204 protein-coding genes, 2 tRNA genes and 1 pseudogene (2 of these 207 only partly in view) are annotated in these 230,686 nt (G+C 42.0%); 87 read left to right on the top strand and 120 right to left on the bottom strand.

Features of this window, described 5'->3' with window-relative positions; translation table 11 throughout:
• The 4 genes from AAFH98_RS05270 to AAFH98_RS05255 form a co-directional block, all read right to left on the bottom strand.
• A protein-coding gene (locus AAFH98_RS05270; protein WP_342521647.1) for a glycogen/starch/alpha-glucan phosphorylase crosses the window boundary here: on the bottom strand, positions 1 to 1,532 show its 5' portion. The gene continues 922 nt to the left of window position 1, outside the view; 1,532 of the gene's 2,454 nt are visible here — the first part of the coding sequence; its start codon is at positions 1,530 to 1,532; its stop codon lies beyond the left edge, outside the window.
• 98 nt (positions 1,533 to 1,630) lie between these two features.
• Complete coding sequence (locus AAFH98_RS05265; protein ID WP_342521646.1) at positions 1,631 to 2,830, bottom strand: MFS transporter; 1,200 nt, start codon at positions 2,828 to 2,830, stop codon at positions 1,631 to 1,633.
• 71 nt (positions 2,831 to 2,901) lie between these two features.
• Positions 2,902 to 3,777 (bottom strand): 4-(cytidine 5'-diphospho)-2-C-methyl-D-erythritol kinase, encoded by an 876-nt coding sequence (ispE, locus tag AAFH98_RS05260; protein WP_342521645.1) that lies wholly within the window; start codon positions 3,775 to 3,777, stop codon positions 2,902 to 2,904.
• Positions 3,778 to 3,887: 110 nt separating this feature from the next.
• Complete coding sequence (locus tag AAFH98_RS05255) at positions 3,888 to 5,306, bottom strand: CCA tRNA nucleotidyltransferase (protein WP_342521644.1); 1,419 nt, start codon at positions 5,304 to 5,306, stop codon at positions 3,888 to 3,890.
• Between the two features lie 123 nt (positions 5,307 to 5,429).
• Between AAFH98_RS05255 and AAFH98_RS05250 the strand changes: the two genes are divergently transcribed.
• The gene (locus tag AAFH98_RS05250; protein WP_342521642.1) at positions 5,430 to 6,362 is read left to right on the top strand and encodes a cation diffusion facilitator family transporter; all 933 of its coding nucleotides are present in this window, start codon (positions 5,430 to 5,432) and stop codon (positions 6,360 to 6,362) included.
• Positions 6,363 to 6,422: 60 nt separating this feature from the next.
• Here the strand turns inward: AAFH98_RS05250 and AAFH98_RS05245 are convergent, their stop codons facing one another.
• Positions 6,423 to 7,430: a sugar phosphate nucleotidyltransferase gene (locus AAFH98_RS05245; protein ID WP_342521641.1), complete on the bottom strand. Its 1,008-nt coding sequence runs from the start codon at positions 7,428 to 7,430 to the stop codon at positions 6,423 to 6,425.
• Positions 7,431 to 7,549: 119 nt separating this feature from the next.
• On the opposite strand from AAFH98_RS05245, the gene AAFH98_RS05240 reads away from it, so the two are divergent.
• Positions 7,550 to 9,223 (top strand): UDP-N-acetylmuramoyl-tripeptide--D-alanyl-D-alanine ligase, encoded by a 1,674-nt coding sequence (locus AAFH98_RS05240; RefSeq protein WP_342521640.1) that lies wholly within the window; start codon positions 7,550 to 7,552, stop codon positions 9,221 to 9,223.
• A gap of 43 nt (positions 9,224 to 9,266) precedes the next feature.
• On the opposite strand, the gene AAFH98_RS05235 is transcribed toward AAFH98_RS05240, so the two are convergent.
• From AAFH98_RS05235 to rpmH, 6 genes are all read right to left on the bottom strand, one after another.
• Positions 9,267 to 10,601 (bottom strand): aminopeptidase P family protein, encoded by a 1,335-nt coding sequence (locus AAFH98_RS05235; protein ID WP_342521639.1) that lies wholly within the window; start codon positions 10,599 to 10,601, stop codon positions 9,267 to 9,269.
• 78 nt (positions 10,602 to 10,679) lie between these two features.
• On the bottom strand, positions 10,680 to 11,597 hold the full coding sequence (locus tag AAFH98_RS05230) for a type I restriction enzyme HsdR N-terminal domain-containing protein (protein ID WP_342521638.1): 918 nt from the start codon (positions 11,595 to 11,597) through the stop codon (positions 10,680 to 10,682).
• 183 nt (positions 11,598 to 11,780) lie between these two features.
• Entirely contained in the window at positions 11,781 to 13,595 is a 1,815-nt protein-coding gene (gene yidC, locus AAFH98_RS05225) for a membrane protein insertase YidC (protein ID WP_342521637.1), read from the bottom strand.
• A gap of 19 nt (positions 13,596 to 13,614) precedes the next feature.
• The gene (gene yidD / locus AAFH98_RS05220; RefSeq protein ID WP_342521636.1) at positions 13,615 to 13,842 is read right to left on the bottom strand and encodes a membrane protein insertion efficiency factor YidD; all 228 of its coding nucleotides are present in this window, start codon (positions 13,840 to 13,842) and stop codon (positions 13,615 to 13,617) included.
• Positions 13,839 to 14,264, bottom strand: a complete 426-nt coding sequence (locus AAFH98_RS05215; protein ID WP_342521635.1) for a ribonuclease P protein component — start codon at positions 14,262 to 14,264, stop codon at positions 13,839 to 13,841. Before AAFH98_RS05215 ends, yidD begins: the two co-directional genes overlap by 4 nt.
• Positions 14,245 to 14,400, bottom strand: a complete 156-nt coding sequence (rpmH, locus tag AAFH98_RS05210) for a 50S ribosomal protein L34 (RefSeq protein ID WP_342521634.1) — start codon at positions 14,398 to 14,400, stop codon at positions 14,245 to 14,247. The genes AAFH98_RS05215 and rpmH overlap by 20 nt, the downstream gene beginning before the upstream one ends.
• Positions 14,401 to 14,621: 221 nt before the next feature.
• On the opposite strand from rpmH, the gene secA reads away from it, so the two are divergent.
• The 9 genes from secA (at position 14,622) to AAFH98_RS05165 (ending at position 27,850) form a co-directional block, all read left to right on the top strand.
• Positions 14,622 to 18,020 carry a preprotein translocase subunit SecA gene (gene secA, locus AAFH98_RS05205; RefSeq protein ID WP_342521633.1) on the top strand — a complete coding sequence of 1,133 codons (3,399 nt, stop codon included), beginning with the start codon at positions 14,622 to 14,624 and terminating at the stop codon, positions 18,018 to 18,020.
• A 36-nt stretch (positions 18,021 to 18,056) separates the two neighbouring features.
• Entirely contained in the window at positions 18,057 to 18,815 is a 759-nt protein-coding gene (gene ppgK / locus AAFH98_RS05200; protein ID WP_342521632.1) for a polyphosphate--glucose phosphotransferase, read from the top strand.
• A gap of 111 nt (positions 18,816 to 18,926) precedes the next feature.
• Positions 18,927 to 21,017, top strand: a complete 2,091-nt coding sequence (locus tag AAFH98_RS05195) for a S9 family peptidase (RefSeq protein ID WP_342521631.1) — start codon at positions 18,927 to 18,929, stop codon at positions 21,015 to 21,017.
• 75 nt (positions 21,018 to 21,092) lie between these two features.
• Positions 21,093 to 22,169: an MBL fold metallo-hydrolase gene (locus AAFH98_RS05190; RefSeq protein ID WP_342521630.1), complete on the top strand. Its 1,077-nt coding sequence runs from the start codon at positions 21,093 to 21,095 to the stop codon at positions 22,167 to 22,169.
• Positions 22,170 to 22,202: 33 nt separating this feature from the next.
• The gene (locus tag AAFH98_RS05185; protein ID WP_342521629.1) at positions 22,203 to 22,694 is read left to right on the top strand and encodes a hypothetical protein; all 492 of its coding nucleotides are present in this window, start codon (positions 22,203 to 22,205) and stop codon (positions 22,692 to 22,694) included.
• A gap of 113 nt (positions 22,695 to 22,807) precedes the next feature.
• Positions 22,808 to 24,760: a DNA polymerase III subunit gamma/tau gene (gene dnaX, locus AAFH98_RS05180; RefSeq protein ID WP_342521628.1), complete on the top strand. Its 1,953-nt coding sequence runs from the start codon at positions 22,808 to 22,810 to the stop codon at positions 24,758 to 24,760.
• 82 nt (positions 24,761 to 24,842) lie between these two features.
• Positions 24,843 to 25,187 carry a YbaB/EbfC family nucleoid-associated protein gene (locus tag AAFH98_RS05175; protein WP_342521627.1) on the top strand — a complete coding sequence of 115 codons (345 nt, stop codon included), beginning with the start codon at positions 24,843 to 24,845 and terminating at the stop codon, positions 25,185 to 25,187.
• 83 nt (positions 25,188 to 25,270) lie between these two features.
• Positions 25,271 to 25,879: a recombination mediator RecR gene (gene recR / locus AAFH98_RS05170; protein ID WP_342521626.1), complete on the top strand. Its 609-nt coding sequence runs from the start codon at positions 25,271 to 25,273 to the stop codon at positions 25,877 to 25,879.
• A gap of 78 nt (positions 25,880 to 25,957) precedes the next feature.
• Positions 25,958 to 27,850, top strand: a complete 1,893-nt coding sequence (locus AAFH98_RS05165) for a M1 family metallopeptidase (RefSeq protein WP_342521625.1) — start codon at positions 25,958 to 25,960, stop codon at positions 27,848 to 27,850.
• 521 nt (positions 27,851 to 28,371) lie between these two features.
• Here AAFH98_RS05165 and AAFH98_RS15065 read toward each other — a convergent pair.
• The 6 genes from AAFH98_RS15065 to AAFH98_RS05145 all read right to left on the bottom strand — a co-directional run bounded on the left by AAFH98_RS15065 (position 28,372) and on the right by AAFH98_RS05145 (position 33,566).
• The gene (locus AAFH98_RS15065) at positions 28,372 to 28,530 is read right to left on the bottom strand and encodes a GIY-YIG nuclease family protein (RefSeq protein WP_407935488.1); all 159 of its coding nucleotides are present in this window, start codon (positions 28,528 to 28,530) and stop codon (positions 28,372 to 28,374) included.
• Entirely contained in the window at positions 28,530 to 28,688 is a 159-nt protein-coding gene (locus AAFH98_RS15060; protein WP_407935478.1) for a GIY-YIG nuclease family protein, read from the bottom strand. The genes AAFH98_RS15065 and AAFH98_RS15060 overlap by 1 nt, the downstream gene beginning before the upstream one ends.
• A 264-nt stretch (positions 28,689 to 28,952) precedes the next feature.
• Entirely contained in the window at positions 28,953 to 29,522 is a 570-nt protein-coding gene (locus tag AAFH98_RS05160; protein WP_342521624.1) for a hypothetical protein, read from the bottom strand.
• Between the two features lie 213 nt (positions 29,523 to 29,735).
• On the bottom strand, positions 29,736 to 32,282 hold the full coding sequence (gene topA / locus AAFH98_RS05155; RefSeq protein ID WP_342521623.1) for a type I DNA topoisomerase: 2,547 nt from the start codon (positions 32,280 to 32,282) through the stop codon (positions 29,736 to 29,738).
• A 12-nt stretch (positions 32,283 to 32,294) separates the two neighbouring features.
• A complete protein-coding gene (locus AAFH98_RS05150; RefSeq protein WP_342521622.1) occupies positions 32,295 to 32,768 on the bottom strand; it encodes a peroxiredoxin in 474 nt (157 codons plus the stop codon).
• A 225-nt stretch (positions 32,769 to 32,993) separates the two neighbouring features.
• Positions 32,994 to 33,566 carry an NUDIX hydrolase gene (locus AAFH98_RS05145; protein ID WP_342521621.1) on the bottom strand — a complete coding sequence of 191 codons (573 nt, stop codon included), beginning with the start codon at positions 33,564 to 33,566 and terminating at the stop codon, positions 32,994 to 32,996.
• 21 nt (positions 33,567 to 33,587) lie between these two features.
• Between AAFH98_RS05145 and AAFH98_RS05140 the strand changes: the two genes are divergently transcribed.
• The 4 genes from AAFH98_RS05140 to AAFH98_RS05125 all read left to right on the top strand — a co-directional run bounded on the left by AAFH98_RS05140 (position 33,588) and on the right by AAFH98_RS05125 (position 36,694).
• Positions 33,588 to 34,775 (top strand): phosphorylase family protein, encoded by a 1,188-nt coding sequence (locus AAFH98_RS05140; RefSeq protein ID WP_342521620.1) that lies wholly within the window; start codon positions 33,588 to 33,590, stop codon positions 34,773 to 34,775.
• 176 nt (positions 34,776 to 34,951) lie between these two features.
• Positions 34,952 to 35,119: a helix-turn-helix domain-containing protein gene (locus AAFH98_RS05135; protein WP_342521619.1), complete on the top strand. Its 168-nt coding sequence runs from the start codon at positions 34,952 to 34,954 to the stop codon at positions 35,117 to 35,119.
• 52 nt (positions 35,120 to 35,171) lie between these two features.
• Positions 35,172 to 35,909: an ABC transporter ATP-binding protein gene (locus AAFH98_RS05130; protein WP_342521618.1), complete on the top strand. Its 738-nt coding sequence runs from the start codon at positions 35,172 to 35,174 to the stop codon at positions 35,907 to 35,909.
• Positions 35,906 to 36,694 carry a hypothetical protein gene (locus AAFH98_RS05125; protein ID WP_342521616.1) on the top strand — a complete coding sequence of 263 codons (789 nt, stop codon included), beginning with the start codon at positions 35,906 to 35,908 and terminating at the stop codon, positions 36,692 to 36,694. The genes AAFH98_RS05130 and AAFH98_RS05125 overlap by 4 nt, the downstream gene beginning before the upstream one ends.
• A gap of 20 nt (positions 36,695 to 36,714) precedes the next feature.
• Here AAFH98_RS05125 and AAFH98_RS05120 read toward each other — a convergent pair whose 3' ends face one another.
• On the bottom strand, positions 36,715 to 38,940 hold the full coding sequence (locus tag AAFH98_RS05120; protein ID WP_342521615.1) for a carbohydrate binding family 9 domain-containing protein: 2,226 nt from the start codon (positions 38,938 to 38,940) through the stop codon (positions 36,715 to 36,717).
• 258 nt (positions 38,941 to 39,198) lie between these two features.
• Here AAFH98_RS05120 and radC point away from each other — a divergent pair, with 258 nt between their 5' ends.
• The 3 genes and pseudogenes from radC (at position 39,199) to argS (ending at position 42,017) form a co-directional block, all read left to right on the top strand.
• Positions 39,199 to 39,918 carry a RadC family protein gene (radC, locus tag AAFH98_RS05115; RefSeq protein ID WP_342521614.1) on the top strand — a complete coding sequence of 240 codons (720 nt, stop codon included), beginning with the start codon at positions 39,199 to 39,201 and terminating at the stop codon, positions 39,916 to 39,918.
• A gap of 136 nt (positions 39,919 to 40,054) precedes the next feature.
• Positions 40,055 to 40,312, top strand: a pseudogene (locus AAFH98_RS15055) (four helix bundle protein); the annotation flags it as partial.
• A gap of 64 nt (positions 40,313 to 40,376) precedes the next feature.
• Positions 40,377 to 42,017: an arginine--tRNA ligase gene (gene argS, locus AAFH98_RS05110; protein ID WP_342521613.1), complete on the top strand. Its 1,641-nt coding sequence runs from the start codon at positions 40,377 to 40,379 to the stop codon at positions 42,015 to 42,017.
• Between the two features lie 206 nt (positions 42,018 to 42,223).
• On the opposite strand, the gene serA is transcribed toward argS, so the two are convergent.
• The 4 genes from serA to dnaN form a co-directional block, all read right to left on the bottom strand.
• On the bottom strand, positions 42,224 to 43,453 hold the full coding sequence (gene serA / locus AAFH98_RS05105; protein WP_342521612.1) for a phosphoglycerate dehydrogenase: 1,230 nt from the start codon (positions 43,451 to 43,453) through the stop codon (positions 42,224 to 42,226).
• A 173-nt stretch (positions 43,454 to 43,626) separates the two neighbouring features.
• A complete protein-coding gene (locus AAFH98_RS05100; RefSeq protein ID WP_342521611.1) occupies positions 43,627 to 44,433 on the bottom strand; it encodes a class I SAM-dependent methyltransferase in 807 nt (268 codons plus the stop codon).
• A 90-nt stretch (positions 44,434 to 44,523) separates the two neighbouring features.
• Positions 44,524 to 45,330 (bottom strand): SAM hydrolase/SAM-dependent halogenase family protein, encoded by an 807-nt coding sequence (locus tag AAFH98_RS05095; RefSeq protein ID WP_342521610.1) that lies wholly within the window; start codon positions 45,328 to 45,330, stop codon positions 44,524 to 44,526.
• Positions 45,323 to 46,438 carry a DNA polymerase III subunit beta gene (gene dnaN, locus AAFH98_RS05090; RefSeq protein WP_342521609.1) on the bottom strand — a complete coding sequence of 372 codons (1,116 nt, stop codon included), beginning with the start codon at positions 46,436 to 46,438 and terminating at the stop codon, positions 45,323 to 45,325. Before dnaN ends, AAFH98_RS05095 begins: the two co-directional genes overlap by 8 nt.
• Positions 46,439 to 46,680: 242 nt before the next feature.
• Here dnaN and miaA point away from each other — a divergent pair, with 242 nt between their 5' ends.
• The 5 genes from miaA to lptB are packed head-to-tail and all read left to right on the top strand — an operon-like array spanning position 46,681 to position 49,740.
• Complete coding sequence (gene miaA, locus AAFH98_RS05085; protein WP_342521607.1) at positions 46,681 to 47,610, top strand: tRNA (adenosine(37)-N6)-dimethylallyltransferase MiaA; 930 nt, start codon at positions 46,681 to 46,683, stop codon at positions 47,608 to 47,610.
• 39 nt (positions 47,611 to 47,649) lie between these two features.
• Positions 47,650 to 47,898, top strand: a complete 249-nt coding sequence (gene purS, locus AAFH98_RS05080; RefSeq protein WP_342521605.1) for a phosphoribosylformylglycinamidine synthase subunit PurS — start codon at positions 47,650 to 47,652, stop codon at positions 47,896 to 47,898.
• Positions 47,899 to 47,910: 12 nt separating this feature from the next.
• The gene (locus AAFH98_RS05075; RefSeq protein ID WP_342521604.1) at positions 47,911 to 48,252 is read left to right on the top strand and encodes an ATP-dependent Clp protease adaptor ClpS; all 342 of its coding nucleotides are present in this window, start codon (positions 47,911 to 47,913) and stop codon (positions 48,250 to 48,252) included.
• A gap of 3 nt (positions 48,253 to 48,255) precedes the next feature.
• On the top strand, positions 48,256 to 48,957 hold the full coding sequence (purQ, locus tag AAFH98_RS05070; RefSeq protein WP_342521603.1) for a phosphoribosylformylglycinamidine synthase subunit PurQ: 702 nt from the start codon (positions 48,256 to 48,258) through the stop codon (positions 48,955 to 48,957).
• Between the two features lie 15 nt (positions 48,958 to 48,972).
• Entirely contained in the window at positions 48,973 to 49,740 is a 768-nt protein-coding gene (gene lptB / locus AAFH98_RS05065) for an LPS export ABC transporter ATP-binding protein (protein ID WP_342521602.1), read from the top strand.
• Between the two features lie 42 nt (positions 49,741 to 49,782).
• Here lptB and AAFH98_RS05060 read toward each other — a convergent pair whose 3' ends face one another.
• A complete protein-coding gene (locus AAFH98_RS05060) occupies positions 49,783 to 51,009 on the bottom strand; it encodes an exo-beta-N-acetylmuramidase NamZ family protein (protein ID WP_342521601.1) in 1,227 nt (408 codons plus the stop codon).
• 846 nt (positions 51,010 to 51,855) lie between these two features.
• On the opposite strand from AAFH98_RS05060, the gene AAFH98_RS05055 reads away from it, so the two are divergent.
• Positions 51,856 to 52,185 carry a rhodanese-like domain-containing protein gene (locus tag AAFH98_RS05055; RefSeq protein ID WP_342521600.1) on the top strand — a complete coding sequence of 110 codons (330 nt, stop codon included), beginning with the start codon at positions 51,856 to 51,858 and terminating at the stop codon, positions 52,183 to 52,185.
• Between the two features lie 23 nt (positions 52,186 to 52,208).
• On the opposite strand, the gene rho is transcribed toward AAFH98_RS05055, so the two are convergent.
• From rho to AAFH98_RS04995, 12 genes are all read right to left on the bottom strand, one after another.
• Positions 52,209 to 53,402, bottom strand: a complete 1,194-nt coding sequence (rho, locus tag AAFH98_RS05050; protein ID WP_342521599.1) for a transcription termination factor Rho — start codon at positions 53,400 to 53,402, stop codon at positions 52,209 to 52,211.
• A gap of 176 nt (positions 53,403 to 53,578) precedes the next feature.
• On the bottom strand, positions 53,579 to 54,916 hold the full coding sequence (locus AAFH98_RS05045; protein ID WP_342521598.1) for a tetratricopeptide repeat protein: 1,338 nt from the start codon (positions 54,914 to 54,916) through the stop codon (positions 53,579 to 53,581).
• Positions 54,917 to 54,976: 60 nt separating this feature from the next.
• A complete protein-coding gene (locus AAFH98_RS05040; protein WP_342521597.1) occupies positions 54,977 to 56,263 on the bottom strand; it encodes a BamG family beta-barrel-assembly machinery protein in 1,287 nt (428 codons plus the stop codon).
• A 2-nt stretch (positions 56,264 to 56,265) separates the two neighbouring features.
• Positions 56,266 to 57,528 (bottom strand): hypothetical protein, encoded by a 1,263-nt coding sequence (locus tag AAFH98_RS05035; RefSeq protein WP_342521596.1) that lies wholly within the window; start codon positions 57,526 to 57,528, stop codon positions 56,266 to 56,268.
• 18 nt (positions 57,529 to 57,546) lie between these two features.
• A complete protein-coding gene (locus tag AAFH98_RS05030; protein WP_342521594.1) occupies positions 57,547 to 58,365 on the bottom strand; it encodes a glycogen/starch synthase in 819 nt (272 codons plus the stop codon).
• A gap of 38 nt (positions 58,366 to 58,403) precedes the next feature.
• A complete protein-coding gene (locus AAFH98_RS05025; RefSeq protein ID WP_342521593.1) occupies positions 58,404 to 59,222 on the bottom strand; it encodes a phosphosulfolactate synthase in 819 nt (272 codons plus the stop codon).
• Positions 59,223 to 59,344: 122 nt separating this feature from the next.
• Positions 59,345 to 61,216, bottom strand: coding sequence for a 1,4-alpha-glucan branching protein GlgB (gene glgB, locus AAFH98_RS05020; RefSeq protein WP_342521591.1), 1,872 nt, complete (start codon positions 61,214 to 61,216; stop codon positions 59,345 to 59,347).
• Positions 61,217 to 61,377: 161 nt separating this feature from the next.
• Entirely contained in the window at positions 61,378 to 62,586 is a 1,209-nt protein-coding gene (locus AAFH98_RS05015) for a transglycosylase SLT domain-containing protein (RefSeq protein ID WP_342521590.1), read from the bottom strand.
• Between the two features lie 125 nt (positions 62,587 to 62,711).
• Positions 62,712 to 63,302, bottom strand: coding sequence for an LPP20 family lipoprotein (locus tag AAFH98_RS05010; RefSeq protein WP_342521589.1), 591 nt, complete (start codon positions 63,300 to 63,302; stop codon positions 62,712 to 62,714).
• Between the two features lie 118 nt (positions 63,303 to 63,420).
• The gene (locus AAFH98_RS05005) at positions 63,421 to 64,461 is read right to left on the bottom strand and encodes an LPP20 family lipoprotein (RefSeq protein WP_342521588.1); all 1,041 of its coding nucleotides are present in this window, start codon (positions 64,459 to 64,461) and stop codon (positions 63,421 to 63,423) included.
• Positions 64,462 to 64,487: 26 nt separating this feature from the next.
• Positions 64,488 to 65,711 (bottom strand): COG3014 family protein, encoded by a 1,224-nt coding sequence (locus AAFH98_RS05000; RefSeq protein WP_342521587.1) that lies wholly within the window; start codon positions 65,709 to 65,711, stop codon positions 64,488 to 64,490.
• Between the two features lie 255 nt (positions 65,712 to 65,966).
• Positions 65,967 to 66,563 carry a penicillin-binding protein activator LpoB gene (locus AAFH98_RS04995; RefSeq protein WP_342521586.1) on the bottom strand — a complete coding sequence of 199 codons (597 nt, stop codon included), beginning with the start codon at positions 66,561 to 66,563 and terminating at the stop codon, positions 65,967 to 65,969.
• Between the two features lie 267 nt (positions 66,564 to 66,830).
• On the opposite strand from AAFH98_RS04995, the gene AAFH98_RS04990 reads away from it, so the two are divergent.
• The gene (locus AAFH98_RS04990; protein WP_342521585.1) at positions 66,831 to 68,480 is read left to right on the top strand and encodes a hypothetical protein; all 1,650 of its coding nucleotides are present in this window, start codon (positions 66,831 to 66,833) and stop codon (positions 68,478 to 68,480) included.
• 9 nt (positions 68,481 to 68,489) lie between these two features.
• Here AAFH98_RS04990 and AAFH98_RS04985 read toward each other — a convergent pair whose 3' ends face one another.
• The 5 genes from AAFH98_RS04985 to AAFH98_RS04965 form a co-directional block, all read right to left on the bottom strand.
• On the bottom strand, positions 68,490 to 69,980 hold the full coding sequence (locus tag AAFH98_RS04985; protein WP_342521584.1) for a sodium/proline symporter: 1,491 nt from the start codon (positions 69,978 to 69,980) through the stop codon (positions 68,490 to 68,492).
• 134 nt (positions 69,981 to 70,114) lie between these two features.
• On the bottom strand, positions 70,115 to 71,518 hold the full coding sequence (locus tag AAFH98_RS04980; RefSeq protein ID WP_342521583.1) for a Glu/Leu/Phe/Val family dehydrogenase: 1,404 nt from the start codon (positions 71,516 to 71,518) through the stop codon (positions 70,115 to 70,117).
• Between the two features lie 91 nt (positions 71,519 to 71,609).
• Positions 71,610 to 72,134, bottom strand: a complete 525-nt coding sequence (locus AAFH98_RS04975) for a 2'-5' RNA ligase family protein (RefSeq protein ID WP_342521582.1) — start codon at positions 72,132 to 72,134, stop codon at positions 71,610 to 71,612.
• A gap of 85 nt (positions 72,135 to 72,219) precedes the next feature.
• On the bottom strand, positions 72,220 to 72,954 hold the full coding sequence (locus tag AAFH98_RS04970; protein WP_342521581.1) for a hypothetical protein: 735 nt from the start codon (positions 72,952 to 72,954) through the stop codon (positions 72,220 to 72,222).
• Between the two features lie 203 nt (positions 72,955 to 73,157).
• On the bottom strand, positions 73,158 to 73,421 hold the full coding sequence (locus tag AAFH98_RS04965) for a hypothetical protein (protein WP_342521580.1): 264 nt from the start codon (positions 73,419 to 73,421) through the stop codon (positions 73,158 to 73,160).
• A gap of 127 nt (positions 73,422 to 73,548) precedes the next feature.
• Here AAFH98_RS04965 and dinB point away from each other — a divergent pair, with 127 nt between their 5' ends.
• On the top strand, positions 73,549 to 74,649 hold the full coding sequence (dinB, locus tag AAFH98_RS04960) for a DNA polymerase IV (RefSeq protein ID WP_342521579.1): 1,101 nt from the start codon (positions 73,549 to 73,551) through the stop codon (positions 74,647 to 74,649).
• Positions 74,650 to 74,752: 103 nt separating this feature from the next.
• Positions 74,753 to 75,754: a tRNA preQ1(34) S-adenosylmethionine ribosyltransferase-isomerase QueA gene (gene queA / locus AAFH98_RS04955; protein WP_342521578.1), complete on the top strand. Its 1,002-nt coding sequence runs from the start codon at positions 74,753 to 74,755 to the stop codon at positions 75,752 to 75,754.
• A 146-nt stretch (positions 75,755 to 75,900) separates the two neighbouring features.
• On the opposite strand, the gene AAFH98_RS04950 is transcribed toward queA, so the two are convergent.
• Both AAFH98_RS04950 and AAFH98_RS04945 read right to left on the bottom strand, forming a co-directional pair.
• On the bottom strand, positions 75,901 to 76,305 hold the full coding sequence (locus AAFH98_RS04950) for a hypothetical protein (RefSeq protein ID WP_342521577.1): 405 nt from the start codon (positions 76,303 to 76,305) through the stop codon (positions 75,901 to 75,903).
• Positions 76,306 to 76,400: 95 nt separating this feature from the next.
• A complete protein-coding gene (locus AAFH98_RS04945; protein WP_342521576.1) occupies positions 76,401 to 77,072 on the bottom strand; it encodes an FAD-binding oxidoreductase in 672 nt (223 codons plus the stop codon).
• A 140-nt stretch (positions 77,073 to 77,212) separates the two neighbouring features.
• On the opposite strand from AAFH98_RS04945, the gene AAFH98_RS04940 reads away from it, so the two are divergent.
• Complete coding sequence (locus AAFH98_RS04940) at positions 77,213 to 77,821, top strand: nitroreductase family protein (RefSeq protein WP_342521575.1); 609 nt, start codon at positions 77,213 to 77,215, stop codon at positions 77,819 to 77,821.
• A 99-nt stretch (positions 77,822 to 77,920) separates the two neighbouring features.
• On the opposite strand, the gene AAFH98_RS04935 is transcribed toward AAFH98_RS04940, so the two are convergent.
• Positions 77,921 to 78,763, bottom strand: coding sequence for a dienelactone hydrolase family protein (locus tag AAFH98_RS04935; protein ID WP_342521574.1), 843 nt, complete (start codon positions 78,761 to 78,763; stop codon positions 77,921 to 77,923).
• A 244-nt stretch (positions 78,764 to 79,007) separates the two neighbouring features.
• Between AAFH98_RS04935 and AAFH98_RS04930 the strand changes: the two genes are divergently transcribed.
• On the top strand, positions 79,008 to 80,003 hold the full coding sequence (locus tag AAFH98_RS04930) for a hypothetical protein (protein WP_342521573.1): 996 nt from the start codon (positions 79,008 to 79,010) through the stop codon (positions 80,001 to 80,003).
• Positions 80,004 to 80,090: 87 nt separating this feature from the next.
• On the opposite strand, the gene AAFH98_RS04925 is transcribed toward AAFH98_RS04930, so the two are convergent.
• Positions 80,091 to 81,227, bottom strand: a complete 1,137-nt coding sequence (locus AAFH98_RS04925; protein WP_342521572.1) for a PQQ-dependent sugar dehydrogenase — start codon at positions 81,225 to 81,227, stop codon at positions 80,091 to 80,093.
• A gap of 223 nt (positions 81,228 to 81,450) precedes the next feature.
• On the opposite strand from AAFH98_RS04925, the gene AAFH98_RS04920 reads away from it, so the two are divergent.
• From AAFH98_RS04920 to AAFH98_RS04905, 4 genes are all read left to right on the top strand, one after another.
• A tRNA-Arg gene (locus AAFH98_RS04920) sits at positions 81,451 to 81,524 on the top strand.
• Positions 81,525 to 81,969: 445 nt separating this feature from the next.
• A complete protein-coding gene (locus AAFH98_RS04915) occupies positions 81,970 to 82,281 on the top strand; it encodes a hypothetical protein (RefSeq protein ID WP_342521571.1) in 312 nt (103 codons plus the stop codon).
• A gap of 410 nt (positions 82,282 to 82,691) precedes the next feature.
• Positions 82,692 to 83,270, top strand: coding sequence for an NADPH-dependent FMN reductase (locus tag AAFH98_RS04910; protein WP_342521570.1), 579 nt, complete (start codon positions 82,692 to 82,694; stop codon positions 83,268 to 83,270).
• A 413-nt stretch (positions 83,271 to 83,683) separates the two neighbouring features.
• Entirely contained in the window at positions 83,684 to 84,853 is a 1,170-nt protein-coding gene (locus tag AAFH98_RS04905) for a low temperature requirement protein A (protein ID WP_342521569.1), read from the top strand.
• Between the two features lie 535 nt (positions 84,854 to 85,388).
• Here AAFH98_RS04905 and AAFH98_RS04900 read toward each other — a convergent pair.
• On the bottom strand, positions 85,389 to 87,362 hold the full coding sequence (locus AAFH98_RS04900; protein ID WP_342521568.1) for a sodium-translocating pyrophosphatase: 1,974 nt from the start codon (positions 87,360 to 87,362) through the stop codon (positions 85,389 to 85,391).
• A 274-nt stretch (positions 87,363 to 87,636) separates the two neighbouring features.
• Here AAFH98_RS04900 and AAFH98_RS04895 point away from each other — a divergent pair, with 274 nt between their 5' ends.
• The gene (locus tag AAFH98_RS04895) at positions 87,637 to 88,050 is read left to right on the top strand and encodes a hypothetical protein (protein WP_342521567.1); all 414 of its coding nucleotides are present in this window, start codon (positions 87,637 to 87,639) and stop codon (positions 88,048 to 88,050) included.
• 9 nt (positions 88,051 to 88,059) lie between these two features.
• Here the strand turns inward: AAFH98_RS04895 and AAFH98_RS04890 are convergent, their stop codons facing one another.
• Entirely contained in the window at positions 88,060 to 88,611 is a 552-nt protein-coding gene (locus AAFH98_RS04890; RefSeq protein ID WP_342521566.1) for a class I SAM-dependent methyltransferase, read from the bottom strand.
• Positions 88,612 to 88,714: 103 nt separating this feature from the next.
• Positions 88,715 to 90,766, bottom strand: a complete 2,052-nt coding sequence (gene uvrB, locus AAFH98_RS04885; protein WP_342521565.1) for an excinuclease ABC subunit UvrB — start codon at positions 90,764 to 90,766, stop codon at positions 88,715 to 88,717.
• 324 nt (positions 90,767 to 91,090) lie between these two features.
• Between uvrB and tyrA the strand changes: the two genes are divergently transcribed.
• Positions 91,091 to 92,224: a bifunctional chorismate mutase/prephenate dehydrogenase gene (gene tyrA, locus AAFH98_RS04880; RefSeq protein ID WP_342521564.1), complete on the top strand. Its 1,134-nt coding sequence runs from the start codon at positions 91,091 to 91,093 to the stop codon at positions 92,222 to 92,224.
• Here the strand turns inward: tyrA and AAFH98_RS04875 are convergent.
• The 9 genes from AAFH98_RS04875 to AAFH98_RS04835 form a co-directional block, all read right to left on the bottom strand.
• Entirely contained in the window at positions 92,196 to 93,353 is a 1,158-nt protein-coding gene (locus tag AAFH98_RS04875; RefSeq protein ID WP_342521563.1) for a hybrid sensor histidine kinase/response regulator, read from the bottom strand. The genes tyrA and AAFH98_RS04875 overlap by 29 nt on opposite strands.
• A gap of 36 nt (positions 93,354 to 93,389) precedes the next feature.
• Positions 93,390 to 95,657, bottom strand: a complete 2,268-nt coding sequence (locus AAFH98_RS04870) for a PAS domain S-box protein (protein WP_342521562.1) — start codon at positions 95,655 to 95,657, stop codon at positions 93,390 to 93,392.
• A gap of 296 nt (positions 95,658 to 95,953) precedes the next feature.
• On the bottom strand, positions 95,954 to 96,622 hold the full coding sequence (locus AAFH98_RS04865) for a nitroreductase family protein (protein ID WP_342521561.1): 669 nt from the start codon (positions 96,620 to 96,622) through the stop codon (positions 95,954 to 95,956).
• A 3-nt stretch (positions 96,623 to 96,625) separates the two neighbouring features.
• Positions 96,626 to 97,186, bottom strand: a complete 561-nt coding sequence (locus tag AAFH98_RS04860) for a DUF3267 domain-containing protein (RefSeq protein WP_342521560.1) — start codon at positions 97,184 to 97,186, stop codon at positions 96,626 to 96,628.
• On the bottom strand, positions 97,176 to 97,670 hold the full coding sequence (locus tag AAFH98_RS04855; RefSeq protein WP_342521559.1) for a ferritin: 495 nt from the start codon (positions 97,668 to 97,670) through the stop codon (positions 97,176 to 97,178). The genes AAFH98_RS04860 and AAFH98_RS04855 overlap by 11 nt, the downstream gene beginning before the upstream one ends.
• A gap of 9 nt (positions 97,671 to 97,679) precedes the next feature.
• Positions 97,680 to 98,108, bottom strand: a complete 429-nt coding sequence (locus tag AAFH98_RS04850; protein WP_342521558.1) for a YciI family protein — start codon at positions 98,106 to 98,108, stop codon at positions 97,680 to 97,682.
• A gap of 75 nt (positions 98,109 to 98,183) precedes the next feature.
• Positions 98,184 to 100,301, bottom strand: a complete 2,118-nt coding sequence (locus AAFH98_RS04845; RefSeq protein WP_342521557.1) for a hypothetical protein — start codon at positions 100,299 to 100,301, stop codon at positions 98,184 to 98,186.
• Positions 100,302 to 100,380: 79 nt separating this feature from the next.
• Positions 100,381 to 100,755: a DoxX family protein gene (locus tag AAFH98_RS04840; protein ID WP_342521556.1), complete on the bottom strand. Its 375-nt coding sequence runs from the start codon at positions 100,753 to 100,755 to the stop codon at positions 100,381 to 100,383.
• Between the two features lie 6 nt (positions 100,756 to 100,761).
• Entirely contained in the window at positions 100,762 to 101,613 is an 852-nt protein-coding gene (locus AAFH98_RS04835) for a proline dehydrogenase family protein (RefSeq protein WP_342521555.1), read from the bottom strand.
• Between the two features lie 163 nt (positions 101,614 to 101,776).
• Here AAFH98_RS04835 and AAFH98_RS04830 point away from each other — a divergent pair, with 163 nt between their 5' ends.
• Positions 101,777 to 102,748, top strand: coding sequence for a DUF4097 family beta strand repeat-containing protein (locus AAFH98_RS04830; RefSeq protein WP_342521554.1), 972 nt, complete (start codon positions 101,777 to 101,779; stop codon positions 102,746 to 102,748).
• Positions 102,749 to 102,851: 103 nt separating this feature from the next.
• Here the strand turns inward: AAFH98_RS04830 and AAFH98_RS04825 are convergent, their stop codons facing one another.
• From AAFH98_RS04825 to AAFH98_RS04815, 3 genes are all read right to left on the bottom strand, one after another.
• Positions 102,852 to 103,292, bottom strand: coding sequence for a Bor/Iss family lipoprotein (locus AAFH98_RS04825; RefSeq protein ID WP_342521553.1), 441 nt, complete (start codon positions 103,290 to 103,292; stop codon positions 102,852 to 102,854).
• A gap of 58 nt (positions 103,293 to 103,350) precedes the next feature.
• Positions 103,351 to 103,977, bottom strand: coding sequence for a hypothetical protein (locus tag AAFH98_RS04820; RefSeq protein ID WP_342521552.1), 627 nt, complete (start codon positions 103,975 to 103,977; stop codon positions 103,351 to 103,353).
• Between the two features lie 212 nt (positions 103,978 to 104,189).
• The gene (locus AAFH98_RS04815; protein ID WP_342521551.1) at positions 104,190 to 104,798 is read right to left on the bottom strand and encodes a helix-turn-helix domain-containing protein; all 609 of its coding nucleotides are present in this window, start codon (positions 104,796 to 104,798) and stop codon (positions 104,190 to 104,192) included.
• Positions 104,799 to 104,888: 90 nt separating this feature from the next.
• Between AAFH98_RS04815 and AAFH98_RS04810 the strand changes: the two genes are divergently transcribed.
• Complete coding sequence (locus AAFH98_RS04810) at positions 104,889 to 105,077, top strand: winged helix-turn-helix transcriptional regulator (RefSeq protein WP_342521550.1); 189 nt, start codon at positions 104,889 to 104,891, stop codon at positions 105,075 to 105,077.
• A gap of 712 nt (positions 105,078 to 105,789) precedes the next feature.
• Here the strand turns inward: AAFH98_RS04810 and AAFH98_RS04805 are convergent.
• The 11 genes from AAFH98_RS04805 to gcvT form a co-directional block, all read right to left on the bottom strand.
• The gene (locus AAFH98_RS04805) at positions 105,790 to 106,617 is read right to left on the bottom strand and encodes an energy transducer TonB family protein (protein WP_342521549.1); all 828 of its coding nucleotides are present in this window, start codon (positions 106,615 to 106,617) and stop codon (positions 105,790 to 105,792) included.
• A 12-nt stretch (positions 106,618 to 106,629) separates the two neighbouring features.
• Positions 106,630 to 107,040 carry an ExbD/TolR family protein gene (locus AAFH98_RS04800; protein ID WP_342521548.1) on the bottom strand — a complete coding sequence of 137 codons (411 nt, stop codon included), beginning with the start codon at positions 107,038 to 107,040 and terminating at the stop codon, positions 106,630 to 106,632.
• Position 107,041: 1 nt separating this feature from the next.
• Positions 107,042 to 107,779 (bottom strand): MotA/TolQ/ExbB proton channel family protein, encoded by a 738-nt coding sequence (locus AAFH98_RS04795; RefSeq protein WP_342521547.1) that lies wholly within the window; start codon positions 107,777 to 107,779, stop codon positions 107,042 to 107,044.
• A gap of 20 nt (positions 107,780 to 107,799) precedes the next feature.
• The gene (locus AAFH98_RS04790; protein WP_342521545.1) at positions 107,800 to 108,921 is read right to left on the bottom strand and encodes an SPOR domain-containing protein; all 1,122 of its coding nucleotides are present in this window, start codon (positions 108,919 to 108,921) and stop codon (positions 107,800 to 107,802) included.
• Between the two features lie 8 nt (positions 108,922 to 108,929).
• Positions 108,930 to 109,121, bottom strand: coding sequence for an HU family DNA-binding protein (locus AAFH98_RS04785; RefSeq protein ID WP_342521544.1), 192 nt, complete (start codon positions 109,119 to 109,121; stop codon positions 108,930 to 108,932).
• A gap of 6 nt (positions 109,122 to 109,127) precedes the next feature.
• Positions 109,128 to 110,843: a TonB-dependent receptor gene (locus AAFH98_RS04780; protein WP_342521543.1), complete on the bottom strand. Its 1,716-nt coding sequence runs from the start codon at positions 110,841 to 110,843 to the stop codon at positions 109,128 to 109,130.
• A gap of 176 nt (positions 110,844 to 111,019) precedes the next feature.
• Positions 111,020 to 112,051 carry a lysylphosphatidylglycerol synthase transmembrane domain-containing protein gene (locus AAFH98_RS04775; RefSeq protein WP_342521542.1) on the bottom strand — a complete coding sequence of 344 codons (1,032 nt, stop codon included), beginning with the start codon at positions 112,049 to 112,051 and terminating at the stop codon, positions 111,020 to 111,022.
• A gap of 18 nt (positions 112,052 to 112,069) precedes the next feature.
• Complete coding sequence (locus AAFH98_RS04770) at positions 112,070 to 112,675, bottom strand: LolA family protein (protein ID WP_342521541.1); 606 nt, start codon at positions 112,673 to 112,675, stop codon at positions 112,070 to 112,072.
• A gap of 4 nt (positions 112,676 to 112,679) precedes the next feature.
• On the bottom strand, positions 112,680 to 115,253 hold the full coding sequence (locus AAFH98_RS04765; protein ID WP_342521540.1) for a DNA translocase FtsK: 2,574 nt from the start codon (positions 115,251 to 115,253) through the stop codon (positions 112,680 to 112,682).
• Positions 115,237 to 115,974 carry a 2-phosphosulfolactate phosphatase gene (locus AAFH98_RS04760; protein ID WP_342521539.1) on the bottom strand — a complete coding sequence of 246 codons (738 nt, stop codon included), beginning with the start codon at positions 115,972 to 115,974 and terminating at the stop codon, positions 115,237 to 115,239. The genes AAFH98_RS04765 and AAFH98_RS04760 overlap by 17 nt, the downstream gene beginning before the upstream one ends.
• A gap of 61 nt (positions 115,975 to 116,035) precedes the next feature.
• Positions 116,036 to 117,130: a glycine cleavage system aminomethyltransferase GcvT gene (gene gcvT / locus AAFH98_RS04755; RefSeq protein WP_342521538.1), complete on the bottom strand. Its 1,095-nt coding sequence runs from the start codon at positions 117,128 to 117,130 to the stop codon at positions 116,036 to 116,038.
• Positions 117,131 to 117,476: 346 nt separating this feature from the next.
• Here gcvT and AAFH98_RS04750 point away from each other — a divergent pair, with 346 nt between their 5' ends.
• Positions 117,477 to 118,634 carry an Mrp/NBP35 family ATP-binding protein gene (locus AAFH98_RS04750; RefSeq protein WP_342521537.1) on the top strand — a complete coding sequence of 386 codons (1,158 nt, stop codon included), beginning with the start codon at positions 117,477 to 117,479 and terminating at the stop codon, positions 118,632 to 118,634.
• A 111-nt stretch (positions 118,635 to 118,745) separates the two neighbouring features.
• Here the strand turns inward: AAFH98_RS04750 and AAFH98_RS04745 are convergent, their stop codons facing one another.
• From AAFH98_RS04745 to hutI, 6 genes are all read right to left on the bottom strand, one after another.
• Positions 118,746 to 119,246 carry an SRPBCC family protein gene (locus tag AAFH98_RS04745; RefSeq protein WP_342521536.1) on the bottom strand — a complete coding sequence of 167 codons (501 nt, stop codon included), beginning with the start codon at positions 119,244 to 119,246 and terminating at the stop codon, positions 118,746 to 118,748.
• 298 nt (positions 119,247 to 119,544) lie between these two features.
• Positions 119,545 to 119,850, bottom strand: a complete 306-nt coding sequence (locus AAFH98_RS04740) for a hypothetical protein (protein WP_342521535.1) — start codon at positions 119,848 to 119,850, stop codon at positions 119,545 to 119,547.
• Positions 119,851 to 119,855: 5 nt separating this feature from the next.
• Positions 119,856 to 120,791: a formimidoylglutamase gene (locus AAFH98_RS04735; RefSeq protein ID WP_342521534.1), complete on the bottom strand. Its 936-nt coding sequence runs from the start codon at positions 120,789 to 120,791 to the stop codon at positions 119,856 to 119,858.
• An 8-nt stretch (positions 120,792 to 120,799) separates the two neighbouring features.
• Entirely contained in the window at positions 120,800 to 121,873 is a 1,074-nt protein-coding gene (locus AAFH98_RS04730) for a calcium/sodium antiporter (protein ID WP_342521533.1), read from the bottom strand.
• A 100-nt stretch (positions 121,874 to 121,973) separates the two neighbouring features.
• Entirely contained in the window at positions 121,974 to 122,372 is a 399-nt protein-coding gene (locus AAFH98_RS04725) for a VOC family protein (protein WP_342521532.1), read from the bottom strand.
• Positions 122,373 to 122,518: 146 nt separating this feature from the next.
• Complete coding sequence (gene hutI, locus AAFH98_RS04720; RefSeq protein ID WP_342521531.1) at positions 122,519 to 123,733, bottom strand: imidazolonepropionase; 1,215 nt, start codon at positions 123,731 to 123,733, stop codon at positions 122,519 to 122,521.
• A 192-nt stretch (positions 123,734 to 123,925) separates the two neighbouring features.
• On the opposite strand from hutI, the gene AAFH98_RS04715 reads away from it, so the two are divergent.
• The gene (locus AAFH98_RS04715; protein ID WP_342521530.1) at positions 123,926 to 125,170 is read left to right on the top strand and encodes a porin family protein; all 1,245 of its coding nucleotides are present in this window, start codon (positions 123,926 to 123,928) and stop codon (positions 125,168 to 125,170) included.
• Positions 125,171 to 125,272: 102 nt separating this feature from the next.
• On the opposite strand, the gene hutH is transcribed toward AAFH98_RS04715, so the two are convergent.
• Positions 125,273 to 126,772, bottom strand: a complete 1,500-nt coding sequence (gene hutH, locus AAFH98_RS04710; protein WP_342521529.1) for a histidine ammonia-lyase — start codon at positions 126,770 to 126,772, stop codon at positions 125,273 to 125,275.
• 100 nt (positions 126,773 to 126,872) lie between these two features.
• On the opposite strand from hutH, the gene AAFH98_RS04705 reads away from it, so the two are divergent.
• On the top strand, positions 126,873 to 127,583 hold the full coding sequence (locus AAFH98_RS04705; protein ID WP_342521528.1) for a ZIP family metal transporter: 711 nt from the start codon (positions 126,873 to 126,875) through the stop codon (positions 127,581 to 127,583).
• A 47-nt stretch (positions 127,584 to 127,630) separates the two neighbouring features.
• Here the strand turns inward: AAFH98_RS04705 and AAFH98_RS04700 are convergent, their stop codons facing one another.
• Complete coding sequence (locus AAFH98_RS04700; RefSeq protein WP_342521527.1) at positions 127,631 to 128,065, bottom strand: GyrI-like domain-containing protein; 435 nt, start codon at positions 128,063 to 128,065, stop codon at positions 127,631 to 127,633.
• 234 nt (positions 128,066 to 128,299) lie between these two features.
• Here AAFH98_RS04700 and AAFH98_RS04695 point away from each other — a divergent pair, with 234 nt between their 5' ends.
• Entirely contained in the window at positions 128,300 to 128,842 is a 543-nt protein-coding gene (locus tag AAFH98_RS04695) for a class I SAM-dependent methyltransferase (RefSeq protein WP_342521526.1), read from the top strand.
• Between the two features lie 55 nt (positions 128,843 to 128,897).
• On the opposite strand, the gene AAFH98_RS04690 is transcribed toward AAFH98_RS04695, so the two are convergent.
• The 3 genes from AAFH98_RS04690 to hutU all read right to left on the bottom strand — a co-directional run bounded on the left by AAFH98_RS04690 (position 128,898) and on the right by hutU (position 132,553).
• On the bottom strand, positions 128,898 to 129,371 hold the full coding sequence (locus tag AAFH98_RS04690) for a DUF456 domain-containing protein (RefSeq protein ID WP_342521525.1): 474 nt from the start codon (positions 129,369 to 129,371) through the stop codon (positions 128,898 to 128,900).
• A 73-nt stretch (positions 129,372 to 129,444) separates the two neighbouring features.
• Positions 129,445 to 130,824 carry an amidohydrolase family protein gene (locus tag AAFH98_RS04685; protein WP_342521524.1) on the bottom strand — a complete coding sequence of 460 codons (1,380 nt, stop codon included), beginning with the start codon at positions 130,822 to 130,824 and terminating at the stop codon, positions 129,445 to 129,447.
• A gap of 58 nt (positions 130,825 to 130,882) precedes the next feature.
• A complete protein-coding gene (gene hutU, locus AAFH98_RS04680; RefSeq protein WP_342521523.1) occupies positions 130,883 to 132,553 on the bottom strand; it encodes a urocanate hydratase in 1,671 nt (556 codons plus the stop codon).
• 209 nt (positions 132,554 to 132,762) lie between these two features.
• Between hutU and AAFH98_RS04675 the strand changes: the two genes are divergently transcribed.
• Positions 132,763 to 134,631: a peptide MFS transporter gene (locus AAFH98_RS04675; protein ID WP_342521522.1), complete on the top strand. Its 1,869-nt coding sequence runs from the start codon at positions 132,763 to 132,765 to the stop codon at positions 134,629 to 134,631.
• 290 nt (positions 134,632 to 134,921) lie between these two features.
• On the opposite strand, the gene AAFH98_RS04670 is transcribed toward AAFH98_RS04675, so the two are convergent.
• A complete protein-coding gene (locus AAFH98_RS04670) occupies positions 134,922 to 135,122 on the bottom strand; it encodes a hypothetical protein (protein WP_342521521.1) in 201 nt (66 codons plus the stop codon).
• Between the two features lie 21 nt (positions 135,123 to 135,143).
• Entirely contained in the window at positions 135,144 to 135,320 is a 177-nt protein-coding gene (locus AAFH98_RS04665; protein ID WP_342521520.1) for a hypothetical protein, read from the bottom strand.
• Between the two features lie 490 nt (positions 135,321 to 135,810).
• On the opposite strand from AAFH98_RS04665, the gene mnmE reads away from it, so the two are divergent.
• Positions 135,811 to 137,220: a tRNA uridine-5-carboxymethylaminomethyl(34) synthesis GTPase MnmE gene (gene mnmE, locus AAFH98_RS04660; protein WP_342521519.1), complete on the top strand. Its 1,410-nt coding sequence runs from the start codon at positions 135,811 to 135,813 to the stop codon at positions 137,218 to 137,220.
• A gap of 7 nt (positions 137,221 to 137,227) precedes the next feature.
• Here mnmE and AAFH98_RS04655 read toward each other — a convergent pair whose 3' ends face one another.
• Positions 137,228 to 138,409: an MFS transporter gene (locus AAFH98_RS04655; protein WP_407935487.1), complete on the bottom strand. Its 1,182-nt coding sequence runs from the start codon at positions 138,407 to 138,409 to the stop codon at positions 137,228 to 137,230.
• Between the two features lie 177 nt (positions 138,410 to 138,586).
• Between AAFH98_RS04655 and AAFH98_RS04650 the strand changes: the two genes are divergently transcribed.
• The gene (locus AAFH98_RS04650) at positions 138,587 to 139,189 is read left to right on the top strand and encodes a short chain dehydrogenase (RefSeq protein ID WP_342521517.1); all 603 of its coding nucleotides are present in this window, start codon (positions 138,587 to 138,589) and stop codon (positions 139,187 to 139,189) included.
• A 218-nt stretch (positions 139,190 to 139,407) separates the two neighbouring features.
• Positions 139,408 to 140,418 (top strand): LLM class flavin-dependent oxidoreductase, encoded by a 1,011-nt coding sequence (locus AAFH98_RS04645; RefSeq protein ID WP_342521516.1) that lies wholly within the window; start codon positions 139,408 to 139,410, stop codon positions 140,416 to 140,418.
• A gap of 66 nt (positions 140,419 to 140,484) precedes the next feature.
• On the opposite strand, the gene secG is transcribed toward AAFH98_RS04645, so the two are convergent.
• A complete protein-coding gene (secG, locus tag AAFH98_RS04640) occupies positions 140,485 to 140,880 on the bottom strand; it encodes a preprotein translocase subunit SecG (protein WP_342521515.1) in 396 nt (131 codons plus the stop codon).
• A 150-nt stretch (positions 140,881 to 141,030) separates the two neighbouring features.
• Here secG and AAFH98_RS04635 point away from each other — a divergent pair, with 150 nt between their 5' ends.
• Positions 141,031 to 141,924, top strand: a complete 894-nt coding sequence (locus tag AAFH98_RS04635) for a mechanosensitive ion channel family protein (protein WP_342521514.1) — start codon at positions 141,031 to 141,033, stop codon at positions 141,922 to 141,924.
• Positions 141,925 to 141,976: 52 nt separating this feature from the next.
• Here the strand turns inward: AAFH98_RS04635 and AAFH98_RS04630 are convergent, their stop codons facing one another.
• The gene (locus AAFH98_RS04630) at positions 141,977 to 142,651 is read right to left on the bottom strand and encodes an SOS response-associated peptidase (protein WP_342521513.1); all 675 of its coding nucleotides are present in this window, start codon (positions 142,649 to 142,651) and stop codon (positions 141,977 to 141,979) included.
• Between the two features lie 89 nt (positions 142,652 to 142,740).
• Between AAFH98_RS04630 and AAFH98_RS04625 the strand changes: the two genes are divergently transcribed.
• Both AAFH98_RS04625 and AAFH98_RS04620 read left to right on the top strand, forming a co-directional pair.
• The gene (locus AAFH98_RS04625; RefSeq protein ID WP_342521512.1) at positions 142,741 to 143,691 is read left to right on the top strand and encodes a CPBP family intramembrane glutamic endopeptidase; all 951 of its coding nucleotides are present in this window, start codon (positions 142,741 to 142,743) and stop codon (positions 143,689 to 143,691) included.
• 64 nt (positions 143,692 to 143,755) lie between these two features.
• Positions 143,756 to 145,138, top strand: a complete 1,383-nt coding sequence (locus AAFH98_RS04620) for a DEAD/DEAH box helicase (RefSeq protein WP_342521511.1) — start codon at positions 143,756 to 143,758, stop codon at positions 145,136 to 145,138.
• A 307-nt stretch (positions 145,139 to 145,445) separates the two neighbouring features.
• Here the strand turns inward: AAFH98_RS04620 and AAFH98_RS04615 are convergent, their stop codons facing one another.
• From AAFH98_RS04615 to AAFH98_RS04605, 3 genes are all read right to left on the bottom strand, one after another.
• A complete protein-coding gene (locus AAFH98_RS04615) occupies positions 145,446 to 146,684 on the bottom strand; it encodes an aminotransferase class I/II-fold pyridoxal phosphate-dependent enzyme (protein WP_342521510.1) in 1,239 nt (412 codons plus the stop codon).
• 248 nt (positions 146,685 to 146,932) lie between these two features.
• A complete protein-coding gene (locus AAFH98_RS04610) occupies positions 146,933 to 148,357 on the bottom strand; it encodes a pyridoxal phosphate-dependent decarboxylase family protein (RefSeq protein ID WP_342521509.1) in 1,425 nt (474 codons plus the stop codon).
• A gap of 100 nt (positions 148,358 to 148,457) precedes the next feature.
• Positions 148,458 to 149,090, bottom strand: a complete 633-nt coding sequence (locus AAFH98_RS04605; protein WP_342521508.1) for a CPBP family intramembrane glutamic endopeptidase — start codon at positions 149,088 to 149,090, stop codon at positions 148,458 to 148,460.
• Positions 149,091 to 149,237: 147 nt separating this feature from the next.
• Here AAFH98_RS04605 and uvrA point away from each other — a divergent pair, with 147 nt between their 5' ends.
• Complete coding sequence (gene uvrA / locus AAFH98_RS04600) at positions 149,238 to 152,048, top strand: excinuclease ABC subunit UvrA (protein ID WP_342521507.1); 2,811 nt, start codon at positions 149,238 to 149,240, stop codon at positions 152,046 to 152,048.
• A gap of 2 nt (positions 152,049 to 152,050) precedes the next feature.
• Here uvrA and AAFH98_RS04595 read toward each other — a convergent pair whose 3' ends face one another.
• Positions 152,051 to 153,064 (bottom strand): glycoside hydrolase family 43 protein, encoded by a 1,014-nt coding sequence (locus AAFH98_RS04595; protein WP_342521506.1) that lies wholly within the window; start codon positions 153,062 to 153,064, stop codon positions 152,051 to 152,053.
• Between the two features lie 307 nt (positions 153,065 to 153,371).
• Between AAFH98_RS04595 and AAFH98_RS04590 the strand changes: the two genes are divergently transcribed.
• Positions 153,372 to 153,956: a porin family protein gene (locus AAFH98_RS04590; RefSeq protein ID WP_342521505.1), complete on the top strand. Its 585-nt coding sequence runs from the start codon at positions 153,372 to 153,374 to the stop codon at positions 153,954 to 153,956.
• Positions 153,957 to 153,981: 25 nt separating this feature from the next.
• Here AAFH98_RS04590 and AAFH98_RS04585 read toward each other — a convergent pair whose 3' ends face one another.
• Positions 153,982 to 154,230 carry a hypothetical protein gene (locus AAFH98_RS04585; protein ID WP_342521504.1) on the bottom strand — a complete coding sequence of 83 codons (249 nt, stop codon included), beginning with the start codon at positions 154,228 to 154,230 and terminating at the stop codon, positions 153,982 to 153,984.
• A 127-nt stretch (positions 154,231 to 154,357) separates the two neighbouring features.
• On the opposite strand from AAFH98_RS04585, the gene AAFH98_RS04580 reads away from it, so the two are divergent.
• The 3 genes from AAFH98_RS04580 to AAFH98_RS04570 all read left to right on the top strand — a co-directional run bounded on the left by AAFH98_RS04580 (position 154,358) and on the right by AAFH98_RS04570 (position 157,844).
• Positions 154,358 to 155,902 carry a hypothetical protein gene (locus AAFH98_RS04580; protein ID WP_342521503.1) on the top strand — a complete coding sequence of 515 codons (1,545 nt, stop codon included), beginning with the start codon at positions 154,358 to 154,360 and terminating at the stop codon, positions 155,900 to 155,902.
• A gap of 25 nt (positions 155,903 to 155,927) precedes the next feature.
• Entirely contained in the window at positions 155,928 to 156,689 is a 762-nt protein-coding gene (locus AAFH98_RS04575) for an ABC transporter ATP-binding protein (RefSeq protein WP_342521502.1), read from the top strand.
• Positions 156,690 to 156,809: 120 nt separating this feature from the next.
• The gene (locus AAFH98_RS04570; protein ID WP_342521501.1) at positions 156,810 to 157,844 is read left to right on the top strand and encodes a class I SAM-dependent methyltransferase; all 1,035 of its coding nucleotides are present in this window, start codon (positions 156,810 to 156,812) and stop codon (positions 157,842 to 157,844) included.
• 20 nt (positions 157,845 to 157,864) lie between these two features.
• On the opposite strand, the gene AAFH98_RS04565 is transcribed toward AAFH98_RS04570, so the two are convergent.
• From AAFH98_RS04565 to AAFH98_RS04555, 3 genes are all read right to left on the bottom strand, one after another.
• Positions 157,865 to 159,340 (bottom strand): M20 family peptidase, encoded by a 1,476-nt coding sequence (locus AAFH98_RS04565; protein ID WP_342521500.1) that lies wholly within the window; start codon positions 159,338 to 159,340, stop codon positions 157,865 to 157,867.
• A gap of 111 nt (positions 159,341 to 159,451) precedes the next feature.
• Positions 159,452 to 159,952 carry a DUF4920 domain-containing protein gene (locus tag AAFH98_RS04560; RefSeq protein WP_342521499.1) on the bottom strand — a complete coding sequence of 167 codons (501 nt, stop codon included), beginning with the start codon at positions 159,950 to 159,952 and terminating at the stop codon, positions 159,452 to 159,454.
• Positions 159,953 to 159,970: 18 nt separating this feature from the next.
• Entirely contained in the window at positions 159,971 to 160,447 is a 477-nt protein-coding gene (locus tag AAFH98_RS04555) for a GAF domain-containing protein (RefSeq protein WP_342521498.1), read from the bottom strand.
• 126 nt (positions 160,448 to 160,573) lie between these two features.
• On the opposite strand from AAFH98_RS04555, the gene AAFH98_RS04550 reads away from it, so the two are divergent.
• Positions 160,574 to 161,248: a MarC family NAAT transporter gene (locus AAFH98_RS04550; protein ID WP_342521497.1), complete on the top strand. Its 675-nt coding sequence runs from the start codon at positions 160,574 to 160,576 to the stop codon at positions 161,246 to 161,248.
• A 132-nt stretch (positions 161,249 to 161,380) separates the two neighbouring features.
• On the opposite strand, the gene AAFH98_RS04545 is transcribed toward AAFH98_RS04550, so the two are convergent.
• A complete protein-coding gene (locus AAFH98_RS04545; RefSeq protein ID WP_342521496.1) occupies positions 161,381 to 162,148 on the bottom strand; it encodes a type III pantothenate kinase in 768 nt (255 codons plus the stop codon).
• Positions 162,149 to 162,264: 116 nt separating this feature from the next.
• Between AAFH98_RS04545 and AAFH98_RS04540 the strand changes: the two genes are divergently transcribed.
• From AAFH98_RS04540 to AAFH98_RS04505, 8 genes are all read left to right on the top strand, one after another.
• A complete protein-coding gene (locus AAFH98_RS04540; RefSeq protein ID WP_342521495.1) occupies positions 162,265 to 162,732 on the top strand; it encodes a DinB family protein in 468 nt (155 codons plus the stop codon).
• 44 nt (positions 162,733 to 162,776) lie between these two features.
• A complete protein-coding gene (locus tag AAFH98_RS04535) occupies positions 162,777 to 164,180 on the top strand; it encodes an alanine/glycine:cation symporter family protein (protein ID WP_342521494.1) in 1,404 nt (467 codons plus the stop codon).
• 84 nt (positions 164,181 to 164,264) lie between these two features.
• Positions 164,265 to 164,846 carry a crossover junction endodeoxyribonuclease RuvC gene (gene ruvC, locus AAFH98_RS04530; RefSeq protein WP_342521493.1) on the top strand — a complete coding sequence of 194 codons (582 nt, stop codon included), beginning with the start codon at positions 164,265 to 164,267 and terminating at the stop codon, positions 164,844 to 164,846.
• A gap of 82 nt (positions 164,847 to 164,928) precedes the next feature.
• Positions 164,929 to 165,537: a Holliday junction branch migration protein RuvA gene (gene ruvA, locus AAFH98_RS04525; RefSeq protein WP_342521492.1), complete on the top strand. Its 609-nt coding sequence runs from the start codon at positions 164,929 to 164,931 to the stop codon at positions 165,535 to 165,537.
• Between the two features lie 189 nt (positions 165,538 to 165,726).
• Positions 165,727 to 166,407 (top strand): response regulator transcription factor, encoded by a 681-nt coding sequence (locus AAFH98_RS04520; RefSeq protein WP_342521491.1) that lies wholly within the window; start codon positions 165,727 to 165,729, stop codon positions 166,405 to 166,407.
• Positions 166,404 to 167,504 carry a sensor histidine kinase gene (locus AAFH98_RS04515; RefSeq protein WP_342521490.1) on the top strand — a complete coding sequence of 367 codons (1,101 nt, stop codon included), beginning with the start codon at positions 166,404 to 166,406 and terminating at the stop codon, positions 167,502 to 167,504. Before AAFH98_RS04520 ends, AAFH98_RS04515 begins: the two co-directional genes overlap by 4 nt.
• Positions 167,505 to 167,515: 11 nt before the next feature.
• Entirely contained in the window at positions 167,516 to 167,767 is a 252-nt protein-coding gene (locus tag AAFH98_RS04510; RefSeq protein WP_342521489.1) for an outer membrane protein assembly factor BamD, read from the top strand.
• Between the two features lie 94 nt (positions 167,768 to 167,861).
• Positions 167,862 to 168,947 (top strand): mannose-1-phosphate guanylyltransferase, encoded by a 1,086-nt coding sequence (locus tag AAFH98_RS04505; protein WP_342521488.1) that lies wholly within the window; start codon positions 167,862 to 167,864, stop codon positions 168,945 to 168,947.
• A gap of 3 nt (positions 168,948 to 168,950) precedes the next feature.
• Here the strand turns inward: AAFH98_RS04505 and AAFH98_RS04500 are convergent, their stop codons facing one another.
• From AAFH98_RS04500 to AAFH98_RS04490, 3 genes are read right to left on the bottom strand one after another with little or no spacing between them, the layout of a single operon-like run.
• Positions 168,951 to 169,712, bottom strand: a complete 762-nt coding sequence (locus AAFH98_RS04500; RefSeq protein ID WP_342521487.1) for an MBL fold metallo-hydrolase — start codon at positions 169,710 to 169,712, stop codon at positions 168,951 to 168,953.
• 2 nt (positions 169,713 to 169,714) lie between these two features.
• Positions 169,715 to 170,023 (bottom strand): hypothetical protein, encoded by a 309-nt coding sequence (locus tag AAFH98_RS04495; protein ID WP_342521486.1) that lies wholly within the window; start codon positions 170,021 to 170,023, stop codon positions 169,715 to 169,717.
• 4 nt (positions 170,024 to 170,027) lie between these two features.
• Positions 170,028 to 170,789: a hypothetical protein gene (locus tag AAFH98_RS04490; protein ID WP_342521485.1), complete on the bottom strand. Its 762-nt coding sequence runs from the start codon at positions 170,787 to 170,789 to the stop codon at positions 170,028 to 170,030.
• 65 nt (positions 170,790 to 170,854) lie between these two features.
• On the opposite strand from AAFH98_RS04490, the gene AAFH98_RS04485 reads away from it, so the two are divergent.
• Complete coding sequence (locus tag AAFH98_RS04485) at positions 170,855 to 171,406, top strand: glutathione peroxidase (RefSeq protein WP_407935477.1); 552 nt, start codon at positions 170,855 to 170,857, stop codon at positions 171,404 to 171,406.
• Between the two features lie 77 nt (positions 171,407 to 171,483).
• Here the strand turns inward: AAFH98_RS04485 and apaG are convergent, their stop codons facing one another.
• The gene (gene apaG / locus AAFH98_RS04480) at positions 171,484 to 171,876 is read right to left on the bottom strand and encodes a Co2+/Mg2+ efflux protein ApaG (RefSeq protein WP_342521484.1); all 393 of its coding nucleotides are present in this window, start codon (positions 171,874 to 171,876) and stop codon (positions 171,484 to 171,486) included.
• A 123-nt stretch (positions 171,877 to 171,999) separates the two neighbouring features.
• Between apaG and AAFH98_RS04475 the strand changes: the two genes are divergently transcribed.
• A tRNA-Asp gene (locus tag AAFH98_RS04475) sits at positions 172,000 to 172,073 on the top strand.
• Between the two features lie 314 nt (positions 172,074 to 172,387).
• Here AAFH98_RS04475 and AAFH98_RS04470 read toward each other — a convergent pair.
• The 5 genes from AAFH98_RS04470 to AAFH98_RS04450 all read right to left on the bottom strand — a co-directional run bounded on the left by AAFH98_RS04470 (position 172,388) and on the right by AAFH98_RS04450 (position 182,099).
• A complete protein-coding gene (locus tag AAFH98_RS04470) occupies positions 172,388 to 173,971 on the bottom strand; it encodes an amidohydrolase family protein (RefSeq protein WP_342521483.1) in 1,584 nt (527 codons plus the stop codon).
• 84 nt (positions 173,972 to 174,055) lie between these two features.
• Positions 174,056 to 175,663 carry an amidohydrolase family protein gene (locus tag AAFH98_RS04465; RefSeq protein ID WP_342521482.1) on the bottom strand — a complete coding sequence of 536 codons (1,608 nt, stop codon included), beginning with the start codon at positions 175,661 to 175,663 and terminating at the stop codon, positions 174,056 to 174,058.
• Positions 175,664 to 175,713: 50 nt separating this feature from the next.
• On the bottom strand, positions 175,714 to 176,994 hold the full coding sequence (locus tag AAFH98_RS04460; protein ID WP_342521481.1) for a RagB/SusD family nutrient uptake outer membrane protein: 1,281 nt from the start codon (positions 176,992 to 176,994) through the stop codon (positions 175,714 to 175,716).
• A 46-nt stretch (positions 176,995 to 177,040) separates the two neighbouring features.
• Positions 177,041 to 180,232 carry a SusC/RagA family TonB-linked outer membrane protein gene (locus AAFH98_RS04455; RefSeq protein WP_342521480.1) on the bottom strand — a complete coding sequence of 1,064 codons (3,192 nt, stop codon included), beginning with the start codon at positions 180,230 to 180,232 and terminating at the stop codon, positions 177,041 to 177,043.
• 352 nt (positions 180,233 to 180,584) lie between these two features.
• On the bottom strand, positions 180,585 to 182,099 hold the full coding sequence (locus AAFH98_RS04450) for a S10 family peptidase (RefSeq protein WP_342521479.1): 1,515 nt from the start codon (positions 182,097 to 182,099) through the stop codon (positions 180,585 to 180,587).
• A gap of 364 nt (positions 182,100 to 182,463) precedes the next feature.
• On the opposite strand from AAFH98_RS04450, the gene AAFH98_RS04445 reads away from it, so the two are divergent.
• The 4 genes from AAFH98_RS04445 (at position 182,464) to AAFH98_RS04430 (ending at position 192,143) form a co-directional block, all read left to right on the top strand.
• Positions 182,464 to 183,969, top strand: coding sequence for a sodium-dependent transporter (locus tag AAFH98_RS04445; RefSeq protein WP_342521478.1), 1,506 nt, complete (start codon positions 182,464 to 182,466; stop codon positions 183,967 to 183,969).
• Between the two features lie 632 nt (positions 183,970 to 184,601).
• Positions 184,602 to 188,291: a PAS domain-containing protein gene (locus AAFH98_RS04440; protein ID WP_342521477.1), complete on the top strand. Its 3,690-nt coding sequence runs from the start codon at positions 184,602 to 184,604 to the stop codon at positions 188,289 to 188,291.
• 66 nt (positions 188,292 to 188,357) lie between these two features.
• Positions 188,358 to 188,792 (top strand): response regulator, encoded by a 435-nt coding sequence (locus tag AAFH98_RS04435; RefSeq protein WP_342521475.1) that lies wholly within the window; start codon positions 188,358 to 188,360, stop codon positions 188,790 to 188,792.
• Between the two features lie 12 nt (positions 188,793 to 188,804).
• Positions 188,805 to 192,143 (top strand): PAS domain S-box protein, encoded by a 3,339-nt coding sequence (locus tag AAFH98_RS04430; RefSeq protein WP_342521474.1) that lies wholly within the window; start codon positions 188,805 to 188,807, stop codon positions 192,141 to 192,143.
• Positions 192,144 to 192,163: 20 nt separating this feature from the next.
• Here AAFH98_RS04430 and AAFH98_RS04425 read toward each other — a convergent pair whose 3' ends face one another.
• The 8 genes from AAFH98_RS04425 to AAFH98_RS04390 form a co-directional block, all read right to left on the bottom strand.
• Positions 192,164 to 193,303, bottom strand: coding sequence for a hypothetical protein (locus AAFH98_RS04425; protein ID WP_342521473.1), 1,140 nt, complete (start codon positions 193,301 to 193,303; stop codon positions 192,164 to 192,166).
• An 18-nt stretch (positions 193,304 to 193,321) separates the two neighbouring features.
• Positions 193,322 to 193,954: a hypothetical protein gene (locus tag AAFH98_RS04420; protein ID WP_342521472.1), complete on the bottom strand. Its 633-nt coding sequence runs from the start codon at positions 193,952 to 193,954 to the stop codon at positions 193,322 to 193,324.
• Between the two features lie 12 nt (positions 193,955 to 193,966).
• A complete protein-coding gene (locus AAFH98_RS04415; RefSeq protein WP_342521471.1) occupies positions 193,967 to 194,509 on the bottom strand; it encodes a type IV pilus modification PilV family protein in 543 nt (180 codons plus the stop codon).
• Between the two features lie 182 nt (positions 194,510 to 194,691).
• Entirely contained in the window at positions 194,692 to 195,507 is an 816-nt protein-coding gene (locus AAFH98_RS04410) for a DUF4382 domain-containing protein (protein ID WP_342521470.1), read from the bottom strand.
• Positions 195,508 to 195,656: 149 nt separating this feature from the next.
• Positions 195,657 to 196,574 carry a hypothetical protein gene (locus AAFH98_RS04405; RefSeq protein ID WP_342521469.1) on the bottom strand — a complete coding sequence of 306 codons (918 nt, stop codon included), beginning with the start codon at positions 196,572 to 196,574 and terminating at the stop codon, positions 195,657 to 195,659.
• A 19-nt stretch (positions 196,575 to 196,593) separates the two neighbouring features.
• Complete coding sequence (locus AAFH98_RS04400) at positions 196,594 to 197,862, bottom strand: glycogen-binding domain-containing protein (protein WP_342521468.1); 1,269 nt, start codon at positions 197,860 to 197,862, stop codon at positions 196,594 to 196,596.
• Positions 197,859 to 198,563, bottom strand: coding sequence for a hypothetical protein (locus AAFH98_RS04395; RefSeq protein WP_342521466.1), 705 nt, complete (start codon positions 198,561 to 198,563; stop codon positions 197,859 to 197,861). The genes AAFH98_RS04400 and AAFH98_RS04395 overlap by 4 nt, the downstream gene beginning before the upstream one ends.
• Before the next feature lie 5 nt (positions 198,564 to 198,568).
• Complete coding sequence (locus AAFH98_RS04390; RefSeq protein WP_342521465.1) at positions 198,569 to 199,141, bottom strand: RNA polymerase sigma factor; 573 nt, start codon at positions 199,139 to 199,141, stop codon at positions 198,569 to 198,571.
• Between the two features lie 303 nt (positions 199,142 to 199,444).
• Between AAFH98_RS04390 and AAFH98_RS04385 the strand changes: the two genes are divergently transcribed.
• Together AAFH98_RS04385 and AAFH98_RS04380 are read left to right on the top strand one after the other, a co-directional pair.
• Complete coding sequence (locus AAFH98_RS04385) at positions 199,445 to 199,768, top strand: hypothetical protein (protein WP_342521464.1); 324 nt, start codon at positions 199,445 to 199,447, stop codon at positions 199,766 to 199,768.
• A gap of 121 nt (positions 199,769 to 199,889) precedes the next feature.
• Entirely contained in the window at positions 199,890 to 200,870 is a 981-nt protein-coding gene (locus tag AAFH98_RS04380; RefSeq protein WP_342521462.1) for an NAD-dependent epimerase/dehydratase family protein, read from the top strand.
• Between the two features lie 8 nt (positions 200,871 to 200,878).
• Here the strand turns inward: AAFH98_RS04380 and AAFH98_RS04375 are convergent, their stop codons facing one another.
• Positions 200,879 to 201,640, bottom strand: coding sequence for a sugar phosphate nucleotidyltransferase (locus AAFH98_RS04375; protein ID WP_342521461.1), 762 nt, complete (start codon positions 201,638 to 201,640; stop codon positions 200,879 to 200,881).
• Positions 201,641 to 201,856: 216 nt separating this feature from the next.
• Here AAFH98_RS04375 and mnmG point away from each other — a divergent pair, with 216 nt between their 5' ends.
• The 3 genes from mnmG (at position 201,857) to AAFH98_RS04360 (ending at position 205,456) form a co-directional block, all read left to right on the top strand.
• Positions 201,857 to 203,746, top strand: coding sequence for a tRNA uridine-5-carboxymethylaminomethyl(34) synthesis enzyme MnmG (gene mnmG / locus AAFH98_RS04370; protein ID WP_342521460.1), 1,890 nt, complete (start codon positions 201,857 to 201,859; stop codon positions 203,744 to 203,746).
• 42 nt (positions 203,747 to 203,788) lie between these two features.
• Complete coding sequence (locus AAFH98_RS04365) at positions 203,789 to 204,424, top strand: 16S rRNA (guanine(527)-N(7))-methyltransferase RsmG (RefSeq protein WP_342521459.1); 636 nt, start codon at positions 203,789 to 203,791, stop codon at positions 204,422 to 204,424.
• An 87-nt stretch (positions 204,425 to 204,511) separates the two neighbouring features.
• Positions 204,512 to 205,456, top strand: a complete 945-nt coding sequence (locus AAFH98_RS04360) for a helix-turn-helix transcriptional regulator (RefSeq protein WP_342521458.1) — start codon at positions 204,512 to 204,514, stop codon at positions 205,454 to 205,456.
• An 829-nt stretch (positions 205,457 to 206,285) separates the two neighbouring features.
• On the opposite strand, the gene gyrA is transcribed toward AAFH98_RS04360, so the two are convergent.
• Together gyrA and gyrB are read right to left on the bottom strand one after the other, a co-directional pair.
• A complete protein-coding gene (gene gyrA / locus AAFH98_RS04355; protein ID WP_342521457.1) occupies positions 206,286 to 208,742 on the bottom strand; it encodes a DNA gyrase subunit A in 2,457 nt (818 codons plus the stop codon).
• A gap of 105 nt (positions 208,743 to 208,847) precedes the next feature.
• Complete coding sequence (gene gyrB / locus AAFH98_RS04350) at positions 208,848 to 210,773, bottom strand: DNA topoisomerase (ATP-hydrolyzing) subunit B (protein ID WP_342521456.1); 1,926 nt, start codon at positions 210,771 to 210,773, stop codon at positions 208,848 to 208,850.
• Positions 210,774 to 211,060: 287 nt separating this feature from the next.
• Here gyrB and rpmB point away from each other — a divergent pair, with 287 nt between their 5' ends.
• From rpmB to AAFH98_RS04310, 8 genes are all read left to right on the top strand, one after another.
• A complete protein-coding gene (gene rpmB, locus AAFH98_RS04345) occupies positions 211,061 to 211,306 on the top strand; it encodes a 50S ribosomal protein L28 (RefSeq protein ID WP_342521455.1) in 246 nt (81 codons plus the stop codon).
• A gap of 9 nt (positions 211,307 to 211,315) precedes the next feature.
• A complete protein-coding gene (rpmG, locus tag AAFH98_RS04340; RefSeq protein ID WP_095607703.1) occupies positions 211,316 to 211,480 on the top strand; it encodes a 50S ribosomal protein L33 in 165 nt (54 codons plus the stop codon).
• Between the two features lie 21 nt (positions 211,481 to 211,501).
• On the top strand, positions 211,502 to 211,672 hold the full coding sequence (locus AAFH98_RS04335; protein ID WP_342521454.1) for a DUF4295 domain-containing protein: 171 nt from the start codon (positions 211,502 to 211,504) through the stop codon (positions 211,670 to 211,672).
• Between the two features lie 108 nt (positions 211,673 to 211,780).
• Positions 211,781 to 212,236: a GatB/YqeY domain-containing protein gene (locus AAFH98_RS04330; protein ID WP_342521453.1), complete on the top strand. Its 456-nt coding sequence runs from the start codon at positions 211,781 to 211,783 to the stop codon at positions 212,234 to 212,236.
• Positions 212,237 to 212,248: 12 nt separating this feature from the next.
• Positions 212,249 to 212,818 carry a CvpA family protein gene (locus tag AAFH98_RS04325; RefSeq protein ID WP_342521452.1) on the top strand — a complete coding sequence of 190 codons (570 nt, stop codon included), beginning with the start codon at positions 212,249 to 212,251 and terminating at the stop codon, positions 212,816 to 212,818.
• Between the two features lie 6 nt (positions 212,819 to 212,824).
• Positions 212,825 to 214,039: a tyrosine--tRNA ligase gene (tyrS, locus tag AAFH98_RS04320; RefSeq protein WP_342521451.1), complete on the top strand. Its 1,215-nt coding sequence runs from the start codon at positions 212,825 to 212,827 to the stop codon at positions 214,037 to 214,039.
• 102 nt (positions 214,040 to 214,141) lie between these two features.
• Positions 214,142 to 214,909, top strand: a complete 768-nt coding sequence (locus AAFH98_RS04315; RefSeq protein ID WP_342521450.1) for an exodeoxyribonuclease III — start codon at positions 214,142 to 214,144, stop codon at positions 214,907 to 214,909.
• A gap of 73 nt (positions 214,910 to 214,982) precedes the next feature.
• Positions 214,983 to 215,429, top strand: a complete 447-nt coding sequence (locus tag AAFH98_RS04310; RefSeq protein ID WP_342521449.1) for a MarR family winged helix-turn-helix transcriptional regulator — start codon at positions 214,983 to 214,985, stop codon at positions 215,427 to 215,429.
• 1 nt (position 215,430) lies between these two features.
• Here AAFH98_RS04310 and AAFH98_RS04305 read toward each other — a convergent pair whose 3' ends face one another.
• A complete protein-coding gene (locus tag AAFH98_RS04305) occupies positions 215,431 to 216,657 on the bottom strand; it encodes an ABC transporter permease (RefSeq protein WP_342521448.1) in 1,227 nt (408 codons plus the stop codon).
• Between the two features lie 552 nt (positions 216,658 to 217,209).
• On the opposite strand from AAFH98_RS04305, the gene AAFH98_RS04300 reads away from it, so the two are divergent.
• The 3 genes from AAFH98_RS04300 to AAFH98_RS04290 all read left to right on the top strand — a co-directional run bounded on the left by AAFH98_RS04300 (position 217,210) and on the right by AAFH98_RS04290 (position 225,017).
• Positions 217,210 to 220,227, top strand: a complete 3,018-nt coding sequence (locus tag AAFH98_RS04300) for a SusC/RagA family TonB-linked outer membrane protein (protein WP_342521447.1) — start codon at positions 217,210 to 217,212, stop codon at positions 220,225 to 220,227.
• A gap of 20 nt (positions 220,228 to 220,247) precedes the next feature.
• Complete coding sequence (locus AAFH98_RS04295; protein WP_342521446.1) at positions 220,248 to 221,645, top strand: RagB/SusD family nutrient uptake outer membrane protein; 1,398 nt, start codon at positions 220,248 to 220,250, stop codon at positions 221,643 to 221,645.
• Between the two features lie 189 nt (positions 221,646 to 221,834).
• Positions 221,835 to 225,017 (top strand): VPS10 domain-containing protein, encoded by a 3,183-nt coding sequence (locus AAFH98_RS04290; RefSeq protein WP_342521445.1) that lies wholly within the window; start codon positions 221,835 to 221,837, stop codon positions 225,015 to 225,017.
• 59 nt (positions 225,018 to 225,076) lie between these two features.
• On the opposite strand, the gene AAFH98_RS04285 is transcribed toward AAFH98_RS04290, so the two are convergent.
• Together AAFH98_RS04285 and AAFH98_RS04280 are read right to left on the bottom strand one after the other, a co-directional pair.
• Positions 225,077 to 225,961, bottom strand: coding sequence for a mechanosensitive ion channel family protein (locus AAFH98_RS04285; protein ID WP_342521444.1), 885 nt, complete (start codon positions 225,959 to 225,961; stop codon positions 225,077 to 225,079).
• 81 nt (positions 225,962 to 226,042) lie between these two features.
• Positions 226,043 to 227,407: an alkaline phosphatase D family protein gene (locus AAFH98_RS04280; RefSeq protein ID WP_342521443.1), complete on the bottom strand. Its 1,365-nt coding sequence runs from the start codon at positions 227,405 to 227,407 to the stop codon at positions 226,043 to 226,045.
• 161 nt (positions 227,408 to 227,568) lie between these two features.
• Between AAFH98_RS04280 and AAFH98_RS04275 the strand changes: the two genes are divergently transcribed.
• Together AAFH98_RS04275 and AAFH98_RS04270 are read left to right on the top strand one after the other, a co-directional pair.
• The gene (locus AAFH98_RS04275; RefSeq protein WP_342521442.1) at positions 227,569 to 228,123 is read left to right on the top strand and encodes an adenylate kinase; all 555 of its coding nucleotides are present in this window, start codon (positions 227,569 to 227,571) and stop codon (positions 228,121 to 228,123) included.
• Positions 228,124 to 228,309: 186 nt separating this feature from the next.
• Positions 228,310 to 228,726 carry a DUF6567 family protein gene (locus AAFH98_RS04270; RefSeq protein WP_342521441.1) on the top strand — a complete coding sequence of 139 codons (417 nt, stop codon included), beginning with the start codon at positions 228,310 to 228,312 and terminating at the stop codon, positions 228,724 to 228,726.
• A gap of 30 nt (positions 228,727 to 228,756) precedes the next feature.
• Here the strand turns inward: AAFH98_RS04270 and AAFH98_RS04265 are convergent, their stop codons facing one another.
• On the bottom strand, positions 228,757 to 229,227 hold the full coding sequence (locus AAFH98_RS04265) for a DoxX family protein (RefSeq protein WP_342521440.1): 471 nt from the start codon (positions 229,225 to 229,227) through the stop codon (positions 228,757 to 228,759).
• A 29-nt stretch (positions 229,228 to 229,256) separates the two neighbouring features.
• Complete coding sequence (locus AAFH98_RS04260; protein WP_342521439.1) at positions 229,257 to 230,165, bottom strand: alkaline phosphatase family protein; 909 nt, start codon at positions 230,163 to 230,165, stop codon at positions 229,257 to 229,259.
• Positions 230,166 to 230,340: 175 nt separating this feature from the next.
• Here AAFH98_RS04260 and AAFH98_RS04255 point away from each other — a divergent pair, with 175 nt between their 5' ends.
• On the top strand, positions 230,341 to 230,686 hold the 5' end (the start) of the coding sequence (locus AAFH98_RS04255; RefSeq protein WP_342521438.1) for an alpha/beta hydrolase family protein. The gene runs 1,715 nt beyond the window's last position; the window shows 346 of its 2,061 coding nt (coding positions 1–346); it begins with the start codon at positions 230,341 to 230,343; its stop codon lies beyond the right edge, outside the window.

Below are 230,686 nucleotides of genomic sequence, written 5' to 3'. Positions count from 1 at the left end.
AATTGCTCTACCTCTTGTAGCTGATCCAGATGCGTAACCCAATCATCGCCAATGCGATCGGAAATCAAATCTGCGAGTTCACGGTTACACTGACGCAACCAGCGACGCGGGGTAATGCCGTTAGTCACATTCGTAAACTTTTCCGGATAATGATCAGCAAAATCTTTAAAGATGGTCTTCTTCATCAGATCGCTATGCAACTCCGAAACGCCATTGACCTTCTTCGCGCCAATAATCCCAAGATTCCCCATCCGCACACGAGCATCCATCTCATTACTGATAACCCGCATGCGATTCTTCTTATCTCGATCATCACCAGATACCTCAATAGAATTCAAGAATCTTCGATCAATCTCACGGATAATCTGCACGTGACGTGGCAACAAGTTCGACATCAACGAAAGGGGCCACTTTTCAAGTGCCTCGGGCATTAATGTATGATTGGTATAATTGATTGTCTTACTCACAATATCCCAGGCCGGCTCCCACTCCAACCCTTCCAGATCCATCAACATCCGCATCAGCTCGGGAACCGCCAAGTTCGGATGTGTATCGTTGCACTGAACGGCCATCTGCTCAGGAATTTTGCGCAGGTCATCAAATTGCTTTTTGAACCGATTTATCGCATCCTGCAGCGAGGCTGAAACCAGGAAATACTCTTGCTTCAGTCGCAGCTCCTGTCCCTTAAATACTTTGTCGTTTGGGTACAACACGCGCGAAATATTCTCCTCAAGCAGGTTATTCCGCACCGCCTCAATATAATCCCCCTGATTAAAACTCTTCAGATCAAAGCCTTCATCCGAGGTCGCTTTCCAGAGCCGCAAGTTATTGACGACATCATTCTGAAATCCGGGAATGGGGGTATCGTAGGCTAATGCCGTGACGTTGTGAGTATTTACCCAATCGAAATGCAGGCGGCCATTGCCATCTTCGCTCGCAGCCGTTTCCCCATAAAATTGCACCTTATATTTCTTCTTAGGACGAACAACACTCCATGGATACCCATACTGCAGCCACATATCCGGCTTCTCCACCTGCCAGCCGTCCTCAATATCCTGGTCAAAAATGCCGTAATCGTAGCGAATACCGTAGCCCAGCGCCGGAACACCGAGCGTAGCCATGGAATCTAAAAAACAGGCTGCCAAGCGACCGAGTCCACCATTACCGAGTCCCGCATCGACTTCGGCTTCTCGAACCTTGTCATAATCAAAACCAACATCCTCAATAGCCTCAGCAGCCACATCTTGTAACCCCAGGTTAATGAGCATATTATCCATGAGTCTGCCAATAAGGTACTCCATCGACAGGTAGTAGACCCGTTTCGATTCATTCTGATAATACCGCTGCTGTGTGTTAATCCATCGATCGTGCAGCCGATCCATTACCGCAAGAACTACGCTGCGATAGTGGTCCCAGTCAGTGGAAGAAAATTTATCTTTGGCCAACGTATAGTGAAGATGCTGCTTAATATCTTCCCGAAAAGAATCGACATCCATTCCGGTACGAGGGTTCACAGTAGTATCGGTATTCATATGGGAGGCATGTTTAGTTCCTAAAACAATGATGGAATAAGTAATAAGGAAAATAGATCAATTAAAAGCGGAAAATCAGATCAGCCTAAATGACTAAGCTACCGATTGTTATTTAGCTCCGGTTCAGGCAGGTATTTCCAGACAATAAAAGCCATCCCGAAAATCATGGTGGCTCCAATAATGGTGTTACTTAAATATCCATGGGAAACATAAGCCGGGCCCGCAATGGTACCCCCCAAGCCATACCCCACCTGACCAATAGCAACAAGCAGGCTCATAAGTGTTCCGCGTTTTCGGGCTGAAACCAGTTCGGTCGTTAATGCCTGAAATGGGCTAATGCGCATGGCTACCAATACCATAATCAGAAAAAAGAGTATATAAGCTACCCAGAATGAAGTAACAGCGGGAACCGTGAAAGCCATTACGGTAGCTAATCCCAAGCAAGAAAAGATGATAATGCTTTTACGTCCCCATAAATCAGAAAGCTTCCCGGCTTGTGGACCTGTGATTACATTTGCTACTCCGCCTACTAAAAAGAGCATAGCTATTTCATTGCCGGAAACGGCAAACGTTTCTTCGAGCCAGCTCGGCAGATAAATAACGTACACCGAGAGACTCAAAAACATTAAGAAGTAGCTTATAGCCGATGCAACGATTTCAGGTTTACGAAGCATCAATAGATATTTTCTGATAGCTCCCAACACCGTAATTTTAGCTTTCTGCAGCTGTACATTAGGTTGAGGAACAGTAATCCAGATAAGCAGCAAAGCAAACAACATGAGAACGGAAAAAGCAATAAACGGGGCTCGAAATCCCATGTACTCGGCTAAAATAGTACCAATGGGAATACCCAAAATTTGTCCCATAGCGATGCCACTCATAATCCATCCATTAGCCCAGCCGCGACGCTCATAGGGGAAATAATCTCCCACATAAGAAACGGAAGCACCGCTGAGAATACCGCCTGCAGCTCCTGCCAATCCACGGACGGAAAGAAAACTTACAAAATTAAATACCAGCCCATGCAGAAATAACGCAAAGGTCATGAGTCCTGTACCGATAAGTAAAATTCGGCGCCGACCAATTTTATCAGAAATGGGACCAGTTATCAATGCACAAATGCCAACCATTACGGCATAGGAAGTAACCAATGTCCCCAGAAGCGCTTCTGATACAGCAAGTTGTTCGCTAATGCGCGGAAGGATGGGCGCAATGATCATAATCTGACTGCTTGATGCAAATACCAGCAGCCAGAGCGAAAAAATAATAAAAAAGACTTCTTTCTTATTGTCGGACATAATACTTAGATGCCCGACTCTTTAAAAGAGCCGGGCATCTTGTTGTGCATACTTGTTATTTGAAATTTATCTCACGCCTTCCGATAAATCCCATAATCAGGCTCAAAGCCCGGGCGTGTCATATTTGTCGGAAAATCCAGCTCCAGCAACCCTTTATAAGCATTCGTAGCCACAAAATCCTGTTCAAAAATACCGTATACCGCTGATCCACTTCCCGTCATTGAAGCATATACAGCACCGAATTCATACATCTGGTCTTTCATATTTCCAGACACATTTATGCGTGGAAAGACCGACTGCTCCAGATCATTATTGAGAATATATTGCCACTCATCGATCTCCTCTTCGGTAAGAGTTTTCTTAAGATCAAAATCGGGGTCGGGATTAGGTGCACAATGTTTGTAGGCTTCGGGCGTACTGCTCTGCTCATTGGGGAAACAGGTTACGATCCAAAAGTTGGGTTGAATATTGATTTCCTCAATTTCGTGACCAATTCCTTTGGCAATACCGGTTTTGCCCTTAATGAAAAAGGGAACATCGGCTCCCAAATCACGACTGAGATCTATCAGTTCATCATCGCTTAATCCAAGCTCTTCAATTTTGTTGAGCATTCGTAGTGTTAATGCCGCATTGCTACTTCCGCCCCCAAGCCCAGCCCCAGCGGGAATACGCTTATCAACCCGAAATAAATAATTGTGCTTTAGCCCAACGTATCGATCGAGTGTTTCTATGGCCTGGTTGATAAGGTTACTCTCATCAGTGGGGATGCTCTCGTCATCAATTTCCAGTTTCATTTCCGGGGCTTGCCTCACCTCAAAATGGTCACGCCATTCCAAAAAGCAGAGTCCCGTTTCAATAGCATGATAACCGGTTGGAAGACGCTCTAACACGTGTAGTCCAAGATTAATCTTCGCATATGAATCGGCAATCCAAACGTCGTTGGCCATAGAAAGTTCTTATTTAATTTAAACCCTGAAGGTTTTGAAACATTCATATTATCCCTGCACAAACTTTGCAGATCTATCAAAGATCCACAAAGTCTAATTCGTTTTTAACACTATTCCTCGTCTAAAAACTGATCTTTAATCTCCATCATATAATCAAAAGCAGCATCGTGCTCGTTGGGAATTTTACCATCTAAAATAGCTTCTTTTACTGCATCTTTGATATCCCCAATTACCGGACCAGGAGCCAATCCCAACGTTTCCATTATTTCATCACCACGGATGGGATTCGTCCAATTACGAATACGGTCTTTCTTTTCGACCTCCTCGATTTTCTTTTCAACATAATCAAAATTGCGGTTGTACTGTTTCACTTTGTATTCATTTCTACTGGTGATATCCGCCCGGCAGAGCATCATTAAATCATCAATATCATCACCGGCCTCATATATCAGGCGACGAACGGCACTATCGGTCACATTATCAGACACCAAGGCAATGGGGCGTAAATGTAGACGCACCAACTTGCGAACGTAGCGCATCCGTTCATCCAGCGGAAGTCCCAATCGACGAAAAATACGTTTCACCCATTTGGCGCCCAGCGCATCATGCCCGTGGAAGGTCCATCCTGTCCCTTCCACAAACTTCTGGGTAGCCGGCTTGGCAATATCGTGCATAATCGCCGCCCATCGCAGCCACAAATCGCCGCCCATTTCAGCTACATTATCAAGCACCTTGAGCGTATGCCAAAAATTATCCTTATGACGTACGCCACGCACCTCTTCAACTCCATGCAGTTCAACCATCTCGGGAAAGAAATGCTCTAACAATCCCGTTTTGAACAAGTGGTCAAATCCTATAGAAGGCTTATCCGCCATAACAATTTTATTCAGCTCCTCAATAATGCGTTCCTTGGATATAATCTCAATCCGTGAGGCCATCTCTTCAATACCGCGGTAGGTCTGCTCCTCAATATCAAACTTGAGCTGTGTAGCAAATCGGATAGCACGCATCATCCGCAACGGGTCGTCTTCAAAAGTCGTAAGCGGGTCCACTGGCGTACGAATAAGCTGCTTCTTTAAATCCTGTATCCCCTCAAAAGGGTCCAGCAGCTGACCGAAATTCTCCTCATTCAACGACCATGACAGAGCATTGATCGTAAAATCACGGCGCAGCTGATCATCTTCCAGCGTTCCGTCTTCCACAATCGGCTTACGCGAATCTTTTCGGTAACTCTCTTTACGTGCCCCCACAAATTCCAAATCCATATTCCCGTGCCGGATGTGTGCTGTCCCAAACTGCTTATATACCGAAAGATTATCGGCATTCAGCCGATCTGCAATCTCTTTCGCAATATCGATCCCCGATCCTACGGTTACAAAATCAATATCCAGTAAGTCTTCGTCCTTTGTGCGGTTCAGATAGTAGTCACGCACGTATCCGCCCACCACATATACATCTTGCCCAACTGTCTTACCGGCCTCAGATATTACTTTAAATACTTCCTGATGCTTTTGAGGGATATCTTCCACGTTCGGTGCTAATTTGTTACTGGTCTTTAAAACGAGCGTAAAAATAAGAACTAATACGCTTGCTTTCAGGTATTCTTTAGGGTTTCTTTTAGTCTGATTATATCCGCAATTAATCCTAAAACAGTGCAAACATCTTCCGCCAAAACGGCCCTGCGCATCAGCCTGATGGTATCGGTGCTATCTCTTTCCCTAAAGGTGACCGGCTTTGGCATAACGGGGTCTAACACCGCCCTTTCGGATGCAGCCGAATCGGTTATCCATGTTCTTGCTGTAGCTTTTGTGTACTATGGATTACTACTGAGCACCAAACCCGCCGACGAGAAACATCTGTATGGACACGAACGTGTGGAGTTTTTATCCGTTGGGATTGAAGGGGCTGTTATCACTCTTGCGGGTATTACCATCATCTACCAATCCGTCGAAAACTATTTGTTCGGATACAACCTGCGCGAACTAATGGCAGGTGTTTATTTAATTGGAGGTGCAGGGCTCATAAATTTTGCCCTGGGCAGCTACCTGTTAAAAGTGGGACGCCGCGAAAATAACATGATCGTAATCAGCAATGCTAAACATACACTTACGGATGTATGGACCAGCGCCGGTGCTGTAACCACCCTGCTGATTATCAAATTCACAGACTTTCTTATCCTGGATTCGGTCGTAGCCATTTCTCTTGCATTTTATATTATGTACGAGGGGTTTAAACTCCTCAAATACTCGGTGGATGGGTTGATGGATTCCCGCGATCCGGAAATTGACCAAGCAATTCGTAAAGAGCTTAAAAAGAACTTACCCGGCTCTATGATTAATGTCCACAACCTGCGTCACCGTACGACCGGCAATACCACCTGGATTGAACTCCATGCTGTGTTCAAAGAAGGGGTGAGCTTGTTAAAAGCACATGATGATGCCACCCTGCTTGAGAAAAGGCTTATCAATGCGGTAAATGGTGATGTAATCGTAACCATCCACCTTGAACCAGAAGGACATCACGAAGAGGTGCATGATACCCTTAAAGATGCTGACCAGAATCGACCTTTAGAAGATTTTATTTAATTGATAAAAAATAGCCTCGGGATCAATCCCAAGGCTATTCCCAAAAAGCTTTTAAGAAAACTAAACTTCTATTCCAATCTTCGTGTGATCACCCAAATGTACTTCTTGATCAACATCTTTGAGTTCCACATGTCGTCCAATAGTTGAATCCTCAATATTACAATCCTCAAGCGAAGCGTGCTCCTGAATCAGGCTGTTTTTAACTGTGCACTTTTTGAGCTTCGAACCTTCCGCAATACTGGCTTTGGGACCAATGATACAATTCTCCAACTCTACATCATCCCCAATATATACGGGAGGAATAATCTTGGTATCCGGAAATCGGTCTTCCTCGATCTCCTCGTACTCTTTCTCCGTAATAATTCCTGAGGTCTCCCGCCAAGCCGGCAACGTACCGCAGTCTAACCACTGGTCGACGGTTGCTTTCTTAAACACCTTGTCATCTTTCAGCAGTCGGTCGAGCGCATCGGTTAGCTGATATTCGCCCCCCTTGCCTCGAATATTATTATCCAACAGATACTCAATTTCTTTTTTGAGCTTAGATCCATCCTTAAAATAATACACCCCAATAATAGCAAGGTTTGAAATCGGATCTTCTGGTTTCTCAACAAAATCAGTAATCTTGCCATCCTTTTCGACAGCCACGCCAAACCGAGAAGGATCCTCAACTTCTTTCAGCCAAACAACGCTGTCGGCATCTTCAATAGAAACGGAACCTTCCATATCAAAAATAGTATCCGCAAAAACGATGATACACTCACCATCCAGATCTTCTTCAGCACAATACACTGCATGGGCTGTTCCTTCCGCTTTTTCCTGCACACGAAAAACAGCCTTCGCATTTTGCCGATCACTCATAGCCTTCAGGGCATCTTTAATTTCTTGGCCAAAATCAGGACCAAGAATAAATACAATCTCATCAATATCACGATCAAGTGTACGCGCAAACGTCTCTACGATGCGTTCCACAATCATCTTTCCGGCGACGGGCAACAATGGTTTGGGAACGGTATGTGAATGGGGCCGAACTCTGGTACCTCGACCTGCCATTGGGATTATTAATTTCATATATTTGAACGAATTTTAGATGAAAGATTATCTATTTTCTCAAGCGCATTAATATAACGGAAGTTCTATACTTTAGCGACCGTTTATCAACTGACATTCATTAATTCAACTGTTACATATTGAACTGGTATTTAAACATTATTGATTTCCTCATTTTGGGATTTGTGCTGACCTTGGCACGTCATACCCTACTCAGAGGACGTTACTTTTTGCACATTTTCCAACAGCATGGCTACAAGCTCAACGAATTTTGGCACTGGCTGGTACAAAACTGGAACCGCCGGGTCTTAACAGCTGAACATGTGCTGTATAATGTCATTATTTTTGTATTACTGATTTTCCTCTCTAACGCTGTTACCGGCAGCGCCGCTATTATCATTTTAGCCGTTTTTGGGATTTCCTGGTTTGGTCCCTTCAACTATTATGGCGGCGAAGAATCCAAAAAACCGCTCGTATTTACCCCTCGGATGATTCGACTCACCATCCCTTTTGCTATCCTGTCCCTTTTAATTCCTGTAACCGTCACCTTTATCTCCTACGCGGGGTATATTCCTTTTACCGAATTGGGTATTCAAAATGATGGCCTCTATGCCGCCGATATGTACCTTCTTGCATTTGGATGGGTGCTCGGAAACGCATTGGTTCCTTTTTTCATTTTTGTGGCGGCCTTGATTACAAAGCCTATTGAGAAATATGTACACCGCCACTTTATTAAACTCGCAAAAAAGAAGCTGGCGCAGATGCCAAACCTGACGGTCATTGCCATTACCGGAAGTTATGGTAAAACAAGTACCAAATTCATGATCCGTGACCTGCTAAGCGAACGCTATGCTGTCTGCTCTACGCCTGGAAGCTATAATACCCCTATGGGCATTTGTAAAGTTATCAACAACGATCTGGAGGCCCGTCACCAGATTTTGGTGCTTGAGATGGGAGCCCGCTATGAGGGTAATATTGATGAACTCTGTGACATTGCCGAACCGGATATCTCAGTAGTAACCAATGTAGGTGTTGCTCATCTCGAAACCTTTGGCTCGCAGGATGCCATTGCCCGAACGAAATCCACGATTGTAAAACGAACCAAACCAAATGGCAAAGCTGTCTTAAACGCCAATGATGAGCGCGTTACGGCTATGGCTGACCTCCGACATGATTTGAAGTTTACGTATGCCGGATTGGAATCTGGTGATATCCAAGGCCAAAATATCACGTACGGACCAGAGGGAATGACTTTTACGGTGACAGCTGGTGAAGAAAAAAAGACATTCACCATGCAACTGTTGGGCTCTCACAATGTGCAAAATATGCTGCTGGCGGTAGGGGTGGCCCAATCATTGGGATTGCGCCTCACTACGATGGCCATGGCCGCTTCTCGCATGGAGCCGGTTGAGCATCGGCTGGAGCTGAAATCTCAAAATGGTATAACGATTATTGATGATGCGTTTAATTCTAATCCTGTTGGTGCTAAAAATGCCGTCGAAACGCTGGCCGCTTTTGAAAACGGACGTAAAATAATCATCACCCCAGGCATGATTGAGCTGGGTGAAATTCAAGATGAAAAGAATCGCGAATTTGGAGAGCAAATCGGCAAAGCCAATTTAGATCTGGTGATCCTGGTTGGACAAAATCAAACCGAACCTATAAGAAAAGGCATTACATCAACTGGCTTTGATATGGAAAATGTTAAAACTGTAAGTAGCCTCTATGAAGCAAATCGCCTAATGCAGGACTTTGCCCAAGAAGGCGATGTTGTGCTGTACGAAAATGACCTGCCTGATAGTTTTAATGAGTAAAAAATGATGGAGCCCACTTCAAGGTGGACTCCACAAAGTAATCTTATCCTGCCATCTCTTTCTCAATATCGATGCGTTCTTTAGGAACATCCGTCATATTTTCGTATCCATCCTCAGTGATAATAATATTATCCTCAATGCGAACGCCCCCAAAGTCCATCATCTCATTGAGCTTCGAAGCATTCAAAAACTGAGACTGCTCGTCATCTTCGAGTGCAGGTTTTAACAGTGCGGGCACAAAATAAAGACCGGGCTCAATTGTCAGCACCATACTGGGCTGCAGCGTTCTGCGCGTTCGCAAGTACTTGATACCTGGCCGGTCTATGCGTTCTACGCCTTTGGGATATCCGCCCACATCATGTGTATCGAGACCGAGGAAATGGCCCAACCCATGCGGGAAAAACAGGGCGAAAATGTCTTTCTCCATCAAATCATCGATAGAACCTGAAACAATATCGGCATCTTTAAGTCCCTGCATCATCACGCGCGCTGCCAAAATATGCAAATCTTCCATTTTTACATCAGGCTCAGAAGCATCAATAACTTGCTTCTGCGCCTCCAATACAGCCTCATAAATTTCAGCTTGCTCACTCGTAAATTCTCCACTTGCAGGATATGTCCGTGTAAAATCAGAAGCATAACCATTGCACTCAAAACCGGCATCAATCAAAAACAAATCACCATCTTTGATCTCACGATTGTTCTCCACATAGTGTAGAATCGCACTATTTTTTCCGGCAGCAAAAATACCATTATAGGCATCTTGCGTGAGCCCATTTTTTATCTGGTGATAATCGAATGTTGCCTTCATTTCGTGTTCGTATTTTCCCGGCTCCAAATTATTTAGCACTGCCCGGTGTGCAATATTATTGACCCGCGCTGCTTCTCGAAGTTGATCAAGCTCCCATCCGGTTTTAAAAACACGGCAATGCGTCAGAGCATCATCAAGAGCATCCAAATCAATGGGCAACTCTCGCTCAAACTGCTCAATAAATTCGGCTTGTTCCTCATTAAGACAATAGATTTTTTCAGGCGCCAACTCCTTCAACACTTTCGGCAACGCTCCTTCGTAATGTAGATGGTCAGGCTGATACTCATCCTGTAGCTGATCTTTGGTTTTCACACGTCCATGCCACACCGCATACTGCGCATCGCGTTTAGGGGCAAACAGGTGGTAATCCTGATTTTTGAGATCCAACACAAGATGGAAGTCTGGCTCATTTACACCCGTTAAGTACCAAAAATTCGACTCCTGACGAAAGGGAAACTCATAATCTGTATTATACCGATACATCAGATCAGCTCCTTTCATATAAACAATGGCCGATTCTTCCTCATCGAGCAAAGAAAATAGTTTTTCGCGGTGTAAATGATGCATAATAAAAATAATTTTTAATGAAATGTGAGGTGGAAGTTACAGGAAATATCCTATCCAACAAACCTGGCGAACCTAAATTTAGTCCACATGATTTTTGAACAAAGTCTCCACCTTATCTGCTAATATTTTAGTTTCATTAATCGCCTTAAGATCAATATAATCGGAAAGATCAAACGCCCGTATTCCTTCTCGAGAATAGACCGAAGCATTCCCCTTTTTATCGGCAAAAAATACATCCAGGTTCACTTCCAGGACAGCTTTATTTTCGTTTTCCCTATTTAGAATCACGATCATCCGATTCCCTCCAAAAGCTGTATTGATTGTAGATATAGCCAACCTTCTATCATCTCCAACTTCTATGATTCGATAATAATGATTCAAATCGATATCCGAGGGACCATCATTAAACGACAAAAACTGTACACTCGAAGATCCTCCTGGAAACCATAGATCAGGTAATAGTTGTTCGAGCCAAAGCCGTAGGTTTGGAGAAGCCTTTTCGCCGGCAAAACCTCGCTGTTTCCAATCATCAAAATGGTATTCTGGCTGACCGGTTGCTCCTTCTATCAAATCAGGTTCCCCATCTAACTGTTTTGCCTCCGCTTTATCAATAGCATACCAATAATCCGAAACTCCATTCGTCATCAACAAAAAATCAGCCCCTACCTTTTGATTATATCGTGCTACTTGCTCAGCTGTTTTTGCCGATATCCTGATATGTTCAGCCTTACACTCAATCAGAAGTTTAGGCTCAAATTGCTGTGTATAACAAATTAAATCGGATCGCATAGACTGGTCTCCCAACTGGCCAACAGACTCTTCAGTTGAAATGCGATGCTTTGACCAACCGGCTCTTATTAATGCCTCCATAATCCGAAGACGTACTCGTTCTTCAGGCAAATTTTTTAGGGCTTTTTTGTGGATAGGATTCCACAACTTTTTCTGCCGCTCCTGCCATACAACTTGGGGATATATATACTTTGCAATACTCGACATAAGACCAAATATAGGGATGATTTGTGAAGTGACAAGACTACTTTAATAGCCACCTCATACTTTCTTAGAATCCTGTATCACCGCATCAGAATTCAGAATAATATGAAAAAGATTAAATCGAGCTCAAATCAAAAAGGCTCCGAATAGTCGGAGCCTTTTATTAAATATGTAATACAGATCTTTTTATGCCTCTGCGGCTTCCTTCTCTTTGTCAAGCTGACGGTAAATAATCAGCTGTTGACCAATATTCATAACGTTGTAGATGAGATAATAAAGACTAAGCCCCGCTGCAAAGTTATTAAAGATAAACAGAAGCATAAACGGGAATATATATTGTAATGCCTTCATGTTTACGCCGCCGGTTGCTCCGCCGCCTCCGCCACCGGGTCCCATTCCCCCAGTAAGCTTACTCTGTACCATCATTGCTCCGGTCATTAATAGAACAAAACCAGCAATTTGATCTCCTAAAAAGGGCACACTAAACGGCAAACTTAAAATATAATCCGGTGCCGAAAGGTCCGCAGCCCATAAAAACTCCTGCTGACGAATAAGAATAGAATTCTGGAAAAAGCGCCAGAGCGTAACCAAAATAGGAAGCTGTAATAAGTTCGGCAGACAGCCTCCTAACGGATTGACCCCTTCTTCTTTATAAAGCTTCATCGTTGCTTTTTGCTGCTTCTCGGGATCATCCTCATACTTTTCCTTGATTTCCTGCATCTTGGGCTGCAGCTCTTTCATAGCAGCCATACTACGATAGCTCTTCTTGGTAAGCGGGTAAAGCACCAATTTAATCAGAATTGCAAAAAGGATAATGGCTAAACCGTATCCCATATAGTTATCAGCAAAACCAAAATATGGGATAATGAGATATTCCACGAGCGGATCAGAAATCCAGCTAATCCAACTGTATCCCGTATCGACCATCCCATAGGTGCTACCCTCATAGTCCTGCAAAGAGTAGTAAGACAGCGGACCTACATACATGTGATACGAAGCCTTCCCCTTATCGGAGAGATCGGTAGTTATAAATGATTGGTATCGGTGTTCTGTTGTTGAAAGATCGGTCTCCCCGCTTTGCTCTCCTACCAGACGAGCTCCCTGGGTGTTGTTGGATGTCTTCATGATCTGAGCAAAAAACTTCGACCGTGTCGACACCCAATCAATATTTCCATTATAGCTCTGCTCATTCCGGCCTGCTTCACTCAGCTTAAGCTCTTCCATCTCACCGCCGGTATATACATAAGCTTTCATATACATTGCTTCGGTCGTAGCGGGGTTTTTCTCCGTGAAATTTAGCGGCGACTTCCATCCAAAATCAACGGTACCGCCAATAATATCTCGTTCAAGCCCCTCAAATGCTACATCCAACGTTATCTCATGGGTATCCCCAAATAGGGTATACGTATATATGAGCCGTTTTTCGTCACTAATGTTGAGTGCATATTTAATCTCTTGCGTTTCGCCAGAGGCAATCGATAACGTATCGCCTTTGGTAATTTGCTCAAATACAAGTTCGTCGGTTTCTACATTATAATTTTCACTGGTCAAAAACCCGAGCGAATATGCCGATTCTGTTGTATCCTCAATCATCTGGACCGGCTTATGGTCCCAAGTCTCGTAATCTCTAAATAAAATTTTCGATGGTCCGCCCCCCACATTTGTAAACGTGGCACTATAAAGAGGAGAATTAACAACGATCTTTGAGGTATCACCCATGCTGGCTTCTGCAAACATTCCCATCTCGGGCTTATCATCGCGCTCTTCGGAAAGCTGCGGCGTTTGGGTATCTTGGCTGCCTTCCTCTTGCTCGGCCTGCTGGGCAACTCCTTGCTCTTGCTCCTGTGCCTGGGTATCAGCCTGCGCGGCAGCAATACTATCTTGACGGGCCTGTTCGGCCTGTCGTTGTTGCATTTCCTGTTCCGACGGCATGGAATAATAGGTCCATGCAACCATTACTAAAAAAATTAATATAAATCCTGTTACTGTATTACGATCCAAAAGAAATCCTCAGTCTGAATTATGAATTATTCTTAGGTTCCGGCACAGGGTCATGCCCCCCTTTACTCCAGGGATGACAACTGCCCACACGTTTGATTGTCAACCATACCCCTTTTATTGCACCATGCTTACGAAAAGCTTCAATACTATATTGGCTACAGGTGGGTTGGAAACGACAACTGCTGGGCATCCACGGAGAGATAATGAGTTGATATAAACGGACAAGTCCTATTAAAAGATACTTCATGAATGGCCGGGAGAGAGTTGATCTCGAACTTTGCTAAGCAAAGCAATAACATTTTTTTCTACATCGGCATACGTAGCATCAACTACTTTAGCCATAAATGCCCCGTGGAATGTTACCGAGGCACCGCTTACAGGCTTTGATAATATATGCTGATGGTGCCGATATGCTTCTTTAAGAAGCCGTTTCATATGATTTCGTTTATGAGCTTTACCCAAGCTTTTTTTAACAATAAATCCCATGAAACAACCGGAAGAATCCATATCCAAAATCTGAAACCGTAAATCCACAATTTGATTGCGAATCACCTGAGCCTCATTTTCAAAAAGACGTTTAAAATTCTTCCGGCCTCGCAGGATTTTATCCTTGGGTAAGCTCAAATCATCACCAGAGCCAGAAGATTGCTTACTTCGGCCCTTGGTCATCACTAATCGTTAAACGATGACGCCCTTTTTTGCGGCGCTTCTTCAATACTTTTCTTCCGTTCTTGCTGCTGTTACGCTTACGGAAACCATGCTTTGATTTGCGCTTCTTGCTGCTTGGTTGGTAAGTACGTTTCATTGTTACAGTGTCGATTTATGAAAATTCAATTCTTAGATAGACTCCTAAAATAAAAATAAATTTAGACAATAAGAACCCTAAATTATGGGTTACATTGTATACAGTGTCTCATAGGCTTATAACGCAAAAAATATTTGATAGCTGTTAAATAATTTGAACAGGCACTGCGTAAGCTGTAACTTTCACAGATCACAAAAATTGTACGAGACCAGTAATATTTTATGTTCGAAACATTCACGGAAACAGTTGGAGATGTTTTAACCTCCATTTTTGGTTCTAAAAGCGATCGCGACCTCAAAAAAATATGGCCTATCGTTGAAGAAGTAAATGAACATTACGATGGGATGCAGGAACTTTCTGATGAAGAATTAAAGCAAAAAACAGAAAACTTCCGTCAGAAAATACAGGACGCTACCAAAGAAATTAACGAAGACATACAGTCCTTAAAAGATACTCTCAACAGCGACGATGAGTTATCGGTAAATAAGCGACGACAACTGGCCGAAGAGTTGGAAGAGCTGGAACAAGAACAAACCGATACCATTGAAGCAGTTCTGAATGAAATTCTGCCCGAAGCTTTTGCTGTAATGAAAGATACCTGCCGTCGTTTCTTAGGCGAAAAATGGATGGTAGGTGGCAATATGAACGAATGGGGTATGGTTCCCTACGATGTGCAAATTGCTGGAGCCATTGCCATGCACCAGGGCAAGATTGCTGAAATGAAAACAGGTGAAGGTAAAACACTGGCTGCAATTATGCCTGCTTATCTCAATGCGTTGAGCGGACGTGGCGTGCACATTGTCACTGTCAACAACTACCTGGCTAAACGTGATGCCGAATGGAATGAACCGCTGTTTAATTTTCACGGCCTCGAAGTTGACTGTGTTGATCTTTATGAACCCAACTCTGAACAACGTCGTCAGGCTTACCGTGCAGATATTACCTACGGAACAAACAATGAATTCGGCTTTGATTATCTGCGTGATAACATGGTCGTCAACTCTGAGCAACTGGTACAACGCGATCATAACTTTGCCATTATTGATGAGATTGACTCAATTCTTATTGATGAGGCCCGAACTCCACTCATCATTTCTGGTCCGGTACCCGAAGATACCCAATCAGAAAAATATGAAGAACTAAAACCACGGGTTGAATCGCTGGTAAGTGCCCAGAAAAAGCTGGTTGCAAATCTTGTTAAAGAAGCACAAGATCATCTTGAAGAAGGGAATAGGGAAAAGGCAGGTCTTGCTTTATATCGAGCCCAACGTGGATTTCCAAAAAACAAGAAATTCCGCAAGATGATGCAGATCCCTGAAAACCAGAAGCTGGTTCAGGAGACAGAAGCCTTTTACCTGCAAGATAATGCCCGTCGGTTGCCTGAAGTCGATAAAGTGCTCTACTATTCGGTGGATATGAAGATGAATAACATCGAGATGACGGAAAAGGGACAAGATTTTATAACCCAGGCAGATGAGGATAAGGAATTTTTCGTAATTCCTGACCTTGGTACAGAAACCACTGATCTTGATGAAGAAATAGATAAACTTCGTGAAGAAAAGATTCAGGAGATCAAAAATAATGACGAGTGGAGCGAAGAATACAAAGAAGAAAAAATTGAGGAAGCCAAGCAGGAAGTCTCTCAAGAGCGTGAAAAACGACTAAACGAAATACACCGCTTGTTTGCTGAACGCAGCGACCGTATCCACACGGTAAACCAACTGCTCAAAGCCTATACCCTGTTTGAACGTGAAGAAGAATACATCGTGCAGGATGGCAAGGTGCAAATTGTGGACGAACATACTGGACGTGTACTTTCCGGGCGACGCTATTCTGACGGACTACACCAGGCTATCGAGGCGAAAGAAAATGTAAGCGTTGAAGCAGCCACTCAAACGTATGCAACCATTACCCTCCAGAACTACTTTCGTATGTATAATAAGCTGTCGGGTATGACCGGTACAGCTGCTACGGAGGAAGGTGAATTCAATGAAATTTATGATCTTGATGTTGTTATCATTCCCACCAATGAACCGGTAATTCGGGATGATAAAGAAGATTTAGTTTTCCGTACTAAACGCGAAAAATATAATGCAGCTATTGAACGCATCCGGGAATATCACGAATCTAAACAGCCGGTGCTCGTCGGTACTACCAGCGTGGACGTTTCGGAAACCATCAGCCGCATGCTCAAACGCGAAGGTATTCCGCATAATGTGTTGAATGCAAAGCATCACGCTAAAGAAAGTGAAATTGTAGAAAATGCGGGTCAGCCGGGGGCCGTAACCGTTGCTACCAACATGGCTGGTCGTGGTACAGATATTAAGCTGGCGCCGGGTGTTAAGGAACGAGGTGGACTGGCTATTTTAGGTACTGAACGCCACGAATCGCGACGAATTGACTTGCAGCTGCGTGGTCGTTCGGGTCGTCAGGGTGACCCCGGGGAATCACAATTTTTTGTTTCTCTTGAAGATGACTTAATGCAGCTTTTTGGGTCAGACCGAGTGGCAAATGTCATGGAACGCCTCAACTTTGAAGAGGGGGAACCCATTACTCACTCTTGGATTACAAAATCACTGGAACGGGCCCAAAGCAAAGTAGAGCAAAATAATTTCAGCATTCGAAAGAAACAGCTGGAATATGATGACGTACTTAACAACCAGCGAGAAGTTATTTACAAACGACGTAAACACGCCTTGGGTGGTGAAGAACTTCGCAGCGATATTTATGACATGCTCGAAGATCTGGTCCAAAGTGTTGTAGATGAACATTATCCACAGGGAGAACTTGATGAACTACGTGATACCATCCTTCGATTCTTGGCCGTAGATATCCAGCTTGACCGCGAGGAAATGGGACAAATGGGACCCGATGTGCTCATTGATCACATCATTGAGCGGGCTTACGAGGTATATCGCCAGAAGGAAGAGATGATCTCCAAGCCGTTGTACCAGGTTATCAAAAATATCAAACAGTCTGATGCCGAGGACAAACCATCCAAAGTACAGGTTATCTTTACCGATGGCATCCGTCGCATGCGCGTAGTGGTTGATGTTGATAAAGCATATGAAAACGAAGGCAAAGAAGTTGCCCGTGCCCTTGAACGAACAGCCGTGCTCTCTACAATCGACAGTAAATGGATGGACCACTTGCGTGAACTTGATTCGGTTAAAGAAGGTATTGGCTTACGAGCCTATGGACAGAAAGATCCATTGCTCGAATACAAGAAAGAGGCGTTTGAGATGTTTAAACAGCTTCTTGATGAGATCAACCAAGATGCCATCTCGTTAATCTGGAAAGCAATACCAGAAATGCAGGCCGACCAAGAAAAAATGAAACAGGCCCCCGAAGAACGTGCTAAGGTTGATATGAACCGCGCCAAAACACAGCATTCTGATGCTACCAACATGGGCTTTAAGTCAGGCGGCGGAGCACAACAAAACGGCAATCAACAACAACGTAGTGATCAAAAACCGCAGCCGGTAACTGTTGAAGAAGAACCCGGCCGCAACGATTATGTGAAAATCCAGAACATGAACAGTGGCGAAGTCATTGACATCAAATGGAAAAAAGCCAAGCGCATGATTGACGACGAAGGTTGGGTACTTATTGAAAAATAACAGTCAGCCAGTGCCCTGCATAAACCACTAACAGATATGGAAATCTTAGGCATTGATATCGGCAGTTATGGGATAAAGGGTTGTATTGTTGATACCGATAAAGGCGAAATTATTTCTGAGCGAAAAAGTACCCCGCCCCTTGATGATACCACCCCCCATAAGATTCTTGCAAAGATGCACCACATTGTACGCAATGAATTCAATTGGGATGGTCCGATCGGTTGCGCATTTCCCGCTCCTGTCACAAAGGGTATTGTACTTTCTGCCAAACGCATAGATGATTCCTGGATAGATGCTGATGCTGAGCAACTATTCTCTGAAATCACTGATAATGAAGTGTCCGTTATCAATGATACCGATGCCACGGGATTAGCAGAAATGTATTTTGGTGCTGGCCAACATCAGGATGGACTGACAATTGTATTAACGGTAGGCACCGGCATTGGCTCCTCCCTCTTTATGGATGGCAGGTTGATGCCTAATTCCGAATTGGGCTTGTTAGAAATCCAAGGTCTTACTATTGAAGAACGAGCATCAAATAAATCTCGTAAAGAAGAAGGCATTGGCAAAAAAGAATGGGCTAAACGCCTGCAATTAGTGTTGGAACATTTGGAAAAAATCTTACACCCCAATCTTTTCATTTTAGGTGGACAGCTAAGCCGAAAAGCAAACAAAACGTTCCCCTACATTAAAATTAATACTACCTTTAAAGCAGCCAGTTTTTTAAATGATGCCAGCATTGTTGGGGCTGCAATGATCGCTTCGAAGAAGAAAGGAGCATTCTACTATCGTTAACTTTCCAATCTGAGTTTAACAATTTTCGTAAAATTGTGTTGCAGATTTTGCCCATCTCATAAAACCTTTCTTTATTGTCGTTCAGCAACCAAATAATCAGTTAAGCTTTCTATGCGATCATTTCTCAAAATTTGCCTATTATTTCTTTTCATCCCAATGTTAGCTCACGGGCAGTCCGGTGTTGACACCCTGAGTCTCGAAAGTATTTTTTATGATCCCCTGCTGGCTGGAAATCGGCCAGATATTGTATCTTTTTCCCCCAATGGATCTCATATCTACTATCAAGCCAATGATTCTTCGATGACGGAAGAAGAACTTTTTCAACGTCCTGTAAAAGGTGGAGAACAAACACTTGTTGCTGATAAAGTAGAACAAAATTTTAGCGTATCACCGGATCGAAAAAAGTTATTCTATCTCGACGAAGGGGACATCTGGATTGCCAATATCGATTTTAGCAATAAAAGAAAGCTGGTTGACACCCAGAGCTCAGAGTATGGAGCCGAATGGAGTCCTGACAGTGACCGAATTGCATATGTTCAAGAAGGTGACATTTATATTATTGATATAAACAACTCCAAACTTACCCAGGTTACTAACAAAGACGAGGATGAAACGGGATACAGCATTGAAGGATGGGCTGGCAATCATAAACTTGTACTATCACAGTATGATACTTCTGGTTACGAGGAGTACTACTTTCCTGAATATGCTGGAAAATACGTAGAACCAGGTGCAACCCGTCGCGGTATTGCCCGACGTGTGATTTCTATAGCAGATCTCAAAAAGGGAGAAATTACTCAATTGTTGGAGAAAAAGGGATATGTTGACACCGAAATTAGCACTGATGGCTTGTATCTGGCCACCGATATTACTGGCGCTCCCATGAAAAAACGTGACGTCAAGGTTTTTAACCTTGAATCAAACAAGCCAACCACTGTTTTTGAAGATTCTACCGATGGATGGCTTTATGACACTGAAATTGCTTTCGCTCCATCCGGAAATAAGTTGATGATACATTCCGAGAAGGATGGATGGAATCATATTTATACGGTCAATCCTGACGGATCGCAATTACATCAACATACGAAAGGGGCATTTGAAGTCCCCTGGGCGGAGTGGCTCAATGGTGCTGAAATTATTTATGCGTCTACCGAAGTCGATCCGGGTGAACGTCATGTTTATCGCATGGACATTGACAAAAACCAAACTGAGAAGTTGACAACCGAAACAGGTTTTCGACAAAATTTCGAGCTCAGTGACGATAAAAGCCATGTCGTTTATCAGTACAGTTATTTTAATGAACCATTTGAACTGTATAGCCTAAATTTGACGAACAACAAAGACGAAAAACGCTTAACACAAACGATCCCTGATCAGTTTTCGCAAGTGGACTGGCAAAAAGAAGATTACATTCGATTTACAGCCCGCGATGGTGAAACAAAGTTATCCATGTCGATTCTGGAACCCATCAACAAAACACAAAACTCTGAGCACCCAGTCGTTGTATTTGTTCATGGAGCCGGCTCTCTGCAAAATGTATACAAGGGATGGTCCAACAATTACTACCGCGAATATATGTTTCATCAATATCTAACGGCAAAAGGGTACTACGTCATAGAGGTGGATTATCGTCACAGTACCGGCTATGGGCGTGAGTTCCGTGAAGATGTTACCGATTGGATGGGAAAGTATGAAACACGGGATATTATTGACGGCATTGATTACCTGGCCGAACATTATGAACAGGCCGACACCTCTCGCGTCGGTATTTACGGTGGTAGTTACGGTGGGTTTATGGCCCTTTATGCGACCAGTGTAGCGCCCAATTATTTTGATGCCGCTGCTGCATTGCGCGCCGTAACAAACTGGGAGAATTATTATCATACTAATCCGTGGTACACCCAACCTCGCTTGGGTACCCCCGAAGCCGACTCTGTAAATTTTGCCCGAAGCTCTCCCATCACATATGTCGAAGAGTTAGAAGATCCAGTTCTTATTTTACATGGACTTACCGACAACAATGTGGGGTTCCAGGATGCAGCACAGTATATAGAAGAACTCATCCAAACCGGTAACAAAGAGTTCGACATGATGATGTATCCTACTGAACGTCACAGCTTTCAAGATCCCGACGCATGGTACGATGAGTACTCCCGAATTTTTGACTTCTTTAATAAAAATCTAAAAAGTGAAGATTCTTAATTCATACGAAACAAATCGGCAGTTGGCTTGTTGTAACTATTCCTATCTCATGATTAAAAACACCTTGTAATAGAAATGATTTGGATCCTGGCTGCTGTGGGTTTCTTTGTTGCCGCATTATTTGTTGCGGATCAGTTACTTGCTGCCCCAAAATACGTTGAAAATAACTCTGACCATTTTGACGGCAAAAAATTTGTCAATCCCGATGATGCCGGAACGCATCATTATGGTGAAGTCCTTAAATGGTGGCTTGGAGGAAATAACAAGGGGCCGTGGAAAACGTATCGCAAAAAAGATCTACCTAACTTTTCTCCTCCGCCTCAATCTGTAAACGAACGGGAATATCGTATTACCTTTATCAATCATGCCACCTTTTTAATACAAATAGGCAACCAAAATATTTTAACAGATCCCGTTTGGAGTTTTCGTGCCAGTCCCTACCAGTGGATAGGTCCCAAACGAAAACGACCAGCCGGCATTGATTTTGATGATCTTCCTCATATTGATACGGTGTTAGTAAGTCACAATCATTACGACCACTTAGATATTGATGCTGCGAAGCGTCTGCGAAACAAATGCGACCCGCAATTTATCGTACCCCTGGGGGTAGAACGTTATCTACATAGCCAAGGTATTGACAACACTCTCCGTATGGATTGGTGGGATAAATATGGACTGGGCAACGAAATCAAACTAACAGCCGTGCCCGCCCGACATTTCTCAGGCCGTGGTCTTTTTGATCGCAATAAAACGCTCTGGTGCGGATATGTTTTGGAAAGTCCTTCGGGCAATATTTACTTCGCAGGTGATACCGGCTATGGAGATTTTTTCAAAGAAATCCGCCAACAATTCAACTCTATAGATACCGCTATCCTTCCTATTGGTGCCTACAAGCCACGTTGGTTTATGGAAGCAATACACATGTCGCCCGAGGAAGCTGTAATGGCACACCAAGATCTCAATCCAACCAACAGTATCGGCATGCATTTTGGGACGTTCCCGATGGCAGATGATGGCATGCATGAACCCATTAACGACCTCAAAAAAGCTCTTACACAAGAGAACATATCAAGCAAAAAGTTTCAAACTCTGCAACATGGTGAGTCTCATCATCACAAATTAGAACATTCGATAATGAATGACGTTGCATAACTACCCAAAAAGTATTATCTAAATAATGTATTAATGCTATTTAAGGTAGTTCTTTTGTCTGGTATGAAAAATGTTGCCATCGGTATTATACTCATCATAACTACGTGGGGATGCCAACAATTTCCATCCCCCTTTACCAGCAGTGAATCGGGTATTTATTTTCATACTGATCAATCATCCTACTCCCTATCTGCAGATGGTACAATCACCCTTTCGATTGAAAACAATACCGACACTAAATACTATATTACCGAGCCAAGCCATAACCTTACTATTGCTACAAAATCTAATGGTAACTGGACGAATCTCGGCTCGTGGTACTTTACAGCTGCAGTCGTACCCGAACCCATTCCGTTGGGATCAGATAATACCTTCCCAAGAGATGTTGCAATTAATGCTATTCAAGATATGGTCTCCCTTGATGAAGGACAGTATCGGTTTGAGTATATTTTATACCTGGATGAAGAAGCAGATTCAGATAGCAAAAAAGTAATCCATACCAACAGCTTTACCCTCCAACCGTAAATACCCCTTCAAAACCACTTATCCCGTCGAAATTACACTGCGAAATGGGCTTCATTTTTTGTAGATTTATCCGTTGTTTAAAGCAATAACCAATAGGTGAACAAGAGCCTCTGATGTCTGATAACTATCGCGCGTTAACACGTACCTACCGCCCTACTTCTTTTGATGATATTGTATCACAGAAGCATGTTAGCAGTACGCTAAAAAATGCCATCAAAAAAAGTCGTTTGGCTCACGCGTATATGTTTTGCGGTCCGCGTGGAGTTGGAAAAACCACAATGGCCCGTGTATTAGCACGAACGGTTAATGAAATTGATCGAGATGTTGATGGGGAATCACTGAATCAGACACTCAACGTTGTTGAAATTGATGCTGCTTCTAACAACAGCGTAGATGATATTCGCGACCTGCGCGAACGCGTCCGTATTCCGCCACAAAACGGTCGCTATAAGATTTATATTATTGACGAGGTTCACATGCTCAGCAAATCGGCGTTTAATGCCCTGCTGAAAACATTGGAAGAGCCTCCCGATCATGTCATTTTTATTTTTGCGACGACCGAGCCGCACAAAGTATTGCCTACTATTTTGTCGCGTGTCCAACGGTTCGATTTTAAACGTATTAGCGTAGACCAAATCGTAGAACGCCTTGCCAACGTAGCTGAAAATGAAGGCATTCGTATTGATGAAGAATCGCTACACGTAATCGCTAAGAAAGCCGATGGAGCTCTGCGTGATGCTCTTGGATTGATGGATCAAGCTATCGCCTTTTGTGGAAACAACATTGAACACGAGGAACTACTACGTGCACTTAATGTAGTGAGCACCGAGCGCATGTTCGACTTTATGAATGCCGTGGAAGCACAGGATTCCAGTCGCGGCCTCGAACTTATCAACGACTTGCTCCAAGAGGGATACGACATCCAGGAATACTTAGTAGGATTAACCGAACACTTGCGCAATTTATATGTTGCTAAAAGTTCCGAGCAAATGCACTTGGTAGAAGCATCACCTGATACCAAAAAACGATATCGGGAATCGTCAAAAGCATTTTCTGAGGATGACCTGATGCGGATGCTCCATATTGTAAGTGAAGCCCAATACAAGATTAAGGAAGCCCATCAGCCCAAAATTCAGTTTGAGATTACGCTTCTAAAACTCATCCATATGGAGCGGTCGCAAAAACTGAACACCCTGCTTACAGAGTTAGAGGGGTTAAAAAAAAAGCTAAATAATTCGGAGCTTCCTGCCTCTGATACGCAAGAATCTGCTAAGCAAGAACTCGATTCGGAAATTAAATCTCCGCCGGCCTCCGAGCAAAAAACCGAAGAGCCTGTACCCAATACGAAGCCTCCAAACCAAAAAGGCAAAGCGGAGGCTTCCCAATCACCCGAGCAACCAACCCATCCCCAAAAACAAACAGAACCTGATACAAGTACAACACCGGCTAAGAATACTAATGGGCAGCAGACACCACAGGAAAAGCCAAAATCTAAGCAAAAAGTAGCAGATACTGCTGCCAGTGAAAGCGAAAAGGAGGATTCCCAAAAAGATGATGAATTTGATAATCTGTTTGGGACATCATCGCTGGAAAAACCTGAACCAGACGCTCCCCAACCAAATTCTGCTCCTGAACCTCAGGAATCCCAACAAACCGAAACTACCACTGTTCAAAAACGGGCGCCCAAAGACGTAACGTTACAAGAAATCAACGATTGCTGGGAGGATTATCTGGGAAGTCTGCGACATCATGTACCTCATTTATTGTATTTGCAAATGCAGCGTGTTGATGCTGTTGAACTAAAAAACGGAGATTTAAAACTTCGTGCGACGGATGAGTTCGCTAAAAAAATTGTGGACGAAAACAAACGGCGCCTCGGCAAGTTTTTAGAGGATGAAATTGGAGCTTTTCTCAGCTTTTCGTGCTTTGTTAAAAAGCAGGAGAAAAACTCCGAGGATTCTATGAGTCCGTATGAGCGATTTAAGAAGCTTCAGGAACGTGATCCTACCATAAAGAAATTAGTTGAACTCTTTGGAGCCGAACTTGATTATAATTTAAATCAGTAAGTAAAGACTCTTATCTTTATACAATCGTTGAATGATTGTTATTGTATGATACAACCAAATTTTAAACACTTAAACTTTTAGTATGATGAACAATATGGCCAATATGTTCGGAAAGTTTTCCGAGCTGCAAGAAAAAGTAGAAGAAGCCAAGCAGGAACTGGCGAAATTAGAAGTGGAAGCTGAAGCCGGCGGTGGCATGGTAAAAGTTAAAGCAAACGGTAAACGTCAAATTTTGAGCATCAAGTTAGACAAAGATGTTATTGATCCGGAAGATGCTGAAATGATGGAAGACTTGGTAGTCGCCGGCGTTAATAAGGCACTCGAAAAAGCGGAAGAAGCCGCCCAGGAACGTATGCAGGAAACCTATAAGGATATTCTGCCCGGTGGCGGTATTCCCGGTATGGACCTTGGCAAACTGGGGCTTTAATCGAATTTTGAATGTTAGATGATGAATTTTGAATTAATTGGTTGATTATTCAGAATTCAACATTCAAAATTTAACACTATCCTATGGAAGGAACTTCGGAAATACTGGAGCAAGCAATCGAAGAGTTGGCTAAGCTCCCGGGGACGGGACGGAAATCAGCCAGACGCATTGCCCTCTATCTACTTAAACAAAATGATGAGTCAGTTATCAAGCTGGCTGAAGCGCTGGTTAGCCTCAAAAAATCTATTACACGCTGCTCAACATGCGGAGTTATCAGCGATGGTGACCCTTGTTCTATTTGTCAAAATGCAAAGCGTCAAACGGGACAGATCTGTGTCGTTGAGGAATCGCAAGATGTGTTTCTCATCGAAAAAACGAATGAATTTCGTGGTCGCTACCACGTACTTGGCGGCGTTATCTCTCCCCTTGATAATATTGGCCCCGATGACGTTCGTATTAAGCAATTAATGCAGCGCATTAATGATGAGGATGAAGAAATCAATGAAATCATTCTGGCCCTTAATCCTGATTCAGAAGGCGAAGCCACTTCGTACTACATCAACAAGCTGCTTAAGCCCTTTGATGAGGTTGAAGTGACGCGCATTGCTTATGGCATTCCCATGGGTACCGAGCTCGAATTTATCGACGAAGCTACCCTCGGACGTGCGTTTGCCAGCCGTAATACTTTTTAGGAACAAACATCTTGATCTAAACTCGAAGCTTGATCACTTTTCCATTTTGTTATCAAATATTTAACCAATAACTATATTATGAAATTACAACATCTACTTTTACCGCTACTTTTTTTGGGGATTTCATTTTCTGCCCAAGCCCAGGACGAAAATTACTGGCAGCAAAAGGTGGAATATGAGATGGATATTGATGTGGATGTCGAAAACCATCAGTTTACCGGTACCCAAAAGTTGACGTATCACAACAATTCTCCCGATACGCTGCACCGGGTATTCTACCACCTGTATTTTAATGCCTTTCAACCGAATAGCATGATGGATGTCCGTTCGCGAACTATCGAAGATCCCGACAGCCGGGTGCGTGATCGCATTCAAAAGTTGCCGGACGATGAAATTGGCTACCATCATATTAACAGCCTTGCACAAGATGGTGATGCTGTGCAGTATACGGTAGATGGCACGATCATGGAGGTTACCCTTAACGATCCTATAGCACCCGGTGAAACTGCTGTTTTTGACATGGAGTTTGAGAGTCAGGTTCCACGACAAATTCGACGCAGTGGCTGGATGAATAAAGAAGGTGTTGAGTTTTCGATGAGTCAATGGTATCCCAAACTTTCGGAGTATGATGAGGATGGATGGCATCCCAATCCATATATCGGGCGTGAATTTCACGGTGTGTGGGGCAGCTTTGATGTAAAAATTGCTATCGACAGCTCGTACGTGATGGGATCAACCGGATATCTGCAAAATCCCGAGGAAATTGGACACGGTTATGCTGATGACTACGACCGTCCCGATTCCGAAAAACTAACGTGGCACTGGAAAGCGGATAACGTACACGACTTTATGTGGGGTGCTGATCCGGATTTTACGCATACCAAAGCTGAACTTTCCAATGGAACTAAGCTCCATTTCTTCTACCAACAAGATACGGTAGCTGTTAATGCTGACCGATACTCACAAGAGCAGCTACGCCAAAACTGGGAACGTCTACCAGAGTATGCAGTGCAAGCTTTTGAATATATGAACGAGCACTTTGGGAAGTATCCCTATGATAAGTACTCTTTTATTCAGGGGGGCGACGGCGGCATGGAATATCCCATGGGCACGCTCATTACGGGTAATCGTTCGTTTGGCAGCTTAGTAGGCGTATCGGTTCACGAGCTTATTCATGCCTGGTATCAAGGCGTTTTGGCAAATAACGAAAGCCGCTATCCTTGGTTTGATGAAGGATTTACAACCTATGCCTCTTCAATAGTCATGGATCAGTTATTCAATGGTGGACAAGGAAAAAATCTGCACGAACGCTCCTATCAATCGTATTACAGTATTATTGAAGATGGTAAACAAGAAGCGCTCGACACCCATGCCGATCACTTCCATACAAACCGCGCTTACGGAACGGCTTCCTATTCAACCGGTGCGATATTCTTAAATCAACTGCGCTATATTATTGGCGGTGAGACTTTTGATCAGGGTATGAAAACCTTTTTCAATGAGTGGAAGTTTAAACACCCTGATGGGCGGGATTTTCTGCGCGTGATGGAGGAAGAGTCTGATATGGTGCTCGATTGGTATTACCAATATTTCATCGAGAGCACCAAGCATATCGATTATGGCATCAACTCGGTTTTAGGTGTTGAAGGATCGACTTATGTAACGCTAAAGCGTGAGGACTTAATGCCCATGCCTATTGACTTAATGGTTACGTATCAGGATGGAAGCAAGGAGCAGTTTTACATTCCAATGCGCATTATGCAGAATGAAAAACCGAATGAAAATCCGGATACCCCACGTACTATCAAAAGGGATTGGCCGTGGGTGAATCCAACGTATACAGTAGAAATTGAGCGTTCTCCAAGTGAAATTCAAAAGATTGAGATCGATCCTACAAAACGAATGGCTGATATCAATCGTGATAACAATGTTATTGAGATGGATGAGTATTTGAATCCCATCCAAAACTGATACCAATCATTCATAAACTATTAAAGCCCGGATTTATCGATCCGGGCTTTTTTATTGATGGTATATATTTTCTTTATACCTCATCTCTAACACACGTGAAAGGTCTTTGTTAGCATGACAAACAAGTAACCTAATTAGACCATAGGCATGATCTAATAAAAACATAAGCATATTTTTCCCAAATCATGCCTATCTTTTATTCAAAACATGCGCATCTTTTTGAATACTAATCATTTTCCGGGTTATGACAGCTTAGAATAAATAAAATGAAGCTTTTTAGAATCCAATCATTTCATCATCTCGAGCATAAGTAAAAGACCTTTTCTTCAGAGCTTGCCCCACTTCTGAAACACAAATTTCTCATTCCCCTTTGCTACACTCCAAGTGACAGCTATATTACTGATTATAAATTAATATCAAACATTTCTCATCTCGACCGCAGAAAGAGATCTTTGTTGTTACAAATTAATAAGTGAAAGCAAAACAAGGATTTCTCGCTCACGCTCGAAATGACCTGAAAATTAAATCCTTCCAACTCGGAAATCATCTTTATAATTAAGGAACTCCCACTCAGGGTTAACTTCATTAATCAATTTTTCTTTTTTCTCGCGGCGCCATTTCTTTAATTCTTTCTCTCGTTCTATGGCTTCTTGAGCTGTTTTATACGCTTCGTAATAAATCAGCTTATAGCAATAGTAGCGTCCGGCAAATGTTTTGCGGTCTCCCCTTCTCCCCTGTTTTTCTCATGATCTTTAAGCCGCTCAGCAAGGTCATTCGTTATTCCAATATATAACGTTGTTCTTCCGGGGTTAATCGTAATATAAACGTAATAAGGCATTCTGCCTCTTGTGAATTGAAGTATAGACAGTAAGATCAAAGAGAAGCTGAATCCTTACACATTTATTCAAAATAACTAAGATTTCTCATTTACACTCGAAATGACAACTCAAAAAAGTAATGGAACTCATAACTTAACTGTCATCTCGACCGCAGGGAGAGATCTTTGTTTTAAGTGAAGGTTGAAAACAGAACATAGATTTATCTCTACGCTCCGTTCGAAATCACTACGGGGTGATGGCTTAAACTGGTAAGAAAGAAGACCCTAAAACAGATTGGCTTGCTCGCTATCTTCTTTGGGCGCTCTTTCTATCTTCGGATTCGCAATCTCTCCCTGCTCAACTTTGAGCATATTCGGCTTAAACTTTTTGCCATAAATTTTCTTGGCAATGCCCTGTAACGCCTTTTCACCACGAGGTGTAATAAGCAGGCGCTCATGATCATCCAGCGACAAAAAGCCAAACTCTTTGAGATCATTCACAATCATATAAGCAAGCTTGCTTACGGCACCACAATTTTGCTCTACATAATCGCGCCGAGGGGGTTGATCATCTGCAGCATATACCAAGCCAAGGACATTCATTTCAACTTCGGTAAGTGGAAAGCCCTCCGAACTTCGACTTAAAGTGTCATTCCAAGCATCTTGACTATAATACCGGCCAAACCACCATTTTCCCTCTTTGATGAGCCTATTAGTAACAGTACATGCAAAGTATTCCCCGGGCTTGGCCTTCTTGGGGATGCCCCGATCACGGTACATCGAAACCAACGTAGCCAAATCCAACTCGTGTAAATTGGGCGGATAACTAAAGTATGTATCTGACTGTTTTTCCATGACGCATCAAGTTAGAAAACTGGACGTTCATTGTCATGTTAAATTTACGCGAATTTCTAATTCGACTATCCTGATCTCGCTTCAGGATCTCCTTGCAACAGATGCTGAAATAAATTCAGCATGACACAAAATTCGATAAATAATTTAGTGTTTTAAATGTGAAATGGCAGACGTCCAACGTTTTACATTTGCCATCCCACGACTACCGTCTATCTACTTCCCTTTCTCAGTAATCAGCTGTACCGCAATATCCATATTAACATCTTCGGGGTCAAAATCATCAGGCAAGCTAATGTTTGTTTTTCCGTACTTAATATAGGGTCCGTAGCGACCAGTCATTACACGTACTTTTTTTCCATTTTCGGGATGGTCGCCAAGCTCTTTAATTACATTACTCTTGCGCGATTTCTTATTCTTTTTCTGCTCCAGAAGCTCAAGAGCACGATCCAATTCAACATCCAGTACGTAATCACTTTTCCGTAGCGAAGCAAAGGTTCCGTCATGCACTACAAAAGGTCCATAGCGTCCAACTCCAGCCCGAACAACCTCTCCTGTTTCTGGATGCTTACCAAGCGGACGTGGCAACTCCAACAATCGCAATGCCAAATCAACATCTACATCTTCCGGCTTCATATCTTTAAGCAGCGAAGCGCGATCGGGCTTTTTATTATCTTCCGTGCGTTCACCAACCTGAACATAGGGACCATATCGTCCATTAAGCACAAAAATTGGCTCTCCGGTTTCCGGATGATTGCCAATTGACTTTGGCCCCTCCTCTTCCGCTTTGATTAACTCTTCGAGCTTCTCTACCGTGATATCACTCGGCTTCCAGCTTTCCGGAATGGATGTCGTCAATTCTTCCCCATTCACTTCCTTCTTAATGTAGGGACCATATCGTCCTACAAAAATCTGGATATCCTCAAGATCTTGAATAGGCAGATCCAGCTGTCGTGCTTCCTGTGGATCAATAGCATCCTCATTTTCTTCAACCTTGGCCTTTAATCCCTTTTCACCATTATAATAGGTTTTCAAATAGTTTTCCGTATCCAGCTTTCCTTGGGCAATTTCATCAAGCTTAGCCTCCATCTCAGAAGTGAAATCACTGTCTACCACATCATGCAGGTTTTCTTCCAACAGCTCCGTAACTGCAAATGCCGTAAACGTAGGCACCAAGGTTTTGCCGTCGGCTTCACAATATCCGCGATTTTGAATAGTACTGATAATTGAAGCATACGTACTCGGACGTCCAACACCACGCTTTTCGAGTTCTTTCACCAACGTCGCCTCAGTAAAACGTGATGGTGGCTTGGTTTCGTGGGATATAGGCTCGATACCGTCTTCCAAAACCTCTTCTCCCTCACTCATTTCAGGCAAGAACTTCTCCTGATTCTCCAGTGCTGCATCGGGATCGTCACTGCCTTCCACATAGGCACGGAAAAAACCAGGGAAGACAATCGTTTTTCCACTGGTTTTAAACTCAGCTACTTTACCGTTGGCTTCGGCCTCTATTGTCACGTTTGTAAACTCAAGCTCGGCCTGCTCCATCTGCGTGGCAATGGTCCGCTTCCAGATCAAATCATACAACCTAAACTGATCACCGCTTAGTCCTGCCTCTTCGGGCTTTCTGAAATAACTACCCGCCGGACGAATAGCCTCGTGCGCCTCCTGCGCATTAGAACCGCCCCCATAATTTCGAGGTCGGTCAAACAAATACTCTTCCCCGTATTCCTTTTTGACCGCATTACGAGCCGCATTTATTGCCTGTCCGGATAAACGCGCCGAGTCAGTACGCATGTAGGTAATGTATCCATTCTCATAAAGCTTCTGTGCCACGCCCATCGTGCGCTTGGCCGAGAAGTTTAACTTCCGGTTAGCCTCCTGCTGCAAGGTAGAGGTAATAAAGGCTGCCGACGGATTTCGTTTCTGTCGATTCTTTTTGACTTCCGAAACTTCCCATTTCGCCTTATCGAGATCATCCCGCAATTCACCAGCCGTTTTATCATCCAGCAGTACTACTTTCTTTGGCTTTTTGAGCTTGCCGGTACTTTCATCAAAATCCTTGCCCGAAGCCAAGCGCTTACCGTCAAGGTGTGTTAAGTCGGCCTCAAAATTATTGGTGTCATCCTGCTTGTGGAGCTGGGCTTTTAAATCCCAGTAACGCGCCGAACGAAACTTCATGCGTTCACGCTCACGCTCTACCAAGAATCGAACAGCTACTGACTGAACCCGTCCGGCTGAAAGCTTTGGAGCAATTTTTTTCCAGAGCAGTGGCGATATTGTATACCCCGCCAGACGATCAATAATTCGGCGTGCCTCTTGTGCATTTACCAGATTCATATCGATATCGCGAAAATTATTCAGCGCATCTTTAATGGCCTCCTCGGTAATCTCGCGAAAAACCATGCGCTTGACCGGCACATCAGGTTTAAGTAGTTCAGTTAAGTGCCACGAAATCGCTTCCCCCTCACGATCTTCATCCGTCGCCAAAATAAGTTCGTCAGAGTTTTTAAGCTCCTTTTTAAGACGATTTACCACTTTCTTTTTGCCGTGCGGTATCACATAAATTGGTTCGAATCCTTCATCAGTATTCACACCCAGATTTGCCCAATCCTCGCCCTTAAACTTCTTTGGAACCTCTTTGGCGTTAGCCGGAAGATCGCGAATGTGCCCCATTGACGAATCAATCGTATATTCCTTGGGCAGGTACTTCTTAAGCGTTTTAATTTTTGTGGGTGACTCTACAATTACAAGAGATTTCATATACCTCGTTTTCTACAAATTTTGGATCACTTCCTTTAACTCGGAGGCATGATCTTTAGTATTTACTTTTTCAATAATGGCTTCCACCGTTCCATCAGTATCAATCACATAAGCAGAACGGGAAGGGGCCTCGTATTTATTGCCGAACATCTGTTTTTCGACAATTGAATCAGTGGCTTTGGCAAATTTATAATCAGGATCGGAGGCCAGCAGATAGTTAATATCAAATTTTTCTGCATAATTTTTGTGCGAACCACAGGTATCTTTACTGATAGCCACTAAGTTATATCCCTGCTCGTCAAACCAATCAGAATGCTCAGCCAGACTTTTATTTTGCTTATCACAGCCCGATGTGTTGTTGCGCATATACACAGATACAATTGTCGGACGATCTAATAATTCCTTAAATATAACCGATTTTTCTTCGCCATTTTCCACGACGTCAAGCGTAAAATCAGTATCGATTTTAGAACCCGTCTCAATCATGTTTGCCTCTTAAACTGTTTAACTTTTGATGTTGCAGTGCAACTATTAACTCAATGTTCAAGCTATTTCGTTCTGCATATCAGCATATTGCGATCTTTTATAATAAAGTGATCAACAAGATACTGCAATAAATCATTTTGATTGCGGAAGGTATTGCTATTAGTTGAAGATTAGATGAAGGCGGATAAAGCAAGAAGTGAGAACAAGACAGTTCCTTCTTACTTTTCACTTATTCAACATAAATCGCGCTACGGCTGCTACCATAATACTGTGATGAATAGTTCCATTGGCCACATAATTCAGAAAATCATCCATATCCAAAAGGTGTACATTAATACGCTCGTGCTCATCTCCTTTCGGGATTTCGGATGTGCTTAATTCACAATCCTCTGCCAAATATAGATGAGTATAATTCGTCATAATAGCCGGATTCGAACTGACTTTCCCCAAACTGCTCCATTTTTTAGATTCGTATCCGGTCTCTTCAATAAGCTCTCGTTTGATAGATTCCAATGGTTTTTCACCCGGGTCCACCATGCCACCCGGAATTTCGAGCGTAGGTTGTTCTATCCCATGCCGATACTGTTCTACCAATACGACCTCGTTATTGCCTGTGATGGGAATAACATTTACCCATGCTGGAGCCTCTAAAACAAAAAAATCACCCTCATTACGTTCATCTTTTGCCTCTAATCTCATTTTTCGCTGTAAAAGATTAAAAATTGGTGTATGATATTCCTTATTTTCACGGACAACCGACCACGGTTCAATAGTAAATTGGAATGATTTTTCACTCATAAGGCGAACAGGTTACGATTTATGTCAGATCGATTTGAATTTGAAACAGATGAAGTAAATTCCCAAGAAGAACTCCATGACCGCATGGTGCAAGCATGCGATACGATGGAGAACATCTATGAAAATGGGGAATATCCCAAAGTACTAGTCAAACGATCGTGGTCAAAACATAATCCTATTATTACCGGTGAAATGGCCAAACCTGAGGCCTACCGCTGGTATTTACTTCGGGAGCTCAAAAAGCTTGGGCACAAAGGCGCCGTTATAAAAATTATCCCCTCCCGTGAACGACTACCCCTCAATGATCCGGACTTGCTTGATAACACTGATGAAGATGATTGGGATATCACCCAGAAAAAACTCTTTCTGTTTAGTCCGGAACGCATTGAAATCTCACTTAACCGATTAGAGCACTACACCGGTACCGATCCCGAAGATTTTCAGCGTTATATCCTGTTTACTAATTATGATATGCACGTTGAGGTTTTCCAAGAGATGTTTCCCGATTGTGTAACCCCAGCACGAGAAGGCGTTCAAATGCCGGCTTATCACCATAAGCTGGACAATAATAAAGGGGTAACGCTCATCAATATTGGGGTTGGCCCGTCCAATGCGAAAACCATCACCGATCATGTAGCCGTACTACGTCCCGATGCTATGGTTATGGTGGGGCACTGCGGCGGGCTCCGCAATCACCAAGATATTGGCGACTTTGTATTGGCTACCGGGTTTATGCGCAACGATGGTGTTTTAGATGATATCCTGCCCCTAAACATTCCCATTACGCCAAATTATCTGCTTAATGTATACCTTAAAGAAGTGCTCGATAAATATAATCGGAATCACCGAATGGGGACTATTTTCACGACTGCTAATCGCAATTGGGAGTTTATAAAACGACGAACGGTAGAACAAATTCATATGAGCCGCAGCATCGCGGTAGATATGGAATCGGCTACAGTAGCTACCAACGGCTATCGATATCGCATCCCTAATGCCACCATGCTCTGTGTGAGTGACAAGCCTCTACACGGCAAACCCAAGCTTAGCGACGATGCCCAGGAATTTTATGAGGATTCAAAACAACTACACGTTGAGATGGCTGTTGAAGTCCTCAATATGTGTAAAGAAACTTATCCCGAAGGACTGCCCAACGCCAGCATCCGCGCCATGAATGAGCCGTTGATGGGTGGACCCGATGACGATTAATAGCAAACATCAGGTGTGAACATTTGGGGACACAATGATTACATCTATGCCGGCATTTTCATCATTGTACTGGGCTATGTATTCAAGGAGGACAGCCACCTATACGAAGAACAAAAACTTACGGTATAGCAATAGCTCTCAAAATATATTTGAATCTTATGCTGGTATAGCACGACATGACGCTGACCGAGCTTTCTGAAGAGGTGGGCATAACAATATCAAACTTATCTATCCTAAAAACCGGCAAGGCCAAAGCCGTACGATTTTCGACGCTTAATGCCATCTGTGAAGCATTAAATTGCCAGCCAGGCGATATTTTAGAATATGATGAATCCGAAACGTGAATAGCTGTACCTCGTACACAACCACCAAATAAGAATCATAAGAGAAACTTCTATGATGCTAAAAGCCCAGAACATCACCAAGACTTTTAAACAATCAGGAGGTAATGCATTTCGGCTGCAGATCGATAATGTTGAAATCCCAGAAGGCAGCTTTACAGCTATTCTCGGTCCCAACGGATCGGGTAAATCCACCTTTCTTAAAATAGTTCTGGATCTCCTTTTTGCTGATTCAGCTCAAATTTCATTGATGGGAACCGATCACAAGCAGAAGAAGGCCCGTTCGCACGTTAGTTACCTGCCCGAAAACTTCTCCTTTCCCGATAATTTTACTGTACAACAAATGCTCCACAGTTTCGCCAAGCTAAAAGACAAGCCCGTGGTCAATATTGAGCAGAAAATTACGGATTTATCAGATGCTTTTAACGTAAACTTTCTGGACAAAAAGATAAAAAACTTGTCCAAGGGAATGACCCAAACGGCCGCGCTGATGCACACCTTTCTGGCGGATGACCAGTTTTACATTCTCGACGAACCTTTCAACGGACTCGATGCCGTACAGAAAAAGGCCGTCATCGATTATATTTTCACCCTACAAAATGAACGTAACATCTCCATCCTGATTACAACACATATTCTCTCAGATATCGACAAAATCTGCGATTCACTGTATCTCATCAAAGATGGGAGCATCATCAATTCAGCGACTAAAACCGAAATGCAAGAGCAGTTTGCGTCGGTCGAAGATTACTATCTCAGCCATTTTGAAACTAAAAGTACTATTACCTTATGATCCGCTATCTGCTGCAAACGCATCTCAAAAATAAAACTTTATGGGCCTGGCCGGGTATCGTGCTATTATTTGTTGCCAGCATTATTGTCTGGGGAGATGTATCCGCCACTCAAAACAGCTATTCATTTATCATTCATATTGGCGATCTCCAAATACCTTCCGGCATGTTTATCAACCAGTTTTTGATTTCCCTAATCACCCTCATCGCTATCATTGGTCTGCCCAGTCCGTTGGCCAAGAACCTGAAACCCGCACGCGCCTCGTTGCTGCTATCCAAACCCATTTCTCGAACCGAGATGTTCCTCTCCGACTATGCAAGTATGCTCCTAAGCGTGTGTGCCTACACCGGTATCACCATCCTGCTGCTAAGTATATTAACAATTGTCAAAGCTGGCATTTTCCCCTACCAGCTTTTTCTGGGGATCTTTCTCTTTTTACCACTAATTATTCTGGCCTATTACATTACGATTTCGCTATTTCTGTTATTCTCAAATTCCTATCTGGCCGGTGTTATATTGGGATATTTCCTTACCGGATTCTCCAGTCTTTTTTTAAATATTGACCAGTTCCTAAAAAACCTCGGCTGGGAGGGTACCTTTGCTGATATCCTAATCACTACATGTAGCTATCTCATACCCAGTGCCGGCGGTTTTGAACAGATTACCAGCAAGTTACTGATGGGTGGCTTTTCAACGATCGATGGTAACCTACTCGTCTTTTCTGTTGTCACCTACCTGCCTTTTGGATTGGCAAGTTACTATTTCCTTCACAAAAAGGAGTTCTAAGATACAACCTGACATGCTTGCTAACTACGAATCAAATACTGAAATTTTACAAAAAACTGCCGATTAATTTCTTTAAATCCGGTAGAACCATCGGGGCCGGGTTGATCAAAATGGTTCAGATTATCAGTCATCCCAATATAAAATTTGGTGAAGGGATTAGCCTTGTAATATACTAATGGATAGAGCTGAAGCTGCTCATTAAAAGAATTATACTCGGTAATTAAACGAGCAAACAGTTTTTTCGAAAAGTTATATTTACTGTTTAACCGGTAGATATCACCACTAAAATAATGCCCCTCTCCATCAACTGCTGAAAGGGTAGAATAATTGTAGCTAAACTCCACCTCTAATCGAGCAGTAGGCTTTAGGGTAGCATCCGCCGAAATACTATACCCTTTACCCAACGTAGGGTTTTCTTGCCGATTAACATATTTACCAAAATCCACACTGCCACTTAATGAAATCTCGTTTAGTGGGGCCGTTCTCACATCAAACATCCAGCGATTCATCTTCGTAAAAAATTGACCCCGAAAATGTTCATCATTCACAGGCAAATAGCTAACAGATATATTAGTCTGCCCTCCCAAGTTATTACTCCATCTTGTAAAGATATATCGCTCCTGAAATTGTCCTGAAAAATCGTATCTCCATGTTCCACTTGTACTTATCGTTCCGCTTGACAACCAATCCCATCCCGGGTAATAAGAAAAACTCTGAGATGCATCAAAGCTGCGCCGATCTACTTGGTTAATAAATCCGCTTTGGGTGTGAAAAGTAGGGGAATACGAAGTATATCCTAAAGAAAAATTATAGAATTTTGCTTGTCTGGAGAATTCGGTGGAGAGCAATGTACCACTAAACTGCTCTCCATTAAAAGCAGCATTATAAGAACCCCGGCCAAGCATTCTTGAATCGTCAAATAATGACTGGTCATCCAACTCTTTAGTATTTGCGTAGGCCGCTTGTCCGCTAAAATAGTAGTTATCAGTTAATAAGAAACTCCAGTCAACACTGCCTACATAATTATGTCCTTCCTGTTGATTACGGGTTGTTAACAATCCACCGACATGTGATTCTGTCCCAAAATTATATTTTCCACGCAACACATTATTATAGGCTTCTACATCTGATTGTACGAGTGAGCTTCCATACAAGCCGGGAATAATAATCGGTGCCTCCCGATCATAAGCAGTCAAAAAAGCAATACTATAATCTTGGGCTTGATGCGTTACTTTACCAGCAGCAATCGGACGGTTAATCGTCCGCGAATAAAATAGATTTTCTTGAGTACTAAAAAGGTCATTTCCTTTCAAAAAAAACGGACGTTTTTCGGAATAATAGAGAGCAAACGTTTCGTTTGCAGAAATTTGGGAGGCATCCGTTTCAACCTGACTAAAATCAGGATTAACTACAGCATTCAACGAGGTTGTTGAAGTAGGTTCATACATAACACTACCTCCAATTCGTCCGGTTATCCTACCATGATCTAAACCGGAGTTCGGATCACTTGCATCATTAATAACACTACTCTGATAACTCATACCATAGGGCAAAAACTCAATCGTGTTGGAGTTTTTGATACTTTTCATTCCTGTTAATTGACCATTTTGACATACCAGGCATGAGTTGTCCAGATCTACCTTACTCCATACAAATTGATATCTATTATTCCGGGGATAATTTCGAATAAACTGAATAGACCAATTATGTATATTCTTATCAGGAAAGTTGAGACTTTTAAATGGGATCTTCATTACGGTCCGATACCCTAAATCCGTAATTTTTCCATCCGAATACCAGAGCATATCAAAATTCATATCCTCACTATTTCCCATACGCATACCATCCATCTGGATACCCAACGGATTGACAAAAAGTTCGTATGCCTGCTGATTATTGTTAAAAGGATCCAAAATGATCCCCACATAATCATCCTGGAAGCCGTTATCACGATCAGAAATATTCGCCCGTATATTTTGAGGATTGGGATCCTCATTTATAAATGCAATGTATAAATTTTCTTTACTGTACAATACTTTAACCTCGGTATCTACTTGAGCCTTGACGTTGTCATTAGGCTGTACCTGGTATTTTATATAAACAGAACTTGCCTTCTGCCAAGCGGGATGCTCTAAATCTGCAGAAATATTAAAATCGGATTCAATGGGATAGGGATTGACCTGTTCAAGCGTATCAAGCGGTGGCTGAGCTTGCACATTGATCAATGAGATACAAATGAATAGCATTGTTAATATCAATTTCTGTGATAGCCTTACTTGCCACATGTATTACGTTTTTAAGTTGTTACCTTTTGGTTCTGAGGTTTTCTTACGAAAAATAACTTGAATGTTGCGTTAAAATCTTGCAGATAGTTTAAAATTAACAGCTTTAAACTTTAAAAGGTTGTTAAAAGCAGCTTTTACACCTATTCCCCACAACTTTTCTGTAAGGTTCATCGTCGAGACTGCTCTTACTAATAAATCCAAATTAAAAAAGAGAGTATCATGTCCGACCAAGAGCAGTTCGAAGCTAACGATTTTCTAAAACGTACCGTTAAAGAAATGAATCCCGATGAACAACCACGCGAAAAGCTTACCAATTATGGCAGTGAAAGTTTATCAGATGCAGAACTTCTTGCCATTTTATTACGCACAGGCAGCCAAAAGATGAATGTCATTCAGATGTCGCAAGCCTTGCTTGACCATTTTGATGGATTACGTTACCTCGCTCGTAAAGAATGGCAAGACTTAAAAGTAATCCCCGGCATGGGCAAAGTGAAATCGCTAACCCTGGAAGCTGTATTTGAGTTATCGCGTCGTATCCAGATGGCCAGTCTGGGCGAACAAGTGCAGATCACTTCTCCCGAAGATGCGGTTGCCTATTTCGGACCCAAACTGCGTGACTTAACCAAAGAGGTATTCATGGTAGCGTTTTTGAATAATGCCAAAATCGTGATGGGGTATAAAAAAGTTAGCTCCGGTGGATCTACCGCTACCATTGTGGATCCGGCGGAAGTCATGCGTCAGGCCGTGATGAATGAAGCCAACAGCATTTTGTTGCTACATAACCACCCCAGTGGCAATAACAAAGAGTCAAAGGCTGATATCCAGCTTACCAAACGTATTTCAAAATCGGGAAAACTGCTGGGCATTCCGGTTGACGATCACATCATCATTGCCGGCGATGGATATACCAGCTTCCGTGCCAAAGGGCTCTTGAATTGAGAATTAAAAATGACGAATTAGGAATTAAAATATCATGAAGAAAGAAAATATTATTCAAAAGAAAAGTTATAATTTTGCACTACATATAATTCAACTAAACCAAACGCTTATTGACAAATAAAATGAGTATGTTTTATCGAAACAGATTCTTAAAAGTAGTACATCAATTGGAGCTAATATAGAAGAAGCCATTGGTGCACAAAGTCGAAGAGATTTTAAAGCAAAAATTTCAATTTCATACAAAGAAGCCCGAGAAACTTATTACTGGCTCCGCTTACTTCGTGATTCTGATCTAATTGATTTTAAACTTGCTAACACTTTAATCGATGAATGTAATAAACTCTTAAAAATTATTGGCTCAATCATAAAAACTCTGAAAAATCCTAATTCCTAATTCTCAATTCCTAATTCAACTACTTATATTTACGGCTAATTAAAAATTTGCCAATACATATTTCATGAAGGATTACCTGCGTTCTATTATCTACGATTCGCTGCAACAATTTAACCTCAGCGATAACGACATTCCCGAAATTCAGATCGAAAAACCCAACCAACCTGAACACGGTGATGCCGCCTCTAATATCGCCATGAATCTGGCCAGCGTACTCAAGATGAATCCACGCAAGATCGCCGATCAGATTGTTGAGGGACTCGAATATGATGAACAAAAACTACAAGCCGTTGAAATTGCAGGGCCCGGATTTATCAACTTCCGCTATTCCGAGAACTATCTTTTTGACGAGCTATCAGACATTCTTAAGGAGGGTGACGAGTTTGGAAAATCAGCTTCGCTAAAAGGACAGCGTATCCTTGTAGAATTTGTCAGCGCCAATCCTACCGGTCCACTTACAGTGGGACATGGACGTAATGCAGTATTAGGCGATACCGTTGCCAACCTGCTGGAATGGGCCGGCGCAAACGTCGACCGAGAATATTATTTTAATAACGCTGGCCGACAAATGCGCAAGCTTGGTGAAAGTGTCCGCACGCGTTATCTACAACTGTTAGGACATGAGGCCAACCTGCCAGAAGATGGTTATGAAGGTGAATACATCAAGGACATTGCCCAAGAACTTATTGACGAACATGGCGAAAATCTTGTTGATACCAACGAAGTAGATCCGTTCAAGGATAAAGCTGAGCAGGTTATTTTTGATGAGATTCAAGCCACGCTCAAGCGGATGAATATTGAAATGGACTCCTTCTTTAATGAAAAAGAAGTATATGAGGATGGGTCCATTGACAAAACGGTGGAAACCCTTCGCGAAAAGAATTTAGCCTATGATAAAGATGGAGCAACCTGGTTCCGTACAACGGAGTTTGGCAAAGATCAGGATACGGTGCTTATAAAAAGTACGGGCGAACCAACCTATCGACTGCCGGATATTGCTTATCATGCCAACAAGCTTGATCGCGGCTATGATCAATGCATCGATGTTTTTGGGGCTGATCATATCGATACCTATCCCGATGTATTGTCGGGTATTGAGGCACTCGGCTATGATCCCAGCAAAGTAGATGTCATTGTTTATCAGTTTGTGACGCTTGTTAAAGATGGCAATCCATTTAAAATGAGTACACGTAAAGCGAACTTTGTAACACTCGATGACCTCATGGATGAAGTGGGGGCTGACGTGACGCGCTTCTTTTTTGAGATGCGCGATCCCAATACGCATCTCGAATTTGATGTGGGACAAGCCAAGGAAGCAGGCGAAAAAAATCCCGTTTTTTATCTCCAATATGCCCACGCACGTATTCACAGTATATTGCGAAAAGTTGCACAAGAGTATGACTTCAATGTCGAGGATCAGCCCAAATTAGAGCTGCTTACCCACGAATCAGAAACAGCACTCATCAAAAGTTTGCTTCGATTTCCCGAAATGGTTCAAAGTGCTGCCGACAGTCGCGAGCCCCATCGATTGATCAATTATCTTGAAGATCTGGCTTCAACCTTTACGTCCTTTTATCATGATTGTCGTATTCTGGGTGAAGAGAAAAAACTTGTACAAGCCCGTTCGGCCCTGGCCAAAGCAACAGCTCAAGTACTTGCCAATGGATTGGAGATACTTGGTATTTCTGCACCTAAGCAGATGTAGTTTAGGATGCAAGTTACAAGGGGGATTTGGGATGAAAGAGGCAGGTTGCAGGGGACTTAATAACATAAGATTATTCCCTTATCTGCCACTGACTTCCATCTCCAAATAACTTCTTGGATTTTCTTCTCTCATCCAAGCATAACATGACCACGGGCAAAATTAGCCAGACAACTACTTATGAAAATATGCCAATTACAGTAGGGAATTTAATACAAGACCCGAAAACGGATCGTGCCCTCCACATTTTTTAGCTCATCAATTATTTTTTTGTTGTAATCGGTATCAATATCGGTAATAACATAACCTACCGTTTCATTCGTTTGGAGGTACTGCCCATCAATATTAATGTCGTACCGGGCCAGGATATTGTTAATGGTGGCCATAATATTCGGCTTGTTGGCATGAATATGCAGAAAGCGGTGAGAGTCCTCAAAACCAGGCAGCTTTAAATTGGGCAGATTTACACTGCCTGAGGTATTACCAGCATTAATAAAATCCATAATTTTATGGGGTACAAAATTTCCAATATGCTTCTGGGCCTCCATCGTGCTTCCACCAATATGCGGAGTAAGAATAGTGTTGCGTGCCCCGGACATCACATCTTCAAAAGGCTCGTCATTAGTTTTGGGCTCTTCGGGATATACGTCTATGCCGGCACCTAAAATACGTTTGGAATCGATGGCCTCACGCAGAGCTTCGGTATTTACTACCTTGCCTCGAGCCAAGTTTAAAAAAACAGCCTCATCGTGCAGCCAGCTCAATTCTTCTTCGCCAATAAGTTCCTTGTTAGACGGGCGCCCATCCACATGTACGCTCACAATATCAACAGTTTTAAACAACTCTTCCATAGAAGAAGTACGGGTGGCATTACCAAGAGGCATCTTATCTTCCAGATCGTAATAATACACGTCCAACCCCATGGCTTCGCCCAATACGCTTAGCTGGCTACCAATATTACCGTATCCCACAATACCCAGCTTTTTACCGCGGAGTTCATGGCTATATTCAGCCGACTTTTGCCATCGGCCTTGATGCATAGCCATTATCTTATCGGGTAAATTGCGAATAAGAAGTACCATTTCGGCAATAGCCAGCTCCACCACACTCCGTGTGTTGCTATATGGCGCATTAAAAACAGCAACACCGTTCTTACATGCAGCATCTAAATCAATCTGGTTAGTGCCAATACAAAAGGCTCCAATACACAGCAGGTTTGAAGCGTTATCAATAATCGATTTCGTCATATCTGTTTTGGAGCGAATGCCAATAATTTGAGTGCGCTCCAAGGCTCTGTGCAACTCCTCTTCTGACATTGACGAGGTCTGATATGTTACATTATAGCCTTCCTCTTCGAATAGCTTCACAGCATCTTTATGAACGCCTTCGAGTAGTAAAACATTAATTTTATGCTTGGGATACGATAGTTTTTTCGTCATGGTTTTGCTTTTTACACTGTTGCCTTCTAAAAAGTTCGTATAATTACGATAGCATATTTAAGCTATAGAGAGAGAAGGTAATTAAATTAATTCGAGACCCGAAAAAAATTAAATGCGACGCTTTTTCCATTTACAGAAAAACTATTTTAGCCGCCCCGCAATTTTAACTCTACTCAGGCAGGAATCAACTTTGTAAAGCAAACAATACCCTTAGTAAACTGATCAACCATTGAAAAACCAGCACGTTCAAACATCTGGTTACTTTCATCCACCGTCCAAAATGACAACCCACCCAACCCAGCAGAATCCTGCATCAACCGAATATACCATGTGGGTGATTTAATGAGATGCATCATAAAAAAAACACCCTCTTTCTTAATCACTCTTCGCGCCTCATATAATACTTTCAGTGGATCCGTCAGCTCATTAAGCGTACCCCCCATCATTAATCCATCAAAAGTAGCTCCAAAAAATGGAAGGTAACGGGCATCAGCTCGTAACAAATACAAATCCGTTTGCTCTGCCTCTGATTTAAGCCGAGCTTCGCTGAGCATCTGCTTAGAAAAATCGAGTGCAACTATCTCAGCATCAGGCTGGTCCCTTTTTACAAGGCGTCCGTAGAGCGCCGTAGAACAACCAATATCCATATATGATTTACCGGGTTCAGGTTGTAGCCAATCGATCAGTAATTCTTTTTCTTTTTGGATAGGAAACTCTTCACCCGAAAAAAGCGAAAGTGATCGCTTTCGCCAGATATCCTCATAAACAGCTGCAGTCACCTTCCAGTGATTCGAACTCTGCGCCCACGTCATCTCTCCATGCTCATCCCCAAGTAGATCAATGATGTTATTCCGAATCTCGTACTCGTCGCCTTTGTTAGAGCAAATAGTGCCATTAAAATTTTTCTGCAGGTCAGCAACCTCAGCAGGAATTGTTATAGATGCACGCTCGTATTTGGGAGATCGTATTTCAAGAGCCATAACTGTTTGCAACCATTGATGTCGATTAAAAAAATCGATGATTCTATCACCGATGCAACGCAACCTGATACGCAAACAATAAGGTGGGAGTTACGATTCCGGCTGACTTTCTTTTTGCAGGATCAGTGAAATTTGTGCCCCTTTTTGAACACTCAACATTTCTTCTGCATTACCTTTATTAATGCCCACTTCTAACATCCCGGAACTGCCAATATAGGCTACGGGCTCTCCTTCGGTTACCTTACCAAATGTTGTGGCAATTTCGTCCAGAATAGTATTGCCTACATAAATACGCACTTGTTTGTCTCCAATTACCTCTTCCAAAAGTTCCTCAGTAATATTAGTAACCAAGTTCCCAAACTTATCAATATGAATAACCATCCCTTCCAAACCATCTTTGTCTGCAATGGGTACGGTCCAGCGGTAAGTTACCAGTTCATCAATCGGATCACCAAGTTCGTCTAATGGTACGCCCTCACTCAGATGGGCCGCCACCGGCGCAAAAATATCACGACCATGAAAAGTGTTGGAGGGATTCTCTCTCCAATAATCCTCATTCGTTAACCGTACAGCTTGGTAGTCTTTATCCGAAGTGAGGAGAGAAAAAATCCCATTATCCGGCCCAACAAAAAACTGGTCATTAATTTTTAAGGCTACAGGATCGCGTTCAGTACCCACCCCGGGATCAATCACAACCGTATGCACAGTACCGGAAGGAAACAGCATAGCCGAATTTTTTAAGATCCAGGAACCCGCCATAATATCTTGCGATGGGATTTCATGTGAGATATCAACCAATCGTGCATCAGCTGCTATATTAAGCATAACAGCTTTCATGGCACTCACATAATAATCCTGAAGGCCAAAATCGGTCGTAAGAGTGATTACATTACGCATAGGTATTGAGCATAACCGGCATAACGAGCATTAAAATACGCTCATTTTCATCCTCTTCCGACGGCTTTACAATTCCAGCTCTGTTAGGAGTAGAAAACTCAAAATAGACCTCTTCATCATCAACATTACCCAACACATCAGCAAGATATTTAGCATTAAAGCCGATCTCCATTTCATCGTTACTATACTCACAAGCAATCGTCTCTTTTGCCTCGCTGCTCATATCGATATCCTCGGCCCGAATCGTAAGCTTATCGGGGTTGAGCTGCAATCGAATCTGGCGTGTCGTAGAACTTGAGAAAATAGATACACGTTTTACCGTAGCCAGCATTTGCTCTTTATTAATAACAAGCGTCTTCTCATTGTCCTTGGGGATCACCGACTCATAATTGGGATACTGCTCATTAATAAGTCGCGTAATAACAATCGTATTTCCGCTTTTAAAGCGTACATGATCTTCGGTGATTGTCAACACACACTCTTCGTCATGCAGTGCTTTTTGAACAAGGTTCAACGCCTTTTCGGGGACAATAAAATCAACGTCTTTATCGCTGGTAAGATCTTCTTTGATATATTTAACGAGGCGATGCCCATCCGTTGCCACAAACTTACTTTCGTCACTTCCAATATCGAAATAAACACCCATCATGGCCGGACGTAAATCATCATTGGATACGGCAAAAAGCGTTTTATCAATGGCAGTTGAAATAACCTCCCGTGTGCTTTCCAGAGTATGGCCCTCATCTAAATTAGGTACTTCGGGAAATTCATCGGGATCTTCGCCCACTAATTTATACGTACCCTTATCGGTACGGAACTTGATATTAAACTTTTCATCAACCTCAAAAGATACCGGTATATCCGGCAGTTGGCGGAGCGTATCAATGAGACGACGGGCTGGAATCGCCACAGCGCCCCCCTCATCAATATCGGCACTCATCGACTCAAGAATTGAAATCTCAAGATCGGTAGCCGTTAGTCGCAACTTTTCTCCATCACTCTCAAATAAAATTGTTTCCAGAATTGGGAGCGTTGCTTTGTTAGGCACTGCCCCAGAAACAGCAGATAATGCCTTTACCAGTTCACTGCTTGATACGTTGAATTTCATAGATAAATATTTTTAGGCTAAGCGTTCGTCAGATCACAAAAATTCATCTGAATAATAAGTACCATATACTAATAAATACTCACTCTCTTAGCAACCATATAACCCGTGCTTTCTGCAACTATTTTTTGGGATTTTTTTGCTGCCATTTTTCACTTATTGATCTTCAAATATACTCTAAAAAGGAAGCATTTTTTCTTATATTCCCTTTCGCTAAAATTGTAGATTTTAGGCTATCCTATTACGTGCAAATAGTTTTATTGGGACCCACGGCCGTGGGCAAAACATCCCTCTCCGTCGAGTTGGCACAAACTCTCAATGCCGAAATTATTTCTACGGATTCCCGACAGTGCTACAAATATATGAACATCGGCACGGCCACTCCTGCGGAAGATGAACGAGCCGGCGTCCCCCATTATAACCTTTCTATCATCGATCCCGCTACAAAAGACAGTGTAGTCAATTTTTATGAGCGAGCAATGGAATGGAAAAAAGATATTTTATCTCGCGACAAAAATGCTTTTTTCGTAGGTGGCAGTACGTTGCACGTTCAGTGTGTTATCCAACCACTGGATGATGTTCCAGAAGCCGATGAAGAAAATATTGCCAAGCTTGAGGCTAAAATTGAGCAAGAAGGCATTGAATCTCTGTACCAAAAGCTCAAAGAAGTAGATCCTGAGTATGCCCAAAAAATGGATGGCATGAACACCCAGCGTATTGTCCGTGCTCTGGATGTATGGATGCAAACCGGTCGGCCGTTCAGCTCTTTTCATTCTGATGACAACACAATCACTGTTCCTGATGATATGATCGTTTTTGGATTGCAGCGCGAACGACAAAATCTTTATGACCGCATTAACCGTCGCGTAGACCTTATGTTTGAGCACGGTTTTCTGGATGAAGTTCGGGCAATTCTGGATGAAGGATACACGTTAGAAGATCCCGGCCTTAATACCGTTGGTTATAAAGAGGCCATTGCTTATTTACATGATGAAGTTTCGCGCGATAAAATGCTTAAAGACATGAAAACACAAACCCGTCGATATGCCAAGCGGCAGCTTTCGTGGTTTCGGCGGTGGGATTTTATCAACTGGATAGACCTTGAAACTACGACCTATGACGAGGCTCAGAATTATATCCATTCACAGTTAGCAGCTAAGTCAAATAAAGATTAACTTTAGCTTCATTTACAACCGCACAATTTTTTCATAACGATGTATAAGGCTACTGTAAACGTAACACTTCGCAAGTCAATTTTAGATCCCCAGGGAAAAGCGGCGCACAATGCGCTCAAGAACCTCGGTCTCAATGAGGTTAATCAAGTGCGCATAGGTAAGCGCATTGAGCTCGATATTGATGCCTCTGACGAAAGTGAGGCACAGGCTATTGCCGAAGAGGCCTGTACTAAGTTATTGGCTAACGAAGTTATGGAAGACTTTGACATTGAGATTCACGAAAACTAATTAGCTATAGCTATGATCGATCTGCAGTTTAGCTTATTAGGATCTGACTCGGGTGGCCAACAACAAGAACAGTCGCCCGACATTGACGTTGATGTACTCGAGAAAGAGCAGGAAGATGAAGACGAAAAAACTCCGTGGAGAGTTATTCTGTATGATGATGACATCCACACCTTTGATGAGGTGATTGGACAGCTTATAAAGGCCTTGGGCTGCTCACAAGATCATGCAGAAGAACTGACGTATAAAGTTCACAACGAAGGTAAAGCTGAAGTCTATGAAGGTCCTTTTGAGGACTGCTTCGAAGTCAACGGCGTACTTAAAGAAATTCAACTTGTCACCGAAATAAAAGGATAAATCGTGTCTGCTACATTTGGCGTAATTGTATTTCCCGGCTCAAACTGCGACCACGACGCGTATCACGCGCTGGCGCATATCATGAATGCGAAAACGAAATTTTTATGGCATAAAGATACTGATCTGTCGGATATTGACTTTTTGTTAGTTCCCGGCGGATTCTCCTACGGAGACTACCTCCGATCGGGGGCCATAGCTCGCTTTTCACCTATCATGCAATCAGTCATCGACTTTGCTCAAAAAGGCAATCCCGTTTTAGGAATCTGTAATGGATTTCAGATTCTGCTGGAGGCCGGCCTGCTGCCCGGGGCCATGTTGCATAACAAAGACCTCCGATTTGTATGCAAACAAACCCATCTGCGCTGCGAAACTTCGAATACGCTCTTCACCCGTAACATCAAAAAGAATACCGTTTTACAAATTCCGGTAGCACATGGTGAAGGGAACTACTTTACAGACCAAGATCAATTAAAAGAGCTCAATGATAACGACCAGGTTGTTTTTCGCTATTGCGACGCAGATGGCAATGCAACCGAAGAAGCCAATTTCAATGGATCGGTAGACAATATTGCCGGCATCTGCAATACACAACGAAACGTATTGGGAATGATGCCACATCCCGAGCGCGCCGTAGAAAAAATTATTGGTTCAGATGACGGAAAGCATATTTTTAAATCCGTTCTTAATGAACTTGCTGTAGCTTAAATCAGCCTGCTGATTATGCCGGACCAATCATCAAACAAAACGCTTTATAGTCGAGGTCTTACTAAAAGCTATAAAAAACGTACGGTGGTTTCGGATGTCTCTATAGATGTTACCCAGGGAGAAATTGTAGGCCTTCTTGGTCCCAACGGCGCCGGTAAAACCACGACTTTCTATATGTTTGTCGGGCTGGTTACACCCAACAAAGGACAAATTTTTCTGGATGATAAAAATTTGACCGGCATGCCAATGTACAAACGAGCCCGGTTGGGAGTAGGATACCTTTCGCAGGAAGCAAGTGTTTTTCGTAACCTTACTGTTCGCGAAAACCTGGAATCAATTCTTCAATTCTTTGACTTCACCGATAAAAAAATCAAACAACGTGTTGATCAACTTATTGAAGAATTCGGGCTCGAACGTGTTGTTGATAGCAAAGGATACAGTCTGTCGGGCGGAGAGCGACGACGCACCGAAATTGCCCGGGCCTTGGTTACCGATCCCAAATTCATCCTCTTAGATGAGCCCTTTGCCGGCGTTGACCCTATTGCGGTTGAAGATATACAGGAAATAGTTGCCGACCTCAAATACCGAAACATCGGTATCTTCATCACTGATCATAATGTCCATGAGACCCTGGCCATTACTGACCGCGCGTACCTGATGTTTGAAGGGAATATCCTTAAAGAAGGCTCGGCCGATCAGCTGGCTGAAGATGAAGAAGCCCGTCGGCTTTACCTTGGCAACCAATTCAAACTTGATCGCTATGGTGGACAACAAGAAGAGTAAGCTACGCCTCTTCTTGTTCTTTACTTTGACCCTACCCACTGTTTAGTACAGTAAATACGGTTTTCTTTTCTCTTTAAAGGATTGGATTTCGTCTTTCCACTGTTCAATAATTACTTCAGCCGATTTTCCCCGAACCACCATATCATGGAAATTTTCGGAACCGGCCAACGTATTTAGTCGTTTAGCTCTAAAGAAATCTTTTTTTACCGAATCGGGGGCTGCATTATAAAAAGTCAGCAGCACATGAACTCCTGCCGCCACGGGTTCTACCTTTTCCTTGTCGGTTACTTTATACTTGATACCTTCTAACTCTTCTCCTTCTAATTTAGGATTCGTTGACATCCCCTCGATGCTTTCAGGGATAAAAGAGGATGACTCAAATTCCAGGCCGGGCAGACTTTTTTTATTTAGTTCCTCTGCCAATGTTTGGCCATCAGCCCAAGGTGTACCGATAAGAATAAACGGACTTTTAGTACCTCGTCCTTCGCTTATATGCGTTGCCTCAAACAGGCATGCCCCAGGATATATCAACGCCGTCTCAAAATTAGGAATATTTGGACTTGGAGGAATCCACTCCAAATTCATATCGGGCCAGAGCATATCTCGCTGCCATCCCTGATTTTTTACCACTTCTAAATCTAAATTATCGAGGTTATCCAAATAACCCTCCCCCTTAATCATCTTGGCCAGTTCGCCCGTCGTCATACCATGCGTAACCGGGATGGGGTATAGCCCTACAAATGAATCAGACTCGAGCTCTGGAATAAAACCCTCCACCATGTTTCCGCCCAATGGGTTAGGACGATCCAAAACCAGATAGGCAATATCATTTTCTGCTGCTGCCTGCATGGTATATCCCATTGTAGAAATATAGGTGTAAAAACGCGCTCCCACATCTTGCATATCAAAAACCAATATATCTACATCTTGGAGCATTTCTTCAGTGGGTTTTCTTGTCTCACCATACAGACTGTAAATAGGAATACCTGTTTTTTCATCTATGGTATCCCCAACATATTCTCCAGCATCCGCATCACCGCGAATTCCATGCTCGGGACTAAAGAGAGCTGTCAGCTCCACCCCCTCGGCCTCGTGCAACAGATCAATCAACAGTGTGCCATCAACTACGGCACTGTGATTCGTAACCAATCCAACTTTTTTGCCCTGCAATTGCTCATAGTTTTGTTCAGTGAGGTTAGCGGCCCCGGTCATTACGTGGGGATCACTTTGCTTTTCAGTACTTTGGCAGCCCATTATGGCAACTGCCATAACAAAACTTATAAGCATATTGATTTTTGAGAACATAGAAATCATTATAGGTTATTGAGATTATTACTTTAGAAGTAAAACATTCTAATTGCTTTTCGACAGTTTTATGAATTTTCCATTCTTTTATGGCCATATAGATTGGGAGATATAATCCGTCTCTGACCGATAGATTTTCTCATCTTATTAAGTTTGAAAAATATTCTCAGAATTTACGTAATTCCCCAAGTTTAATATTAGCCTTTTGGATAAATCAGAAAACAGGGTATAACCAACGGTTACATTTTTAAACGCAAGTAATAGACATACTCATCAGATACTTTAATTGCTGCAAGAGGTTACCTGTAGGGCAAAGAGGCACGAAATATCGAACACAAAGTAACACCAATTTAGACTATTAAAAGAACTGATGGAAACCTCTTTTAGCAAGCCACATACCGATTCTGGAACCGGTTCCATGGCAATTATTTATGGATGGTTTTAGTTAAACCATTAAGAAGAGAAGTGCCTATACTTTTTAATAAGGAGGTTGTTTTTTAGTTCAAACTTTTTTGAGAAAAAGATATAAACAGGTCCCTGTGCGGAAATGGCATACTTTATTAGCGAGGGCTTGTAAATTATCTACTCAAACCCTTCGCCTTTATTTGCCACCAACATTCTCGAATCCTACCTTTAGGCACAAACATATAACTCCTTTAGTTATAAAATCTGTATAACTTGATGGGAAATGACCATAAATAGATTTATTTTTCGTTTCTCATTTATAAAATCCAATCACAGTTAATACAAATATAGTCTCGCTTCATATTATATATCCTGCGAGGATCATAAAATCATTTTGAACTAATCATGGAAGAAATTTCTGTACAATCTCTCAAAGAAAAAATTGACAGCAATACGAATTTTATTCTTTTAGATGTAAGAGAACCTTTTGAACAATATCAATCTAAAATTGATATTGAAAATTCACGGCTAATCCCTGTGGATGAGCTATCAGAGCGTGTTAATGAGCTCGCAGATCAAAAAGAAAAGGAAATTATCTGTCTTTGTCGTAGTGGTTCAAGAAGTGCCAAGGCCTGTAAATTTCTTTCCCAAGAAGGATTCACTAATGTTAAGAATTTAAAGGGTGGCATTAATGAATGGGCCCGTGAAATTGATAGCAGTCTCCCCGTATATTAACTGCTGATATCCTATCATCAACATTATACCATCGCTGCAATTTGATTGAGCAGTTCCTCATTGCTATCGGTATTTCGCAGTACCTTCAAAAGGCTCTGCATTGATTCTTTAGGAGATTTCTTGAGCAGATAGCGCCGAACCATATTTCGCTCCTCCATCGAATCCCCAATAAATTTGTCTTCGTTACGAGTTCCCGAAGCACTGATATTAATGGCCGGATAAATACGGTCGTTTGACAATTCCCGGTCAAGTACAACCTCCATATTTCCAGTTCCTTTAAACTCTTCAAAAATGAGGTCATCCATACGAGAGTTCGTTTCGATAAGGCAAGTAGCAATAATTGTCAGCGAACCTCCTCCTTCAATTTTTCGGGCCGAGCCAAAAATCTTCTTGGGAATTTCAAGGGCTCGTATATCGAGTCCGCCAGAAAGGGTACGACCACTACTTTCCTGTACATTATTATAGGCACGTCCAAGGCGAGTTAACGAATCAATGAGCAGCACCGCATCATCTCCCATTTCGGCCTTACGTTTTACATAGCCTAAGGCCAATTCTGTTATTCTAACATGACTTTCCGTCTCCTTATCGTTAGATGATGCAAATACCTCTGCGTCAGTAGAACGCAGGAAGTCAGTGACCTCTTCCGGACGCTCATCTACCAACAAGACTCCGGTACTTATATCTGGATGGTTCTCGGTTAATGATTCTGCAATCTTTTTCAACAAAACTGTTTTTCCCGTTCGAGGGGGCGCAACAAGTAATGCTCGTTGCCCTTTACCAATGGGGGCTATTAAATCTAAGACGCGCATTTCAATATTATCCGGATCAACCCCCAACTTTATATGTTCGTTGGGCATAATTGGAGTCTGAAGCTCAAACCGAGTAGCCCTTTGCCATTCCATCGGATCGCGCCCGTTTATCTTTTCTATAGAATGAATGTGGCGATGTCCCCGATCATCTTCCTCGTATTCCCCTTCAATTTCCAAACCAGGACGTAAATTATGCCTTTTAACCTCATCAGGTTTTAAGAAAGGGTCTTGAGGCTCATAACTAAATTCATGGTCTTTTTTACGAGCAAAACCATAATTCTTGGCGTTAATTTCAACTACGCCTTCGTACCGACCGGCCACCTGCACATTACCTCTTTCATTAAATCGAGGTATAAATACATTTTTATTTTTCTTGCGACCGCGATTATTATTTCGTGAACGTCCCATTACATCCAATAATTTGTCTTAACACCTGCACTTGTTATATAAGGTTAACTAATAACACAGAAGGCAGGAGTGTTGTTGTGATTTAAGAATTGAGAGGTGGAAAAAGCAGTACAGCATAAACGCTGTACTGCCCAAATGAAGAGATAAAGATAAGAATCTTTACCGATTTTAAAAACTTATCGGACCGTTGTTGTTTCGTTGATCCATGCGTAGCAATCCATCAGTGAAGAGTCAATATCAAAAGATTCCCCTTCTTCTAATGGTGGCTTCCAGAAAAATTGCTCTGATTTACTTGGTGTTACTGGTTCGTAAGATTCGTATTTACGCTCTACTTCATTAGCAGTATTAGGATCTGTCTGTTTTGCCTTATCTAAATAATCCAACACTAACCAATATACTGCCTTATCTTCTGGAGTCAACTTTCGATCTCCCGTACATACACTCACCGTTCTTGCATAAATATCAGCAATTTGTATATAAGGATCCCCCCAACCACTGTTATAGTCAAGTGCTTCACGTGCAAATTGACGTGCACTTTGCAATTCATCTTTATTTAGATACGCATCAGAAATATTAAGAGCAATTTCTGCACGCTCCTTATCAGTAGATGCTTTATCAATAGCTTCCTTATAATACTTAATGGCCATATCGTAATTAGCATTACTTCTGGCAGCTTTTGCTACAGCCATTACGTTATCAAAATTAGGATTCAACTCGTAAAGTTTCTCACTCACTTTACGGGCTTCCGATGCCATCTCTTGATCCTGATAAATATCACGCAACTGGCTCAATATTTCCTCATCTTCAGGATTCTTCTCAAGCTCACCCTTTAAAAAGGCAATACGTTCTTCAGGAGATTCAAATAAGTTATTTCTTATATCACTAAATGAGTTAAGTAATTTTTGAGAAGCATAAGGCTCGGACTCTTCAATAACGGCAAGAGCCTCATCTTTTTTTCCGGCTGAAGAAAACTCATTAAGGATTCGTTGCACATAATAACCATTTGCAGTCTTCGTCAACTCTTCTGGCTTTAACTTAAATGCTGCATGATAATCTTCCGCTGCTTTAAGCGAAGCGTTATCTATCATATCAGAATGGGTTTGGAATAACCGCCCACGCTTGATATACCAATCAAACTTCGCATCAGTATCATCAGAATACTTGTTGAAAGCCTTGTCAAAAATTTGAAGCGCCGTATCTACATATGCTTCTTTTAATGAGGGATCTTCTTTCTTCTGGGCAACCTCGTTATAAGCCGTTACTAATCGACCCAAATTCCGTTTTAAGTCAAATCGTGAATAGCCTTCGATAGTTTCGGGCATGCCTTGCCACATCCAACGCCCAAACTTAATAGACTCCTCATAGGAATCGTTCTTATAATTTTCGTAAAAAATCGAGTATGCCTGTATCTCACTCATACCACTTGGTGGTTCCACAGATGCTTGTTCACTCTGTGCGAACGACAGGCTGCTGCTTAATACCAAAAGAGCAGCTGATAGTATTAGTTTTCTCATAATGCTTTCAATTTACTGTATGGTTCAGAATTAAAACTGTTTCTAAAGCAATTTATTTTATTATTGAAGTTTTGGGCGGAAAAACATGATTTCTGCTAAATTCAAGGTCATACGCACGCCCCATATATTTTCTTTAGCCAAATTAGAGCTTTGTGTTCCCCGAATTCCATATTCCAAACTTAAATCAATGGAAGAATTTGATCTTGGCGATCGAATTCCAAGCCCCAATGCAAATTTCAATGTATTAATTTGCTGGCCATCAATATCTAAATGACCGGTATCGTATGAAGCCCCCGCTCGATATTTAAACTGTGACAAAAACTTTGTTGACCCCGATGCATATGGTAAATACTGTACTCCCATGCCAACTTTGTATCGATCAGTAAACATCTGGTTTTCAGATGGCTTGAAATCATTTTCGTAAGCTGACCAACCTTCATATAACCCTTCAACACCTACCATAAGCAGGTTGCTGGGACTATAGCTTACACCACCACCAACCTTCGTTGGTAGTTTAATAGGCCCATCGCCATTTTGCAAATTTTTAGTCAGATTTACAGCTCCATTATCAATTTTACCAGTCTGCTTCCTTTCAGAATTTAACTCCAGCGGAAAGTTCACACTCAGCCCTACTCCCAGCTGGTCATCATCCTGCAAAAAATCAGGTAACCGGATAAATGTGCCTAATCGGTGGCCAAATCCATATCCACTGGTTTCAATCGCAAAATTTGCATCTCTGTATGGCGATTGTGGAAATCGTGCCACATAAGAATCATCCATTGACAAGAAATATAACGAAGCCGCGTAGCCAACAGATATATTTGAATTAATTTGCCATCCAAGCCCCAGCTCACCCCGATTTAATCCTCCTGTTCCTCTATTTTCAATATTATAACCAAGCGGTTCACCTTGTGAATTTATACTGGTCTGTTCCTCAAATGTACGATATTTGGCTTCAGTAACAGGCGAAAAAGAACCAGACAATCCCAATTCACCCCGGATAATTGGAAGCTGTAGCTGAAACTGTCCAACTGAAAAATTTGTATTCTCTGCCGTTGCCGTATTAGTACTGGCACTATACGAATCCAAACCAATACTCCCTGCCCCGAGACCATAGACAGTACCTCCCCAATGGGCAGGATTAGCCATCGTTCCAACAAAGGTTTCACTAAACGATACCCCCATCAATCCCATCGATTGGGCAGCCGTATTTCCTAAATCAACAGGATAGCCAATACCAATCTTAGAATAAATGGATCCGCTTGAAGCTTTACCATCTTCGGATTGCGCAAAAGCTGTGGATGCAACAAAAATCAGTAGTGCCGCTATAGAAAGTAACTTTTTCAACACTAATTGTTAATATTTTTTAAAGAGGTAATTATAATTTTAGGCTTTAAGCTATCAGAAACCTGATCGCCAGAACCCATGATCAAAGTAGATTTTATAGCTCCATCATTAGGCAGTGTCACAAAAAACTCACGATCTTCTGGGAATCCATTTCGGATTATATTTTCAACCAGTGCAGTTATATCAAAGCGATAAGTCCCATCTTCTGGAAGATACGTACCCTGTAGCCGTGAAGGAGTATTTAACGGAGCACCCGGGTCAATATTTTCGGGCAATCCATCAGGATTTGCCAATTGCAAAAAGGCGGTTTGTTCTTTAGCCCTTTTTGCTGCTGGTGGCTCTCCATTAAGACTCTGCTCTAACGCTTCGGTATCTTCATGCAGTACAAGTACAGCCCTGGATAAACCGGCAGGTTCAATATCTATTTCTGAGAGTCCAAAATTATCAAAGTTTAACACACTTTCGTATGTGCTGTGCAAAGGCAACGTCCCCTGTGGTGAAGAATCTTGTCCACGACTAAGATGATATCCCCACCTACTTAAGCCAACAGAAAAAGTATCGGCTTCGGGATGCTGGATGATAAAGTTTGTAGAATCGCTATGTATCGGAATTATTTTACCATTATTCTGTGGGACTAACGCCAATCCATGAGCCTCATAAATGTACGTTGAATCTGCTTGACCGGTCGTATCCTCTTTGGATTCCTGTGCATAGGCACGGTACTTATCCACCCAATCAGGAGCTATATCAGAAAGGTTAATTACCATAGAGTCAGCCCCTCCTACGGTGAATTCCCCCACCTTTTGCGATTCAAGATCAAGTTCATCATTCACTTTAAGAGCACGATGGCGCCAAAATTGGCCAATTTCATATAGATCAAACTGCTGAGAACTCAACGAATCCCCATATACTTGTTCTGCATCAAACATCAGCCGCATAAGCATTTCACCATCTGCCCTCATTGTATCATTTTCAGAAGGCAGGAATGGCTTTATATATCCCGTGGCGTTTAATGCTCCTAAAAGCGGGTCGTCATAGCTTCCCGCAGAAAAGAAATTAAGTTCCCCAGAATACGATGTGGCATCGATTGAACGAAGATTATCCACCATTAACGTATCCCGGACAACATCGGCCGTTGGATCGGTAATATCACCGCCCACCGAGCCCGGATTCTCACACGCGCTAAGCCCTGCTAAAACAACTAAAGCTACAATTAAATGGACGAAATTAAGGTCGTGAAAGGAATTGTTTAAATATGTTTGCAATGAAATACTGCTCTATATTTATGATTCTTCAGTTTCTTCTTCATCTCCGGCAATCTCATCGTAGTAAGCTGCGAACTTATCGGAAACATCTTCAGGTGATCCCTGAATCTTTCTGGCCGATATGTCCAACTGCTCAAACAGATCATCTAACTCGTCTGTTATATGGTTGCCGGTTACCACGTGGTCACTGTATTTTAAACCAAGAGTACGCAAGTCAACGTTATCACCCTCGATAAGATTGTCCTTGTTTACAGATTCGGGCAAACCAACCAAATCCAACAGCTTTTTATTAAATACACCATTGTTTTCGGGGTGGTGGATATTGTACACAACTTTAGTATCCTTGAAAAGATCTAAATCGTTGTACTTCTCCTTCGCAAGCAAGGGAATCAATCCCGCTGCCCAATCATGACAATGGATAATGTCAGGCTCCCAACCCAATTTCGCAACCGTTTCTAACACACCCTTACTGTAAAAGACTATGCGTTCATCATTATCATCATAATGCTCATTGGTATCTGGATTCATGAACATTGCTTTCCGCTTGAAATAGGTGTCATTATCCAAAAAGTACACCTGCAACTTTGCATTAGGGATACTTGCAACCTTAATGCGCATGCTTTCGATCTTTTCACCGACTTCTATTTCGATACCAGAAAGGCGAATAACCTCGTGCAGTCGATTCCTACGATCATTAATGGTGCCATATTTAGGTAACAAAATTCGAATTTCGTACCCCTTATCTTGTAACGAGGCCGGCAAAAACCGGAGCAAGTCAGCGGTGTGTGTCATTCGAGCGAACGGAGATATTTCAGCGGCAGCGTATAATACTTTCATGGATAAAATCTAATAGATTCGTTGTTAATCTTACTTAATTATTCGTCGGTCTCGCTTTTTTCTTGATCCGAATAAAGCTGACTCATCTCTTCATCATCAAGGGAATAAAAATCAAAAAGAGTATCCCCACGAAGACCTAAACGCAAAGTTTCGACAGGAATTACTTCGGATGGCTGTATATTACCCAAGTTTACGTTACTCCCAAACTTACGGATAAACCATACCTGCTGCTCTTTCTGTGGCGCCTCAAAAATCAGATTTTCTACAGGCACCTGATCAGCAATCTCATCAATAAGTCCGGATCGCACCTCACCATTGGGTCGAAATACCCCAACAGTACCACTTTCACGTGCCTCGCAAATAATTTTTGATGCACCGGCATCAAGCTCACGCTCAATCATCTTAACCCACTTATATGGAGGGATAATATCATTTGGATTCTTACTACCTATCTCGGACAGGATAGTAAAATGCTTACTCATTTTCTGAATAATCTCTACCTTTCGCTGATCTGACAACCAGATCGTACCGTTTGAAACTTCGGCATGCTCAATATTGAATCGATCTAACAATTCCATATAAGCATCAAGCTGATCTCGCAGCACATATGCCTCGAAAAGAGTTCCCCCAAAATAGACCGGGATATTGGCGTTATCGTAAACCGCCAGCTTCTCCTCAAGATTTTGAGTTACGTAACTCGTTCCCCAACCAAGTTTTACTATATCAATATAATTGGAAGAAGTCTCACAAAGATCTTCAACCTGTCGAACGCTGAAACCTTTATCTAAGACCAGCGTTATTCCTTTTTCGCGGGGTTTTTCGGTACGCTTTGGTAGGTGATTGAGCTTAAAAGCCATTGGAGATTATAAATTTGACAATTTAAACGGACAAATATACTAAAATGAACCTTTTTAATAAAATCTTTAACAAGCTTTATTCATCCTCGGATCATCTGTTGATATAAGAACAGTTTGTTAAACTATTTATCCGATATTTGCTGTATGGGCTTTAGAACAAGAGCAGAAAATGGCTCCATCCAAACATGTTGGTTAGCCCCCAAACCGTAATGTCCCCCCTCGTTAGTCCCTCCATAATACTCCGATTCAGTGTTTAAGATAATCTCATATTGCTCTCCCTGAAAGGGCCCAACAGAAAAGTTTTCTACGTTTTGATCTGAAAAGTTCAATATAAATAACAAATGATCCGCTGGATTTTGTGCTTTTCGTAAAAATGAAAAGACAGATGGCCGTTCTTTTCCTAACGCAATCCATTCAAAACCTGCCGGATCTTTATCTAATTGATGCAATGCAGGTTCGTACTTATATAACGCATTTAAGTCATCTACCAACTTTTTTATTCCCTGGTGACGATTATGCTCTAACAAATGCCAATGCAGGGATCGATCCTCAGCCCACTCACTGGTCTCGGCAAACTCTCCTCCCATAAATAGCAGCTTTTTTCCGGGATGTCCGTAGAAATACGTAAATAACAATCGTAGATTAGCAAACTGTTCAGGCTCATCTCCCGAACTCTTCCAAACAAGTGGCTTTTTAAGATGCACAACTTCATCATGCGAAAAGGGGAGCACAAAATTTTCCGATTCATTATACATCATCGGAAAAGTTATTTTATTGGGATCATTACTGCGCTGGCCAGCGCTTTTTTGAATATACTCCAGCGTATCGTTCATCCATCCCATATTCCATTTATAGTCAAATCCCAATCCATCGTGATGTACGGGCGTGGTAACCCCTGCCCACGATGTTGACTCTTCGGCGAACGTTAGGATGCCGGGAAACTCTCGATGAATCATTACGTTAAAATCCTTTAGAAAACGTATCGCCTCTAAATGTTCATTGCCACCATATTTATTTGGGCTCCATTCCTCAGGCCCTTTTGAATAATCTAAATACAGCATAGAAGCCACGGCATCTACTCGCAAACCATCAATATGATATTTATCACACCAGTAATGTGCATTCGATAACAAAAAGTTTCGGACACCATTTTTCCCGTAGTCAAAAATATAGGTTCCCCAATCTTTCTGCTCCCGCTTTTGGGGATCACCATATTCGTAAAGCGGTGTACTGTCGAACATCTGCAACCCTTGTTCATCCTTGGGAAAATGTCCCGGAACCCAATCCATAATAACCCCTATGCCGTTTTTATGACATTCATCGACGAAGTACATAAAATCCTTTGGGTCTCCAAAGCGACTGGTTGGTGCATAATAACCGGTCACCTGGTATCCCCAAGAGGGATCGTATGGGTGTTCTGCAATGGGCATGAGTTCAACATGGGTAAAACCACTATCATTTACGTAAGGAATCAGCTCGTGAGCTAACTCCCGGTAGCTTAAATACTCGTTATTATCTGCCCCTTTCCGCCTCCAGGATGCAAGATGGACTTCGTAAATCGATATTGGCTTTTGAAAGGACTGGCGATTCCCCCTTTCCTCCATCCATTCTTCATCCCCCCATTCAAAACCTGATAGATCATACACCAAAGAAGCATTCTTTGGACGTACTTCCATGGCATATGCATAGGGGTCCGACTTCAAAAAAGGTGGGGCTTCTGCACCCGTCTTTAACTCAAATTTGTATAATGTCCACTGGTCAATCCCGGAAATTTTCGCTGTCCAAATACCGGTTTCTTCATCTTTCTGCATTGGATTCCGTCGCCCATCCCATTCGTTAAACTCACCCACGACACTTACACTGTGAGCATGAGGAGCCCATACGGCAAACGCCACTCCATCTTCGACAACTTGTGCCCCCATCAAAGAGTGAGCATTATAACAACTACCCTCTTTCCAGCACTCCTTATCACTTTCTGACAAAATTGTATCCAAAAGCCGATTATTTAGACTAAAATTTATTTTCAGCTAATTATAGTTAACGCAAAATTGAAGGAATTACAATACTGTTTAACATCTAAAAGACACGTATTGAAAATGGTAAATTGGGCAATCGATCTCGAAGAAATAGAATACTAATTGAAGAATAAACTATCCTATTTTTCTGCCTGACGCTTCCACTGACTGTACTTTTCTCGTTGGGTCGTTACCTTCTTAAGGTAGTTTCGCGCCTCTGCATATTCCAGATTTTTTCGCAAATAATTATAGTTTTCCTCAGGCGACATGCTGTTTATTTTTGAAAAAGCTTTGGAAAGATTCGTATCTCCAGTATAAGCAACAGAAACATTCCCGGCCCCAGTGTTATAGGCAGCTGTTATCAAGTATTCGCGAGTAGTATTATTGTCAGCCCGATCAAAATAGTTTGATTCCATAATATCTAAAAAGGTCGTTCCCATCTGGATATTATTACTTGGCTCAAACAAGAACTCTTTGGTTGGAATCCCATCTTCATTAAAGATTCTGCGATATGCATCCCGGCCACCCGTAGTAGGTACTAACTGCATCAAACCATACGCATTGGCATGTGAAGCAGCAGTGGGATTGAAGTGCGACTCTACATGTATGATGGCAAAGGTAAACGCAGGATCAATATTGTGCTCTTCCGAGAACTTATACACAAAATCTTCAACTTTTTTCGCCCGTTTCTGCATATGATCATCAGCTAATTGGAAATCCACATATACCACATAACGAGTTTCTCCGTCATCGCCCTGAACCTCCTTGGTTTTCGTATTCTTCTCTGCTACTTCCTCGGCATACTCATCCACAGTCTGATCTTCGGACTTATCTAACTGACCTTCTAAAACAGCTTCATCAGTGACTTCTTTATTAGGCACGCTATCGGTTTCAAACCCCTCCTGAGTGCCCTTTGACTTCATAGCACCCGATACCTTTTCCGGCATTTCTTCTTTTATTTTCTCGGCCTCTTCCTTGCTTTCAGCTATCACCTCAACCTGGCCAGTCCCCTCTTCAAAATCCGTTGAAATTCGAAGAGTCCCGTTCTCTTTATATTCTACCCATTCTTTTTTGGAGCGCTCTTTAAAATCACCCCATTTCTTAAGCATCTCCTCTTTAAATGCATTGAATTCTTTCTCCACTTTTTTCTGGTACGCCTCATAATCTTCTTCTGAGGAAGCTACTCCATTTTCAATATCTTCAACATACTCGTTATAGCCCTCTTCCATTTCTTCTTTATAATCTTCGTATCCTTGGGCAAACACTGATGATACATTTAACACAAGAAAAGCAACAAGAAGTACCACCTTCCCCTCTATTGTCCCCACCCTTTTTGGTCGCCTATACATAACGGACCTCTCTCAAATTAACATTTTTAACCTCATTGAAACATCTACCAATTCAATCAAGCCTATAAAAAAATATCCCAACCCGGAAATAACCGGGTCGAGATATTATTATTCCTGGGAAATTTCTAATTCCCTGATGGCATATTTCCTTCCTTCATTTCTTCAATGGATTGTTTCATCTCTTCAAACCCTTTTGAAGCCTTAAACTTGGTATACATCTCTTCATCCTTCGATAATGTATTTTCAAGAGCCTGATTCAAAGCATCTGCAGCTTCACCAACAGGCAAACGAACCAACATTAATACCTCATGCTTGGTATTGTTATCACGTGTATAAAACTTGCTTCGGTCCACATCTACACCACGCAGTGTTTGTTGACCCACAGATTTTGAAACATCAGTAAAAACCTCACTGTAATTACTATTTGCCCCAGAAGTGGTTTCTTCTGCAAAGTTTTTCTGCATAGCACTCACTTCAGATTCAAGCTTTAACGTAAGTGCCGCACGTCCATTTTGCATCGCCTGCTTCCGCGCCATACTTCTACGAGAAGAGGTCCCTTCACCAATAGCATACATATATTCGCTATCACTGCTTGGCGGATTCGTGTACCAGCTGGGCAAATCGCTACCCGCATTGTCTTGCACATTTTCTGAGCTACTGCAGCCGAACGCTAAAAATCCAGCTACTAAAAAAGTAAGTAGTATACGTGTTTTCATAATGATCCCTATTTATATTAGATGATGTAATGAATGTAGTCCATATTGATGAACTTATTATTAAGACCTTCAATAATCGGAATACAGTTTAAAAAAAATTGCCTGAAAATCACATTTATCAATCGACAGATAATAACTCCTTATTAATATAGTCCATAAATTCTGAGGATAATTTCTCTTGGACAGCCTGAATAGAGCGTTGGCGTGCATACTTCTCATTCATACTTCCCTCACGACCCTCACTCATATACGTGCTAAACCATTGACCATTCTCTTTATTCTGCGCCTCAACCTGCAAGGCCCACTGAATAAATTCATATTTCGGCCTATTTAGATCAACTGGTTCCATCCTTAAATTCGCCTTCATTTCAATAACCGGACTACTGTTATTCGCCATCTCAAACCCAGCATTTTGTAACTTCCTGGTAATTTCTGATTGCACCTCTCTTGGTAACTCACCAACTAATTTAACGGTGCATTCCTTCTTCGCCTCCCTAAAATCTTGTGTGATTTCTGCCAACAGAGCCTCCCTTCCAGAGCCCTGTCCCGTTAACACCGCTCGCTGATTTATTAACATATCATTCACTTGAGCTGCGGCCAACGCTTGCTTCGAATAAATCAATCGATCTAAACTACTCTCGGTATTAGACGCTTTTTTACGCAAAGCATTAATGTTATCTCTATTGCTCTCAATTTCCCGACTGTAAAGTTGCGCAGTCTCCATCCGATCCATAAGGGCAAGTGCATAAAAAGTACCATTTGGAGCTTCATGAACTTCTCTTATTTCAACATTGCGCATCTGTTGGTTAGAATTAACTTCGGACCGGGTAATAAGGTTCGTATTTTCCCTGACACTGATCCCTTCTTCCGAATCTGTTATCTCTTCAAACTCATTTACATAAGATTCATTTACCTCGACTTCAGACACAAATATTTGGGCCAAATTCGATTGCGCCTGAGTACGAGCCCCTTCCCGGGTAGGCGATGAACCAACAGCCATCAGATATTGGTTTTCACTGAATTGATTTGAGGGATTGTTAACCCATTTCGGCAAATCGGAGTTTTGGGCTTCGGCCGTTACTGAACAACTGCTTGTAAAAGCCAAAAATACCAATCCTAATACCAGGTATATCTGATGGATATAAAATTGATTGCTCATAAGAGATTACTTAATTCAACATGTTTCTAATTTGAATAAATAGAAGCTATCGGTTCAAGGCGCTCCCGTTCATTTATCGTTATATTTCGCGCCTCAGAATAAAGTAATTCACCAGCTGAAGAGTAGTAATTAAATGTAACATCATGCTTTCCGGCAGACAGTTTTATAACGTTGGTGTAAATCTTCCCCGGCATCGTTTGCCATCCCCTAAGATCAGCCTGTTCGGATGCTTCCCGCGCTCTTCCTCCTAAAAAACCGGCTATGCTTCCTGCCACTTCACCATATTCATCTTCTACCATATCTGTGATACCTTTCTGGGCAACAGATTTTAAAATCCCCCTGATTGTGGCCCGGGCAATAATAATAGGTTTTTTAATTTCAAATGTTTCCCGAGCGACCTTATCCATTTCTTCAATAATTTTGAGCTCCGTTCGCATCGTATCATTTACAACAGCTTCAATCACACTTACCGAAGAGGGCTGCATTACTAATTTGGGAATGGCAATCTTTACCCCCTTCCCATCTCTGTTGATATCAGTATTGATACTAATATTAACCTTATCAGGAGCACTTCCGCAAAAAGCCATTAACATTGTATTGTAAGTATCTGGTCGCTGAACCTTAGCAAAAGACGAGTCGAATTTAAGCTTCGAATCCGGCATAGCCTGATGATTCTTTATCGCCTCTTTAAGGTTATCCATTTCAATACGTGCCCCATCTTCTTCTCCCGCTTTGGCATGAAGGGCGCTTGCAATATAATGGCTTAGAGGACTTGCATGAATGCTTGAGGTACCCGCCTCCCATTTAATATTCTGATCTGTTGTATCCGATTCGGCCATTGAAGTCGCATACTCACCATACTTTTGTTCGGCCTCTTCTAATTTCTCCGTTATTCGACGTGCTTCGACCATGGCCCCCTGGAAGTCATCCATTTTCAAGTATCCCAGGCTTTTAAAACCATTTAAATACACATCCTCATACACCTCTCCGTTATAGTTAAGCTGGGTATCATTGCTCAAAAAGGCACCAATTCCAGTCTTTATACTTTTGCTAAAAAACTGGTCTATATATTCTTCGGCATTGGTAAAAGACTCCACACTCTGTTCATAATCTCCCTTAAAGTAATTAATAGTTCCCTTTTCGAGAGCATAAAGCACACGATCTTTTTCCTCGTAAATCTCATTCTCTTTTAAGCTATCGGCTATAAAATCAGCACGTTCATAATCACCCGACTGAAAAGACGTTCTCATTTGTTTTTGGCCATTCATCAACTTTTGTGACCCGCATCCCGTAATAAGACCGGCCAAAACGAAGAGTATCAAGATTCTTTTAACGCGACCTCCTAACATAATAATTGATCACTCATATTTTTTGCCAATTAACTTTAGAAGGCAATTAAACCCCTGCCAACTGAACCACCCCATGCTTACTCTCTCTTGAATGATTGCGACACATCGTGCCACATACTGATAACTATCGTGCTAAACTCAGTGACAATGAATGACTTACCACTTTACCTTATTTCGCTCAATCATTTTCTTAATTTTTTTATTTCCTATCCAAGCCTTCCTGTTAGACTCAACATTTATCAACTCAAGGTTAACCGTATAAAACTTAGCAGCCCGCGTTCCATCTAAATTCTTATCAATATTTGCATCTATGTTTCCAACAAGCATATAATCTGCTCCCAACTCCCGAGCAAGAGAAGCCGCTGATTCATAGGTGGCATGCTGTTGCTGATCATCCCGTTCTGCCCTTATTTGCTCTCGCTGTTCCGGATCTGCAACAATCTCTACTTTCTGACTATTAACAATAGCTCGTTCCATTTCTTTAATAAAAATATCCGTTCGGATATGCTCGCTTGTATTATTACGGATACCTCCAACAATCAAAACCGGAGATTCTACATTCTGCAACCAAGCAGCTGATAAGATATCAGAAGTCATATCCTCTGCCACCATCCGTGCATCAGTGTCATTCCATTTTCCCGAGAGATCGGACTGGGAGTTGGGATCTACCCGTTGTACACTTTGTGAGGGACTGCAACCCCAAAGAAGAAATCCTGCTAAAATTGTACCAATAATAATTCGTGATAAGGCCATAAGGTGACTCTCTTAAATTTATTTATGGTTGTACCCGTTACTTTTAATCACCTGTGAACATGCGATTTTTAATATAAGATTTCAAATTAAAATCCTACTTCTGACTCATTTTCTTAGCCAAACGCCTATTATACTTTGGTAAGAATCCCCTAAAGCAGCAATCCTCATTTAACAATACACATACCCGCTCTATTAAATTTTGTAACTCTGAATCTTTGATGTTACTATTTATTCGAATAATTCATCTTTAATGAGGGGGAGACAACTATGATGTTCCAGCCTAATATGCTATATAATTTTTTACGCTTGGTAATAGTGTTACTCGTCTTTGGGATTACAACGAATGTTGCCCAGGCACAAGACTTTGAGGAATGGAAGAAAAATTACCTCAATGAGTTTGACGAGTTTCAAAATGAATATGACAAAGAGTTTTATGAGACCCTGCAAAAAGAATGGGAAGATTTTAAATCTCAAAATAGTCCCGACTTCTACGAAGAACCTAAACCAAAAACTATTCCTTCGGTAGAAAAACCATCGCCTCCTACTCCCAAACCTCAAAAGTCAAAAGAACGCAAAGACCCTGCTACGGGCAACCAACAGAACAAGACTATTCAAAAAACTGAAAAACGTACTTCTGCTGATAATAAAAAGAAAAATACAACTTCCGATTTACGACAAAATCAAAATAACCAATCCCAAACGGCTTCACATAAAGATAAACCAAACACTAAAAAATCAGTAGGGGTTAATCCATCCAAAGGCATTTCCCCGAACTTTACCCCTAATATTGAACAAGCAGAGATTCACGCAAAGCAATTAAATTATTTTGGGATCCCCATTGATTATAAATATTACGCTGCCTATGAAAAACAATTGGGAAACCAGGTTAACCAAAAAGCTATTGCTGACTTTTGGAAACACTTAAGTACAAAAGACTATCCATCTTTTCTTACACAAATACAACAAGTGCGATCTCAGCTATCATTAAATGATTATGGATATGCGCAACTATTAAACAATATAGGGTCTCAAATTTATGGGCCAGGGACAAACGAAGCTGTTTTATTCACGTGGTTTATGCTTACCCAATCAAATTTTGATACAAAAATTGCCTATAAAGAATCGGAACTCTATGTACTTGTTGCAGCAACGCCACACACTTATCAAAAATCAGCAACTATAGATGGAACCCGATATTATAACCTGAAATTTGATAAAGATAATCCTGAACTCCCCTCAAGCTTTTATACCTATCAGGGTAGTCATGGCAAGGGCCAAAAGAAATCACTCGACCTGTTATTTGATGGCTTCCCTCCCTTCCCACAAGAAAAACAACAAAGAGACCTGCAATTCACTTTTCGAGATTCCACCTACAAGATTAGCCTGCCCGTTGATATGAAAGCCATAAACTACTTTAAAGAATATCCACAAGCCGGCTTAGATCTCTATTTTAATAGTAACTTTGAGGGAGAAACATATACCCAATTAGTCAAATCTTTGCGGCCGTTGTTACAGGGGAAATCGATCCTGGAACAGGTTAATTTACTACTTCGCTTTACTCAACGCTCTTTTGAATATGAAACCGACAGGGATCAATTTAATTACGAAAAGAAGATGTTTCCGGTTGAAACCATTTACTACCCGGCATCGGACTGTGATGACCGATCGATTATGTTTGGTTATTTGCTCAATGAACTAACAGACTTGGACTACCTTGTGCTGCGATATCCCAAGCACCTCACCATTGCTGTTCATTTTCCCTCTGGACAAGAACCCTCCGGGGACCGTGTTAATGAACCCATCATCCATGAGGGAAAACGCTATTACGTATCTGACCCAACTTATTTTGGCGCTGATGTCGGAATTATCATGCCCCAATACCGAAACACAAAACCGAGCGAAATATTTGACCTTTAAGTCTATCCACTACTTATCAAACTCTACAAATACCTCTTCAATATTTGATGGCTTCTGGGTAAATCGACTTACAGCCCACGTAGCAAATAAGCTTAATACAAAAGCGGGTATCAATTCATACAGGTTATCCTTTAACACCGGCACATAATACCACCCAATGGTTACCAACGTCCCCGTAATCAAGCCTGCAAAAATGCCTTTGCGTGTGGTCCCCCTCCAATACAGCGCGAGAATTGACGTGGGACCAATAGCAGCACCTAACCCTGCCCATGCAAAAAGTACGAGCCAAAAGACCAACTCTTGGGCAATCAAGCTAAATAGTAGCGATATTGCTACAAGCACAACCACAACGATACGGCTATAAAGCACTAATTTCTGCTGCGTAATCTGCTGTCCCTTTTTAATGATCTTGTCATACAAATCCCGGACAACTGATGAAGCTGCAACTAACAGCTGCGAATCGGCCGTGGACATAATGGCCGCAAAAATGGAAGCAACTACCACTCCAAAAATTACGGGATGCAAATGCTGTTGTGCTAAAGCAGGATAGAGATTTTCTGTGTCCGCAGCTGGTAATAGTTCTGCTTCGGGAAAATAAACGCGGCCTGCCAATCCAATAAATATAGCGCCCCATCCCATCAACACATTCCAGATGGTACCAATAACTGCTGACCACCGTAGCTGCTTGGGATCATCAATAGACATATAACGAGACAGAATATGAGGGTTACCCGGTGACCCTAAACCAATCCCCAGGAAACCAAGTAACCCACCAAATCCAATGGCTAATGGATCGACAAACCCGGCTTCCATACTGCCCAACTGTGATAATACCTGCGAGAGACCTCCAGCATCCCAAATTGCAATAAAGGGAAGAACCACCAGCGCAAACACCATAAATATAGCCTGGAACATATCGGTAAGGCTCACCGCTAAAAATCCACCCAGAACCGTATATCCCATAATAATTACGGCGGTGAGAATAACACCATTGGTTTGCGTTAGGCCAAAGCTGGATGCAAATGCTTTTCCACCGGCCACAAACTGCGCCGACACGTAGCTGATCATAAAAATCAAGAATACTACTACAAGTGCAATGCGTAGGTAGCCGTTTTTATCATTAAATCGCTCGGCAAAAAAGTCAGGTACCGTAATACAGTTATAGGCCTCAGAAAAGTTTCGGAGTCGCCTTGCGTAATACAGAAAAAGAAACAGTTCAACGATGACATACCCCATCACCGCCCATACTGCTGTGGCACCCTGGGCATACGCCATGCCGGTTACCCCTACCAAAAGCCAGGCACTCCGACCCGAGACCACAGCCGACAGGGCTACAACAAATCGGTTCATCTGGCGTCCGCCAATAAAAAATTCGCTGATTCCCTCAGACGAAAAACGGGATGAATAAATACCGATGCCAAATAATAACACCAGATATCCGATAAAAGCCCCGACGGCATACTCATCTACCGCCAGCGAAATGGCCTGCGTTTCATCCATCGTCACTAAATTTTATTCGATAAGATAATACGATGGATAAACCGATAATCAGGATCGGTACCACAAACATGATAAGGGTGAACGAACTCATAACAGTAATTAATCCAAACCTGAGGGTACTAAAGTACTATCAATTATGGAAAAATACCCATCTGGTTATAGATGATACCCACTTTATCGATAGCACTTAAAAAGGCTGCTGTTCTAAGATCAATATCGTGCCTTTTGCGTAGTTCATTAAGTTCGTTATAGGCATTAATCATTGTCTCCTCCAATCCCGAATCAACGAGGTCTTTTTCGTCAGCCCCTTGAGCTAAGACGCCCATCTCCTCCTCCGTAAAGGTTCGGTCAGATATGTTTTCAATAACATTCAATATCTTGCGATAGCTACTTTCTTCAAAGCGTTTTTCCATACGACCAAAGCGAACATGCGATAGGTTTTTCAGCCATTCAAAGTACGAGACCGTAACACCACCGGCATTGAGATAACTATCCGGAATAATGAGGGCACCTTTTTCTTTGAGAATATTATGTGCTTCGTCAGTTGTAGGTCCGTTGGCTGCTTCACCAATTATTTTTGCTTTAATATCAGGAGCATTATCGGCATGCAACTGATTTTCGAGCGCTGCTGGAATCAAAATATCGCATTCCGCCTTTAATACAGCGGTATTATCTTCAAATGCCTTAGTATCATTAAATCCCATAATGGAACCCGTTTCATCGCGGTACTCCATTAGAGCCTCAAGATCGATACCACCTGAATCATAAATTGAGCCCTCAATTTCAGCAACACCTACCAAAACAGCTCCACCCTGAATCATATTTTGAGCGGCATGATAACCAACATTTCCAAGCCCTTGAATAACAAATGTCTTGCCTTCCAAACCGGGTTCAAGCCCCAGCTCTTTCATATCTTCTTTATTCTGGCACGCTTCTCGAACCCCAAAATAAACGCCACGTCCAGTAGCTTCGGTACGTCCGCGCACCCCGCCTTGGGGAATCGGCTTACCCGTTACACATGCTTCGGCATTAATATCAGATTTTAACTGGCGGTAGGTATCGAGAACCCATCCCATCTCACGAGCGCCCGTACCATAATCTGGAGCCGGCACATCCGATCCCGGACCTAAGAAATCCTTCTTGATCAACTCATACGTATAACGACGCGTAATACGTTCAATTTCCGCATCCGAATATTCCGATCTCTCAATTTTAATCCCGCCTTTTGCACCTCCAAAGGGAACATCAACCACGGCACATTTGTAGGTCATCAATGCTGCCAATGCCATAGTTTCATCTTCATTCACAGTCGTGCTAAACCGAATACCTCCCTTGGTTGGCAACTTATGGTGACTGTGCTCTACCCGCCATCCATGTATCACCTTTATAGATCCATCGTCACGCTCAAGCGGAAATGTAATGTGATAAACGTTATTACATATTTTTATCTGATCTAATAGTCCCTGATCATATTCGGAATACTTAGCGGCACGATCGAACCCTTTATTTACCTGATCAAAAAATTCATAATCTGACATACGAAAATACCTTCTTAATAATGAAAAAAGCTGCTGTTATCCATTCATGTTATGATCGACAATCGCAATATTATTACAGAGTGTCAACATTTTATTCTGCCTGTTTAAACATTGATGTATGAACTTTTCTCCACCTTGGGGGTGTTCCATCTGTATTCATCAGAACAACCTTTTTCACCATAAAATCAGTATAAAATTCCCGCCCTATGTTATTAAGAATCACCTCTTTCTCTTTTGAGGATAATTCTCCATAAAGCAAGCTTAAATGAGGCATATACTCCTCATTTTTGTTACAATCGAATAGCTGGCAAGCATTTTTTCGCAAATTTAAAAGCTGTTCGTTTTCTGCAATATGAATAAAAAGTGCTTGATAAAAAGTGTTTAAATATCCGGCCTTAGTAAGAGTAAGGCTAAATGGTGTTACGGATGATGCCAATGTATCTATCAATGGGACCAATTCTGCATTTGTTGCTTCAAGTCCCCCTACCAGCGTTATATGGGGCGAAAATTTTGGGGTTCCATGTTTTTCGCTCAATTTTTTTATTCGCTGCTTATAATTATACGCAACATCACCAGTGGGTTCTAACCAAATCGAATATGTCGATTTCTTTTTCATAAGAATGCCTGCCCCCCTCTCTTTTCCTTAGTTTACATTTGTACGTATAATGTAAAGCAAATATTTTAAAACAGCCCAAGAAAGTTTATTTATGCACAGATAAATATACATGCAGATGATCGGCCGTTCCATAATGTCGAATGGTAGATAGGCCTAACATCCTAAATGTTAAACGAAGTATATTGTTTTGCCATTCAGCCCTTCCCTTTGTGCGCAAATCAACAGCATGCACATAACCTGAAGACTGTACATAATGCAAAGATTGCTCATTTTCAGGCAGGCCCATCCGGTCGTAATCTTCGGGAACCCGTTGGATATCTGTAACAATCATATCACTGTTAGCTAATGTTACCGTGGTTAACGCCACACGTATAATTGGATGCAAGGACCGATAGTAAGAATGTATCTCATCCGTTTTGGTATTAAGGCTTGAATAGTACATCATCCCATAAAAGGCATACGCAACAACCAATACCAATATCCCCTGAGAAAACAAGCGAAACGCCCTTTTACCTATCCCAAACCTATAAATGAAAGTGCCCCCATAAACCATCAACAACAATACTGTTGCCGAACAACCTATCCCCAAAGCTAACCAACCATTAGCCTGATAATCCTGGTAAAAATAGACGGATGTTCTGACAAGAATAATGAATGGTAAGAACAGCCCCATAATAAGCAGCAGAAACTTTACAAAGAATCTTTTCCAGGATGTGGTTTGTTTTCTGCTTTTCGACTTTTTGAACTCAGATAACTGCTGGTCGAACTGTTTGTTTAACCTTTTCAGCTCTTCGAGAGAACGGTCTTGATCACTACTCATAACTATTTCTATATGGTCGTAACTTACGTTTTTACACGACCCGTAAAATCATAAGTTACAATAACTACAAATAGAAAAGGGTTCTGGCCGAAACCAGAACCCCATACAACTCATCACAATCCCTGTTTCCAATTAAGTAAAATTTGGAAAAGAATCCAATCGCTTACAGAAAATACTCATAGTTCGTAAAACAACTCCAGAGATCAGGCATGTTGCTCCTCAGACTGCAGATAAAAAACATTCAAAATAAACAGTACTGCTAAGCTGCCTAAAAAAGAAAACGCCAAACTTCCGGGCATGCCAATAACTATGGCCATACTCCCAATCACTACCGAACCAGCTACTCCGAAACCAAGATTGGGAAGAAGCTCGACTCCCTGTTTCCAGATACTCACCTTAACAATTGCCCCAGCCACCAAACCAAGTGCAATAAACCAGAAAATCATGGTTCCATTTAATTCTTCCATCGCATCAAATTATTTTAGTTTAAAATGAATTGGACAAAAAATATACTTTTTTAACCGATTTTGGAACCTATTTTTATAATTACTTGCCTAACTGTAATATCTTACAGTAACTGATTTATCTCCACCAATGACCAACGCCGATATCCGAAAAATAATCCACATCGACATGGATGCCTTTTATGCATCGGTGGAGCAGCGCGATTTTCCTGAATACCGCGGTAAACCGCTCATTGTGGGAGGATCTCCCGAAGGACGCGGCGTAGTTGCAGCAGCCAGCTACGAGGTACGTAAGTATGGCGTTCATTCTGCCATGCCAGCAGCAAAAGCCATCCGATTATGTCCGAATGCCATTTTTGTAAAACCACGTTTTGAAGTCTACCGAAAAGTTTCGGAACAGATTCGTGAAATCTTCTTTGAATTTACGGATCTCGTTGAGCCTCTTTCACTGGATGAGGCATACCTCGACGTAACCGAGAATCATATTAACTTACCCTCAGCAACACTGATCGCTAAAAAAATCCGCAAGCGCATCAAAGAAAAAACACGCCTTACCGCTTCGGCCGGGGTAGCTCATAATAAATTTCTGGCCAAGGTGGCATCAGATCTCGATAAACCCAATGGACTTGCGGTAATTTTACCTGAAGATGCTGAAGACTTCCTGGAAAAATTAGAAATAGGAGAATTTTATGGGATTGGAGAAGCAACTGAATCAAAAATGAAATCGCTGGGCATTCACACCGGCAAGGATCTTAAGGAATGGTCAGAAATTGAACTCGTCAATGAATTTGGTAAAACAGGACGCTATTACTACCGCATTGTTCGGGGCATTGACAACCGTAAAGTTAAAACGCATCGAATCCGAAAATCCATTGGCAAGGAGCGTACTTTTTCTGATGATGTTGACGACCTGGGTTGGATCAATAATTTTTTGCGCGAACTGTCCGAAAAGATTTCAAAAAATATGAAATCCAAAAATGCGGCTGGTAAAACGGTTACGCTTAAGGTACGGTACGATGACTTTGAAACCATCACCAGAAGTACCTCTTTTAGCCACTATATTGATGAAGCTAAAGATATTGCCGACACCGCTATTTCCCTACTTGAAGAAACTAAGGTGGGGGAACGAAAAGTCCGCCTGCTCGGCATCACGCTATCGAATCTAAACCTTAATGAAAAAGGCATCTTCGAACAGCTGGAAATACCATTTGATAAAAGTGGTGAGTACTGAGAGGAGATATTTACTACGTCTCTAACTCTTGAAACCCATTATTTTTCCTTATCTTTAGCCGTGAAAAATAATCCGTGTAATTCTACGGCCAAAATATTTCCAAATGAGCTATACCCTTTCCGATTTTGATTACGATCTCCCCGATGAATTTATCGCCCAGCAACCGGCTGATCCCCGAGATCATTCCCGACTGCTTGTATATGATAGTGCCACGGGCACTATCACCGACGATCGCTTTTATAATATTTCAGATTACCTTCCAGAAAATACCACACTGGTTGTTAACAACAGTAAAGTAGAAAAATGCCGCCTGCTTTTTGATGAGGGCAAAAAAGAAATCTTTGTCCTCAATGCCGCCAACAACACCACGGTTAAAGCAATGGTACGGCCCGGCAAGAAATTTAAAAAAGGAAGAACGCTTCAACTTACGGAAAACATTTCAGCCGAAGTATTGGATATCGATGAAGAGGGTTTGCGAACGTTAAAACTAACACCCGCCCTTAACAATCCTGTTTACAACAAACACAAACATACCCCTTTTCCACCCTACATAGAACAGAACGAATCGTTATCAGAAAAGTACCAAACGGTGTATGCGGATGATCTGGGAAGCAAAGCTGCACCCACTGCCGGACTTCATTTTACAGATGAGTTGCTGGAGACGCTTGAAAAGCAAGGTATCAACCAAGCCGAAGTAACGCTACATGTAGGACTTGGGACGTTCGCACCAGTCAAAGCTGATAGCATTGATGACCACACCATGCATTCGGAATGGTTTAAAATCACTAAAGAAACTGCTGACCAACTAAATAAGGCTGAACATATTACAGCGGTAGGAACTACCAGCGTACGTGTTCTGGAATCATCACTCCGAGAACATCAGCAGTTTACAGCCACAAAAATGGATACGGATATTTTTATTCGCCCCGGTTTTCAATTCAAGGCTACTGATGCACTCATCACGAACTTTCACCTGCCCAAAAGTACTTTGCTGATGTTGGTAGCCGCCTTTACCGGCTATGATGAAATGAAAAAAATATATCAGCATGCCATCGATGAGGAATATCGTTTTTACTCCTTCGGCGACGCCATGCTGATACTTTAGAATTTCGTCCAACTGCTGGTTTAGCAGTCGGACGAACACCAATACTTTGTCATGCTAAATTATGTACTGAACTTTCCTCAGTATTTCTAAGCATCTGTTCTCATAACAGACCCTGAAACGAGTTCAGGGTGACATGAGTTTGCAGCTTAATTATCTGGATTGTTCTGTTGCTGCTGTTGCTGCATCTCTTGCATTTTCTGCTTCATCTGCTGCTGAGCATTTTGCGCTTCATCACCGTCAACCATTTTTACCTGGTTCTTTAGTGAGGTAGAAAGTTCCTCAACATCATCTTCGGAAAGCACTTCGTCGAGATCCTCAATGCCCACCTTTTGTAACAGGTTATAAATCATTCGGTTGTGCAACATTTGCTGTGCTGCAGAACTTAATTGCATCAGCTGTTGCTGGGGAACTTGCGCGCCGGACAACTTAATCTTATTCATTACTGGTTCCAGCAGCGACTCAATCTTATTAGACATCTGCTTTTCCAGCTCTTTGGCATCGGCATTCTCTTTACTTGTGACTTCGTTACCGTTAGGATCAACTAACTTCATAATTTACAAATACTTTGGTTTGGAATTACTTCATGGTTTAAACAGAGTTTGACAGGATATCGTTTATCTTCCAAAACTCAAAAAATTCCCCCGTATTATTCTTCAAACACCAACGCATCGGGATCGGCTCCCAATTCTTTTAAATATTTGATCATCGCATCATTGAAAGCAGGAGGGCCGCACACATAAAACGGCTGATCAAAATCATCGATCTGCTCAGCCAAAAATTGCTTGTCAATAAATCCATCCAGAAAAATATGCTCATCGGTAGGTTCATCCGTAATCACATTGATAAACTGATCGCCCAACATCTCTTCAAATTCTTCCCTCAGGATAATATCATTCTCTGTCTTATTTGAAAAGATGAGCATATTTGATTCGATCTCGTCCTTATCATAGAGATTCCGGAGAATAGCAATAAATGGCGTCACCCCGGCTCCACCTGCCAGAAAAACGCCTTCACCTGTATATTCAATTGCACCCCAGGCATCATCAATAATAAATTGATCCCCCTCTTCAAGCGAACCAATTTGCTCAGTAACACCATTATGATCAGGATAGCTCTTGATCACAAATTGCAAGTAATCATCATCTGGCAGGCTGGTGAATGTAAAAGGACGCTTTTCGTCGCGCCACCCTTCTTTATCAATAGCAACCTCTGTAGCCTGTCCCGGCGTAAAAGAGTAGCCATCGGGTTTTTCAAAAGTATACGCTCTTACATTGTGGGTAACCTCTTCAATCTCTAAAATTTCTACCTTTTGACTCATAGCTCAAATATTTTCTGATTAATACTCACTAAAGGAATGCTTTTAAAAGATTAACCATTCAAAAATCAATGGAATTATAACCAAAACGACCTTGTTAATTAGTTCAACATTAAACTAATAACAAGCGATAAACCAACTATATGCAACCTACAGAAGAACAACCTACAAAATTAGCCGATACAGAATACCCTATTCACGAACTCCTTCAAAAACGATGGAGCCCCCGTGTATTCTCAGAAAAGCCAATCGATGATGATATATTGACCCAACTTTTTGAAGCCGCACGCTGGGCCCCCTCATCCTACAATGAACAACCCTGGCGCTTTATCGTTGCACGCAAGGAAGATCAAGAGGCCTATAGCAAACTGGCATCCGTGATGAATGAATTTAATGAAGGTTGGGCAAAAGGAGCCCCCGTTTTAGTTCTGGCTCTTACTAAAACCACTTTTGATTTGGATGGCCGTGAGAATCCCCATGCCGCACATGATTTGGGACAAGCTATCGCCCACCTAACCTTCGAGGCTACCCGACACGATCTTTATGTACACCAAATGGCCGGAATCTCTCCCGAGCGAGCTAAAAATATATATGATCTCCCTGAGAACATTACCCCCAAAACCATGTTTGCGATTGGCCATAAGGGCAATCCAGAATCCTTAGATGAAAAGCTTCAACAACAAGAAACCTCCCCGCGTAAGCGCAAAAAGCTCGATAATATTGTCTTTGATGGAGAATGGAAAAATAACTAAAAGAAGTATAGTATTAGCCCACACAGGACTCTCACCCCTGTGTGGGTTATACTTACTATCGGGACTCGGAAATCTATACCCCAATCAAAATTTTTTAATTTACTTTAAATTATCTTCGAAAAAACGAATCGTTTTATCCCACGCATCTTCGGCCACCTGTTTGTTGTAGCGTGTTCCGGATGGATTGGCAAAAGCATGATCCGCTCCTTCATAAATATGGATATTATTTTCTACATCAACCTCATTCAAAGCCGACTCAAATTCTTTGACCTGCTCAACAGGAATCCCTTCATCCTCTTCACCAAAGATGCCCAAAACCGGCATTTGTAACTTCTTCAGTTGCTCGGTATCGGTAACTAACCGACCATAATAAATTACCGTAGCATCAATTTTATCAGGATGAGTAAGTGCCGTTTGCAACGACCATGCCCCGCCAAAGCACCAGCCAATGACACCAATATTATTGGCACCCTCTTTCTCCATCAAAAAGCCATATGCCTGGGTCAGATTATCGACTGCCTCATCATCATTTACAGATCGTGCAAACGTCCCCGCGCTATCTGGCGATTCAGCCACCTTCCCCTTGTATAAATCCACTGCCAAAGCTGTATATCCTTCTCCGGCCAGCTTGTCTGTCATCATGCGAATATTATCATTCAATCCCCACCACTCGTGGATCACAATAATACCGGGCAATGCTGTACCTTTATCGCTCTTTGCAAGATAGCCGGTTATCTCCTGACCATTTACAGTCGCATATTGGACTTCCTCTCCCGTCACCTCAGTTGATTGACTAAGGTTTTGGGCAGCATTTTCTACAGGCGCGTCCCCTTGGTGCTCCTTATCCATCCGATCAATAAAATCTTCTTTCGGACTATCACTACACGCTGTCAATAGCAGTCCCAATCCCAATACAAAAAACACCCTTCTAAACTGAAACATGGTTCCCTCTTTTTTATTATGGTTATACCTTTTTAATCAAAATATGAGCCAAAAAGTTGCATGGTCTCGTATTTACTACCTGTCAGCAGAAATATATCATCTGTAAAAAATATTAAAAGAGCTAAGTTTGAGGGTTAATCATATGATCTGTACAATGAATGAACTTAGTTAGGAACAAAATAATAACATTAGATTCATCTGGATATCAAGAGATATAAATAATTAACTAAACACTGGGGTACATATGAGTTTCGATTTTGAGAAAGCCAATCAATCATTTGATTCACTGCCATATACCGAACGTCTTAAATCAGTGGGTAACCTTGCCAAAAGCACCCTCACCATTGTTGGAAAAGATAAGGATATCGTAAAGCCATGGATTCGGATGGTCGTGTATCACTCTATTATGATCACATTCATTTTTGCCGGATTCTTTTTATGGCAGTACAACCATCTGGGTTATGCGTTGGGTTCCTTCTTTCTGGGATTCTTACTCTTTTTATACAAACATTTTTATGACAACAAACAAGAAATGCGCATGAGCTGGATTGTTTATGAAACCGTTATCGGCAATGATCCCTCCTACAAAGGGGCCACTACTGCCAGCAAAGAGCTAAAGTGGCATATACGAAAAATTGCCTGGATCGACATCCTCATGAGCTTCGTCAACAAAAGTAAATTTTTCGGTGGCGGGATTATAAAGATGCTTATTCGCCTTTTTATCGCCGGACTTGAAGAAGTTTGGGACCTGGCAAACCATTACCTGTTGCCCTCGGTGGCGGTCGACAAGTTGGATATCACATCAGCCGTTAAAGAGATGAAAAAGCTCAAAGAGCGGGTACCTGAATCTTTGGTAGGAATATTTGGCATCGATTTTTTAGGGAGAGTTGTACGTCATGTTACCATACCGGCCTATACTATCCTATTTATTATCTCCGCAGCACTGGGATATTTTGGAAGCGAACTATTTCCATCCTCCACTATTGATATTGGAGGCGATGATGTTGCCTTCAGCTTTGTTCCCATTATTTTTGCTTTCTGGGTTGGCAAGCTTTTCAGCAACATTTTTGAACGAACCGTTACCGGTATCAAAGTTATCTACTTCACCGTTTTTTATACTAAGATAACTCACCCGGAACGCATCCGCGATGACATGCAAGAGGACTTAGTTGACTATCTTAAGCTTGACCCCGTGGAAGAAGTTGATAACTTAGAAGAGCAAGAGGTAGTACAAGAGTAGATATTTCTTATTCCTTTCCCATATAAAAACTGGCGCTAGCTTTAAACTTGCGCCAGTACTAATACATCAAATATCAAGGCTTAATCTCTATTCATTGGCTGGAGAAATACGAACAACACCACTATCCGTTTCTGTAGCAACATAGATATTGCCATCTGGTCCCTGCTTCACATTTCGTACTCGGCCGATATCTTCAAATACCTTCTCCTCTCCAACGACTTCTCCATTTTCGACATCAACATGCATTACATAGCCAAACTTAAGTGAGCCTACTAAAATATCGCCCTGCCATTCGGGAAACTTATCGCCGGTTACGAAGGTCATCCCTGAAGGAGCAATGGAAGGATCCCAATACCACTCGGGTTGCTCCATGCCTGCCTTGGCTGTGTCGGGGGTAATTTCGGTTCCATCATAATCAATACAGAAACAGATTTCAGGCCATCCATAGTTATTACCTGCTTCAATAATATTGATTTCATCGCCTCCCCGTGGGCCGTGCTCATGCTCCCAAAGCTGTCCTGTTTCAGGATGTAAGTCCATGCCTTGGGGATTACGGTTACCATACGCAAATATCGCTTCCTTGGCCCCATCTTCACCTACAAATGGATTATCTTCGGGAATACTTCCATCTTCATTTAACCGATAAATTTTTCCGGCGTCTCGGCTTATATCCTGCGGATTAACATTACGAGCTCCTCGATCTCCTATCCCAAAGAAAACGTGTCCATTATTATCAAATACTATCCGACTACCAAAGTGTTGACCACGTTCGGTGTTAGGCTCCGCTTTATACAGCACTTCCTTATCCACGAGTTCTGTTCGATCATTATTAAGCTTAGCCCGCATTAGCGCCGTATTTGCGCCTGCTCCACTTCCTTCGGAATTGGAATAGGTAATATATATCCACCCGTTTTCTTCGTAGTTGGGATGCACATTTACATCAAGCAAACCGCCTTGACCTCGTGCCCAAACTTCGGGAACACCGCCAATAGATTCATCAACTAAACTACCATTTCTATACAACCATAAGTCACCGCTTCGTGCCGTTACTAACATATCACCATTGGGCAGCCAATCCATCCCCCAAGGGACATCAATTTCAGAGATAATCGTTTCGGTGTTATACTCCTGTTTAACACTATCCTCCTCATTTTCCGTATCAGTATTGGCATTACAAGCTGTCATTAAAATTGCAACGAGAAATATCGATAAATATTTATACATAATATGACCTTTTAATAGCTAATATTCTTATTCACACCGGCATCATATTGAATTAACAATTAACGCCAATCGTTCGATAATTGCTAATTCCTCACGTAAAAAGATATGAACAACAGTTACACTTAATTTTCCTACACCTTCCCCCACCCTTATGTTAATCGATATTTGACGGTTGTAATTTGTCTACCAAAGCGAGATATTTAGAATCCTTTTAAAACGATATGCGCCCGTAGCTCAACTGGATAGAGCGTCTGACTTCGGATCAGAAGGTTAAGGGTTCGAATCCTTTCGGGCGTACTTTTCTATAAGTCCATGACCTACAATTAGGTATGGACTTATTTATTTTATAAACATTTTAAATATGCTCAACCTATATTACTCTCGAGATAATATAGCCTTCTGTTCAAAGCTTCTATACTTTTTAAACTCATCTAACTGCTCTCTTTATATTTTGCAAACCTAGGATTCATTTTTGAGCAATCTCTGAATCCTCCTTTTCTGACTCAATACCTGCATAAACTTTCCCTAAAATTCTCTCCGCCTTTTTCTCAAGGCCATCATCTTTACTTTTTAAATTTTGAAGTAGATCAGATTTCTGAAAAGACAGGAATTTTTAAATTATAGCTATAGAAGTGACAAAAAACCTGACTTTGGTGTCTTTAAAAAGGAAAAAGTAACTGGACATGCTGCTCAAGCTGACACTACTAATAAACAATTATAAGAAGTGTGAACATTAATAAATGTGTTAGGTAAGGATAAATTCTTCCAATACAATCAGCGAAAATCTTGGATAGTACTTATAGGAACTGAAGAAAAAGAAATGTTTTATAGTCAGGAATTTTATTTAGCCCCTGATTATGAAAAAACAAAAGAATTTGATGAGGTCCCTTGGCATGCAATTGCAGAGCCCCATTTCTTATCAATATCTATTAATGGTTATAAGCAAATTGAAATCACGCTTCAACATCTAATAGAAGCCTGCGAAAAATCTGAGGATGGCGATTATAAAAAAGATTACTTAAATACCCGTATGGTATTATCAAAAGCTTTTTGACTCCGGGAAATAGACCATCTCGCCTCAAATCTTTTTATGGTATTTGCCATTGAAGCGCTTATAGAAATTGAATATCAAGATCAAAAAAACTGAACCAAGCTATAGCCTTGGACCAACAATCTCACAAATAATATTTATGTTACCTTTATTAACAATCAGTATCTAAAACAAATATCTTGATAACGAATTTAGCTTTACTTCTAACTAAGTAGATAGGCAACTTAACCTCTATTGTGAAACTTAAGAATTAGTAGGCAGCGGGAAGCCTTTTCCCATGATTCCCTTAGATACAATAGTCTAAATTTTTCATCTAATAAATTCTTTAACCCAATGAACCGTGTACATCTGTCTTTATAACATTGGACTAACCTGCATTGGAACATGTCATTCAAATTAAATCACTTGCACCTATGACAGACTCAGAGAACAATAAAGACATCGAGATTTTAGCATTTGCGGGCAGCCTTCGAAAAGGGTCTTATAATAAAGCAGTACTGCGGGCATCAAAAGACCTTGCCCCTAAATCAATGCATATTACTATTTTTGACCTTGCAGGGATTCCGCTATACAATGCAGATGTGGAAGCACAAGGCAATCCCAAACAAGTAACGGAATTTAAAGAAGCTATTCGCAAAGCGGATGGACTATTGATTGCAACTCCCGAATATAACCATGGAGTCCCAGCGGTAACCAAAAATGCTGTGGACTGGGCTTCACGTCCTACTCAAAATGCCCCACTCAATGAAAAACCAGTAGGCATTCTGGGGGCCTCTCCCGGCATGACGGGATCGGCGCGGGGACAAAGTCAGCTGCGGCAGGCTTTTGAATTCACCAATTCGTACTGCATGCCTCAACCAGAGATACTGGTCTTTCGCGCCCATCAGAAATTTGACGATGATGGAAATTTAACCGATGAAGCAACTCGAAAATATTTGGGCAAATACCTGGAAGCGCTATATAACTGGGTGAATAAATTTATAGAAGAATAGTCTGTCAAAACGTAGAGTAATATATGGCAATCCGACCCTTAAAAAATTGGAGAGGACGATAACGTAAAAGGGCATATCTATTTTACTTTCCATACTTTCCCCTTCGCCCCCCCTACTGACAGCAGAAGCTCTCGCTACTCAAAACCAGGGACAGTTTTGAGATATGCATGATTTATTGTATAAAACTTGAACCAGTTGAATAGCCGAGAAATAGAGGGAAGTACTGGTTAAATTGATTTTGATGTGAGTCAGTTTAATATTGATTCTAAACAGCGCAAATTTCGGAATCAGGTTGCTACAAAACTCAAAGTGTTGGAGACTACACCAACATTTTTTATCCATAGAAACATTTATAATGAGGAGTTAAATTATAAAGAACTACAACAAACAATTGACAACCTTTCATAATCAGTATGGAACCTCAAAATATATCTAATGGCAATACCTGGTTTCAATTGATGAAACCAAGAGATCCTAATCAAGAGCATCGTCAGGCCTCATTTTTAGAATTATTTTTTGACCTCTGTTTTGTAGTAGCCATAGCACAGGCTGCCGCCCAATTACATCATTCCATAGCAGAAAATCACCTTGTATCGGGAATTATTAGTTTTTCGATGGTCTTCTTTGCTATCTGGTGGGCCTGGATGAATTTTACATGGTTTGCTTCGGCTTATGACAATGATGATTTACCCTTTCGTATTGCTACATTCGTACAAATTACAGGAGCTTTAATTCTGGCAGCTGGCGTTCAACAGGGATTTATCAATCAAAATTTCAATACCATATTTATTGGTTACCTTGTAATGCGGGTTGCTTTAGCAAGCCTTTGGGTAAGAGCTGCTTTCCACGACCCTGACCGCAAGAAAACGAATTTACGCTATGCTATTGGGATAAGTGTGGCGATGGTTGGATGGGGCATTATGTTTGCGACAAACTATTGGCCCGTCTGGGGATTTGTAATAATGGCAGGTATTGAATTAGCTGTCCCCGCCTGGGCTGAATATTCAGATCCAACACCTTGGCATCCGGGACATATTGCAGAGCGTTACGGTCTTTTAACCATCATTGTATTAGGTGAATCAGTGCTTGCAGCTACCAATGCTGTACAAGTAACCCTTAATGAACAGGGAACAGAATTTAATGCACTGCTGTCCGTAATTGCCGGCGGATTACTTATCCTGTTTTCCTTTTGGTGGCTGTATTTCTCAAAATCAGCTCATCAGTTTCTTAACTCCAGAAAAATAGCTTTTATCTGGGGATACGGCCACTACTTTATTTTTGCTTCTGTTGCGGCTGTAGGTGCCGGTTTAGCTGTCAATATTGATCACGTTTCAGCACATACCGCAATAAGCAATTTTGTAGCTTCCACTGTAATAACTGTTCCCGTTGCCTTCTTCCTCGTTATGCTTTGGTTATTTCATCTGCGGCCACATAAAATGGGAACTGCTCAAGCTATACTTTTCCTGGCTGGTGCGGGCGCAGTTTTAGCCACAAGTTTTATATCTTCAACCATCTTAGTAACCGGGTTAATTACTGCGGGTATTGTTGGTTGCAATGAGATTATTTTTCGGCGACATCAGTGAATATACATTCCCTCCATATGGTAATATTCTTTACAATTAGTAATTAGTGTAAGGTCTTTATCCATATCGTATCAGAAAACACTTGCTCCCTTCGTAACTACATTGAATTTCCAAATCGTGGCTCATGTCATGTACAGGAATACTTCATACTGGCTTCTGATCAAAAGGATAAGAAGAGAATGGGCGAAACCGCGGGCCAAAGGTGGACAGGTTAGTTCATTTATCCTGTAGACGGCTTCGTTATTAGGTAATCTGTGAATTGGTTATTTGGCCTTGCAACCATAACCCCCCAAACTAATTAGACAATACTATATTTAGGATCATGCTACGTGCTTTAATGATAACCATGCAACCATCAATAAAAACGAAGACGTTATGAAAGCGGAGAATATCCCTATCCGGTGTTCACTAATAACAATGACTTTGCGGAAGGCGGCAGTTTTCCGAGGCTGATTATTGATTTAAATATAGTTCAATAAAAAAAGGCCTGCTCGTTAACGAACAGGCCTTTTGTATCTAAATAACGTTATTTTCCTTAGAGGAAAAGTGGCAATAATGTCAGCGCTACAATACTCATTAGCTTAATGAGAATGTTGAGCGACGGACCACTGGTATCTTTGGCAGGATCACCTACCGTATCACCAATAACGGATGCAGAGTGCGCCTCCGATCCTTTTCCACCGTGCTGCCCTGTTTCAATATATTTTTTAGCGTTATCCCAAGCACCACCAGAGTTACTGAGCGCAATACCCAACAACATCGCTGTTCCAAGCGCGCCGATAATCATACCTCCCAATGACTCCGTACCGAGCACCAGTCCCACAATAATTGGAGGAATAATGATCAGAAACCCGGGTACAACCATCTGCTTCAATGCCCCAATAGTACTAATATCTACGCATCGTCGATAATCGGGACGCGTTTCTCCTTTTAGGATTCCGGGCATCTCCTTGAACTGCCGACGCACTTCTTCAATCATTTCAAACGCCGCACGACTTACGGCTGTCATAGTTAAACTGGTAAAGATAAACGGCATCAACACACCTAAGAATACACCTGCCAATACTTCAATATTCAATAGGCTGATCGCATCTAATCCTGCCCGAGACGCATAGGCGCTAAAGAAAGCCAACGCTGTCAGTCCGGCACTTCCAATTGCAAAACCCTTTCCAATAGCTGCAGTCATATTTCCGGCTGCATCCAAGGCATCGGTACGCTCACGCACTTCTGATGGTAGCGACGACATCTCGGCAATACCACCGGCATTATCAGCCACCGGACCGTACGCATCAATAGCCAAACTAATACCCAATGTGGACAGCATAGCAACAGCTGAGATCGCAATACCATAGAAATCAGCCATCACATAACTTCCGTATGCAACTGCCACAATAACGAGCAGCGGAATCCCGGTAGACATAAATCCAAGCCCAAGCCCTTCAATAATATTTGTTGCGGCTCCGGTTTCTGAGGCTTTAGCCAATTTTTGCACCGGCTTAAAGTGGCTACTGGTGTAGTATTCGGTTGACAGCTCGATAACGACTCCGGCACCGAGTCCCATAAATACAACCCAGAACATCGTAGTACTATCGAAATAATAATCCGAAAGAAACCATGAACCAACCAACACGGCAAATGCAGCAAATAAAAAGCTGTAACGTAACACTTTCTGCAGCGTTTCCTCATCATTGGCACGAACCAAGAACATTCCGGCAATAGATGCTATAATTCCAAGTGCTCCAAGAGCGATGGGAAAAAATACATGTGATTCGGTAAGTGCAAGGCCAAGTGCCATAGCAGCAATCATACTTCCAACATAACTACTGTACAGGTCAGCGCCCATTCCGGCGATATCACCTACGTTGTCGCCTACGTTGTCAGCGATAGTAGCAGGATTTCGGGGATCATCTTCGGGAATTCCCTGTTCAATTTTCCCAACAATATCAGCTCCAACATCGGCCGCCTTAGTATAAATCCCACCGCCAACACGACTAAAGAGCGAAATGGTAGAAGCACCAAAACTAAATCCAAAAAGGGAAAGAATAATCGCTTCTAATCCAATAGTTTCGGTACCGATATAGAGTAGACCGGTAAGTCCCAGCAATCCAAGCCCTACTACAGCAAGCCCCATCACGGCTCCGCTTCGAAAAGCGATTCTTAGCGCATCAGCCAAACTATTTCCTGCCGCAGCGGCTGTTCGAACATTTCCTTTAGTAGCAGATTTCATACCAATAAATCCTGCCGTTGCACTAAAGGTTGCCCCGATACCAAAACAAAGAGCCGTCCATCCTCCTACAAAAATCCACAGCAAACTGGCAATAACTATTGCAAAAATACCCAATGTCCGGTATTCACGACCGATGAAAGCCATAGCACCACCGCTGATATCTGCAGCAAGATTTTGCATTTGTTCATTTCCTGCATCAGCGCTTGTTATAGATTTATAAATTGCCAGGCACGCAATCAACGCTAAGATTGCCAAACCTGCACTTACAATAATCGTCGACATTTTTTTCTCAGTTAATTAATCTTCTGCTTTAAATATAATAAGGGGCTACTGATCAATAGTTTATTGATCTCCCTGTCGGTATTAGGAAGGCCCTAAGTATAGGGGTTAGTTCTCTTAAATGAAATATTTTTCCACCCTTGGAGCTATCTTTACCACTTTTAAAAAATGAGAAATATGGAAGCCATTAAACTTTTCTGATATTATCTCTTATCCATGATGAATTGACTTATCAATTAGAACTGGTTTTTGAAATCCCATAAATAATTTCCAGGCAATGAGATTTATGCTAACGCAGTACCTTCAAAACCGTACCGTATTTATTACGCTCATTTTTACGGGCATTTTATTCGTTACCTCTTTCTTTCCCATTCCCCAGATTGTTCTGCTCGAACTCGTCTATTTTTATGAACCTTTAACTTCGCTAACCGGACTTGCTTTAATGCCCATCTACTTTATCATCAATGGGTTGCTAATAATTCCAATACTGCTACTGCTCTACATAACCTCTCATACTTCTTGGATTATCATAAGCAACTTGTTGGGGATGTTATTCATCTATCCCATGCTGGTTTATGCCTTTCACCGGATATCAACTCCACTTTCCCCACTTCTTATGGCAGGTATTGTTTTTGGGATACTTATGCTCGGCACAGCGATTTTCAAAGTCTATTTCTCTGAGAAAAAATAGCTGTTTTTCTTACTGCTTTATGGACTCATATACCGTCATTGGGGGAATATTACGCCACTCCCAAGAGGTTTTTACGTTGCCGAAGATGTCTTGAAGTGGATCCTCAAGATGTCCTGATGTTTGATAGGCCAAGAACTCCCCGCCATCACGCAACAAGCGATAACTCTGGTCCAGAATGGCCAATTTGACTTCTGCATCCAAAAAAGAAAAGGGGATACCTGATATTATAAAATCGACCTCTCCAACGATTTCTTCGGGCAGAAGATCAGCTACATATTCTACACTTTGATCGTAGAAATGAGCTCGTGAGTCATCAATCTGTTGTAACTTCTCAAAGAGTATTTCATTAGTCTCAAACAGATGCAACTGCGAACCAGGCGTCATATTATCAAGAAGATAGTGTGAAAATACACCAGCTCCGGCTCCGTATTCTACTAAGGTAATATCCTGCGAAAAGTCGATAGGCTGACACACGGTGCGCACACAAAATCGGGATGTAGGGGTCACCGAAGCTACATCCTTGTCTTTGAAAAAACTTTTAAGATATGCTAAAGTGCTCATTTTATCTGTTGTTATAAAACACTGATGACACAGATTAAGCGGTTTTGCACAGTTATCTGCAGGACACCTGCCTTATCCGTAACATCTGCGTTCTATTCCTATTTTAATCTAATTCGTTTTCCAATTGTTCTATTTGATCACGGATGCGTGCGGCCTCCTCAAACTCCATGTTTTGTGCGGCTGTGCGCATCGAATCGTGAAGATATTCCAGAAACTCTTCTTTGTCATCAAAAGTAACTTCTTTCATGGCGGGATTGGCCTTGTATTTGATACCTTCGTCGGCCACTTTAACCACTTCGAGCGGATCCTCTTCGTCGCCATCCTGATCATCCAGATCAAAGTCCTTATTTGAAATCAGGGCCGGATCAACCAGTGGTTTCAACTCCTTTTCTATAGTCTTGGGAGTTATACCGTGCTCTTCGTTGTATTCTTTCTGAATTTTACGACGCCGTTCAGTCTCATCAATTACGGTCTGCATGCTATCGGTAATCTTATCGGCATACAGGATCGCTTTTCCTTCAACGTTTCGGGCTGCCCGACCAATAATCTGAAAGAGCGACGTCTCTGATCGGAGAAACCCTTCCTTGTCGGCATCCAAAATGGCTACCAAGCTAAGCTCAGGAATGTCAATACCCTCCCGCAGCAAGTTAATACCTACAAGCACATCAAAGTCTCCGCGACGGAACTTAAAGAGCACTTCTACCCGCTCCATGGCATTGAGCTCACTGTGCATGTAGGCGGCAGAAATACCTACACTTTTAAGATACTCACTAAGCTCTTCGCTGAGCCGCTTAGTCAGCGTAATACACAGCACACGATCTCCTTTGGCAACACGTTCCTGAATTTGCTCCAGCAGATCATCAATTTGATTATCTACAGGACGAACTTCTATTTCAGGTTCCATTAGTCCGGTTGGGCGCACAATCTGCTCGACAAATACGCCGCCGCTCTTTTCAAGTTCATAGTCGCCGGGCGTAGCACTCACAAATATTGCCTGATTTGTGACCTCTTCCCACTCCTCGAACGTAAGGGGGCGGTTGTCCATCGCTGATGGAAGTCGAAATCCATGATCCACCAAATCTATTTTTCTGGATCGATCACCACCATACATGGCCGAAATCTGCGGCACGGTCTGGTGGCTCTCATCTACAACCAGCAGAAAGTCATCGGGAAAATAATCAAATAAACAGTACGGACGTTCGCCGGGCTTACGATTACTCAGATAACGCGAATAGTTCTCAATGCCCGAGCAATAGCCAATCTCCTGCATCATCTCGATATCGAAGAGCGTACGCTGCTCCAATCGCTTGGCTTCGAGATATTTACCCTCATCATTCAGTGTTCCAATGCGCCAATCCAACTCGTCGCGAATCTGATTGATGGATTCCTGCAACCGATCTTCGGTGGTTACATAATGCGATGCCGGATAAATGCGAAACTCCTGCACGGTATCCAGCACGTTTCCACTTTCGGGGTCGACAATTTCCATTTTCTCAATCTCATCACCCCAAAAATGAATACGCAATCCGTCTTCGGCATAGGCCGGATACAGATCTACAACGTCACCTCTCACCCGGAATGTCCCCCGATCAAATTCACGATCGTTCCGCGTGTAGTGCAAATCAACAAGATCGTACAGCAGTTTATTTCTGGGAACTTCTGTGCCTGTTTCGAGATTAATAATCAGCTTTTCATACTCTGATGGCGACCCAATACCATAGATACAACTCACCGAAGAAACAATAATAACATCGCGTCGCCCAGAAAGCAGCGAACTCGTGGCACGCAATCGAAGTCGCTGGATTTCATCATTAATCGACAAATCTTTTTCGATGTATTTATCCTGTGACGATATATACGCCTCAGGCTGATAGTAATCGTAATACGAGATAAAAAACTCCACCCTGTTATCAGGAAAGAAATCACTGAGCTCACGATACAGCTGTGCAGCCAAGGTTTTATTATGACTCATTACCAGCGTAGGACGCTCAACTTCATCAATCACACCCGATACCGTACGCGTTTTCCCCGATCCCGTAATACCAAGCAGCGTCTGATATTTATCGCCGTTTTCAACACCTTCTACCAGCTGTTCAATAGCTTGGGGTTGGTCTCCTGCCGGCGGCCAGGGTGATTGTAAATCAAAATGGGACATAGATAAATTTTTATAATTTTTAAACCCTTGGGGTTTCAAAGATGCTAAACAAATAACAGATGATTAACGCTCTGCAAAACCCAAAGGGTTTTTATCAATTACTATTCATATTGTTACAAAACGAAAATAGCGCTAAATCATTCTCTTAAAATCCCATATTTTTCGGGAAATTAACAGTAAAGCTTCTATTTAATTTTCAGCTTCCAACTCGTTTTAAAATCTACCTATATATTTATTTCACGATTAATAAATTTGTATTTTAGGCCGCTTTCATTGCTGATACTACAATCAGCATAACACGCAGTTCTACAGATTTAAGAAAATATGACACCCAAAGAAAAGAAACTCGGACCCCAACGCAATCGCATTGATGAAATAGATTCCAAGCTCCTCGAACTTTTGGCTGAGCGACGAGAGATTGTGCATGAAGTCATTGACAAAAAAATCAAAAATCAGCTCCCGATTTTTGCTCCCAAACGAGAAGATGAGAAGACAGAAAAGTTTCGGGCAATGGCCATTGAACACGACCTCGACCCAGACTGGGCCGAAGATTTTCTGCGGATGATCATGGCCTCTTCCCGGGCCAGTCAGTCCAGCAATGAATTTCCCAGCGCTACCGAGGAGCCAAAACATATCCTCATTGTAGGAGCAAAAGGCGGTATGGGTAGTCTCTATGCACGCATTATCGAGCAGACGGGACATCACATCTACAAAATTGACAAGCATAATTGGCATGAACTTGAAGAAATTGCCCCCAAACTTGATCTGGCTATTGTATCGGTACCTATCAACATTACGGTGGATGTTATTCAGCGGCTGGCTCCCAAACTTAACTCAGAAACTATTTTAGCTGATTTTACCAGTAATAAAACTGAGCCTATTGAGGCTATGCAAAAAGCCCATGACGGTCCGGTTTTGGGGTTACACCCTATGCACGGACCTGATGTGGATAACCTCTCCAAACAGTTGATGGTTGTTTGTCCCGTACGCAATGAAAAAGCCTCGCAGTGGATTGTAGAACAATCTAAACTTTGGGGCATGCGTGTAGTAGAAGCCGATGCTGAGAAACACGATCACGTGATGCACATGGTGCAAGGATTGCGTCACTTTGTAGCCCTCACGCACGGTTCCTTCATGAAAACCTACGACCTAAAACCGCAGGATATCCTGGATTATTCATCGCCTATCTATCGTGCCGAACTAATGATGACGGGACGTATTTTTGCCCAGAGTGCTGAGCTGTACGCCGATATCGTTTTTGCCAATGAAGAACGTCGAGAGCTACTCCTTAACTTTATTGAGCACAACGAAAAGCTGGCACAGATGGTTAAAAATGATGACAAGGAAGGTTTTATAAAAGAGTTCGAAGCGGTCACTGATTTCTTTGGTACCTTTGCATCTCAAGCCTTAAAAGAAAGCGGGTACCTCATCAACCGGCTGGCTGACCGTTTTGCATAACGGCTTCTTCAGGCAAGGTAATCCTAAATACAGTTCCCTCATCCGGTTCACTTTCCACGGAAATTTCTCCGTTATGTCTTTCAACAAATTCCTTGCAAAGCAATAAGCCCAGTCCGGTTCCTTTCTCCCGTTCAGTACCTTCCCGCTTGGGACGATCACCCGGATTAAAAATATTTTGGCGTACCTCTTCCGTCATTCCAACACCTTCATCCCTAACCGTGACCTTTCTGGTACCATTGGTGGAATCGGCTTTTATGTGGATAGTATCACCAGCATTGGAGAATTTGATCGCATTGGATATCAAATTCCTGAATACCGTCGAGATCATCTCCCTGTCAGCATGCACCATTATAGCCTCGGACTCAAATTCAAACTGAATTTGTTTTTCCCTGGCCTGTACATCATACAACTCGATGCACTCCCGAATACAATCAGACAGCGAAAACCGGGCTTCGTTTATCTCTAAAAGATCCGTCTGCATTCGAGTCCAAACCAAAAGATTCTCAAGCAGCTGATTAGCCGAATGAGCTGACTGATGAATTAAAGCAATGTTATCCTTTATCTCTTCATCAACATCTTGCTGTTTAAGGTCATCCTCAAGTATCTCAGCTATTCCCGAGATTCCAAACAGGGCTCCTTTTAAATCATGTGCTATTATCGAATACAGTTTGTCTTTTGTTTCTGAGAGTTGTTGAAGCTCTTCTCGTTGTTCGACAATCTGGTCACGCGCCTCTTTTAAGCTGAGATGTGTATCGATGCGCGCCAACAACTCCCCGCTGTTGAACGGCTTGGTCACATAGTCAGATCCGCCCAAATTTAGTCCCTTGATTATATCTTCCTCATCGGAACGAGCTGTCAAAAAAATTATCGGGATCTCTGAAAGCTCCTCATTAGCTTGCAGTTCTTTGCACACCTCATAACCTGATTTTTCGGGCATCATGATATCAAGCAAGATCAAATCGGGATTATGCTTTTTGGCTGTATCCAACACCCGATCTCCCTCAGTCACAGCCACCACCTGATATCCATTGTTATCCAAAACTTTACCAAGGAGCTGAATGTTTTTGGGGATATCATCAGCTATAAGAATCAAAAAATCGCCATTCTTTTTCTCAATGCTCTCTTCCATATCGCACCCTTGTGTAAATATTATAAATCGCTATGACTACTTCTTAAGCTCATCTAAGAGCTCAGGATAGTCTTTCGTTGCCAAGCTGCGTATTTGTTCGATATCAAATAACTGAATCGCCGATTTGAGTTTTTTATTAAACTCAGCAAGCCGTTGTTCTGGTATATTCTCTTCAATAGTCTTCGCGCGGCTGAGAAGCTCTTTGTACTGATCCATTACGATGGAATCAGTATCCAACTCTTCCACGAAACTCGATACTTCATTTTCCAACTGTTCAACCAGCTCCTTTTTTTCCTGCTTACTGACTGATGGGCCCGCTGCCTCTTCTGGCTGTTTCCCATCCACTCCAGCACTTGCTTCTCCATCAGACTCTTCACTCAGACCGATGTACCTCACCAGCTGTTGTAAAATCTGAGAACGGTTGACAGGCTTTCTCAAATATCCGTCAAACCAGCGCTTCCCATCTCTACTGCTGTGAACATCAAATGCAGAAGCAGTCAGAGCAACAATCGGAACTTCTTTTCCCTGTTCCTTAATCCGCCTCATCGCTTCTACTCCATCCATTTGGACCATTTTGATATCCATAAAAATAAGATCCAATTCTTTCTCACTGGCTATATCTACAGCTTCAATTCCATTGACTGCCTCCAGTACTTCAATAGGATAATCTCTTAAAAATTCAACAATAAGCTGCCGGTTCAGTTCTATATCGTCGACTACCATAATCCTTCCCTCCTTGAGTGTCATCTCATAGCTGGCGTCAGGAATTTCCCTGGATTCTTCAACCACTGAAGATATGCTCAGTTCTGGGATAGTAAGGATGAAAGTGCTTCCCTTTCCCCGTTCACTTTCAACTTTCACCGTACCATCCATGAGCCGAGCAAGACGGTTAGAAATTGACAGCCCCAAGCCGGTACCCCCAAACTTGTCCGCGATGGTTTCATCTTCCTGCTCAAATTCATGGAATATCGTCTCCTGTTTACCCTTAGTAATCCCCATCCCCGTATCTTTGACATAGATTTCCAGGGTTACCATGCTCTCAATCTCATCAAATTTCTTTACTCGCACTCCTATCTCAACATATCCCTTCTCGGTGAATTTTACCGCATTTCCCACCAAATTCAACAGGATCTGCCGGAGTTTCATCTCGTCAATCAGCAACGAGGCCGGCAGATCATCAGCAATGTTTGTTCGAATCTCCACTCCTTTGTCTCCGGCCTGAAGGGCAAACATGCTTTTCATCTCATCTACAACACGCGCAACATCAACCGGACGGATATTAACCTGTTTCTTACCAGCCTCTATTTTTGACAGGTCCAATACGTCATTGATAAGTTTCAGCAGGTTTTTGCCACTCTTTCGAATATTTTCGATATATTCTTTCTCCAAATCACTGTCTACCAGCTCTTTCATCATATCCGCAAAACCCAGGATGGAGTTCATCGGTGTGCGAATCTCATGGCTCATGTTTGCCACAAACTGGCTCTTGGCCCTGTTTGCTTCTTCGGCCTTTTCCCGTGCTTCAATAAGATTCCGCTCCAGTTCTTTGCGGTCGGTCACATTCTGAGCTATCGCATAAAGGAGCCCACTTTCTTCGTCAAAGGTAGATGTCCAAGCCAGCCAGCAATAGGAACCATCTTTGCGTCGGAATCGGTTTTCAAAATTTACCGTTACATCCCGCTCCCCAGCTTCCAGCTTACCAATCTCTTCCATGGTCGGTTCCACATCGTTGGGATGAATTAACTCAACAAACGGGCGGCTAATCAGTTCTTCTTTTGAATATCCCAGCACTTTGCTAAACTGGTCATTGATTTCATTAAAATACCCATCCGGCGTCGCTGTACACATCAGGTTCAGGGGCAATGAGAAAAACTTTTCTATTTCCCTCTCATGCCGCTTGCGCACAGATATATCTCGCAAAACACCCAGATAACCAATTAAATCCCCATTATCATCATTCACCTTTTTTAATACGGTTTCGCCCTCCCAAACCCCTCCACTCTTTTTCTTATATCCGGCTTCAAAAGTGATGTTTTGTACGTCCGGATCTCCAAAAAATCCTGTTTGCTTCAGCTTTTCAAGATCATCAGTATCTGCATAAATGCTTGTTACTTTTTGACCGGTTAATTCGGAAGGCTCAAAACCCAGCATGGGGTCAACAGTATTATTTACAGCTAATATCGTTAAGTCAGGATTTGCCAAGATTATAATTTCTGGAAAGGAATCGATAATCTTATTTAACGCTACACTCTTATCCGTCCAAAATGGCGCCAGCTGGGAACTTAAATCATCTTTCCAATCCATTGGATAACAGTTTTTATTTTTAAACGTAACCTAAGCGATTCATCCATGAATCAAAAACATCCAATAAATACAAGAGGATGGTCTGGATTGATCTTCCTCATCTACGATGTCGAACTAAATAATACCGGGACGCATTTTACCAAAGTATTGAGTTGTACACTGATATCGTCCTTGTCAATAAAGAACGTCGCAATACACCATCCAATTAAACTACCTTGCCTTTACTCCTAAACATACCTAAAGCCTATTCAGCTTAAAAAAATAACTTATTCCCAATATCCCAATAACACAAAGCATCAGATAAAACTACTGATCTCATCCAGTGACTTTTTACTAATATCAGGCACTTTAACATCTTCTTTAGGATAGCCAACCACCAACAGCAAAAACGGGCGCTCATTTTCTGGGCGATCTAATATATCATTGAGAAACCCCATAGGACTGGGTGTATGCGTAAGTGATGCTAATCCCGCATTATGGATAGCCGTAATCAACATTCCCGTAGCAATTCCCACTGATTCTTTGACGTAATAATGCGTTTCTTTTTCACCATTCTCTTTAATGCCATAACTCTTAGAAAAAATCGCAATAAGGTAGGGCGCTTCTTCCAGGAAAGGTTTGTCGGCATCGGTGCCAAGGGGAGCTAACGCTTCTAACCATTCATCAGTAGCACGACGCTCGTAAAACTCTCGTTCCTCTTCCTCCGCAGCCTCACGAATTTCCTTTTTTACCTCAGGATCGCTAACAACTGCAAAATGCCACGGCTGCTTGTTTGCACCATTCGGAGCCGTCCCGGCCGTGCGAATACAATCTTTAATAATTTCCCCGGGCACCGGTCGATCCGAAAACTCCCGAATTGTCCGGCGCCGCTTCATATCTTCATAAAATGACCGCGCCCGCCTGCGCATCTCCGCAACTGGATATTCTTTATAATCGGTATGTGGAATAAACTTCTTTCTACTCATTGGTTAACTATGTTGATTGGAGTTAACAACTTGGCATCCGATCAGCTCGGGGTGATCCTGAACCATGGTATCGGCATCGATTTTTCGCAACAACCACAAAATCAAAAAATCACCACCGGCAGCCATCGTAAATATTAAGCCAAAATATAACATCCAAATGTTTTGTGTAGCCATAGCTGCAAAGGAAGGCAGAAACCCTAAAATGATACCCGGCATAGCAGTACCCCAACGGTAATTTCGTGTTGTAATCGGAACATCGCAATGCACATAGGGCGTAATCGTACTCCACTTAAATCCGAAGTGAATATGGCGACGCGGAATCCCATCAAACCACGACCAACTAAGAGCGTGAATACCTTCGTGAGCAACAATTCCCACTACAATTACAGCCATTATTACCAAAATATCGGCAGCCGAAAGTAAGGGCAAAAAAATGGCCTCCCAACCGAATAAACCGATATAACCCCATAAAAATGCTGCACAAATCGGCAAGGTAGTGATCAGGGCACCAACATTGGCCATGCCAAAACTAACGGTAACGTTATCTGGGTTGTTACTCGGCATCGCGTTGGCTTAATTCTCGATCCAACACATATAAACTGGCTCCCTCTTCTCCAATCAACTTTAATCGCTCAAGAATTGCTTCCGCGTTTTCCTCCTCTTCTACTTGTTCGTCGATGAACCAGTGTAACAACGTTTGCAGCGGATAGTCGTCCTTTTCTTTTGCCAAATCATACAAACTGTGGATTCTCTTTGTGATATGACGTTCGTGCTCAAGCACCTTTTCGAAAATGTCGACTGCATTTTCAGCGGAAATCTCTGGCTTTTCAATCCCCTTTAATTCCACTTCACCGCCGCGTCGCAACAGATGATCATAAAACTTCATTCCGTGTTCCTGCTCTTCTTGCCACTGCATTCGCATCCAGTGACCAAAACCATCCAGATTTTTGCTTTCAAACCACGCCGCAAAAGCCAGATACAGCCATCCAGACTGAAATTCAGCCTGAATCTGGGCGTTGACCTCGTCTTGAACTTTTTGCTTAATCATAATAACCTCTTATTTAAGTTTTGAGCCTTTAGCTGCCCACCACGGGTGTACTTCAACAACCAATCGTCCGGCCTGCACGGCAGGATCTCCCTCCGCTAACTTTCGAGCTTCTTCTGCCGTAGCAGTATTATAAATTACGATACCGCGAATGTCTCCTTCACCAGCCATCGGCCCCGTTATACTTGTCTTTCCCTCATTAGCCATTTTTTGCAAATAAGCCAAGTGCTTTTCCTGAATTTCCATTGCCTCCTCCTTGCCTTGACTTCGCTTCGGCCCTGATTTTAAAAATACCATAAAGTATTTTTGCATCACGTAGGTGGTATCTCCCTCTTGCATTTCAAACGTTTCGGGCTCGGTTATCTTTGTTGAATCCTTATCCTGCGCCAGTCCTGCTAACGACCAACCCATCAACAATGCAAGCAATATTAGCTTTTTCATCCCTATATTTTTTATTGGATATATTTGTTTTAAGCAAAATACAAAAAGCTCTGCTCTTTGAAATCAAAAACCTTATCACCTACCCAAAAACTGTAACCATTCCCGCTCTTCCTGCAAACGTTCCCGGTAACGATCCCGAAGCGACATTGCCAAAAGTTTCTCCATAAAACGTTCGACTAAATCACTTTTTCCTTGAAATGCTAAATGATGCATAAGTCGCTGATAGTCATCAAAATATTTTTGCTGTAGCGGTTCTTTTAATAGCAAATTCGCATAACTTTTGAGCTCTTTCCAACGCTGCTGATCTATTGCTTTTCGGATACTCCTGATTTTTGTGCGATATAACGCCTCTTCAAACATTTTAGCATTGGGCAGCAAATCACCATATGTCAGATCCCGATAAATCCTCCATTGGAGGCTGTCACTTCGAGTTTTTAATGCCGGTTTTAACAACGAATCGGGATTTTCCTCAAACAATCTTTCTCCTTCCACCATGTGTCCCCGTGCCTTTTCAAAATCTTTTGTCAGGGCAAACGCATCCGCATAAAGAAACTGTAAGTCTACCGTCGTATCCTTTGCAGTGGCGGCTTGTTGTACTTTCCCATGATTGCCACTGACCAAGTTTCGATAACTCCATTCGGTTTTTAAGGGCAGGGCATTATCAGCCTGAACCAGCGCCCGGTCCAAAAATTTGAGCGCCTGTCCTGTATCTCTTTCCGCCAGATAAAATTCATAACTATCACGTGCTATAGCCAAATCAGACACTATATGAGGACACTCTTTCTCAAATAGCGATCGCATCCCAAAAGTGCGTCGTGCCACCTGTTGGTCTATGGTGTCCGTTTCCACGGTATCAAGTACAGCCTGCCATTCATCCGTTAACGTTTGCCAATCCGCTTGATATGCTTCTTCTACAGATCCTGTTTGGTATGCCTCCTTTAGAGACTCAATTGGATAGCGCTTCATTAAAAAGCGCACAAACGAACCACTGGTCGTATAATTAACCCCCGAACGTCCGCCGTAAAATCCCCAAAACGAAAACGTCTGCTGCAACTCCTGGGCTGATGGATACGGCTTTTCAGAAACTACCAGTTGATCAATCGTAGAAGTCGACGAAGAGCCACCATCGATAGCTACGGCTATACCCTCAATTAAGCCGATACTCCAACTGGCATTAAACCAGTTGCCAAACTGTTTGGTCATTACATGAACCAACTCATGTTTTAAGCTATTTCCGATTTGCTGCTTGGCAATATGCAATTGATCCTGCTCCAACCAAACAGGCACGTAGCTGGTAAACTTGGCTCCTACCAATTCTTTCTTTTGCCAGGGATGTCCGTAGAGATAGCTTTCAATTTTATCGGTCGAATCTCTGGAAGGCAATGCCAGTTGACTGGAAATCTGATTGAAATAAAACTCATGCTCTTTCGCCAACAGATCAATTTCATAATCGCTGTACAGGCGCTCATTATAATACAGCTCAAAATGTGGGGTAGCCTGATGGCCTCCCAGCACCTGTTGCAAGTGAGGCCGGGGGGAGATTACTCCAAACTCAGCTAATTGTGTATAGCTGATCAAAACCGCTACCGCCGCAAGCCCCAAAATCCATTTGGCATATTGTTCCCTATTTAGCATTGGAATATGCCACAATAATATAGCCCATAGCAGCGTCAGGCCTCGAAAAAAGACTGTTGCTCCATCTATTTGGATAACTTCATCGTAAATAGGTCCTGGCCAACCACCCCACACGTGATTAAAGAAATACACCTGAGGATAAGTCAACAGCTCGATTAGTAAAATACCGACACTCACAAACAGCAAAACAATCGTCACTATTACCTTGGTATACGACCATTGCAATTCACGAATTAATCGCCCAATAGCATATCCAAAGAATACGCTGGGTAGAGGGAAGAGTAACCAAAATGCCAATCCATCAATACTAAAACATCCGGTGAGCAGAGCTTTTATCAGCAGTGGAAGACCAACCCAAAACAGGTATCCCGCAACCCCTAAGGCACTATAAAAATCATTTTCTGTGGATTGCCTTGTTGCCCGAATTCCCGCCCAGAAGCATCCCACCAATGAAACAAGAATTGCTGATTCAATATGGAAATCGCCCATCAGTGGAATAAAGAGAAAAGTAATTCCAACCCCGATTGGTATAAAAACTTTTGGGTACTTGTATGGCATCCAGTCATTCATAAAACGTAAGGTAATAGGCAGAAGTGAGACAGCAAAAGCAAAAATGAACACTCATTTTACTTTTCACTTATCTTAAGCATGCCCAGTATACCCAATAGATCAACACAAATTGGAGCGGGAGCCGAACAAGAGTAACAAGACTAAATAACGACGTATATCCTGATTTCTGAATTGACTGAATCGTCATATTAATATTTGCAGGAAAAACGGCAATAAGCAGCACAACCAATCCCCAGCCAGCCCAAAATTGTGTTTTCTCGAAAAGAATTCCCAAGCCTCCGAGTATTTCTGCAGCCCCACTGATGTATACCATTGCCAAATGGTAAGGGATATAATCCGGCATAATTTTGACGAACATCTGTGGCTTTATGAAATGAAGAATGCCCGTAACCAGAAAAAGTCCGGCAATAATATATCGATGTATATCCGGGGAAATACCCATGCCGATCTATTTCTGAAACAGTGTGGAAAGAACAAACCAAATATTTTCTTTTCGCTCCATCAGTCGACGTTTAAAATAGGGAAACCACATGGTACCAAAAGGAACATATATGCGGGCATTGTATCCATCGGCCACAAACTCCTCCATCGTCTCTTGCCGCAAGCCATACAGCATTTGAAACTCGAATCGTGACGTACCAATATCATTTTCATTGGTATATTCTTTAACCCAGTTTATGAGTTCATCATCATGGGTGGCCATGCGAGGGTAGGGCGTTTTTTCCAGTAGCACTTTGGCATACTCCTTAAAAGCCTCCCGGATATCATCCATATTCTGAAGTGCAATATCTTTAGGCTCTTTATATGCTCCCTTACACAAGCGAACATCTGCCCCAATATCTGCAAGCTCTTCAATATCCTCTTTTGTGCGATAGAGATAAGCCTGTATCACAATTCCCACATGCCTGCCATATTCCTGGAAAGCTTCTTTGAAAATTTCGATAGTCTCCTGTGTATAGTCAGACCCTTCCATATCGATGCGGACGAACTGATCATTTTCCCGAGCTACATCCAGCAGCTTAAAAAGATTTTCTTTACAGTACTGCTTATCAATATCCAGCCCCATCATCGTAAGCTTTATAGAAATGGTACTATCTAATCCCGATTCATCAATATTGTTTAGCAACTTGATATAATTATCAACCGTATCGTCGGCTGTTTGCCGATCCTCTACATTTTCTCCCAACAAATCAAGAGTCACCTTAATATCTTTCTTGTTGAGTTCTTCTACTTTTGGGATCGCTTGATCGAACGATTCTCCAGCAACGAAACGCTTGGCAAGTACAAAAGGTAATTTCATAAATAACTTTCATTTTATCCTATTTCTGAGCTGTCTGAAAATAATGAATTGAGAGCAGCTCTCCTACCTTTCAACAGCCAAAGTTTCGTTATCTCATGTAACTCTTTTGAGTGATAGACGTATCGCATCGATGTGATTACCTGAAACCAAGACCAAACCTATTATGACTACCCGTAAATTATACCTTGCAAAAGTATTTTTGGCCTTTACCATTTCGCTCATCATGACTCTCCTTTTGATGCGAAGTGCACTGGCCATAACAAGTTCACCATCAGCTGACCAAGATAATCCCTACCGCGTTGAAGAATTTGATATTAATACCCCCGGCAATCTTGAGGTTCGAACATCAGGCGGACATATTACCGTTGAAGCTTCCACCTCTAATTCCGTGCGTGTAGAAATGTATGTACGAAAAGACGGCGAAAACTTGCGCCCACAAGACTATGACCTCGATCAGTGGGATATTGACATTTCCAAATCCGGTAATTCGATAAAAGCTAATGCCAAACATAAAGGCAACAATGGATGGTCGGGCTGGAATAATGACCGCGTTTCAATTTCATTTGTTGTTCATACCCCCAGGCAAATGAGTTCTGACCTTAAGACCAGCGGAGGCCATGTGGAGGTAGATGGTCTTGAAGGTAATCAGGAGATTACCACCAGCGGGGGACATCTAAACTTAGCTAACCTTAAAGGATCTATTGAGGCCAAAACCTCAGGCGGACATATCGAATTACTGAATCTGGAAGGAGAAATTAATGCTAAAACAAGTGGCGGTCATATTAGTGCTAAAACAGTTGCCGGCACACTCGATGCTGAAACCAGTGGTGGCCACATCAACCTCACTGACGTAAGTGGTAGCGTAGAAGCTTCAACCAGCGGTGGCAGCATTACTGCTGATCTAACAACCATTGATCAATTTGTAGATTTAAAAACAAGTGGAGGAAATGTAGATATTTCAATCCCTGATAATATTAGTGTAGATCTGCAATTACGAGGGACTTTTGTTCAGGGAAAACTCAAAAATTTCTCCGGTGAAATGGAAAAGAATAAAGTAAATGGACAACTAAATGGAGGTGGTCCCAAAATATCAGCCCGCACATCTGGTGGAACAGTAAGACTTTCTTTCAACTGATTATTATTTCAGCATTTTCTCAACCCAAATATTAAAGGGATGATACAGATTCATCCCTTTAATATTTCATTCAATAAGCGAAAATTTTGAACAGTCAGGCAACTCATTCAAATTTAATGTAGACAGGAGTATCCAACTCCTTAGATTTAACAGCTGCTTTATGAATAGTATTAATAATCTCCTGCTCACTTGAATTCTGTAATACACTCATACTTGTCTCATCTTCAATATTTAGAGATGAAGCAGTTTGAGAGGTAGCGGCACATCGAACCTCAATATTCATGGGAGTATATATCCCAAATGTAATATTACTCACTAACATATTTAAAAAACTCAACTTTGTATCGACTTCAGCAACCCCATTTGTACATTTATCTGATACATCTATCTCATTCGGATATACCAATCCAAATAAAAATCCGTGATGCCACGGCTTTTCCACTACTTTGACAGAGGGTTCTTGATCAGTAGAAATACGGGCGTGATAACATGAACTCAGAACTAAAGCTAATGATAGAATTAAAAGATATTTGAATATTTTCATATAAATATCTCCCTGATTTTTTGTGATTATTTATGAAATAATGACAAATACAACTAACCTATTCACTTTCACCGCCTATTTTACGCCCCGTCATCACCATAATATGCGCCCAGGGTGTTCCCGGCTCCATAATCCACGGTGCACCTTTGCTAACTGGTTTTTTAGATAATCCTGTGGACTCTTCCGTCGCATACGGGACATACACCACATATAGCGGAGACGCTTTTTTAATCATTCCTGTAGTATGATCGTATCCATTTTGAGGTCCCGTTAATGAATAAAGTGCCATAGGCTTTTCAGGCAAAGTAATCTTACCTGATTCAATTTCTTTATACCGGATACTATCCACCTTTTCTCGGGATAATCCTTGGGATTTGAGTTCTCGACCTCGTTCCATAAACGGCTCCAAATCTTTGTGGTAACAAGCTACATGAAAATTATCTTGTTCAGGATCATCGGCAACACATATAAGCTGATTATTTCCTTGCCGAAGAACCTGCAATTTTCCATCAGAGTTATAGCCCAACACCTTAGCTCCATCTTTCATCTTATCTGGCACAGGACTTACCGCAGCCTCAATCTGCTGGCTTTCATTCATAACATCACTTTGGGCCTGCATTCGCAGGGGAGCAATTAATATAAAAATCGACGCCACAAAAATTGACAAATAAATAGACGGTTTCATTGAAATCAGATTTAAATTTGAAAGATGGATATCAGATAAATCATCCCTTAGAGATATCACTATAACAACATTTAACTTTCTAAAGTAGGGATAATTACTCCACACGCCAGCAAAAAATCAACCAGTTATTTTCAGAAAAAGCCATAATCCATTTGCACTGCTGGACTTAACTTTATCTTACAGAACAAGATGAAACCTAACTTAGTATTTGTCTACACGCTTCTCAAGATACTTACCACTTTGCCTATACAGTGATAGTTATCATTTTCTTCAATATGTATAGCATTATCATCTCTATTATCTTTTTTGGCAACCAGCTGGTCTTTTCTATTGACAATACGACGCAAGACCACATCCTGCCCCCCTGATAGCAAAGCAATAGAATTGCTCTTTAGGTCTTTTTTTAAATCAATAATTGCCAAATCATTCTCCCTCACTGCCGATGCCACCGTATCTTCAGCAGCAAGATATCCGATAAGATTACCTGCCAACAAATGTTCTTCTAACTCTTCATCAAGATCGGCAAATATATCTCCCACCTTTATGCTATTCTCAAAGTTTACTTTGTCTTCATCAACTTCGAGCCTCTTAAATATTGGAATGGTTTTACTATTGTGATTAACAGGTCGCATTGCACCAATACCATCCAACAGCCAATTTTTATTTAAGTCACTACATTTTTCAATAATTCGTTTCAGATCTAAACGTCCCCGATTTTTCTGCATGCTAAGGGTGCTCGGCTTGATATCTAAAAAGTCTGCAACCTCCGCATCCGTCTCCAAATGATACGCTTTCTTAATACGTTCTAATATTGCATTCACTTTCGATTAATGTCTACATTTTATAGATTCACATTATGTGAATTAAAAAATTATCAATTTATAAATAAACAACTTTTAAACCGAAAACAAATGCAAAATAGAAAGCGAAATGAAGCTGAGAAGGAAGTCATGAAAATGATGATTGACGCTGATATCACCCAAAAGATGTTGGCTAAACATTTAGATATAACTCCTCAGGCGGTCAATAACCGACTTAAAAGAGGCAGTGTAGAACCTTTGGTCGAAGCAATTGAAGAAATTAAAGCGAATCGATCATAATTCTATTATCATAATATCGTGCGATTAGAACCTATTTTCTTCTTAGTAATTTTAAGCTTTTAAGGACGGCTTAAAACACGAAGAATATTTACTTATTTACATCAACGGCTTAAAAGTGGCATAATAGGGTTGTCACTTATATAAAATGGTTATCAACTAATAAATACGAGGCATTAGTTTGCCTCATTATTAAAATATCGGTTCATAAATTCACCCTCCTGCTCAACGTTTCCAATTAGTACTAACTCACTGTTGGAGGTTAATGTGGTTGTGGGATCAGGATTAATATTTTGCTGCGAATCCTACTTTATCGACAACACACTACATCCGGTATCTTACCTGATATTGGACTGCTACAGTGTTTTGCCTACTAATTGTGTAGGGGTTCCGGTGGTAAATACGTTGGACCTTCGGCAATTAACGCCGAGAGCGCCAGCAAAAACCAGAGAAGGCGTTTTATGTTTACCTTTGTATTCCGATTCCGGTTTGAAAGGAAAAAACTTATCTGAGAAATGAAAAATTTCATGGGGGGGGGTATAAATGTCCCAACCTATTAGAAAATAGCATTAAAAAGAGCTCCTGAACTAACTCTGGCCGTATGATTCCCTTGTATTAGATTACATTTTGAGAAGCTAATCCAAGAGAGGTAATGCCATCTTTTATTCAAATGATGGGAGTTACCTCCAAAGAACATAAAGTTTTGCTCAAGAAATCATTCGAACACAAATCGGAAGGTAATCGTCCCCCACTGCGACTGCTGAGGCACCCCTGAGGGAAGTTGGGAGAAACGCCAACTACGCAACGTACGCATCACTTCGCGCTCCAGTTCAGGATTCATTTTCTTAAGTGGTACAATACGTCCAATTGAGCCATCTGGTTTTACCTCAAACCGAATCGTTATAGTAGCCTCGGCATCAGTTGTATTATCGGGTAAGGGTTGCACCATGGGATTTCGCTCGATATCTCCCTCCCAATTCAACTCATAAGGCGCCGACTTTTCCTGCTCATTTCCCGTCCCCTGATCAGCATTAATTTCCCCTGTGTTCCCCTCTTCATCCCCGCTGGTTTCGGCCCCTTCTTGCTGAACTTCATCTTCTTCGGTCTTTGGTGGTACTGTCACTTCTTCTGGATCTTCTGTAGCGGTTTCCTCTTGGGGATCTACTTTATCCGTTTCCGGCGTTTCAACCACCTCCTCTTCAATTTCTTCGGTCTGATCAGGGCTATCAACGGGCTTGGTCGTTTCTTCTGGAGTTTCTTGTTGCTCCTCAACGGGTTCAGGTTCTTCTGGTTTGGGATTTTCAGGCTCCGTTTCTGATGGATTCGGACGCGTGGCTACCTGCTCAGCCTGCTCTTCAGCATATTCGGCGGGAGTCCCAGATTGAAACTCTCCGAATTCTACTTCAATAAACGAGGGACGCACGTTCGATTCAATTGAAAAGGTATAAATCAAAAAGAAAACAACCAGCACAAGATGTAGCCCTCCCGTAACAGCCATCGCAAAACGATCTTCATCTTTTTTAAAAAACGGTTGCTCCTCCATTCTGCTCTATCCTTATCGGGATCCCTGTTCCGTTGCCATTATAATTCGTAAATCCAGGGCTTTGGCAATGTTCATAACCCGAACCGCATTATCAATAATTGCGTCTTTATCTGCTCGTAAAACGAGTGTAGCCTGCTGATTGTTATTTTTTGCTTTACGCAATGTTGAAGCTAACATTCCATTAGCTGTCGGCTCACCGTCAACAAAAAATTGACCATCTTTTGTAACCGCAACGGTAATAAACTGTGCCTCAGTCTGTGCTCCCGTTTCTGCTTTCGGAATATCTACTTTAATCCCAAAGTTAGTTACAAACGAAGACGTCAACAGAAAAAAGATCAGGAGCAACAAGACAATATCTGTCAACGACGACTGTGAAAACAGCGTCAATGGCTCCATCCGTTCGTCATCTTTTCGGAAATCCATATTATCCTACCTTCTGTCGTTCTTTATCCTTCTTGTTTGATGGGGCCTGAAGCATATCTACAAAATCGGCAGATGCATTTTCCAGCTCATGAACCATGCGATTAATTTTACCCAGCAAAAAGTTATAAAATCCGTATGCGATAATACCCACGATAAGTCCGGTAGCAGTCGTAATAAGCGCTTCCCAAATACCTCCGGCCAGTACACTTGGATTTACATTTCCCTGCAACGACTGAATATCCATAAACGCCTCAATCATCCCGGTAACGGTCCCGGTAAAACCGATTAATGGAGCTACACCAGCGATTGTTGCCAGCCAGTTCATCCGTTTTTCGAGATGATAAATTTCTTTTTTTCCGGCATTGCCAATCGCATCTTCAATATCCCGTATAGGGCGACCTAACCGACGAATACCGGCTTTTAAAATACGGGCAAGCGGCTTATCGATACCATCACAATAGGTTAAGGCACGTTGGCGGTCCCCATCTTTAAGCATGCCTTCAACAGATCGCAAAAAACCATCAATCTCGATGCGAGCATTATTCAGCGAGCGCCAACGCTCTGCAATTACGTAGATGGCTACAATCGAAAGGAGAAACAATGGAATCATAAGCACTCCCCCTTCGGCCAGTAGCTCAAACATTGACATGTTTTCTTCTTGTGCTGCCATGCTTAACGTATCAGCGGCAGCAGTGGTATCAGATTGTGCTTGTACTAAAAAAAAGAATAAAGCTTGCATAATGTTTTATTACCGTTCTGTTATTGAATTCGCTTTATGAAATTGTTGCCTCGGAATCGCTTCGGGATATCAGACAGAGCTTCTTGTGCATCATCCACGGTTTCAAACTGCCCAATTCCCACACGATAATACGTAACACCTTGAATTTTTGCATGGTTGATTAATGCTCGATAACCATCTTCCTGTAATCGTTGGCGATTCTGTTCGGCCGTTTGTCGATCACGGAGTGAGTGAACCACAATGGTATACCCATTGCTAATCCCATCGTTGGCCTCACCTAATAATCCATATTGTTCCTGTTCCGGCTCGGAAGACTGCTCTGTTTCGCCCCCATTTGGTACTTGTGTTTGCTGCTCAGGTTCCGAAATGTTCTCACCTGTTTCTTCAGATTCTGATGATAACCCTGTGTCCGCCCTCTTATCATCACTGGTTGATTGTTCTGTAGTTGTTGAATTTGTGGCAACAACTTGATTAGAAAATCCCAAATCATAAGTGAGCCAACCACCAACTCCCACAGCTAAGACAACGACAGCTGCAACTAAAATAGTCCCCAGTAAATCATCCGATTCTTCATCGACTCTTTCACCCGCAGAATCAACTTTTTCTTTCGCAGACTCCTGATCCAACTCCTCTAAAACAGTTTCTTCCTCAGCTCCATCTTCTAAGTCATCAGAGGAATCAACAGGCTGGGGTTCTTCGCCCTCATTCGATTTCGTTTCATCTAAAACTGGCTGAGGTTTCTGTGGAGCAAAAGATTCCTCATCTTCCGACTCATCACTATTACTCATAGCATCAGTATCCAGAGCCCATTTATCATCACTATCAGTACTACTTTCATCTACATCAATCTCGGGAATCTCTTCATCCGTTTCCGGTTCCTTAAAAGCCCCGATAAGCTCGATGGGCTTCATCCCGGCATATTTATTATTGATCTCGGTTTCCAGCTTATCGGCAGGCGCAAATTGCAGTCCCTCCTCCGTCATGCTAAAAGTCCCAAACCCTTCAATCTCAAAGTCTTTACCTTCTTCAGCGGCTTTGCGAATTCGGTCAATTAATTGAGACAGCTGTCCTTCAACCTGCTCGCGCTCCAGTCCCGTTTTATCTTCAAGCAGTGATATCAGTTGTTCTTTATCGATAGTCATATCCCCAGTTAATTTTCCGGAATAAATGTGATGGTGTCTTTGGGCGGCATCATCACAACCCGTCCGCTGTCGAACTGCTTTTGAAACTGCTTCTGATGCTCAAAGGCAAATCGGCCAATCCCTTCCAGATACACGTCATTTTTTCGAGAAACTTCTTCCCTTACGATTTCAGAAAAAGCCTGTAAAAATTCTTTATCCATTCGTAATTATAACTTTACTGTTACCCCGCCATACGCTTGAAAAGGTCGTTCGGTATATCCCTGCCAAACCTCATAATCCTGATTTAACAGATTCACTAATTTAATATATGCTCCAATTCGTTTCGTAATTTGTACATCCGCCTGACCACCCAGCATTATAAAACCGTCCACCTCTTCATCCGTGGTATATGTCTTTCGCGGTCCCACATAATCAGCCCATGCTTCAAATGACAGCCCATTAACCGGACGAATGGTAATACCTGAGTTAACGCCTACTTTTTCTTCAAATGGGATGCGATCAGCGTCCTTAATTTTAGGAGACTGCAAATACAGCTTTCCGTTTATCCTCAACTTATCTTGAATTATTTCCTGGGCTACACTTGCGTAAGCAGATACTTTATAGGCATCCGCATAGGATGTCTCATAATATTCATAAGTGGAATTTCCACTACCGCCTATCTGAAACCTAACTGTACGCATAAAAATCGGGTATTTAGATATATCCTCATACTGGAATCCAAAGTTAAATTTACCCGAGCTGGCGTACTCCACAATGGCCTCAGCCTTTCCATACATGCGGTACGAATGTCGCAAATCATTTCCAGTTGTCAGAAATCGATTTTCGGTATGTAGTTGTTCTAATGTTTTTAACGAAGGGGTCGCACCTGCCTTCGCTTTCAGGGTCAGCATATCTAAAAAGGGATGCTCTACCGTTACTTCTGGCCCTAAATAGATCGAATCCTCAAACTCATTCTGGGCATAGTAGACATTCGCATCCACCGTTACCTTCGTCGCGTAATTGAAAAGTCGTTCATAACTCCCCCCGAACTGAGCTGTTATCCATGAACCATCATTGGAAGTATGTTCAAAATTACCCCCTTTCGCACCTCCTTTAATTGTAAAGGTCTCATTTGGGCTACTACCCGCCCATCGCTTTGCAAGCGAAACATTGTAAACCCGCTCCTCACTTTCTCCATTGAACACATCAGCATCAGTAAGAGCTATATTATAATAACGGATATTGGCATCGGCCTTCCAGCCGGTTATCGTATTTTTAAAATGCTGGTATCCTGCCCCCAACTGAATTCCGTTATACTCTTTCCGGGCGGTTATTGGGATATTCGTAGCCGGAAGATCAAACAAATTGTTGAAACTACTTTTTGCCCCCCCTGTTATATCGAACCGACTTTTTTCACTAATCTTAGTAGCATATTCTGCATTGACATCAAAAAACCGGAAGCTGCTATTTTCAGTGTCAAGATGACCGTTAGAGGAAGAATAATCAATATCCCCCCCTATGTAACTTTTCTCATTAATATGGCTAACACCCCAAACTTTTGCCTCGGGACTTGCATAACTCCCGAATCCTAACCGTGCAAAAAGATTCTTTGGGTCTGCATAATCAAAAGCCATATGCTCGGGCGGCTCTGGTCGGCTAAGCTGACTCACCGGCAGATTGGCCAGAACTTGCTCCTGCGTTTCCATAAAAGGGGTCCGGTTGGGGTCAATCTGATAAACCCTTGGATTCGGGTCAAAACCCAATATAGGTTGACGAGTCAATCCTGGAAAACGTGCCTGGAATTGGCTGCGTATCTCTATATCCTGTGGATCAATCTCCGGCAACATAGATGATTCTGTATCCTGTTCTTGCTGCGCCATTAACGGACTTGCAACAACAGCTACAAAGAGGATTGTAAATAAAGCAAATACTATACGTTTCATGTGATAATCAATGGTTCAATGATGTCCCCAAAAATCAGCATTTAAGGTACTAATTTTTTAGCAACGTTTAATGTCTCAATTATGCCCTTTTTATACTGTTTTCAGAGCCGTCTGTTTCCATAACGGAAATTACCTGTAAGAATTGCGAATAAGACCTTCAATTGTAGGTTCAACAATCAAATAACAGGATCACCGGCCTTGGTCGAACGTAATTTATCGACAAATAAAAATATGGGCGTAATGCTAAGGACAAATAATACCATAACCCCGTGCGTAACTGTGGCGTAGGCAATACCCGTAACGGCGGGAATAGCAAAAAGCACCAATAATGATTGCTTGACAAAATAGTGATAGGTACCCAATCCTCCGGGAGAAGGAATCGCTATTCCAATAGCTGAAATCACCGTAATCACCAATGCATCCAGCATATCTAACCCAAAAACCTCCTGCATATCAAACATCCAAAACGGGATATACGTCATAAGGGTGTAGCAAAGCCAAATCATTATAGTATAAAGGATAAACAACCACCATCGCTCTACATCACGAGCTGCCAGCAAACCGTTTTTAAACATGATAAAGGCCTTCTTTGCCTTAAAAACCCACTGGTTAAGAAACTCAAACTTTGTGCCTAAAAACAGCAGCAACTTCATCAAGATATAGCCCACACCAGCTACTGCAAAAAATAAAAAGATTACCCACAGGTAGGTTAGCAAACTCGACTCATTCGTAAGAAAGTTAATGGTTTCATCTCCAAAAATCTGCCTCAGCACATTCAAATCTGCAATAACATATACCGAAACCACTACCATCAAAAAGGCCATCACTGCAACGTCAATAATTCGCTCCAGCACAATGGTTCCCATTAATTTCGAGCTGCTCAGCCCTTCTTTTTTTCCTACATACACCGGTCGGGATACCTCCCCAAAGCGTGGCCCCACCAAATTCATTACGTATCCAACAAGCACTCCTGAAATCAAGGTAATACGATCGAGATCCTCTTTATCCTGCTCAATAAACAGCCGCCAGCGTTCGGCCCTGAAGATATGACTAAACATTGCCGCTATCGCAAAAGGCACCAACCATCCAAACTGTATACCTTTAGAATGCTCCCAAACCTCTTGAAGTTGAACATTCCGAAAAGCCAACCATAAAAAAAGAGCTCCCAATGATAATGCAAGCCCTATCTTAAATAATCGTTTAACCATTTATTTATCTGTCGTATTTCAATTTCGCATGTCCACGAGTTCGGCATTCTCAGGATACTCCAGCGAAAATAAACCATCGCTGTAATCAACAAATGTTCCCTTTTCAAAGGTCGTAGTAATCACATTATCAGCCGGATCTACTGCTACAATTTTTTTTGGTGTTAACTTTGTCGAGAGAAAAATTTCCACTTCTTGATAAATAGCAAACGGGTCGTCCGAGGTGAGTCGGATATAAATTTCGTCCCCCTGCCGTTCCTCTTTTTGTACTACAAACGTAGAATCAACGCCATTTAAAATACGGGAGGGAGCAAAATCATCTTCCTCAGGTATATATTTACTAACAATCACCCGATTTTTTCGCTGGTCATACACTTTCGATATCTTGCCATCCACAACTACCGTCTGCGGACCTGACTGTACCTTATATTGTTTTTTGCCAACCCAAATTTCTCCATCGCTGGCCACCGTATCCTGAGTATAGGAATCCACCGTTTGATGATGGAAATCGGCCTTAAAGATGGCACCATTTTCAAAGGTTTCTTTTAAATCTGCAAAGGGATTTTCTTGTCCCACCGCCAAATGGGGCACTCCCAAACTAACGCCAACAAATAAAAGAATTGCCAAAAATTTATCGATCAAATTCTTCGAGGTCATCCAATAATTCTTCTAATTCTTCTTCATCTTCAACTAATACATCGCGCGCCGTACTGCCCTGATATGGACCTACAACCCCAGCATTATACAGCTGATCAACAATCCGTCCAGCGCGGTTGTAACCAATCTTTAACTTTCGCTGCAGTAGTGACACCGATCCTTGCTGGTGTAGTACAATAACCTTAGCAGCTGCTTCAAAAAGCTCGTCAATATCTTCCAGGGGATCAGGAATGTCGCCACTTGCCGAGGTCTCATCCTCTAAAACAGGTAATTCATACTTATTATTGTATCCCAGCTGATTTCCAATAAAATCGGTAATCTTTTCTACTTCTTCTGTGGACACAAATGCATTCTGGATACGTGTCATCCCGCCGCCGTTAGTAAACAACATATCACCACGACCAATAAGCTGATCGGCACCACCGGTATCCAAAATAGTGCGCGAATCTACTTTTGATGCCACCTGGTAGGCAATTCGTCCCGGGAAGTTTGCTTTAATTGTACCTGTAATAACGTTCACCGATGGACGCTGCGTCGCTACCACCAAGTGAATTCCAACAGCACGTGCCAACTGTGCCAATCGAGCAATCGGTTCCTCAATATCTTTTCCCGCCGTCATCATCAGATCAGCAAGCTCATCAATGAGCACCACAATATATGGCAGGTGACGATGCCCTTCGTCCTCATCGAGTTCTCCATTATCAAACTTTTTGTTATAAGCCCGAATATCCCGAACCATACCATCTTTGAGCAGATCATAGCGCTCATCCATCTCTTTGGTGAGACTTTCAAGCGTTTCCTTCGCCGAAGAGGTATCGGTGATAATCGGCTCCTCTGCACCAGGTAAGGTCGCTAAAAAATGTTCTTCGATCTTTTGGAACAGCGAAAGCTCAATCTTCTTGGGATCGATCATCACAAACTTGAGATCATCGGGATGACACTTATATAACAGACAGGTAATAATGGTATTCATTCCTACTGTTTTACCTGATCCCGTCGCACCGGCAATCAGCAAGTGCGGCATCTTAGTCAGATCCACCATGAATACTTCATTCTCAATAGTCTTCCCGAAGGCCAACGGCAATTCATAATCACTTTCTACAAACTTTTTGGTGTTAATCACCGACTTAATAAACACCGTTTCGCGCGACCCGTTCGGCACTTCAATCCCCACCGCCGACCGGCCGGGAATAGGCGCCATAATGCGCAACCCCTTCGCTGCCGTCGCCATCTTCAAGTCATTCGCATAGCTCTCAATTTTGCTAATTTTGACATCTGGCGCCGGGTCGAGCTCATAAAGCGTAACCGTAGGACCCACAATCGCGTTAATGCTGCGAATCTCGATATTATGGCGCTTCAACTTGTCAAGAATAATCCGCTTGTTTTCCTTAATCTCTTCAAGATCCACCTCATTCCCTTCATTTGGGGGCGTATCCAGCAGATCAATCGTAGGGAATTTATAGCGAACTTTTGGTACTTCCTTGGCCTTATCTTTATTCTGTTTATCAAGTTCTTTTTCATCGGCCTGCTCATCCCCTTCCCCTACATATACCGAGATGTCAACATCGTCCTCTTCGTCTTCTGCAATCTTCTTTTTCTCAATATCAGCGCGGGGGCGATTGTCTAAGGATTGTATCTCTTCCTGCTGCTGTTTACGTCGCTCAATATCTTGTTGATGCGACTCTTCTACAATCTCATCAATTGATTTTGACTTAGGCTCCGGTTCGTGTTGTTTCTGCTCCGGCTTTGTTTTAGAGGGTGATGGTTCTTGATTGCTTTCAGATTGCTGAGCCTGTTGACGCATCCTTTTTTCGGCCCGGCGCTGCTTCTCAACCTCTTCTTGCTCTGCCTGTTGCTCTTTTTTCTTTTGACGAGCTTCTTTCTTTTTTCGCTTGGCTTCTCGCTTTTCGGCACGCCGCTGTTTCCAATCTGCATACGAAGCTTTGATATTGGCAATCCATTCTTTAACCCGTTCTACCGTATGTTGTAAATCACGATCCAGCAGGGCCAACAGCGTCGTCAATAGTAGTACGCTCAAAATAATTATTGAACCAATACCGGTGATATTTTGGAGAATACGAGCAATATAAAATCCCGCCGCCCCATTCCATACCGACTCGATCCACTCGTAATTAGTATTAAGCCAGCCCAAAATTGATGCTACCAACACCATACTCCAGATACCGTAGGCCGTAGGCCAAAGCATTTGGCTCACATCCCGATCGCGAAAAATGAACCATCCATAACCCACAATAACCAGAGGGATAATAATACTCATATAGCCAAACATCAGGTATACAAAAAAGTGGGCTAAATAGGCTCCAACCACACCCAATCCATTTTGGATACGCAGCGCCGGCCCCTGATCTAAGGCAAACAGGCTATCAGTAGAAAGTGATTGTATAAGCGTATAATCGGCCGGGTTATAGGTAACGATACTGAAGCCAAACAGACCTCCAATTGCCATTACCAGTATTCCCAGTATTTCCATTTTCCGGGATTCAGAAAGCCCGCCTAAAAATCCGCCTGAGTTACTGTTCTTTGCCATTTATATCAGAAATTATTCCTTCATTAAGTGCAGGTAAAATCTGTGTTATACTGCGTTGACAGCAATATACGAGATCATCTTCACTTACAATATCTTTAAGCCGAACGGCATAATTAGATGATTTAATGCTATTCTCTATATCATCACCAAATTTTTCATAAAGACCAAAAGCCACTTTTGCCCCATCACGAGCCTCAGCAGACAATTGACCCTCACAAAGTTCGTAAATAATATTCCCAGCACAAAGCATATCCTCCAACGACAGACGTCCACGCCAGCCGGCACAAACTAAAATAGCCTCTTCGTCAAGATCTTCGAGGTATTCTATTATGGCCCGAAGGTTCAAAAAGGATCCTACTAAAATACGATCCGCCAGATTACATCGGCGTATCGCTTTAGTACCATTAGTCGTATTCAAGATTATTGTCTTGCCCTTAACAGCGTCCTCGGTATGCTCCAAAGGAGAATTCCCAAGATCATAGCCCTCAATTGTCACCCCATCCTTTTCACCGCTCATTAAAAAGCTTTTAGCATCAAGGTTATGTGATATCTTGCTGGCATCATCCATATCGCCAACAGCAATAATCCCCTTTGCCCCGTTTTGGAGTGCTGTTACCATCGTAGAGCTGGCGCGAAGCACATCAATAATCACCACCGTTTTGTCGCGCACATCTTCTTCTTTAAACGAGTGCGCTGATGAAAACACATCAATATTTGTCATATGTAAAACTCTTGTTTATCTCTGTTGATATATTAGCAACTATTTAAATCCGCAGCTACTGTTATTTCACAAACGGTGGTTTTGTTACTGTAGCCTTGGCCTTTTTGTTTCGGATTTCTACGCAAACTGTTTCTCCCTCCTCGGCATAATCAACAGAAACATAGCCCATGGCAATATTCGTACCCAGCGTAATAGATCGCGATCCACTGGTTACAAATCCAATCTCGTTGTCATCCTCATCAAAAATGGTATAACCTTTTCGAGGAATTGAGCGCTTATCATCAATAGTAAGTCCCACCAATTTTCGATCCAGCCCTTCTTCCTTTGCTTCCACTAATGCATCCCGACCTATAAAATCTCCTTTATCCAGCTTAGTGAGCCAACCCATTCGTGCCTCCAACGGATGAGTATCCTTCGTGATATCATTACCATAAAGCGCGAACCCTTTCTCCAGTCGCAGCGTATCACGCGCCCCCAGTCCACACGGTTCAATTCCAAACGCTGATCCGGCTTCCATGATAGCATTCCAAATGGCTTCGGGATCAACATTATCCTTGTTAAAATAAAGCTCAAATCCCTTTTCGCCCGTATAGCCAGTAGCCGAAAGTGTCACATCATCAAAACCGGCCAGCGTGCCCAGTTCAAAAGTATAAAACTTAATGGCTGAAAGATCGGTATCCGTCAGTTTTTGCAATGTTTCCACGGCTTTGGGCCCCTGCACAGCCAACAGGCACGTATCATCAGAAAGGTTCGCAAGCTCAGCATCAAATGAATTGTTTTGATCAATCCAGTCAAAATCCTTTTCAATATTTGATGCATTTACCACCAGAATGTATTCATGTTCATCGAGCATATACACCAGCAGATCATCGACAATCCCACCGTCCTCATAACACATGGCAGAGTACTGCGCCTTGCCGGGGACCAACTTTGAGGCATCATTAATAGTAACGTGCTGAATTAAATCCAGTGCCTCATCGCCGGTTACATAAAATTCGCCCATATGCGACACATCAAACATACCCACCTTTTCACGTACGGCGTTATGTTCTTTGCGGATACTGTCATACTGTACGGGCATCTCAAATCCGCCAAAGTCAATGAGTTTCGCTCCGGCTTGTTCATGGAGATCATAAAAGGGCGTTCGTTTCAGCATGGTTATGTTATACTTTCGTATTATTTAAACTTTTCAGTCGCCCAAAATACGGATTTCATAATAGAATAGAGAATGTATTCTGTTACTCATTTTACTTTGATTATCTCCAACAACCTATGACTTTTTCTCCTTCCGCTGCTCTGCTGCGGAAGGGATAGTTCTTGCATCCCGAAGCAAAGCACTGGGATAAGAAGTTAGTGTATAAGAAAAGTGTAAGAGCCACCCATTCCTTCCAATCCGTATTATTAACTGAATTCTTTTTCCTCAAAAACCGTTTAGCATCTGGCAAGAAATCCTTATCTTTCAAGACTGAAAAATTTAGCCCCAATCGAAGATATTTTAACACATGGCCATTAATAAGCAGCAAGTTCGCACGGCTCTAACGCATGTAATGCACCCAGAGATGGACAAGGATCTGGTTACCCTGGATATGATTGAAGATCTGATTATCCAGGATTCGTTCATCACCTTTACAATTGACCTTCCGGAAAAAGATCCCAAGCTGGAATCCAAGCTCAAGGAATTGTGCGAAGATGCTATCCGTAAGTTTGTGGATGAAAATGCTGTTTTGGATATCACCACCGCGGTCAACATTTCAAAATTCCGCAACAACGAAGATAAAGGCGAATTCCCGGGTCAGGGCCACCGCAAAAAGCGTGAAGAGAAACAAGAGCAAGGTGATGATGAGGTACTCTCAGGCGTTAAGAATATTATTGCTGTCGCTTCGGGCAAAGGCGGCGTTGGAAAATCTACGGTAGCCGTAAACCTGGCTTGCGGATTGGCCCGTACTGGTGCAAAAGTGGGCCTGCTGGATACCGATATTTACGGCCCGAGCATCCCTACCATGATGGATGCCCACGGCCGACCTAATATTACTACGAAAAAGAAACTTATCCCTAAAGAAAAATACGGCGTCCGCTTTCTGTCCATGGGTATGCTCGTCGATCCCGACCAGGCCATGATTTGGCGGGGACCTATGGTGACGAGTGCTGTTAAACAATTTATGAATGAGGTGGAATGGGGCGAACTGGATTATATGGTACTTGACTTACCTCCCGGAACCGGAGATATCCAGCTTACACTGGTACAAACCGTACCCTTAACGGGAGCGGTTATTGTTTCTACGCCACAGGACGTTGCCCTTGACGATGCCCGAAAAGGTGTCGCAATGTTTAAGAAAGTAAATGTTCCTGTGCTGGGAATGGTCGAAAATATGGCTTATTTCATTCCCGAAGATATGCCGGAGAAAAAATATCACATCTTTGGCAAGCATGGGGTTCGCAATCTTGCTGAGCGCATGGGTACGAACTTTCTTGGAGAAATCCCGCTGGAGCAAAAAGTGCGTGAAAGCAGTGACGAAGGCAAACCCATTGTGTTAGGAGATATGGGAACAACATCGGCCCAAAAATTTGTGGAGCTGTCAAATAATGTGATTCAGCAACTGGCTATCCGTAACCAGGAACAAGACCCCACAGAGAAAATCGATATCAAGATTAAGCCTTAGCGTAGATTTCATGTCATCCCGAACTTGTTTCGGGATCTACAATTATAGATGCTGAAACGAGTTCAGCATGACACGTTAAGCTTTATCATTTGATAATTACCCCGCTAAGTTTTAAAACCTTTGCGGGTTTTTCATATCCCCTTGTTCCATTTCTGCTTTCCTATAATTATACCGTTGGTGTAGTACTTGTTTTCGGTAGTCAAAAATATCGCGCAGCTTATTTCTGATCAGCAATCTATTTACCACCTTGCCTAATATACCATAGGGTGGTACATAGCTTACTTGATCAATCATTTTTACCCCTGACTGAGCTTCTTCTATTTTGTGGTGGTGATACCAAAAACGATACGGACCAATCCGCTGCTCATCAACAAACTCTTTTCCAGGAACAACATGCTTGATTTCGGTCACCCATTCCGAATGCCCCAGCAGTGGAAGCTTCACATCATATTCAACCAACATACCATTATACATTTTATCCGGAACATCACTGATAATCGTAAAATCCAATTCCGGGGGTGTAATCTCATTTAGATTTGCCGGATGAGATATAAACTGCCAAAGCTGATCTGCTGACGTATCTAATATCTGCTCTTGCCGAAATATATACATGAAACCCTTTTATCTGTTTATGGATTGTCAACAATGCAGCATTAACCATAAAACCTCAAGCAAAGGTTCCATCCCGGTTTATTTCGCCAACTCCCACACCATAATACTATGTAAAGTGATTACACAGTAATTGCACCGTATTTATGCAGATACCCTTCATAGTACTTTACATACCCATACAATTACAATACAGATCTCAATTCATTTTTTGCGATTACAAGCATCTCTTGAATAATTTCTGGCTGAAGATCAGACTCTGTCCGTAATTTAATATGCCTGGCATTTTTGCCGGAGCCTTCTATCTCAAATCCTTATTTTTCAATGCCTCCCAGCCATGGAAAAATAATTTACACATGGTTTCAGTTGGTTGTATCCCGCAAATAACAATATTAGGGTTATCAAAACTGTATAAAGCCATTACCATTTTTTTGCCACCACTGACATTTTCATCAACTTCTGGAAGGATATCTCTTATAATTTTCTGAAGACGCAATGAAATATTTTGTATCTCTTGGGCAGAGGGGCTATTAACTCTTCGACTGTTGTGGGAGGTTGCTTGTACGTAGCCATATCCTATTCCATTTAATGGTTTAACAAACGCCATGTTGATTACCGCTGACTTAATCCCAGCAAAAAGTTCCAAATGGTAAGAGCGGCCAGTTTTGCTGTTTGGTTGTCGCGGTCGTGGCGCGGATTAACTTCCGATAAATCGAAAGATGTTACCTGCTCGTTACGTCCTGCCAAATACGCGGCAATCAGCCATAAATCGGATGGGAGTCCATTGGCACATGGCGCACTTACGCCCGGCGCCTGCGATTGATCCACCGCGTCCATATCGAAGGTGACCATCAGCCGATCGTTTTCATGCTGATGAAAAAAACCTGAAATAGAGGTAATATTCGTTTCATCCCGCAACAAATATTCACCCCCCGACTTTTGTATGTATTGCAGATGCGATCGGGCTACCGAATGGGGCTGCAATCCCGCCACCAGGTACATTCCGGCACATTCACTTTTGTGCTCTATCGCCTGACGAAAGGGCGATCCAGAGTGTGCTTTTCCCTCTTTCAACGGACGCACATCGGCATGCGCATCCAGGTTAAAAATCGCTGTTTCCAGTCCGGCCTCAGCATATCCCGAAAAATGTCCGAAGGCTGTTTCGTGGCCGCCGCCTAAAATGATGGGAATTATATCCTGCTCAACATAACCAGCCAGTACTTTACCCAAATTCTGTTGATCCTCCTCCACTTCATAATGGATATTCAGATCCCCCACATCTCGGGTAGCACCAAGCAAATCCACAAAATCATTATAATTTTCGGGATTGGGCGTCAGCTTATATAACTGCTCCCGAATAGCCTCCGGTGCATCTGCCGCGCCGGTACGTCCGCCATTAATAGCAACCCCTTTATCTGAGGGAAATCCTATAACCACCACTTTGGGAGTATCATCATTATTAATATTTGCACCCAACAATTGACCGATTCGCGGATCATTATCGGCTGTTTGTGGAGTATCAATAGTAATAGGATTTAATTGTGACATGCGTAAAATTATGTTCTGTTTCTAAGTTCTTTAATAAGGATTATGATACCGGTAATAATTGTCATGGGTAGCACAAACCATCCCATTGCGGCATTAAACAAAGGAGTCAAATGGTGCTCGGTTGCCGTTAAAATTAAATATAAGGTAAAGGCAATGTAATATCCCAAAAAGAGGATCCCCTCCCAGCGGCTAATCACATTGCCGGTAAAAAAGATGGGCAGACACATTATAGCGGCGGCAATCATTATGGGGAGGTCAAACCCAATAACGCCCTGCTGCACAGTAATTCCATTGGGCAAAACCGTGGCTGTAAGGCCAATAATACACATGATATTAAACAGGTTACTGCCCACAATATTACCTACGGCTAAATCGCGTTGCCCCTTAACACTTGCCAATATCGACGTTGCCACCTCTGGAAGAGACGTACCCGCTGCTACAATAGTCAACCCCACTACCAAGCTGCTCACTCCGATGTATTCGGCAAAGGTGACTGCTCCATCAACCAGCCATTGAGCTCCTATAACTAATAAAGCTAATCCCACAACAATAAGAACGCCATCCCAAAACCAGTGACGAGTTGAATATCTTTCATTTTGTGACGATTCATCCTCTATGGAAGACGAATGATTTGACTTCTGAGCATCATAAATCAGATACCCCACGTACAGAACCAAAGCCCCAAAAAGGATACCTCCTTCCAACCGACTCACCAACCCATCCCAAGCAAAAAAGTACAGCACAAACGAGATCCCAACCATCAATGGCACATCGAGCTTGATGAGATTTTTTGAGACAACCAATGGCGTAATCAATGCTGATACCCCCAAAATAAAGAGTACATTAAAAATATTACTGCCAATAATATTACCTAAAAGCAGGGCGTCTTCTCCTGCAAGGCCCGACTGCATACTGATAGCCAATTCGGGGGCACTTGTGCCAAAGGCTACCACCGTTAATCCAATAACGAGGGGTGTCATTCCTATCCGCGCCGCCAAAGTTGAGGCCCCACGTACCAATAATTCAGCCCCCGCTATTAGCAATACAAGTCCGACAATGAAAAAGAGTATCGTTGTTACCACAGTACATTTATTCGTTTATGAAATAGCAGTAAATACTAACGATACTATTTTGTTAACAAAAGAATGCTGCCAATTTTTGTTGGCAGCATTTCAGAACTCTTTAATGATTAGAATGTAAGGCTATACGATTCCCTTCCGTATCTTCGATAATGGCCATATACCCATACTCGTCGGTAATAATAGTCTTCTTCTGGATAACCTTGCCTCCGTTGGGTTCTACTTTATCCAGCACCTTCTGTAGATCAGGATTGGCGCTAATGTAAACCAACGTACCCTCGTGACTGGGAGTATAAAATTCTTTGTGTTCACAAATTGCTCCACCCACACCACCTTCTTCTACCGGAAACATGGTCATCTTTAAATCATTATCCATTTCCATGTCTTGCATTTCAATATCAAAAATAGACTGATAAAACTTTTTGGCTCTGCTTAGTTTCTTCGCGGGAATTTCAAACCACGCTACAGCCTTCTCTAATTTTCGCATTGTTTTTGGTGCCATAACATCCTCTCTTATTTAGGGTTTTAATTGTCGTAGTTCTACGACACCATAACCAATTCAGTTCCAAAAATGCTGTAGGGGAATCCCCTTTTCTAAGCTTGCTTAACCCTGATAAGGGTAAGGAAAAATAATAGTAAGTTATTTTTTTAAACTAACTTTTCTCCCTTCACAAACGTCCCCAAGCAGTTAGCCCCTCGATAATGATACATCCAAAAATCTGGATTTGGAGCATCAATAATGGCAAAATCTGCCTGTTTTCCCCGCTCTATAGAACCCAATTTATAATCCCGCTTTATAGCTTTAGCTGCATAAATGGTCGCCCCCTTCAGCACTTCGGCCGGGGTCAACCGTCCTTGGTTGCAAGTTAACATCATCGCCAGTGGCAAATCATAGCTGGGCGCCGACCCAGGATTAAAATCCGTAGCCACAGCAACATCCACTCCTCCTTTCACCAAACGGCGACAATCCAGAAAATCTTCCTGCGTGTAGAGCGATGCCAGCGGCAGCGTCACGCCCACAACACCAGCTTTTGCCATCGCCTCAATGCCGTCATCAGAAATTTTCTCCAAGTGATCCGCGCTGGCCGCCTCTACTTCCGCTGCCAGCTCAGCCCCACCGCATGAAGTCAGCTGATCGGCATGTAGCTTGGGCGTCAGCCCCGCTGCTTTTGCAGCTAACAAAATACGTCGCGACTCCTCAACCGTAAACGCCGACTCCTCGGTAAAAATATCACAAAACTCGGCCAGATTATGCTCAGCCACCGCGGGTATCATCTCGCTAATCACTAAATTGATGTACCCCTCTCGATCATCTTTATATTCCGGTGGAATAGTATGGGCACCCAGAAAAGTAGACACCATACCAAGCTCCTGATCCTCAGCCAACCGACGATATACGCGCAATGTTTTTAACTCATCCTCCACCGTAAGTCCATATCCACTCTTGCATTCCACAGTGGTTACCCCCAGCTTGACCATCTCTTTCAAAAACTCAGATGCCTTTTCATACAACCCATCCTCGGGCGCTTTTCGGGTTTCTTTCACCGTAGAAAGAATTCCACCGCCGGCTTTTGCTATTTCGAGATAACTTTTACCCTGCACCCGCATTGCAAATTCATCGGGACGCCATCCGCCAAAAGCCAGGTGCGTGTGGCAATCAATCAGTCCCGGAACCACCATCTTCCCATTAGCATCAAATACTTTTTCGTCAGCATATTTTTCGGGCAGATCCTTTTCCTGCCCCACCCATTGTATAGTATCATCCTGCCAGGCTATAGCTGCATTTTTTTGAGGATGGATCTCGCCCTGCGCCCCTTCATCTATACATGTTGCCAAAAATCCGATGTTCGTTAGTACTGGCATATTGCTGTGTTATTAACCCAAATTCCTGTTTTTATATTGCAATCATGATAATAACAAATAGCCCAAATAATTAGAAGATTCAAACATGACTATATGCTCTCTTCTGTGTAGATTTTATATCAGATGCCGTAAAAAAAGAGAGGGCATCACAAAGACAATATTATAAAACGGCTTTTTTAGGAGGGAGTAATTATGATTTCATCAATAAAGAAAGAGAGTATATGGCTTTTCATATTCATGTTGATCTCACTTGTTAGCTGGGGACAAAACCATCAAGGATACGATTTTCGTAGAGTTAGCGTAACCGTTAATGGAGGAACAAGCCTCGGTGATACCAATCGAAATGAGTATTTCTTGTCAAGTAACTTCACCACGAATATTAAAGACACCCCCACTTTTGGCCTCGGGGTGCAATACGCTTTAACCCCAATATGGTCACTTGAACTCGGCTATCAACGTACGCAAATCAGGGGACTGGACCGACCGTTTGAGACGAATCTAAACCAGATTGCGTTTCGCAATATTATCAACTTAAACCAACTGTTGATGATTAACCAGATCACCGAGCGTTTTAATCCCTTTTTAACCGCCGGTCTCGGATACGATCTCTATAATTATCGCAGTTCTGAGGACGAAATATCTAATCACAACTCCAGCTATAACCTTGGGGGCGGCTTGGCCTACAAGCTCACTAATACCGTTGACCTGTTCACCCATTACGATTATCACATTGGATCAAACGAATTGGATAACGAAACCGAAGGTTGGGGCTCTGATCTTATTAATTCATTGACTGCTGGAATTCGCCTCAACTTTGGAAAAGCCAAAGCTATTCATCCATCCTGGAAACCAGTCCCTGCCGATTTAAGTCAATCTGACTATAAACTCTTTATGGCTCAGGTTGATCGCATTGATAAACTAAATGCACAGCTTGATCAATTGGAAGGACGCAGCGATCAAAATGATCAGCAGCATGATTCAACCATTCAAAATAATCGGACGGATATTGATTCCCTGATGGTGCGCATGAATAACCTTGAACAACAAATCGATGATCTTAAATTGGCTTTGGGGAATCTTAAAGGCTCACTTAATCCCGTTTCTGTAAACTCAGAAACAGGAAAAGCCCAACTACTACCAGCCGGAAATTACGTGCAAATTTTTGCCTCATATAATTTATCGCCGGCTCAACGCGTAAGAAACCATGCCGTTGATCGGCTAAATAATTCTTTATCTAATGCTACCGAAAAGATTTTCATTATCAAACGGAAAAACTATTACGAGGTATTGATAGGGGTTTTTAACCAATTCGATGATGCCTCCAATATTCAGCAAATTATGACCGATTTTCACGAGGATGCCTATGTCATTTCATTTCCACGACCAGTGAATCTCAATATCGACTTTGAGGGATTAAAAGTGGTGGATGAAAACTAATGATGAAAGAGATAGCCCCAAAAGAGAATCCGAAATATACATGTCTGGTTGTATTGAATGGTAAGGTCACGGCACGTCGTGACCTTGCTTAAGGAACTAACCTTACATTAACTCAATCAATTCATTTTCCACTTCCTCCACCATGCTTCGATTTTGAAGAAGCTCAACCGCCTTGCTAATATCATCCTTAAAATAGTGATCTTCCTCGGCATGCGGTATTGCATCACGGACAAACTCATGGGCAACTTCCACACCGCGTCCCGGTCGTAACGGCTTTCGAAAATCCAACGCCTGCGCAGCAGTAAACAATTCGATTGCTAACACCTGTTCTACATTTTGATACACTTCGAGGAGCTTTAATGCGCTGATACTCCCCATGCTCACGTGATCTTCCTGTCCCAAACTGGTGGGAATAGAATCCACCGACGACGGATGACAAAGCACTTTATTTTCGGATACGAGTGACGCCGAGGTGTATTGCGGAATCATAAATCCGGAATTAATTCCCGTCTCTTCCATCAACAGTTCAGGCAACCCATCATGACCTTCGAGCAACAAGTACGTCCGCCGTTCAGATATGCTGGCCAGTTCAGCCAAGGCAATTTTAGCGTGATCTAACGCCAGGGCCAACGGCTGACCGTGAAAATTTCCGCCGCTGATGATATCCCCATTTTCGAATACCAACGGATTGTCGGTCACCGAATTGAGCTCCGTTTCAATAGTCTGTTGGCAGTAAGCCAAACCATCACGACTGGCCCCATGTACCTGTGGCACGCAGCGCAGGCAGTATGGATCTTGTACCTTGCCGCAATCACGATGTGATTCCAAAATTTCACTCTCCACTAATAGCTCACGTACATTTCGTGCTACCTGTTGCTGTCCATTATGTGGACGAATTTCGTGGATACGTTTATCAAACGGCTTAATACTTCCCTGCAATGCTTCCAAGCTCATAGCAGAAATAAGATCGGCGGCCTTTAATAAACTTAATGACTTCTCGAGCACATATGCACCATAACCTCCCATCAGCTGCGTGCCGTTGATCAACGACAACCCATCTTTAGGTTGTAAATCAATGGGCTGCAGATCGTGTTTCTCAAGCACTTTCTCAGCGGGAATAGTATCCGTGCCTTCCTCATTCCAAAATAAACCATAACCAAGCAGGGGCAACGACATATGGGCCAACGGCGCCAGATCCCCCGATGCCCCAACGCTCCCTTTTTCCGGCATGGCGGGGATAAGGTCGTGATCAGAAAAATAGATCAATCGGTCGAACGTTTCTTCAGAAATACCGGAGTTGCCCAACCCAAGCGCATGAATTTTAAGCTGCAGCATCAGCCTTGAAATGTCTTTTGGGATAAGCTCTCCAACACCCACTGAATGCGATAAAATCAAATTACGCTGGAGCTGCTTCAGCTCCTCTCCGCTCACGCGCTTGTTCGCTAATGCCCCAAAACCGGTGTTTATACCGTACATTGGCTCGTCGCGACCAAGAGCATTTTCTACAATTGAGCGGGCTTTATTAATTGAAGATTTATCATTTTTTAGATGGGCAATACTTCTGGAAAGATCAGTGTATAAATTCGCTATCGTTATTTTCACAGCTATCTATTTTCATTCCCGATAATTTCCCTAAAAATACGAGGTCTCTCGACTCATCCCAATTTTGATTTTATACGCAAACAAGAGAAATTAATATTCTATGCATCAACTTATATACATTTTAGGCATCTCTTGGCTTGCTGGCTTTTCAGCCTTTATCGGCAGTGGCTTAGCTCAAATCGAAGATACGCCCAATACTGAAACCAAACAGGAACTTATCTATGGCATTGTTGCCCTTGGAGGAGGTATTTTACTGGCAGCTGTAGCGTATGCCCTTACCCCCAAAGCTATCGAAGAACTGGGAATAACAATGTTGATGTTAACATTTTGCCTGGGCGGATTGGTTTTTTGTTTTTTAGATGCGATGATCACCCAAAAAAGTGGTCAGAAGGCTCAACTCATGGCCATGCTCTTAGACTTCATTCCTGAAGCCATCTCATTAGGCGCCGTATTTGGACAAAACCGGAACCTGGGAATTTTATTAGGTGGGTTTATTGCAGCACAAAACCTTCCTGAGGGGTTTAACTCATACCGAGAAATGAAACAATCCGGGTTATCTTCCCAAAAAATCCAATTGGCATTATTTGCCATTAGCTTTATTGGTCCCGTTGCAGCATGTTTGGGGTATTTCTTCTTACAGGATAATCACACACTCACAGCCGGAATTATGAGTTTCGCATCGGGAGGTATTTTATACTTGGTCTTTCAGGATATTGCACCACAAGCGAAAATGAAGCATCACTGGAAACCACCTCTTGGAGCAATTATAGGATTTGCCATTGGTATGCTTGGCCACAAACTGCTTGGTTGAAAAATCAATAATCAATTTTATAACAGATAATTACCAGAACTCAACATTTACACCACTTTTACATACAACTCATGCGCCCGATCTGAGCTATCTCTCCGATACCCAACATCAATTTTAAAGTCACCAACATCGATATTCTGCTGCTCGGCCCAATCATACATCTTGCCAAAAGACTCAGCAATTTTTGATACGTCCCCCTCATGCTCATAGTACACATACTTCTGTGATGGAATAATTATTTTGGTCATCCCATCCGGTATTTCCGTATCCCCTTCCACTTCAACTCCTATCAACTGGGTATAGACCCCGTCAGACTCATCCAGTGATATATCCATCATAATATCATTCTTCCGTTCCGATACCTCCTCCAATCTTTTTCTAAATTCTTGCCAGACCTTGGGCATTTTTTCATGCAAATCATCCCATTTGGCCTGTACTTTTATACCTATTACGGTAAAACCTTTCGTATCAATAATCTCCATAGTAACTGTTTTGCCCTGTGTTTTAATTAATCCCTAATATTTTATAACCAAATGTTTTCAAAGCCGTTATATTCTGTAACTTTGAGAATGTTTATAATCTAAAAGATCTCTTCTATTGTGCAACCAAATTCCTGTATTCTTTGTAATCATTCCGAGGTCCAACATTTTTATGAAGATACCTCTAAGCACTACGCCTCGGACTACTATCAATGCCAACACTGCAGGCTAATTTTTGTGCCGCCTAAAGACCGCCCCGAACGCAATGAAGAATTTGCGCGCTACGAAACCCACGAAAATGATCCCCATGATGAAGGGTACCGTGATTTTTTAAGCCAGTTGTTCGATCCGCTAAACAATCTACTGGAACCAAAAAGTAAGGGGCTTGATTTCGGCTCTGGCCCGGGCCCTACACTTAACCTAATGTTGGAAGAGGAAGGTCACCAAATGCGCATCTATGATTCGTTTTATGATGACGACGAATCTGTTTTTGAAGAAACGTATGATTTTATCACAGCAACAGAAGTAGTCGAGCACCTTTTCCATCCCGGCAAAGAGCTTGAGCGTCTATGGGAATGTCTGCGACCTGGTGGATATTTGGGTATCATGACCAAAATCGCAAAAGACGATGTTGACTTCTTTGCAGATTGGCATTATCGACTGGATATCACCCACGTTACATTTTATACCAAAGATACTTTTCGGTGGATAGCCAATCATTGGAATGCTTCGGTGAAGTTTCCCCAAGACCGGGTCGTCATTTTTCAAAAGTCTGAGTAATTAATCCTAAACTTATAGATGTTAAAACAAATACAACATAACATCTCCTGATGATTTAGAATACATTTACCACAAAATAATATCCCATCACCCCACTGGCGATTACTTTCATCACCATATTCACAAATAATCCGGCAAAAGAACCAAGAGCAGATCTAAAAGCCCGGTCCGAGGTTTTTCCGCCAATGAGCTCTCCCACAAATGCCCCCGCCAATGGACCTACAATCATCCCAAGAGGCGGAAAGAAAAAGATCCCAATAACCAACCCCAAGATACTGCCCCAAACGCCGTAGGCCGATCCACCAAATTTTTTGGTGCCGTAAGCGGGGATTACATTATCCAAAATCATAATTGAGACTACAATAAGTGCCCACACAATCATAAATGTTGTCGGAAAAGGTTGGGCAGCAACCTGCAAAATCAATAATCCGCCGTAAGTAACAGGGGTGCCTGGTAAAACAGGTAAAAATGAGCCTATAAATCCAGCAATGATCAAGAGTGCTGAAATAATAATGAGTATGGTTTCCATGGCATTTAATTAGTACAAAACTAACACCCTGTCAGACGAAATAAGAAACAAAATGTTGCAACGGGAAGACGAATTAGTGAGATAGCTCTACAAGTTCTCCTTGTAAAATAACCGAATAAATATCCTCGGTATTCTTAATGTTTTTAAGCGGATTGCTGTTAAGCAAGAGCAAGTCGGCCGCATAGCCCTGTTTAACTTTCCCAAATTGATCTGCTACATCGAAAAATTCCGGACCATTAATCACCGAGCTTTGCAGTGCCTGCAGTGGACTTAATCCGGCTGCTACCAACTCTTGGAGTTCGTTATGCAACGATTTACCCGGATAGACAAAAGAATTGTAGGGACCGCTATCTGAGCCGGCATAAATAGGCACTCCTGCTTGGTGAATATCAGGAATCATATTTACGAACTGCTCTCTAAGATTTTGTCGACGCTCCGTGGCGGCTTTACTTTGATTTTGAGCAGCCTGCAATCGCCCTTGGTATGTTTTCTGAATGCCATCGCCAATATAATTAAGATATTGATCATCACTATGATCCTCATCATGGAGATTTGCCAAAACTTTGCCGATATGTAAGGTTGGCACTACGCCCGTTCCCGATTTAGCCATTTGGACATACGTTTTCTGAGCAGTTTCTTCATCATACGTTTCAACCACTTCCGATAATGCTGACCAAAATCCATACTCTCCCTCTCTCACCGATTCGGTTATTTGAGTTTCTTGAGAGGAAGAACCTTTGAGCACATAATACATATGTTCAGTGGCATCAAGCCCGGCTTCCACGGCATCATTAAAATCTACCGTAAATGGCATGTGTCCCGTAACCGACAATCCACGTTTTTCGGCTTCTTTAATTGCTGCCAAATATACCTCTGCTGGAATTGTACTGTCGTATAGTTTCACATAATCGACATTAAGTGACTCGAGTGAATCAAAGGCAGCTGGCACTTGATCTACAGAGGTTAGCTCAATTGAACCCGCCCATGAAGGATCAGCACCATCGAGCTTGGGACCGGAAGTAAAGATATTAGGTCCCAAAAGCGTCCCATTTTCAATTTGTTGCTTCCACTCCAGAACCGCAGGAGTAATATCTCCCCCGGCATCCCGAACGGTTGTTACCCCATTGGCAATAAAGAGATCAAGCAAGTCTTTATTTTCTGCAATTAAGGTATCACCACCCCGAAAATGCACATGCATATCCCACAGGCCTGGGAGCACATATTTCCCCGAGGCATTAATCGTATCGCTTGCAGCAACATCTTGTCCGTCACTATAAATCCCGGCAATACTGTCACCACGAATTTCAATCGTTTGTCCTTCAGCTATATCACCGGTTTCCACATCAATGATATTCGCATTGTGAACAACAATATCAGCAGGTGATTGAGAAGTACACGATATTGAACTCCCCATTAGCAAAAGAACAATAAACAACCGAATTATGATTTTCATCTTATTCTGGAATTTTATTCTACATTACATTTCCAAGTAGCTACAAAAGGTAGTGATTTTAATCCACCATTGGCAGATCCACTCCACGCTCCCTGGCCGTTTTGATGGCTTCGTCGTAACCGGCATCAGCGTGACGCATAACCCCACTTCCGGGATCATTGGTCAATACACGCTCCAATCGCTCATCGGCCATCTCAGTGCCATCGGCCACGCAGACCATTCCCGCATGAATAGAGTAACCGATTCCAACGCCCCCGCCATGATGCAGCGAAACCCAACTGGCTCCACTTGCTGTATTCAGCATCGCATTGAGGAGTGGCCAGTCGGCTATGGCATCAGAACCATCTTTCATGCCTTCGGTCTCACGGTTTGGAGATGCCACCGAGCCTGTATCCAGGTGATCACGTCCAATAACCAGCGGAGCATCCACCTTTCCTTTCTTGACGAGCCAGTTAAACTTGGCCCCCATCTCGGCGCGTTCGCCGTATTCCAACCAGCAGATACGTGACGGCAACCCTTGAAATTGCACCTGATCCTGCGCCTTGCGAATCCAGCGATTGAGTGATTCCTTTTCAGGAAATGTATCAAGTACCGCTTGGTCTGTTGTATAAATATCTTCGGGATTCCCGGATAGCGCTGCCCATCGGAAAGGTCCCGAACCACGACAGAAAAGTGGACGTATAAAAGCCGGTACAAATCCCGGAAAGTTAAACGCTTCATCCATGCCCCGGTGATCAGCTACTTGTCCACGAATGTTATTTCCATAATCAAAGGTAATTGCTCCTTTCTGTTGCATCTCCAGCATCGTTTCAACGTGTGTCACCATTGAATCAAGCACCGCTTCCTGATACATTTCGGGGTTCAGCTCTCGCTCTTCGGCCGCTTCTTCCAACGACATTCCAGCAGGAATATATCCCAGTTGGAGATCATGGGCAGAGGTTTGATCCGTCAATACATCGGGAATCACCTCTTTATCCAACATCTTGGGCAACACTTCTGCCACATTTCCAAGCAGCCCAATGGAAAGTGCTTCTCCCTTTTCTTTGGCGTCCAATGCCTTCTCGAGCGCTTCATCCAAATTCGTGCACTTAATATCACAATAACCGGTTTCCACGCGCCGGTCGATACGGTGTTCATCCACTTCGATACCAATAAATGAGGCACCATTCATGGTAGCAGCCAGCGGTTGCGCGCCGCCCATGCCTCCGAGTCCGGCTGTAACAACCAACTGCCCCTGTAAAGTACCGTTAAATTTCTGTCGGGCACATTCGGCAAAAGTTTCGTAGGTGCCCTGCAAAATGCCCTGCGTGCCAATATAAATCCATGAACCAGCAGTCATCTGTCCATACATGGTAAGTCCCATTTTGTCAAGGCGGCGGAACTCATCCCAGTTAGCCCAGTTAGGCACCAGGTGTGCATTGGCTATGAGCACGCGTGGGGCTTCTTCATGGGTACGAAACACCCCTACCGGCTTGCCACTTTGTACCAGCATGGTTTCATCATTTTCGAGACGCTTTAGTGTTTCCACAATTTTGTGATACGACTCCCAATTTCGTGCAGCTTTACCGCCCCCGCCATAAACGATTAGCTCATCGGGCTTTTCTGCCACATCAGGATCAAGATTATTCATCAGCATACGCAAGGCCGCCTCTTGGTGCCAGCCTTTGCACTGCAAATCCGTTCCCGTTGGTGCCTTGATATTTTTTACGACTCCTTTATCTGTACTCATCACCACTGTGTTTTCTTGGGATTTTTGGGAAATGTAATAAATAAAATGCGTAGTACGTATTGCATAATGTAATTTCAACCAATGAATTACGCATCACTCACCCCCGAAATATGAAAAAGTTGCTTCACTTTCTCGCTTTAATTATCATGCACGGCATCATCTAAATATGCACTGTTGGGAATTGCAATTCTAAATAAACACAAATTTCAATGGCAAATGAACAAACAGGGGCAACAGAGGCCGATAGCGCTAAGAAAAATGATTTTTTTGGCCATCCTCGAGGTTTATCAACATTATTTTTTACTGAATTTTGGGAGCGCTTCAGTTATTATGGTATGCGCGCTCTTCTTGTATTATTTATGGCAGCGGCCGTAACAGGTGACAATCCCGGTCTTGGATTCAGCGATGGACGTGCCACAGCTATATATGGACTTTATACATTCTTTGTATATGTCTTAGCTTTACCCGGCGGTTGGGTAGCCGACAAACTATGGGGCCAAAAGAAAAGTGTTTTTGTTGGCGGTTGTATTATTGCGTTAGGGCACTTTACAATGGCTGGTCCCCTCATGGGATTTCCCGATGAAATCTCCTTTTACTTGGGACTTGTTTTCATTGTAATAGGAACCGGACTTTTAAAACCCAATGTAAGCTCTATGGTTGGTGAGCTTTATCCAGAGGGTGGAGCCCGTCGTGATGCCGGGTTTTCCATTTTTTACATGGGCATTAACTTCGGTGCCATTTTAGGCCCAACACTTTGCGGAATTCTTGGTGAAGGATATAATTGGCATTGGGGATTTTCACTGGCCGGATTCGGTATGCTTCTTGGACTTATTTCCTATAAAATTGGTGAAAAAAATCTTGGCGATGCCGGAAAGCTAAAGGTAGATGATAGTGATTCAGTACTTTCGAAACGCAGCCGAAACTTTTGGATAACCACTGCAGTTAGTACGACAATCATTGTTCTGTTTAGTATTCTGATGAATACTGGAGTTATTGGGATTTCATTGCAACAACTTGCTCAAACATTAGGTACCAGCGTAGCTTTAATTGCAGTGATCTTTTTCGCCTATTTGATTAATGACTCAAAATGGATTGGAGCTGTATTACTGTTAGCTGGTGCTGGATATTATATAGCCTCGTTTAATTGGGGATATACCTTGTTTTCATACCAAATAGGAATTGGCATTACCGTAATAGCATTTTTAATCATTAACACGGTAAGGATGTTCATGCCAAGCCTAAAAATTTCTTTAGAAAAGAAAAGGCTTTTTGTCATCTTTTGGCTTTTTATTTTGGCAGCCCTTTTCTGGAGCGGCTTCGAGCAGGCCGGCTCTTCTCTCAATTTATTTGCAGAACGAGAAACCGATCGTACTTTCGGCCCCTATGGATTGATTAGCCAAGTTGGTGCATTTCTTCCTGCCTTAATCCTGGCACTCCCCCTTGGTTATTTGAGCTGGAGTATTTTTAAGCGTGATAACCTTTGGTGGGTCGGTAAAGCAGGAGTGGCTGGTCTCTCTTTGCTGGTGGTTGGCTTCGCCTATTACGTTTCTACCCAATTAACCACCACGTGGGAAATGCCGGCAAGTATGCTTCAAAACATTAATCCGCTCTTTATTGTAATATTGGCACCTGTATTTGGCTGGTTTTGGACATGGTTAGCAGCTCGTAATGCAAACCCTTCGATTCCTGTTAAGTTCGGATTAGGACTTCTGGGATTATCGGCAGGCTTTTTTGTGATTTCTTGGGGAGCCGCTAATGCTACAGGCCCCAACTCTGTTGCTCCAGCTTGGCTCATCGTTACTTACTTCCTCCATACATGCGGTGAACTTTGTCTGTCTCCTGTTGGACTTTCTTCCATGACGAAGCTTGCCCCAGAACGTCTTGTCAGTCAGATGATGGGCGTATGGTTTGTAGCTGCTGCACTTGGTAATTTATTTGCCGGGCTCATGGCGGGTCAACTTGAAACACTTGCTCCATCCGGCTTATTCTGGAGTGTAGCCCTATTGGTTGGTGGTGGTGGAATTATAGCTCTGCTTGCAGCACCGCCAGTTAAACGCTTGATGGGAGATGTAGAGTAAATTCTCTTTTCTGAGTTATCTTATAAGCACCCCTCTATTTTTAAAATGAGGGGCGCTTATATAAAGATTACCTATACTTTGTTCCATTAGGACCATGTATATATGATTCTGTATAATCAGTAGTAGGAGGATCTGTAGCTCCTGCTACTAACTTTCGAAGATAACACTAACTGCAGCCATACACACTCTAAGCTTTTAAAGAAAGTAATTAGGGAATGAGTTACATTATATACTAAAAAAGCTGCCAAGTACTTGGCAGCTTTAAAATTTACGATTATAAAATTGTCCAGTTACATATATTTATTTCCGCCTGGACCTGTAATTGGAGAGTTTTGAGCTTCTGTTGTTTCGTGAGTAACACCTCCCCATATATAACCCATTGCTCTTAAAACAGCTAATGAAACTTTATCGCCACCAAAGGTTTTACTCAATTCTGATTTATTTAAAGACGATAAATTAAGGTTATCGAGTTCATCATTTAGATTATTCATAGTGGTATTTTTTATTTTTGGTTATTGAGCTGATTCATACCCTTCATTGAAAGCCTCTTTATGTGCCTCCCAGTCATTAGCAGCTTCTATGGCTACATGACCTACTACTATCCAAACTAGTGGGTGGGCTCCTCCATTAATTATTTTTTTTTGTTTTTTATTAATTTCAGTCAAGCCTATTTCTTTTAGATTATTCATATTAATCTGATCAAATTAAAATTGGTTTTGTCTTAAACCGAGATCTAGTAAGAATGGGAAGCTTACTGAACAAATAAATACAGTGAGTTATATTTTTTGATATTTCTTACACCAACATTCTTTTGTTATTTTTTGGATAAGCTTTGAAATCCAAATTTTATCTCACTGTGGTCTTCATAAACATAGCTCTACCAATAAAGAGCATAAGTAATCGGACAATCGAACTCACATTTCACAATTCCAACACAAATTTATGGAGCCAACACCCCAAGATATTAAACTGATTTGCAACCTCTTCTAGTGGGTTGCCATGATTGTTGGAGGCGGTGGAATTATTGCCCTTATTGCAAGTCCTTTTGTTCAAAAACTCATGGGCGATGTAAAATAATACTTCTTACATTTTGTTAGTTAGCCCTGCCAAAGTTTTGGACTCTGGCAGGGCTTTTTTATTTGAATGATATAGGGTGCAAAACGCTTTATATTTGGAACTATGACAAAGAAAGAAACCACATCCCATAAACAGCAAAAAGAAATCACACAAAAAAAACCCATTGCAGCTATTGCCACTCCGGTAGGCGAAGGGGGCATTGCCGTTATTCGCGTATCGGGTAAAGATGCCATTGACAAAGTAAACGAAGCTTTTCGAGGAAAAGATCTCACCAAACAAGACTCCCATACCGTGCACTTTGGAAAAATTATCGATCAGGATGGTAACATCGTTGATGAAGTGCTGGCAACGCTGTTTCATTCTCCAAAATCGTATACCGGCGAAGAGACGGTGGAAATTTCTTGTCATGGGGGCGTGCTCGTAACCCAAGCGGTACTTGAAGCGATGCTGGATTTAGGCGTTCAGTCAGCAGAACCCGGTGAATTTACCCAGCGCGCATTCCTGAATGGAAAAATGGAACTGAGTCAGGCCGAGGCCGTTGCTGATCTCATCCACGCCAAAAGTAAGAAAGCACTGGATTCGGCCCACCAACAACTTGAAGGACGACTTGGCGAACATATCAAACAGTTTCGACAACAGATTATTGATGCCACCGCCATGGTGGAACTGGAACTTGATTTTGTGGAAGAAGATGTGGAATTCGCCGACAAAGAAGAACTGGAGCGACTGCTGAAAGAACTCGATGAGGAGATTGACGATCTGCTTGCCACCTACGAAACCGGTAGACTGGTCAAACACGGTGTGCGCACGGTTTTTATTGGACTACCCAATGCGGGAAAATCCACGTTGTTGAATACCTTGGTTGGAAAAGATCGCGCTATTGTTACCGACATTGCGGGCACAACCCGCGACACTATTGACGTGGACTGGAGCTACGACGGGCTGCGATTTAAACTCACTGATACCGCCGGACTCCGTGAAACCGAAGATGTCATCGAGGCCGAAGGGGTAAAACGATCGCAGGAAGCATTTGAAAAAGCTGATTTGGCAGTTTACCTGAAAGATCTTTCGCGTGAGCTCACTCCGGAGGAGCGCGAAGATATTGCCAACTTTCAAAAAAGTGCGGGTGATACTCCCTTTGTTCTGATTGGCACTAAAAATGACATCGCTATAGATGTTGACGAAGAGCGCATGGATTATGATCTAAAAATATCAGCGCTGGAGGGCGAAAAAATTGATGCGCTCAAAAAGCTGATGAAACAACGAGCGCTGGAAAACAAGGAATATAACTCCTCCAGCATTCTGGTTACCTCCAGCCGTCATCGCGATGCCTTAAAAAAAGCACAAGAAAATGTCCGAAGTGCTATTCGCGCACTTGACCAGGGAATGACCGGCGATTTTTTATCCATCGACTTGCGTTCGGCCCTTAAGGACCTGGGAACCATCACTGGAGAAATTACAACCGAAGATATCTTGGATTCCATCTTCTCACGTTTTTGTATTGGTAAATAACCTTCTTTTAAGGATGTCTTCTACTAACAATGACCAAGATTAAGAGTCCTATTAATCCCAAAAGCAGTAATCCAATAATAAAGCCGGCCCATCCCCAAGCCGATAAAAATATTCCAGAGCCAGTACCGATAATACTCGAACCCACATAATAAAAAAGCCAGTACAAACTGGTTGCTGTACTTTTTCCACTGTCCACCAACTCTGATACAATACGACTGGCTATCGTGTGGGCACCGAAAAATCCAAATGTAACTACGCCAAGTCCCACAACAAATATCCATAGATGAGTTGATAAAAGCATCAACAACCCGGCCGAAATAGCCAGGATTAAGGTTTTTAAAACAGTAGTAGATTCATATAAGTCAGACCATCGTCCGGCCGCTATGGAACCCCAAATGCCTACCGTGTACATCACATAAACCAGTGCAATAAGGTAGTGCGGCAGTGAAAAAGGGGGAGCTTCTAATCGAAAATTCAGATAATTGTAAGTGCTAACAAATACACCCATTAGTAGCGCCGCAACCACAAACATGGCAAGCAGCATAGGCTGACGTAGAAACAATGCCATTTGTCGAAACTTATAACCCATCTGTATCTTCTGTGACTGGAAATATTGTGATTTAGGTAACACCCACAAAAAGACAACTGCAAACACTGCACCAATAATCCCAATTACGAGCGTCGCATAACGCCAGCCCAGCCAGCCGTTGAGAAACCCAGCACTCACCCGTCCCGACATACCACCAAGAATATTTCCACTCATATATATACTGATGATAAAACCTAAAACGTTGCCATCTATCTCTTCTGCTAAATACGCCAACGCCACTGCTGAGATCCCAGAAATAACCATCCCCTTAACAAAGTTGAGGACCACAAGCACCGCAAAGTTAGGAGCCCCTGCTGATATCATTGTCAATAGAGCAGTCCCAAACATACAGGCGGTCATTAATTGCTTGCGCGGCCAACGGTCTGCCCAAAATGCAAAAACAAACAATCCCGTTGCCATTCCTGCGGTACCACCGGAAATCGCTAAGCTACTCATGGCAGGCGAAATGGAAAATACTCGTCCCAAGGCAGGTAATAAGGGTTGAAAAAAATACAGCTGTGCGAATACGGAGAGACCGGTTAGGATAATTCCCCACTGTATTCGCCAGTACCGCACCGTGCCCTGTTGTGCTTTACTGATCGTTACTTGATCGGCGATAATATCTGTTTAACGTCTTTTCTATTTACTCTGATTCAATGCGAATAATAGCGTTTTCATTGCAATAATTTATCATTAAATCTAAAACGGAAATACATTCTTTTTTGTTTACACTTCTTCATCAATCATGGAACCCTAACACTTAATATTCTCTCTTTTATGAAAATTTTGCTTATTGGTGGAACCGGCACCATCGGGTCGGTTATCGCTGAACGACTACAAAACGATGATGACCTTATCACAGTGGGGCATTCGTCCGGCGATTTACAAACTGACATTACTGATCCCGATGCTATAACATCATTATTTGAAGAAGTGGCCAACATTGATGCCGTCATAGTTACTACCGGATCGGCGCCCATGAAACCTCTTAATGAATTAAGTAATAACGATTTTCTGGAAGGAGTGAAAAGCAAGATGATGGGACAGATTAATGTAGCCCTTACTGCACTTGATTATCTCAATGAAGGCGGCAGTATCACGCTTACCACCGGTATTCTTTCACATGATCCCATTCCACAGGGAACAGTACTAAGTACCGTCAACAATGCGGTAAATGGATTTGTGATTGGATCGTACGGTGAATTTATACAGCACGGTATCCGCATCAACGCAGTGAGTCCGGCGCTGGTTGAAGACTCCGCCGAAGCCTTGGGTGACTACTTTCCCGGACATACCCCCGCAAAAATGGAGCACGTAGCCAACGGATATATCAAAAGCCTTAAAACATGTATTACCGGACAAATTATCGATATTGATTAACCCCCGGTAATCCAGCGAAAACGATAACATACCCGACCCAAGAACCCTATAGCCACCAATGATAAGTGCCCATAGTCATTTGAAAGTAGTTCTGACGCTATCATTCTACAGGATGCTTTAAAGGGCGTTAGTGGTAGCATAACCCGTTTCGGCTGTTCCTGTTTTCAGCTTGGCGGTTCCCCGGTCAAAATTCTTTCGAGCATAATTTTAAACAATATATGAGTAACAATTCCCTTTCTGACATCAACTATTCCCTATTAGACTTAGCCGTTATTACTGAAGGTGATTCGGTCGTCGATGCCATTAGTAAAAGCCGCGATTTAGCCCAATATGTTGAAGAGTTGGGTTATACACGCTTTTGGATGGCCGAACATCACAACATGGAAAACATTGCCAGCTCGGCAACATCTGTACTCCTTGGACATATGGCTGAAGCTACCGACAATCTTCGCATTGGATCAGGTGGCGTGATGTTGCCGAACCACTCTCCCCTCGTGATTGCCGAGCAATTCGGGACCTTGGCCACTATTTATGGTGATCGCATTGATCTGGGATTGGGCCGCGCACCCGGCACAGACCAAACCACTGCCCAGGCTATTCGTCCCGATCGTATGCGACAAGTTCAACAGTTTCCCAAAAATGTACAAAAGCTGCAGCAATACCTCTCTGCTGAAAATAGCTCAGCGAGTGTCCGCGCCATCCCCGGCGAAGGTACAGAAATCCCTATTTGGATTTTAGGTTCCAGTACCGACAGTGCCCACTTGGCCGCTGCGCTGGGATTACCGTACGTCTTTGCCAGTCACTTTTCACCCCAGCAGCTACACGCAGCCCTGCAAGTCTACCGCGAAAAGTTTGAACCTTCTGACCAACTCGATAAACCATACGTCATGCCCTGCATAAATGTAATCATAGCCAATACTGATGAACAGGCCGAGTATCTGTCCACATCCTTAAAACAGATGTTTATGGCCGTGGTAACGGGCGAACGAAACCCAATGCCCCCACCCGTGGATGACATCAATACTGTTTGGAATCTGCGCACCAAGATGACCGTCCAACAAATGCTTAAATATACTTTTGTGGGGAGTAAAGAAACGGTAGAAAAGCAGCTCTCCGATTTTATAGAAAAAACCGAGGCCGATGAAATTATGACGGCTACGTATATCTATGATCACGATCAGCGGCTTAAATCGCACAAACTCTTTTCCGAAATCATGCGTAACCAATAATACAAAAAGCCCCATCCTTATACAGGATCGGGCTTAGAAAATCATTATCTGATCAGGGTTGGAAGATTAGTTACCATCTCCCGAACCTCCGTCATCACTTCCACCATTATTGCCACCTTGGTTTTGGGGTAATTCTGGTACAGCAGATGGACTTTGCGATGCGTCCATGCCATCAGTTTGTTCAGTGTCAACTCCACTTTGTTGAACAGCACTTTCAGCAGACCCTCCACGGTCAATAGCAAAATTAGCCAGCACAGAAAGCACCAGAAGAGCGGCCCCAAGTACCGTTGTTGATTTCGATAAGAGATCAGCTGTACGGCGAGCACCAAGGCCCTGTCCGCCTGCCTGACCTCCTGCCAAACCACCGGATATTCCTTGTCCTTGCCCCGGCTGCAATAGAATTACAATTACCAAAAGGATGCAGATAATAGTAATTAGCGATAGTATAATTGTATAAAGCATGAGTATAATCTATATAACGGTGATTTTCAGACCCGTAAAGTTATTCAAAATTCCGTTTCTTTACAATGAAGATATAATAGAATTTTTCTTCCAATGCACCTATAATAACAATCACAACAGTTGAATATTATTTCATCTAATAATTAAGTCGTGCCAAACTTTCCAGCAAGAGTACAAGAGTTCATTCAGAATTCACCAGGCTTCACCTATCAGGTTACCCTGTCAATCATTGCCATCTTCCTAATATGGCTTGTTCGACTTATTGCCATTCGAATTATCAACCGAAAACTGCCCGAGGATGAAGCCCAGTATAAGTGGCGAAAAAACCTTACCTACATTGCGGTATTTCTTGGCTTCTTGATAGTCGGACGCATCTGGTTCGAAGGATTACAATCCATTGCTACCTTTTTGGGATTACTTTCGGCCGGTTTGGCTATTGCCCTGCGCGGTCCTGTCACCGATTTTGCCGGCTGGATTTTCTTACTTTGGCGTAAACCGTTTGATGTAGGAGATCGTATCCAAATTGCAGATACCAAGGGCGATGTTATTGATATACGGGTTTTCAAGTTTACTGTATTAGAAATTGGCAACTGGGTACATGCCGACCAAAGCACGGGACGGGTGGTTCACATCCCCAACCATAAAGTTTTTGACGACTCACTGGCCAACTATACCAGCGACTTTGAGTTCATTTGGAATGAACTGGAAGTGCTCGTCACCTTTGAAAGTGATTGGAAAAAAGCCAAAACCATATTACAAGAAATTGCTGACAAGCATTTAGAAGACTATGTGACCGAAGCACAGAACCAGGTCCGACGCGCCAAAAAATCGTACCTTATTCACTACCGCTATCTCACCCCTACAGTTTATACAGATGTACGTGACAGTGGAATCTGTTTAACCATTCGTCACCTTTCCAATCCGCGCAGACGACGTAGCCTGGGCCAGTCGATCTGGGAGGACATCTTAGATCGCTTTGGTGAACATGATAACATCAATCTGGCATATCCTACTATGCGTATCTATAAAGAAGGAGAGTCCTAATCGGGAATCCCATAAGATTCTGAATCAAGTTCAGGATAACGCCACAATTCTATTACTTTGGAATAGGTTGAATGAGTTCTGCACCATTGTTCTCGGGATCATTTACATCCTCTGAGACACGATTTACTGCAAACTCAGTCATTGCATATCCATTTATAACGTCCGCTATTTGATCTTCACCAAGCGCATCATCTGACAACCACTGCTCATAATAGTCAGGGTGAATAAGAATAGGCATACGATCATCTACTGGCTGGACCAACATATTTGCTTCGGTTGTTAACAAAGCGCAGGAGTATACATCACGACCGGCCGAAGATTTCCAAACTGAATAAATACCTCCAATCGCAGTAAGATTGTTTGAAAGTAAGCGAATATAAAATGGCGTGCTCTTTTTTTCACTAAACTTCCATTTATAATATCCATTGGCCGGGATAAGGCATCGCCGCTGCTCAACGCACTCGGTTAACCATTCATTATCATTCAGTTCTTCCACAGGCACTGCAAAATTCTCATTGCCCTCCATCTCTTCATCAGCATTGGGAGGGATCAATCCCCAACGAAAATTATAGATTTCTCGCCCCCCATCCTCACCATAAACAACAGGCACAAGCGAACCCGGGGTAATATTATAATCTGACTCAAAAAAATCATCGCGCGCCGTCGATACGCTAAACTGCTGCTCTACTTCCTGTTTCGATGCCTCCAAAACAAAACGATCACTCATAGAATTATGGTTTCTTTCTGCTTTTCATGTAGATTGTGTTGCCTCTATACTAAGGTAACCGAAATACAAGTGCTAATGTTTCTTTTCCTATGAACAACATCTTTATAAATAATGATGAACAACGCCTGAGAGCCGGCTGGCGACTGCTTATTCAGTTTATCTTTATGTTTTTGTTGGTCGGCTTTGGCATTTTGAGCGTCCAACAGATTTGGACCAATCCGCTGAGAGTTTATACCACAGCCCCCCAATTTATCGGGATCACTCTAAGTGTCTGGCTTGCAGCTAAGTTGCTCGACCACCGTTCATTCTTTGATTACGGACTTAACTTTAACAGACAATGGACAAAAGATTTTTTAGCAGGATGCTTGATCGCTGCTATTGCCATTTCTACCGTTTTTGCTATTCAGTGGTCCTTGGGATGGGTTACAATCACTGATTTTGGGTGGAATGTACCATCCAAAACGCCTTTTGCTGTAGGAATAGTCAGCCTTTTTCTGTCTATGCTGATGGTAGGGTTTCACGAAGAACTATTTTCCCGCGGCTATCAGTTGCTCAATATTACCGAGGGGATAACATATCCCGCAATAGGGCTAAATACTGCGCTAATAGTTGCCATCTTGCTTACTTCTTCCCTGTTCGGATTGCTGCATATATTCAATCCAAATGCTTCAATTATATCCACATTCAATATTATGTTGGCTGGTGTGATACTCGCAGTGCCCTACATTTTAACAGGTAGCTTGGGACTTTCAGTGGGATTACATTTCAGCTGGAATTTTGTAATGGCAGGCTTTTTGGGATTTCCCGTCAGTGGTCAAACCATTGAAGTTACGCTCTTAAAAACCCATCAAAGCGGCCCCGAATTCTGGACCGGCGGCGCTTTTGGGCCAGAAGCTGGATTATTAGGATTACTGGGAATGGCAATAATGTTGGGGGCTACCCTCGTTTATATTAAACGCACGGGGTACGAACTGTCAGTAGCAACATTGTTTAAGAATGACAAGCAACCGGCTGTTAAATCAGATGAGCAAAGCCTATAAGTTTTGTATATTCAGCCATTGATTAGCATCGCTTGGTTTTGAAGCGAATGCATGAAGAACAAACATGAATAAAACAAAGGATAGAACGTTGAAGTTTGAAGAACTAAATTTGAGCCCCAACATCATGAGCGGGCTTCAAGACATTAATTATACTGAACTTACTGAATTACAAGAAGAAGTTATCCCCGCTGTACTTGAAGGTAATGATGCACTTATTAAAGCCGAGCAAGGAAGCAGCAGAATCGCCTCTTTTATTATTCCTGCACTTGAGCAGGTTAACAAAAGAGAAGACAAAGACGGTACTTCGGTACTTGTGTTAACCCCTAATCCGGATGAGTCGAAACAAATTGATGAGCTCGTTTGGGCAATGGGATACCATGCACAGATTGAGTGTGCATCTATTGACATGGATACCGAAGAAGCCGAACAGAAAGAATCCCTACAAAGCGAAGTAGAGGTTATTGTCGGGAATCCCGGTCCCCTGCAGGATATATGCCATGACCTGCGATTTATCTTTCGGGATGTTGGCTTGGTAGTCATTGATTCGGCAGACAAGATGACTACCCTGAACTTGCAAGATAAACTCAAAAACATTCTTAAACGGGTTCTTAGTGATCATCAGACTCTCATTTATACCAATGAGCTTAACGATGATGTCAAAGAGCTAACGAAACAATATACTGAGGACCCCATTGCTATTGGGTTTGAAGATAAACCGGGTATGCTCACGGAACCGCCTACGGTGGACCAAAATCTTTCACAGGGATATATCTACGTTCCCAATCGGATGAAGATTACCACCTTAATGGCACATATCGAGGACAACCCGTCTGATAATTGCGTGATATTTACCGCTTCTAAACGAGGTACTGATCGACTGTATAAAACACTTCGAAAAAACAACCTCAAAGCTACCAGTATCCATGGTAAGCTTTCGGATGAAAAACACGCGCAGCGATTTGCCAATTTTACCAATGGAGATGTGCAATATCTGTTGGTAGCAGACATTCCGGCTGCGGAGCTCGAACTTGACCGAGTTACACAGGTCATTAATTATGATGTTCCCAATGATCCAAATGAATACCGGTATCGTGCTAACTTAGTCGGTTCAGGCAAAGCATCGCGCATTGTTTCACTTGTTTCCAAACAAGATCGCAGCGACATTAACGAATTAGAGAACAGCCTGGGACAAGCCCCCAAAGAGCTTCCACTTCCTGATAAAGTGAAGCAAAAACTGAAAGAACGGAAGCAGAAAAAAAAGAAGAAATCCCGAGGCGATAACCGTTCCAAACGAGGACGTAATAATGGACGGAGTAAAAAGAAAAAAGATGATGGGCTTCAACTCCCACGTCCAAGTTATGATAAACTTAGCGGCGGACGTAAGGGCGATACTCCCAAAGATCAGCGTGACGGGGTTATTGGCCTGATTAAAAAACTCTTTTCTTAATTAGATAAAAAGGCACTAAACAATTTTGAAGGGACGGGTTAACTACTCGTCCCTTCTTTATTTTTGGGAGCTTGTGCCCTTTTTCATAATGCTACGGAGTGAAATTCTAAAAAAGAATCTAAGAGACCTTTGTAAGGACTACTATGTCATGCTGAACTTGTTTCAGCATCTATAGCTAATATCCAACTTATTACATCAGACCCTGAAATGAATTCAGGGTGACACTGGTTTGGCAAAGGTCTAACTAACATAAAAAAAGCCCCGCTGTTTTCAGCGAGGCTTTCAATAAATCTATCTGCAGAAAAAATTAAGCAGTCATTTTCTGCTTCTGTTTTTTCGCTTCCGCAAAGACTACATCTTTTATTGCTTCAAAACCATCAAGCGTTTTTTCAATATGCTCTTTGGTATGCGCAGCGGTTGGTATCAAGCGGATAAGCACTGTTCCCCGGGGAACAACCGGATAAGCTACTCCACTTACAAAGATACCGTGTTCCTCCCGAAGCTTACGCATAATCATCTGACATAAATCAGTACTTCCCTTAGTCAATACAGGCGTTACCGGACATTCTGCAGGCAATACATTATAGCCCATATCCCGAAGTCCGCCCCGAAGCATATTCGTATTTTCCCAAAGTTTTTCTCTCCACTGTGGGTTATTACGAATCATCTCCAGCCGTTTCCGCGCCGATTTTACAATAGGCATCGGCACCGACTTGGCAAAAATCTGACTTCGGACATTGGCTTTTAAAAATTCAACCACACGCTCATTGGTAGCAACAAAAGCACCAATAAGCGCAAAAGCCTTGGCAAAGGTACCAAAGTAAAGATCTATGCCTTCGTGACAACCTAAGTGAGTACCCGTGCCCGATCCATCTTCGCCCATCGTTCCAACGCCGTGAGCATCATCTACCAACAAACGGAATGGATATTCTTCCTTAAGAGCAATCATTTCATTGAGAATGCCCAGATCACCTGTCATTCCAAAGGCCCCCTCAGTTACAACCAGAACGGCCCCATTATCTTTTTTCTTGCGATGGGCTCGTTCTAACTGAGTCTTAAAACTTTCGATATCATTGTGCTTAAATACATACTTATCAGCCATGGCCAACTGCTTACCATCTACAATACAAGCATGACTCAGCTCATCATAGATTAAAATATCATTTCGATCTACAAGGGCGTGAATCACACTCATGATTCCCTGGTAGCCATAGTTAAGAAGGAAGGCATCATCCTTGTGTACAAAATCGGCCAGCTCTTCTTCGAGCTTTTCATGCTCAGTGGTATTCCCGGTCATCAGCCGAGCTCCCATCGGGCTACTCAAGCTGTGATCCTGAGCAATTTTTGCATCATACTGTTTTACTTCCTCATTGCTTCCAACCCCCAGGTAATCGTTAATACTCCAGACAATGACATCCTCATCATTAAACTTCATTACGGGTCCCAAAGGACCTTCGAGTTTAGGATAAGTGTAGTAGCCATATCCATCTGAAGTAAATTCTCCCAGTGGGCCTGGTTTTGACTCCAGTTTATCAAATAAATCCATAAACTAACTTGTACTCATTATTTGGTTATGTGTAGATGATTCTTTTGCTCACAAACTAACATGTGCCTGTAAAACATTGAAAAAAGGTAATGAAAATAACCTGCATATCAAAAATAACAACCCCCAAAACATACAACCCTAAACAACTGATTAACATGAACTTATCCGAAAATATATTTCTTTGGGATATTATTTGCCATGCCTTAACAACTATTTAAGACCCGTATAGACCACTTATATTTCCTACGCTAATTCATGGCAATATCCAACACGGTTTCTTTTAAAAGCTGTATATCCTTCCTTTTTGTACGGTGATTAATAAAACAAACTCGTATTGCGGTAGCCCCGTTAATCTTTGTGCCCGTTAAAAATACGCGACCATCTATCTCCACCTTATCAATGATTTTGTCATTTAGTACATCCAATTGCTTTGCATCTAATCCACCTGGATTGTAACGAAAACAAACAATTGACAGAGGTACCGGTGCCATAAGTTCCAAGCCTTTCTCTTCGCTGATTAAATCAACTAAGTATTGGGCCTTATCAATATCAGAAGCAATTTCATTGCGCAACCGATCAGCACCGTACGCCTTTATCGTCATCCATACCTTAAGTGCCTTAAACTCTTTCGTCAGCGGCAAATTATATTCCATTAGGTCTGTACGCCCTCCATTCTGCTGATCCGATTTCAGATAGTCAGGGATCGTGCTAAACGTACGGCGAAGATGCTCTGGATTTTTGACAAGCGCCCCGCCTGCTTCAAAGGGTACGTACATCCATTTATGGGGATTAACTACCACCGAATCAGCGCGTTCAATCCCTTCAAAAAGCGGGATTGTCTTATCAACTCTTGCAGCAGGCCCACCGTAAGCCGCATCCACATGATACCACAAACCATATTCTTCACAGATATCTGCGACGGCCTGTAAATTATCAACGGCACCCGTATTAGTCGTACCTGCAACGGCAATAGCACAGATGGGATTGAGGCCCGCATTTTTGTCGGATCGAATTTGCTCTTCAAGCGCTTCAATATTAATGCGAAAATCATCCTCAACGGGGATTTTTCGCAAATACTTTTTCCCAAGCCCCAACATATCCATCGCTTTGTCAAAACTGGAGTGCCCCTCCTCCGAAACATATACAGTCATGGGATTAGAACCATAGATTCCCTCATCCGAAATATCAGAAGGCGCCTTAATTTTTCGCGCTACCGCCAGACAGTTAAAATTGGCCACCGATCCCCCACTTAAAAGCACCCCTGCGCTGCTTGTGGGATACCCTATAAAATCAGCAACCCAACGCATCACCAGCCGTTCCAACTCCGTACTTACCGGCGACGAATGCCATTTTAAATTATTCTGATTGAGAGAGGCCTTAATCATTTCGGCTAACACCGCTACTTGGTTTCCACCGCCAGTAATATATCCAAAATAACGGGGACCCGCGCTGTTGGTGATCGAGCTCAATACCTTTTCACCAACCTCATCCAGCAAGGCTTCAATATTTTGTGATTGCCGTGGCAGCGATTCCTCCAAAAGTGCTTGTACCTCGGCAGGAGACTTGCCGGCAAATACGGGCGATGTCAAATCATCAGCATAAAACCTTTTGATCAATTGACCTGTTTGTTCAATCCACTCTTCAAACTGTTGCGGAGAAACATCAAGACTCATGACAATTCAATGTACTATATCATCTAAAGTTTTAACAAGAAACTGAATATAATTGTATGCACCGCAACTACCAATGCGTATTATTGACACAGACAAACTATTAAAACGCCTCAAAAAAGTATGGTCCAAGCCCAAGCGTAAAAACAAGCCATCCATAAATAATATGCTCTAAAGCCACCCAGTACAGCGATTCGGTTCGCTTGTACGTAATCCCAAATAAAAGTCCCGCTAAAAAACTAAGCCCAACAGCCCACCAGTTGTCATATACAATATGCAAAAACGAAAACGCAGCCGCACTGTAAATAATATCGCTATGAGGAAGGGTAAATATTTCTTTATACCGATTGAAAAAGAAGGTGCGATAAATAAACTCCTGGGGCAGAGCCGATAACAGTGGATATAATACCATCACAATCATCCAAAGCCAGGGCCGTTCAATGGGAAAACTGAACAGATTCAAATCTGGTAAAACCCAAACCAACCCTGTTAAAGCAGGTGCTATCACAACGGTTCTAAGCAATATGGTTTTGCTGATTTGATGGTTACCGGATTTCCGGAACAACCCTCCACCAAATTCTGTGTCTTTCCATAATTGATACCCGCAATAACCTGCCACCAAAACAAGAACTAATAATTTCGGGAGAGGCAGAAGCTCAAAATATTCCAGCGATGGAATTCCAATAAATAGTATAATACCCTCTATTTGTCGAGCAATGTCCATATCTTTGGCCACGTTATCGTTTTAAGGATGAAAAGTCATACCTCTTGAACGCAAATTCTTTACAGGTTGTTCTTTATGATTGTTTCATGGGATTAACCCCTCACTTTTTGTCGTAAAATTTGTACCTTTACCCGTTTATACAAACGCAAAAATAACTGCATGTCTCAGACCGAAACGATCAACGAGAAAAAGCAATCTGAAACCGACAAAGATCGCCCCATTATTGTTAAAGGGGCCCGCGTTCATAACCTCAAAGAAATCGATGTCGAGATCCCCCGTAACAAGATGACCGTCGTTACCGGCGTTAGTGGTTCAGGTAAATCCAGCTTGGCCTTTGATACCATTTATGCCGAGGGGCAGCGACGATACGTGGAAAGTCTTTCCAGTTATGCCCGGCAGTTTTTAGAACGCATGGACAAACCCGATGTGGATTTCATGCAGGGTATTTCACCAGCCATGGCCATTCAACAAAAAACGACATCTTCGAATCCCCGATCTACAGTTGGTACTACGACAGAGATCTACGATTATATGCGCCTGCTTTACGCACGGATCGGTCATACTATTTCGCCTAAATCGGGAAAAGAGGTGAAAAAAGACAGTACCAAAACGGTTATTGAGGAACTTCACAACGAACATGACGAAGGCACTAAATTTTACGTACTGTTTTCTATACCGGTTCACGAAGAGAAAGGATTGGAGGATGAACTCCGAGTTCTTAAGGAAAAGGGGTATTCTCGTCTCCTGCATATTGATGACGAAAATATTTTGGATCTGACGACCGATGATGTAGATCCAAAGGACATCAGCGCAGACAACTACCGGGTATTGGTAGATCGGCTTGTTCTTAAGAATGATGAAGACACACGAACTCGTATTGCCGGATCGCTTGAAACGGCTTTTCAGGAGGGCAACGGCCGCTGCTCTATTAAAATCCGTGATGGTGAAGAACACAAATTCAGCGAGCGGTTTGAGATGGACGGCATTGAATTCACTGAGCCTAAACCGCAGATGTTTTCGTTTAATAATCCGTTCGGTGCCTGTGATAAGTGTGAAGGGTTTGGCAAGGTTTCTGGTATTGATGAAAATCTCGTCATCCCTGATCCCGAAGAAACCATCCGCAATGGAGCTATTGCTCCGTATAGTGGTGAAAAGTTCAGCAAGCATCTGCGTGATCTTGTTAAAGTTTCAGCACGATATAGCCTGCCTATTGATACCCCCTACCAAGAGCTTGATGATGACGTAAAAGAAATTATATGGGAGGGTAAAGATGAATATATTGGCATTCGTCCATTTTTTGAGGATGTGAAAAGCCAATCCTATAAAGTCCATATGCGAGTATTCTATTCGCGCTATCGCGGATACAGTCGCTGCCCAGATTGCAAAGGGTACCGCGTGCGCAAAGATGCGCTCTATGTTAAAGTAAACGATAAGCATATTGGCGAAGTAGCAGAAATGACCATCGGCCACGCGAGGGAATTTTTTGAAAACCTGGAGCTTTCCGAGTTCGAAAAGGAAGTAGCCGAGCAGGTACTCTACGAAATCCGTAAACGCCTGAAGTACCTTGATGAAGTTGGGCTAAGCTATCTTACGCTTAACCGACTGGCTAAAACGCTCAGTGGTGGTGAGTCGCAGCGTATCAGTCTGGCAAATTCGCTGGGTAGTTCACTCATTGGAAGCCTGTATGTGCTTGATGAACCAACAATTGGCCTACATCCCCGTGATAACGATCGGCTGATTAACATTTTAAAATCACTGCGTGATATTGGAAATACCGTGCTGGTTGTAGAGCATGACCCGGAAATGATTAAAGCGGCCGATAACATTATTGATATTGGTCCATTTGCTGGAATTCACGGTGGTGAAGTGGTCTACAGTGGTTCATATGATGATCTGCAGGAAGCTAATACCTTAACCGGCAAATATATCAGTGGGCGCAAAGAAATTCCGGTGCCGGAAAAACGGCGTAAAGGAAGCGGAAAGATCATTAAACTGGAAGGTGCCATGGAACACAACCTCAAAAGTCTTGATGTAGAATTTCCGCTCGAAAAGCTGATCTGTGTTACAGGTGTTAGTGGTTCCGGGAAATCAACTTTGGTACACGACACGCTGTATGCTGCCATCCAAAATCAGATGGGAACCTATAAGGATAAAATTGGCCATCATCGTAAAATTACGGGCACCAACTATATTGATTCAGTTGAAATGGTTGATCAGTCGCCAATTGGGCGCTCTTCGCGGTCAAATCCCGCTACATATACCAAAGCGTTTGACGGTATTCGTGATCTATTTGCAAACACCCGGCAATCTAAAATTATGGGGTATGAGCCAGGACACTTTTCGTTTAATGTTCCCGGAGGTCGCTGTGAAGCATGCCAGGGCGAAGGTATCCAAAAAATTGAAATGCAATTTATGGCCGATATTGAACTGACCTGCGAGGAGTGTGGTGGCAAGCGTTACCGCAAGGATGTACTGCAGGTGAAATATCGGGGCAAAAATATCCACGATGTATTGAATATGTCCGTCTCCGAGGCCATCGAGTTTTTTGTGGATGAGGAACGCATTACCAATAAACTACAGACCCTCGAAGATGTGGGACTGGGTTACCTCAAATTGGGGCAGAGCGCGCCGACGCTTTCCGGTGGGGAAGCACAACGCGTGAAGCTGGCTAAGTTTCTCAGCAAATCGGCCGGCGACAGCACGCTCTACTTTTTTGATGAGCCCACAACGGGCCTCCATTTCGAAGATATCGCTAAGCTGCTCGACTCTTTTAATGAGCTCGTCAATAATGGCCATACGGTCATCATCATTGAACACAATTTAGATGTCATAAAATGTGCCGACCATATTATCGACATTGGTCCTGAAGGTGGCTTTGCTGGCGGACAAATTGTAGCCACTGGAACGCCCGAAGAAATTACTGAGGTGGAAGAAAGTCATACCGGCAAGTATCTCAGCGAAGTTCTCTAAATTTATTCAACAGCCCCTACACCCTCAGTTGTCATTTGAACACGTTGCAACGTTCCATCTTCATTGTAATGCAGCGAGTCGATACTCACCGATCGACGATAACTGCTTCCCTCGGTTGGAATATTACCAGTATGATAGAAAAAGTACGACTGTCCTTTATAATCAATAATAGCCTGATGGTTGGTATTGGTGTTGCCTGCAACTTCGTTGAGAATCCCTTTAAAATAATATGGGCCTTCAATATCATCACTCATCGCATAAGCAGTTCGCTCGGGAAATTTATAGGCATAAGAAAGGTAGTAATAACCATTTTTCTTGTGAATCCACGGCGCTTCGGTAAAGTGTGGTAAATCAATCGTTTTGATTTCGCCTTCCAACTCAATCATATTCTCTTTCAGCTTTGAATAATACAACTGCGTATTGCCCCAAAACATATAGGCCTGCCCATCGTCGTCTACAAAAACCGTGGGATCTATATCATCCCAGGTAATATCTACATTGGTGGTCATATCGTTAGTAACTAAAGCCGAGCCACGCGCATCTTTATATGGCCCGGTGGGACTATCGGATACCGCCACGCCAATGGCCTTGGCCTCATTTTCTGCGTGCGTTACGGTCGTATACCAATAGAATTTTCCATCGTGATGGATAACTTCTGCAGCCCACGCATCACCCGAGGCCCACTCAAAATCTTTTGCCCGAAGCGGCACTTCGTACTCCTGCCAGTTTACCAAATCCGTGGACGAATACACCAACCATTCACGAAGATCATAAAATCCGTGTCCCGGTTCGGCTTGATCATGTCCCACATAAAGAAATACGGTATCCTGATAAACCAAAGCTGCAGGATCAGCCGTATATTTTTCGGTAATAATCGGATTTCCAGGCTCTGGAATCGGCTCATCGGTAAGCACATCTTCTGCTGATTCCTTGGTAGTGCATGAGAAGATTGATAAGGCCGCAACCAGTACTCCCATAAATCCCAAAACAATTTTTCGACGATTGTATATACCCATAACATTGATGACTGAAGTAGCAAAAATAATTAAGTGTTAAATATACAATTATTTTGGAATGCTTCTACTTTTTCTAAAAGCGACAAGTGGTAAGAGATACGGCCATCTACAAATTTAGCACTGTACTGTAATTTCACCTCTTGACCCAACTGCATGATAGTCTCTTAATTACTAAAATTCGATAACTAAAGGGTTCACCCTTCACAAAATTAATATGTGTTATTAGATATTAATTTTGTAAGATATCAACCTACTTTGCCACTTAAAGGCAAGGTCTAATATTCTTTATAATTAACCTATTCTCATCATGAAAAAAATAATTATATCCTTCGCCCTTATTTTTGGCCTTCTAAGCATTATTTCTGTCCAAAAGTCCCACGCCCAAGTTGATTTTGGTCTCCGTGCCGGATTAAACTTTAGCAATTTTTATGATACCGCTGATGGGTCTGATCTTGACTCACGAACCGGATTTATGGTCGGCGGGTTCTTAAACTTTAAAGTTCCAATGAGCCCCATTTCCATTCAACCGGAAGTTCTTTATACCCAAAACGGATATGAAGCTGCTAACGACATCACCCTGGAATTAGACTATATTCAAGTGCCAGTATTAGCAAAATTTAGCTTCGCTCCTGGTCCTGCACAGCCGCATGTTTATGTTGGACCGTATGTTGGCATTCCAGTTACGAGTAAAGTCTCTGGAGGCGGTGTAAGTATCGATACTGATAATGAACAAACAGACTTTGGTGGTATTGTAGGAGCTGGCGTAGACTTCAACGTTGGTCTAACGAAATTGAATGTTGGAGGACGTTATGGCTTTGGACTTACCAATGCTTTTGACGGTGGGCAAGGTAAAAACAGTGTCATATCCATCGTTGCGGGACTCAACTTCTAATCCCCTCTCCTTTTTAAAAGACGTATTATTCCTCTATCGGCACAATTTGACCGGTAGGGGAAATACGTTCTCGCGGACCTGGTTCCTCTTGCGGAAATTTATCAATAGATACGTTGGGATCACGATCTTCAGGCACATAATGAACATGTGAGCCATGTGATACCGCCGTATAGGGTTTGGAGTTAAAATACCCGAGTGAATCTGCCAGTGCAAAGCCTGCCAATACAATAACAGCGGCGATAAAAATATATTTGAGTGTATTTTTGGACGTCATGTCTTTCTTATCTTCAGAAATTCTAACCAGCTTAATAAAGATAATATTGTCAGATTGATTCCCGAAATACTATTTTGAATATTCATTCAGGTATCCATCAATTTGACAATCAGCTATGCTCCGAAAATTGATATATCTTAATTGGTCGACTTTCCTCTATCGGCTCACCAACTTTCAGACCTTCTTGATGGTCGGATATATCATTTTTTTACTCATTCTGTTTTCCAACCTGTTAGGTTCAGCACTGGTCATTATCCTTTTCGATCAAAACCCTATAGTTGCTGAACAGCTCCCATGGCTTACGGTCGACATCCATCAGCTCATCATTCTTATATTTGCCAACGTACTGTGGATTCTACATTTTTCCTTTACCAGTACCCGCCTCCTCAATATGGAACAAAACCGGAAACTACTGGCCTTTGCTTACCCGGTTAAAAAACTCAGCTGGCATCTCAATCTACTCGGCTTTTTTCACCCGCTAAATGTAATTTACAACCTTACCTGGCTGGTTTTTTTGCTTATGCAGCTTCACAACCTCATGTATATTCCAGTCGTGATTGCCGTTGTTCTGTTAAATTATGCATTCATCTTTTCTATTAAACACCGGTTCCTAAAAATCGTTGAACAACGATTTAAAATTATTGTCTTTAGTGCTCTTTTCCTGATCTTCGGTACCATTCAGGCCATTGCTATTATCTCGCGCCAGTTCGACCAAATAATAGTCCATCATCTCCCAAGCATCAAAACACTAAACAGCTACCTATTTTATACACCCGGCGGACTTCTGCAATATACAGCTACCGGTTCCTATAATTTAGCTACTGCTTCAACCATTTATGGCTTCTGCGCCCTGCTGATATTTCTAATTTTTAGGGATCATTTTTTCAAAACGCGAGAAGGGCTGCAAAAATCGGTACACAAACAAACCACCTACAAAAGAAATCGGCTGTGGTTTTATCTAAAAAAGTGGCTTGGCTATAATGCCGGCAAATTTTATTACTACGTTTTTTCTCATCCGTATAACAGGCTGCAACTTCTCACTATTGCCTTGATTCCTGCCGTATATATCCCCCTGCTACTCCAACTTGGGGACAACTACTATAGTGCCCTGCTTATTCCCACAATGCTGGCAGCCATCCCTGTAGCCCTTCTTGCCATGGGTATGGCCAACATGTTTGGCTACGAAAACAAAGAATTTCTTCTACATCTCCAGTTCCCTATTTCTTTCGAAAAACAGCTTAAAGAACGTTTCTTGGGAATTATTGTCGTCCCCTTACTCATTTTTTACCTGATCACCACGGCCGAGATCATCTACTTGCCCCAATTAGGATCAGTTGCCGGAATATATATCAGCAATACTTTTTTCTTTGTCTGTTTTACACTCGTATTCTTGTGGACCTCCTTTTACTATTACAAAAAAGTAGATTATTCTTCATTTAGCTTTAAGCATCCCATCATATCCCAAAAAGTTACATTCATGATGTTGTTTCTCATTTTCGGATTGGGATATGCGGTTTTTACTCCCCTGGGCGAATACCAGATTTATCGGTTGTGGATTATGGGGGCATTAACCATAGCTATCGCCATTTACTTATGGCGCGACATGGACCTGCTTGTTCGCGCTTTTGATAAACATGTGTTGGGCAATGTTTGGGCCAATGCACGTCAATAAGCTTAATGCTCTAATAATGTAAACTATGGATCAAGCCATACAAATTTCAGGATTACAAAAATTATACGGCGATACCCCTGTACTTACGGACTTTAATCTATCCGTTCCAAAAGGAAACATCTTTGGGCTCATTGGTCCCAACGGCGCGGGAAAAAGCACCCTAATCGGCATTTTAACCGGCCTGCTTGATTATGACGATGGCTCGATTGTGATTAATGGCCGGGAACTTAATGAATACAACGAGCTAATGATTAAACGGGAGATCGCCTCTGTGCTACAGCCACCGCTCCTTTTTGAACATTTTACCAGCCACGATTTTTTGCACTATATCTGTGATATGTTCGAAATTGGTCGCCCAGACCGTCAGCCTAAAATGGATTCCCTGTTGGAATATCTGGGGCTTACCGAATTTGAGCATGCTAAAATCAACAAATTATCAGCTGGCAGTCGCAAAAAACTCTCCTTTTGTGCCGCCATCCTGAGTGAGCCTACAATTTTATTCCTGGATGAACCCTTTGAAAGCATTGATGTAATTTCGATAGGCCGGATGAAAACAATTCTGAACAAGCTCCAAGAAAATGGTGTCACAATCATCATTACCAGTCATATTTTAGAAATCGTTGAAAATCTCTGTAATGATATCGCTATTTTGCACAACCAGAAAATTATTGCTTATCTCGATTCCGAAAGCCGTAAACAATTACAAAAAGATGCCTCCCTCAGCGAAATATTTGAAAGTTATGTGCAGGTTGAGCAACCCAAAAATGATGTATTGAAGTGGCTGTAATTGGGTAATTAAAAATCCATACATTTTATTGGATAATAATTCTCCATAAAAAACTGTAAATGACTTTCATTGCGGCGTTCGTTATAATGGAAATAGAAGGCCAATATAAGGGACCCTGCCATGGAAACAGATACTGCCAAAAAATCTACCCAAAATCCCAACCACCAAGTCGGGTATTTTGAAAGGCTGGCCACACACGTTCAAGATTTACGGGATACGCCTCCCGACCTCTTCGAAGATGTAAGTCATATTGACTGGTCGAACCTAAACTGGAAAAATATTAATCGTCCATACAAAGTCGATAAATGGGCCGAGGGTAAAAAGAAATGGGAACAGGAGCATGGCGAACGGATGGGGGTCAAAGAAGGATGGAAGCATTTTAACAAATCTTTCCATCAGTTATTTATAAAAGATGTCCCCAAAGAAAAACAGGCTGCACGCTCGGCTATCTGGCAAAACCTGATGAGCATGGATATCCACGGTGCGGGTGAAGCACTCGAAGAACTCGTACAACTACTGGTGTGGAACAAGGTACATCGTGTAGAAGATGCCATCTGGGACCCGCGTGGAAAACGTGCCCTGTTTGAAGGACTCGACGTTGAAAAGCCGGAGGTCTTATTTTTAGGCGCGGCCGATGGATATGAGGCAATGCAATTGATGGCGCAATATCCCGGCGGTCATGCAGTGCTGGTAGATTATGACAAATTCTGCAAAACCGACCGCTATGGTAAGTTTCCTGCCCAATATCCCTTCTTGGGAAATAATCCTGCTACCGGAAGCCACAAAGTCTATTACAAAGAGGATATGAATATCGATTTTGTGGTAGATGATATTCGCAATCTTAAATACGGCAAGGAGTTCGATATTGTGGTCAGTATTGGACTTATCGAGCATTTTCCCGACGAGTACAAGCACGAGGCCTTTGAAATGCACCGCCGTTTCCTAAAGCCCGGTGGCTACGCCATTCTAACCACACCGCGAAATCAGTTGCGTAGCAAGGCATTTTACACCGTCATGAGTGACTACATGAACTACGGCTATCGCGAGCTCATGGATATTCAGCAGATGGGATTATATGCCTGGGAGCACGGATTTGATATCCTGCGCGCCGGCTACATTAAAGCACACAACGGATTGATTTGCAAGGTGAGATAACAATTCCAAGCCCTAAAAATTTACTGAAGTTCTGTTGCCCCATTTTCAATCAGCCTGATCTGAAATCGTATCATTTCAATATAATTTTCAGTCGAAATACGTTCATCAATTCCGTGTACTCTCGATCGATCCTCATGACGAGCGCGAATAGGTCGAAAGCGGTAAATATTGGGGGTTAAATCCTCAAAATGGCGCGCATCGCTGGCCGCAATAAACAGCGACGGTGAAACTAACGCTTCCCCAAAGGATTCTTCTATAGTACTTTTTAACATCTTATATGGCTTTGCCTTCGTACTCGATACCGGGGAAGAGTTTCGTGCCCGATCTAACACTCGAATATTAATACGGTCATTATTGATCCGATCCCGGACATATTCCACAACATCCTCTACAGTATCATTGGGATGAATCCTAAAATTGATAATCACTTTTCCTTCTACCGGTAACACATTTTCTTTAAAGCCTGCCTCAAAAATGGTTTTTGCGGCGGTAGTTCGTAGTGCTGCATTAGTAGCAGGATTATTACTCAACTTGTTTTTTATAATTCCTCGAAACAACCACGTATTATTAAATGCCAACCGCTGGGTATAGGTCATATAGGGAATTAAAGGTTCAAAGGTCTCTACAATTAACCCCCTGTAGCTGGCCTTCATCGGTTTACGCTCAATACGATTCACGGCATCACTAAGGGTACCAATCACAGAAGAACGCGGAGGCATCGACGAATGCCCTCCATCTTGGTTATAAGTCAACTCAATATTTACCGATCCCTTCGAGGCTACCCCAATCATTGCTAATGGAACGTTCACATTGTCGATAATCTCTTCTGCAATGGGCAACCCTTCATCTACTAAGTACGCCAACTCAATGTCATTATCCTGCAGATGTTTGGAGATCCTTTGTGCTCCACGCACCCCACCGACCTCCTCATCATGGTGCAAGGCAACATAAAACGTTCTTTCGGGCTGAAAATCCTGATCAATCAAATATTCCATCGCCTCCATGATCGACATGATACCGCTTTTATCATCGAGCGTGCCACGCCCCCAAAGAAAACCATCACTTACTTCACCTTTATAGGGAGCATGTTGCCAAAGCGTATCCCCGCCTGATTTCACCGGTACTACATCGTAATGTCCTATTAGCATGGCCGGCTTTAAGCTGGCATTACTCCCCTCCCATTTGTACAAAACGCTATATTTCCCGATCCGCTGTTTTTCGGCTTCCTGATGTAACTTCGGGTATCCTTTTTCGAGAAATGCTATAAAATTATCATACGGCTCGTAGTTAATGGCTGATGTATCTTCCAGCGAAACCGTTTTGTGCTGAATGGCCTCGCTAAGACGATCAAGTGCTTTATCCTCATCAATAGTATATTCTAAAGCTAATGGATCTATATCTCTTGTTACTTTTCCCGATGAATTACACGATGTCCATGCAAAGGTTAAAAAGAGTGATATAACCAAAATAAAACACCGAGTAGTATAACTTTTCATCCCACAAATTGAATTAAGGAAACAACCAGACCTGTAATAGCCGTTTAATTAAATTCTACTGCCGATAATCTGTTTTACTAATACGAAAAAAATGTGTCCAAACTAATAACTCTATTTCGTATCAATAATTTTAACAGATGTGGCCACTATGCCGTACTCTTTTTGCGCTCCTTCAACCTCATTGGGGTCTTCACCAGCATCTTCAGCATAATGTTTGGCTTTTTCTTCGGATAGATCCTTTACCTGAAAAGTACCAACAAGCTGTACTTCTTGACCGGCAGCATCTTTGGGAATGAAAAACTTATAATCCTTAAATGTTACACGGATGCTCTGGTCTCCGGCTGGAAGAATAAAAAAGCATCCTTTTTTCTGGCAAACTTGCTTAACTTCTCCCCTCGCAGCAATTTGCTGTCCCTTAAAAACATCCGCATTTCGAACCAAATAGCCCGGTGCAAAAAACTTTACTTCCTCGGGGAACTCACTGCCATATACTTCGTAGTTTTTACCGCTTTCTACCGGTTCGGCTAATTCTGGAGGGGCATCTTTATTTTGTGCTATACCCACATTGACCAATAACAAAAGTCCGACAAAAGTAGTTATTAACGATTTCATAATCGTACCTAAATTTTATTAAAAGAGTATTGACAGATTCTCACAAATTTGTTCTAATACTTTGCGATGCTCGTCAGTTAAGGAATCTTTGGTGTGCGAATCAATATCCAACTCTGCAACAAACTCACCGTTCTTTTTAATGGGTACAACAATTTCGGCTTTTACATGTACACTGCAGGCCAAGTAGTTTTCTTCTTTGCTTACATCCTGCACTACAAAAGTTTCGTTCGTCTCGGCCGCTTGACCACAAATTCCTTTTCCAAAGGGTATGCGCGTGTGATCGGTCTCTTCTCCCACATACGGTCCTAATACCAGTTCGCGGTCGGCATCGGGATCAACCAGATAAAAGCCTACCCAATCAAAGACCTCAATTTTCTCTGCAAGGAGCTCACTGATTTCTTTTAGCTTTTGATCTCGTGTAGCATTCTTTTTATCAACAATTTGACGCACACTATTAATGAGCGATTGAGAGTTTTGTACTGTTTTTTGATTCATTGATTCTTTTCTTAATCACTATAAAAAATTGGTTCTAAATCTAAGGGTAAATTTAACATTTGAAAAACATATATCGTTGGTAAAAACTGTTAAAAGTTTGAGCTCCATTTTATATCTTGGCGACTTATGTTTGAAGATATTTTAAGTCAAAGCAATGTACTTACTACGTATTTCTCAGGAACTACAACCCTTTTTGTTGCAGCCTTTACATCTATTATATCAGTAGCAAACCCACTGGCTGCTATGCCGGTTTTTCTTTCCCTGACTGAGAAAAACAATGATGTTGAGCGCACATCAGTGGCTAAAAAATCCTCGTTTTACATGTTCCTGGTACTCATCATCTTTCTACTGGCGGGGACATATATTATGAGCTTTTTTGGAATCAGCCTGCCGGGAATCCGCATTGCGGGCGGACTTATCATTCTGCGCGCCGCCTATGCGATGTTGAATCCGGATGTCTCAGAGAAGAAAATATCGGATGAAGCCCAAGAAGCAGCCAAAGATAAAGAAGACATCTCTTTTAGCCCCATGGCTATGCCCATGCTATCAGGCCCCGGCAGTATTGCTGTTGTCATTGGTTTAGCTTCGCAAGCGGAAGGGTTTATCGATCTAATCATTATGAGTGCTGCAATTATTCTCGTAGCCCTTATCTCTTATGGCGTATTACGGCTGGCACCATTTTCCGCGAAATATATTGGTCCTACCGGAATGAATGCTATTACTCGCATGATGGGCTTCATTGCCATGGCTATTGGCGTGCAGTTTATACTGAATGGTATCTCTAAGTTTTTTGGCGTTTAAACCGAGAGGTGCGAGAAGTCATACGGTAACCGTGAAGCGTGAAAAGGCAGAAAGGAAAAGTAAAAATATAATGAATGAGATTTTTGCTTTGCTATCAAAAATGAAAGATAGTAGCTAAGCTTTTTGCCTTTTTTACTTCTGCTGCCGTTCCATAATTAACCGTAATCCATCCAGCGTGAGCATAGGGTCAATGACATCAAAATAGTCGGTATGCTCGGCTATTTGCTCCGACAGCCCACCCGTGGCAACTACTTTTGCCGAACCACCCAACTGCTTTTTCATCCGGTCGATGAGCCCTTCAATCATACACAAGTGGCCAAGTACCAATCCCGATTGCATAGCCTCCATAGTACTACCGCCAATAACCTGCTTGGGAGGCTCCAGCGGAATTTGCGACAGCTGCGCGGTTTTGCCCACTAATGCATCGATGGTGACTTTAAGCCCCGCACAAATCGCTCCGCCGATAAGTTCTCCAGGATTTTGCACTGCCATTACCGTAGTCGCTGTCCCAAAATCAACGACAATGCAGTTATCTCCAAACAATGCGTATGCCCCTACCGAATCCGCAATGAGGTCGGCCCCCACACTTTTACGATTTACCCGTTTGATGGCAAGCCCTGTATCAACATCCCCATTTAAAATGAGCACTTCGGTATGCGACTTTTTCTCGAACACCTCACTGACTGTTCGCGTTAGCTGGGGCACTACACTACTGATAATGACGTGATCAAACTTATTGAAAGCCAGATCAATTTCAGAAAACAAACTGTTAAAAAGCACAATATACTCATCAGCGGTTTTATCGGTATCCGTTTGGATACGCCACTGATGTTCCCATTCCCCATTTGAGGAAGCGCCAATCACAATATTACTATTTCCGATATCGAGAGCGAGCAGCATATGATTTATTGTTGATTTAAAGTTACCCCGCTAAAATAGGAGGGCACTTAGCTACTTCAAAATTTGTATTATATTTAAAATTCTAATATGCTTTTGAGCATCAACTAAAAAGTTATATGAATACATCAGATCACGTACTCCGATTATTTAGATATGACAATTGGGCCAACGAACAGGTTTTGTTGAGCCTTCAAGACAATATCGGCTTTGACGGATCGGATCAAGCCGTCAAATACTTTGCCCATATCGCCGGATCACAGAAAATGTGGCTTGCTCGAATTCAGGAGACATCCATTGAAGATATAGCAATCTGGCCGGATTATGGATTAGCTGATGCCCTGCAACACCTGAAAACACTCAATCAACAGTGGAAACAGTTAATCGAAAGCAATAACAATAATCTGAACCGGATTATATCTTACAAAAACTCCAAAGGCACATCATTCGAAACCAGCCTATCCGATATCCTTTTCCACGTGATCATTCACGGCCAGCACCACCGAGCCCAAATCGCCAAATTGTTACGAAATGCAAAAATTGATCCCCCGGCCACCGATTTTATCTTCTTTAGTCGCGCTAATTAGTATATTCCCGCGCTTCATTATATCATCAATTAAACATCTTTAGTGTGCAAGTAATTGAACAGTTTTTAAGTGCATTCTCCAGTTTCATGTGGGGCATGCCGCTCGTTTACCTTTTGGTTGGCGGCGGACTTTTCTTCCTAATCTATTCACGCTTTGCCCCCTTCAAATATTTTAAGCATTCTCTCAATATTCTTCGTGGTCGTTATGATGACCCCGATGATCCGGGTGATATTACGCACTTCGAGGCATTATCAAGTGCCCTGGCTGCAACCGTAGGGATGGGAAATATCAGCGGTGTGGCCGTTGCCATTTTCATGGGCGGCCCCGGTGCTCTTTTCTGGATGTGGGTTAGCGCCTTTGTGGGGATGGCTACTAAGTTCTTTACCTGTACGCTGGCGATTTTATATCGTGGAGAAGATTCCGAAGGCAAAGTTCAGGGCGGACCGATGTACGTGATTCGCGAAGGTCTCCAAAAAAAGTGGGGCGGCAATTGGACCTATCTTTTCAAACCACTGGCTGCACTGTTTGCTCTGGCCGGTATTTTTGGTCCCCTACCCATTTTTCAGGCGAACCAGCTGACACAAATCTTACGTGATTCCATTTATATCCCCCAAGGCTGGGTGGCCGCAAATGCTCACATGGGTGGAGATCTTATTACGGGACTCGTGCTCGTTGTACTCGTTTCTATTGTTATTTTCGGCGGCATTACTCGTATTGGCAAAGTAACTTCTCGACTCGTACCCGCTATGGTCGTTATTTATGTAGGATGCGTTATTGCCATTTTGGCTGCCCACATTACAGAGATTCCTCATTATCTTGGGCTAATCGTTACAGACGCTTTTACTGGTAAATCTGTTATGGGTGGTGCCGTAGGCTCCCTCATTGTCATCGGTATTCAACGAGGGGTATTCTCTAATGAAGCTGGCCTTGGTACCGAAGCACTAGCCCACGGTGCGGCCAAAACCAAGGAGCCTGTCCGTGAGGGGCTGGTTGCCATGCTTGGGCCCGCTATTGATACTATTATTACCTGTACAATGACTGCCCTTGCTATTCTGGTCACCGGAGTCTGGAAATCAACTGAAGCCAATGGCGTTACGCTTACGCTCAATGCTTTTAATGAAGCACTACCTGAGTTCGGCACTTACTTATTGGTGATATGTGTGGTCTTTTTTGCCATTAGCTCGATGCTTACCTACTCCTACTATGGAACTAAATGCCTGGGTTACTTAATTGGCGCCGATAAACAACACTGGTATAATTATTTCTATGTAGGGTCCATTATTTTCGGTTCAGTTGCTTCTATTGGTGCCGTCATTGATCTTATTGATGGTATGTTTGCCCTGATGGCGATTCCCACAATGGTTTCCACAATATTGCTGGCACCGAAAGTCAAGGAGGCTGCTACCAGCTACTTTAATCGGATTGATACCTTTGAGACATTTAAATAACCAGTGAATGCTGAACAATTTTGTCGGTGAGAAATCCATCACAAATACGTTATATTCAATTAAACGAATCAAGTAAAATGTATTATGGCTGATGTGATTCTTGGTATCGATCCTGGCTCGCGAAATACTGGCTACGCTATCCTCACGGAAGAAAACAGCAAACTGGTGGCCTTACGTTGTGACGTGCTCAAAATGGCGCACATGGATGACCACTCCGATAGGCTGCAATACATTTTTGAAGAAGTTTCCAAAATTATTTCCTCGTTTAATCCCGATTCGTGCGCAGTAGAGACACCTATTTATGGCGTTGATCCGCTGGCAATGCTGAAACTGGGCCGGGCACAAGCTGCAGCTATGCTGGCCATTACCAATCAGGATATTGGAGTTACGGAATATTATCCCAAGCAGGTAAAAAAATCGATTACGGGGAATGGAAACGCCAGCAAAGAGCAGGTTGCTTTTATGTTGCGTAAGACCGTAAATCTGCCTGATGAGAAGTTATCGAAAGATGCTACCGATGCGTTGGCGGTAGCGTGGTGTCACCTGATGAAACAAAACAGTTTTAACCGGCAAGCCCCCAAATCCCAAAAGAAAACACACCAAAACAACAGCAAATCGAATTGGGCTGATTTTGTAGCTAATAATCCCGATCGTGTTAAAGATTGACTGGTATAATACTTAACCATATGTCATTCTGAACTTGTTACAGAATGACATTGAATTTTATTTTACGAAATTCTTTTTCTTAATGATTGCATATTTAAAAGGCACCGTTCATACCAAATCTCCTGAACAAATTATTATTGATGTCCGTGACGTCGGTTACCTGCTGGAGATTTCGAATCAAACGTTTGATGAACTTCCGAATAAAGATGAAGAAGTGGAATTGCTGGTTTACCATCATGTTACGGACAACGATCAGCGACTATTTGGCTTTGCCAATCAAAATGAAAAAGATCTTTTTGAGCTGCTGATTACCGTTAAAGGCGTGGGTCCCAAACTTGGACTGACTATTCTATCGGGACTCCCAGCCCAGGAGATTACGGGCGCGATTGTACAAGAAGATAAATCAGCCCTATCTCAAATTAAGGGTATTGGGAAAAAGACGGCCCAGCGTATGATTTTGGAACTGAAGGATAAAATCTCGGAGATGGTAGATGCAACTTATGCAACTGGAGGTAGTTCTTCTGCTACTCTCAGCAGTAATGTCAAAGAAGAGGCCGTTTCGGCTCTGCAATCGCTTGGCTTTAAAAAGCGTGATGCGCAGGAATCGATTGAGCTGGCTGCCAAGAAAGAGGATATCGACGGCAACGTGCAAGCATTGGTCAAAAAAGCTCTTTCTCAACTGGATAAGTAAGCAGGCTCTTTGATCGCGTGGCTGGTGTTGCCATCCGATGAATACTATCATTTTCTTATCCCCCAAATCATAACAATTATTTAATAGACCTGCGGTTTCAATTACGGATGGGGCTTTGTACTATTGCTTACGTAAAATGTAAGTAACTTTTTGCTTATCTTAATTTAACATTGCAATCAATTTCTGACCGTGTCTGACAAAAAAACAATCTTAGTTGTTGATGACGAACAAGATCTTCTGGACTTAATTGAATATAACCTCCAAAAAGAAGGCTTTGATGTGCTCAAGGCTGAGGATGGCAAAGAGGGCATTAAAGTAGCGCGTGAGCATAACCCAAACCTGGTTTTGCTGGATATCATGATGCCTAAAATGGATGGCATGGAGGTAGTTGAGCGTATGCGTTCTGACAAGGATTTAAAACATATTCCCATCATCTTTTTAACGGCCCGTGGCGATGAGAAAACAGAGGTTGAAGGGCTCGATAAAGGCGGCGACGACTATATAACGAAACCGATAAGCACTACGAAGCTTATTTCTCGTATTAAAGCAGTTCTCCGGAGGTTTGAAGAAACCCAGCCGATGACCAATAAAATCGATGTTCACGATGTTGTGATTGATAAAGACCGCTACATTGTTACCAAGGGTGACGAGGAATTTCAGATGCCGCGCAAAGAGTTTGAACTGCTTTATTTTCTTGCCAGCAGAAAGGGCAAGGTGATGGATCGGCAAACATTGCTTAACCAAGTTTGGGGAAATGATGTGTATGTTGTAGATCGCACCGTAGATGTACATATCCGTAAAATCCGTGAAAAAATTGGCAGCGATTATATCGAAACCGTTAAAGGAGTAGGCTACAAGTTTAAAGAATGAGGAAAAAGCCCTTTCAAAGATCATCGCGATTAGCCTTTCGCAGCGCACTGTATTCAAGCATAGTTGTTGGTATTGCCGGGGGATTGGCCCTCCATTTTTGGGGGCCGGCATCACTCGCTCAGGCATCCGCTTTTGGATTATGCCTTGCTATTTTTACGGCTCTCGTTGTTTATCTGGTTATTCAAAAGAATCAGTTTCGACGTCTCGAGACGTTACATCAGATTAATAAAAATATTTTGCGCAAGCGTTTCAGGGACTATGAACACCTGCAAACCAATAGTCATGATGAGCTTGACTACCTCATCAAACAAACAGTGCGGGCCAGCAAAACGGTTGAACGTGAAATCCAGCGCCTCAATCGCATCGAAAATTATCGAAAGGAGTTTATTGGGGATATCTCTCACGAGCTAAAGACCCCTATTTTCGCCATCCAGGGATTTATTGAAACGCTCCTTAATGGTGCCATTGATGATGAGGACGTCAACCGCAAGTTTCTTGAAAAGGCGATGCGCAACGTTAATAGGCTGATTTATCTCACCAAAGACCTCATGGAAATTTCCAAACTCGAGACTGGTGAATTAAAATCCGACATCCAAAATATCAGTATAAAAGATGTGGTTATGGAGGTTGTTAATAACTTACAATACAAGGCCGAAAAAGCGCAGGTACTTCTTAAAACCGACATCCCCCATAATTTTCAGGTCAGTGCCGACCGCAATCAAATTAAGCAAGTGCTCATCAACCTGGTTGACAATGCCATTAAGTACAATGTTAAAGGCGGAAAAGTGACCGTTGGGATTAAAGAATGGGCTGAGGATGAAAATCGAGTATTAGTATATGTGAAAGATACAGGCATCGGCATCAATAAACAGCATATTGAGCGGGTGACGGAGCGATTCTTTCGGGTCGACAAGTCTCGATCACGAGAAGATGGAGAAGGAACTGGCTTGGGATTAGCTATTGTGAAACATATTATAAAAGCTCATGACGAAGAGTTATTTATTGAAAGTATTCCGAATGTCAGCTCTTCGTTTAGTTTTACATTAACCAAGGCATATTCTGCAATCCCACAAGAAAAGCCAGCTGAGAACTCGTAATCTCAATTTACATGAATCAACAAGAAACTACGATCTTATTTTTGATAACTGGACTTGTTACTGCCTGCGGCTCTCATCAAGCGGTACCCATCTTGCAAAAAGCACGTATGAAAGTGGTAAATAAACAGTACTTAGAGGCTATTTTCACGGCGGAAAAAATTGTCAAATACTATCCTAATACCGCCTTTGCTGAATCTGCCCATCAAATAATTACCTTGATTAACAAGCATCATCTTGACAACGAATATACGCCCACTGTTTAAAGAAAGGTTGTAAGTACGATAACTACTTCGATCTTGTTGTAAATTTCGATACTTTCCAGATCAAAATTCATCAACACCAAATTAATTTAATTATATGTTGCATGCTGTTATTATGGCTGGTGGATCAGGCACCCGATTCTGGCCGAGAAGCACGGAATCTCGTCCCAAGCAGTTTTTGAATATTTTTGGTGATCGCACGATGCTACAATCAACGGTCGACCGCATCACCCCCCTTATTTCTGCCGACCGTGTCTGGATTATTACTAATGATCGATATGTCGATTTGGTTAAAGAACAGCTTCCGAATATTCCCGCCAATAATATTATTGGTGAACCTGTAGGAAAAAATACAGCCCCCTGTGTTGCAGCAGCAGCAACCCTTATCCAAGATCAAGATCCCGATGGTACTATGGCTGTGTTACCGGCAGACCACCTGATCGGTAAACCCAAAACATTTTTATCAATTTTAAAAACAGCCGAATCAAAAGCTCAGAAAGAAGATGCGCTTCTCACTATTGGCATTGAGCCCGACCACCCCGAAACCGGATACGGATACATAGAGTTTGATAAGGATTCATCCGAACTTGAAGGGGAACATGAAATAAAAAAGGTAAATCAATTTCGCGAAAAGCCTGATCTGAAAACTGCTAAAGAGTTTATTGCTTCCGGCAATTTTTTATGGAATAGTGGTATGTTTGTCTGGAAAGCTTCAACCATCCTACAAAAATTTAAGGAGCATTTACCTACCATCTATGAGCAGGTAAAGCAGCTTAAACCATCCGTCGGTACCAAAAAACAGAAAGCTGCTATTGATACCTTTTACCACGGCTGTACTTCTATTTCGATCGACTATGGTATTATGGAACAGGCCGATTCGGTTTTTGTAGTGCCCGGTTCATTTGAGTGGGATGATGTTGGCAGTTGGCGCGCCGTTTATGATTTACGTGACAAAGATGAAGATGGTAACGTCATCCAAACTAAAATGGCCAGCACCGTTGATTCTAATCATAATTTAATTCAAAGTGACAGCGGTAAAATGATCGCCCTGGTGGGCGTTGAGAACTTAGCGGTTGTTGAAACAGATAATGCTATTTTGGTCTGTGATCTCGATAATTCGCAAGGTGTTAAAAAGGTGGTTAACAAGCTGCGAAAAGATGATGAGCTAAAGCGTTTTGTATAGCGCTCAATTAATTGTCAATGTCAGCTGATCGTAAGCCAGTCGCACGTGATCGGGAAGCCGCTTATTAGACTCTTCATGATTTACATACGAATTCATATGACACAGATAGGTTTGGGGAATATCTAACTCATTAGCTATTTCTACCGCTTCAGGAATAGTCATGTGAGTAGGATGTTCCGGCTTCCAACGAAGTCCATCCAGTACTAATAGTTTGGCTCCCCTCATTAGCTTCTTGGTTGACTCCGGAAGCTCTTTCACATCCGTAATATAACAGATATCATTCACACGATAACCTAACACTTGTATCTTGCCATGGATAGCCGGAAGCGGGGTTATTTTCAAGTCCCGAAACGTAAGAGAATCCATAATTTCTTGTAAATCGATATTTGTTGCTCCGGGATAGCGATCAGGGCCAAACATGTAGTCAAATCGGCGGCGAATAGCTGCCAAACAAGTTTTACTGCCATACACGGGAATACTTTGCTCCTGTTTATAGCAGAACGGACGCAAATCGTCAAGCCCGGCAATATGATCCATATGCTCATGTGTAATCAACACGAGATCAATCTCTGAAAGTCCCGCCCGAATAGTTTGCAATCGAAATTCAGGTCCCGTATCGATAACAATTGAAGATTTTTCGGTTTCTATCCATGCGGAACATCGCCAGCGAACATTTCGCGGATCTCCGTCAATCTGATCTTTGCCAAAACCACCGGCTGTAGGCACGCCCATTGAAGTACCTGTTCCCAAAAACGTTAGCTTCATGATTAAATATCAATATCCATTTCTTCGATTTCACTATCCTTAAACTTATCGAATCGTTCCCAGAGCTCCTCGAGATGTTGCCGCAAAACCGGTTTAATATAAATATCCTTCAACTCATCATCTTTGTCCTTAAGTACACGGGCTAACAAACCTACTTGCTGCTGTTCTGGTTTCTTCTTATTCAGCACAACCAATTTCTGCCCCTCCATCACGCAAGAATCACCGCGAAATGTTCCCTTCTCTTTACGGATCGTATAACCTAATTGCTCAACGAGCTCTTCAAGTTCTAAAAGTAATTTTTCTGTTTTCATCAGCTTAAAATGTAACTCCTATTTCGATACTGTGTCCTCGCAAATCATAATCATAAATATCATCTTCGATATCATAGCTGCGAAAATCATAGTTGTATCCAATTGATACTCCCAAATCATTGTACAAACGGTCAACATAAAGCTTTCCAAAAGCATCTACCACGCCAATTGCCCCCCCGAAAAATCCACCTGTTGCAAATGAAAATCCATATCCGGGAAGTGCTCCAAGCCTTGCACGTATTTTTTTAGTAGGACGCCATTCTCCACTCACTCCCACTCCACCAGAAACCATCCCGAACTGAAACCTATTCACCGACTGAATGCTAAATGTTTCGTTACTTGCGATGTTTGTATATCGAGATGATAGACGAAGCGGAACCTGAAGGCGGAACTTTGGGCTCCGGTATAGGTTTATCCCAAAATCAAAATTACCTCCAGTATGAAAATAGGAAGCTTCTTCAACACCCGTAACCTGCCCGCCCGTTGCAAGATACAAATCAAGTCCTTCCGTATTGTATCCGAGTTTTACAACGGGTCCGGAATACTCAAATGCACCCGGCACACCTTGGCTGGGATTAGAACCACCTTTATATGTAGCCTCCATTGATTCCAACCCAATATAAACCTCGGAAGGAGGTCCACTATACCGAGGGCCCCTTTCGCCTACAGAAAACATTTGCGCCTGTAGCACATTAGATTGCCCGAAAACCAGAAACAACACGATAAGAGTAAACAGCCTAACCATTTTAATTTTTTTTTCAATCAAAAGGGAATTATTTATGATGCCTTTATAGTTCATACATGTAATCCGTTAAATGTTGGGTAAAATCTATGAAAACCTTAGGACTCTTAATAACACTTTTACTGATGACATTAGCTCCTGACGATATAACTACAGACTCTGTACACGAGTTCACACTTACTGATATTGATGGTAATAAAATTTCGTTACATGAATTTGAGGGAAAGGTATTACTTATCGTAAATACTGCATCTGAGTGCGGTTACACTCCTCAATATGAGGGATTACAAGACTTATATGCAAAGTATAAAGATGATGGTCTCGTTATATTGGGCTTTCCTGCCAATAACTTTGGTGGCCAAGAACCGGGAACGGACGAGGAGATTAAACAGTTTTGTAAAGTAAACTATGATGTAAGCTTTCCGATGTTTTCAAAAATTTCGGTAAAGGGTAACGATCAACATCCTCTGTTTACCTACTTAACAACGGCTAAAAACCCAAATTTTACTGGTGAGATTAAATGGAATTTTGAGAAGTTCGTTGTTGGTAAAAATGGTACCCTCAAACATCGCTTTCGCAGTGATGTTGAACCTAAAAGCGATGAAATTTTGCGGGCAATAGAAACGGAATTAAATAGTTAAGTATATGTATCCCTAATACATCCCATCACCATCCCGACGGAGGACCGTAACTGATACTTGCGGTCCTCCCTTTTTATTTAGTTCAATATGTGAGCACTTAATAAAAACTTGGGAATTTGCACATTTAGTTTTTCACCATCAGCCCGTTTCATTGTGTAATATCCTTGCATACTTCCCCGGTATGATCTTAGCACACAAAAGCTGTTATACTTGTGTACATCTCCAGGAGAAATTTTAGGTTGTAATCCAATCACCCCTTCTCCATCCACTTCGTGATCTTCTCCCTCAGAATCTTTTATATCCCAATGTCGACGTAACAACTGCACTTCCTGACCTCCCATATTTCGAATCGTCACGAAGTATGCAAAAACATGTTTGTGCGTAACTGGACTTGATTCTTCCTCTAAATAAATGGGCGTTACCTCAACACAAATGTCATGAGAAACCTCTTTAAATACAGGCTGATACATAAAAATAACTCGATTTATTTTTCTCATAGTAATAAAAGAGAATACGTGAATCAAAGGAAAGCAAATTAAATAAATTAAGCTTGACAATAGAGGCAAAAGGTCATTATATTTGGGCTCTCATTTGGTCCGGTAGTTCAGCTGGTTAGAACGCCTGCCTGTCACGCAGGAGGTCGCGAGTTCGAATCTCGTCCGGATCGCTTTCAACTAAGCCGCTTGCTCGCAAAGAGTTAGCGGCTTTTTTATTTATACCTCTCAAAATTTACCTTCCTCGCTCTTCTGGACAGCTTGGGATGGTTTTTCAGACAAATTGATATGAATCCGTGGAATTACAAAATCAGAATCAAATTTGTTAACCATCGGCAAATAGGTCTTACTCAAAACCAGTTGCTGGGCGATCTTTTTTTAATCTAATTATCCAAGTAAAGTTTGAGTCTTTAAAGATGTTATATAATTCTGGTCCCCTTTTCTTGAAGATTGCGAAGTTTGACTATTAAACTGTATCCATTAAAAACTACTCTTCTTCAATTAAAAAGGGCTCATTTGCAATATTTTCCCCCACGCCTTCTTTAGATTCTTTCACCATTCGGGCCACTTCTTCCATCAACTTATCATTATTGATAACAACTCCGTCTTTGATTGTATGAATAATACCTTCAGTACGATACATCTCATCATTATTGTCCAAAGTTATCGCTCCAAAGGAATACATAAAACGTAAGTTATACAGCGGGCTTCCATCAACAATAAGCAAATCTGCTTCGTAACCCGGTCGCACCAAACCTGTTTCATCTTCTATGCGAAGAGCTTTAGCACTATTTTGAGTTGCCGCTTTCAACACCTCAAGAGTATGCATGCCCGATTCCCTGATCAGCTGGAGCTCCCGTATATTGGAAAATCCTGGTGTTGCCCAGATATAGTTATCATCTGTTCCATAGGCAACAGTACCACCACGTTTGTTGAATTCATATATTAGATCTCCCCATAGGTCATAAGCCTCATACCAAATTTGCTCGTCATCAGATGTCCACTCATAGTGATATGATCCGTGATAAGCTGGATCAGGAAGGTTCCATTCTATAAGCGACTGGTGAGTATATTTCTCATGCCACGGTAAGCTTTGAGCCCGCAAAATATCCCGGTTAGCTTCATACACCACGCGGGTTGGTTGCATGATGACCCCGTACTCTGCCAGTGAATCAGCCACTTCACCCAACAGCTTTTTCTTATTCGCCTGCTGCCACACCGTTCCTGCTTCTCTGAAACGGTGGTTTTCATTATTGAAATTATAATCCCGGGGATAGTCCTGAACCTCTCGGTCGAGCGAAGATTCAGCGTATCCATAGTGGTGCAGAATCATAGTAACACCCAGTCGCGCTGCATCAACTGCATCTATTACCGCCGTATTTGAAGGTGGGATGTGTACACCTGTTACTCCACCAGCTTCCCAAACAGCTTTGGCGGCAGCTTCAAAAAGTTCATCATTCCAGGTTATACCATTCAGGTAAACCTGGTGAGCTCCTTTTTCCACCATTTCTCGCGCTATTTGATCTGCATTCTCAGGATTCTCCAAAAACTCTTGATCATAATCTAATCCTGAACCCCAAGACCACAGCGGATACATGGTAGGCGCCAGTAACTCATTTTGTTGTTCTCGGCGAACTTCCTCCATCGCATTTTCTACTCCGCGATCCGAAGCCGGCCCAAACGTTGTTACCCCATGAGCAAGTTTTAGATAGTAAATATATTCAAGAGACATGGGTTCCTGGCGAAGATGCCCATGCAGGTCAATTAGTCCCGGCATTACATATTTTCCGCTGGCATCAATGACACGGTTCCCCGTTGGTCGGTCCGAATTACCACGCCGTTCAGCTGTAACCGGATCAAATGGGATCATTTCAGTTATTTTATCCTGTTCAACCACAATATCATAAGGACCTACCGGTGGGCCCCCGTGTCCCGGGATAACCATCGCATTACGAATTACTAAACGATCATAGGGTCCTTCGGCCAACTCACCGAAATCCTGTGCCAAGCTCCCTTGAGCCCCTACCAGTACTAAAACCAAAAGTGTTATAAACGTTATTACTTTATCCATCATCATCCGGTTTATGTATTAAAAATAAAAAGCCCCCGAGGATATCAGGGGCCATAACTTTTATGTTTTATCTGATACCCATTATTAATACCATTCTTTTTCTCCCTCTTCTTCAGCTTGCTTATCAACCATATTTCGAACATCCTCTAACAGTTTTTGGGCATCATACACAATACCATCTTTAATCGTATACTTAACCCCACCTGCTCTCTTAACTTCATTGACACCTTCAACTTGAACAGCTCCATTTCCATAAAGAACTTTCAGATTTTCCAGTGGGTTTTCATCAACTATTACTAAATCCGCAAGCTTACCGGGACGTATAATACCAAATGGAGCATCTTCATCTACTTTTTTATAAAGTTCTTCTGCCCCAGACATTGTTGCCGAACGAATAACTTCTAAGGGATGGAACCCTGCTTCTTGCAAAAGTTCCAGTTCCCGAATATATCCAAAACCATACAGTTTATATATAAAACCAGAATCTGATCCTGTAGTTACCCTGCCTCCAGCATCCTTATAATCATCAAGAAACTGCATCCAACGATCGTAGAATTTTTTCCATTCGATCTCATCTTCAGTTGTCCAGTTAAACCAATACGAACCATGTGCACGTCTACTTGGAGAGTAGAAATCCCATAAACTGGGTAACGTGTAGTCTTTATGCCATTCCGCTGCCCGTGCTCTCATTACATCACGGCTTGCCTCATAGATAGTCATTGTAGGATCCATGGTTAGATCGTAATCTAAAAACTGATCGATAAGGTTATTCCACTCCTTTCCTCCCGGTTCTACAATTTTATCCCACTGTCGTGCTACCTGGCCAAATCGATGTTGTTCATTTTGATAATTATGGTCATAGGGATAGGGCTGAACATCATGATCATCATACATAGATTCGAATAAACCATAGTAGTGTGTTTGTGCTCCCAATCCTAATTTAGCAGCATCTAATGTATTCATTCGAGCAACCCCCATTTGATCAAGGTGAGCAGTACTATTTAGATCCAATTTTTCAGCTTCATCTAATACTGCTTTCATTATTTCAGGATCATGTGCACCTAATTTAAGACCATCAATCCCCTGATCCTTCGCCCAGCGTACCCATTCTCGCGCCGACTCGGGATCTGTAACCTCACGATCTTCCCATCCAGAACCTATCCGATGATAGCTGTACATTCTGGGTGCTGTAATTTCATTGTTATTGGCCCGCTCCTTCTCGCTTAACGACCATTCCAGCTCATCAAAGGGGACTCCTCTTGCCGTCGTGATTCCATGTCCCATCCAAAGCTTATAGGTATATTCAGCATTAGGCACCTTTGGTTTCCCACCGGTATGAACATGCATATCTATAAAACCAGGCATTACATACATGCCCGAAGCATCTATCTCTTTGGTAGCTCCATCTGGACGCTCTTCCTCATCAATCGGAACCCCCGGATACCCTACACTTTCTACTGATACTATTCGGTTATCTTCAATAACAATATCCTTCGGCCCTGAAGCTGGCGCACCTGTTCCATCAATTACAGTTGCACCTCGAATGATAAGCCGCTCATAAGGTCCTTGCCCCTCATCGGATGGACGATCAGGTGCAGGATCAGATGGCTGAGCCCATATTGGAGTTGAAATTGCTACTAAAAGAAAACCACCAACAATAACTGATATTCCTATTCTAAATAATTTACACATAACTAATCCTAATTAAGTTTTTAAAAAAGGTTTGAAACAACTTTCAACTACTACACATCAGGGTTTGCTAATCTTTCATTCGCTGGAATTGGCAGTAATATACCCGGCGTTTCTAATGCATCTTCCCCTGACAACCAATTGTCTGATTGAGACCCGAAGCGATACATATCATTTAACCTTCGCCCTTGTAAATAAAGGTTGGCACGGCGTTCATGCTCTATAAATTCTTCAAAGTTAGTATCAGTAAGCTCCATGTCAGGCAATCCATCAAGCGCTCGTACTGCATTGATCTGGTTGCGTGCTTCTGTATCATTGGTTCCAACCGCTTCTTCAGCAATAATCAGCCGCATTTCGCGAGCTGATAACCATGTCAAAGGCGAATAGTTTTCGGTATATGTTCCTATATCTTCAAAATCCTCTTGTATGTCTACTACCCGAGGATCTTCTTCGCCAGTTTTTATATCATCAAACGGGTCCGATAATGTAATTTCTCCCCGACTATTTACCTGGTTTGCCAAATAGTTTTGAAGTTGCGGTTCATTATAATTGAATTGGGCTTTATAATCTTGCGTCATTAAATCTAAGGCTGCTTCTGCATCATCGGATGCTCCTGTCCCTGAAACTAATGGGTCTTGCGGAACGTCACCTTTGGGGTTTAGCTTCTCCCATACTCCTTTAGCATGCTTAGCTCGAGCACGAACCCCCAATGCCTGCATCTCATATGTTTCATTCTCAATTTCTCTTGAAATGCTTACAGCCTCATTTAACATGCTAATAGCCTGATCATAAAGCTGACTCATATTTTCTTCTCCTATTGGTGGACTCGTTTCTCGTCCATCTGAAAACACAAAGTTATCATATGTGTCAGCAATTGTTATTCGTGTGAGTGCAGCATAAATATATGTACGCACCAAGATTGACCTATCATTCAATTCACCATTTGAATCAAACTCTTCTAATCTGGTAACAGCTAAATCTGACATATACCGTGCTTCGCTAATCTCGGGATAACCAGCAACCGTGATTTCATTTTCTTCAAAGGCTACTCTTCCTTCATTATAAGTCTTATACGATTCATATGAGCCTGTCCAATAAATTTCATCACTAACCGTAGATATAGATGCATATGTCCATCCCGTTCCAGTCATTAGGGCACTAAGAACACCATTTTTTAATCCATTCGCTGAAGAAGGAATACTCACATCTTCTTCAGTCAAACTGTTAGGATTTTCTACATCCATTATTCCACAACTTCCCATAAATAAAATGGATAATACTAAAATCGGTATCGCACCGTAACGAGTTGTTATCTTTTGAAATAAACGTTCCATAATTGACATAATTTTAGAATGAAAAATTGGTCTCACTAACAATTTTTTAAAAATCAAACTTGAGAGTCATTGTATAACTTCTTAGCAGTGGCGTTCCATAGGTATCCATACCGCCACCAAAGTTTTCTTGTAATGAGGCCCCCTGACCCAAGCTACCTTCTCCAGTGGCCAGTGGATCAACCCCACCGTACTTACTCCATAATGCGATATTACTTCCGGAAAGCGTCAAAGAAGCATTATTGATTCCCAAACTTTCGACCTTTTCCGATGGAATTTGATAGGAGATACTCAAATTTTGCCATCTTATGTAGTCCGCTTTTTCGATTTCGTTAAGCCCATCAAAGGGAGAAAGAGAAACCATCTCATTAACCCAAGTGCGGGCTGCTGATATTCTTTCACTTGTACTACTGTTTGGATTTTTTAACGTAGCTTCCAATTCAGCAGACTTCATAACGTTCCGTCCAATAGCACTATTCACTCTCCTAAAAGCATCGGTTAAGTTATGATGGTAATAATTGCCCGCTGCATACTGAAAGCGAGAACTTATTGTGAAATTTTCAAATAGATTTGCATTAAACCCAAAACTTCCTTCCCAATCAGGAGTTTGCTTACCAAGATAATGATCTAAGTAGGTCGATCCTCCGGGTAACGCTTCGCCATCAGGGCCAGCTACCATGATAGCCGAATTAAATGTACCAGGATCTACTGGACCAGAGAAAAAGTTTTCAAGTTCTGATTGCGTATCAGGGGTACCGTCCTGATTGCTATCAAATGGAAAGTCAATACCCGTTGGTAACTTAGTGCCAAAATAAGAACCCGGTGCATAACCCTCTTTAATAAACATTCTGTCACGAATATAACTTGCGTCAACCTTTATCGGAGGCTCTCCTCCAAGAGAATTAATATTTTCATACAAATAAGCAGCGTTTACAAAAACACTTAAATCAAGTTTTTGACTTTGTATAACATCACTATTCAACCCCAATTCTACTCCCCGGGCTTTGAGCTCTGCAGCATTTGTAAGCTGCGGAGTGGTAAACCCTCCCGATGGTGCAAAGGTTCGGTCGATAAGTGCGTCTTCCACAATTCTATCCCAATAAGTTGCTTCTATTCCTATTCGATCTTCTAATAACCCAAGTTCAAAACCAGCCTCCCATTCTGTAGCTACTTCAGGCTTTAAATCTGGATTGCCCGGATTTCCTGGTAATACCCCAGAACCTTCGGGAGAATTAACCGGAACAAAGGTTGTAAATCTATCAAATGCACCCGGCTGTTGACCTGATTGCCCCCAAGCTGCACGTAATCTTATTGTTGAAACATTATTGATTTCAAAATCAAAAGCATCCGTCGGTAAAAATGATGCTGAAACCTTGGGATAGGTGGCATAATTAAAATCATCCCCAAAAGCACTACTTGCATCTAATCTAACTCCAACTGTAAAATAAACCCAATCGCTATAGTCAATTTGCTCTTGGGCAAATAAACCAGCGTTTACCACTTCTTGGAAACCAGATGTACTGGTTTGAGAAGCAGTCGCACCTAAAACTTCTAATCCTGGACCTGAAAAATTAGTCCCCGTACTGGCAGAGGTATTCTGTTCATCATGGTATCCTTGAAAGCCAGTGACAAATTTCGATTCGATATTTTCCGTGAAATTTGTTGACCAATTCATTTTTGCCTCTAAAGACCAAATCATTTGTTGCCTTGTACCAATAGTTATCTCACCATTTGAAGTAGGAGCTAATCCATCAACAGCATAACCAAATGGCAAATAATTAGTACTTCGCTGATCACGGTAATCTATACCAAACGAAGCATCGATTGTAATATCTTCAGAAGGTAAGTAATCAGCCTGTAGAACAAACCTTCCTTGATTAGACACATCCGTTACTTGTGGATACGTCCCCTCTCTTACTGTTGCAAATAAGGGGATTCCAAAAGTATCATATTCACTTACTTGTCCAACTCGCTCTGGCTTGGCATATCGGGCAGTACTTGTTGGCGTATAAATAGTAATGCCACTTTCATAGATATCAATATTGGAATTTGTGTAAGATGTTTGAGCTCGTATCCGAAACTCATCGGTGGGTATAAAGTTTAAATTTCCACTAAAATAAAACTTTTTATAAATATCACTTGATTGCCCAATATCTCCACCATTAAAATTTGAGGACTGAGGGTTCCAAGGACCATCAGTATGATTATATCGAAGATTAGCAAAATAGGTCATTGACTCTCCGCCACCTTGCACCGAACCTGAGTATTCTTGACCAATCCCAGGACTATACAAGTCAATAAGGTTAACGGGAGTCTCAAATGGTTCATATAAATCAACATTCACCCCCAGGATATCTCTTATATTTTGCTGCTCAGCTGGCGTCTCTGCAAAACCAGCATTTTTCTTAAATCTATCTGGCATTTGATGAACACTGGCTCCTAACTCAATATCAAACTTTGGAGCCGACTGCTCACTTCCTTGTGTCGTAAAAATCTGCATTACCCCTGCATTTGCTTGTGATCCATAAAGAGTTGCAGCAGCTGGACCTTTCAGAATTTCAACTCTTTCTATAGCATCAAAATTTATATTGGATAACCCTGATGGAGAACCTAACCCCCCAGCATCAAATCCCGGAGCAAAACCTCCAGTCCCATTAACTCGAACCCCATCAACATATATCAATGGTTGGTTTGACATTGCCAAACTTGAGGTACCCCGGATTCGTATCTTTGGTTCTTGATCAATCGCACCACTCTGGGTATTAATACTCACTCCAGCAATTTTACCTTGCAAGGCATCCTGTACAGAATTTGAAGAAACATTTTCCACCCCGCTCATATTAACAGAAGAAATAGTGTGACCTAACGATTGGCGTTCCACCTCTCCCCCCGTTCCAGTTACAACAACTTCATCTAAATTCATCGTTGAAGTTCTTAATGTGAAATTGACTCGAACAACTTCATCCGCAGTCACTTCAACTTCTTTTGTTTGGGTACTATACCCGATAAAACGAGCCGTTACTTCTACCACTCCTATGGGCACCGAATTTATACGAAAATTACCCTCTGCATCGGTTGTAGATCCAATACTTTGCCCTTCAACAACCACATTAACTCCAGGCATTGTCGTTCCATTACTTTCCGTAACCTGTCCTTCTATACTTCCTGTTTGTGCCCATCCGATACTTGTAAAACACAAAAGGAAAAATAAAACCAGAGCCGTTTTTATATATGTCCTCATAGTTATATCCCCTTACTTTATTTATCTAAACTCCTTTTGAGATTAGATTATTTTAATTTGACTCGGTATGGTTGTCGAATACAGCCACAAAATCAATATTTATATTGTAAAAGGATGAAAAAATCGCGTGTAGTGGGCAATATTTACAATTCTTTCATTAAAAATAGATGGGTATACTCTCCAATTTTTTATGCTATTACAGCATATCCAATAATTCTCTCCTGTAAGCCTGCTTTAGGGAAGTTTACAAATCAAAGTTGTAGGTTATAATTTCAGGTTACACTCTTATAAAATAGAAAATGGCATAGCATAAAATATGCTATGCCATTAAAAGAGTTACTCACTAAAAAACTCAATACTTTGCGGGTGCCCCTTTAGCAGGCATCGATTCTCTAATAAATTCTCGAATGTGTTCATTCGACGTTTCTAAGTCTTCAGAACGTAAATACATCATATGTCCGCTTCGATACCCTTCAAAACGGAAACGATCCTGCATCTTTCCGCTTGGATCTATATTCCACATGGTATATTTAGCTGAGAAATAATCCGTTGCACCATCGTAATATCCTGATTGAACCATCACCTCCAAGTTTGGATTCTCTGCCATAGCTTGACGAAGCATCTCTCCTGTTTCATTACCTTCTCTATTCCATGGTCGGACTGGTCCTGAAACATAATATTGCAGATCTGTTTTAAAGCCAAGCTGGTCTTGCAGGTAATGATTAATGGCCGGTGTAAAAGAGTGTTTCCAAGAGGAGTATTCAGGAGAATAATCTGGTCGATCACCACCTTGGGTTTTGTCAATTCCTGTATAACGGGAATCGAGTCGGCCTATAGTATATCCCTCATCACGAAGTAGCTCTTTCCAAAATACCGATGCCGGTACCGCAAGATTATAATCAAGAACAAAGTCTTTCGACAACCCAGAATAGCGTGCAATTTGTTGAGCCAGATCTTGTCGACGTTTTTCATCAATAAAACCTCCGTAGGATATTGCCGGCAAGAATTCTTCAATAGTAAATTCTTCTACTTCAGGTAAAATATCTTCCAGTTTCTGACTTTGCAGATCTTGAGGCAGCTGTTCATGATACCAAGCAGCAGCAGTAAAATAGGGTAGTTTTAATACAGAAGAACGCGGGGATGGACCTTCTGGCTCTAAACCTAAACCAGTTGGAGATACCAATACTATTCCATTTAAAAACATCCAGTGCCGACCCTGTAACTGTCCGGCTAAACCAGAAACTCTCGGAGTTCCATAACTTTCCCCAATCAGATATTTAGGTGATTCCCAGCGTTCCTGTCTCGAAATAAAATTATCGATCCAGTCAGCTAAATACTTGAGATCCTCATTAACACCAAAGAACTGTTCTTTTTCACCATCATTGAGAATCCGCGAAAAACCTGTATTAACAGGATTTACATATACAATATCCGCTACATCTAAAATAGAATGCGGATTATCCTCAACTCCATATGGTTGTACAGGATAACCTTCATCACTAATCTTCAAACGTTTGGGACTGGTATATCCCAAATGCATCCATAAGGAACCCGCACCAGGTCCACCGTTGAATGAAACGAAAATTGGACGATTCTCTTTATCCTCTACATCAGTTCGTTCGTAGTAGGTATAAAACAGAGAAGCATCAGGTTTACCATCTTCACCGTAAACGGGCTGGGTGCCTACACTTACACGATAAGGCACTTCCTCACCTTTAATCGTCACATTATCTGTTGAGACAATCGTTGTGTCTGCAGGTAGTTTTCTCTCTTGGGCATAACTTTTTGTGGACATCATTGCCAGAACAAGAAATAAGACTACAAAACAACAATACTCCCAAAAGGTATTTCTTTTTCTTATATCCATATATTCAACAGGTTTATTTTCAATTAGAATTATCTATCAGATAGACTTAGTTATTTGCTATTAGCTTTATTAGTCTATTACATCCCATTTTTAAATTTTACTATAAATACACCTCCCCGTCTTTCCAAAAGCAAGCTGTAGGGTTTTACAATAATTTATAATCTACAAGTAACAAGGGAGATAGTTATTCAAAGCAATTAGGGTTTATGGGCAACCTATGTTTCTCTAACCTTGTGATAAAATCACAATGATTATCATTTACAAAGTTTAACCATAGAACGGTTTGATGATATCCTCAATAATTCATAGTAGTTAGTTATTTATATGTTTAGCCAATTGGAACAGACACACACAAGCCCATAACATGAACACCGACAAAAAGAGTGAGAGTAGTACGGCCTTATTTTCTACCAAATTGGGTTTAATCCTAAGCGTATTGGGAATTGCAGTAGGCACAGGGAATATATGGCGATTCCCCCGTATTGCAGCACAAAACGGTGGTGAAGAAGGAAGTGGCGCTTTTTTAATCGCTTGGCTGTGTTGTCTTTTCTTATTTTCCATCCCCCTTATTATTGCAGAGTACGGGATTGGTAGATATGGGAGAAAAGGGGTAATTGGCTCATTTGTTAAGTTGGTAGGCAAAAAATATGGGTGGATGGGAGGCTTTATAGGCTTCGTTGCTACTGCAATAATGTTCTACTATAGCGTAGTTGCAGGTTGGTCTCTATTCTATTTAGTCGAATCTATCACATCCAGTCTCCCTGAAAACATGCAACAAGCCAATATGATTTGGGAAGGGTTTCAGGGTTCATTCTGGCCTTCTGTTTTTCATGCTATTATGATGGGGTTGGGAGGACTTGTTGTCATAAAAGGCATTTCATCAATAGAACGAATCAATAAAATTCTAATTCCCTCATTACTTTTGGTCGTTGTAATTTCATTAATTCGTGCCGTTACACTTCCAGGTAGTATTCAGGGGTTAGAGTATTTATTTACCCCCGATTGGCAAACACTTTTAGAGCCAAGTCTATGGCTCGAAGCACTAACCCAAAACGCCTGGGATACCGGGGCTGCCTGGGGGCTTATTTTGACATATGGTGCATACATGCGTACCAAGGATGATATTACAATTAGTGCATTTCAAACAGGTATTGGCAATAATATTGTTTCACTTCTTGCTGCCATGACTATTTTCGCAACAGTTTTTGGAACTTTGGGAAGTACGATGAACAATGCTGAAATACTGGAGATAATGAAAACCTCTGGCCCCGCATCAACAGGTCTTACTTTTATGTGGATGCCACAACTTTTTAATGAGATGACATGGGGGAAGTTTTTTTCGATTCTATTTTTCTTAGGCTTGACATTTGCTGCTTTTAGCTCATTGATATCAATGATTGAATTGGCCAGTCGTGTGTTTGTAGATATGGGGTTTCCCCGAAAAACAGCGACAATTTTTATCTGCTTGACCGGCTTTTTTATGGGGTTGCCTTCAGCTTTATCGGTAGATATTCTGGCTAATCAAGATTTTGTTTGGTCTGTTGGGCTAATGGTATCCGGTGCTTTTATGTCTTTTGCTGTTATCCGATTTGGACCAGAACGTTTTAGATCAGAAATTGTAAATAATGGAGAAGAAAAATATACTCTCGGTGGTTGGTGGAAAGTAATTATTAAGTATGTTGTTCCGGTCGAAGTTATCTCGTTACTAATTTGGTGGATTTATTTAAGTATTTCCACCTATGCGCCAAACACTTGGTATAACCCTCTCAGTGCATTCTCTGTTGCTACTATAGTAGTCCAGTGGGGAATAATTATGGGACTTCTCTACTATTATAATGGAACTATTTCTGAAAAGTCTTCCCCTGCTTGATCTATAAAACAGCTGATAGTCTTTGCAAAAAACACACGCACCACAACTATTTCTGAAATAAGGTGGAAGGGACAACCAAATATTTTTCTTCCGCTCCATCTGCCGACATGTAAAATAGGGGGACCTCATAGTACCAAGGAGCACGTAAATGCAAGTATTAATATCCGTTTCCATTATTTCTTATCGAAGACCATACAACATCTGAAATTCAAGCCGTAATACACCAATTTTGTTTTCATCGGTGTACAACTTATAGACTAAGCATGCGTGCAATTCGCGGATAAGACGTTTGTTGAGACAGTACTTTAATATACCTTTCTCAATAATTATCCCCTTCTCTGTAACTAATAATTACTGATGGATCTAATATAACGGCCTTGATATTTTTGCTTTGTAGAAATTTATCTCCATTGTTCTTGAACTATTATCCCCGCCGTATTATAATAAGATTAGAGAATTTTTATATTTGTTAATAACTACGTGCTTTTTAATGGGGTATAAATATAAAGTAGCATCAATATTGTTGTTTGTTAGCCAGTCTGTTAATGAAATCCTATAAGAAGGTACCATTCTGCTAACTGGCAATTTATTAATCATAATCGTCACAGTGGAGCTAAAAAGTTGGTACTATCATGGGACAATCATACCAAATACTACTAATTGAGGATGACGACGAGGATGTAAAACAGATAAAGGCGGAACTCAATAAGGTAGATTCTGATATCCAACTGCAGGTAATATCCACAAAACAAGAGCTGATCAACTGTCTTAAAGAAGCTCCTCCCCAACTCATTATTTGTGATTATGACTTGCACAACATCACCGGTATTGAGGCCCTTACTTATGTACAAGAAAACAGTCCCAATCTTCCATTTATTTTAGTATCAGAATCTATTGGTGAAGATAAAGCCGTAGATGCTATGTTAAAGGGGGCTTCAGACTACGTAATGAAAAACGACCTCAGCCGATTATGCCCTGCTATTATCAGAGAAATTACCAACTATGAAGAACACAAGGCTCAACAATCGAGGTTTGAGGAAACACAAAGTCGATACGAATCGCTCATCCAGTCGGTAAATGGTATTGTATGGGAAGCTGATGCTGATACTTTTGCATTTCAATATATAAGCCCACAAGCTAATGACATACTGGGTTACTCTCCTGAAGAGTGGCTAAACACATCTGACTTTTGGCAAAATCACATTCATCCCGAAGACCGCGAAGAAGCTACCAAGTTTTGCCACCATCAAACAAAGCAGGGGAACGATCATTCTTTTGAATACCGGATGCTTAGCTCTAATAATGAGATAGTCTGGATCAGAGATTACGTGTCCGTAATTTATGAGGACGGCCAGCCCAGCCAGTTGCGTGGATTAATGGTTGATATTTCAAAAGAAAAACAAACCGAGTTTCAACGCGATAAAGCATATGAAATTGCTGATATTGGTCATTGGGAACTTGACCTAATCCACGATAATCTCTTCTGGTCGGATGCTGTTAAAAGCCTGCATGAAGTTGATCAAAATTTTGAACTTGATTTAGAGACGGCTCTTGACTTCTATAAGGAAGATGACCATCGGCGAAAAATAACTAACGCTATAGAACAAGCAATAGAAACCGGTACCCCCTTTGATGTTGAGCTCAAGATAATAACGGCAGGTGGGAATGAACGCTGGGTTCGCGCCGTTGGCGAACCTGAATTCCGCAATGGAACTTGTGTTCGTATTTATGGGAGCACGCAAGATATTACTGCGCGTAAAGAAGTAGAAAGAAAGCTTCGCGATGTTGTTGAACACAGCACCAATATGTTCTATCGCCATGATACAAATCACGTGCTTAGCTATGTAAGTCCACAGTCAAAAGATTTTTTAGGATACCCCCCCGAAGAAGCCAAACAGAAATGGACGGAGTTTGCTACCGATCATCCTATTAATAAAAAGGGATTCGAATATACACAACAGGCTATCTACACAGGTCAAACACAACCACCATTTGAACTCCAGCTTCAGAAAAAGGATGGAGACATCATCTGGGTTCTTGTCAACGAGGCTCCAATTGTAGAAGGCGGAGAAACCGTAGCCATTGTAGGTTCTTTAACTGACATCACTGACCAAAAGGAATACGAAAAGAAGATCAAAGAAACCAACAAGAAACTGAAGGCTGCCCAAAATATTGCCAAACTTGGCTATTGGAAGCTTGACCTACAAACAGATGAGGTCTACTGGTCTAAACAAGCCTATGATATATGGGAGATCAACCCGAATCAACCCATTGATATGGATGTTATTCTTACACATATGCATCCCAATGACAGGGATGCTTTCATCAAAGAAAATGAAAAAACATTAACTAATCATCAGCCCCTAAATTTTCAACACCGCATATTGCTACCTGGCAAATCGTATAAATGGGTAGAGGTGATGGGGACAATTGAAACTGCTTCCGATGGTACCCCTATTTCGCTTGAAGGTACAGTGCAAGATATCACCGAGAAAAAAGAACTGGAGCTACTCCTTAATCAAACAAATCGGTTGGCCCGCGTTGGCAGCTGGGAGATTGACCTAACCAAAGATAAGTCTAAACAAGTATTCTGGTCGGAAATGACCCGCGAAATTTTAGAGGTTAAACCAGATTATAATCCAACCCTCGAAAAAGCTATTAAATTCTATGAGCCCAACAGCCGGAAGCGTATTCAAAAATCTATCGACAAAGCCATTAACGAGGGTATTGCTTTCGATCTCGAGCTCTTGGTCAAAACCGCTACAGGTAATAAACGATGGGTTCGCAGTATTGGACAACCAGAGTTTATAGACGGAGAATGTGTACGTATCTATGGCAGCTACCAGGATATCCATGACCGAAAGACTTCGGAGCTGGAGCTTGAACGACGCAACGAATTTATTGAAACTACCCTTAATAACCTTCCTATCGGTATCGCCGTTAACCAAATTGATAATGGAAAAAAAGTTTTGATGAACCCACAGTTTAGCAAAATATACGGCTGGCCTGAGAAGGTTTTAAATGACAAGGATACGTTCTTTGAAAAAGTATATCCGGACGGAGAATACCGAGAGCAAATAAAGGATCAGATACTCACTGATATTCAAAGTGGTGATCCAGAACGAATGCAGTGGTCTAACATCAAAATCACAACACAGAATGGTGACCAGCGGATCGTTAACAGTAAAAATATTCCCCTGCCTGATCAAAACCTGATGATTTCGACTGTTGTTGATGTAACCGCTGAAAAAGAGGCGGAACGGGAAAAAATACAAATACTGGAACGCATTGATGATGCCTTTTTTGCTCTCGATGAGAATTGGGTTGTAACCTACTGGAATAATAAGGCAGAAGAACTTTTAGAAATGCCTCGTGAACAAATATTGGGTGAAAACCTATGGGAGATTTATGATGATGCGATAACCCTCGATTTTTACCCAAAATATCATAAAGCACTAACAGAACAAGTTACCGTTCAATTTGAGGAACATTACCCACCGCTCGACAAATGGTTCGAGGTAAATGCCTACCCTTCCGAAACAGGCTTATCGGTATATTTCAGAGATATTACGGAACAAAAAAAATCGCATGCACGACTCCTACAACTCAACCAAGAGTTAGAAGATCATGCCGAAGAACTGGCCGCCGCTAATAAGGAGCTGGAGCAATTTGCATACGTAGCTTCTCACGATCTGCAAGAACCTCTTCGCATGGTATCAAGCTTCTTAAAACGTCTCGAGAAGAAATATGCCCATAAACTTGATGATACAGCACAACAGTATATTGACTTTGCCGTAGATGGGTCTCAACGCATGAGACGTATTATTTTAGATTTGCTTAATTACTCCCGTATTGACCAAAATGATCACAAAAAGCAGGAAGTAAATCTCAATAAGCTGATTGACGAAATCAAAAAATTAGAACACACTCGCTTACAAGAAAAAAGTGCTATCATACACTGTGATGACTTACCCACCATCGAAGCAGCTCAAACTCCTATTCAGCAAGTTTTCCAAAATCTACTTAACAATGCCATAAAGTATACTAAAGAAGATACCACTCCAGAGGTCCATATCTCGTGCGAAGAACACAACAACTATTGGAAATTTTCAATAACCGACAACGGTATTGGCATTAAAAAAGAGTTTCAAGATAAAATCTTTACTATTTTCCAACGCCTCCATACCCAGGAAGAATATGCAGGAACAGGCATTGGATTGGCCATATCCCGAAAAATTGTAGAAAAACACGGTGGGGAAATATGGGTAGATTCTAAAGAAGGTGAAGGCAGTACTTTTTACTTTACCATTCGCAAATACTAACTTGCTAAAAACTATCAAAAGAGTGATGAGCATAATTTCCCGGATTAATTATTAAGTGCTATTTCTATGAACCCCATACATATATTATTAGTCGAAGACAACGAAGGTGATATTGTTCTCACAACCGAAGCGCTGGAAGAAGGTAAAATTGCCAACTCAATTTCTATTGTAAGAGATGGTTGGGAGGCTATTCAATATTTAGAACAAAACGAGGGCTACGAAAATGCTGAACAGCCAGACTTAATATTACTGGATATTAATCTTCCAAAGGTTAATGGTCATGAAGTACTAAAACACATCAAAGAAAGTGATGAGCTTAAACAAATTCCGGTTATCATGCTTACCACTTCTTCCGATCAAGTTGATATCGAAAAAGCATATGATAACCACAGCAATTGCTATATCACCAAGCCGGTTGATGTTGATAATTTTATAGAAGTAATATCAACTATTGAAGATTTTTGGATTTCCATTGTACAACTTCCTCCAAAAGTTAAGTAACTTCGTTTAATTATGGCTCCATTGGATAAAGGTACTAAAATCTTAGTCATTGAGGATAACAAAGGGGATTTTGTCCTTATCCAGGAATACCTGATGGAAGAATCATCGGGTACTGAAATTGATCGTGTCTCTACCTTTGCTGAGGCTAAAGAATCTATCCAAAATGACACCTCCTATGATATTATTCTGCTTGATCTTACCCTGCCGGATGCAAGTGGTGAAACGCTGGTACGTGATATTGTTAGCCTTTCAGGCGATATACCCGTTATCGTTTTAACTGGATACGAGAATAAGGAGTTTAGTTTAAAAACATTAAGTATGGGGGTCGCCGATTACCTCCTTAAAGATGAACTGAATTCTTTTCTGCTCTCAAAAAGCATTTCGTATAGCATTGAACGAAATCGTATTAATAAATCACTTCGGGAATCTGAAAAACAATATCGCGATCTTTTTGAGTTAAGCCCTCAACCTAAATTCGTATACGATATTAAGACACTCAATATTTTGGATGTCAACCGGCGGGCTATTGATCATTATGGATATAGCCGAAAAGAATTTTTATCAATGACTATCAGGGATATACGCCCCAAAGAAGAAATTCCTGACTTAGAAGAAACGCTTGAAAAGTCACTACAAACCAAAGGTATTTTTGAAAGTGGCGTACACACTCATCAGAAAAAAAATGGCGCCCGAATTAAAGTAAACATTAAAAGCACTTTTATAACTTTTAAGGGTCAAGAAGCCCGAATAGTTGTTGCTGATGATGTGACAGATCGTCTTAAAACAGAAAGGCAGCTTGCCCTCAGCGAACAACGGTTTAAGTCTCTGGTCCAAAATGGAGGTGACCTCATTGCCATCCTTGATCGAGAGGCAAACTTTACTTACTTATCGCAAACCTATGTAAATGTCTTAGGTATGCATCCCGAAGACTATATTGGAGTAAACGCCTACCAGTTTGTCCATCCAGATGACAGGGCACGTATACAAGAACATGTTAAAAATCTTGATAAAAATGATCGCGTTGAAGTTGCCCCCTACCGGTTTAAAAATGCTGACGGGGAGTGGCGCTGGGTAGAGACAACCTACACAAGTATGTTCGATAATCCCGCGGTAGAAGGATTTGTGGCCAACTCTCGTGATGTTACGGAAAAAATTGAACGAAAACAGAAGTTACAGGACAGCCTTGAGCTGTATGAATATGTGACCAAGGCTACTGATGATGTCGTTTATGACTGGGATATTAAAAAAGATACTTTTGAATGGGACGACAGCTTCCACGAAAAATTTATCTTAGACATCAATGAAGATGCCTATTCGATCAAAGACTGGGCAGATCATGTCCATCCCGATGACCTTCAAAAAACACAGGAAAGCTTAAACAATTTTTTAAGCTCTGATCGATCGAAATGGGAACAGGAGTACCGGTTCAAAAAAAATGACGGCTCGTATGCCACGGTTTTTGAACGTGGATTTGTTATCCGAGATCATAGTGGTAATGCTATTCGTATGATTGGATCACTTCAGGATATTACGGAGCGGAAAAAATATGAAGAGAAACTGGAGGAGTTAGCTTTAGTAGCCTCAAAAACTACAGATGTCATCTTTATGACAGATCCCAATGAACGAATAACTTGGGTGAACGATGCCTTTGAAAAAATGACCGGTTATCATTTTGATGAAGTTATTGGTAAATCACCAGGAAATATTCTTACAGGGCCAGAGAACCAGGAGCAAACCCTAAGCCGTATTTCTAAGGCATTTAAAAACAAAAAACCACTACAAGAAGTCGTTCTCAATTATTCCAAAACGGGTGATAAATATTGGTTTGACCTAACGCTTGACCCCATTTTTGATAACAATGGTGATTGCGATGGATTTATTGCCATACAAAAAGATGTTACCGAACAAATTGAACGTCAGCGTGAACTTAGTGAAAGTGTAGAACGGTACGAAATTGTTTCAAAAGCTACCAGCGACACAATCTGGGACTTGGACCTTGACAAAGACACCATTGAATACAATCAGAATATTTATGCCATGTTTGGCTACGAAAAACAAGAGGTGGAAGAAATTGGGCAATGGTGGCGTGATAAATTGCATCCTGATGATCGCCAACAGGTATTAGATACTCTTGAGAAAGCTATTGAAAATGGCACCGAACGTCTTCAGTTAAAATACCGCTTTGAAGCAGCCGATGGAACGTATAAACATATTTACGACCGTGCATTTGTTGTCTCAGATAAAAATAATAATGCTATTCGAGTTATCGGGGCCATGCAGGATGTAACCCAGCAACGTGAAGAGCAAAAATGGCTTCAATTGTTTGAATCAGCTGTTGCCAGCACAAAAGAATCAATTGCCATTCTTGAGGCACAACCAAGTGACTTGCCAGGCCGTGAAATTCTGTATGTAAACGATGCTTTTGCAAATATGACTGGCTATCCCAAAGACCAAGCAAAGGGAAAAACACTCAAAATATTAACTGGTCCTAAAACAAGCACAGAGGAACAAAACAAACTGGTACAACATATGGACCGTTGGGAGTCTTACGAAGCAGAATTGATTAACTACAAAAAAAGTGGTGAAGAGTTCTGGGTTCGAATTTCAATGACTCCCGTAAAGGGACCAAACCAAACACACTATTGGGTCTGTGTGGGCAGGGATATAACTGAGCAAAAGAAACATGAAAATGAACTTCGTGAATCGCTCAAAGAAAAAGAAACCTTGCTGCTTGAAATTCACCACCGTGTTAAAAACAATTTAGCAGTTATTTCGGGCATGATACAGCTCCAAGCATACGAGACAGAAAATAAAAAATTTAGCGAACAATTATTCGATAGCGTTGCCCGTATTCAAACCATGGGCTCTATTCATGAACTATTATATCAGTCAGAAAGCTTTTCAAGGCTTAACTTTGATGAAAATATTCAAAAATTGGTCAGTGAAATATCTAACACATTCCAAACGGATTTCGACCTTACGGTAGATTATAACCTGCAATCTGTTGACCTGAATATTAATCAAGCCATCCCTTGCTCTTTAATTATTAACGAGGTTATTACCAATATCTTAAAACATGCTTTTGAGGAAGGAGATGATGGTAAAATGACGGTCTCTGTCCGTGAAAAAAGCCAAGAAGTTATAGTAACAGTAAAAGATAATGGGAAAGGATTGCCATCTAATTTTAATACAATGATGACAAATAAAACCTTAGGACTTAAATTGATTGATACCCTTGCTCAACAGTTAGATGCAGACTACGCTTATAATTCTCTGAGTAATGGTACAAAGTTCAGCCTGTCCTTTCAAAAATCTGAGCCCAAAGGTATTGGTAGCTCCCATTTAATGTAATGAACCAAGCTCCCATTACATTACTTCATTGATGTTTCCTCAAGAGTAACCACACGGGTATACTTATTCTGCTTAACAGCACCTGCCGCTGCCATCTTTGCATAAGTCTCTGCTTGACAATCATACTGCATATGAATATTCCCATTTAAATCTATATTAATAGTATCGTCACTATCAGTATGACCTACCAATACCGAACCATTAATTGTTGGCGTTCCATTTCCATCGAAATTGTACGCATTTTCAAAAACAACAAGTCCATTCCATTCAAAATTACCGGCAACTTCCAGTGTTGCCCCATCGTCCCCCTCGTATTCCATATTCCCATTATCTCGTATTACCAAAATCCCATAGCCTTCCTTTTGCTTACCAGTAAGTTTCAGAGTACCATCTTCTACAAAAAATACTCCAGGATTATCTGCGGTGCCAAGCGTATCATCTGTATTGCCAGATAGTTTTTGCACACCATCTGTATTTGCTAATCTTTCAATAAGTTCATCCGTTGGCTCATATGATAAATCATTGTCTGTAGCCACCTTGGGATCACCTTCTATATCAATATCATTCGTTTCTGATTGGACATTATCTTCCAGGTTTTCATTCAGCACTGAAATAGCTGGCTTACTCTGATCACCATCCTCACAAGCCGATGGCGAATTCCCACTTAAACTGGCACTTCCATCAGTGCTAATTGTAAAGTTATCCGTAGCAATAGAAAGCGATGATTTAAACTTTGGCACCAAGTTACTAAAGGGCGCTACTTCGTACACACTTTCTACGTTGGCCTGATACTTGTCATCATAAGTAGCCTGGGAAACCAAGCGCACTCTATCCTCTTCGAAATAGGGATTAGTTTCCCAGTCGCTATTCAAAAACTCTATTGAAAACACAATATCTGCATCATTGACCTTGGATGATGTCCACGAATTGTTACTATTTTTATCATCCACATACTGCTGGTCCATATTTTCGATGCCCTTGTCATTAATTTCCTGCATAACTATTTGAATAGCAGTATGTGATGCATTTAGCGCTTGCGTTTTTTGGGCATACTCAACCGTTTTTTGGGTCAAAAGTTTACCCTGTCCTGATGTTCCTATTGCTACAATTCCGAACGAAACCAACAGCCCGGCACAAATAATTAACATTGCTCTACCCATAACAATACCTTTTATGAATTAAATGTTTTCTAAATTTGGCGGTGAAAATCGCTTCTCCCATATTGTACGCACATACCTTCCATTGCCGCTGGTATTTTGATAAACCTTTCCTGAGCTCTGCAGTTCTAATTTTATATATAGCTGACGCACATCAGACCTTTCTGATGATGACAACGGCGTGGCCATATATTCGCTTATCTTTTTACCATATTCATCAAAATATCTTATTTCAAAATTGGCCACTCCCAACCGTATGGGCGTTTGCTCAATATCACCAGTGTCGAGGTGTTCTACCGTACGCATCAACACAAACGTATTAGGATTGCCATTATCTAACGAGGTATCTGTAAATTCCCAGGTTATACGCTCTACATCACTATTGGGATTGGCATCCGTATCATCAATATTACTTTGAAACTGAATTTTATCGCTTTCAGCAACTTCCAAAATAGTCGCTGTCTTCCCCCCCTTATTATATCCCATTTTTTGAATGTCATGGGTCAATATCTCCTGGACCCCCTTGGCTTTTTCACGAGTTGTTTGGGTCAACGTTAATGCGGTAGAACTCTGTGAGACGGACATATTTAGCGCAAGAATCCCAATCAACAAGATACCACCGATAATATAACTGGTAATTAATCCCATGTTCATAATATCACCTCGCTAATCAGCGTAATAATTACGAATAAATTCCAACTTATAATTGGTAGGATTCCCAGAGTTATTTCTATTCAAAAATTTACTGGTGATATGCACTCGTAATTTTTTAAACGTGGTTTGGGTACCCGTAGAATCAAAATCAGTTTCATCCACATAAAATACTTCGGCCCTGATGTTAAATTCGCCCTGCTCAGTTGTAATAGTATCCTCCCATCCGTTATAGTCATCAAAGTCATCAAATTCATGGCGTTTAATATCATTATCACTATTCTCATCGTCATTTGCTTCGGGTCCTAAATCAGATGACGTAGCAAAATTTCCGGGAATATCTGCTGGTGGGGCAGTTGCCTCAACACTCACTTCATCAAATTCCTGAGTACGCGCTTCTTCGATCACATCTTGAGCTAACGCTATCACCTCTTCCTCTAATTCACCCTCCACCTGCATGTACGTATTTCGTTGGATCATACTGGTGGCACTGAGCAGAATTAGTGAAAAAATCACCATTGCTCCAATTGTCTGGAAAACTTCACCGTAACCTATCATAAGCCCTAATCCCTATTTACATTTTTAACATTAAAAAAAATTAATGCTTCGTCAAAAATCTATCACTCATTCTAATATTTCTCTTTTAATATATAGAGTCCGTTGAGTGAAAATGATTTCACTCAACGGACTAGAAAAGTATGCGATTATATATTCACAGCACGAACTGCCATGTATAACTATTAATTTTCAGAAACCGTTATCGTGCCAAGTTCATTTGTTTCACCTACCGTTACTTCAACGTCTTCAACATTTTCGGTGGCAAATGATTCGTTGGTAGGATCTACGGATACCGTGTAGGTACCTTCCTCAAGTCCAATTAATTTAAACTCACCGTTAGATGTATCTGCTTTTGTTGACGAAAGCGTGTCTTCACCAGCTATAGCATATACAAAAGGATTCGCTTCAATCGGCTCAACCACTCCTGCAATATTTCCGGTTACCGCTTGATTAGTTGCCTTAATTACCGGTTTTAGCAAATAATCTTCACCAGATTGCTGATTTCCTCTTACTACCACAGAACGGGCTGCATCAAAATCCAACAATAAGGTATAGGTAATATCTGGCTCTATCTCTGCATTGACGTTAAGCTTTACGCCAGTCTGCTCTCCACTGGGGACAAACATATCATGCTCCTGACCGTCAATAACCACACTGTGACCGTCACTACTTAAAATAAGTCGTATTTGTTCATAGGTACCAGCAGGGAGCTCCGCAGATCCCAGTACTTCGGTGGCCCCATTAGTAAGCTCTAACAAATCATAACTTTGCTGGGGACTATTAACTTCTACCCATCCCTCTTCATTATCGCTATTATTTACTTCAACGCTTTCTATAAAAACGTTTACCTCATCGTAGTCTGCCGGGGCATCATGCATTAAAACTTCCATCGTTCCCGTATCTCCATCAGCATTCGTCCCGCTATTACATCCCATAAAAACCACACTTACTGCTAATAACAGTACAAATGGTATGTTTCGTATCTTTCCTGTCGTCATAATAATCACCTGTAGATTTATTATTGGTGTTAAATTAGAACATATGACGACCGAGATGCTGAATGGTTACTGACTTTTTTCAAATTTATTTTATTCCCCTTGATGCACGGGGTAAATCATACTGCCAATAACAATAGGAAGAGTATTTATCACAACGTTCCATTGTTGCCCGTGCCCCTATTACCATTATTGCCTCTTCCGGGATTATCTTCCATTCCTTTTGGGATATTTCCTGGCGGTCCCCCTCCGATATTTCCATCAAACAGATTTCGCAAGATATCTTGAGCCGGTGTTCCACGTTGCAATTGATTTGCTATTCCCTCAACAATATTTGCGGCAGGAATTTGACTTCGTTTTTGAGCCATATTTAAGGCCATTGGCAATTTCTGGAATTCTGCCGCCTCGAAACCGCCCTTCAAAGCCCGGATAACAAATGACCGAGTAAGCTGAGGCTGATCCTGCATAGGTAAATCCGGCAATATATCCATCGCTGAAATGATATTGGATGGCGTAGTCTTAGACATCACAGATTTGTCTCCTATATCAGATAGCAGCTGGCTAACTTCATCCGGAGAAATATTTTGATTTATCGCCCTGGAGGACGATTCTACCATCCGGTTTCGAACACTATTAGGCCCAGCGCGATGGTCTTCTGCCTCTACCATTTTTTTGACTCCAGGATTTTCCAGCCAAGGATCCACAACGCCAGCTGCCTGACGTGTAGCATTAGCCATACTATTTATATAAGGCACAATCTGTGCATCGGGCACTCCTTTTGATAATCCTTCGAGTGCTTTTTGCAAGACATGATTAGCTGGTAGATTATCCTCTGCAAGTGCTACAGCAGGTTCAATAATTGCTATCAACTGCTCATTCGTGAGTCCTCGAGATTCTTTACGAACCTTGAGATCATCGATGATAGATTGTTCAATACCAGCCTTTTTCGCTCGCTCCTGCAAGGTATTCAAATCACCGGCTTGCCCAAGTGCACTATCTGTGACACTCAAACTAATGCAGACAAATAACAAAACTGTAAGAACGTTTATATGTTGTTTAAAATCCTTCATAATATTCATTTCACTTTTATTATTGAACCAGTAACAGTGCATTTTGCCCGCCAAAACCATCGTCAACGGTGTACGTGCCTTCTGCAAAGTCAATCCAGTTTTCTTCTCCCTGCTCTATCTTTAGAATTTTATATTCATACGAGCCCGGCGGTAATTCTATACTTGCCCGATAAAAATCCTTTTCTACATTCACCAGTGGTATACCCGGGCGGTTCCAGTTATTAAAATCTCCGACTACATATAGGCGACCATCTCCAGAGTATTTAATTTCCACCTGCTGTTTGTTGTTACTGTTGGAATTCCAATCCGGCGAAGCTTTCCCTTTATTTTTCCGGGATTTCGGCTGCAGCGATAATCGTATTCCTCCTGAAATCTGTACATCATTAATATTTTGGTCGGTAGTAGTAGCGTTATAGCGCAGCCCTTGGGCATGTACAAATGCTGTTATCCTTTTATTTACAGGCACACTACCTTCTACACCCAGTTTGAATATTCGATTTGTTTCGCGTATTGTTTCCGTCGTTTCTTGGGGGCCACCGCCTACAGGTGGAAACCCACCCCCACCGCCCGTCGTTACCGTTTGTTCATTCTGATATTGTTCAAGCCCCATTTTCACTCTTATTTTTGCCCCTTCCCGGAATAACCGACTAAGTGCAATAAATGAGCTAAATCCCTCTTGGATGGCTGGGAAAGCGTCCATATTGCCATATAAGCCTGACGAAAACTTCCAGTTAAAACTTGGCCATGTCTCAAACTCAATGGCATACAGCTCAGATCGATCACTAACCGTGGTTGAAACACTATCAACCATATAATCTTGATACGATCGAAAGTTGGATCCCGCTTTCAGTTTCAACTGACTAAAGGGAGTAACCGACCAAACCAACTTGGGTTGAATCCATCCCATACTGCGACTAAAAGATGAATTAAAATGGCTTCCGCCTCCTTCAACCCCAACACTAAACGATGGCGTTATTTTTCGACGATAGCTCACAAGACCAAGTCCCCCTTTCCAGGTACCGCTCCCTTCAAATAATGGCTCAACAACTGCTAAGCCTGTCAGATCCAGAATATTTTGGTCATCGATCCACGACGTTTGTACAATCCCTGATAGAACTCCATATCCCACATTTTGAGAACGATCCCATTCTCCATAGTAGGGATTCAAATAAGTGTTCGTAGAATATCCCAATCGAGAGTCTACAGAAAACACGGTATCCCACTCCTGAGCTAACAATTCATTTGATATAGAAAGTAGTAAAATCACAGTAACAAGAACTATCCTCATAAGTAGATAACTGCATTTTTATTCCCAAAACCATCATCTCGCTGAACAGGAGCCATTGGATCAGTAACCCATTGTTCACCATCTTTTACAAACATATAGCGATGTTCTCCCCGCTTCATGGCAATTAATCCTGTCCAAACTTTTTCGCCGTTCACCTCTTGCTTGTCAAGCGGTATAGGATTCCACCCGTTAAAATCACCTGCGACTTCTACAGATTGGGCATTCTCATCTATATAAACAAAGCGTACCCACACACGGTCTTCTGTCTGCGATACTTGTTGGATCGACTCTCCGTACCTCTCACTTTCTTGCTGATCCTCAATTGGCATACCCAAATACATGGGTACTATTAATGCAAAAACCAGTACCACAAACATAGCTACACCATATACCGGGCGCCAGGTTATCGGCTGGGGAATCCACCAAGATTGGAGCCACTTTTTAAATGATCGTAACCTGTTTTTACTCTTTTCTGATTCATCAGCTTGTTCAATACTGTGCATAACCTGATCAGTAAACCCCTCAGGAACTGCTACCGATTCATCCTCATCCCAATTGCTAACCACACTCCTCATTTTTCTTTCAAATGTGATAAGCTCTCGCATTTCGGGATCTTCGGCAATAATATGAAGGGCCTCCCGCTCTTCTTCTCCGGAAAGCTCTCCATCCAGATATTTTTGTAGTAGTTTTTCGTTATCCATAGTCATTATATGCTGATATTATAGTCCTTCATATAACCCTGTAATTCCTTCCGGGCTCTGTGCACACGCACTTTTAGAGCCCCTTCCTTTGCATCTAATCGCTTGGCCATTGCCTTATAGCTCATATTGTCACGATATTTCATCAAAAAAGCCTCAGCGTAGATGGGAGTAATTGTTGCAAGCGCTTGTTCTAACATAACTTTCTGTTCTTGCGACTCAATCTCCTCATCGGGCTGTTCCTCTACCTTCATTTTAGATTCCAGTTCCCCCGTTTCCATCTCACTAAATTCTTTATTTGAGCGACGGATGTTTTTCGCATAATCCAAACAATGATTCTGAGCCAACCGGTAAAGCCACGAAGAAAATTTGGATTTCATGTTAAATGAGTCCAACCGTTCATAGGCTTTTACAAAAATCTGTTGAGCCAACTCTTCTCTATCATCTTGCCTATCAACAAACTTGTTAACAATACTAAATACCATGGGGGCATATTTGTCGACCAGTTTTCTATATAGTTCGCGCTGCCCATTTAATATGTCACTGATTATTTCAAATTCCTTTTCCTTAAACTCATCCATGTACCATACCCTATGAACACAAAATCACTTCGATGCCTTAACCTTACTCAATTATATGACGACCGAAATGAATAATAGTTACTAAATTATTTTCAGGGTTATAATTTAGTATCCTAATCCACCAAAGTGAACACCTATACTTAACCACTTATTAGATCCTTTATTTATAACAATCCTTACTTACCACCTATTAATCTGCCCTCTTATTTGAAATGTAGTACATTTGAAGTTTGTAAATTACATTGTACCCTATTCAAAATTCTGTATTTTAGAACAGCAAATTTTAAGCATTAATAAAATATTATGACGCAAGAAGAAATTAACAATGGTAATCGCCTGATCGAAAAATTTATGGGATCAACGATTAAGATAGATCAGGATGATGTGAAAGACATCCCCTTGGCTTTTCTTCAAGTTGAAGACATGAAGTTCCACCTTGCGTGGAAATGGCTGATGCCAGTTGTCATTAAAATAGAGGATGATCTCGGCTACTCGGTGCTCATCAAAGACAAAGCCTGTATGGTTGTTGTCGATGACGATACTACATTCGAATATGAAGCGGAAACTAAAATGGAAGCCGTTTGGCGTGCTATTATCGATTTTTTGGATTGGCATCAAAATCAATGATCGAATGCTTTTTACCTGATAAGCCCTAAACGTTTTGGTTTAGGGCTTATCATCTTGGGATTTAATTGCCTTTAATTCATCTTGAATAACCTGATCCTAAATTCCTTCTAACAGTTCTGATATGAAAAAAAATGCTTTTGTCACAGGTGGCACTGGCTTTATTGGAATTAATTTGATCAAACAACTGGTCTCAAGAGAATGGAATGTTACAGCACTTCATCGTCCAACATCTGATCTTTCGTATTTAAAGAAACTACCTGTTGATTTAGCAGAAGGATCTATTACAAACTTATCTTCAGTACACAAGGCCATCCCATCCAATACCGACGTCATTTTTCACTTGGCTGGAGATACAAATATGTGGTCGCAACATAACGACCGGCAAACTAAAATAAACGTTACTGGAACAGAAAATATGGTTCAAGCTGCGGTGGATAAAAATGTTCGAACTTTTATCCATACGTCGAGCGTTTCGGCCTGGGGAAAAACCGATGGAACCATATCGGAGGAAACGCCTCAACAGGGGGATACATCTTGGGTTAATTATGAGCGAACAAAATGGCTCGCGGAGCGAAAAGTATTAGAAGCTCGAAACCATGGAATCAAGGTAGTGATTATGAACCCTGCTATGGTGGTAGGACCTTATGACGACAGCAATTGGGGACGACTATTTTTTGCATTACGTGATGATAATCTACCAGGTGTTACTCGTGGCAACATGAGTGTAGCCCATGTTGAAGAGGTAGCAAAAGCACATATTGCAGCCGTGGAACATGGTGTTGATGGGGACCGATATATCCTTGGTGGGAAACATTGTGAGTTTGTAAGATTTATTTCAATCATTCGAGAAGTTTCTGACTTTTCTTCTGATCCCCAGATTGTTCCAACGCCCCTTTTGAAACTAATTGCTTACATTCAAGCTGGTATTGCCTATTTCACCGGGAATGAACCGGCCCTTACGCCTGAACTTGCCAGACTTATGACCCGCAATGTAAAATACTGCAGTAAAAAAGCTAAGCAGGCATTAGATTATGACATTCCGCCCGTTGAAAAATCAATAAAAGATTGCTACAACTGGCTCAGAGAAACAGAACGCTTATAACAACTTTTTTACATAAACGCTCGCTGCGCTTCAAAATAGTCTTTGAAGTTTCCCGTATCATATCGATTGACTCCTTTGGGTAAAGGAGTCCCTAATACTTGCTTTCCATCTTGCAACCATTGCCGAATTGCCGGAGTTAATTGGAGCTCTCCATTATCATCTTTAGGTATCTTTTTTAAAACATTAAAAATATCAGCATCAAACACATATCGGCATGCCGATGCCCATGGGTGTTCAATATATTCTGTAGGTTTTTCAATAATATCTGACAACACCACATGTTTATCATTTCTAATTTTTTGGTCTTCACACCATGTTACGACTCCTCGTTTTGAAACCTCTTCCTGGTCTATGGGATAAATTGCCAAGGCCCCAAACACATTAGGCTGACTCTTTAACGATATCAAATTCTTTACAACTCTTGATTTTAGAATGCCCTTTAGTGGAGTATCGGAAAAGGCCACTACAAAACTATCTTGCTTTATAAAAGGTTCTGCATTAAGGATGGCTCCCCCCGGTCCAGAAAACGTATCATCATAAATGAAATGAATACTATTATTGTTTTTAAAATATTCAATGATCATTTCATCATCCGAATTAATGATTACTGCAACATCAGTGATCCCAGCCGATTTTAATTCCTCCACGATGTATTCTAAAACAGGTTTCTCCCCAAGTGGAATCATCGCCTTTGATAAATAGTTTGTGAGTGGCTGCATTCGCTCGCCTTTTCCCGCTGCAGGAATTATCGCCTTGGTAACCTTTGACATTTCTGACCCTTACTTTGATTCTTTGGTGTTGCTGCTTAATAGCTAATCTCTACAATAATAACTCTTCGACAGAACGTTAAATATTTTGCTTAAAAACCCTTATTTTTGGAGACTCTCAAGTTTATGCCTGACAGCAGACAATTGAGACACGATATCAACTTACTCTTTAATAAAAATTAAGATAAGTGTAATAAAAACATACACTTATAATATATTATGGATTCTCTTTTCCCCAAATATGACGTCATCGTAGTTGGAGCCGGTCATGCAGGTAGCGAAGCCGCAGGTGCCGCTGCAGAAATTGGTGCAAATACGCTACTTATAACAATGAACCTCGATGCCATTGCAAAAATGTCTTGCAACCCTGCCATTGGAGGTGTTGCCAAAGGGCAGCTGGTGAGAGAAATAGATGCCCTTGGCGGACTTATGGGGAAAGTTGCCGATAAATCCGGAGTACAATTTCGAATTCTTAATACCAGTAAAGGACCCGCCATGTGGAGTCCTCGCTGCCAAAGCGACCGTGCTCTATATAGCAAAACCATGCGTGAAGAGCTCGAGAAAAAAGAAAATCTCCACTTTCGCCAGGATAATGTCGTTGATGTATTAACAACTGATGATGGCAAAAAGGCTAAAGGGGTAAAAACTTCAACTGGGCAAGTTTTTGAAGCCGATGCAGTTATCCTTACAACTGGCACCTTTGGTAATGGATTAATGCACATTGGCGATACTAATTTTGGTGGTGGACGTTCAGGCGAACGAGCATCTATTGGAATTTCTGCCGCCCTTGAGGACTTAGGCTTTGAAGTAGGTCGACTTAAAACCGGAACCCCTCCTCGTATTGACGGACGATCGATTGACTATGACAAACTGGAAATCCAGTACGGAGATGAAGATCCGAACGCATTTTCCTTTATGACTGAATCTCTTCCATCAAGAGAAGAACAACTTACTTGTTGGATTGGGAATACAAATGAGGAAGTCCATGATATGCTCCGTTCCGGATTTGATCGAAGCCCTATGTTCAATGGTACTATTGAATCTACCGGACCGCGCTATTGTCCTTCTATTGAAGATAAAATTAATCGTTTTTCTGATAAGGATAGCCACCAGTTATTTTTAGAGCCCGAAGGATGGAATACCTATGAGATGTATCTCAATGGATTTTCGACTTCTCTTCCTGAGGATGTACAGTATAAAGCACTTCGTACTATTCCTGGATTTGAGAATGCCGTAATGCTTCGTCCAGGTTATGCTATTGAGTATGACTACTTTCCTCCCTATCAAATTCGTCGTAGTATGGAAACAAAAATAACCGAAGGACTTTTCTTTGCCGGCCAAATTAACGGCACTACTGGTTACGAAGAAGCTGGCTGCCAAGGACTTATGGCGGGTATTAATGCGGCTCGAAAAGTTCAGGGAAAAGAGGAGTTCATCCTAAAAAGATCCGAAGCATATATTGGAGTACTTATTGATGACCTCATCACAAAAGGCACCGAAGAACCTTATCGGATGTTCACCTCTCGTGCAGAACACCGTATTCTGCTTCGTCAAGATAATGCAGACCTGCGTCTTACAGAACTGGGACATAAAATTGGGCTGGCTTCTAGTAAACGCTTCGAGAAATTTCAGGCAAAGAAAGAAGCTATCGATCAGATTCATGATCTTTTTGCTGATTATACCGTTTATCCCGAAAAAATGGATCCCATGCTCAAAGAACAAGATACCTCTACCCTTTCGCAACCGGTAAAAGCAAAAACGCTTATTCCTCGACCCGAGCTTTCCATCTTTAATCTGATGGATGCGGATCCCGAATTAAAAGATAAAGCTCACGAGATCACTACTGATGAACTTGTTTTTGAACAAGTAGAAATACAGATAAAATATGCGGGCTATATCGAAAAAGAATTTGAGATGGTAGAGGAAATGAAAAAACAGGAGGACACCCTCATTCCTGACGAGCTTGACTATGGGAAGATTAACAGCCTTTCATCAGAAGGCCAGCAAAAAATGGAACGGATTCGGCCGGAAACACTTGGACAAGCAAGTCGCATTAGTGGCGTCTCCCCCAGCGATGTCTCTGTTCTCATGGTGTACCTAAATAATTAATCCCTTTTAACAACCTATTAACCCACAAACACATAGTTTCACGTGGAACAACACAATATTATCCGCACTTCTGTTTCACGTGAAACGTTTGAAGAAACAGATGCACTAATTCAGAATAATCGTCTGCAGCTTGAGAATTATTTAGATCAACTTCTCTGGTGGAATAAACGCGTAAACCTTGTAAGTCGCGACGTTCCACGTGAAACTATTTGGGAACACATTCGCCACTCTCTCATTATTTCTCATCTTGATATTTTTAAGAATGAAGACTTAATCATTGATACTGGTACCGGAGGAGGACTCCCAGGTATTCCTCTGGCTATTACTCATCCCGAAAAACATTTCGTGCTCAATGATTTGGTAACCAAAAAATGCCTGGCAATGAAGCAAATCGCCCAAAAACTACAGCTCCAAAATATTGGTATTATTGATGGATCTATAGAAGAATTACAACACGATGATGAATGCCTTCTTATTTCAAAACATGCGTTTAAGATTAGCGATATCATAAGAATGAGCTACCATCTTACCTGGAAAAAGATGATACTTTACAAGGGCTTGGAATTTGAAAAAGAAATTAAAGATATCCCACAGCAACTAACCATAAACTGTATGGACCTTTCCCAAAACTCTGATTTTTACCAAGGGAAATCTATTGTAATTATAGATCGGCCCTAACCCTTCCCCTTTTCTTTACTGACAAGTCCTCCACTTTCAATTATATTAGGGGCTCATCTTTGATCACCATAATAGAATCAGGAATATATGAATAGTTCTGAGCGAAGAATGAAGCTGATCCTTATGCTTCAGCAGTCAAACAGCCGCATAACGGTAGATAAAATTGCCGAAAAATTTAACATTAGCCGCCGTACCGTCTTTCGGGATTTTAATGCCCTCTCGGAAATGAATGTCCCCGTAACTCATGACAAATATCATGGGTATGGTATTATGCAGGGATATAAAATTCCCCCACTAATGTTTACTAATAAAGAATTGGCAACTATTATGGTAGGGCTGAATTTTGTTAAATCCCAGGTTGACCAAAAACTAATCGAAGATGCCAAAGGAGTGGAGTTGAAAATTAAAGAAGTGGTCCCCGATAATCTCCGAGACTTTATGGATTCACTTGAAGAACGAACCGTTGTTGACCCCTATTTAAATTTTGGCGCTGAAAAAACGAAGGGCGGTGATTGGTATATCATTAGCAATGCTATCGCAGAAAATAAATCAATAAAATTTAACTACCGTGCAAAATCCTCGGAAGAAATTACCAGCCGGAAAATTGATCCCTATATTATTGTTTTTTATCGCGATCACTGGAATGTCATTGGCTACTCCCACAAAAGAGACGATACCCGCAATTTTTTGCTCGATCGCATGTCAAGTATCAATATTTTGGGTGAAGATTTTGTCCCATATGGCAAAATCGACGTAGAAGGACTTATTTTTCGATCTGAGGGGAAACCCCATAAAATAATAGTAGATGTATCCAAAAAGGTTTTAAAGCGTTTTAAAGCTAATCTGCCGACAAAAATAATTAAGAAAAAAGAAAAAAATCCTAATTTATTTAGGATTAGCTTTGAGTTCGACAATTTGGACTTTATCAATGAATGGTTGCTGCAATTTCCAAAAGATGTTAAAATAGTTAGTCCAGAAGTTCTATTAGAAAAAAGGAATAAACTACTTGAAGAAATGATGGAGGAAATATGATATTATCATCAATACTTAAAATATAATTTTACTGACGGATAAAGAGAGTTAAGAAAAAATCGAGAGAATCTATAACTATTGCGACCAATGGTTTGAGCAGTATCCTTCCACTTCTCAGTGTTTTTCTATTTGCAACTACAAGCCAAAAATTCTGGGACCAAACAAAGAATCTTTCTACTATAATTTTAAAAGTTATTGAGGATGCCGCAGAAGATTTGAGAATTGCTTTTCAATCACATTAATTATAAAAAAGACCTGAACAAAAAGTGAGAACATGTAGAACATCATCCGATAGCAAAATAGTCCAAAATTATATTTCCCAGGTCAACATCTGGTTTAATAACTGAAAATCATTATTTAATAAAAGGGAGGCGGAACTGGATAAGTTTGTGGGAATCGATATTCTAAAAGAACATATTTTCCAGTAAACAGATAAACGTAAGAACTTTAAAGAAGTGATACGAAGGTATCAGCATCAAATATCAGTAAAGCTTATGCGTGCCCTAACTGACAAATTGAATCACTCCCTTTCGAAAAAAAAACTCAATACGTAATAATCATAACAGCTCCGCAAAAATTACCTTGCTGGTATCGACTATTCATTAACTAACTGGGGTGGATTGCCAAATGCATTCCCTGAAAACGTAGATGAGTTGTTCCCATTAATGGCACTATGGGAACAACTCTAAGTCAAATAGAAGAAACGTTTTCAGATGCCCAAAATTTTAAGCCCAGGTCTTGACGATTAAGTAGTAAAACCTACCAAATAAAAAACCCCGACAGCTTTTGAAGACTGTCAGGGTTTAGACCTTAGTTCTTATCTACTTAGTTAGACCGTTTCGTCCTCTTCTTCGTTTACGACACGAGTAACAGCAGCAATCTTCCCTTCTGAATCGAGACGCATAATACGAACACCCTGAGTATTTCTACCCATGGTTCGAATGCCATCACAACTCATCCGGATAACCTTACCGCCTTCAGTAATAACCATCAGGTCATCTTTATCAGAAACATCTTTGAGAGCAATAAGTTCGCCAGTCTTCTTTGTTACTTTAAGCGTAATCACTCCTTTACCACCACGGCTTTGCTCCCGATAATCTTCTACCAGCGAACGCTTACCGTATCCATTTTCAGAAATTGCAAGAACGGTAGCACCGTGTGTGTTTTTGATAACGACCATATCAACGAGCTCATCATCATCTGCAAGATCCATCCCCTTAACTCCAGAAGTATTACGCCCCATATCTCGGACTTCATCTTCATGGAATCGAATAGCTCGTCCTTTCTTATTAGCAAGAATAACATTGCTTTCCCCATCGGTGAGAGCAGCCTCTAAGAGAGAATCACCTTCATTAATATTGATGGCAATAATACCATCTCGACGGGGACGACTGTAAGCTTCGAGGGTCGTTTTCTTAACCTTACCCTCCTTAGTTGCCATAATGATGTAATTATTATTGATGTATTCCTCGTCATCCAGCGTTTTCACCGGAACAAACGTTTTAATGGAATCATCCTTATCAATATCAATAAGATTTACAATAGCACGTCCGCGAGCGGTTCGGGAACCTTCTGGGATTTCATAGACCTTAAGCCAGTAACATTGTCCTTTTTCTGTAAAAAACAGAATGTAATTATGGTTCGTAGCTACAAAAAGATGTTCTACATATTCGTCATCTTTTGTGGTTGTACCTTTCATGCCTTTACCGCCACGCTTCTGTCGGCGATAACCACTAACAGGCATTCGCTTAATAAAGCCTTTATTTGATATGGTAACCACCACATCCTCATCAGCAATCATATCCTCTACGCTGAAATCTTCAGCTGAGTGTACAATTTGCGTACGGCGCTCATCACCATAACGATCTTTAATTTCCAAAAGCTCATCTTTAATAATTGACTTCTGGCGATCACGGTTGGAGAGAATTTCACGATAATCCGCAATTTTCTCTGCAATCTCATTGTATTCAACCTCAATCTTATCGCGCTCCAAACCAGTAAGTTTTTGCAAACGCATATCCAAAATAGCCTTTGCCTGGATATCTGTAAGCGCAAATTTAGAACGTAATGCCTCATTGGCTTCTTGCGGACTATTGGAAGCTCGAATCGTTTTGATCACCTCATCAAGATCATCAAGTGCAATTTTAAGCCCCTCAAGAATATGAGCTCGTGATTCTGCCTGGTCAAGATCATAGAGCGTTCGTCGAATAACAACTTCAACACGATGCTCTACATAGTGATAAATTAATTCTTTAAGCGGCATCACTTTCGGTCGGCCTTTCACCAAGGCAAGACTAATTACGCCGAAAGTAGTCTGCATCTGCGTATATTTGTACAGCTGATTAAGCACAATACCTGCATTGGCAGTACGCTTAAGCACAACAACGATACGCATTCCATCACGATCAGATTCATCACGAATCTCAGATATTTCGTCGATCTTTTCGTTTTGCGTTAACTTCGCAATCTTTTTAACAAGCGTTGTCTTATTTACCTGATATGGAATTTCTGTAATAACAATTTGCTCACGTCCACGACGAAGCTCTTCAGTTGTACAACGAGCACGCAGCGTAATCTTACCACGTCCCGTTTCATATGCTTCCTTAACACCTTCATATCCATAAATGATACCACCAGTGGGAAAGTCAGGAGCCGGAATATGTTCCATTAGCACCTTGCATTCGATATCAGGATTATCCAGGTAAGCAACAATCCCATCAATCGTTTCCGTCAAATTGTGAGGGGCCATATTCGTGGCCATCCCCACAGCAATACCTGAAGCCCCATTGAGTAGCATGTTTGGCAACATACTTGGAAGGACGGTAGGCTCTTGCAGGGTATCATCAAAGTTATCATTAAAATCAACGGTCTCTTTGTTGATATCCGTGAGCATTTCCTCAGCAATACGCTCCATGCGTGTTTCTGTATAACGCATAGCCGCCGCAGAGTCTCCGTCAATAGAACCAAAGTTCCCTTGTCCATCGACCAGTGGATAACGCAGAGAAAAATCTTGCACCATCCGTACAATGGAATCATAGACAGCTGAATCGCCGTGAGGGTGATACTTACCGAGCACCTCACCAACAATACGAGCACTCTTCTTATAATTTCTATTGTGGAGCATGCCCAATTCACTCATCCCATAAAGAATACGTCGGTGAACGGGCTTCAAGCCGTCCCGAACATCGGGCAGGGCACGAGATACAATAACCGACATCGAGTAATCGATATAGGCCGATTGCATCTCATCTTCAATTGCAATAGGTATAATTTTATCTCTTGCCATGGATAATGTTTAGTACAGTGTTAAAATTAAATTCCTGAAAGTGCTAAGGTTTAGTACGTGTTGGGTCTTAGAATTAAGTCCTTGCCCCCACTCCAGCACTATGATTTAAATATCAAGCGTTGCGTATTTAGCATTACGCTCAATAAATTCCCGGCGTGGCTGTACATCAGATCCCATCAATCGGGAGAACAATTTGTCAGCAGCGGCGGCATTTTCAACCGTTACTTGCTGCAAAGTTCGTGTTTCGGGATCCATTGTGGTTTCCCAAAGCTGCTCAGGATTCATCTCCCCGAGTCCCTTATAACGAGAAACATCAAACTTATAACGGGATTTACGATGCTCCTTAACCAATTTACGACGAGTTTCTTCGTCCCAAGCATACTCGATATTACCGCGGCTGTCTGTAATTTTATACAGCGGCGGCATCGCAATATACACGTGCCCATTTTCAATAATGGGTTTCATATACCGGTAAAAGAAGGTAAGCAACAGCGTACGGATGTGTGACCCATCAACGTCTGCATCCGTCATAAGAATAATCTTATGGTACCGTAGCTCTTCTAAGTTGAAATCCTCTTCTGAGTGTCCAACACCAGCACCGAAGGCCGTAATCATCGCCTGAATTTCATTATTTTCCAGAATGCGATTGATCTTAGCCTTTTCGGTATTCAAAATCTTACCACGCAATGGCAGAATGGCTTGAAAACTTCGATTTCGTCCCATCTTTGCTGATCCACCGGCCGAGTCACCCTCCACCAGGTAGATTTCACTCTGCTTAGGGTCTTTTATAGAACAATCAGCCAACTTCCCGGGAAGTCCGCCGCCACTCATCGCACTTTTACGCTGGATAAGTTTTCGCGCCTTTTTCGCTGCTTCACGGGCCTCAGCTGCAAGAATAACCTTCTCGAGAATCTTCTTGGCAATCTTAGGATTGCGTTCGAGGTACTCATTCATCTGTTCATAAACAATAACCTCTACAGCACTTTGTACCTCAGAGTTACCAAGTTTTGTTTTGGTCTGACCCTCAAATTGTGGTTCGGGAACCTTTACACTAAGCACAGCGGTCATTCCCTCACGGAAATCACTACCCGAAACACTTACATCACTTTTAATAAGATTATTATCCTTCGCATACTTCTTTAGTGATCGGGTAAGAGCGCGACGAAATCCGGAAATATGTGTTCCGCCTTCGCGCGTGTTAATATTATTAACGTATGAATGCACATTCTGTGAATAGCTACCGTTATATTGTATTGCCAGCTCCACAGGAACCATATCAACCTCACCCTCAATTAATATGGGCTCAGGCTGCATGGGTTCTCGATCCTCATCCAAATATTGAACAAAGTCTTTTACCCCACCTTCATAGTGGAAAGTATCTCCAAGGTCTTCATCCCGTTCATCTCTGAGATTAATTGTAATTTGTGGATTCAAGAATGCCAGCTCGCGCATCCGATCCGCAATAATATCGTACTTAAATTCTTGCGTCTGTTTAAAAATCTCAGGATCAGGAGTAAAGGTAATCGTTGTTCCTGTTTTGTCGGTTTTACCTTTAACCTTGAGCGGCTGAACCGTTGCCCCATGCTCAAATTCCATCACATAAATTTCACCGTCGCGATGAATTTCGGCATAAAAGTGGGAAGAAAGGGCATTTACACAACTAACACCAACCCCGTGCAATCCACCGGATACCTTGTAGGTATTTTTGTCAAACTTACCACCGGCATGTAACTTCGTAAGCACAACCTCAACAGCCGGAAGTTTGATTTTCGGATGCTCATCAACCGGAATTCCACGACCGTTATCTGTAATCGTGATAGATCCATCTTTATTAATAGTAACATCAAGCTGATCACAATGTCCCTCCATCGCTTCATCAATGGAGTTGTCAACCACCTCATTAATAAGGTGGTGAAGTCCGCGCTGGCCCGTATCCCCGATATACATCGCCGGACGTTTACGAACGGCCTCCAGTCCTTCTAAAACCTGAATATTTTCCGCCTTGTAATCTGATCCTTTTTTATTTGCCATAAATATAGGTATGAATGGGGTTTAAAATAATGGTGAAGACGCCTGAAAATAGGGCATAAATAAGCAAAATCAAAGAAAGTGATGGGTTTTATTGACAAATGCAGAGATGTGCTCGCAAATCAAGTTTATCCCTATTTTAAGATCTATATTTACATTCTATTATCGTTCTCCCCAGAACGGCCTAATATGTAAAAAAAATCCCTGTAAAAGAAACATTGATCTTTTTCGGGAATAAGGCTATTTTTCCAGTCTATCTGAGAAATGTAAAATAACGGTTTTATTTGATCATGGCACGTAAAGATGACATCACGGGCAAAGGAGCACAAAATGGATATCGCTCCTCAAAGTCCAACAACAAGACGAAGCATAAGTTTCAACAAAATCTGCAGAAAAAGAAATTCTATGTCCCAGAAGAAGACAAATGGGTGACCTTAAAAGTTTCTGCAAAAACGCTTCGCACAATTAATAAGAAGGGTATCCATGCCGTGCTGAAAGAAGCAAGAAAAAAAGGAACTCTCATTAAAGACGTATAATATAGCACTATGGCAAAAGGAAACAGAGTACAAGTAATTTTAGAATGCACCGAAGCTCCGGGCACGTCGCGGTATCACACTACCAAAAACCGACGTAACTCTCCTGATCGTTTGGAGTTGAAAAAATACAACCCGGTACTTCGCAAGCATACTGTTCACAAAGAAATTAAATAACGTAAGACCAGCATTAGCATTATGGCCAAGAAGAAAACGTTTGGAACCAACGAAACAGAACAAAAGTCGGGTGACCGACGCATGGCAAAAGTTATTGTTGCGCAAAAAACGGCCAACAATAAGTATGGTTATAAAGAAGCCATTATTGACGAAGATAATGTGCAGGACTTTATTAAAGAAAATAAAGACTAACACTCTTTTTTTGATTTAAAAAGAGGTTGCATCCGCAAAGGTGGATGGAGCCTTTTTTTATGAGCATGTGCTTTTATACATGTTTTTATAACCACCAATCCACGTATTATGGCTATTAAAGACCAAATCATGGCCGATCTTAAACAAGCCATGAAAAATAAAGAGCAAGATAAGCTTCGTGTACTCCGGTCATTAAAATCAAAACTGCTGGAACGCGAAATTAGTGAGCGCAAAGGCGGAGAAGGCGAACTTTCTGATGAGCAAAGTATTGAAGTGCTCATGAAAGCGGCCAAGCAGCGCAAGGAATCGATTGAGCAGTTTGAAAAAGGCGATCGGAATGATTTAGCTGAATCTGAAAAAGAGGAGCTTGAAATCATCAACTCCTACTTGCCCGAAATGCTTTCCGAAGAAGAAGTGCGTGATATCGCTCGTGAAAAAATTGACGAACTCGGGGCCAACGACATGTCAGATATGGGACAAGTTATGGGCGCCCTCATGCAAGAACTTAAAGGAAAAGCCGAAGGGTCAGTTGTAAGCAAGGTTGTAAAAGAAGAACTTTCTTAATACTTCCAGCCAATGAACCTCCTCGACTTTGTCATTCTCCTACCCATTGCATACTTCTGCTATCGGGGATTTGTCAACGGTATTATTAAGGAAGTGTTCAGTATTGTTGGAATTATTTTGGGCGTTTTTCTCACCTTTCAATATATGGATCCTGTTGGCACAGCTATCAAACCATTTTTTGAAGAAGGCGCTTCTTTTGTTCCCTTTATTTCAGCTATTATCATATTTGTCGGCACATTATCCATAGTCCATCTTGCGGCATTCCTAAGCAAAAAGTTTTTAGAAACTATTAAGCTCAACTTTGTAAATCGTATTGCGGGTGCAGGATTTGGCTTTCTGAAAAGTGGTATTGTTATTAGTGCCCTTTTGTTAATTCTGGCCGGATTTAATATCCCATCGCAAGAAACCCGACAAAATTCGGTAACCTATTCGTACATTATTTATTTAGCACCTTGGTCTTATGATACGGTAGCTGCCATATATCCGGGTGCAGAAGATTTTACGACAACCATCCAGAAGACGCTTGAGCAATATAACCCAATTGAAAACTTTCCCTTTTTAGAACAACAGAGCAATTCCTGATTATTTATGGATTTTTTACCCGTTGAAGAACAATTAGAAGTTATTAAAAGAGGTACAGTTGAAATTGTACCTGAAGAAGAGCTTGTCGAGAAGCTCAAGAAATCGAAAAAAGAAGGTAAACCCCTTAAGATAAAATTGGGTTGTGACCCTACCCGGCCCGACTTACACTTGGGGCACTCGGTGATCCTTCGAAAGCTGCGCCAGTTCCAGGATTTGGGTCACGAGGCTATCCTGATTATCGGTGATTTTACCGCACTTATTGGAGATCCCACTGGTAAAAGTGAAACGCGTCCTGCCCTTTCGCGCGAAGAGATCGAAGAAAATGCTAAAACATATCTCGATCAGGCAACTAAAATTCTGGATGAAGCAAAGACTTCAATCGTCTATAACTCAGAGTGGTTGGGGAATATGAATTTTGAGGATGTGATCAAGCTTACCTCAAAGTTAACTGTTGCTCGTATGATTGAACGGGATGACTTCTCTAAACGCTACGAAAATAACGAACCCATTTCGCTACACGAATTCTTATATCCTCTGGCACAGGGACAAGATTCTGTACACCTGCAGTCGGATGTTGAGCTGGGTGGAACAGATCAAAAATTTAACCTGCTTGTGGGACGCGAACTCCAAAAGGATGACGGTCAAGAGCCCCAAATTGCTTTAATGATGCCTTTGCTGGTTGGTACTGACGGGACCAAAAAAATGTCAAAATCCTATGACAACTACATAGGTATTACCGAAGATGCTAATGACATGTATGGCAAGGTGCTTTCCATCCCCGATGATTTAATCTACTCTTGGTTTGAGTTGGTTTCTGAGGTAGACGTTGATGAACTCCCCAAGTACAAACAAAAAATTGAGGAAGATCCGCGTAATACCAAGCACGAGCTGGCTCTTTCCATAACCAGCATTTATCATGGTGAGGAAAAAGCCAAAGCTGCTCGAGAGCACTTCGAAAAAACAGTTGTGGGGAATGCAATTCCTGATGATGCCCCAACTCTTGAGTATGAAGTGGGTACCGAAGTTCGGCTATTGGATATTGTATCCGACGCGGGCTTCACCGACAGTAACGGACAAACCAAGCGGCTCATCAAGCAGGGCGGCATCTCTATTGACGATGAAAAAGTATCTGACAAGGGATACAGCGTGACTTTTGAAGATGATACTGAGTTTACGTTGAAGGTGGGTAAGCGAAATTATGCGATTGTTAAAAGCAAGTAAATGACATTAAGTATTGCGTATTAATTTACTATACGGAATACGCAACACGAAGTTCTTCATTTTTACCAAGTCTCATTTCTTTACAGCTAATAATTAGATGCAATGCTTAAGATTTCTTCGCTAAACGTTAACGGCATTCGTGCGGCACATCGACACGGTTTTACGGATTGGATAGACCAAACGGATCCCGACATTATTTGCTTACAGGAGTTGCGCGCTATGAAACATCAGGTTCCCGGTCCGGTTCAGAAATTGGATTATCACGAAGCTTACCACACCGCCGAGAAAAAAGGATATTCGGGGGTAGGAGTTTTGTCCAAGGAGGAACCCATCCGCATAGAAAAAGGATTGGGCCTGGACTGGGTTGACAACGAGGGGCGTGTAATTATGGCAGAGTTTGAAGATCTCTATGTTTTCTCCATTTATGCGCCCAGCGGAACAACCGGCGATGAGCGTCAAGATTTAAAAATGGAATTTCTGGATTACTTCCTCCCTTTTGCACAGAAATTTCTATCAAAAAATAAGCCTGTTGTTTTTTGTGGAGACTATAATATATGCCACAAACCCATTGACATTCACAATCCGAAGAGAAATAAAAACACCTCTGGATTTTTACCTGAAGAACGAGAGTGGGTTACCCGAATGTTACAGACTGGTTTTGAGGATGTATACCGCAACCTACATGAAGGGGAAGAAGATTTATACAGCTGGTGGAGCTATCGGGCCGCATCAAAAGAACGGAATAAGGGCTGGAGAATTGATTACCACATGAGCTGCCCAGAAATGCTCGAAGCTGCCGAAGAAGCTGTTATTGAGATGGATTGGGATTTGTCTGATCACGCTCCCGTTACAATTAGCTATAACCTTTAATGGCTTTCCCATTCGTTAAACCATATATTTATGGTTGCGCATCATTCAATATTCAATAATTTAGGATAAAATAATGGGTACGCACTATCAAGGAAGCGACAGAGAAGAGAAGACGCTAAACGCATTTATTAAATTAATGAGGGCAACTGATTCACTAAACAACAGGTTGAATCGGCAGCTGAGCGATGCCGGACTAACCGTAAGTCAATTTGGAGTATTGGAAGCGCTCCTGCATTTAGGCCCTCTCAATCAAAAGGCGTTGGGCGAAAAGCTCCTGAAAAGTGGAGGTAATATTACGCTCGTTATCGATAACCTCGAAAAAAGCGGTTGGGTAGAACGTCACCAAGATCCAGAAGATCGACGTTCCATGCTCATTCATTTAACCGAGGAAGGCGAAGATTTTATTTCCAACTACTTTCCAAAACACTTGGCCAGAATCAAAAAAGAATTTGAGGTGCTTTCGGACGAAGAACTGGAGCAACTCAGCAACATCTGCAAAAAATTAGGATTACAAGAATAAGCTAATCGTAGCGAATAGCATCAGCCGGATCTACTTGCGCAGCTCTTTTGGCTGGATACCAGCTGGCCAACAGGCACAGCAGCAAACTTCCCACAAGTACAATGCTCACATCTACATAACTAATACTTACGGGATAGGCATCAATAATAAAAGCAGATGACAGTTTTATGAGCCCATATTGTTGCTGTAGCCAGCTTAGCAACAAACCTACTCCCCCACCTATTACACAACCAATAAGACCAATATAAAGTCCTTGGCGTACGAAAATATTTTTGATGTCTGATGGCGTAAAACCCATGGTAAGCAATATTCCAATATCCCTGTTTTTTTGGATAACGATCATCGTCAGCGAACCAATAATATTGAGCACTGCTACCAGTACGATAATCATTAAAATGATATAGGAACTCCATTTTTCGAGATACATTACATCGTAGAGCGGTTTCTGCAAGTCGTACCAGGTAGAAATTTCAAAGCCGGCCCCTAACAAAGACGCAACTGTTTTCTTAACTGATTCCGCTTGATCCGTATCAACTAATCGAATATCGATACCCGAAACTTTATTTCGAAGTTCGAATAATCTCTGAGCTGCTTCCTTATCTACGTATACTCCCGGTCCGTCGGTAATTTGAATTTGGGAATACGCCCCTCGTATTTCAAAACGAAAGCTGCGGGGTAATGAAAACTGAGTCAGCGATTTCCGCATCCCGGCCGCACTTAAAAGTACGACCTCATCGCCAATACGTAAATTCAGCTCATTCATCAAGCGCTCGTTAAGCAACATTCCCGGCCTTCGGTTTTGAACCGACAGGTCCAACTTTCCATCACTGATACTTTGATCCAGGTCACTTACTTCGAAATATTCTTCTGAATTAATCCCCCGAACCTGAACTACTTGATCATCACCACGCTCAAACGCCAAAAGGGCCTTCCCTTCCACATAAGAAGTCAAGGATTGCACTTCGGGAATGCCAGCAAGTTGCTGCTCCATATCCCCGGCATAGAGAAATGAATTCGAAGTAGTCGATTCTATACGCAGATCTGGATCATTCTGGAGGAGAAATCCCTGAATCACGTCAAAAAAACCGTTGAATACCGACAACACTACAATCAATAACGCTGTACCAATCGTTACCCCAACAATACTGATAATTGTTAAAGTAGAGATCAGCGAGATGTGCTTTCGCGAAAAAAGATAACGTCTGGCTACAAATCCGGTTGTTTTCATAAGCTCTGAAAATAATCATAAAAAAGAAGGATTACAGCCGATCTATCTAATTCTTTATCAGGCAACTTGTTGATTTAAAATTGACTTTTCTGATCTCAAAAAATTACATCATTATCTCAATTCAAATCAACATTAAGGAGTACGATCTTGACCTATAGAAATTATTTTTAGCTTAATTAGCACATCTTCGCTCACATCGCACAATATGAGCTGCTGGAAAAATAAACCTATCTCCTTCATCTCTCCTTAAACTATCCCAAAAAACTCTTCGTCCCTTCCATCCTAAAGTCAAGGCCATCAACTATTTACACTCAATAGCCTTAATGCATTAATAGCTATGACTTCACCTATTAAAAAATTTTAATAAATGATTGAAATTATACGCTTGATGAGCTACTGTGTGAAAAGACTTAGAAAGTCATCTATTAATAATAAAGGACTACGAACCTTGACCCTATGTCAAGGAGGTTACAGCAACCTATAAAAACAATAGAAGGACGTATGGGTAAATAATATTTCCCATCACAATTAATAATAAAACAGGGATACAATATGACACTTAACACCACAGGTATAGTTAAATCTATACCTATACCAACGGCAATTACCAAACAAACAATACGATTTTTCTGGGCAACACTCCTTATTCTATCTATTTCTGCTTCTATTTCGTTTGCCCAAATAACAGTCAGCGGTACCGTTACCTCGGCCGGAGACGGTAGTACACTACCCGGCGTTAACGTACTTGAAAAAGGAACCACAAATGGAGCCAGTACTGACAATGAGGGACATTTTGAAATTGAAGTATCCGGACCGGATGCAATCTTAGTATTTAGCTATATCGGCTACGTCTCACAAGAAGTCGAGGTAGGTCAACAGACCACTTTAGACGTACAGCTACAAGAAGATGTTGAAATGCTTGAAGATGTAGTTGTAGTAGGATACGGAGAACAAGACCGTAAAACACTAACAAGCTCTGTATCATCCGTAAACTCGGAAGATATTCAAAACACTCCGGTAGCCGGCAGTGATCAACTTATGCAAGGTCGGGCAGCTGGCGTTCAAGTTAGCAGTAATTCCGGAACCCCGGGCGGTGGAATTTTTGTCAAAATTAGGGGAACAACCTCAATTTCCGGGGGTAGTGATCCACTTTATATTGTAGATGGCGTTCCAATTGAAACCGGAAACTTTGGGCTGGATCTCGGTGGAGCAACAACCAGTGCTCTGGCTGATATCGACCCATCAGATATTGAATCTATTGAAGTATTAAAAGATGCTTCAGCCACTGCTATCTATGGAGCACGTGCAGCAAATGGAGTCGTACTCATTACTACAAAACGTGGCGACGATGCTGCGCCCTCTATTGAAGTAAGTAGTTACTATGGATTTGAAGAACCAGTAAATATGCCAGACCTGGTTAGCGGCTCAGAATTCGAAATGCTTATGAACGAAGCAGCACGTAATAACGGGGAAGCCGAACCCTATGCCAACCCACAAAATGCGACCAATACTGACTGGGCCGATCCGGTCTTTCGTACGGGGACAATTCGTAATTATGATGTTACACTCAGCGGCGGAAATGAAACAGTTAAATATTCGATATCCGGATCAAATTTTAAACAAGACGGTGTTGTAAAACCGGCCACCTACAAGCGTAACAGTGCTCGTGTAAATCTGGATCTTAATGCGACAGAAAATCTCACCGTCGGTACCAGCCTAACCTATTCGTTTTCAAATAGAAATCGGGCTCGAAATAACGACAATATTACCGGAGTTCTGGGCGGAGTGTACTTCTTGCCCCCTAATCTTCCATATTACCAAGAGGATGGCTCTTATACTAAATTCAGTATTTTTGAAAATCCTATTGCAGCGGCAGAAGAAGTCGATTTCAATATGGATGTAAACCGCTTTGTTGGAAATGTTTTTGGAGAATATGAATTCTTCCCCGGACTCACATTCCGTTCCAGCTGGAGCTACGACTACAACGAAGTCAAAGAAGATCGATACGACAACAGTTTAACAAATGGCGGTGCAGCCGTCAATGGTGATGCTCTTTCTACGGTCGCCTTAACCAGCAACTGGACCGGAGAAAATACGCTAAGCTATCTCTATAATACAGGGAACCACAACTTTTCAACGCTAATTGGTACCAGTTACCAGGAATCATCTTTTGAGCGAACAACCGCAACAGGACAACAGTTTCCAAGTGATGATTTCCAGCGTATTGAAGATGCCGCCGTCCAAACAGCTTCCTCAACAGGAACAAGCTGGGGTATTGCATCTTTCTTCGGTCGTATAAAATATGATTACGACAGAAAATATTTGGCAACTATTACCTTGCGACGAGACGGATCTTCAAGATTTGGAGAAAATAACCAATGGGGTACCTTCCCATCTATAGCATTAGGTTGGGTTCCTTCAGAAGAAGAGTTCTTTAATGTTAACTGGATCAGTAACCTCAAATTAAGAGGTAGTTACGGGATTACCGGAAACCAAAGCGGAATCAACAACTTTCAAGCACAAGGACTCTGGGGCGGCGAAAGTTATACCGACAGCCCCGGAACAAGTCCCGAGCAGCTTTCCAATCCCAACTTAAAATGGGAAACTACCAGTCAGCTTGATATCGGGTTTGATCTTGGTTTATGGGAAGATCGTGTGACAATCATGTACGATTACTATGACAAACAGACCAAAGATCTGCTTTTAGCAGTACCGGTACCCATGTCAACCGGATTTGAAGAGCTCGTACAAAACTTTGGTGCCCTCGAAAACAAAGGTATGGAACTGGCCATTAACGCCGATGCCATCCAGCGAGACGATTTTAACTGGAATGTGCAATTTAATATTGCCGGAAATCGCAATGAAGTAACACGACTCGCTTCGCCCTTTAATGTATACAATCGTGATATCTACCGTTATCAAGAAGGATACCCTATGTACTCCTTCTATTTTCACAATCAACTTGGGGTAGATTCCGAAACCGGCGAACCTATTTTTGAGGATGTCGATGGCGATGGAAGTTTTAACCCTAATTCTGACCGTAAGATTGTAGGCGATGCAAATCCCGACTTTTTCGGTGGAATAACCAATAAATTTAATTTCAAAGGGTTCGACCTTTCTGTCTTTTTTCAATACAGTTACGGTAACGATCAGTTAAATTGGAACCGATTTTTCCAGGAGCACGGTGGTACTCGTAATACCAGTTATCTGTCATCGCAACTGGATCGCTGGCAAGAACCAGGTGATCAAACAATGGTGCCTAAAATGACCAGTTCCAATTACGCCGGTAACCTTCGCCCATCGCGATTTGTGGAAGACGGTTCATATATCCGACTCAAAAACGCCACGCTCGGATATACCATCCCCGATTCCTTTTTATCAAAGCTTGGTTTTAACATCTCACGAGCCCGCTTTTACGTAACAGGACAAAATCTGTTGACTTTTACTAACTACAGCGGTCTTGATCCCGAAGTAACAGCCACTGCTACCACACAGCTTACGCGGGGAATCGAATTTTATACGATGCCACAGTCCAAAACCATCATGGGCGGCTTTGATATCACTTTTTAACTGATAAAGGATTTTTACTTATGAAATATTTAAACATAATTTTTCTCATCACATTTATAACAGCTTCAGGCTGTGACGTATTAAATCAGGATCCCCAGACTGCAATATCAGAAGATAATGCCATCCGGGATCTTAAAAGTGCCAATGCAGCATTAAATGGCTTATATAGTCAATTGCAATCCAATGATTATTACGGCAGCAACTTTCAAATTATAAGTGATGTTACTTCCGATATTTCCCAAAGCGTTGGTACTTGGGATTTTTATCGAGAAATGGACACCTATGTAACATCACCTGGAAACCTGGAAAACCGAAACCTGTGGTCACAGGCCTATGCAGCGGTAAATCATGCGAACAATATTATTACCGATGTTCAGAATCTTGACGAGATTTCACAGGAAAATAAGGATCAAATTTTAGGAGAGGCTTACTTCATTCGAGCATTAGCTTTCTTCGACTTAACACGAACCTTTGGCGGTGTTCCCGGTGAGGCTGGAACAATGGGCGTTCCCCTTCCTACCGAACCCTCCCGCCAAATTGATGAAAGCAGTTTTCCCGAACGGGCATCTATTGAAGCTTCTTACAACCAGGTAAAGTCAGATTTACAAGCCGCCGAAAGCCGGTTATCGGGATTTGATTCTCCCAATCGCGTATCTGGAGCTGCCGTACAGGCATTGTTTTCACGGTATTACCTTTATACCCAAGACTTTGATCTTGCCGAACAATACGCCACAGATGTGATTGGCAACTCAAACTTTGAACTGGTAGAAAACTTCGCCGATATTTTTATCGACGAAAACACCTCTGAAGCAATCTTCGAACTGGCCTATAATACCACCGATGCTAATGACATTCGGTTCTGGTATTATCCCTCAAGTGGAGGTGGCCGTGGCGATATCGCTATTCATGACGAATATGCTGAAATGGTGACTTCTCGATCGGATGATGAACGCGGAGCTCTTATCGCATTTGATGACAATGTGGGCGTATACTACCCAACCAAATATCAAAAATCTGGCAGCGATGATAATATTCAAATTTTGAGATTGGCAGAATTATACCTCAACCGTGCCGAGGCTCGTGCCCGACAGCAAACACCCAACTTGACAGGTGCTTTGTCGGATCTGAACGAAATCCGTAATCGAGCCGGCCTCCAGGATACCACCGGTACCGGGGTTGACGAACCAGAAGAAGTTCTTCAAGCTATTGAAAAAGAACGCGGCATTGAATTTATCGAAGAAGGACACCGCTGGCATGATTTGGTCCGCACAGGACGCGCAACCACCGTACTCACAAATATAGATCGTTCAAACAGCGACCCGGTATCACTCGATAATCCCGGTCGTTTGGTATTTCCAATCCCATCGCGCGACATCGATGCCAACGATAATTTAGACCAAAACGAGGCCTATCAATAAGCAACAACTACTTCCCCGGTAAACCCATCTTGCCGGGGATTTCAATCTATCCTACAAAAATTTCTTCACAAGATTTTACCTAATACGGTAATTCATTTTTTATACATTGCTTTTTCTATGATGGGATCAACTAACTTCAACACAAAACAGGGATATATGTTACGATGTAATAAAAAGTTCAAATGGGGCATGGCAACCATTGTTGCTCTGCTTTTTATGGGGATTTCATTCTCTGCCGAAGCTCAACGCTTTGGTGGATCAGATCAAGCTGAAGGCATTGATGAGGTCTCGTTTGAGGCACCCTATCTGCAAAATTTAGAATACAGAAATATCGGACCCTTTCGCGGTGGACGATCGGTGGCTGTAACCGGCCATCCGGACCAACCAGATACCTATTATACCGGATTTACCGGCGGTGGGGTATATAAAACAACCGATGGCGGAAAAAACTGGATGAACGTATCAGACGGGGATTTTAAAACGGGATCCGTAGGTGCCCTGACAGCAGCACCCTCCAACAGTAATGTTATTTATGCAGGGATGGGAGAAACATGCATCCGTGGAAATATGTCTGCGGGAGATGGTATGTACAAAACGACGGACGGCGGAAAAAACTGGGAGCACATTGGTCTACCAGAATCTCATTTTATTGGTGAAATTGCAGTCCATCCCAAAAACGAAGATGTCGCGTGGGTAGCGGTAATGGGCCATGCATTTGGCACCGAAGGTAATGAAGAACGCGGCGTCTATAAAACCACAGATGGCGGCGACAACTGGGAAAAAGTGCTGTATCATAATAAATTTACCGGCGCTGTTGATGTCGAAGTTGACCCCACTAATCCCAATATTTTGTACGCTTCTCTTTGGGAGGCCTACCGCAATCCGTGGGAGATGTCCAGCGGTGGTGAAGGTAGTGGTCTTTATAAAAGTACTGATGGAGGAGAAACATGGACCAATATTTCTGAACGTCCTGGTATGCCCAAGGGACTAATGGGCAAAATTGGTGTAGCTATTTCTCCAGTTAACCCCGATCGCGTTTGGACCATTATTGAAAGTGATAATGGTGGTGTCTTTCGCTCTGATGACAGCGGCAAAACCTGGAACCGTGTCAACAGCGAGCGAAATCTTCGTCAACGCGCCTGGTACTATACTCATATTGTAGCTGATACCGAGGACGAAGATGAAGTGTACGTTCTAAATGTAGGATTCTATAAATCTACCGACGGCGGTGAATCGTTTGATCGTATTGGTACCCCCCACGGCGATCATCATGATCTCTGGATCGATCCAAATGATGGCGATCGTATGGTGATAGCTGATGACGGCGGTGGACAGGTTTCCTATAACGAAGGAAAAAGCTGGTCAGAATACCACAAATATGCTACCGCACAGTTTTACCAGGTAATTACCGATAATGAATTTCCCTACCGCATTTATGGAGCCCAGCAAGATAACAGTACAGTAGGCATCAAAAGTCGCACGGCCGACTACGGTATTGAAACCCGCGACTGGCATCCCGTAGCCGGTGGAGAAAGTGGCTATATTGCCCCTGATCCAGAAAATCCCAATGTAACCTATGGTGGTAGTTACGGTGGATACTTTAATAAATTTAACGACTTTACGGATCAAAGCGATCGTATTGATGTGTGGCCTGACAATCCCATGGGCGCCGGTGCCGAGGATCTGAAATATCGTTTCCAATGGACCTTCCCCATTTATATTTCACCTCACAACCCGGATATCCTATATGCCACTTCGCAGTTTGTACATCGGTCCGATAATGAGGGCATGAGCTGGGATACCATCAGCAAAGATTTAACGCGAAATGATAAGTCTAAGCAGGGAGAATCGGGCGGACCGATTACCAAAGATGATACCAGTGTTGAGTATTATAATACCATTTTCACTTTTGCTGAATCACCGGTTGAGCCGGGTGTTCTATGGACGGGTGCCGACGATGGGCTTATTCATGTAAGTCGCGATAATGGTGACAGCTGGACCGAAGTAACACCAAAAGGTATGCCCGAAGCGATGGCCAGCATCATTGATCCATCCCCTCATGATGCAGGTACAGCATACCTGGCTGCCACGCGTTATAAGTTTGATGACTTTCAGCCGATGCTTTACAAAACGGATGATTACGGAAAAAGCTGGACCAAGATTACTACTGGTATTCCCAGCAAAGATTTCACGCGCGTGATTCGCGAAGATCCCAATAAAGAAGGGTTACTTTATGCCGGAACCGAAACGGGCGTTTATATTTCGTTCAATGATGGTGAACTCTGGCAGCCGCTTCAGCTCAACTTGCCTGCTGTGCCTATCACTGATCTAACAATTCACAAACGCGACAAAGATTTAGTTGTAGCAACGCAGGGTCGTTCGTTCTGGGTACTGGATGATTTATCAGTACTACATCAGTTGGGAGAAAATGTTACCGAATCTGACTACTATCTCTATCAACCGGAAACAACCTATCTGTTTGGAAATCACACCGAACCTGAACCCGGACAAACACTGGGCGAAAATCCCAAAGATGGCGTGGTAGTCCACTACAATCTCAATACGGAAATTTCTGATCAGGAGGTGGAACTACAATTTGCTGAATCGGACGGCGATGTCATTCGTACCTTTTCTAATAAGGAAGATTTAGATGGCAATGAAGTAAAAGAATCCGAGGAATTCCATGAAAAAGAAAACGAGGTCCCTTCTGATGTACTTACCACCAAACAGGGACAAAATACCTTTGTTTGGAATATGGAATACCCCGGTGCAGCTGACCTTGATGGACGACAAATTTTATGGGCCGGTTCTACCGATGGTCCTTCGGCCGTGCCCGGTACGTACGAGGTTCGCTTAATTGTTGATGATCAAACACTGATGAGCCAACAGTTTGAGATCACCAAGGATCCGCGTATTGATGTTACACAGGATGATTTTGAGGCGCAGTTCGACCTGCATGAGACGATTATTAGCAAGCTGGACACAACACACAAAACCATCAACCGTATTCGCGAAGTGCGGGAAGAGTTGAATGGCATAAAATCGGATTACTCCAATAATCAAGAAGTACAAGAACGTGTTGATGCTATGCTGACTACGCTTTCTGACGTTGAAGGGGAGCTGATGCAAACCAAGGCCGAGTCGTTCCAGGATGTGCTGAACTACCCCATCAAACTAAACAATAAGCTGGCTTCGCTTGCGAACACCGTTGGCTCTGGTGATGGGCGTCCCACCGAACAGCAATATGCGGTGTACGAAGAGTTGGCCAATAAAGTAGATGAACAGTTCAAACGCATTGAACCCATCTTAGAAGGAGATGCTTCTGAACTTATCCAAGAGATGGATCAAGAAGCAATTCCGATAGAAAATTAATATCTCATTCTAATTTAATGCCTTTTAGTAGCATCACGGTTTCCGTGGTGCTACTTTTTTTATTTTTGCTCCCCTCCATCAATAGGTAGCTTTACCGAACTGCGTACATGCAGATCGCGCTGTGGAAATGGAATCTCAACGCCATATTTTCTGAACGTTCGTACAATCGCCTGGTTCAGTTCGTTGCGAACTTTGGGATACTGTTTTACATCCGGAATCCATACCCGAAGCTGCATATTCCATGACGAATCCCCAAATTCATTAAGGAACACTTCGGGCTCGGGATTTTGCATTACATTGCTATTATTATCGGCCACCTCCCGAAGAGCTTTCAGAACATTATCTAAATCAGAGCCATACGATACACCCACACTAATATCTAATCGATAGGTGGGATCACCATGGGAATAATTTATTACATCCTTTGAAACGAACTCAGAATTAGGGACTACAATCGAAATATTATTGACCGTCTGCACCATGGTAGACCGAATATTGATCTCGGTAATATCACCCTCAATTTGATTAACCATCACCCGATCTCCCACACTAATAGGACGCTCAAAAAGGATAATAAGTCCCGATATAAAATTGGAGGTTACATTCTGCAAGCCAAAACCAATACCAACAGAAAGCAGCCCGAAAATGACCGTAAGGCTACTGAGATTAATTCCCACAAAATTAAACGACACCAATACTCCAATAGTGATAATTGCATATTGGGTAATACGCGCCAGAGTATAGCTGGTGCCAGAATCAACCTTTAAGCGTTTTAGAATGCGTCGCTGCAAGGCTCTTCTCGCGAATATTCCTATCCCAATAAAAATAGTTAGCAGCAATAAGAAAACAAGAATAGAAACGACGGTAACGGACGATTCGCTCATCTTAAACAACTCAAAGTTTAAGATGTCCCGGATATAGCTAAAAAATTCATCCCAAGTCATAGCAATAAAGTATATTAATTCAGAACTAATACGATAAGCAAAAAAGATACCGCTCACAATAGAGCAGCCTTAATAACTATTTTAATGACCAAGATCTGAGGATGAAATACTGTACTCCCACAGCTTCTCCCCATCAGAACTATAGGTTTCAAGAATTAACCTTCGATTATCTTTTTCTCCCTTCACATGCATCATGCCAAAATTTTGATCATCATAAACTAACGTACCATCGACGCGCTGGGGATTTTCGAACTCTTTGGATTCTTCGAGATTCCCATAAGTTCCACTACTTAACGGTGAAGAAGTAAACTCGTAGATAGGATAAGCATCTTCTCGTTCTTCCTTTAACAACTCGGTAAAATGGCGATCACCCGATAAAAACAGCACCCCCGGGATGTCATGCTCATCCAAAAACTCCATGAGAGTTTCATATTCTTCACCATAGGCCACCATCGACTCGTGCTCATTCATTTTATTAATAACTTGGTTGCCCACAACCACAATTTTAAAGGTGGCATTACTACTCACTAAACTATCCATCAACCACTGCAGCTGCGCTTCGCCAAAGAAATCCTTGTCTTCTTTTTTTAGCTGATTCGGTGCCCGATGATAGCGATCATCCATCAGGAAAAACTCTACGTCGCTGTATTTATACTTCGTAAAAACCCCATCGGTTTCTTGGGTTCCATAGCCGGGGTTCGCCCAATAGCGCTTAAAAATGTGTAGTGCTTCTTCGCGCAAACGATAAGATCGATCCGAATTATTGGGACCGTAATCATGATCATCCCAGGTCGCTAAATTAATGGCATTGGCCAACAGGGGCTGCATTTCCGGCGTATTGCGGGCATCCTTAAAACGATAGTCTAATCTTTTCTTGGAATAAAAGTCAGGCTCACGATAATAAACGTTATCCCCCAGCCACAGCATCATATCTGGATGCTTATTGGTGATATGTGTTAAAATTTCCGTGCCCTTTCCATAAGGCCTCCCGGGGCGATCAAACTCCGAATCATTTATATACAGGCACGATCCCATCGCCACCGAAAAGTTAGGCGCTGGCTTTCTCCACTGCCACAGTTGCTGGGTTGTAAATTCTGTTTCGTAGGGCAGCTTTACTTTTTCTCCCTCAATAGAAAACTCGTACTTATACGTTGTTCTGTAATCAAGGTCCGTCAGTTTTATTTGTGAGGTATTGGATTCCAGTGCCAGCGTTGAGCTACTAAATTTATGTTTAGGGGCATCTTTTTCTCCCTTCTTCCAATAAGTTAATTCAAAAGATGCCGGCTTCGTGGTTTGTATCCATAAGTTTGCTTCCTGCATCTCCACATATCCCAGCATGGGGCCCGCTTCCAGCAGCGATTTACTTCCCTGCGCTTGTACAAAGCCTACAGAAAAAACAACAAATAGCAGCGAAAGCGTAAAATATTGATGAATGCATTTGATCATAAATCTATGGATATAGTGATTGGTCAAAGTGAACTGTTAATATCCGGTTTTATCCGAAGAAAAATAACCGCTTATTTCCCAACGGTTTTCGTTGAATATACCTGATGATTGCAGTATTTTCATCATCACTTAATTTAGAGCACTTAATCTAACTACTTATTATGCGCATCATCATTTTCGGACCTCCCGGCGCTGGCAAGGGAACACAAGCGAATCTCATTAGTGAAGAGTACGACATTCCCCATCTTTCTACTGGAGAAATATTTCGATCAGCTATAAAAAATGAAACGCCCCTCGGTAAAGAAGTTAAAGCAATTTTAGATGCCGGCGACCTCGTGCCCGATGAGAAAGTAGTTGATTTGGTTGAGGAGGAGCTTAAGGATGAGAAATACGACGACGGCTATATTTTGGATGGATTTCCACGCACTGTTCCCCAGGCCAAAGCCTATGATGCTATTTTGGATAAAAAAGGCAAGACCCTGAATGCTTTTCTGCAGCTGGAAGTCCCCCAACACGAACTTGTAGATCGCATTTTGACCCGTGGCGAAGGGCGCTCGGATGATTCTCCTGAAAAAATAAAAAATCGCCTGGCGGTCTATCGTGAAGAAACAGCCCCCGTTCTCAATCACTATAAAAAACAGGATGTGGTAAAAACGATTGACGGCGTAGGATCAATCAAAGAAATATTTGATCGCATTAAAGAAACACTTGGTTAGCAATTAGCTTTAGGTGTATATAACTTTTAAAGCCCTCTTTTGGTATGGCCGAAAGAGGGCTTTTTTATTGCGGAAATTTCCTCGTCATCAAATCCTCTATCTGTTTTAGCGGCAATTCCTTACAAGAATAGAATACACTGTTAAATATCTTTTCTATTCCTTTTCATCAACTTTACTTATAAAATTATGAAATCATCAATTTTTGGGATTGCTATAATTGGAACCTTCTTATTCACCGGATGTACCACTTCCGGGGCTTTTCTTTCCGCCAATCAAACTCTGGTAAACCTGGAGCAAGCCAATTACACCATTACCGCTATTAATGTCTCCGGTTATTCAGAAACCGCCTATGTTTTGGGATTTAGCTATTCGACTGGCCTTACAACCAATACTTTTGCAGCCGGACGTGTGGAAGGTACGGGTATGCTTTATAAAGAAGCGCTCGAAAACTTATGGACTAACTATGAGAAAGATAGTGGGACGATCAACGGGAAGCGGTTAGCCCTTGCTAATGTGCGTTACGACACCGATATCCTGAACCTTATTATCTATACCAAAGTGATGGTGAACGTCCGTGCCGATGTGATTGAGTTTACAGATTGATAAGTCCTTTTTTTATAGAAATAATATGAGTTAGTCGTTATTCTTAAACCATTTACGATCCAAGGACCAATGTCCCCCGCCTTTAATCATCAGGAATATACTTCCAAGCCACATCGCCCAGTCGGTGCGCATTTCGTGAGCCATACTCCAAAAGCCATAAGTACTAAGCTCCCGCAATTCAAACGGGCCGAAGGAGGCCCCGAAAGCAATAGGTATTTTAGTTACGATGATGGCAACGCTCATAATACAGAAGGTGAGAAAAGCGCCACCACGAGTAAATAGTCCAAAAAGAATCAACAGCCCAGCCAGTATTTCAAAGATGCCTACAAAATTGCCGAAAAACTCTGGGGCGGGAAATCCCATGCTTTCAAAACGACCAACGCCACGCTGAGCCGGATACAGAAATTTTTGTATTCCCTCGGTTAGAAAAACTGATCCCACCATCAAGCGTATAAGGATAGTAGTCTTGGCTTCATCAGTCTTTAGAATTTGTTGAAACATAAAATTAATTTATAATATTAACCAACTATTTAATTACTATCATTTCGGGCTAACTCTTCAATAATCCCCGGCGTCACATCCATAATGCTTTGGGCTTTTTTAAACTGTAGTGCTCCTGGCCCATAGGTGAAAAGTGGTACCTTATTAAAAGTGTGAGTTTTGGTCGACAAATCTTCTACATTTCCATGATCGCTGCAAAGTACGATGGTTGTATCACTGTTTTTTTTATTAATAAGATGCCATAAAAAGCGGTCGTAGGTTTGTAGATAATGAGCAGCTTTATCTAATTCTTGACTATGTCCCGCTTTATCGGTGAGATAATATTCATGCAATAGTAGATCATATTTCTCATTTTGTTCCAATAACCGATCTGCAGCCTCTTCGGGACTAATTTCTGGTACATCAATATCGAGATGCTCCCCCCAGGCCTGTTGTGTTAACTCAGCAGTTAGTGCCTGACCGTTCTTAACTTCTTTGGTGGTATTTAGTGATATGTTTGCACTTTTAGTCATCAATGTAGTACAACTCCAACGATTTCGCTTTCGCGCTTTTTGAAAGAAAATATCCGGGTAGGCATTTATAAAATTAGCCCGCTTACCTAATTCTTTAGCTTTTATAAACAAGCTTTCCTTTTTTAAAAATGGCTTTATTCCAGAGTGAGGAAATGGTCCAAAGTGCTTTCCAATTTTTTTCGAAGCATTCTTCCCTGTAAAAAGTGCTGTCTGCCCCGTCCCGCTTTGCGGTAATCCCTCTACCCCCAAGCGGGCATCTACATATTTAAACAGATAGTTAGTTTCGGTAAGTTCTGATGCTTTTTTTGTAAATGACTGATCTCCGGCCATAGCTGAAAATCCGCGGTAGGTAGATTGAGTAAAGGGATTTGCTTTATTGGCTTTTCCCAATCCCACCCCATCTATAAAAAGAAAAATTACGGACATAATTGTTTAGTAGATACAAATTTTATGCTAAATGTAACCTTCGAAAATAGAAAGAAAAAAATCGTAATAACATTCCATTTAGTCATATAAATATATACGCCCATCATCCCTATTGTAACAGTGAAAAATTATTCTCGTAGCCTATACATCATTTTAAGAAACTAAAAATTACGAGATGTCTACTAAGTTATACTTTCTTTCCCTGATGTTTGGAATACTTTTTCTGTTCAATAGTTATTCATCAATTTTAGCCCAAGAGCAACCTACTCCTGAAAGATTAATTTCACATAAAAATCCAGAACAGATCGCCCTATCCCCAGATGGTACGAAAGCCATTGTTCATACACGTAAGGCAGATGTTAAAAAGAATCGCCATAACCAATCGATTAGACTCCTTTATACAGATTCACCGGAGAGAAATAAACAGCTTTCATTACCTAAGGATACTAAGTCTGTAGAGTGGTTACCTGATGGTCAACATATTGCTTACCTGGCACAGGCAGATCAGCGACCACAAGTTT

Origin of the sequence: Fodinibius sp. Rm-B-1B1-1, assembly GCF_038594945.1 — a bacterium.
GTDB lineage: Bacteria > Bacteroidota > Rhodothermia > Balneolales > Balneolaceae > Fodinibius > Fodinibius alkaliphilus.
Note: the sequence above shows the minus strand (reverse complement) of the source record. Positions and strands in the feature narration are given on the sequence as shown.

Bases quoted from the DNA above. Each gene is read 5' to 3' on its own strand.
- AAFH98_RS05265 (WP_342521646.1), bottom strand. From the start codon at position 2,830: ATGTCCGACAATAAGAAAGAAGTCTTTTTTATTATTTTTTCGCTCTGG.
- ispE (WP_342521645.1), bottom strand. From the start codon at position 3,777: ATGGCCAACGACGTTTGGATTGCCGATTCATATGCGAAGATTAATCTT.
- AAFH98_RS05245 (WP_342521641.1), bottom strand. From the start codon at position 7,430: ATGAAATTAATAATCCCAATGGCAGGTCGAGGTACCAGAGTTCGGCCC.
- AAFH98_RS05235 (WP_342521639.1), bottom strand. From the start codon at position 10,601: ATGCATCATTTACACCGCGAAAAACTATTTTCTTTGCTCGATGAGGAA.
- AAFH98_RS05230 (WP_342521638.1), bottom strand. From the start codon at position 11,597: ATGTCGAGTATTGCAAAGTATATATATCCCCAAGTTGTATGGCAGGAG.
- yidD (WP_342521636.1), bottom strand. From the start codon at position 13,842: ATGAAGTATCTTTTAATAGGACTTGTCCGTTTATATCAACTCATTATC.
- AAFH98_RS05215 (WP_342521635.1), bottom strand. From the start codon at position 14,264: ATGACCAAGGGCCGAAGTAAGCAATCTTCTGGCTCTGGTGATGATTTG.
- rpmH (WP_342521634.1), bottom strand. From the start codon at position 14,400: ATGAAACGTACTTACCAACCAAGCAGCAAGAAGCGCAAATCAAAGCAT.
- secA (WP_342521633.1), top strand. From the start codon at position 14,622: ATGTTCGAAACATTCACGGAAACAGTTGGAGATGTTTTAACCTCCATT.
- ppgK (WP_342521632.1), top strand. From the start codon at position 18,057: ATGGAAATCTTAGGCATTGATATCGGCAGTTATGGGATAAAGGGTTGT.
- AAFH98_RS05195 (WP_342521631.1), top strand. From the start codon at position 18,927: ATGCGATCATTTCTCAAAATTTGCCTATTATTTCTTTTCATCCCAATG.
- AAFH98_RS05190 (WP_342521630.1), top strand. From the start codon at position 21,093: ATGATTTGGATCCTGGCTGCTGTGGGTTTCTTTGTTGCCGCATTATTT.
- AAFH98_RS05185 (WP_342521629.1), top strand. From the start codon at position 22,203: ATGCTATTTAAGGTAGTTCTTTTGTCTGGTATGAAAAATGTTGCCATC.
- dnaX (WP_342521628.1), top strand. From the start codon at position 22,808: ATGTCTGATAACTATCGCGCGTTAACACGTACCTACCGCCCTACTTCT.
- AAFH98_RS05175 (WP_342521627.1), top strand. From the start codon at position 24,843: ATGATGAACAATATGGCCAATATGTTCGGAAAGTTTTCCGAGCTGCAA.
- recR (WP_342521626.1), top strand. From the start codon at position 25,271: ATGGAAGGAACTTCGGAAATACTGGAGCAAGCAATCGAAGAGTTGGCT.
- AAFH98_RS05165 (WP_342521625.1), top strand. From the start codon at position 25,958: ATGAAATTACAACATCTACTTTTACCGCTACTTTTTTTGGGGATTTCA.
- AAFH98_RS15060 (WP_407935478.1), bottom strand. From the start codon at position 28,688: ATGCCTTATTACGTTTATATTACGATTAACCCCGGAAGAACAACGTTA.
- AAFH98_RS05160 (WP_342521624.1), bottom strand. From the start codon at position 29,522: ATGGAAAAACAGTCAGATACATACTTTAGTTATCCGCCCAATTTACAC.
- topA (WP_342521623.1), bottom strand. From the start codon at position 32,282: ATGAAATCTCTTGTAATTGTAGAGTCACCCACAAAAATTAAAACGCTT.
- AAFH98_RS05150 (WP_342521622.1), bottom strand. From the start codon at position 32,768: ATGATTGAGACGGGTTCTAAAATCGATACTGATTTTACGCTTGACGTC.
- AAFH98_RS05145 (WP_342521621.1), bottom strand. From the start codon at position 33,566: ATGAGTGAAAAATCATTCCAATTTACTATTGAACCGTGGTCGGTTGTC.
- AAFH98_RS05140 (WP_342521620.1), top strand. From the start codon at position 33,588: ATGTCAGATCGATTTGAATTTGAAACAGATGAAGTAAATTCCCAAGAA.
- AAFH98_RS05135 (WP_342521619.1), top strand. From the start codon at position 34,952: ATGACGCTGACCGAGCTTTCTGAAGAGGTGGGCATAACAATATCAAAC.
- AAFH98_RS05130 (WP_342521618.1), top strand. From the start codon at position 35,172: ATGATGCTAAAAGCCCAGAACATCACCAAGACTTTTAAACAATCAGGA.
- AAFH98_RS05125 (WP_342521616.1), top strand. From the start codon at position 35,906: ATGATCCGCTATCTGCTGCAAACGCATCTCAAAAATAAAACTTTATGG.
- AAFH98_RS05120 (WP_342521615.1), bottom strand. From the start codon at position 38,940: ATGCTATTCATTTGTATCTCATTGATCAATGTGCAAGCTCAGCCACCG.
- radC (WP_342521614.1), top strand. From the start codon at position 39,199: ATGTCCGACCAAGAGCAGTTCGAAGCTAACGATTTTCTAAAACGTACC.
- argS (WP_342521613.1), top strand. From the start codon at position 40,377: ATGAAGGATTACCTGCGTTCTATTATCTACGATTCGCTGCAACAATTT.
- serA (WP_342521612.1), bottom strand. From the start codon at position 43,453: ATGACGAAAAAACTATCGTATCCCAAGCATAAAATTAATGTTTTACTA.
- AAFH98_RS05100 (WP_342521611.1), bottom strand. From the start codon at position 44,433: ATGGCTCTTGAAATACGATCTCCCAAATACGAGCGTGCATCTATAACA.
- AAFH98_RS05095 (WP_342521610.1), bottom strand. From the start codon at position 45,330: ATGCGTAATGTAATCACTCTTACGACCGATTTTGGCCTTCAGGATTAT.
- dnaN (WP_342521609.1), bottom strand. From the start codon at position 46,438: ATGAAATTCAACGTATCAAGCAGTGAACTGGTAAAGGCATTATCTGCT.
- purS (WP_342521605.1), top strand. From the start codon at position 47,650: ATGTATAAGGCTACTGTAAACGTAACACTTCGCAAGTCAATTTTAGAT.
- AAFH98_RS05075 (WP_342521604.1), top strand. From the start codon at position 47,911: ATGATCGATCTGCAGTTTAGCTTATTAGGATCTGACTCGGGTGGCCAA.
- lptB (WP_342521602.1), top strand. From the start codon at position 48,973: ATGCCGGACCAATCATCAAACAAAACGCTTTATAGTCGAGGTCTTACT.
- AAFH98_RS05060 (WP_342521601.1), bottom strand. From the start codon at position 51,009: ATGGCAGTTGCCATAATGGGCTGCCAAAGTACTGAAAAGCAAAGTGAT.
- AAFH98_RS05055 (WP_342521600.1), top strand. From the start codon at position 51,856: ATGGAAGAAATTTCTGTACAATCTCTCAAAGAAAAAATTGACAGCAAT.
- rho (WP_342521599.1), bottom strand. From the start codon at position 53,402: ATGGGACGTTCACGAAATAATAATCGCGGTCGCAAGAAAAATAAAAAT.
- AAFH98_RS05045 (WP_342521598.1), bottom strand. From the start codon at position 54,916: ATGAGAAAACTAATACTATCAGCTGCTCTTTTGGTATTAAGCAGCAGC.
- AAFH98_RS05030 (WP_342521594.1), bottom strand. From the start codon at position 58,365: ATGAAAGTATTATACGCTGCCGCTGAAATATCTCCGTTCGCTCGAATG.
- AAFH98_RS05025 (WP_342521593.1), bottom strand. From the start codon at position 59,222: ATGGCTTTTAAGCTCAATCACCTACCAAAGCGTACCGAAAAACCCCGC.
- AAFH98_RS05015 (WP_342521590.1), bottom strand. From the start codon at position 62,586: ATGTATAGGCGACCAAAAAGGGTGGGGACAATAGAGGGGAAGGTGGTA.
- AAFH98_RS05010 (WP_342521589.1), bottom strand. From the start codon at position 63,302: ATGAAAACACGTATACTACTTACTTTTTTAGTAGCTGGATTTTTAGCG.
- AAFH98_RS05005 (WP_342521588.1), bottom strand. From the start codon at position 64,461: ATGAGCAATCAATTTTATATCCATCAGATATACCTGGTATTAGGATTG.
- AAFH98_RS05000 (WP_342521587.1), bottom strand. From the start codon at position 65,711: ATGAGAACGTCTTTTCAGTCGGGTGATTATGAACGTGCTGATTTTATA.
- AAFH98_RS04995 (WP_342521586.1), bottom strand. From the start codon at position 66,563: ATGGCCTTATCACGAATTATTATTGGTACAATTTTAGCAGGATTTCTT.
- AAFH98_RS04990 (WP_342521585.1), top strand. From the start codon at position 66,831: ATGATGTTCCAGCCTAATATGCTATATAATTTTTTACGCTTGGTAATA.
- AAFH98_RS04985 (WP_342521584.1), bottom strand. From the start codon at position 69,980: ATGGATGAAACGCAGGCCATTTCGCTGGCGGTAGATGAGTATGCCGTC.
- AAFH98_RS04980 (WP_342521583.1), bottom strand. From the start codon at position 71,518: ATGTCAGATTATGAATTTTTTGATCAGGTAAATAAAGGGTTCGATCGT.
- AAFH98_RS04975 (WP_342521582.1), bottom strand. From the start codon at position 72,134: ATGAAAAAGAAATCGACATATTCGATTTGGTTAGAACCCACTGGTGAT.
- AAFH98_RS04970 (WP_342521581.1), bottom strand. From the start codon at position 72,954: ATGAGTAGTGATCAAGACCGTTCTCTCGAAGAGCTGAAAAGGTTAAAC.
- AAFH98_RS04965 (WP_342521580.1), bottom strand. From the start codon at position 73,421: ATGGAAGAATTAAATGGAACCATGATTTTCTGGTTTATTGCACTTGGT.
- dinB (WP_342521579.1), top strand. From the start codon at position 73,549: ATGACCAACGCCGATATCCGAAAAATAATCCACATCGACATGGATGCC.
- queA (WP_342521578.1), top strand. From the start codon at position 74,753: ATGAGCTATACCCTTTCCGATTTTGATTACGATCTCCCCGATGAATTT.
- AAFH98_RS04950 (WP_342521577.1), bottom strand. From the start codon at position 76,305: ATGAAGTTAGTTGATCCTAACGGTAACGAAGTCACAAGTAAAGAGAAT.
- AAFH98_RS04945 (WP_342521576.1), bottom strand. From the start codon at position 77,072: ATGAGTCAAAAGGTAGAAATTTTAGAGATTGAAGAGGTTACCCACAAT.
- AAFH98_RS04940 (WP_342521575.1), top strand. From the start codon at position 77,213: ATGCAACCTACAGAAGAACAACCTACAAAATTAGCCGATACAGAATAC.
- AAFH98_RS04935 (WP_342521574.1), bottom strand. From the start codon at position 78,763: ATGTTTCAGTTTAGAAGGGTGTTTTTTGTATTGGGATTGGGACTGCTA.
- AAFH98_RS04930 (WP_342521573.1), top strand. From the start codon at position 79,008: ATGAGTTTCGATTTTGAGAAAGCCAATCAATCATTTGATTCACTGCCA.
- AAFH98_RS04925 (WP_342521572.1), bottom strand. From the start codon at position 81,227: ATGTATAAATATTTATCGATATTTCTCGTTGCAATTTTAATGACAGCT.
- AAFH98_RS04910 (WP_342521570.1), top strand. From the start codon at position 82,692: ATGACAGACTCAGAGAACAATAAAGACATCGAGATTTTAGCATTTGCG.
- AAFH98_RS04905 (WP_342521569.1), top strand. From the start codon at position 83,684: ATGGAACCTCAAAATATATCTAATGGCAATACCTGGTTTCAATTGATG.
- AAFH98_RS04900 (WP_342521568.1), bottom strand. From the start codon at position 87,362: ATGTCGACGATTATTGTAAGTGCAGGTTTGGCAATCTTAGCGTTGATT.
- AAFH98_RS04895 (WP_342521567.1), top strand. From the start codon at position 87,637: ATGAGATTTATGCTAACGCAGTACCTTCAAAACCGTACCGTATTTATT.
- AAFH98_RS04890 (WP_342521566.1), bottom strand. From the start codon at position 88,611: ATGAGCACTTTAGCATATCTTAAAAGTTTTTTCAAAGACAAGGATGTA.
- uvrB (WP_342521565.1), bottom strand. From the start codon at position 90,766: ATGTCCCATTTTGATTTACAATCACCCTGGCCGCCGGCAGGAGACCAA.
- tyrA (WP_342521564.1), top strand. From the start codon at position 91,091: ATGACACCCAAAGAAAAGAAACTCGGACCCCAACGCAATCGCATTGAT.
- AAFH98_RS04875 (WP_342521563.1), bottom strand. From the start codon at position 93,353: ATGGAAGAGAGCATTGAGAAAAAGAATGGCGATTTTTTGATTCTTATA.
- AAFH98_RS04870 (WP_342521562.1), bottom strand. From the start codon at position 95,657: ATGGATTGGAAAGATGATTTAAGTTCCCAGCTGGCGCCATTTTGGACG.
- AAFH98_RS04865 (WP_342521561.1), bottom strand. From the start codon at position 96,622: ATGAGTAGAAAGAAGTTTATTCCACATACCGATTATAAAGAATATCCA.
- AAFH98_RS04860 (WP_342521560.1), bottom strand. From the start codon at position 97,186: ATGCCGAGTAACAACCCAGATAACGTTACCGTTAGTTTTGGCATGGCC.
- AAFH98_RS04855 (WP_342521559.1), bottom strand. From the start codon at position 97,670: ATGATTAAGCAAAAAGTTCAAGACGAGGTCAACGCCCAGATTCAGGCT.
- AAFH98_RS04850 (WP_342521558.1), bottom strand. From the start codon at position 98,108: ATGAAAAAGCTAATATTGCTTGCATTGTTGATGGGTTGGTCGTTAGCA.
- AAFH98_RS04845 (WP_342521557.1), bottom strand. From the start codon at position 100,301: ATGCCATACAAGTACCCAAAAGTTTTTATACCAATCGGGGTTGGAATT.
- AAFH98_RS04840 (WP_342521556.1), bottom strand. From the start codon at position 100,755: ATGGGTATTTCCCCGGATATACATCGATATATTATTGCCGGACTTTTT.
- AAFH98_RS04835 (WP_342521555.1), bottom strand. From the start codon at position 101,613: ATGAAATTACCTTTTGTACTTGCCAAGCGTTTCGTTGCTGGAGAATCG.
- AAFH98_RS04830 (WP_342521554.1), top strand. From the start codon at position 101,777: ATGACTACCCGTAAATTATACCTTGCAAAAGTATTTTTGGCCTTTACC.
- AAFH98_RS04825 (WP_342521553.1), bottom strand. From the start codon at position 103,292: ATGAAAATATTCAAATATCTTTTAATTCTATCATTAGCTTTAGTTCTG.
- AAFH98_RS04820 (WP_342521552.1), bottom strand. From the start codon at position 103,977: ATGAAACCGTCTATTTATTTGTCAATTTTTGTGGCGTCGATTTTTATA.
- AAFH98_RS04810 (WP_342521550.1), top strand. From the start codon at position 104,889: ATGCAAAATAGAAAGCGAAATGAAGCTGAGAAGGAAGTCATGAAAATG.
- AAFH98_RS04805 (WP_342521549.1), bottom strand. From the start codon at position 106,617: ATGGAGGAGCAACCGTTTTTTAAAAAAGATGAAGATCGTTTTGCGATG.
- AAFH98_RS04800 (WP_342521548.1), bottom strand. From the start codon at position 107,040: ATGGATTTCCGAAAAGATGACGAACGGATGGAGCCATTGACGCTGTTT.
- AAFH98_RS04795 (WP_342521547.1), bottom strand. From the start codon at position 107,779: ATGCAAGCTTTATTCTTTTTTTTAGTACAAGCACAATCTGATACCACT.
- AAFH98_RS04790 (WP_342521545.1), bottom strand. From the start codon at position 108,921: ATGACTATCGATAAAGAACAACTGATATCACTGCTTGAAGATAAAACG.
- AAFH98_RS04785 (WP_342521544.1), bottom strand. From the start codon at position 109,121: ATGGATAAAGAATTTTTACAGGCTTTTTCTGAAATCGTAAGGGAAGAA.
- AAFH98_RS04780 (WP_342521543.1), bottom strand. From the start codon at position 110,843: ATGAAACGTATAGTATTTGCTTTATTTACAATCCTCTTTGTAGCTGTT.
- AAFH98_RS04775 (WP_342521542.1), bottom strand. From the start codon at position 112,051: ATGGTTAAACGATTATTTAAGATAGGGCTTGCATTATCATTGGGAGCT.
- AAFH98_RS04765 (WP_342521540.1), bottom strand. From the start codon at position 115,253: ATGGCAAAGAACAGTAACTCAGGCGGATTTTTAGGCGGGCTTTCTGAA.
- AAFH98_RS04760 (WP_342521539.1), bottom strand. From the start codon at position 115,974: ATGACAAATATTGATGTGTTTTCATCAGCGCACTCGTTTAAAGAAGAA.
- gcvT (WP_342521538.1), bottom strand. From the start codon at position 117,130: ATGCTGAAACGAACGCCCTTTTATGATCTCCATGAACAAGCCGGAGCG.
- AAFH98_RS04750 (WP_342521537.1), top strand. From the start codon at position 117,477: ATGGCCATTAATAAGCAGCAAGTTCGCACGGCTCTAACGCATGTAATG.
- AAFH98_RS04745 (WP_342521536.1), bottom strand. From the start codon at position 119,246: ATGTATATATTTCGGCAAGAGCAGATATTAGATACGTCAGCAGATCAG.
- AAFH98_RS04740 (WP_342521535.1), bottom strand. From the start codon at position 119,850: ATGGCGTTTGTTAAACCATTAAATGGAATAGGATATGGCTACGTACAA.
- AAFH98_RS04735 (WP_342521534.1), bottom strand. From the start codon at position 120,791: ATGTCACAATTAAATCCTATTACTATTGATACTCCACAAACAGCCGAT.
- AAFH98_RS04725 (WP_342521532.1), bottom strand. From the start codon at position 122,372: ATGGCACCAAAAACAATGCGAAAATTAGAGAAGGCTGTAGCGTGGTTT.
- hutI (WP_342521531.1), bottom strand. From the start codon at position 123,733: ATGCCAGTACTAACGAACATCGGATTTTTGGCAACATGTATAGATGAA.
- AAFH98_RS04715 (WP_342521530.1), top strand. From the start codon at position 123,926: ATGATTTCATCAATAAAGAAAGAGAGTATATGGCTTTTCATATTCATG.
- AAFH98_RS04705 (WP_342521528.1), top strand. From the start codon at position 126,873: ATGCATCAACTTATATACATTTTAGGCATCTCTTGGCTTGCTGGCTTT.
- AAFH98_RS04700 (WP_342521527.1), bottom strand. From the start codon at position 128,065: ATGGAGATTATTGATACGAAAGGTTTTACCGTAATAGGTATAAAAGTA.
- AAFH98_RS04690 (WP_342521525.1), bottom strand. From the start codon at position 129,371: ATGGAAACCATACTCATTATTATTTCAGCACTCTTGATCATTGCTGGA.
- AAFH98_RS04685 (WP_342521524.1), bottom strand. From the start codon at position 130,824: ATGAAAATCATAATTCGGTTGTTTATTGTTCTTTTGCTAATGGGGAGT.
- hutU (WP_342521523.1), bottom strand. From the start codon at position 132,553: ATGAGTACAGATAAAGGAGTCGTAAAAAATATCAAGGCACCAACGGGA.
- AAFH98_RS04675 (WP_342521522.1), top strand. From the start codon at position 132,763: ATGGCAAATGAACAAACAGGGGCAACAGAGGCCGATAGCGCTAAGAAA.
- AAFH98_RS04670 (WP_342521521.1), bottom strand. From the start codon at position 135,122: ATGAATAATCTAAATGATGAACTCGATAACCTTAATTTATCGTCTTTA.
- AAFH98_RS04665 (WP_342521520.1), bottom strand. From the start codon at position 135,320: ATGAATAATCTAAAAGAAATAGGCTTGACTGAAATTAATAAAAAACAA.
- mnmE (WP_342521519.1), top strand. From the start codon at position 135,811: ATGACAAAGAAAGAAACCACATCCCATAAACAGCAAAAAGAAATCACA.
- AAFH98_RS04650 (WP_342521517.1), top strand. From the start codon at position 138,587: ATGAAAATTTTGCTTATTGGTGGAACCGGCACCATCGGGTCGGTTATC.
- AAFH98_RS04645 (WP_342521516.1), top strand. From the start codon at position 139,408: ATGAGTAACAATTCCCTTTCTGACATCAACTATTCCCTATTAGACTTA.
- secG (WP_342521515.1), bottom strand. From the start codon at position 140,880: ATGCTTTATACAATTATACTATCGCTAATTACTATTATCTGCATCCTT.
- AAFH98_RS04630 (WP_342521513.1), bottom strand. From the start codon at position 142,651: ATGAGTGATCGTTTTGTTTTGGAGGCATCGAAACAGGAAGTAGAGCAG.
- AAFH98_RS04625 (WP_342521512.1), top strand. From the start codon at position 142,741: ATGAACAACATCTTTATAAATAATGATGAACAACGCCTGAGAGCCGGC.
- AAFH98_RS04620 (WP_342521511.1), top strand. From the start codon at position 143,756: ATGAATAAAACAAAGGATAGAACGTTGAAGTTTGAAGAACTAAATTTG.
- AAFH98_RS04615 (WP_342521510.1), bottom strand. From the start codon at position 146,684: ATGGATTTATTTGATAAACTGGAGTCAAAACCAGGCCCACTGGGAGAA.
- AAFH98_RS04610 (WP_342521509.1), bottom strand. From the start codon at position 148,357: ATGAGTCTTGATGTTTCTCCGCAACAGTTTGAAGAGTGGATTGAACAA.
- uvrA (WP_342521507.1), top strand. From the start codon at position 149,238: ATGTCTCAGACCGAAACGATCAACGAGAAAAAGCAATCTGAAACCGAC.
- AAFH98_RS04595 (WP_342521506.1), bottom strand. From the start codon at position 153,064: ATGGGTATATACAATCGTCGAAAAATTGTTTTGGGATTTATGGGAGTA.
- AAFH98_RS04590 (WP_342521505.1), top strand. From the start codon at position 153,372: ATGAAAAAAATAATTATATCCTTCGCCCTTATTTTTGGCCTTCTAAGC.
- AAFH98_RS04585 (WP_342521504.1), bottom strand. From the start codon at position 154,230: ATGACGTCCAAAAATACACTCAAATATATTTTTATCGCCGCTGTTATT.
- AAFH98_RS04575 (WP_342521502.1), top strand. From the start codon at position 155,928: ATGGATCAAGCCATACAAATTTCAGGATTACAAAAATTATACGGCGAT.
- AAFH98_RS04570 (WP_342521501.1), top strand. From the start codon at position 156,810: ATGGAAACAGATACTGCCAAAAAATCTACCCAAAATCCCAACCACCAA.
- AAFH98_RS04565 (WP_342521500.1), bottom strand. From the start codon at position 159,340: ATGAAAAGTTATACTACTCGGTGTTTTATTTTGGTTATATCACTCTTT.
- AAFH98_RS04560 (WP_342521499.1), bottom strand. From the start codon at position 159,952: ATGAAATCGTTAATAACTACTTTTGTCGGACTTTTGTTATTGGTCAAT.
- AAFH98_RS04555 (WP_342521498.1), bottom strand. From the start codon at position 160,447: ATGAATCAAAAAACAGTACAAAACTCTCAATCGCTCATTAATAGTGTG.
- AAFH98_RS04550 (WP_342521497.1), top strand. From the start codon at position 160,574: ATGTTTGAAGATATTTTAAGTCAAAGCAATGTACTTACTACGTATTTC.
- AAFH98_RS04545 (WP_342521496.1), bottom strand. From the start codon at position 162,148: ATGCTGCTCGCTCTCGATATCGGAAATAGTAATATTGTGATTGGCGCT.
- AAFH98_RS04540 (WP_342521495.1), top strand. From the start codon at position 162,265: ATGAATACATCAGATCACGTACTCCGATTATTTAGATATGACAATTGG.
- ruvC (WP_342521493.1), top strand. From the start codon at position 164,265: ATGGCTGATGTGATTCTTGGTATCGATCCTGGCTCGCGAAATACTGGC.
- ruvA (WP_342521492.1), top strand. From the start codon at position 164,929: ATGATTGCATATTTAAAAGGCACCGTTCATACCAAATCTCCTGAACAA.
- AAFH98_RS04515 (WP_342521490.1), top strand. From the start codon at position 166,404: ATGAGGAAAAAGCCCTTTCAAAGATCATCGCGATTAGCCTTTCGCAGC.
- AAFH98_RS04510 (WP_342521489.1), top strand. From the start codon at position 167,516: ATGAATCAACAAGAAACTACGATCTTATTTTTGATAACTGGACTTGTT.
- AAFH98_RS04505 (WP_342521488.1), top strand. From the start codon at position 167,862: ATGTTGCATGCTGTTATTATGGCTGGTGGATCAGGCACCCGATTCTGG.
- AAFH98_RS04500 (WP_342521487.1), bottom strand. From the start codon at position 169,712: ATGAAGCTAACGTTTTTGGGAACAGGTACTTCAATGGGCGTGCCTACA.
- AAFH98_RS04495 (WP_342521486.1), bottom strand. From the start codon at position 170,023: ATGAAAACAGAAAAATTACTTTTAGAACTTGAAGAGCTCGTTGAGCAA.
- AAFH98_RS04485 (WP_407935477.1), top strand. From the start codon at position 170,855: ATGAAAACCTTAGGACTCTTAATAACACTTTTACTGATGACATTAGCT.
- apaG (WP_342521484.1), bottom strand. From the start codon at position 171,876: ATGTATCAGCCTGTATTTAAAGAGGTTTCTCATGACATTTGTGTTGAG.
- AAFH98_RS04470 (WP_342521483.1), bottom strand. From the start codon at position 173,971: ATGGATAAAGTAATAACGTTTATAACACTTTTGGTTTTAGTACTGGTA.
- AAFH98_RS04465 (WP_342521482.1), bottom strand. From the start codon at position 175,663: ATGTGTAAATTATTTAGAATAGGAATATCAGTTATTGTTGGTGGTTTT.
- AAFH98_RS04460 (WP_342521481.1), bottom strand. From the start codon at position 176,994: ATGGAACGTTTATTTCAAAAGATAACAACTCGTTACGGTGCGATACCG.
- AAFH98_RS04455 (WP_342521480.1), bottom strand. From the start codon at position 180,232: ATGAGGACATATATAAAAACGGCTCTGGTTTTATTTTTCCTTTTGTGT.
- AAFH98_RS04450 (WP_342521479.1), bottom strand. From the start codon at position 182,099: ATGGATATAAGAAAAAGAAATACCTTTTGGGAGTATTGTTGTTTTGTA.
- AAFH98_RS04445 (WP_342521478.1), top strand. From the start codon at position 182,464: ATGAACACCGACAAAAAGAGTGAGAGTAGTACGGCCTTATTTTCTACC.
- AAFH98_RS04440 (WP_342521477.1), top strand. From the start codon at position 184,602: ATGGGACAATCATACCAAATACTACTAATTGAGGATGACGACGAGGAT.
- AAFH98_RS04435 (WP_342521475.1), top strand. From the start codon at position 188,358: ATGAACCCCATACATATATTATTAGTCGAAGACAACGAAGGTGATATT.
- AAFH98_RS04430 (WP_342521474.1), top strand. From the start codon at position 188,805: ATGGCTCCATTGGATAAAGGTACTAAAATCTTAGTCATTGAGGATAAC.
- AAFH98_RS04425 (WP_342521473.1), bottom strand. From the start codon at position 193,303: ATGGGTAGAGCAATGTTAATTATTTGTGCCGGGCTGTTGGTTTCGTTC.
- AAFH98_RS04420 (WP_342521472.1), bottom strand. From the start codon at position 193,954: ATGAACATGGGATTAATTACCAGTTATATTATCGGTGGTATCTTGTTG.
- AAFH98_RS04415 (WP_342521471.1), bottom strand. From the start codon at position 194,509: ATGATAGGTTACGGTGAAGTTTTCCAGACAATTGGAGCAATGGTGATT.
- AAFH98_RS04410 (WP_342521470.1), bottom strand. From the start codon at position 195,507: ATGACGACAGGAAAGATACGAAACATACCATTTGTACTGTTATTAGCA.
- AAFH98_RS04405 (WP_342521469.1), bottom strand. From the start codon at position 196,574: ATGAAGGATTTTAAACAACATATAAACGTTCTTACAGTTTTGTTATTT.
- AAFH98_RS04400 (WP_342521468.1), bottom strand. From the start codon at position 197,862: ATGAGGATAGTTCTTGTTACTGTGATTTTACTACTTTCTATATCAAAT.
- AAFH98_RS04395 (WP_342521466.1), bottom strand. From the start codon at position 198,563: ATGGATAACGAAAAACTACTACAAAAATATCTGGATGGAGAGCTTTCC.
- AAFH98_RS04390 (WP_342521465.1), bottom strand. From the start codon at position 199,141: ATGGATGAGTTTAAGGAAAAGGAATTTGAAATAATCAGTGACATATTA.
- AAFH98_RS04385 (WP_342521464.1), top strand. From the start codon at position 199,445: ATGACGCAAGAAGAAATTAACAATGGTAATCGCCTGATCGAAAAATTT.
- AAFH98_RS04380 (WP_342521462.1), top strand. From the start codon at position 199,890: ATGAAAAAAAATGCTTTTGTCACAGGTGGCACTGGCTTTATTGGAATT.
- AAFH98_RS04375 (WP_342521461.1), bottom strand. From the start codon at position 201,640: ATGTCAAAGGTTACCAAGGCGATAATTCCTGCAGCGGGAAAAGGCGAG.
- mnmG (WP_342521460.1), top strand. From the start codon at position 201,857: ATGGATTCTCTTTTCCCCAAATATGACGTCATCGTAGTTGGAGCCGGT.
- AAFH98_RS04360 (WP_342521458.1), top strand. From the start codon at position 204,512: ATGAATAGTTCTGAGCGAAGAATGAAGCTGATCCTTATGCTTCAGCAG.
- gyrA (WP_342521457.1), bottom strand. From the start codon at position 208,742: ATGGCAAGAGATAAAATTATACCTATTGCAATTGAAGATGAGATGCAA.
- gyrB (WP_342521456.1), bottom strand. From the start codon at position 210,773: ATGGCAAATAAAAAAGGATCAGATTACAAGGCGGAAAATATTCAGGTT.
- rpmB (WP_342521455.1), top strand. From the start codon at position 211,061: ATGGCACGTAAAGATGACATCACGGGCAAAGGAGCACAAAATGGATAT.
- rpmG (WP_095607703.1), top strand. From the start codon at position 211,316: ATGGCAAAAGGAAACAGAGTACAAGTAATTTTAGAATGCACCGAAGCT.
- AAFH98_RS04335 (WP_342521454.1), top strand. From the start codon at position 211,502: ATGGCCAAGAAGAAAACGTTTGGAACCAACGAAACAGAACAAAAGTCG.
- AAFH98_RS04330 (WP_342521453.1), top strand. From the start codon at position 211,781: ATGGCTATTAAAGACCAAATCATGGCCGATCTTAAACAAGCCATGAAA.
- AAFH98_RS04325 (WP_342521452.1), top strand. From the start codon at position 212,249: ATGAACCTCCTCGACTTTGTCATTCTCCTACCCATTGCATACTTCTGC.
- tyrS (WP_342521451.1), top strand. From the start codon at position 212,825: ATGGATTTTTTACCCGTTGAAGAACAATTAGAAGTTATTAAAAGAGGT.
- AAFH98_RS04315 (WP_342521450.1), top strand. From the start codon at position 214,142: ATGCTTAAGATTTCTTCGCTAAACGTTAACGGCATTCGTGCGGCACAT.
- AAFH98_RS04310 (WP_342521449.1), top strand. From the start codon at position 214,983: ATGGGTACGCACTATCAAGGAAGCGACAGAGAAGAGAAGACGCTAAAC.
- AAFH98_RS04305 (WP_342521448.1), bottom strand. From the start codon at position 216,657: ATGAAAACAACCGGATTTGTAGCCAGACGTTATCTTTTTTCGCGAAAG.
- AAFH98_RS04300 (WP_342521447.1), top strand. From the start codon at position 217,210: ATGACACTTAACACCACAGGTATAGTTAAATCTATACCTATACCAACG.
- AAFH98_RS04295 (WP_342521446.1), top strand. From the start codon at position 220,248: ATGAAATATTTAAACATAATTTTTCTCATCACATTTATAACAGCTTCA.
- AAFH98_RS04290 (WP_342521445.1), top strand. From the start codon at position 221,835: ATGGCAACCATTGTTGCTCTGCTTTTTATGGGGATTTCATTCTCTGCC.
- AAFH98_RS04285 (WP_342521444.1), bottom strand. From the start codon at position 225,961: ATGACTTGGGATGAATTTTTTAGCTATATCCGGGACATCTTAAACTTT.
- AAFH98_RS04280 (WP_342521443.1), bottom strand. From the start codon at position 227,407: ATGATCAAATGCATTCATCAATATTTTACGCTTTCGCTGCTATTTGTT.
- AAFH98_RS04275 (WP_342521442.1), top strand. From the start codon at position 227,569: ATGCGCATCATCATTTTCGGACCTCCCGGCGCTGGCAAGGGAACACAA.
- AAFH98_RS04270 (WP_342521441.1), top strand. From the start codon at position 228,310: ATGAAATCATCAATTTTTGGGATTGCTATAATTGGAACCTTCTTATTC.
- AAFH98_RS04265 (WP_342521440.1), bottom strand. From the start codon at position 229,227: ATGTTTCAACAAATTCTAAAGACTGATGAAGCCAAGACTACTATCCTT.
- AAFH98_RS04260 (WP_342521439.1), bottom strand. From the start codon at position 230,165: ATGTCCGTAATTTTTCTTTTTATAGATGGGGTGGGATTGGGAAAAGCC.